Source organism: Pseudomonas sp. S2_C03, from assembly GCF_054668405.1.
Genome location: NZ_CP162766.1, coordinates 6030001 through 6256459, shown reverse-complemented (window position 1 = coordinate 6256459; position 226459 = coordinate 6030001). Strand labels below are relative to the sequence as shown.

The following is a 226459-nucleotide window of genomic DNA, read 5'->3' as shown; positions in this document are numbered from 1 at the left end:
CGTTCACTAAAAAACCGACCCAAGGGTCGGTTTTTTATTGTCTGTGATTTGATGATATAGAGAGCACCGTGGGAGCGAGCAGGCTCGCTCCCACAGTATTTTTCGTTCAGGTTACTGCGCGCTGGCCCACGGCAAGATCGGAATCGCCGTCACCGCATTCTGCGGACTGCCTTCGATCAGGCGATCGCTGTAGACCAGATACACCAGCGTATTACGTTTCTTGTCGAGGAAACGCACCACCTGCATGGTCTTGAAGACCAGCGAGGTGCGCTCCTTGAACACCTCTTCGCCATCCTTCAACTGCCCCTTGAAGTTGATCGGCCCGACCTGGCGGCAAGCGATGGAGGCTTCGGCACGATCCTCGGCCAAACCCAGACCACCCTTCACACCCCCGGTCTTGGCGCGCGACAGGTAGCAGGTCACACCCTCGACCTTCGGATCATCAAACGCCTCGACGACGATACGGTCATTCGGACCGACGAACTTGAACACCGTCGACACCTGACCAATTTCTTCGGCCGAAGCCAGCAGCGGCATTGCCAACAGCATGCCCAACAATCCTTTTGCCACACGCATTCAGGTATTTCCTCAGACCAGAATCAGGTTATCGCGGTGAACCAGCTCCGGCTCAGCCATATACCCCAACAGACCGACAATCGCCTCAGACGACTGACCGATGATTTTTTGTGCCTCGAGTGCACTGTAGTTCGCCAGGCCACGGGCAATCTCACGCCCGTCCGGCGCCACGCACACCACCATTTCGCCGCGACGGAAACTGCCCTGGACCAGCTTGACGCCCACCGGCAGCAAACTTTTGTTGCCCTGGGACAACGCCGTTACCGCACCCGCATCCAGCACCAACGTGCCACGGGTCTGTAGATGCCCGGCCAGCCACTGCTTGCGTGCCGCCAGCATGCCGCGCTCAGGCGACAGCAAGGTGCCGATGCGCTCACCCGCCTTCAGGCGATCCAGCACACGCTCAAGGCGCCCGCCGACGATGATGGTGTGCGCACCGGAGCGCGCCGCCAAGCGTGCCGCACGCAATTTGGTCTGCATGCCACCACGACCCAGCGCCCCACCTGTACCGCCCGCCACCGCATCGAGCGCCGGATCATCGGCGCGCGCCTCGTAGATCAGTTGGGCGTCAGGATTGTTGCGCGGATCGGCGTCGAACATGCCATCGCGATCCGTAAGGATCACCAGCAGATCGGCTTCGACCAGGTTGGCCACCAGCGCCGCCAGGGTGTCGTTGTCGCCGAAGCGAATCTCATCGGTGACCACGGTGTCGTTTTCGTTGATCACCGGAATCACTTTCAATTCGACCAGGGCGCGCAGGGTGCTGCGGGCATTCAGGTAGCGCTTGCGATCAGACAAGTCGTCGTGGGTCAGGAGAATCTGCGCGGTGTGCCGATCATGCTCGGCAAAGCTCGACTCCCAAGCCTGCACCAACCCCATCTGACCGATTGCTGCAGCCGCCTGGAGCTCGTGCATCGCACTGGGTCGCGCGGTCCAGCCCAAACGGCTCATGCCCGCTGCTACCGCGCCAGAGGACACCAGCACCAACTCGACGCCCGCCTCGTGCAGGGCCACCATCTGCTCTACCCAGACACTCATTGCCGCGCGATCCAGACCCTTGCCGTCCGCCGTCAGCAAAGCGCTGCCGATTTTCACGACCCAACGCTGCGCACCTGTCACCTTGCTCCGCATCATCTTCAACCTTAGCCTGAGGGCAGCGCGACCTGGCGCTGCCCGTAACGTTATTCGTGTCTACCAGATCCCAGATACTGACGATTTCCAGATACTAAAACGCCGCTCGATTGAGCGGCGCTTCAGTTTATCGCAACGCGTCAGTCGCGCACGTAAATGATTTCCGGACCATCTTCATCATCCACGTCTTCCTCGTCCCAATCATCGTCGCCGATGTCATGGACCGACTTGACGCCACTGCGACGCAGCGCACGCTGGTCGTCCAGCGCCTGCAACTGGGCACGCGCCTCGTCTTCGATGCGCTGATCGAGGTCTGCCAATTCTTCCCGGTATGCAGGGTCGTTTGCCAGTCGGTCGGCACGATCTTCCATGTAACGCATGATGTCGTGGCACAGGCGCTCGGTGCCCAGCTTGGAGATCGCCGAAATGACGTAGACCGGACCGGTCCACTCCAGGCGATCAACGACTTCCTTGACGCGAGCGTCGTGCTCTTCATCCAGGATCTGGTCGCACTTGTTCAGTACCAGCCAACGATCACGCTCAGCCAGGGACGGGCTGAACTTGGTCAACTCACTGACGATGACTTCGGCCGCATCCGGGGCGCTGCTTTCATCCAGCGGCGCCATGTCCACGAGATGCAACAGCAGGCGAGTACGCGCCAAATGCTTGAGGAAGCGAATCCCCAGGCCTGCACCGTCGGAGGCACCTTCGATCAGACCCGGAATGTCCGCGATCACGAAACTTTTCCAGCGATCCACAGAGACCACACCCAGGTTCGGCACCAGCGTGGTGAACGGGTAGTCGGCCACTTTCGGCTTGGCGGCCGACACCGAACGAATGAAGGTACTTTTACCCGCATTCGGCAAACCCAACAGGCCCACGTCCGCCAGCACCTTCATTTCCAGCTTGAGGTCACGTTGCTCACCCGGCTTACCCGGCGTGGTCTGGCGTGGCGCGCGGTTGGTACTGGATTTAAAACGGGTGTTGCCCAGACCGTGCCAGCCACCATGGGCAACCAACAGCTTCTGGCCAGCCTTGGTCAGGTCGCCGATGACTTCCTGGGTAGCGGAATCGATCACCGTGGTGCCCACCGGCACGCGCAGCACCAGGTCCTCGCCTTTCTTGCCAGTGCAGTCTGTGCTGCCACCATTGGAGCCACGCTCGGCATCGAAGTGGCGGGTATAACGGTAATCCACCAGGGTATTGAGGTTTTCGTCGGCGATCATGTAGACCGAGCCACCGTCACCCCCGTCACCGCCGTTCGGACCACCGTTCTCAATGAACTTCTCGCGACGGAAGCTCATGCAACCGTTGCCACCGTCACCGGCCTTTACTCGAATGGATACTTCATCAACAAACTTCATAACAAAACGCCTCTCGCCGTACGGACGAGCCGAAAAAATCCAGATGTAAGACTCTTGCAAAAATGAGCGCAGCGACCTCAATCAACGACCGCGAATCCAGCGCGCCGACAGCCCATACAAACAGTTTTGCAAGAGACTCACCCCACAAACGAAAAAGCCCCGTCGCGAGACAGGGCTTTTCCAGCGAGTGCGCAATTAAGCTGCGACTACGCTCACGTAACGGCGGTTGAACGCGCCCTTTACTTCAAACTTGATCACGCCTTCGATTTTCGCGAAGAGGGTGTGATCTTTACCCATGCCTACACCGTAACCGGCGTGGAATTGGGTGCCGCGCTGACGCACGATGATGTTGCCCGGAATGATTTTCTGGCCGCCATACATCTTCACGCCAAGGCGTTTGGCTTCTGAGTCGCGACCGTTACGGGTACTACCACCAGCTTTTTTGTGTGCCATGAGTTCAATTCTCCTAGTGAGGAATTAGGCTGAAATTAAGCCTGAATACCGGTGATTTTGATCTCGGTGTACCACTGGCGGTGGCCCATACGCTTCATGTGGTGCTTACGGCGACGGAACTTGATGATGCGGACTTTATCGTGACGACCTTGGGAGATCACTTCAGCCACAACGGTAGCGCCGGCAACAACTGGAGCACCGATATTCACGTCGTCACCATTGGCAACCAACAGAACGCGATCAAAGGTAACGGATTCGCCGGTAGCGATTTCCAGTTTTTCGATCTTCAGGTATTCACCTGGGGCGACTTTGTACTGCTTGCCGCCAGTAACGATTACTGCATAAGACATGGTATTTCTCCGATAATCCTGCTCACCCAGCTCTTTATAGGAAGAGGTATTGGCTGGCATGGCTGCATTGGGCTGGAAGGCCCGTTGCAATTGCGTAAGGCAGGTGCTGCCCAGGAAGTTCAGGGTGCGCGATTGTACGCAAGGCACGAGCGCCTTGCAATAGGCCGTCCATCGCGCCTTGACAGGCCCGGACGTGGGTCCTAGCATGCCGCGCAACCCTTCTGGAGCGACTGTCGCTGATGCAACCCCAAGCTTTCTACCGCGCGGTGGCGGACGATTTTAGCGCCGTCGACGGCATCATCAAGAAGCAACTGACGTCCCGCGTGCCGCTGGTCTCGAAAATCGGCGACTACATTACCTCGGCGGGTGGTAAACGCTTGCGTCCTTTGTTGGTGCTGCTGTGTGGCAAGGCACTGGGCCGCGAAGGCGACGATCTGCGCTTGCTCGCCGCCACCATCGAGTTCCTGCACACCGCCACCTTGCTGCACGACGACGTGGTCGACATGTCCGGCATGCGCCGTGGTCGCTCGACCTCCAATGCCATCTGGGGCAACGCGCCGAGCGTACTGGTGGGCGACTTCCTGTACTCGCGCTCCTTCGAAATGATGGTCGAACTGGGCTCCATGCCCGTGATGAAGATTCTTTCGCAAGCCACGCGCATCATCGCCGAAGGCGAAGTGTTGCAGCTGTCGAAGGTTCGTGACGCCAGCACCACCGAAGAAACCTACATGGAGGTCATCCGCGGCAAAACCGCGATGCTCTTCGAAGCCTCCACCCACAGTGCTGCGGCCCTGTGCGAGGCAACGCCAGAACAGTCTGAAGCCTTGCGCACGTTCGGTGACCACCTGGGCGTGGCCTTCCAACTGGTCGACGACCTGCTGGACTACAAAGGTGACGCCGAGACCCTGGGCAAGAACGTCGGCGACGACCTGGCCGAAGGCAAGCCGACCCTGCCGCTGATCTACACCATGCGCGAAGGCACGCCGGAACAGGCAGCCCTGGTGCGTCAAGCCATTCAGAAAGGCGGGATCGAAGACCTGGAAAGCATCCGCGCAGCCGTGGAAGCCTCCGGTTCGCTGGACTACACCGCCCAACTCGCTCGTGATTACGTGGCCCGTGCAATCAAATGCCTCGAGGCCCTGCCAGCCAGCGAATATCGCGATGCGTTGGTAGAACTGAGCGAGTTTGCGGTCGCGCGTACGCATTGATCTTTTCTGTCCTGTAGGAGCGAGCATGCTCGCTCCTACAGGAATCACGAAAAACCCTATACAATGTGCGCTTTTTAGCGATCCTGAACCTAAGGAGCCTTAGTGAGCACGTTGCCACCCTGCCCGAAATGCAATTCCGAATACACCTACGAAGACGGCGCCCAACTGATCTGCCCGGAGTGCGCCCACGAGTGGTCCGCCAGTGGCGAAGCAGAAACGGTGTCCGATGACGCCGTGAAAAAGGATTCGGTAGGTAACATCCTGCAGGACGGCGACACCATCACCGTGATCAAGGACCTGAAGGTCAAAGGCACCTCTCTGGTGGTCAAGGTCGGTACCAAGGTCAAGAACATCCGCCTGTGCGATGGCGATCACGATATCGACTGCAAGATCGATGGCATCGGCCCGATGAAGCTCAAGTCCGAGTTCGTCAGAAAAGTCTGAACCTGCTGTATTCCATCCCGCGCCAGGCGTGGGATGGTGCTTCGCCCTCCCCCCTCGCCCAGCCTTTGCTCGCAATAGCCAAACGCCAGCCGTGTTGACCTGACACAATCTTTACCCGCAAAAAAGCACAAACCGCCAATAGGCTCTTGCTATTTCTTGAATAAGAATTATTCTCATTGAAACCCATCAATGGAGATGAGCCCCATGACTTATTTGATCGATGCCTGGCTGGACCGTCCACACCCCTACCTGCGTATCCTGCATCGGGAAACCGGGGAAGTCTGTGCGGTGCTTGAAGAAGAAGCCTTGAACGAGCTGCAGGATCAGGGCGACCTGGACGTCAACGGCTTGAGTTCCAGCGAGCCGGTGGTGCTCAAGGAACTGGTGCGTAACCTGTTTCTGTTCTGCTATGCGCGGGCGTTGCGCCCGGCGGGTGATCTCAGCGGCAGGTTTCATCCATGAGACACCTCGCTGAACGCTGTACCTGTACCTGCAGGAGCGAGCTTGCTCGCGATGGTAGTCCGGACACCGCTGGTTGTCAGAGGCCCGGCGTTATCGTTGGCGACCATCGCGAGCAAGCTCGCTCCTACAGTTAGCGGGTATTACAGAACGTCGAGCAGCTCGACGTCGAACACCAGTACGCTGTGCGGCGGAATGCTGCCAACGCCTTGAGCGCCGTAAGCCAGTTCGCTCGGCACGTACAGACGCCATTTGCTACCAGCGTTCATCAGTTGCAGCGCTTCGGTCCAGCCGGCGATGACGCCGCCTACCGGAAACTCTGCAGGCTGGCCACGATCGTAGGAGCTGTCGAACACAGTGCCGTCGATCAGGGTGCCGTGGTAGTGAGTACGCACGGTGTCTTCACGGGATGGCTTGGCGCCTTCACCTGCGGTCAGCACTTCAAATTGCAGACCGGAAGCCAGGGTGGTGATGCCATCACGCTTGGCGTTTTCAGCCAGGAAAGCCAGGCCTTCACCCGCCGCTGCCTCAGCCTTGGCGGCTGCTTCGGCTTGCATGATGTCGCGGATCACCTTGAAGCTGGCGGACAGCTCTTCCTGACCTACTCGGCTTGGCTTACCGGCGAACGCGTCGGTCAGACCCGCCAGGATCGCGTCCAGGCTAACGCCCGGCGGCGGGTTGTCACGCAGTTGGTCGCCCAACTGACGGCCAATGCCGTAGCTGACGCGGGTTTCGTCGGTGGACAGATTTACTTCGGACATGACACTGCTCCGCTGTGCGGACGACCCGGAATCTGCCGCGCATGCACGGCCAACCCGGAGCGCCCGGAACCAAAAAGGGCCAGCAGACTAGCACAGATGTCGTTGCACGGATGAAGCGTGTCAGTGATGCCAGGCGGAACCGAAGCCCAGCGGCACCTTCAGGCATTCCTCCTCGCCGGGCGCCATGCCGCACATTTCATCCTGGACCGAAGTGTGCACCAGGTTGAGTGGCAGGTCGGGAAAGGAGCGAAGTACCTCACGCGCGTGCTCTATCGAGCGCAGGTGATACATCTGGCCACGTGCATCGCTCAGCGGGTACGCCGCACCGTGCATGCGCGCTTCGATCAGGTAGATCCCGCCTTCCAGCGAAAGCAGGTTCAGCTCTTGGACTTTTCCGGCGATGGCATAAGCATGTAGCTCTTCAAAGTTCATGAATGCACCTCACGCACTGGCGAGACAATACTCATACAGGCATAGGCGTCAGAACATCAAAGTACAAGCCCAATGCGCCACCGCTTGTCCGGTTCGAGCGGTGGCGCTGGCGATCAGTGCTTGGTGACCTTGTCCAGGTAGCCCATGGCGAACGCGGAGACCACGAAGGTCATGTGAATGATCACGTACCACATCAGATGCTCGGGATCGACGTTCTTGGCGTCCATGAAGATACGCAGCAGGTGGATCGAGGAAATCGCCACGATGGAAGCCGCGACCTTCATCTTCAACGAAGACGAGTCCATGGTGCCCAGCCAGTTGAGCTTTTCCTTGGTGTCGTCGATGTCCAGTTGGGAGACGAAGTTTTCGTAGCCGGAAATCATCACCATCACCAGCAAACCACCCACCAGCGCCATGTCGATCAGCGACAGCAACACCAGGATCAGGTCCGATTCGGCCATGGAGAACACGTTGGGAATGACGTGGAAGACTTCCTGGAAGAATTTCAGCGCGAGCGCCAGCAGACCGAGGGAAAGGCCGAAGTAGATCGGCGCCAGCAGCCAGCGGGAGGCGTACATTGCATTTTCGATAAAACGTTCCATTGAATCTCACACATGGGTTGGAAATGGCGGCGAGTATACCAGCCACCTGTTACACCCAGAAACCGTCGGTAAATCCGCGACCTGCACGTGTATGACAAGGTTTTTCTGCTAGTGTCCAAACCATGACAGCGCAGTGATATCAGACAGGAAGACTGGAATGGATGGGCGATTGCCGTTGAAGAGCCTCGGGATGTGTCTGGCCCTGCTGACGAGCGGATGCTCACCCGGCGAGGATAAATCCCAGGTCAGCCTCGAAGAAAAGACTGCACAGTTCGAAACGTCCCTGGAGGCGATTCAAGACCCCAAGCTCAAGGAGGCCGTGACCGAGCTGGGCAGCTCACTGTTACTGCTTGAGCGGGCGCAACTCAAGCTCGACAGCAAGCCCGTGGAAACCGAATACGGCGAAGACGTGCTGGCCGTGCTCAAGCACTATCCCACGCCCCAGGCCCTGGTCGACACGTACATTAACGGCTTGATCGTGCTGCACAAGGATTCCAGCTCCGATTACCTGACCGATCTGCAACCCCTGTTCCCCTTCAACTTCGACATTCCCGCCGGGTTTCTCTTTCCCCACACAACGCAATGGCAGTCGGTGACCCTGAGCAACAAGCGGGTCATCGCATTTCAACCGGAATGGTCGGAAACCGACCCGGGTATTCAATTGAGCCCGTCGAGTTCAAACGTAACCAATCCCGACGATCTTACCGTCACCTACCCCTTCATCGATGGCCTTGAGGTGCAAAACAACCATCAGCCGCAGCCCGTGAGCCTGCAAGGCACAGTGGAAGTGATCGTACCGCGCCGCCTCTACAGTTTTGACCTGAGCCAAAAGGACATCGGCCAGACTCGCAACAACGACAATCTCCACGTCACGCTGCTGAAGTTGACCCACAATTACGCCGAAATCGAATACAGCAACAGCGCTCCACTGGCACCCGAGCTTGCCGAGATCCTGATCAACCCCTTGATCGTCCAGGCCCGGGACGCCAGCGGACAGTTTCTTTCACGAGCTGGTTCAATCAACCAGAGCGCCGCGCAAATTGCCTTCTACCAGAAACAACTGGCAAAAATGCAGCAGCAAAAAGCCTGGAGCGACGCCTTTGAAAAGCAACTCGAAGACGAGCAACACGCCTTTGAGAAGCAACAGAAAAACCTGTATTCCAGGGTGTATTTCAACGGGCCTGTGGAGCGCCTCGAAGTCAGCGTGCTCGACCTCTCGAAGGCCACGGTCACCCGCAAGGAACTCGACCTGCCGATCCAGCGTTTCGATCCGCACACCACGGCCAAAGCTGTCCAGCCGTTGACGCCACCGGTCGTGGTCTATGACGATCACGCTCCTACCTGGCTCAAAGGCGCGACGCTGAGCGAGGATCAACTGAAGAAAAGTGTCACCATCCGGCAATCGGTCGACGACCCTGGCGCTGCACGCATCGAGTTCGAGCACACCCCAAGTTTCAACGATGAGTTGTTGGGTGCGTCCTTCAACCCTGGCGACAGCCCTGTCACGTTTTTTACCGAGGACAGCAGTGGCAAACGCGACGAGCCGATCGAGCTACCGTCAGAGGCGTATCAGATCGACCCTCTGAGCGGCACCATTACTTATGACTTGAACCTGTTCGCGCAAACGCCCGCTTACGCGGTGGGCTCCATGCCGCTGTTCCTGGCCACGATCGACAAACAGACCATCGACACTCAGGCGCTCCCCAAGGGCCTGGAGCTGAAAGGCAATGCACTGGTGGTGGACCTCAAGCAGTTTCCCGCTCAGGACTGGCGTTTTTTTGCCAAGGATGACGCCGGCCACTATCTCAAAGAAATTCTATCGGTCAGCCATGACGCGAGCGCGCAAGGCCCGGCGCTGTTTGGCGTGCATTATTTTTACGGCCAGCCGACGCGGCTGGAGACCTATCAACGCACCGACCTCACCACCGTGCAATACGGCTTTGAGGTCAAGCTCGACAAGGCTGACACGTCCAACGCAGTCCAGTAGCCCTGCCGCCCTTCAGGACGGAAAGTGAGCGGGGCTGCGGCAACGACCGCCGTTGATTTCCCGAAGCTGGGCTTGCAAGTGCAGGCACCAGATCTGAGGGTCGTCCGCGAGTTCGTAGCCGTGCAGGGTCAGGCTTTCAACGATGGTGTCGAGGATCGATTCAGCTACGAAGGGGCCATGAAACGGACCCTGCGCCTTGATCGCCGAAGGTTGCTCGCCAGCCATGCCGGCGGCGAAGAGTAAGGTCCACATGCCGGTATCGCCCGCCAGCGGGCGAATGGCACATTCGATACGGGTCACAAGACCCAGACATTGACGGGTGAGGCAGAGGTTGCGCGACATGGCGGCGACCCTCGGTAGATCCGCTGTTCAGCCCCACTGGGAGCTGTCTCGATCCTTTTATGACTCTCCTTATCCTTGAGCTGAGGATAGAAGAAAAGTTCGCTGCGCATGCATATCGAGACCAGAAGGCGCCGAATGGTCACTGTGTGAATTTTGACGTCAGGGTGATGGCACTTTTCGGGGAACACTGGATGCAAATGTGGGAGCGGGCTTGCTCGCGAAAGCGGTGTATCAAATGACAAATATGTCGACTGATACGACGCTTTCGCGAGCAAGCCCGCTCCCACAGGGTATTTACGCCGGTTTCGCCTCGGCCAGCGCTTCCTGTGCCGCTTCCTTCTCAGCTTCCTTGATGTCTTCTTCGCTGATCATCTCGGCGATCACCCGCAGGCGCTCCACCACCCGTGCGTTGACGCTGCCTTCAGGGAATTCGCCGTTCTCGTCCGGCGCGCCAGCCGGCTCGCCCACCAAGAGGCTCAGGGCTTCGTCCGCCTGGCGAACCGCGTAAACGTGGAATTGCCCCGCGCGCACCGCCGCCAGCACTTTCTCGTCGAGCATGAGCGTGGCCACGTTGGCGTGCGGAATGATCGCCCCTTGCTCTCCCGTCAGCCCACGGGCCTCACAGAGGCGGAAGAAGCCTTCGATCTTCTCGTTGACCCCACCCACCGCCTGCACTTCACCGAACTGATTGATGGAACCGGTGATGGCAAAACACTGCTTGAGCGGCGTTTTCGACAGGGCCGAAATCAACGTACACGCCTCGCCCAGCGACGCGCTGTCTCCATCAACGTAACCGTACGACTGCTCCAGCGCGATGCTGGCGGAAATCGCCAGCGGGAATTCCTGGGCATAACGGCTGCCCAGATACCCGGTGAGGATCATCACCCCTTTGGAGTGAATCGGCTGACCCAGGTTGACCTCGCGTTCGATATCGACGATGCCGCTGCCGCCCGGGTAAACCGTGGCGGAAATCCGCGCCGGCACACCGAATGCCGAGTCACCGACCTCCAGCACCGTCAGCCCGTTGCACTTGCCAACGGCTGCGCCATCGGTGTCGATCAGGATGATCCCGGCCAGCATGTCGTCGAGAATCCGCGCCGAGACGCGTCCGGTGCGGGTGGCCTTGGCCTTGAGCGCGCGTTCGATGTGCCCGGCATCGGTCATTTCGTCGCTCGCCAGGTGACGTATGAAGTCCGCCTCGCTGACCAACTGGAATAGATCACCGATGCGCGCCGACAGCCGCCCCTGGTGTTCGGCCAGACGCGCGCTGTAGGTGGCCAGGCGTGCCACCGCGTCGGCGGTCAGCGGCGCCATGCCTTCTTCGGAGGTGCGGGTTTTGAGTAGCTGCGCAAATTGCTCCAGGCTCTCGTCGACCATCGGAATGTCTTCGTCGAAGTCCACCAGGACGCGGAACATCTCCTGGAAGTCCGGATCGAGGTCTTGCAGCGTGTAATAAAGCTGGCGCGCCCCGATGATGACCACCTTGACCTGCAACGGAATGTGTTGCGGAGTCAGCGTCACGGTCGCCAGGCGGCCCAGTTCGCCCAAGGGCGATTCCATTTTCAACTTGCGCGATTGCAGGGCGCGCTTGAGCGCATCCCAGACGAACGGCTCGCCGAGCATTTTTTCCGCTTCGAGAATCAGGAAACCACCATTGGCCCGGTGCAGCGCCCCGGGACGAAGCTGTCGATAGGTGGTGTAGAGCGCGCCCTGATCGGTGCTGTATTCGATGCGGCCGAACAGATTTTCGTAGGTCGGATGCGGCTCGAACACCACTGGTGCGCCGCCGCTGGCGGAATGCCCCACCACCAGGCTTGGTGCATATTGTTCTTCGAGCATCTTGCGGGCGACGGCGTCAGCCTTGCTGTCGTCAACCAATTGTTCCACCACGGTTTTCAGCAGGTAGACCTGCATCGCTTGCAGGTAACCGCAAACTGCCGCGTTCTCTGCGTACTTTTCCGACAACGGCGCCAGCAAAGGCTGCAGGGCCAGTGTGATGGTCTCTTCGTTGAGGTGACGCAACTGATTGCTCGATTCACGCTTCCATTGCGGCAGGCTCGCGAGCTCTTCGTTCAGCCGCTCTTCGAGCGCAGAGATGTCGTCGTGAAACCGCTCGCGATCAGCTTCCGGCAGTTGGGCGAATTCCGCTTCATCGAGAGCTTTGCCGTCCAGCATCGGGGTGAACGCAATATTGCTGGCATCGCGGTAGAGCGCGACGTCTTTCTCCAGCGCCAATCGCTCGATCACATCGAGGGCCTTGTCGTACCGCTGGTTGAAGGCGCGATCGATGGCACTTTTCTTCTGCTGATAGGACGGGTGCTCGAACACGGCGGGAAACGTCGCCAACAGGTTGTCGATCAAACCGTTGATGTCACCGATGAACGCACCGGCGCTGCCTGACGGCAATTCCAGTGCCCGGGGTTCGCGCGGCTCATCGAAATTATTGACGTAGACCCAGTCCGGCGGGGTCTGCAGTCGCTTGCCTTCGGCCTTCAGGTAGCGTTTGACGAACGAAAACCGGCCCGTGCCGGGCTCACCCATGACAAATACGTTGTAACCGGGGCGCGGCATGGCAACGCCGAACTGCAAGGCTTCGACCGCGCGTTCCTGGCCGAGCACTCCGCGAAAGGGCTCCAGATCATTGGTGGTAGAGAAGCTGAACTGTTCAGCGGAAAACGGACGAGTCAGCGCTTCGGGCGCTAGACGCAAGCTGGCAGCAACAGGATCAGGCATCGGGCTTCCTTACATCAGGCGGGGCAGATAGCGGCATTCTGGCGCTGCCCGTACCTCACTGGCAAGGCGCGCCTTGAGTCAAAGCATAGCCAAACGCTCAGCCCCAGGCAGGTCGTGCCTAAAACGAGCTTTTCAACGAATATTTCGCAAAATGTCACGGAACCCTTGGAACATGCCTAAACTCCAAACTGCGCGGCTGGAACAATAACCGGCCCACTGGCGCCAGTTCGGGCCAAACCCTGTCCATTGGTATGCACATAAAGAGAACAAAGCTATGAAACGGATTCTTCTCGGTACTCTCTTCACCGCTGTATCCATCAACGCCATGGCACAAGCGCCAGGCGGTCCGGATTGCGGTTGGGGCAACATGCTGTTCGAAGGTCAGCGTGGCACTCCGGCTCACTTCCTGGCATCCACCACCAACGGCACTTCCGGTAACGCAACCTTTGGTATGACTTCCGGCACCAACGGTTGCTCGACCAACGCGTCGCTGACCTATGGCGGCAAATCCTGGTTTGCCATGAATGGCATGATGAACGAGCTGTCCGAAGACATGGCCAAAGGCAACGGCGAAGCGCTGACGACTTACGCCGTGGTACTGGGCGTGGCGCCGGAAGACCGCGCGCACTTCGCAGCCGTGACCCACGAGCACTTCCAGCAGATCTTCAGCAAGGCTGACGTGACCGCAGAAGACGTGCATACCAACACCCTGGCTGTCCTGAAGAACGATCCGCGCCTGGCCAAATACGCTACCCAGGCTTAAGCTCGACTCGCCCGTTCCCTTCGGGGAGCGGGTTTTATTTTTTGGACCTGCCCCTCCTTGGGTCTTTGTTTTTTTAATTTAAGTTGCCCACTATGCTCAAACGCCTTTCCTGGCTGGCGCTGTGTGCCTGCGCCCCGCTGTCTGCCGCGCCTCACCTCGACAATCAACGTTTGCAGCAATTGGCCAATGATCCCTTCTGGATCTCCCTGGGCCACTACGAAACCGCCAAACTGGGCGGCTGGCGCAGTTATGTCAGCGACAGCAAATTCTTCCTTGCCCCTGATGGCAATGCACACCCGGACCGTGAACTGGCAGCCACCGTGCAAGCGCTGTATGCCCCGGCCAGTGCCGGCGAACAGCACGCCCAATGTGTCTACCCGTCCCGCACCCGCTGGCTGAAAGCGCAGCTCAACCTTACCGACTTGCCCGCCCCCGACTGCGCCGAGTTCAAACAATGGTTCAAGGATGTCTCGCCCCATAGCGCGGTGATGATTTTTCCAGCGGCCTACCTGAACAGCCCATCCTCGATGTTCGGTCACACCCTGTTGCGCATCGATCAGGCCGATGTGCAGACCGACAAAACCTCGCTGCTCAGTTACGCGATCAACTTCGGCGCTTATATCGAAGGTTCGGACAACAGCATCCTGTATGCCTGGAAAGGCTTGATGGGGGGTTACCCAGGCCTGTTTGCACTGGTGCCGTATCAGGAAAAACTTTCTGAGTACCGCAGCCTGGAAAACCGCGACCTGTGGGAATACCGCCTGAACCTGACGCCCGAAGAAACCCAACGCATGGTGGAGCACGTCTGGGAGCTGAAGCAGATCAAGTTCGATTACTTCTTTTTTGACGAAAACTGCTCTTATCGCCTGCTGGAACTGTTGCAGGTAGCTCGCCCGAGCCTGCGCCTGACGGAGCAATTCCCGCTGACCGCCATTCCGACAGACACCGTGAAAGCGGTGAAGGACGCCGGCCTGGTGGAGTCGATTCAATACCGGCCATCGCGCGAGCGCGAGTTGTTGAGCCGTGCCGAAACACTGGACCCTGAAGAACAGCAGTGGGTGCTCAAAGTCAGCGCCGATCAGCAGCAATTGCAGGACCCGGCATTCAAGGCGCAGCCCCGCGAGCGCCAGGCGCTGATCGTTGACGCCGCTTACCGCCTTGAGCGCTACCGCGCCAACGGTCAGGAACGCGATCCGCAACGCGCTCAACGCAGTTTCGAACTGCTGCGGGCGATCAACCAGAATCCGGCGCCAGAGCTGAATATTGCGCAACCCGGCCTGCCCGAAGACGGCCATGAATCCCGTACCTGGCAGGCCGGTATCGGTACTCGGGGCGACAAGGCCTTTGGCGAGTATGGCTTGCGCATGGCGTACCACGATCTCAACGACAACGCCGAGAGTTTCCCTCTGGGCGCACAGATCGAAATCCTGCAAATGAAACTGCGCCAGTACGAAGGCAATCAGTGGCAATTGCAGCAACTGGATCTGGCGACCATCCGCTCTCTGACGCCACGTAACGAGCTGCTCCAACCGCTGTCATGGCAGGTCACCGGAGGCCTCGAGCGCGTACCTGGCAAACATGACGATGAAACCCTGGTCAGCCACGTCAACGGCGGTGGTGGCGGCACTTGGCAACTGAGCGAGGACATGCTCGGGTTTGCCCTGGGTACCGTGCGCGTGGAACACAACAATGATTTCGCTGAATTCATCTCCCCCGCCGCCGGCTTCAACAGCGGCCTGCTGTGGAAAAACCCGCTGGGCAACTTCAGCGTGGAAGCCAAGGGAGATTTCTTCACCAATGGCGAAGTGCGTCGTAGCCTGAGCCTGAATCAGCAGTGGGAACTGTCGCGCAACCTCGGCCTGCGCCTGAGCGCGCAGCGGGAATTCAGTCATCTCGCCACACCAGAGAACGAGGTGATGCTTGAGGTGAAGTGGTATCACTATTAAGAATTTATCGAGGTCCTGTAGGAGCGAGCATGCTCGCGATGGACGTTAACGATAACGCGGGGCGCCTGATAGCCAACGTTGTCTGGACGACCATCGCGAGCGTGCTCGCTCCTACAGGGAAACAATGCATTCAACGGATCCATCACACGCCTTTCACGAACGCCTCACCAACCGGCTCTTAGACTTGCCTCATTAGTCGGGAGTCGATGATGTGGCGTTGTGTGGTGGTAGTGGGTTTATTGATGCTGACCACGGGTTGCGAGACGACCCACGAAAATCTGATTGCCAAAGGTTACCCGCCGGCGTTCGCCGACGGCTTCGATGACGGCTGCAGCAGCGGGCGACAGGCCGCCGGCGCGATCAGCGGGGAGTTTCGTAAAAATGTCCCGCGCTACCTCAAGGATCCGCAATACGCCGAAGGCTGGGGCGATGGCTTTCGCCAGTGCCAGGCCATGCGCGAGAGCCAGGACCGCGAGGACTACTACAGTCACCATTGGGAGGAGCGGGACAAGGCCTGGCAACAGCAGAAAGACCGGGACGCCGCCCATGCATTTCGCTCGCAATGAGTCGCTGACAGACATCCGTTGAAACCAAAAGCCTGTGACCATGGCCCAAACCCTATAACGGGAGAACACCATGAGTCGCGCTTTCGTCAATGAAGATAACGCCGCTGCGCAAGCCGACCAGCCCGTCGAACGGCAGGTGAGCGCTCAGCCCAATTATGTTACGCCGGCGGGCCTTGCTCAGTTGCAGGCAAAAGTCGCCGAACTGCAACAGCACCGCAGTCAACAGTCGGCCATGGGCGAACAGGCCGACAAGCAGCGCCTGGCCGATCTGGAGCGGGATTTGCGTTATTTCATGTCGCGTGCGCAAAGCGCCCAGGTGGTGGCAGCGCCCAGCTCACGACAAAAAGTGCAGATCGGCAGTCGGGTGACGTTCGCCGACGAACAAGACACCCAGCAGACGGTACAACTGGTTGGCGAAGATCAGGCCGACGCATCTGCGGGCCTGATCAATTGGGGCTCACCGCTGGGTCGGGCGTTGCTCGGCGCGCAGCTGGGCGACGAGGTGCTGTGGCAACGCCCGGCTGGCGATCAGACGATCGAGATCATCCGCATCGAACCGACTTAAACAACACCTTGGGCGAGCATCGCGTCGGCAACCTTGACGAAACCGGCGATGTTCGCACCCTTGACGTAGTTGATCCGGCCATTCTCCTCGCCGTACCGCACACAGGCGTGGTGGATCGACTGCATGATCGCGTGCAGCTTGCTATCCACTTCGCCCCCCGTCCAAAGCAGGCGCATGGCGTTCTGCGACATTTCCAGGCCACTGACCGCAACGCCTCCAGCGTTGGAAGCCTTGCCCGGCGCAAACAGGATGCCCGCCTCGATGAACAGGTCCACGGCTTCCAGGGTGGTCGGCATGTTCGCACCTTCGGCCACGCACACGCAGCCATTGCGCAACAGCGTTCGCGCAGCCTCGGCGTCGAGCTCGTTCTGGGTGGCGCACGGCAGCGCGATGTCGCATGCCAGGCCCCATGGGCATTGACCCGCGAGGAACTGCAGGCCGAATGCCGCTGCCAGTTCGCTGATGCGGCCGCGCTTGACGTTTTTCAACTCCAGCAGCGCCAGCCATTGCTCCTCGGTCAAACCCGCCTCGCAGTAAAGCGTGCCTTCCGAGTCGGACAGAGAAATCACTTTGCCACCCAGGTCCATGACCTTCCGAGCAGCGTATTGCGCTACGTTGCCCGAACCGGAGATCGCCACACGCTTGCCTTCAACGGTCTCACCGCTGCGCTTGAGCATTTCTTCCGCAAAGTACACGCAACCGAAACCGGTAGCTTCCGGGCGAATCAGACTGCCGCCGTAGCTGGGGCCCTTACCGGTGAGCACGCTGGTGAACTGGTTGCTCAGACGCTTGTACTGGCCAAACAGGAAACCGATCTCGCGGGCGCCGACACCGATGTCACCGGCCGGCACGTCAACGTCGGCACCGATGTGGCGATACAACTCAGTCATGAAGGCTTGGCAGAATCGCATGACTTCCGCGTCGCTTTTGCCTTTCGGGTCGAAGTCCGAACCACCCTTGCCGCCCCCCATTGGCAACGAGGTCAGCGAGTTCTTGAAGGTTTGTTCGAAGGCGAGGAACTTCAGCACGCCGAGGTTAACCGACGAATGGAAGCGCAAACCGCCCTTGTACGGACCGATGGCGCTGTTCATCTGTACGCGGAAACCGCGATTGACCTGCACCTTGCCCTGATCGTCTACCCAGGACACGCGAAACACGATGGCCCGCTCCGGCTCGCAGATCCGTTCCAGGATGCCGGAAGTCAGATAGTGCGGGTTAGCTTCCAGAAACGGCCACAGGCTGCGCAGGACTTCTTCCACCGCCTGGTGGAATTCCGGCTGGTCCGGGTCACGTTTTTTTAGTCGGGCAAGGAAGGAGTCGACGGATTCGATCATGGAAAATCTCGGCACAATTGTTGTCATTGCGCGGGACTGTACCAAAGGATTCGCGCACTGGAACAGCGCAAAATGTCGCAGTTATGAAATTAAATGGTGCATTTGTATAAATTAAATGGAGTTTTCAAAAGTTCTTGCACCAGAAAAGGGAGTACAAACTTCAGAACTGCACCAGCGGTGATACCGTCTTCGACTTGCTCGCGAAGGGCGCAACTCGGTCCCACTGAAAAAACACAGGCAAAAAAAACGGAGCCCGAAGGCTCCGCTTTTTATGCAACCAACCCGAGTCAGGCCAGTTTCTTGTGCCGTACACGGTGCGGCTGGGCAGCGGCTTCGCCAAGGCGTTTCTTGCGATCCGCTTCGTACTCGGTGTAGTTGCCTTCGAAGAACACCGCTTGCGAGTCGTCTTCGTACGCCAGGATGTGTGTGGCCACGCGGTCCAGGAACCACCGATCGTGAGAGATCACAATGGCGGCGCCCGGGAAGTCCAGCAGGGCTTCCTCCAGCGAACGCAGGGTTTCAACGTCGAGGTCGTTGGACGGTTCGTCGAGCAGCAGGACGTTGCCACCCTCCTTCAGGGTCAGGGCCAGGTGCAGGCGACCACGCTCACCACCGGACAGATCCTTGACGAACTTCTGCTGATCGCCGCCCTTGAAGTTGAAGCGACCAACGTAGGTACGCGACGGGATTTCGTAGTTGCCGATGCGGATCTGGTCCGAACCGTCGGAGATCTGCTGGAACACGGTCTTGCTGCCATCCAGGTCTTCGCGACTCTGGTCGACGCAAGCCAGTTGCACGGTTTCGCCGATTTCGATGCTGCCCGAATCCGGTGTTTCCTTGCCCATCAGCATGCGGAACAGGGTCGATTTACCGGCACCGTTACCGCCAATCACGCCAACGATGGCGCCTTTGGGCATGGCGAACGACAGGTTGTCGATCAGCACGCGATCGCCGTAGCCCTTGGTGACGTTCTTGAATTCGATGACCTTGTCGCCCAAGCGCGGGCCCGCCGGGATATAGATCTCGTTGGTTTCGCTGCGCTTCTGGAATTCCTGCGATTGCATTTCTTCGAAGCGTTGCAGACGAGCCTTGGATTTCGACTGGCGGGCCTTGGCGCCTTTGCGCACCCATTCCAGCTCTTCCTTCATGGCTTTTTCATGGGCCGACTGCTGCTTGGATTCCTGGGCCAGACGATCGGACTTGGCTTCCAGCCAACCCGAGTAGTTACCCTCGTAAGGAATACCCGCACCACGGTCGAGTTCCAGGATCCAGCCCGCAACGTTGTCCAGGAAGTAACGGTCGTGCGTGATCGCAACCACGGTGCCCGGGAAGTCGTGAAGGAAATGCTCCAGCCAGGCGACGGAATCGGCGTCCAGGTGGTTGGTTGGTTCGTCGAGCAGCAGCATGTCCGGTGCGGACAGCAGCAGGCGGCAGAGGGCTACACGACGTTTTTCACCACCGGACAGGTGTTCGACCTTGGCGTCCCACGCCGGCAGACGCAGCGCATCGGCGGCGACTTCCAGCTGGCGCTCCAAATTGTGACCGTCGCCCGCCTGCAGGATGGCCTCAAGTTTGGCTTGTTCAGCGGCCAGCTTGTCGAAGTCGGCATCCGGCTCGGCGTAAGCGGCGTAAACCTCGTCAAGGCGAGCCTGCGCGTCCTTGATCACACTCACCGCTTCCTCGACCACCTCACGCACGGTTTTGGTCGGGTCCAGAACGGGCTCCTGCGGCAGGTAACCGATGTTCAGCTCCGGCATCGGACGAGCTTCGCCTTCGAATTCGGTGTCGACGCCGGCCATGATTTTCAGCAACGTCGATTTACCCGAACCGTTGAGACCGAGCACGCCGATCTTGGCGCCCGGGAAGAAGGACAGCGAAATGTTTTTCAGGATTTCCCGCTTCGGCGGAACAACTTTGCCCAGCCGATGCATGGTGAATACGTATTGAGCCATGGAGAACCTAGGGTCAGTGACAAATGAATGATTGGAGCAGGCGATGCCTGGCCAGGCTGTGCGCGTCGTCGCTTGATGGCTATCAATGCTGCGCGCTGAAAAAACCTGATTTTAGGAGCTGGAACGCTCCCGCGTAACCGGCAAAGCTACCTGAATGACGAGAGGCAGTCCAGCCGAACGGGACTGGCACTTTGCCACAACTCAAGGCATGCTAGCCGCCCTTCGGGCGTCCGGCTTATAGTGCACGTCGCGCCAGTCCAGCCAAACCGCAGGATCACAGCTTGTCCAATGTCACGCCGCCCCTGATCAACCGCGCACCGACTGCTGCGTCCAGCTCGCCCCTGCGTGGAACCTTGAAGGGCGCTCTGGCGACTCTGGCTTTGCTGCTGCTCGCCCTGCTCTTCTGGCAGTTGCTGGATCAATTGCGGGAAACCCAGAAAAGTCAGCGTCAGTACACCATCGACTATACGGCCGACCTCGCCGCGCAGGTCAGTCTTAACATGTCGCTGAATGCGCAGATTGCGCTCAATCTGCTGCCGATCCTCGAGCAACCGCAAAGTGCGGATGAGCAGCAGGAGCTCTTGCGCAAACTGCAAAAAAGCCTACCCGATCTGATCAGCCTCGCGCTGTTGAGCCCCTCGGGCAAAATTCTCAGTGACAGCGCCGCTGACAGCGACGACGCCGACTACCTTGCCGAACTGGTGCGCCGCAGCCGCGCTCAGGTCCATTACTTCAGCAACGCCGATAATGGTTCAATGGTGCACCTGCTGTTGCACCAGTCCAGCGGCAGCAGTCGGGGTTACTGGGCGCTGCGGCTCAAACCGGGCTTTTTCTCGGTGCTGACCCAACAGAACGATGCCGGCGTGCGGCCGCTGTGGTTGGTCGAAAACCGCGTCAATCATCAGGTCATCAGCCGCGACGAATCGGGCCCCCTCGCCAAGCCGGGCGAATTGACCGAAGCCGATGTGGCCAACAGCGTGCTGACAGTGCCCCTGAGCTACAGCGACTGGCAATTGCGCGGCTTGTTCGACCGCCAACGGGTCATCGAAGAACTGCTGCCTGCCTTCGTCGGCAAATGCCTGCTGGGGTTGGCGTTCTCTTTGCTGCCGCTGATCGCCCTGCTTAACCTGCGACGCCGGCAACGCCAGGTCACTGAAGGCCGCCGCCGCTATCAGGACATTTTTGAGGGCACCGGCGTCGCGTTGTGTGTGCTTGACGTGTCCGGCCTCAAGAATGCGTTTGACAAGGCACACCTGCACGGCAGCGAGCAGTTGCAAACATGGCTGGCCGCTACCGAGCATCGGCGTCAATTGCTGCAAGAACTGCGTATCACCGAGGTCAACCAGGTGGCCTTGCAACTGCTCAACGTCAGCACTTGCGAGCAAGCCTGGAAACTGTTGATCGACGGCAATCCCCTGGACGGCACCGCCATCGGCAACCAAGTGATCGAAGCAGTGCTCAGCCAGCAAAAACAGCTGGAACTGGAGATTAAACTTCCGGACGCCAACGGCCGTGACCAGCACCTGTGGCTGGTGCTGCGACTACCGGAAGACCAGGCCGACTATAAGGCGGTGATCCTGAGCATCAACGACATCACCAGTCGCAAGCTCATCGAACTGTCCTTGCTCGAGCGTGAAGGGTTCTGGTCCGACGTGGTGCGCACCGTGCCCGATCACCTGTATGTGCAGGACGTGATCAGCCAGCGCATGATCTTCAGTAACCACCACCTGGGCCAGACACTGGGCTACAACCGTACCGAGCTGCACCAGATGGGTGAGTATTTCTGGGAAATCCTGCTGCACCCCGAAGACGCCGATCATTACCACCGTTCGCGCCAGTCCCAGCGCCACGGCGGTTATGTCCAGCTACTGCAATGTCAGTTGCGCTTCCGGCACCGGGACGGCAAGTGGCGGCGCTTCGATATTCGCGAGCAGGCCCTGGCGCGGGACAAATACGACCAGGTCACGCGAATCATCGGCGTGGCGAAGGACATCACCGAACAGATCGAGGCCAGCGAATCCCTGCGCGACAGCGAGCAGCGCTACCGGATGCTCGCTGAGAGCATCAGCGACGTGATTTTCTCCACCGACAGCCAACTCTCGCTCAACTATGTCAGCCCGTCAGTGCAAAGCGTGCTGGGCTACGACGTCGAGTGGATTTTCCAGAACGGTTGGCAAACGACCATCGCCAACCCCCAGCAACTGTCCGGCATCTTCAGCTTGATGGATCGAGTCAGTAAAGCGCTGGGAAAACCCGATCAACTGGCGCTGTTGCGCAACCAGGTACAGACCCAGCTGTTCGTGTTCGACTGTCTGCGCGGTGACGGACGCAAGATTCCCATCGAGTTGCGCCTGGTACTGGTGTGGGATGAACACGGCGCCTTCGAAGGCGTGCTTGGCGTTGGCCGGGACATCAGCCAGCAACGTCGGGCCGAGAAAGATCTGCGCATGGCGGCCACGGTATTCGAACACTCGACCTCGGCGATCTTGATCACCGACCCGGCGGGCTACATCGTCCAGGCCAACGAAGCGTTCAGCCGTGTCAGCGGATATGCCGTGGAACAGGTACTCGACCAGTTGCCGAACATCCTGACAGTGGACGAGCAACAGGAAGCGCACCTTCGCTATGTGCTCAAACAACTGAACCAGAACAGCACCTGGGAAGGCGAAGTGTGGCTCAAGCGACGCAACGGCGAGCACTACCCGGCATGGGTCGGTATCACGGCAGTGCTCGACGATGAAGGCGACCTGGCCAGTTACGTGTGCTTCTTCACCGACATCAGCGAGCGCAAGGCCAGCGAGCAACGCATCCACCGCCTGGCCTACTACGACGCCCTGACCCACCTGCCCAACCGCACCTTGTTCCAGGATCGCCTGCACACCGCACTTCAATCGGCGGAACGGCAGAAATCCTGGGTGGTGCTGATGTTCCTCGACCTCGACCGCTTCAAGCCGATCAATGACTCCCTGGGCCACGCGGCGGGTGATCGCATGCTCAAGGAAATGGCCACCCGCCTGCTCGGGTGCGTCGACGATGACGACACTGTGGCGCGCATGGGCGGCGACGAGTTCACACTGCTCCTGCAACCGCGTGCCACCCGGGAGACGGCGCTGAACCGGGCAATCCATGTGGCCGAGCAGATTCTCGCCAGCCTGGTGACACCGTTCGTGCTGGAAGGCCGTGAGTTTTTCGTCACCGCGAGTATCGGCATTGCCCTGAGTCCGCAGGATGGCAACGAACTCAGTCAGTTGATGAAGAACGCCGACACGGCGATGTACCACGCCAAAGAGCGCGGCAAGAATAACTTCCAGTTCTATCAGACCGACATGAACGCCAGTGCCCTGGAGCGCCTGGAGCTGGAAAGCGACCTGCGTCATGCCCTCGACCAGAACGAATTCATCCTGTACTACCAACCCCAGTTCAGTGGCGACGGCAAACGCCTGACCGGCGCCGAAGCCCTGTTGCGCTGGCGCCATCCGCGTCGCGGCCTGGTGCCGCCCGGGGATTTCATCCCGGTGCTCGAAGAACTTGGACTGGTGGTGGATGTCGGCGACTGGGTGATCAGCGAGGCGTGCCGTCAGCTCAAAACCTGGCATCAGGCCAAGGTTCGGGTGCCGAAGGTGTCGGTGAACATCTCTGCCCGCCAGTTCTCCGACGGCCAACTGGGTACGCGCATCGCCACTATCCTCAAGGAAACCGGCCTGCCACCGGCGTGCCTGGAGCTGGAGCTGACCGAAAGCATCCTGATGCGCGAGGTCAGCGAAGCGATGCAGATTCTCGACGGCCTTAAAAACCTCGGTTTGAGCATCGCCGTCGACGACTTCGGCACCGGTTATTCGTCGCTCAACTACCTCAAGCAGTTCCCGATCGATGTGTTGAAAATCGACCGCACCTTCGTCGATGGCCTGCCCTCGGGCGAACAGGATGCGCAGATCGCCCGGGCGATTATCGCCATGGCCCACAGCCTTAACCTGGCGGTTATCGCGGAAGGTGTGGAAACCCACGAACAGCTCGATTTCCTGCGTGAGCATGGTTGCGATGAGGTTCAGGGGTATCTGTTCGGGCGACCGATGGCGGCTGGGCAGTTCGAGGCGCAGTTCAGCAATGATGCACTTTTTGTGTTTGATTGAAGCTGACAGCTCCAATCAAACACAAAAAGAGCTGCAAGCTGCAAGCTGCAAGCTGCAAGCTGCAAGCTGCAAGCTGCAAGCTGCAAGCTGCAAGCTGCAAGCTGCAAGCTGCAAGCTGCAAGCTGCAAGCAACAGCGAATCAGCTTTTACTTGTTGCTTGCGGCTAACAGCTTGAAGCCCGCTTATCCACAACGTGATTGTGTTTCATAGCCCTTCCAAAAGCGGTTGGGTTAGAATGCCCCCCTTTTCTGCCCCCGATCCTTGAGGACCGCCATGTTCAGCCGTGATTTGACTATTGCCAAGTACGACGCCGATCTCTTTGCCGCCATGGAGCAAGAAGCTCAGCGCCAGGAAGAGCACATTGAGCTGATCGCTTCGGAAAACTACACCAGCCCTGCGGTGATGGAAGCTCAAGGCTCGGTGCTGACCAACAAATACGCCGAAGGCTACCCAGGCAAGCGCTACTACGGCGGTTGTGAGTACGTCGACGTGGTTGAGCAACTGGCCATCGACCGCGCCAAGCAGCTGTTCGGCGCCGACTACGCCAACGTTCAACCACACGCCGGATCGCAAGCCAACAGCGCCGTTTATCTGGCCCTGCTGTCGGCTGGCGACACCATCCTGGGCATGAGCCTGGCCCACGGCGGTCACCTGACCCATGGCGCCAGCGTTTCGTCCTCGGGCAAGCTGTACAACGCTATCCAGTACGGCATCGACGCCAACGGCCTGATCGACTACGACGAAGTCGAGCGCCTGGCGGTCGAGCATAAGCCGAAAATGATCGTGGCCGGTTTCTCCGCCTACTCGCAGATCCTCGACTTCCCGCGCTTCCGTGCAATCGCCGACAAGGTTGGCGCCTACCTGTTCGTTGACATGGCCCACGTGGCCGGCCTGGTTGCCGCAGGTGTCTACCCGAACCCGGTTCCATTCGCTGACGTGGTGACCACCACCACCCACAAGACCCTGCGCGGTCCACGTGGCGGCCTGATCCTGGCGCGTGCCAACGCCGACATCGAGAAGAAACTGAACTCCGCCGTATTCCCGGGCGCCCAGGGTGGCCCGCTGGAGCACGTCATCGCCGCCAAAGCGATCTGCTTCAAGGAAGCACTGCAGCCTGAGTTCAAGGCTTACCAGCAACAAGTGGTGAAAAACGCCCAGGCCATGGCCAGCGTATTCATCGAGCGCGGGTTCGACGTGGTTTCCGGCGGTACTGAGAACCACCTGTTCCTGCTGTCGCTGATCAAGCAGGAAATCTCCGGGAAAGATGCTGACGCCGCACTGGGCAAAGCTTTCATCACCGTGAACAAGAACTCCGTGCCAAACGACCCACGCTCCCCGTTCGTCACTTCCGGCCTGCGCTTCGGCACCCCGGCCGTGACCACTCGTGGTTTCAAGGAAGCCGAGTGCAAGGAGCTGGCGGGCTGGATCTGCGACATCCTGGCCGACCTGAACAACGAAGCGGTGATCGACGCCGTTCGTGAGAAAGTCAAAGCCATCTGCAAAAAGCTGCCCGTTTACGGCGCCTGATAGCAGGTCATTGAAAAATCCCGGCCCCGGTGGCCGGGATTTTTTTTGCCCGAGATTCGACCGTTGAAAGATGTACTTGAAACATCAGATCATCAAATGGGCGACTTACTCAAACTTCATTGCTGATAGTTTAATCATCACCGGATATACCCGGAACAATCAAACCCAATGCACAATGGAATGAATTGCATGAGTCAGAACAAAGAGCGCTCGTTTGTCGCCTCGATCACTACCAACCATGGAAACCTGCACCTTCCCAAACTTACTTATGGTAGAACCGTGCGCATTAAAAAACCGGATTACGACGTCTGGTCATTTGAAGCAAACATGGACGTTTCAAACTATCTTTGCGTACAAAAAGGTGCACCGCAAAAAATCAATTTCTACTTCTATTGCATCGAAGACTACTACTCGATTTATCTTTTAACCAACGACGTCTATCACCGTCAGGCCTTGAGCAACGAGCACAAGGACTTCATCGCAGCCTTCGCGCCCACTAACGAGCAAACCACTTACAACTTGCTCGATGCACAGGGCCGCATCATCACCCCTGAACAATTCAACAGTCACACCCCAACCGTCAGGATACAGACCCGGGGTGGCAAAACCCTGAGCGTGCGAGGCAACACCAAGGTCGGCGGCCTGGTCTGCACCGAATCGCCACGCTCCAAGCCGTTGGATATCACGCTCAACATCATCAGTCGCGGCGCGGCTTGATCATCCAGGCAAGGAGCCGCTCATGACGACCGACCGACAGAAATCTTTCATTGCGACCTTGAGTGTCGACGATAAGCAAATGCATTTTCTCGACATGTTTCACGGTGAGCCAGTCCACATAGTCAACCCAAACTTCAGTGGCGGCGTATTTACCGGCCGCCCGCGAAAACTTGACCACTCCCATTTCCTGGCATTGCGACCGAATACATCTGCACCACCAGATCTTTCATTAACACTCTATTTCAGACATGCGCACTATGGCTATACGCTTTATATCAGGACGCCTGGACAACACTTCGGAAAATGCCTGAGCCACGACAACAATCTGATTGGTGCATTCCCGCCCGGCGAAGCATCTTTATTCCACTTGGTGGACACTCTGAATTCAACCATCAATCTGGATCATATACAGGCAGATGAAACTACGATCTTTCTACGACTCAAGAATTCAGGCCTGATTCATGCGCAGAGTTCTCATCACTCCAGGCATGTATTCATTGGTAATAAGGGTGGACTGCCGCTCCCCTTCAAATTGAAGATTCTCGAAAGAAACGCCCCTTACATCAACCATCCTGATGAAGTTTGATGCGCCAAGAGCGGGTTTCAGCTCGCCCGCTCGTTTCGCAAGCAACGCCCGAGGTCAATCCGCCGCCATCCTGGCGAACCCCGCCTGGATCTTCTCCTGCGGCAGATCATCGGCGATGAACACGATCACGCTTTCGCGCCGCTCATCGATGGCCCATTCGGTATCCCAGTCGAAGCCATACAGCTTCAGCACGCCCTGAAACACCATGCGCCGCGGCTCGCCCTGAATGTTCAGCACGCCTTTGTAGCGAAGCAGTTGCTTACCATGGTCTTCCAGCAGTTCGTTCATGAACTCGCTGAGCTTGTCGATATCCAGCGGTTTGTCAGTGCGCAGCACCAAGCTGGAAATTCGATCAATAGAGGGCGCGACGCTCACCGGCCGCAAACTCAGGCCGCCACCGAGGTCGGCATTGAGATTGAAGCCGCGCACGTCGAGCAGTTCAGCCAGGTCGATATTCCCGTGGTCCACCAGACGAATCGGGGCGCGGCGATTGATGCGGGTCAGGCGCTCGCTCAAGGCGTTGAGGGTCACCTCGTCCACCAGATCGCGTTTGCTCACCAGCAAGCGGTCGGCGAAGCCGATCTGAGCCTGGGCGATGGTCTGTGTCAGATGTACCTCGGCATGCGCTGCGTCGACCAGAGTGATGATGCCGTCGAGGATGTAACGTTCGCGCAGTTCTTCATCGATGAAGAAGGTTTGCGCCACAGGCGCAGGGTCCGCCAGGCCGGTGCACTCGATCACCAGCCGGTCAAAAGCCAGCTCGCCGCTGTCCAGGCGCTCGAGCAGCAAGTACAGCGCCTTGGTCAGGTCAGTGTGGATGGTGCAGCAGACGCAGCCGTTGGACAGCGTCATCACTTGCACCGGCTCATCACCCAGCAGTTGGGTGTCGATACCGGCGTCACTGAATTCGTTCTCGATCACGGCGATTTTCAGGCCGTGCTCGGCCTTGAGCAAGTGGCGCAGCAACGTGGTCTTGCCGGCGCCGAGAAAGCCACTGAGGATCGTGACGGGCATGGGGGAGGACACACTGAATCTCCTGTCATATGAAATCTGAAGAAAAACACAAAACAAATGTGGGAGCGGCGGTGCGACGATTCGACTTGCTCGCGATTAGGCCGTGTCAGTCAACATCAATGTTGAATGACACACCGCTTTCGCGAGCAAGTCGAATCGTCGCAACGCCGCTCCCACAGGGGTATCGCGCTAACCAGGCCGTTAGCTCAACAACACTTCGGCCCACCCTTGCCACCGTAACGGGCTTCCTGGCGCTCCCGGAAGAACACCTCGTAGCTCATCACCGGTTTGTCCGGGTGTTTGGTCTGCATGTGCTCGACGTAGGTATCGTAGTCGGGCATGCCGACCATCAGGCGTGCAGCCTGACCGAGGTATTTACCGAGGCGACTCAGGTCATTGAACATGCTGCACTCCTCGATCAAGCGTCCGGCAATGCCTGGAACGGCGCTTCTTTATCCGTACGCTCTTTTTTGCCCCAGGCGGCAATGCCAACCTTGAGCGCATAGAACAGGATACTGAACACCACAAACAGGAACAGCGCCGTCAGCGTTGCGTTGGTGTAGGCATTGAAGATCACGTGCTGCATCTGCTCGACGCTCTTGGCTGGGGCCAGGACCTGACCATTAGCCAGCGCATCGCTGTACTTCTTCGCCAGGGACAGGAAGCCGATCGCCGGGTTGGCGTCGAACAGCTTGATGAAGCCGGCAGTGGAAGTGCAGATTAGCAACCAGACCGCAGGCAGCATGGTGACCCAGACGTAGCGCTGACGCTTCATTTTGATCAGCACGACCGTGCCGAGCATCAGTGCGATACCGGCCAGCATCTGGTTGGAAATACCGAACAGCGGCCACAGGGTATTGATGCCACCCAGCGGGTCGATCACGCCCTGATACAGCAGCCAGCCCCACATGGCCACACAACCGGCGGTGGCGATCAGGTTGGCGGTCCAGGATTCGGTGCGTTTGAGCGCAGGCACGAAGGAGCCCAGCAGGTCCTGCAGCATGAAACGCCCGGCACGAGTACCGGCATCCACGGCCGTCAGGATGAACAAGGCTTCGAACAGGATCGCGAAGTGATACCAGAACGCCATGGTGTTTTCACCCGGCAGGACACTGTGCAGGATCTGCGCGATGCCGACCGCCAGGGTCGGCGCACCGCCAGCACGGGCCAGGATGGTGGTTTCACCGATGTCCTTGGCCACCGCTTGCAGCGCCTCGGGGGTAATGGCAAAACCCCAGCTGCTGACGGTTTGCGCCACAGCCACCACGTCACCGCCAACGACGGCTGCGGGGCTGTTCATGGCGAAGTACACGCCCGGCTCGATCACCGACGCGGCAACCATGGCCATGATGGCCACGAAGGACTCCATGAGCATGCCACCGTACCCGATGTAACGGGCGTTGGTTTCGTTATCCAGCAGTTTCGGCGTGGTGCCCGACGAGATCAGCGCATGGAAGCCCGATACCGCGCCGCAGGCGATGGTGATGAACAGGAACGGGAACAGACCGCCCTTCCAGACCGGGCCAGTGCCGTCGACGAACTGGGTCAATGCCGGCATTTTCAGCTCGGGCATGGTCACCAGGATACCGATCGCCAAGGCGATGATGGTGCCGATTTTCAGGAAGGTGGAGAGGTAGTCACGCGGCGCCAGGATCAGCCACACCGGCAATACGGCGGCAACAAAACCGTAACCGATCAGCATCCACGTGATCTGGATCCCGGTGAAGGTGAAGGCCTTGGCCCAGACCGGATCGGCAGCGATCTGCCCGCCCAGCCAAATGGAACCCAGCAGCAACAACACGCCGATCACCGAGATTTCGCCGATGCGACCCGGACGGATGTAGCGCATGTAGACGCCCATGAACATCGCGATCGGGATGGTCGCGATCACCGTGAAAATGCCCCACGGACTCTCGGCCAGGGCCTTGACCACGATCAGCGCCAGCACCGCGAGGATGATGATCATGATCAGGAAGCAGCCAAACAGGGCGATAGTGCCGGGGATACGACCCATTTCCTCACGGACCATGTCGCCCAGGGAGCGACCGTTGCGGCGGGTGGAGAGGAACAGGACCATGAAGTCCTGCACCGCACCGGCCAGCACCACGCCGGCGATCAGCCACAACGTACCGGGCAGATAGCCCATCTGCGCAGCCAGGACCGGGCCGACCAGTGGCCCCGCGCCCGCGATGGCGGCGAAGTGATGACCGAACAGAATGTGCTTGTTGGTCGGCACATAGTCCAGACCGTCGTTATTGAGCACGGCAGGGGTGGCCCGACGTGGATCGAGTTGCATCACGTTGTTGGCGATGAACAGACTGTAATAGCGGTAGGCGACGAGATAGATGGCCACCGCAGCGACCACAATCCACAAGGCGTTGATCGCCTCGCCTCGACGCAATGCCACTACGCCAAGGGCGCACGCTCCCACGATTGCCAGCAGCAGCCAGGGTATGTGGCGTAGCAGGCTATTGTTATTTTTCATTTTATTATTCCAGCCAGGGTGGACAAGAAAGACAGCCACCCCGAGTTTAGCTCTCCTGACGGCAAAGACCATACCCGACATTCGTCTAGCCACCGACGCCGGCTGGCAGGCCTGGACAATCGGGGTCTATAGTCAGCGAACCCACTGGAGGATTGCGCCATGAGCGAGCACCCCGCCGATCGCCGCCGCTTCAAACGAATTGCGTTCGATGCCCGAACCGAGCTGATCCAGGGCGCGTTCATCTGGCCGGTGAAGCTGGTGGACCTGTCACTCAAGGGCTTGCTCATCGAGCGCCCCGATCCATGGCTGGGCAATCGCGATGAGGCGTTTTGCGTCGACATTCATTTGAGCGATGACGTCGAGATCACGATGGATGTGCAACTGACCCATGAAGAACGCGGACAACTGGGTTTCGTTTGCCGGCATATCAGCCTGGAATCCATCGAACGCCTGCGGCGCCTGATCGAACTCAATCTGGGCGATCCACAGGAACTCGAGCGGGAGTTGGGCGCCCTGATCGAAGTCTGAGCGCCCAGAGGCTTACTCGAACAACGCGTCGAGCGCCTGTTCCAGGCGCGTCACGGCGATGATCTTCAACCCGGCAGGCGCCTCTTTCGGCGCGTTGCCCTTGGGTACGATGGCGCGCTTGAAGCCATGTTTGGCGGCTTCTTTCAAACGTTCCTGGCCGCTCGGCACGGGCCGCACTTCGCCGGACAACCCCACTTCGCCAAACACCAGCAAATCATGGGGCAGTGGCCGGTTGCGCAGGCTGGACATGACGGCAGCCATCAAGGCCAGGTCGGACGCGGTTTCCAGGACTTTCACCCCGCCGACCACGTTGAGGAACACGTCCTGATCGTGGGTCGGAATGCCCCCATGGCGGTGCAGCACCGCCAGCAACATCGCCAGCCGGTTCTGATCCAGACCCAGCGTGACCCTTCGCGGATTGGCCAGGTGGCTGTCATCCACCAGAGCCTGGACTTCCACCAGCATTGGCCGAGTGCCTTCCCACGTTGCCATGACCACACTGCCCGGCACTTCTTCCTGGGCTCGGGTCAGAAAGATCGCCGACGGGTTGGAGACCTCCTTCAAACCCTTGTCGGTCATGCCGAACACGCCCAGTTCATTGACTGCACCGAAGCGGTTTTTCACCGCACGCAGCAAACGCAAGCGTCCATCGGACTCGCCCTCGAAATACAGCACGGTGTCGACCATGTGCTCCAGCACTCGCGGGCCCGCCAGCGCGCCCTCCTTGGTCACGTGGCCCACCAGGAAAATCGCCGTACCGCTCTGTTTGGCATAACGTACCAGCAACGCCGCACTCTCGCGGACCTGGGACACGCCGCCTGGAGCCGATTGCAACTGTTCGGTGAAGATCGTCTGGATCGAATCGATCACCATCACCTTGGGCTTTTCCACCCGGGCGGTGGCAATGATGGTTTCGATGCAGGTTTCGGTCATGACCCTCAGTTGATCCTGCGGCAAACCCAGGCGCCGGGCACGCATGGCCACCTGTTGCTGGGACTCCTCTCCCGTGACGTACAGTGCCGACATCCCTTTGGCGATGTTGCACAGGGTCTGCAACAAAATGGTCGATTTGCCGATGCCGGGGTCGCCGCCGATGAGCACCACGGAGCCATCTACCAGACCGCCACCCAGCACCCGATCGAGTTCACTGGAAGCCGTGGAGAAACGCGGAATTTCCTCGACACTGACCTCCGCCAGCGTCTTGATCTGCGCCTGCTGGCCTGTCCAGCCTGTGCGACCACTGGGAGCAGCGGCACCACCACTCTCGACCATGGTTTCCGTCAGGGTATTCCAGGCACCGCATTCTGCGCATTGGCCGGCCCACTTTGGGAACGTTGCGCCACACTCGGTGCAGCCATACATGCGTTTGGCCTTGGCCATCTGAACTCCGGGGAAAATTGCGATGATAGCGCAGCTGGGCTGAATCGGCGCGTGCACTCCATAAATGAAACTTCACAGTAACGCCACGACTCTTTATTTGTGCATGTCACAGAGCAACAGCAAAAATTTGTACAACAGCCCGGTATACAGATCACCGCTGATTAACTACCTAAAGAAAAACTGTACAAAACTTCCGGAACACGAACAATAGATGTACAACATAAAAACCATAATAACCTTTCAATACATAAGGCTTATTTGATGGCACTTCAATATCGCCTTGATTATTTCAAGTAATCCCAACACACACGCCTGTCCTCCCCCACCATAAATGTAAAATAGTGTGAAGACAGGTTTTCAAACTTCACGAGTTCGTTGCGTCAGACTTATACAACCCAATGTTCGCCCGTGTATCAACGATGAACCAGTACAATGTCGAGAAAAGGACCGAGTGACAAGCAGGCCCGAGGCTGCCCTTTCTGTAAACTTTTTTCTGCCTGCCCGGTCGACTGCAGGCAAGACCTGCAAGCAGTTGTTTCGAGCGAGATGCCTTTGCCTGACTTACACTGCATTACCAACCTCATCTGTAACAAGGAAATACCTATGGGCGTAATAAGTGAGTTCAAGGCCTTCGCGGTCAAGGGAAACGTGGTCGACATGGCTGTCGGTATCATCATCGGTGCCGCGTTCGGCAAGATCGTTTCGTCGTTCGTCGGCGACGTGATCATGCCACCCCTGGGGCTGCTGATCGGCGGTGTGGACTTCAGCGACCTTGCCATAACGCTCAAGGCCGCCGACGGCGCCACCCCTGCGGTCATGCTGGCGTACGGCAAATTCATCCAGACGGTGATCGACTTCATCATTGTCGCCTTCGCCATCTTCATGGGCGTCAAAGCCATCAACCGTTTGAAGCGCGAAGAAGCTGTCGCGCCTAGCCTGCCTCCTGTTCCGACCAAGGAAGAGGAGTTGCTGGGGGAGATTCGCGACCTTCTCAAAGCCCAGAACCAAAGGCCTGAGTGACAGGATGCAAATAGTGACGGCGCCCTCCAGGCGCCGTTTTTTTTACCAGTAGGTTTCCACTGCCACTTGGCCGGGACGGCGGCTGAGGCTCAGGTTCATGTCGCGCTGTTTAAGCAGCTTGCGCGTGTCGTCGATCATCTGCGGATTGCCGCAAAGCATTACCCGGGAATGCTCGGCCGTCATGGGCACGCCCGCCACTCGCTCCAACTCGCCGTTATCCAGCAAGGTGGTGATCCGTCCGTTCAAGGCACCGGCGTGCGACTCACGTGTAACGGTGGGAATGAACTGCAATTTGTGCGCGTACTCGGCCAGGTAGTCTCGCTGCGCCAAGCCTGCAATCAAGTCCTGATAAGCCAACTCTGCCCCTTCACGCACGCTGTAGACCAGCAGGATTCGCTCGAACCGCTCCCACACCTCGAAATCCTGCAGGATCGACAGGAACGGCGCCACTCCAGTGCCCGTGGCCAACAACCAGAGGTAACGGCCGTCTACGAAACGATCGAGCGTGAGGTAACCAAAGGCCTGGCGCTCGACCAACAAGGTATCCCCCACGCCAAGGCGGCTAAGCTCACTGGTAAATTCCCCCCCCGGAACCACGATGGAAAAGAACTCGAGGAACTCGTCAAAAGGCGAGGAAACCATGGAGTAAGCCCGCCATACCGTGCTGCCATCGGGCTTGCTGACCCCCAAACGCGCGAATTGCCCCGCACGAAAACGGAATCCCGGATCCCTCGTTGTGCGCAGCGTGAACAGGTTCGGGGTCAACGGGCAGACATCGAGCAGGGTCTGCTGGGTGAATTTTTCGGCGCTGGCAGTCATGGGGCGCTCCATTGGACAGGTAGTACCAGTGTCCCGCAAAGCAGATGAATTAAACACCTTCGTTTTGTAATGACTTTAAGGGTCGCGCCTGAAATATCACTGCTCTTTGAATAACCGTTAGAGTGGTTACTCGGTTAATGGAGGAACCCCTTAATATTAAAACCACCATAGAATGCAATAGAACTGGATAATTAATTTAAAGGGTTTCGGTAAACGAAAAAATCTCACCCAATTGTAAGAAGCATCCTACAATCCGACAACGTGCAGGATCTCGGATCCAAAGTGCACCCTATAAGAGAGATATCTGGAGAATCGTGATGGAACGATGGAAGGAGTACCAACTCACTCAACTGTCGTGCACGACGGATATAGATTCCGCATACCGCAGCGCACTCGGCTTTGCTCAGAATATCGGATTTAAATTTTTCGCCTTTTCAGCGACTTGGAAAACCAAACACAATCAGTCCAGTACTATTGGACGGCATAATTTCCCGCCAGGATGGAGCACCGAGTATGCGAACGAAACCTTCAGCTCGATTGATCCGGTAATAGCACATTGCAACCACTCAATGTTGCCCGTGTTGTGGACAGAGCAACTGTTTGCCAACACGCCAACACTTTGGGAAGCGCTTGAAGCGCACGGCATCCAGCACGGTTGGTCCCAAGCGTTGCATGACGAAGAAAGCGGCCTGTGCAGTATCTTCAGTCTGTCGAGGAGCGATTGCCCGATCACCCCTCTGGAACTCTACGAAAACCTTGGATTTTCAGTATTCATGGGGCGCCACCTGCACCAATTGGCGTTGCAATCGTTGCCCATGAAACCACCAGCACCCCACCTGTCCGTTCGGGAAGTCGATGTGCTGAAATTGGCGGCAGCGGGCAAGACCGCAGATGAGAGCGCCAGAATCCTCAATTTGAGCCCGCGCACGATCCATTTCCATATTCAGAGCGCCATCGAGAAACTCGGTGTCAACAATAAGATCTCCGCGATCATAGCGGCCATCAAGGCGGGTTACCTCAACAGTCCGTCGATCCCAAGCTGATGAAAACCTGCAAGTAATCCAGAAGAAAAAAACGTACCATTTGCGACGCCTCCAGAGTGTTGAACGTGTGACTTTTCACGGCGCTGTACACTCGGACGGTTTCGCCCGCTCCGACGCCCCTGGGCCGCGGGATACCCGTTGATCACCCAGAGCCCCGCCCCATGCCCTTGCTCGAAACGCCTTTCGCCCGACTTGACCTGATCCGCCAGCCGGAGCAGCAGAATGAACCGCTGCAAGCATTTGATGCGGCAGACGAATACCTGCTCAATTTCCTGGCGGAGCAACAACCCTCGCTGGACACTCGCGTTCTGGTGCTCAACGATAGCTTTGGTGCATTGGCCGCAAGCCTTGTGGGCAACGTTCAGGTCACCAGCAGCGGCGACTCGTTTCTGGCATTTCAGGGGCTGGAAAAAAACCTGGCCCGTAACGACCTGGCGTTCGATGCCGTGCCGAAGGTTCCTGCCAGTGAAAGCTTCACCGGGCCGTTCGACCGGGTATTGATCCGAGTTCCCAAGACGCTGGCTCTGCTGGAAGAACAATTGATCCGCCTGCAAGCACAACTGGCGCCCGGGGCCCAGGTCATTGCCGCCGCCATGATCAAGCATTTGCCACGTGCCGCCGGGGATCTGCTCGAACGCTACATCGGCCCGGTGCAAGCCTCGCTGGCGGTGAAAAAAGCGCGACTGTTGATCGCCACGGCCGAAGCCAAACCCACGTCAGACTCGCCCTATCCGACACGCTATCGACTCGACACGCCAGCGATCGAACTGCTCAACCATGCCAACGTGTTTTGCCGGGAAGGCCTGGACATCGGCACCCGGGCATTTTTGCCGCACTTGCCCAACGATCTCGGCAGTGCACGGGTGGCTGATCTCGGTTGCGGTAATGGCGTACTGGCCATTGCCAGCGCGTTACAGAACCCGCAAGCGCACTACACGCTGGTGGATGAATCGTTCATGGCCGTGCAATCAGCCGTCGAGAACTGGCGCGCTGCGCTGGGTGATCGAGAAGCGGTCATGCGTGCCGGCGATGGCCTCGCGGGCCAGGAGCCGCAATCGCTGGACGTGGTGTTGTGCAACCCACCTTTCCACCAGCAGCAAGTGGTGGGCGACTTCCTCGCCTGGCGTATGTTCCAGCAGGCGCGCGAAGCGCTGGTGGTGGGCGGAGCCTTGTACATCGTCGGCAATCGCCATCTGGGGTATCACAGCAAGTTGGCGCGCCTGTTCCGCGGTGTCGAGCAAGTGGCGGCCACCCCCAAGTTTGTGATCCTCAAGGCCCGAAAATAATCCCGCGCAAAAAAAACCCTCCAATGTTGGAGGGTTGAAAATCCGTGCCATAAGGCATCGGGATGGGATGAATTCAATGGGTTGAAAGGCCCGCAGCATTCATGAACAGGCGCATCAGGCTCGCGACGACGAACAGCGCCAGCACGCTGCCAGCCCAGATCATCGCCAACCAACCCAGGCGCTTCCACAGCGGCTTTTTCTCGGCGGCCTCGATTTCCTGCAAGGTGTGTTTACCGGTCATGGCGTTGCGCTCCCCTGTCTTGGAGGTGGATGGCGTCTGCATGACGCCATCTCGAACAGCTGGCTAGTGATACCCATCTTCATGGGTGACCTTGCCGCGGAACACGTAATAGCTCCAGAAGGTGTAACCCAGGATGAACGGAATGATGAATAACGTGCCAACCAGCATGAAGCCCTGGCTTTGTGGTGGCGCAGCCGCGTCCCAGATCGAGATCGACGGCGGTACGATGTTCGGCCAGAGACTGATGCCCAGCCCGCTGTAACCCAGGAAGATCAGCACCAGGGTCAACAGGAACGGCGTGTAATGTGCGTTGCGAGCCACGGCTCGGATCAGCCCGTACATCGTCACCAGCACCAGAATCGGCACGGGCAGGAACCAGAACAGGTTCGGCAATGTGAACCAGCGCGCAGCGATTTCGGTATGGGCCAGCGGCGTCCAGACGCTGACGATGCCAATCACCGCCAACAGCACGAAGGCCAACGGCCGCGCCAGATCATGCATTTGCTCCTGTAACTTGCCTTCGGTCTTCATGATCAACCAGGTGCAACCGAGCAACGCATAAGCCACCACCAGTGCTGCCCCACAGAACATCGTGAACGGCGTCAGCCAGTCCAGTGAGCCACCGGCAAACTGACGGTTGACCACCGGTAACCCGTCGATGAATGCACCCAGGGCAACACCCTGGAAAAACGTCGCCGCTACCGAACCGCCAATGAAGGCCTTGTCCCAAAGATGACGTTTCTCATCCTTGGCCTTGAATCGGAACTCAAACGCCACCCCCCGAAAGATGAGCCCGATCAGCATGAAGATCAGCGGCAGGTACAACGCTGAGAGCACCACCGAATAAGCCAGTGGAAACGCTCCGAACAACGCTGCGCCGCCCAGGACCAGCCAGGTTTCATTACCGTCCCAGACCGGCGCAACAGTGTTCATCATCACGTCGCGGTCGGTCTTGCCTGGGATGAACGGGAAAAGAATCCCGATGCCCAGGTCAAAGCCGTCCATGACCACGTACATCATGATGCCGAAGATGATGATCACGGCCCAGATCAGCGGAAGATCAATACCCATGATTCAAATCTCCTTGTTCAGGCTGCGAGGGTCATCACCATCAAGGCCGTCATCGTCAGCGGCGGACAGCGGACGAGCCGGCGTGCGTTTTTTGCCTGGACCACCGTCTTTGGTTTCCTTGCCTTCATCCGTGGTCGGCCCCTTGCGTACCAACCGCATCATGTAGCTCAAACCGGCACCGAACAGCGCGAAATACACCACCACGAACAACACCAGGGTGATGCTCATCTGTATGACGCTGTGATTGGACGACGCATCCGCCGTGCGCATCAGGCCGTAGACCACCCACGGCTGTCGCCCGATTTCAGTGGTGAACCAGCCCGCAAGAATCGCAATCAGGCCGGACGGCCCCATCCATAGCGCCAGATAAAGGAATGGTCGGGACGTGTACAACTTGTCGCTTTTGCGCAGCCAAAGGCTCCAGAGCCCCGTGAAGATCATCAGAAGCCCCAGGCCGACCATGACCCGGAACGACCAGAACACGATCGTCGAATTCGGCCGGTCTTCAGGCGGAAACTCTTTGAGGGCCGGCACCTGCTTGTCCAGGGAGTGCGTGAGTATCAGGCTGCCCAGGTATGGAATTTCGACGGCGAATTTGGTTTTTTCCTCTTTCATGTCCGGCCAGCCGAACAGGATCAGAGGGGTCGCTTCGTCGCCCTTGTTCTCCCAATGGCCCTCGATTGCGGCGATTTTCGCTGGCTGGTGTTCAAGCGTGTTGAGCCCGTGGAAGTCGCCGATGACAGCCTGGATGGGGGCGACGATCAACGCCATCCACATCGCCATCGACAGCATCTTGCGAATCGCCGGGTTGTCCTTGCCGCGCAGCAAGTGCCAGGCCGCCGAGGAGCCGACGAAGAACGCCGTGGCAACGAATGCCGCCGTGGCCATGTGCATCAGGCGGTAGGGGAAAGACGGGTTGAAGATAACCGCGAACCAATCAGTCGGGATCACTTGGCCGTTGACGATTTCAAAGCCCTGGGGCGTTTGCATCCAGCTGTTGGACGCAAGAATCCAGAAGGTCGAGATCAGCGTACCGATAGCAACCATGACCGTGGAGAAAAAGTGCAGATTGCGTCCCACCTTGTTCCACCCGAACAGCATCACCCCCAGGAAACCGGCTTCGAGGAAGAAGGCCATGAGCACCTCGTAGGTCAGCAATGGGCCAGTCACCGATCCGGCGAAGTCCGAAAACCGGCTCCAGTTGGTACCGAACTGATAGGCCATCACCAACCCGGACACCACGCCCATGCCAAAATTGACGGCAAATATTTTCGACCAGAAGTGGTAAAGGTCCCGGTAGGTATCGTTGTTGGTCTTCAGCCACAGGCCTTCGAGCACCGCCAGGTAACTCGCCAGGCCGATGGTGATGGCCGGGAACAGGATGTGAAACGAGATGGTGAACGCAAACTGAATCCGGGCGAGTTCAAGCGCCTCCAAACCGAACATAAGTCTTCCTCTGTCAGGTAATACGGGCTGAAGGCTTGCGGCCTACATCCACTGCCCCCACGGATATGGAGTGTGGCGAATTTCAATTCGTTCTTTTTTTAGCTGCATCACAACGTGGGGATTCTGGCCATCCGGCCGCCGGACCCATTCCGGAAAAGGCATTGATCTGGATCAAGCTTGTATCAAAGAGTAGTCCGATTTTCGGCGATGGACGGTGTGGTCTTTTGCCGCGTGACAGGTTGCCTCATAGGATTTGAAGAGATAGATGTCTTGCTAACAAATTTTTCACAGCGGCAACTTTTGGTTACAGGTAGGTGATAATCTCGCCGTTCCCTTTGCTCAAGATCTGCCTCTGATGCCCAGCCAAGCGCCTTTGCTGTTACGTCATCATCGTCCTTTCATTGCGTTCTGGCTGGCCCGGGTTTTTACCGCCAGCGGCTTCCAGATGCTCACCGTGGCCATCGGCTGGAACCTTTATCAGCTGACCGGCAACGTGCTGGACCTGGGCTTGGTCGGCCTGGTGGAGTTCGCTCCCCGGGTTCTGTTCATGCTGCACACCGGGCATGTCGCGGACCGATATGACCGACGCAAGGTCGCGGCGATCTGCCAGTCGCTGCAAGCGCTGATCGCATTGACCTTGGCCATTGGTGGGGCCACGGGCCACGTCACCCGGGAAATGATCTTCATCCTCGCGTTCCTGCTCGGTGCGGCCCGCTCGTTCGAGATGCCGACGACCCAGGCGCTACTGCCGAGCATCGTGCCCCCCGCGTTGTTCCCCCGAGCCGTCGCCGCGGCGCAGTCGGCGCAACAATCGGCGACCATCGTCGCCCCGGCTCTCGGCGGCTTGCTCTACGCCTTTGGCAGCGTCTGGGTGTATGGGCCGACCGTTGTTCTGTACGTCATCGCCTGCGCGTTGATGCTTAACCTGCCGGCTCGGCAGACACCGCTGAACAAGGGCAAGGCGACCCTGGACTCTCTGCTGGCCGGCATTCGCTTCATCCGCAGCCGTCCGGACATTCTCGGCGCGATTTCCCTGGACCTCTTTGCCGTGCTGCTGGGCGGAGCAACCGCGCTGCTGCCCGTGTTCGCCAAGGACATCCTGCTGACAGGGGCGTGGGGGCTAGGTCTGCTGCGCTCGGCTCCTGCGGTGGGGGCATTGTTGATGTCGCTGTGGCTGGCGCGGTTCTCCGTGGATCGCCATGTCGGTCGGGTGATGTTTACCGCTGTCGGCGTGTTCGGGGTCGCGACCATCGCCTTCGGCCTCTCGACTTCGTTCTGGTTTTCCCTGGCGGTCCTGGTCGTACTGGGCGCGGCTGACATGATCAGCATGGTGATCCGGGCCTCCTTCGTGCAACTGGAAACACCGGACGAGATGCGCGGCCGGGTCAGCGCCGTGAATGGCCTGTTCATCGGCGCCTCCAACCAGTTGGGCGAGTTCGAATCCGGCGTCACGGCCCATTGGTTCGGCACCGTGCCGGCGGTGGTCATGGGCGGACTTGGTACATTGGTAGTGACCGGGGTCTGGATCAAGCTGTTCCCGACCCTGGCCAATCGTGACCGCATGCATGTGCCGGCTGAAGAAGCCAAGGTCTAGAGCAGCTTGTCGAGGGTGATGGGGAAGTCCCGCACCCGCCTGCCGGTGGCGTGGTAGATGGCGTTGGCGACCGCCGCCGCCACCCCGACAATGCCGATCTCGCCAACGCCCTTTGAACCCAGCGCATTGACAATTTTGTCGTGTTCTTCGACGAACAGCACGTCAATGTCGCCGATATCGGCGTTCACCGGGATGTGATACTCGGCCAGGCTGTGGTTCATGTGCCGCCCCAATGCATGGTCGGTTTGTGTTTCCTCGTGCAACGCCATGCCGATACCCCACACTACCCCGCCCAGGATCTGGCTACGCGCCATTTTCGGATTGACCACCCGACCTGCGGCGATGGCGCTGACCACGCGATTGACCTTCACCGAACCCAAATCCTCGTCCACCAGCACTTCCACAAACACGGCGGAATGGGTTGCAGTGGCGTAGGCTTCACGTTGTTGATCAGGTTCGGCATCTACCTGGACCTCAATCAGCGCTTCACCGCTGCTTCGGACCAGCTCGGCAAGATCGATTTGTGCTTCACCAAACGACAAGTGGCCCGCTTCGAAAACAGCCTGCTCAGCTGTTACGCTGGTGAATTGCGCCGACGTCTGACGCGCCACGGCCAGCAGTTTTTCCTTCAACGCCTCACAGGCCTGCTGCACGGCCGTGCCGACCGACGATACGGTGAACGAGCCACCCTGCAAGGGTGCCTTCGGCAATGAAGAGTCGCCGAGGACAAAGGTGACATTTTTCAAAGAGACGCCTGACGCTTGCGCCGCGATTTGCGTCATCACCGTGTAGGTTCCGGTGCCGATGTCAGTGGTCGCGCTGCTGACCGTCAGCTTGCCCTGTTGATCGAGCGATGCCTTCGCACTGGCCTTCTGCTGCATCGCCTCCCAGACGCCACCGGCCATGCCCCAACCTACCAACTGCTGGCCCTGACGCATGCTGCGTGGCTCAGGATTGCGCTGGTCCCAGCCAAAACGCTGGGCACCCTGGGCATAACATTGACGCAACGCCTTGCTGGAGTAAGGTTTGTCCTCGTTCTGGTTGCGCTCGGCGTAATTGAGCAAGCGCAATTGCACGGGATCAATCGCCAATGCGCAGGCCATTTCATCCATCGCACACTCCAGGCCGATGAGCCCCAGCGCCGCACCGGGAGCGCGCATGTCCAGTGGCGTATAAACGTCGAGTGGCAGCAGCTTGTAGTCCAGCTGCACATGGTCGCAGTGATAAAGCATGCCGCTCCACTCAACCACATGTTCAGTGAAGTCTTCGAACCGCGAAGTCTGGCCAATGGCGGTGTGCGCCAGGGCGAGCAAACGCCCGTTCGCAGCTACGCCCAATTGCAGGCGTTGCAGGGTGCGCGGGCGATAGCCGAAGGTGAACATCTGCTGGCGAGTGAGGGTCACGCGGACGGAACGCTTGAGATGTAACGCCGCCATCACCGCCAACGGAAGCTGGTATTGCGGACGCAGGCCGGACCCGAACGCCCCGCCGACATAAGCTGCGAATACTCTGACCTGATCCTTCTCCAGGCCAAATACCTTCTGCACATACGACTGACAGTTCTGCGTGCCTTGCGTCTTGTCGTGAATGTGCAGGCTGCCATCGGCCTGGTAAAGCACCGTACTGGCATGCGGTTCCATCGGATTGTGGTGTTCGATCGGCGTGCTGTAGTTAAGGTCCAGACTCAAGGCGGCACCGGCAAACTCAGCCTGAAAATTCCCACGAGGTTTTGGCAGTTCGGCTGGCGCCGGATAGGCTTGGCCTCGCAGGCTCAACAGATCGGTCTGGTGTGGTTCGGCTTCGTATTCAACGGTGATCAATGAGCCGGCATGCCGAGCCAGTTCCAGGTTATCCGCGACTACCAACGCCAGGGGCTGTCCGCTGTACAACACTTTGTCGTTGTACAGCGGGCGAAACGGAGATCCTTCGGCCGAATCCGCGTCTTCGTAAGGCTCGTCGTAGCCGGCGACGCCTGGCCGATTGGTGTGGTCGATCACCGCGACCACGCCGGGCAACGCCAAGGCTTTCGACGCATCGATGCGGATCACGCGGCCGCAGGCGATATTGCTGGAAACGACACTGCCGTGTAGCAACCCCTCTTCGGGAAACTCCCCGGCATAACGTGCCTGGCCGGTGACCTTGAGGCGTCCTTCGACGCGATCCACCGGTTGCCCCACAGGTTGGGTAGAAGTCTTCATCAGGCGTGCCCTCCCTTCGCGGCAGTGCTCAGGGCGCGAATGATGGCTCGGCGCGCCAGTGCCACTTTAAAAGCGTTGTGATCCAGAGGTTCGGCGTTCTGCAGCAAGGCATTGGCCGCAACGCTGAAGGTTTCCTGCGTGGCTGCCTTGCCCACCAGGGCGGTCTCTACCGCTTCATCGCGCCAGGGTTTATGCGCCACACCGCCGACCGCCAGGCGTGCCTCACGAATGACCGGCCCAGATAAATCAAGTGCCGCCGCGACTGATACCAGGGCAAAGGCATAGGACGCACGATCCCGGATTTTCAGGTAATGGCTGTGCTCGGCAAAACCTGCCGCTGGCAGCTCGATTGCCGTCACCAGCTCGTCATCCGCCAGTTGGTTATCCCGCTCAGGGGTATCGCCTGGCAGGCGGTGGAAATCGGCGAACTCAATGCTGCGTACACCGCTGCGCCCCTGGACGTGGACCGTCGCGCACAAGGCGGCGAGTGCAACACACATGTCCGAAGGATGCGTAGCCACACACTGCGAACTGGCGCCCAGAATCGCGTGAATACGGTTGAGTCCTGCCCGCGCCGGACAGCCACTACCCGGCTCGCGCTTGTTACACGGCACACTGGCGTCATAGAAGTAATAGCAGCGCGTACGCTGCAACAAATTGCCGCCCGTGCTGGCCATGTTGCGCAATTGCGGGGAGGCGCCCGCAAGTATTGCCTGCGACAGCATTGGGTAACGTTGTTCTATCAAGGGGTGCCACGCCAGGTCGGCGTTGCTGACCAACGCGCCGATCATCACCCCGCCCGTGGCTGTTTCACTGACTTCGTTGAGTGCAAGCCCGGTGATGTCGATCAGTTGCGCCGGGCGCGCGACGTTTTCCTTCATCAAGTCCAGCAGGTTCGTACCGCCTGCGATGAAGCGCGACGCCGGACCGGCGAGTTGAACGGCCTCTTGCACTGAGGCGGGCTTGCTGTAATGGAAAGGGTTCATTGGCCACCTCCCTGCCCGGCGCGTTGACGGCAGGCTGGCAGCGCTTCCTCAATCGCTGCACGGATGTTGCTATAGGCGCCACACCGGCAGAGGTTCCCACTCATCATTTCGGCAATCTGCGCACTGGATTGCGCCCGTCCTTCAGTGGCCAGGCCCACCGCCGAGCAGATTTGCCCTGGCGTGCAATAACCGCATTGAAAGGCGTCGTGCTTGATAAAGGCTTGCTGCATGGGGTGCAACTCGTCACCGCTGGCCAGGCCTTCAATGGTGGTGACTTCGGCCCCCTCGCACATCACTGCCAACGTCAGGCAGGCATTTACGCGCTTGCCATCGCGCAGCACCGTGCAGGCGCCGCATTGGCCGTGATCGCAGCCCTTTTTCGTGCCGATCAAGTCCAGTTGCTCGCGCAGCATATCCAGCAGTGTGATCCAGGGCAGGACTTCAAGCCGGACCTCCTTGCCGTTGAGTATCAGCGCCAACGGATGACGGACAAACGACGGCGGCGTCGCGTCAGGAAGGGTCGCGTTCATATACACCTCACGGTTGGTCGTACGTTCGCGGCGTTTTCGCAAACCGCCGTCATAAGGGGTACGACTTCGGGGGTGTTTGAGCGTTCAAGGAGATTGATCAGAGGATAACCAGCCCGCCACCTGGGCTTCGCACGCCCGCACCTTTCGCGGGTACTGCATGGTCATGCACGGTCAGCACGGACCCTGTGATCTCTGGCAAGCAGAGCAGCGGGAGCAGCCGGTCATCGAACGGCTCGCTGTTCACGCCTGTCTACACCACCAATTCCCCCGCCACCGCCGCTCTTATGGCTTTGCCGCAAAGTTGTTCCACCAGTGTCAGGGCAAACTCCAGAGCGCTCCCCGAGCCCTGGGCCGTTACGCAGTTGCCATCGACCACCACCGGTTGATCGACGAAGTTGCAGCCTGACAATTGGTGGCTGATTGACGGCAGGCAGGTCATGCGGCGCTGGCGCAAGGCGCCGCTCGCTTGCAACGCCAAGGCCGGAGCTTCGCCGATACCGGCGAACAGTCGACCCGCCTTCACCTGATCCTTGATCAATTGTTGCAAGGGTTGATGGGCTGATAGATGTTGCGCACCTACCGCTCCCCCAGGCAATGCGATCAGGTCGAAAGGCTGGGCCAGTACATCGACCAGCATCGCATCAGCTGTGATGCGGGTGCCGCGGGCACAGGTGAGCATGCGTCGCCCTTCGATACTGGCGACTACCACTTCTACCTTTGCGCGGCGCAAGACGTCGACCAGGGTCACGGCTTGCAGGTCGTCGATGCCCTCGGCGAGGGGAATCAAAGCTCTATAGGTCATGGGCGAAATCCGCAGGATGATCCTTAAAGCGTAGCCAGCTTTGCTGACCCTTGTTCAAGCGCGCCGTTACTTGATGTAAAGCTGCGTCGACATCGTGTTGCCCGGCGCGTTGATGGAGGTGTTGCTGAAGGTGAAGGTGCCTTCCTGCTTGCCGGCCAGATCAAAGACGTACAGGTAGCCGACAGTTCTTCTGCCAACCGTGCATTCGGTCAGGTTGCCGTTATCGAAGGCGCAGACCGGCGTGCGCGTACCATTGACCGTAAAACCGTCGAGCCCGACCTGGGCTGCGCGCCCGTAACCGACCTCCAGCACATAGACCTTGATGTTCGGCCCACTGTGATCGCAGCGAGTCCGTTCCTGCCCTGGATCGATGCTCTCGAAACCACAGGCCGGCGATTCGACCTTGAGCACCTTGACCTGGCTCAACGGCGCAGCCGAAGCAGCCATAGCGGCCTGCCCTCCCAGCGAGAAGGCCGCGAAAGCGCCGAACAAGGTGATCCAACTCTTTTTCATGTCATTCCCGCCCCCAAAATCCAGCGCGCAGTATGGCGCACTTGGCTTTAACGCAAAACATCGACGACGATCACCGCCTTAAGCAGCCACAACGCTACGCTGCTGGTATGATGCGCGGCTTTTTCCGACCCGCAGAAAAATCCCAGGCATCTGGAACGGTCTGTGCTTTGCTGTTGAGGTCGATACATTCACGGCGCCGGGCGCGCCACGGGGAGCAGACATGCTGGAAAGGCTGTTTCAACTCAAGGCACACAACACCAATGTGCGCACCGAAATACTGGCGGGCATCACAACCTTCCTGGCCATGGCCTACATTCTGTTCGTCAACCCGAGCATCCTCGGCGAGACCGGCATGGACAAGGGCGCCGTCTTTGTCGCGACCTGCCTGGCAGCCGCCATCGGCTCCACGGTCATGGGCCTGATCGCCAACTACCCGATCGCCCTCGCGCCGGGCATGGGCCTCAACGCCTTCTTTACCTACACCGTGGTCCTGCACATGGGTCATACCTGGCAAGTGGCGCTGGGGGCGGTGTTCATTTCCGCGGTGCTGTTCTTTCTGCTGTCGATCTTCCGCATCCGCGAATGGATCATCAACAGCATCCCGCTGCCGCTGCGCTCGGCGATCGCCGCCGGTATCGGCCTGTTCCTGGCGCTGATTGCCCTGCACAACGCCGGCATCGTCGTCAGCAACCCGGCAACCATGGTGGGCCTGGGTGACCTGAAACAACCGGCACCGATCCTCGCGACGCTCGGCTTTGCCTTGATCGTTGCTCTCGAAGCCCTGGCCGTTCGCGGCGCCGTGTTGATCGGCATTTTGACCGTGACCATCGTTTCGATCCTGATGGGTTTTACCGAGTTTGGCGGCGTGACGTCGATGCCGCCGTCCCTGGCGCCGACCTTCCTGCAACTGGACATCAAGGGCGCACTGGACATCGGCTTGGTCAGCGTGATCTTCGCCTTCCTGTTCGTCGACCTGTTCGACAACTCCGGCACCCTGATCGGCGTTGCCAAGCGTGCCGGCCTGATGGGCAAGGACGGCCACATGCCAAAAATGGGCCGCGCGCTGATCGCCGACAGCACCGCGGCCATGGCCGGCTCGCTGCTGGGCACGTCGACCACCACCAGTTACATCGAATCGGCCGCCGGCGTCAGTGCCGGGGGCCGCACCGGCCTGACCGCTATCGTGGTTGCGATCCTGTTCCTGCTGGCGCTGTTCTTCTCGCCGCTGGCCGCCAGCGTCCCGGCTTTCGCCACTGCACCGGCGCTGCTGTTCGTCGCCGTACTGATGACGTCCGGCCTGGCCGAAATAGACTGGGAAGACATCACGGTAGCCGCGCCAGTGGTAGTGACCGCCCTGGCCATGCCATTCACGTACTCCATCGCCAATGGCATCGCTTTCGGCTTTATTTCCTGGACCGCGATCAAGTTGCTTTCCGGTCGTGGTCGTGAGCTGAACCCGGCGCTGGTGATCCTGTCGATTCTGTTCGTGATCAAGTTGGGTTGGTTCAACGCATGACTTTTGATTCCCAGGCTTACGCCGTCCAGCTCGAAGAAAAAGCCACGCGTCTGCGTGGCCTGCTGGCACCTTTCGATGCGCCCGCGCCTGCGGTGTTCGACTCACCGCTGAAGAACTTCCGCCTGCGCGCCGAGTTCCGCCTGTGGCGTGAAGCCGGCGAACGCCATTACGCAATGTTCTCCCAGGAAGACAAACGCACGCCGATCCTGATCGAAGAATTCCCGATTGCCAGCCTGCGCATCAACCAATTGATGCCCCAGCTCAAGGCCGCCTGGCAAGCCAGTTCGGCCCTGAGCCACAAGCTGTTTCAGGTGGAGTTCCTAACCACCCTGGCCGGCGACGCGATGATCACCTTGTGCTATCACCGCCCTCTGGATGAGCATTGGCATGCAGCAGCATCGAAGCTGGCGGCCGACCTGAACGTCAGTGTAATCGGTCGTTCCAAGGGCAAACGCGAAGTGATCGGTCACGACTACGTGGTCGAACAGCTCGAGGCCGGTGGCCGCACATTCAGCTACCGCCAACCGGAAGGTGCATTCACGCAGCCCAATGGCACGGTCAACCAGAAGATGCTCAATTGGGCCTACGATGCATTGGGCGAGCGCACTGACGATTTGCTGGAGCTGTATTGCGGCAATGGCAACTTCACCCTGCCCCTCGCGACTCGCGTGCGCAAAGTGCTGGCCACCGAGATCAGCAAGACCTCGGTCAACGCAGCCCTGAGCAACCTCAGCGACAATGCTGTGGATAACGTCACGCTCGTGCGCCTTTCCGCCGAAGAGCTGACCGAAGCGCTTAACGAAGTCCGTCCGTTCCGTCGACTGCACGGCATCGACCTCAAGAGCTACGAGTTCGGCAGCGTCTTCGTCGACCCGCCACGTGCCGGCATGGACCCGGACACTTGCGAACTGACCCGACGCTTCGACAATATTCTGTACATTTCCTGCAACCCGCAGACCCTGGCGGACAACATCGCCCAGTTGCACGACACCCATCGCATCACCCGCTGCGCGATGTTCGACCAGTTTCCGTGGACCCACCACATGGAATCCGGGGTGTTGTTGACCCGACGTTGATTGCCACCGTGCACTACAAACCAGCCGTCATTGCGACGGCTTTTTTGTGCGCGCTCATTCGGTGACTTCTGTCTTTCGCGGACGCCCGCCCTTGCGACCGTTGGCCCGGGCGGCCTCGGCCTTGGCAGCGCTGCTCTGGCGCCCATTGCGCGAGGCGACCACTGAGGCCGCCATGTCCATCAACGGCTTGCTCGCCGAGATCAACCCGGCGATGGACACCTGCAGATCCTTGCCTTCATGACACAAGGCAGTCCCGGAAAAACCGACGGTCAACCCCGCGAAATCATCGACCTCGAAATCATCGAATTCCACATAATTGCGCACGGGCAGCAGTACGCCACTGCCATCGATGAAACCGAGCACCAGGCACGGTTCTGCAAACGTCACCGACGTGACTTGCAAACTGTTTTTGCGGCGCATTTGCCCACGCTGAATGGCCTCATCCAGCAAGGACTCGGTGACGGGTCGATCAACCAGCGTCCCGGCTTCTATTGTTTTCATAGTTGGATCTCCACCCCTTGCGCAGCGCCCAACAGCGCCAGCAGGGTCTTGTTTGTCTCGGGCTCATAGCAGGCCGAGTCAATCATGTAGGTCGTGGTGGCAATGCGTTTCACCACCACGACTTCGCTGGTCTGCCAGTCCCACACCTGATGGTCGAGGCAGACCGTTTGCAACTTGTCCCACCAGACCGAACGGGCACGTCGCAAATGGGCCGGCTGCCCGAGTGCGAGACGCAAGCCTTCCAGAACAGCTACAGGCGGCCGGTTGTACACGGGAACCACATCCCACAGTTCGACGCTGTTATGCCAGTAGCTGAACTTGAAGCGTGCGCTCCAGGCACCGGCGTCCACATGTGCATGGGGCGGACAATGTTCATCGCGCAACATGATCACGACCGAAAGGCCTTTGTAGCTGAACAATTTCATACTAACCCATCCGTTAGGTTATTGAGTCCGGAGACTGATCTTTCCATGAGAAATCCGATAATCGGCGTCGATCTGCGCTCGTCGATCGTCATTCAGGCTAGCTGTCGATGCCCTGGTGAGCCGGACGATTGCACGCAAAAATGGTAAGCAATCCTTTCGGTTATTTGATAAACACTGCGTCAGGTTCCCAATTTGATCCCCGGTGTAATCAATCATGCAGCGCACATTCGACGATCTTCAGCTAGGTAGCATCGAACTGTTTTGCCTGGCCGCCGAGGCCGGCAGCTTTACCGCTGCGGCGCTGGTGGCAGGCGTTACGCCGGCAGCGGTGAGCCGCTCGGTATCGCGCATGGAGGAACGGCTGGGGGTCCGCTTATTCGCACGCACCACCCGCAGCGTGAAAATGACAGACAGCGGCCGCCGGTATTACGAGGAGTGTCGTCAGGCATTGGCACAACTGGTCGAGGCTCAACGCGAGGTGATGGGCCAACAGCAGGAGCCTTCAGGCACCTTGCGCATCAGCATCCCCACCACCTATGCCCATCACCGCATCCTGCCGTTGCTCCCGGCCTTTCGAGAACGTTTTCCCCAGGTCAAAGTCGAGTCGCACATCAGCAACCGCAACATAGACTTTGTCGGCGAAGGCTATGACATGGTCATCCGCGTGCGGGCGATTCCAGACTCCGGCCTGATCGCCCGCCAACTGGAAGATGCAGAACTGGTGATGATCGCCGCCCCCGCCTACTTGGCGCGCGCGGGCACGCCGCAGACCCTGGATGACCTCAAGCAGCACGAGTGCATTCAATTCGAGCTACCCAGCAGCGGACGGCGCATCGCTTGGTTATTCAATGAAAACGGGGGGCAGCGCGAGATTCTCGCCGAGGGCAATCTCAGTTGTTCCGACGACGTTCTGGGCGGGGTAACCCTGGCAAAACACGGGGCAGGCCTGTTTCAGACCTATCGGTTTATTGTCGAGAAGGAATTGGCCGACGGGTCTCTGGTGGAAGTTCTCAAAGCCTACGGCGGCCGTTCGCGTCCTTTCACCCTGCTCTACCCGCAAAGCCGTCATATGCCTTTGCGGCTCAGGGCATTTATCGACTTTCTCCTCGAACAACTGCCACGCTGAACGAAAAATCTTCAGGCTTGCAGATAGCGCAACACAGACTCGCAAATCATCTGCCGATGACGCTGCTTGATGCGCTCGTCCGGCAACTCGATCTCGAAGATCTCACCGACCGTGTGCCGGTTCGACACACGATAGAAACAGAACGAGCTGATCAACAAATGCACATCCAGCGGCTCGAGCCCCGAGCGGAACACACCTTCCAGCGCGCCTCGCTGCAGAACCTCACCCAGTGAATCGAGGATAGTGCTGTTCATCGCCTTGATCGCATCGGAGCGTTTCACATACTCGGCGTTGTGAATGTTCTCGATGCTGACGATGCGCACGAAATCGACATTGCGATCATGGTGATCGAAGGTGAATTCGACCAATCGCCGAATCGCGTCGACCGGCGCCAGTTCGGCCAGGTGCAGGCGATTTTCGGTGCTGCGAATGTCGCCGTAGAGTTTCTCCAGCACCTCAAGATACAACTGCTCCTTGCTGCCGAAGTAGTAATAGATCATGCGCTTTGAGGTGTGGATACGCTCGGCGATCGCGTCGACACGGGCTCCGGAAAGGCCCTGCTGGACGAACTCGACAATGGCTTCCTGAAGAATGTTCTCGCGGGTCTTTTCCGGGTTGTTCTTGCGACTTTTGCGAGGCTCGGCCAAAGGTTCGTCCGGCGCTGCGGAAAGATCTGAAATCACGGTCATCGCGGGCTCACGGCCATCACTGTACAAGCTGGCGATTATGAGCCGCGTCGCAAAGCGAAGGAAGCTGCGCGGCGCGGGTTTAGCCTCACGCTTACCAATTTCCTACAACTTCGCCTGACGAATCGCACCGTGAGCGTCGACCGGCTGCTCCCATAAGGGTCAATACGGCCCGCAAGCCATCTTTCTACCGCCGACTCTGCTGCCACGCTGCCGCCAACCCACTGCAACAGATCACCGCAATCCCGATCACCGTGGTCAGGGTCGGGGTGTGGGAGAACAGCAGCCAACCCAGCAAACCGGCGAAGATGATCTGGCAATAGCCGAACGGCGCCAGCAGCGCGGGCGCGGCGAAGCGAAACGCCTGGGTCAGAAACAGATGCGCCGTCATCCCGCAGGCCCCCAGCGCCACCATCATCAAGCCATGCGTCACGCTGGGCACTTGCCAGAAGAACGGCACCAGCGCGCTCATCACCAGGGTGTTGCACAACCCGGCAAAGAAGTTGCTGGTTGTCGGGCTGTCGACGCTGCTGAGCTTGCGGGTCAGCAACTGATAGAAGCAGAAAAACATCGCCGAGCAGAACGGCAGCAACACCGCCGGCGTGAACAGATCACCGCCAGGGTGAACAATGATCAGCACCCCGATAAATCCACAGATGACGGCGATCCACTGTCCCCGGGTGACACGCTCCTTCAGTAACGGCACCGACAGGGCCGTTACCAGTACCGGCGCAAGAAAGTTGACCGCCGTGGCTTCCGCCAATGGGATGTACAGCAGTCCAGTGGTGAAGAACAGACTGGTGCCCAGCAGGCATAACGCCCGTATCAACTGCAGCATCGGCCGTTTTGTGCGCAGGACTCGCAGCCCGGACTGTGGCAGGAAAATGCCAGCCATCAATAAGGTGTGAACCACATAACGCGCCCAGACCACCATGACGATGGGATAGAACCCGGACAGGTATTTCGAGAAGGCGTCATGACTGGAGAAGAGGAAGGTAGCGAAGACTATCAGCAGAATCCCTTTGAAGGGCTGGTTTACACCGGAAAGCGGGGTGCTGACGGTCATCAGGTATTCCTTGTGTTCCACAGATCATAAAGACATTGCGAACCCGCGACGTCGTACGCATACCGTAACCGTGACGGGGCCGCTTTGGCCAGATGTTCCAGCCGATTATCAAACGAAGATAAAAACCCCGCGCTTAAGGGAATTTGAGGGGCGATCCACGTTCCTACAAGTCGACGATGCGCACCGGTGCGGTAAAAGCCGGACGACCGGACTGGCGCCACTCCCACACAGCAGCAACACTCATCCCACGGACCAGCAGAGGATTCCCACATGCTATGGAGAAAAGGCAGGCGCAGCGACAACGTGGTCGACGCCCGTGGCGATAACATCGGCAGTGGTGGGGGCGGCATGCGCTTCGGTGGTGGCAAGGGGCTGAGCCTGACGGCAATCCTGCTGATTGTCGGGATCGGCTGGATCACTGGCCAGGACCCGCTGCAGATCCTCGGACAACTCACCGGCCAGATGAGCGAGCAATCGGCACCCACCTCGACGCAAACTCGCCAGGCGCCACCGGCCAACGATGAAGGCGCGGAGTTCGTGCGATCGATCCTGGGTGACACCGAAGACACCTGGCGCGATATCTTCCAGCAAGCTGGTCGTCAGTATAAAGACCCGACCCTTGTGCTGTTCAGCAGCCGGGTGAACTCGGCGTGCGGTCTTGCCACGTCGGCGACCGGCCCGTTCTATTGCCCGGCAGACCAGAAGGTGTACCTGGACACGTCATTCTTCCAGGAAATGTCGCAACGCTTTGCCGCCGCAGGCGACTTCGCCCAAGCCTACGTGATTGCCCACGAAGTCGGACATCACGTTCAGACCTTGCTCGGTGTTTCGGCGAAAATTCAGGCCGCCCGCCAACAGGGCCGGCAAATGGAAGGCGATGGTGGTTTGCTGGTGCGTCAGGAGTTACAGGCGGATTGCCTGGCCGGCGTGTGGGCCAATCATGCACAGAAACGCCTCAACTGGCTGGAGCCGGGTGACATCGAGGAAGCCTTGAACGCCGCCAACGCCATCGGCGACGACCGTTTGCAGCAGCAGGGCCAGGGCCGCGTGGTACCGGACTCCTTCACCCATGGCACATCAGCGCAAAGAGTGCGCTGGTTCAAAACCGGATTTGCGCAAGGCCAGGTGGGCCAGTGCGATACCTTTGCGGCGAAAAATCTGTAGATGAAAAAGTGGCTGTTGATCCTGTTGTTGACCACTGCAAGTACCCAGGCTGTCGGGCAGGGAGTCAAGGAAATCAGCCCCGGACGCTTGTTGTTGAAAGAAGGCGAGATGGCAGTGGGCATCGGTCCGGCGCCCGGGAAAATCGAGCGCGTGCTGATCGTCCTCCATGGGCGATTGCGCAATGCCGAAACCTATCGCCAGAACGCCGAGCGCGCGACGGAGCAGGCGGGACAAAGTGCCAATACCCTGGTCATCGCCCCGCAGTTTCTCAATGAAACCGACGTGGAACGCCATCCTGTGGCCGACACCGTTCTGCGCTGGCAGGGCAATGACTGGATGGCCGGCGGCTCATCCACCGCACCTTTCGCCCTGAGTTCCTATGCTGCGCTGGATCAGATCATCGCCCGGCTCGGCGATCGCCGGCAGTTTCCCGATGTGAAGGATGTCGTGATTGTCGGCCACTCCGGCGGCGCCCAGGTGGTCCAGCGCTATGCATTGCTCAGTCATGACCAGCCAGAACTTCAGGCGGCGGGTGTGCACGTGCGCTACGTCATTGCCAACCCGTCTTCCTATGCTTATTTCGATGAACGACGGCCCGTAGCCTTCAGCCATGCCGGTTGCCCGGCGTTCAATCGCTGGAAGTATGGCCTGTCGGATTTACCGGCCTATGCCGAAGGACAAACGCCTGCGCAACTGGAGGAAAACTACGTTCAGCGCGACATCGTTTATCTGCTGGGCCAGCAGGACATCGATCCGAATCATCCGGCACTGGACAAGGGTTGCGAAGCCAGGGCCCAGGGCGTCAACCGACTGGCCCGTGGACGCAACTACTTTGAATACCTCAAGCGCCGTCATCCCCAGGGGTTGAATCAACAACTGGTGGAAGTGCCTGGGGTTGGTCACAACGGTGGAGAGATGTTGATGTCGGTGGAAGGGCAAAAAGCCTTGTTCGATCAGTGAAAAAGCTCGCGAGCCTGCTCGCGATGGGACCTCTCAGACACCACAATCTCGAGCCAACAACATCCGCCGCAACTCGACACAATCCGCCGCGTGCCAATCGGTCAATTGAGGCCACGGGTTATCCGGCAAATTCACCAGTACCGTGTGCGCTCCCGCCGCCCGGCCGCAATCCAGATCAAAGCGGTAATCACCGACCATCACCATCTCGCTAGCTGGCACCTGCCAGGCCGCAGCCAGCTTCAACAAGCCGCCCGGATGCGGTTTGGGCGGCGCTTCGTCACGGCCCAGCACATCCTCCACGGCAAAACAGTCGGCCAGGCCGATGGCTTCCAGCGTCACATGCGCCAGCTCCCGCGCGTTGCGCGTGAGAATTCCCAGTCGATAGCCGCGCCCCGCCAGCTCGCGCACCAGCTCCACGGCACCCGGCGCCGGCTTCGAACCCAATGCCAAATCCCGCTCATGCTCCAGCAACCAGGCGTGCTTGGCTGCCGCTTCGTCGGCGGGCAATGCCGCCAGGTGTGTGAGAATGTCGTCCGCAGCCGGGATCGCCAACGCCACGCGGATGGCCGCAAAATCGTGGACGGCCACCGTCAGGGTTCCGTCCATGTCGAACACCCAGTGGCGTACGTCGGTCAGGCTCATGCCCAATCCTTGCGGTGGCGGATCAAGCCTTCCTGCGTAACCGACGCCACCAGTTGCCCGGCACGGTTGAACACGCTGCCCCGGGAGAAACCGCGAGAATTGCCGGCCCAAGGGCTGTCCATCGCGTACAGCAGCCAGTCATCGGCACGCAGGTCCGCATGGAACCACAAGGCGTGATCGAGACTGGCGACCTGCATGTCCTTGTGCCACACGGACTTGCCATGGGGCAGCAGCGAAGTGGTCAGCAGACCAAAATCCGAAGCGTAGGCCAGCAGGTATTTGTGCAGCGCCGGGGTATCGGCCAATGCACCGTCGGCGCGGAACCACACGTACTTGACCGGATCGGCAGGTTTGGGGTTGTAGGGATCTTCTCCGGTCACCGGTCGGAATTCGATCGGCTTGGGACACAGGAATTTTTCACGCATGTGCTCGGGGATCAGGTGAGCACGCTGCTGGGTCAATTCCAGTTCCGAAGGCAGGTTTTCCGGGCCAACCACCACTGGCATTTCGCGCTGGTGCTCGAAGCCTTTCTCGTCGTACTGGAACGAGGCGCTGCACGTGAAAATAGGGTGGCCCTTCTGGATCGCCGTGACCCGACGCGTACTGAAACTGCCGCCGTCGCGCACCCGATCCACCTGATAGACCACTGGCAATCCGGCATCCCCCGGACGCAGGAAATAACCGTGCATCGAATGCACATGCCGTGCTTCTTCAACTGTCTGACTGGCGGCAGACAGGGACTGACCGAGCACCTGGCCACCGAACAGCTGGCGGAAGCCCAGGTCCTGGCTACGGCCACGGAACAGGTTTTCCTCGATCGGTTCCAGGGTCAGCAAGTCGACCAGATCTTCCAACACGTGGCTCATTCAGACTCTCCTCACACAACGCAATGCCGCGCAGTCTCGGCTGCAACGGCCCATTCAGGTTCTGGCCGGGGCCATCATGGGTGCCATTGTAAACGTCCGGGCCGGCTTAGCCATGCAAGGTTTGCAGCCATTGCTCACGGCTGATGCGGTACAACACATGGTGGCGCAGAGGATGGCCCGCCGCGAGTTTTGGGTGCTCGAAGTCATCTGCCGGATCATGCCGCATACCGATCGCCTGCATGACTTTTTCCGAGGGCGTGTTGGTCGCGCTGGTAAACGACACCACCTCGTCCAGCGCGAGACGGTCAAAACCGCAGCGCAGAGCGGTCCAGGCCGCTTCACTGGCGTACCCCAGGCCCCAGTGTTCACGGGCCAGGCGCCAGCCGATTTCGATGGCGGGAGTGAATGGCGCATCGAAACCCACCACGCCCAAACCGGTAAATCCGATGAATGCTCCGGTGTCCTTGCGCTCCAGCGCCCAAAGACCAAAACCGTGCTCGGCAAAATGCCCCCGCACCCGGCCAATCAGCGAAGCGCTTTCCAATCGACTCAGGGGAGCGGGAAAATAGCGCATCACTTGAGGATCGGCGCACATCGCCGCAAACGCCGGCAAATCCTCGTCACGCCACTGGCGCAGCAACAATCGCGCGCTCTCAAGTTCCAGTATTGGCTCCAATCGTGTTCTCCCCTTCCCATGTCACCAGTCTACAACGCTGGTAGGATCCTTCCTGCATTCCTGCCCGCCGTTCTGAAAATCCTGCTATGCCGATGCCGTTGATCTACCACGAAGACTACAGCCCCGAGTTCCCGGCGGAACACCGCTTCCCGATGGACAAGTTCCGCCTGCTGCGCGATCACCTGGTGGACAGCGGGTTGACCCGGGACGAAGACCTGCTGCGTCCGGAACTCTGTCCACCCGAGATTCTCGCCCTCGCACATGACGCTGCCTATATCGAACGCTACATGAGCGGCGAGTTGTCCCGAGAGGACCAGCGGCGCCTCGGCCTGCCCTGGACCGAAGCCCTGGCCAGGCGCACGGTGCGTGCGGTCGGCGGCTCGGTGCTGGCCGCTGAGCAGGCGCTGGAGCATGGCCTGGCCTGCCACTTGGCTGGCGGCACGCACCATGCGCATTACGACTACCCGGCGGGGTTTTGTATCTTCAATGACCTCGCTGTGATCAGCCATTACCTGCTGGAAAGCGGCCGAGTGAACCGGGTGCTGATCTTCGACTGTGATGTGCATCAAGGCGACGGAACCGCACGCATCCTGCACAACACCCCGGACGCGATCACCGTCTCCCTGCATTGCGAAAAAAACTTTCCTGCACGCAAGGCCGAAAGCGACTGGGACATCCCACTGCCCAAGGGAATGGGCGATGCTGCCTACCTGAAAATTGTCGATGACACGCTTAATTATCTGCTGCCGTTGTATCAACCGGATCTGGTGCTGTACGACGCCGGTGTCGACGTGCACAAGGATGACGCGCTCGGTTACTTGAAGCTGACAGACGAAGGCGTGGCTGCACGGGATGAAAGCGTGATGCGTCATTGCCTGGGAAGGGATATCCCGGTGATGGGGGTTATCGGCGGTGGCTACAGTCAGGATCGCAAGGCGCTGGCGCGGCGTCACGGCATTCTCCACCACAGCGCACAGCGGGTTTGGACGTCATCAGGTTGTCACTGAGTTGTGGATGCGTTACCCACAATGGCTGTGGAGCTGCCTGTGGATAAGCTGAGAGAAAGGTCATCCAGACCCTATGAATCAAGGCCTCCACTGCAGCGATCATTTTTTGATCACCTCATGTAATCCACTGATTCCTGTGGGAGCGGGCTTGCCCGCGATGAGGCCATCCCATACAACATCTCCGCTGTGCGACAGGCCGCTATCGCGAGCAAGCTCGCTCCTACAGGGTTTATGTGCTGCTAGAATGCCCGGCTTATTCCGCCAGACCGCAGCACTGCCCATGACCCTCCCCCACACGCCCCTCTCCCAGGTCGCCATCATCGGCGGCGGTCCCGCTGGCCTCATGGCCGCAGAGGTGCTGAGCCAGGCTGGAATCAAGGTCGATCTGTACGACGGCATGCCTTCTGTGGGGCGAAAATTCCTGTTGGCCGGGGTCGGCGGCATGAACATCACCCATTCCGAAGCCTATCCGGCGTTTCTCTCGCGATACGCCGAGCGTGCACCGCAGATTGCCCCGCTGCTGCGCGCCTTTGGCGCCGAGGCGCTGTGCCAGTGGATTCACGACCTGGGTATCGAAACCTTTGTCGGCAGCTCCGGCAGGGTGTTTCCGACCGACATGAAAGCCGCCCCGCTGCTGCGCGCCTGGCTCAAACGCCTGCGCGACAGCGGCGTAGTTATCCACACCCGCCACCGTTGGCTCGGGTGGGACGAGCACGGGAGCTTGCTTATCCACAGCCCCAACGGCGAAACAACCGTCCAGGCTGACGCCACCCTGCTCGCTCTTGGCGGCGGGAGTTGGGCACGCCTGGGCTCGGATGGCGCCTGGATGCTGCAACTGGAGAAGCACGGCGTAGGACTGGCGCCCCTGCAGCCGAGCAACTGCGGGTTCGAAGTGCAGGCTTGGAGCGAGTTGATGGTCAGCAAATTCGCCGGCGCTCCACTGAAAAACATCGCCATTGGGCTGAACGACGACATTCCTCGGCTTGGCGAATGCGTGATCACGGCCACCGGCATCGAAGGCAGCCTGATCTACGCGCTGTCGGCACCGATCCGCGAAGCCATCAACCATCACGGGTCGGCAACCATTCACCTGGACCTGTTGCCGAATCGACCTGTGGATAAAGTCATCGCAGCCCTCAGCAAACCACGCGGCTCCCGCTCGATGTCCAAGCATCTGCACAGTCAACTGGGCATCGACGGCGTGAAAGCGGCGCTGCTTCGGGAACTGACTGGCGCCGAATGTTTTGCCGATCCAGCCTTGCTGGCCAGGGCGATCAAGGCGCTGCCGCTGACGCTGGTGAAAACCCGTCCGCTGGACGAAGCCATCAGCAGCGCCGGTGGCGTGCAATTCGAGTCGATGGATGAGCGATTGATGCTCAAGCAGTTGCCGGGCGTGTTCTGCGCCGGGGAAATGCTCGACTGGGAAGCGCCGACGGGGGGGTATCTGTTGACCGCCTGTTTCGCCAGTGGGCGTGCAGCAGGGTTGGGGATGGTGGAGTGGGTGAGGAGCAGCTGCAAGCTATAAGCTATAAGCTGCAAGCGGAGCGCACTTGTCTTGCAGCTTGCAGCTTGTAGCTGCCGTCAAGGCTTCCTCTTACGCGGCCCCGTATTGAACACCGGCACTTTGCGCACAGGCTTGATCGAAGGTTCCACCGGTGCGGCGTCTCCGCTGTCCACCCACTTACCCAGATTGCGCTTGCCGCCACCACCGGAAACCTTCGGCTTCTTCGGTTTTTTCGGCTTTTTGATCACCTGGCCGCTCGCATCGGTGTCCGGCACCCGATGCTCTGGTTCGAACTCCGGTTCGTTCTGACGCTTCAAGGTCTGACGGGTCAACATCTCGATAGCCGACAGCAGATTCACTTCATCGGCGCACACCAGCGAAATCGCCTCGCCGGTCGAGCCCGCACGGCCGGTGCGGCCAATTCGATGGATGTAATCCTCGGCCACGATCGGCAGGTCAAAATTGACCACCAACGGCAGGTCTTCGATATCCAGCCCCCGGGCGGCGACGTCAGTGGCCACCAGGATCTGCACTTCGCTGGCCTTGAACCGGTCCAGTGCGCGCTGGCGGGTCGCCTGCGGCTTGTCGCCATGGATGCCGTCGGCGTTAACGCCAAGGCCCTGGAGTTTTTCCACCAATGCGTCCACACCATTGCGAGTCTTGGCAAACACCAGCACCTGCTTCCATTTGCCCTTGCGCATCAAATGCACAAACAGCTCCGGCTTGCGCTTTTTGTCTACCGTCACCACCCACTGCTTGACGGTGTTGGCCGCGACGTTGCGCGGGCTCACTTCAATGCTCAGCGGGTCATTGAGCATTTGCCCGGCGAGCAGGCGAATGGCATCGGAGAAGGTCGCGGAGAACAGCAGGGTCTGACGTTTTTTCGGCAGCGCCCTGTAAATGTTCGCCAGTTCCTCGGAAAAGCCCAGGTCGAGCATGCGGTCGGCTTCGTCCAGGACCAGGGTTTGCAGCTGGTTGAATTTCAGCGCGTTCTGGCGGAACAGATCGAGCAAACGGCCCGGGGTCGCGACCAGGAGGTCGACGCCGCCGCGCAGTTTCATCATTTGCGGGTTGATGCTGACACCGCCGTACACCGCATAGGTGCGCAACGGCAGGTTCTCGGCGTACTGGCGCACGGCTTCGTGAACCTGTTCTGCCAGTTCACGGGTCGGCACCAGGATCAGCGCACGGACCGAGTTCGCGGTGACTTTCGGACCTTCCATGGCCAGCAATTGCAGGAGCGGCAAGGCGAAACCGGCGGTCTTGCCGGTGCCGGTCTGGGCCGCGGCCATCAGGTCACGACCGGCCAGCACCGCCGGAATGGCTTGCGCCTGGACCGGCGTCGGAGTCTGGTAGCCAAGCGTCTCGAGAGAGCGCAACAAGGGTTCGATCAGGCCAAGGTTGGCGAAAGTCATGGGATTACCGTAGGAAAATTCAGCGCGCGAGTGTGCAATGCCGCGCAGTTTACCCTAATTCACACTCGATTCTGTCTGCGCCACCGCAGCCGGTCGCTGCGGAGCCCGGCGCCACTGCGGCAAACCGATCAATACCACGGCGCTGATGATCACCAGCATGGCCAACGCCTCCTCGATGCCGATGCTTTCGCCGGCGAATACGATCCCCAGCAACACCGCCACCGCCGGGTTGACGTAGGCATAACTGGTGGCCGCTGCCGGACGCACATTTTTCAGCAGGTACATGTAGGCGTTGAAGGCGATGATCGAGCCGAAGACGGTGAGGTAGGCCAGTGCCGCCCACCCTTCGATCGGCGGCATGGCAGGCAGGTGCTCACCGCTCACAGCGCTGCCGATCAGCAGTACCAGGCCGCCCACCAGCATTTCCACGGCACTGGCCATCGCCCCTTGAGGCAGCGGCAGGTGCTTGCTCCAGACCGAACCGAAGGCCCAGGTGGCCGCCGCAAAGATCAGCAACATCGCGCCCAGCGGGCTCGATTGCAGGTTGGAACCCAGGTTCAACATCGCGATGCCGATCAGGCCAAGCACAATTCCGGCCCATTCCAGACGAGTGTTACGGGCGCCCCAGAAATATCCGCACAGCAAAGTGAACAGCGGCACCGTGGCCACCGCCAATGCGGCAACGCCTGACGCGACGCCGGTATGCTCGGCCACGCTCACCGCGCCGTTACCGCAACTGAGCAGCAACACCCCGATGATCCCTGCCGCTTTCCACTGCGCCCAGGTGGGCGCCGGCACCCCGCGCCAGCGCAAGTAGCCATACATCAAAGTCCCGGCAATCACGAAACGAATCCCGGCAAGCAGCAGCGGTGGCCAATATTCAATACCGATGCGGATCACCAGGTAAGTCGAGCCCCAAATCACGTACAGCGCGAAAAAGGCGGCGATCAATGGTAGGGGGAAGCGACGCGGGGCAGACATGGGAGTAGCTCGCAGGCAAGACAGGTGAATGGCTATTCTAGAAAGGCCAACGAGTAAAAATAAGTTACAAAACCTGTTTATAGCGCCGGTACACTTTTCAAATCACGGAGATCAACGCTATAAACCGTGCTTTCGAAAGTCAGTCACTTTCTGGAGTTCCACCATGGACAAATACGACCGCATGCTGCTCGGCGCCCTGCTGGAAAACGGTCGTGCGTCCTACGCCGACCTCGCGCGCAAGGTGAACCTGTCCGCCCCCGCCGTCGCCGAGCGTGTGGCCAAACTCGAGGCCTGCGGGGTCATCACCGGCTATCAGGCGAAAGTCGACATGGCCAAGCTCGGGCTGCCGATCCAGTGCGTCATCGAACTGCGCCTGAACCAGCACGGCAATCAAAAAGCCTACGACGACCTGATCAAAATCCCACAACTGACCGAATGCCACCGGGTCACCGGCGATCCGTGCGTGATCATGCAGGCAGCGGTGGGTTCGATGCCGGAACTGGAGGAGTTGATCAACAGGATCGCCAAGTTCGGGTTCAGCAAGACGTCAATCGTGCTGTCCAGCGCCATCGAGAAGCGTGTGCCGTTGGGGCATATCGAAGGCAACGGCAAAGCCTGAAGCGACACAGTAACGGTGGGAGCCGTGTTGCGGTCAGAAACCCCGGTGCCGCTTCAGATGCTCATTGATCTTCGCCGCCGGCACTTTCTGCAATTTGCACAGCAAATCGTGGGACAGTTCGCGCAGCCCATGCTTGCCCCGCAACTCATCCGCCAGGTGCGCAGTGAGGTTCGCCGCCATCTCGGCGTCGGCCATCGCCCGGTGGGCCTTGCCGGTGTGGGGCAGGTTGGCGTAGGCGTTGAGGGTCCCGAGCTTGTGGTTGGGCGCCGCGGGCATCAGGCGGCGGGCCAGCAGCAGCGAGCAGGCAAAGTTCTGCAACCGGGTGCGTTTGATCCGCCCCAGTTCAAAGTCCCAGAACTTCTGGTCGAACGCGGCGTTGTGCGCCAGCAGCGGTGTGATGCCAACAAACTCGTTGACCTCGTTCATCACCTGTTCCGCCGACGGTGCGCTGCGCAGCATGGCATTGCTGATTCCGGTGAGTTGTTCGATGAAGGCCGGGACGCGCACGCCGGCATTCATCAGGCTTTGGTAACGCTCGACGATACGCCCCCGTTCAAGGATAACCACGGCAATTTCCGTGGCCCGGCAACTGCTGCTCGGGGAGATACCCGTGGTTTCAAAGTCGATGACTGCGATGCGTTCCAACCTGTTTCAGCTCCGTATTGATCAATTCTTGAGCAGCAAGGCGCCTTCGATGGGCACGTAGCGGGTGGCGGCGCGAATCAGCGAGTTGGCCGTCAGGCCCGGTACGCCATAAGCCACCGCTTGCACCCCGTGCTTGCTGATGATGCGCTCGAGCAGCATGTCGAAATCACCGTCACCGGAAGCCAGCACCACTTCGTCAACGTGATCGGCCGCGTCCATGATGTCCAGCGTGATGCCCACGTCCCAGTCGCCCTTGGCCGAGCCGTCGCTGCGCTGGATGTAGGGTTTGAGCTTCACGGTGAAACCGAGATTGCGCAGGATCTGCTGGAATTGCTGCTGCTTGCTGTCGCCCCGGTCGATCGCATAGGCATAGGCCTCGACGATCTCACCCTGTTTGCTGACATCAGCCCACAGCGCGGCGTAGTTGAAGTGGCAACCATAGGCCTGACGCACGGTGTAATAGAGGTTTTGAACGTCGGCGAACACCGCAATTTTTTTCACCGGTTGTCCTCAAGGCTGAATCAGCCACCTGGCACTAAAAGTTGCCCAGTATGCCAGCCTGAAGGAATGTTCCGCGAATAATCAGCCTGGAGCGCCGCAGCGCTCCAGACGAATGGCGTGTCAGACGTAGGAATCGTCGTCGCCAAAAGAATCGTCACCGCTGTAATCAGCGTCGGAATAACCACCCTGATCGTAGGCATTGTCAGCCACACGCTGATCATCGCCCCAACCCCCGCTGTCGCGCTGGTCGTTGACCTGAGCGGGCTCCTCGCGGATCACTTCGACCACGTCCGGCTGCTGGTTGTGGTGGAAAAGGCTGCTGATGCCCTGCGCCAGCATTACACCACCCGCGACACCGGCGGCCGTTTTAAGCGCGCCACCGAGAAAACCACTGCCCGCGGGCGCTTGCGGCGCGTAGTTGGAGGGCGGAGCTGCGTAGGTCTGTTGAGGCGGTGGCGGGTTGAACGGCGAACGCCCTGGCTCACGCCAGCCGCCGCTGGAGGGCGGAGCACTGGGTGCCGGTGCTTCCCGGGAGCTGCCCCCAAAGATACTCGACAGGAAGCCTCCCCCACTCGACGGCGTAGCAGGTGCCTGCGCCTTGGCCGATTGCAGCTCAGCTTGCAATTGCCGGACTTGTTCCTCGAGTTGCTTGTTCTGCCCGTCGAGGCTTTTGATCGCCGCTTCCTGCACCAGGATCGCCTGGGTCATGAAATAACCCGCCGTGGGTTGGCGAGTCAGGTGCTCCTTGATCCGCGCCTCGGCCTGAGCATCGCGCGGGGCTGCGTCCGCTTCGGCTTGTTGCAGCCGGGAAAACAGTCCATCGATCAGGGTTTGTTCTTCGCTGTTCATGGCGACCTCTTAGATTGCCTGGGAAATCAGTGCCCTTCTCCTGAGAGGATACGGTGCCTGACCTTAATGGAGGCTGAAACAACTTGATTCAATATCCTTTACCGAACGTTTACGTATGCGCCCCCAAGCGCTCGCATCGGTTAAAGTGGGCCACTGCTTCCCACCTGCGATACCGACTGATGAATCCGTTCGACGTACTGCGCGACTCTTTGTATTTCTTCAAACGCAATCTGAAACAGATCGTGCAGCTGTGCCTGCCACTGGTGATTTTCGAGGCACTGCTGCAACAGGTGGTTGATCGCTCCACCGAGCCAGACAGCTTCCCGGGCATCAGCGTGATCGTCGGCTTGCTGGTGTATCCGCTGTACACCGCCGCACTGATCCTGTTTCTCGATGCTCGCAGCCGTGGTGAATCACCGCGCAACCGCGATTTGCTGGCGATGTCGGCGAGCCTGTGGCCGCGCTTTGCCCTGCTGACGGCGCTCAATACCCTGCTGATTCTGCTCGGCTTGTCCCTGTATTTCCTGCCGGGTATCTGGCTGATGGTGGCACTCGCCTTTGGCGAGTATTTGCTGGTCCTGCGTGGCATGGCGCCTCTGGCGGCGATGAAAGCCAGCCTGCGGCTGACGCGCGGCCATTTCCTGCGCATCCTGGTGTGCATTCTGTGTGTGATGGGGCCGTTGTGGGTACTCAAGGGCGTGACCCTGCAGGTGTATCCGGAGCCGCAAAACCCGGTGATTTCACTGCTGATCGACAGCGCTCACAGCTTTTTGCAGTTATTTACCAGTGTGGTGCTGTTTCGCCTGTTCATGTTGATCAGCGATGTTCCCGAGAAAGTCGACCGTCCGCTGTAAGCACTCGACGGATGGGCAGGCCGTTTTCCCTCGGTTATGCTCGGGCCTTCTTTTGTAACGCTATAAGCGAGCCATGACCCGTCTACTGCGCTACACCCTGCTGGTCCTGCTGATTGCCAGCGGCCTGATCGCCCTGCTGATCTACAGCCTGACCTGGCGCCCCGAGGCCAGGGAAATACTGCCGGTCAGTTGCAACGCCAAGGCGCCGACACTGGTGCCCGGCCAAGCGTTGAAAGTCATGACCTGGAACGTCCAGTACCTGGCTGGCAAGCGCTATGTCTTCTGGAATGACCTGGCGGCCGGCCCCGACGAACGCCCGACGGACGCCGACATGGCCTTCAGCCTCGATGAGGTGGCACGTGTGGTGCGTGACGAGCAGCCCGACATCGTGCTGTTGCAGGAACTCGACGATGGCGCCAAGGCCAGCGATTACCAGAACCAGCTCAAACTGCTCCAGGAGCGGGTCGCCGACCTGTACCCATGCAGCACCCATGCCTTCGATTGGAAAGCTGATTTCGTGCCGTTGCCACCCATCTTCGGCAGTGTCGGCCGGCAACTGGCCACACTCAGCCGCTACCAGATCGAGCATGCCGAACGCCTGCAATTGCCGGTAGCTCCCGCCAATTTCATCAGCCGCCAGTTCAATCCGAGGAATGCCCTTCAAGTGAATTACCTGCCGCAGAGCGACGGCAGCCAACTGGCGGTACTCAACACTCATCTGGATCGCACCCGGCAGCCTGACGACACGCTGCAAAAACAGGTGGCTTCAGTGGCCAAGGTCCTCGACAAGCTCGAAAGCCGTGGCACACCGTGGTTGATTGGCGGCGACTTCAACCTGCTGCCGCTGGGGCAGTATCGACGCCTGCCCAGCGAACAACGCACGCCCTACTCCGCCGACAGCGCCTTGCACTTGCTGTGGGACAAGTACCCGATGATCCCGACCAACAACGAAGCCGGCGGGATCGACCGGGCGCGATGGCTGACGCATTACCCCAATGACCCGGGGTTGAGCGGCCCGGACCGCACCGTTGACTACCTGTTCTACAGCCCGCGGATCAAACGAGTCGCGGCGACGGTGCGGCAGGACGATACCCTGCGCATATCCGATCACCTACCGGTGATCGGGCGGTTTCTGTTGCCAGCGGCACCGTAGTGGAACTCCACAAAGGCCCTGTGGGAGCGGGCTTGCCCGCGATGGCGGCAGTAGTTTCAACATTGATGTGACTGAACCACCGCTATCGCGGGCAAGCCCGCTCCCACAAGGGAAGGCCTGTGGATCTGGAAATCAATGCACCTCCTCCAGGTCATCATGCAGCAGGCCGAAAATGTTGCGTTTCATCTCGATGAATGAGCGCTCCATGACCATGTCCAGGGTTCGCGGACGCTCGATCGGCACGTCGAGGATCTGCTTGATCCGCCCCGGGCGCGCGCCCATCACATAGACGCGGTCACCCAGCAAAATGGCCTCGTCGATGTCATGGGTGACAAACAGCACGGTCTTTTTGCTGTTGCCCCAGACCCGCAACAACAGCTGCTGCATTTGCAGGCGTGTCTGGCTGTCGAGAGCGCCGAAGGGCTCGTCCATCAGCAGAATCTGCGGGTCGTTGGCCAACGCCCGGGCAATCGCCACCCGTTGCATCATTCCGCCGGAAAGTTGCTTGGCATAGTTGTCGGCGAAGCCGGTGAGGCCAACTTCATTGACGTAGTAATCGACGATTTCCTTGCGCCGGGCCGCCGGCATGCCCCGCCGCTTGAGGCCAAACTCGACGTTCTGACGCACAGTCAGCCACGGGAACAGCGTGTAGCTCTGGAACACCATGCCACGGTCCGCACCGGGGCCGTGCACTTGCTGGCCACCGACGTAGATCTCGCCTTCGGTAGGCTCGTTCAGGCCGGCGGTGAGATACAGCAGACTCGATTTCCCACACCCCGAAGGTCCCACCAGCACGGCGAACTGCTGGTCCGGGACCTCGAACGACACTTGATCCAACGCGGTGAACACGCCACCGCCGGGTTTCTGGTATCGCAGGCTGACCTTGTCCACCTGCAAGCGCGGCGCGCCGTGCGAGGGCGTCGCCATCGGCGTGACGAGTCGTGGGTTGACGGCGGTTACTGAGCCCATGCGGTAATCCTCAGGCGAAGGAAGCGGAACAGTTGATCGGTGACCAGGCCCAACAGGCCGATGATCGCGATGGCGAGGAAAATCACGTCCACCTGGAAACCGCGCATGGCTTTGAGGCTCAGGTAACCCAGGCCACTGGAAGCCGCCACCAGCTCGGCGACCACCAGGTAGGTCCAGGCCCAGCCCATGGTCACGCGCAGGGTATCGAGCACGCCCGGCAACGACGCAGGGGCGATCACGTGCAACACCGCATCACGACGGTTGGAGCCCAGGGTGTAAGAAGCGTTGATCAGGTCTTTGGAGATGCCCTTCGACACGTCCGCAATCATCACCAGTTGCTGGAAGAACACCCCGAAGATGATCACCGACGCCCGCTGTTCCAGGCCGATGCCGATCCACAGAATGAAGAGCGGCACGAACGAGGTGACTGGCAGGTAGCGGATGAAATTCACCAGCGGCTCGAGGAACGCCTGGACGATGCGGAAACTGCCCATCAGCAAGCCCACCGGCACCGCCACCAGCGACGAGATGATGAAACCGACCATGACCACTTCGACGCTCGCCCATACATGCTGGCCGAGCGTGCCATCGCGGCCCAGGCGGAAGGCGGCCTCGACCACCGCGCCGGGGGTCGGCAGGAACATGCCGGGCACCACGCCACCATACGACAAGCCGGCCCACAGCCCCACCAACAGCACCCAGGCCAACCCGCTCGCGCTCCAGACCACCGACACCGGCAGACCGGTCTTGGGCGTAATACAGCGGCTCAACCACGATTTGCGCTTGAACATGGGAACCTCCTACAGCGGACTGACGAAGCGGTTGTCGACCAGATCGTCATTGCTGACGTTGTAGGGTTTGCCCTGCAACTCACTCGCGGTCTCATTGGCCAGTTTGATCAGGGGTGCGCTGTCGCCCGGTTTACCCGGTGAGCCGAGGAGTTTTTCACTCATGGCTTGATCGTAGAAACGCACGCCCTGGGCGGCGGCTTCCAGCTCCTTCGGATCGGCGAGGTAACCACCGACACCCTTGGCCATGATTTTGTAGGCTTCCTGCGGATGGTCCTTGGTGTATTGCACCGCCTTGTAAAGCCCAGCCACCAGCGCCTTGACGTCTTCGGGCTGCTTCTCGATCACTGTGCAGTTGAGCGCAACGACGTCAACGATCACCCCCGGCGTACTGCTGCTGTCGATCAGCACCTTGCCCTGCTGCTTGTCACGCACCATCGACAGGTGCGGCTCCCAGGTCACGGCGGCCGGCACGCGACCGGCGATGAACGCGGTGGCGGCGTCGTCAGCGGTCATGTTCTGCACGGTGATGTCACTCATGCTCATGCCCTGTTTCTTCAGCAGGTACGACAGCCAGAACTGCGATGTCGATCCCTCGTTCACCGCCACGGACTTGCCCTTGAGCTCTTGCAGGCTCTTGACGTCCTTGCCTACGAGCACGCCGTCGCCGCCATGGCTGTCGTCCAGTGCGGCCACGGCCTTGAAGCAGAACTGCGGACGGTACTTGAGCACTTCATCGATGGTCGACGCCGAGCCGGACAATTCACCGGACGCTTGCGCGGCCATGTACATCGACGCCTCTTCCACCACAGGCAATTCGACGGTCAGGCCGGCTTCCTTGAAATAGCCCAGATCCCGGGCCAGGTAGAGCGTGCCGTAGCCAACCCAAGTGGTATGACCGATGGACAGGGTGCCGGCCTGGGCGCCGCTCGCGACCGTGGCAGCAAGGGCGGTGACCGCCAGTGGACGGGCAACGCCGGTAAGCAAGGACTTGATCATGGAGCACTCCCAAAGCTGTTGATTTAGTTTTGTCATGGGCAGTACGACCAGCAGCGTCGGGTTGCGCTGTCGCCTGGGGTCTCTGCTGGACTTGAGGGCGTACAGCATTCGGCTGACTGGCGAGATCGATGTTGGACCAAGGGCGGGCGCAGGAAAATTAGGAAATATGTCGGTGGGAGTGATGAAAAAACTGGGTAGTGTGCGCGGGAATGGGGCGGGGTGATTGGGGATGCACAGGGTGGGGGCAAAAAGCTGAAAATGTGCTGAATCGACTACCTTATCGCGAGCAAGCCCGCTCCCACATTGGAACTGTGGGAGCGGGCTTGCTCGCGATAAGGTCCGCAGGACCTTCCTGCTATCTCAGAGCCGACCATACTCCTGCGCGGTGCGATCCACCGCCTTAAGCGTCTTGCCGACCAGCTCGTCGATCTCCTCGCGGCTGGCGATCAGGGCCGGCGCCATGATCATCCGTCCCAGTGTCGAGCGAATGATCACCCCCTCCTCGAACCCGATGGTGCGGCAGCGCCAGGCAATGTCATTCTCGTTGGCGAAGCGCTTGCGGCTGGCTTTGTCTTCGGCCAGTTGCAACGCTGCAACCAGGCCCGTGCCCTGGATATCGCCCACCAGCGGGTGGTTGCCGAACACCTCGCGCAGGCACTGTTGCAGGTAGGGGCCGATGTCGTCCTTGACCCGCGTCACCACGCCTTCGTCGCGCAATGCCTTGAGATTGGCAATGGCCACCGCCGCCGCAACCGGGTGCCCGGAATAGGTCAAGCCGTGAGCGAATACGCCGCCCCGCTCCACCAGTACCTCGGCCATTTTCTTCGACAGGATCAGGCCGCCCATGGGGATGTAGCCGGAGGTCAGGCCCTTGGCGATCGACAGGGTGTCCGGCTCGAACCCGAAGTATTCGTGGGCGAACCATTCGCCGGTACGACCAAAACCACCGATCACTTCATCGGCACAGAGCAGCACGTCGTACTTGCGGCAGATCCGCTGGATTTCCGGCCAGTAGCTTTCTGGCGGGAAGATCATCCCGCCCGCACCCTGGAACGGTTCGGCGATGAAGCCGGCCACCTTGTCCGCGCCCAGTTCCAGGATCTTCGCTTCCAGTTGCTGCGCCGCCCGCAGACCGAACTCGGCGGGCGTGAGGTTGCCTTCGTGAGCGAAGAAGTAAGGTTCATCGATGTGATCGATGTCCGGCAACATGCCACCCATTTCGTGCATGAACTTCATGCCACCAAGCGCCGTCGCGGCCAGGGTGGAGCCGTGGTAACCGTTCCAGCGCCCGATCATGATTTTCTTCTCGGGCTTGCCGAGGATTGTCCAGTAGCGGCGCACGGTGCGGATCAGCACCTCGTTGGCCTCGGAGCCGGAGTTGGTGTAGATCGCGTGGCTGTAGTGCCCCGGCAGCAGGCTGAACAAAAGCTCGGAGAGCTCGATCACCTGCGGGTGGGTGGTGTGGAAAAACATGTTGTAGTACGGCAACTGCTCAAGCTGCCGGGCGGCCGCTGCCGCCAAGTCCTGGCGACCGTAGCCAAGGTTGGTGCACCACAGCCCGGACATGCCATCGAGGTAACGTCGACCATCGTTGTCCCACAGGTGCAGGCGTTCGCCTCGGACCATTACGCGGGGTCCCTCGTCGTTGAGGGCCTTCTGGTCGACGAAGGCGTGGATGTGATGCGCGGCATCGGCAGCCTGGTAATCGCGGGTTTCACGTGGGGTGGTCATCGCCAGTTCTCCGTTCTTGTCAGCGAAGTTGAAACCAGGTGGTCTTCAACTGGGTGTATTTATCGAATGAGTGCAACGACAGGTCACGGCCGAACCCGGACTGTTTGCCGCCACCGAAAGGCACGGTCACGTCCAGGGCATCGACGCAGTTCACCGACACCGTACCTGCGCGCAATTGCCGGGCCACACGGTGTGCGCGATTGAGGTTGTCGGTCCACAACGAGGCGGCAAGGCCATAAACGCTGTCGTTGGCCAATTGCAAGGCGTGTGCCTCGTCATCGAACGGCGTAATGGCCAGCACTGGGCCGAACACCTCCTCTCGAAACAGCGCCATGTCCGGGCTGACGTGGGTAAAGATGGTCGGCTGGATGAAGTTGTCGCAGCCGTTGAACATCGCCTGTCGACCGCCGCACACCCGGGTGGCGCCCTGGCGTTCGGCCTGTTCGATGAACTGCATGATGCGTGCAGTCTGGCGGCTGTCGACGATGGCGCCAGCGCGACTCGACGGATCCAGCGGATCGCCCGGTAACCAGCTCTCGGCCTTGGCCTTGAGGCGTTCCACGAACGCGTCGTGGATCGAGCGCTCTACCAGCAAGCGCGAGTTGGCCGAGCAGACTTCGCCCTGATTGAAGAAGATGCCAAACGCAGCTTTCTCTGCCGCAAGGTCCAGGTCCTGGCAATCGGCGAACACCAGGTTGGCGCTCTTGCCGCCGCATTCGAGCCACACCTGCTTGAGGTTCGACTGCGCGGAATACTGCATGAAATACTTGCCGACCTCGGTGGAGCCGGTGAACACCAGGCAGTCGACGTCAGGGTGCAGACCCAGGGCTTTGCCCGCCTGCTCGCCCAGGCCCGGTAGAACGTTCAATACCCCAGGGGGCAACCCGGCTTCCAGCGCCAGTTCGCCCAGGCGCAGGGCGGAGAACGGTGATTGCTCGGCGGGCTTGAGGATTACGGAGTTTCCAGCAGCCAAGGCCGGGGCGAGTTTCCACGCAGCCATGTCCAGCGGAAAATTCCACGGCACCACGGCGGCGACCACACCCAGCGCTTCGCGGGTGATGGTGGCCAATACGTTCTGCGCACTCGGCGCGACCTGGTCGTAGAGTTTGTCGAGGCTTTCGGCATACCAGCGAAATACACCGGCGGCGCCCGGCACGTCGATGTTGTAGGCGTCCATCACCGGCTTGCCCATGCTCAGCGAGTCCAGCAGTGCCAGCTCTTCGCGATGTTCCAGGATAAGCTCGGCCAAGCGCAGCAGCACTTGCTTGCGTTCAGCCGGCGAGCACGCCGCCCAGGTGCCCGCCTCGAACGCCTGCCGCGCGTTGCTCACTGCAATGTCTGCGTCCTCAAACCCGCACGCCGCCACATCGGCCAAGCGTTGCCCCGTGGCGGGATTGATCGCCGCGAAAGTCTGGCCGGACTGCGCCGCACGCAGTTTGCCGTCGATCAGGGCCTGGTCGGGAAACGCCAGTGTCGCGGCTTTCTTTTGCCAATATGCAAGCTCGAACACGTTCAAATGCTCCATGGGCTTTGATGTGCATCGATAGTCGCTCAGGCCCGAGTCAAGCAAAAATAGTAAAAATGTCTTCCCAGACCATGAAAATACTGGGCAGGTCATCTCCACCCACGTGCACGATGTGGTTATTGTTCAGGCACAACAAATACCGTCGTCAAAACGGATTCAGTCGGCGCAAAAATTGCCTGGATGTTGTGTCCATCCACCCAGAGGTTTGCCGTGGCTGCCTACAACCTGCGTCAACTGAAGTACTTCATCACCACCGTCGAATGCGGCAGCGTTGCCGAGGCCTCGCGCAAGCTGTACATCGCCCAGCCGGCGATATCCACGGCGATCAAGGGCCTGGAAGACAGCTTCGGCGTGCAACTGCTGATCCGTCATCATGCCCAGGGCGTATCCCTCACCCCCAGCGGCGCGCGCTTCTATCGCAAGGCCCAGGAACTGCTGCGCATGGCCAAGGAGTTCGAACAGAACGCACTGGCCGACAACGACGTGGTGGCCGGTCAGATCGATATCGGCTGCTTCGAAACCGTTGCGCCCTTGTACCTGCCGCAGTTGATTGCCGGTTTCTCGGCGCTGTACCCCGGCGTGAAAATCCGCATCCGCGACGGTGAACAACAGGAGCTGGTGCAGGGCCTGACCTCGGGCAGCTTCGACTTGGCGATTCTGTATGAACACGACCTCGACGCCACCATCGAAACCGAGCCGCTGATGCCGGCGCAGCGCCCTTACGCGCTGCTGCCGGCCGATCACCGCTTTGCCCAGCTCAAGCAGGTTTCACTGCGCGACCTGTGCCTGGAGCCGATGATCCTGCTGGACGTGCAACCGAGCCGCACCTACTTTGTCAGCCTGTTCGAAGAGCTGGGCCTGCAACCGCAGATCGCCTTCAGCTCACCGTCGATCGAAATGGTGCGGGGCATGGTGGGGCAAGGGTTCGGTTTCTCGATCCTGGTCACCCGCCCACATTCAGAGTGCACCTATGACGGCAAGAAAGTGGTGTGCGTGGACATCATCGAAGACGTCACCGGCTCCGGACTGGTGGCGGCGTGGCTCAAGCGCGGGCAACTGACCAAGCCGGCGCAGCTGTTCGCCGATTACTGCCGGGAGCAGTTGACGGCAAAAATCGTGCGTTGAGTTCTCTGTAGGAGCGAGCATGCTCGCGATGGAAGCTCAAGCGACGCTGGCTATCTGATGCCCAGCGTTATCGTTGACGACCATCGCGACGGTTCGACGCCTCGACATGCTCGCTCCTACAGGGGAAAGTCCGGCGAGGAGGTTACTTACGCGGCTTGGCCCGCGCCGTCGCCTCCGCCACCAGCGGATCATCCGGCCAGTAGTGACCCGGGTAGCGTCCCTTCAAATCCTTCTTCACTTCGGCATAAGTGCTGCGCCAGAAGTTCGCCAGGTCCTGGGTCACCTGCACCGGTCGGCGCGCCGGGGACAGCAGGTGCAACTTCACCACTTGGCGTCCGCCGGCAATGCGCGGGGTGTCGGCGAGGCCGAACAGTTCCTGCAGGCGCACCGCCAGAATCGGCGGTTGCTCGCTGTAGTCCAGGCGGATCGACGAGCCCGAGGGCACGCTCAAATGATGCGGCGCCAACTCGTCCAGGCGTTGCGGCAGTGGCCACGGCAACAGGTTGCGAACGATGCTGGACAGGTCGAGCTTGGCGAAATGACTGAGCCGCGACACTTTGCCCAGGTACGGCAGCAACCAATGTTCCAGGCCTTTGAGTAACGCTGGGTCGCTGACATCCGGCCACTCGGTTTCGTCCTTGGCGTCGAGGTCCAACTGACGCAGCAACGCGACACGCGCCTGCCACTGACGCAGCTCCGGCGACCACGGCAGCAACTCAAGCCCCTTGCGCCGCACCAGGTTGACCAGCGCCTGGCTGCGCGCAGCCTCGTCCAGCCCGGTCAAGGGTTCACGGCTGAGCACCAGCTCGCCAACCTTGCGCTGACGCTCGGCGCGCAACGCGCCTTCGCGCTCATCCCAGTCAAGTTGATCGACCACCCGCACCTGTTCGGCGAGAACCGATTCGAACAGCGCCGGATCAAAATCCGCCGCCAGATAGATGCGCTCTTCACGCTGGCCCTGGCGACTGCCGAGATCGGCGATCACCAGCCACGCCTGCTTCATCAGGCTGTCCGCTTCGGCGAACAGCGCGGCGCGGCCGTTGGCGAGCCGATACTCCGCGCCCCCCGCCCGCCGTTGCTGAGCCACGCGGTCGGGGTAGGCCAGCGCCAGCAAGGCGCCCAACCAGCGCGGATGGTCTGGATCGCTCACCGGGTCGCACGCCTTGCCGCGCAGGTAACCGCGATACTGCCGAGCCAGTTGTCGGGCGCGCTGCACCCCGCCTTGGGCGCCACGGGCCGCCCGCTCTTCGCCGGACAATAGCGTCAGCCGACTGTGCAGATCGGCACCGGCGCCGCGCAGAATGTCCCGTTCACCCAGCAATGCTGCGACGTCACAGGCCATCTCGGCCAGGCCCAACGCCTGGCCACGCAACAGCAAATGGGCGATACGCGGATGTGCCGGCAGTTCGGCCATGGCCTGGCCGTGGCGACTCAGAGCTTCACCATCCAGTGCGCCAAGGCGTTCGAGCAAGTCCTGCGCCTGTGCATAAGCCGCCGCGGGCGGTACGTCGAGCCACACCAACTGTTCCGGGGTCACCCCCCAGCGCCCCAGTTGCAGCGCGAGACCGGCCAGGTCCGCCGAAACGATTTCAGCACTGGCATAGGCGGCCAGTTGCTCATGTTGATCTTGCGACCATAGGCGATAACACACGCCGGGCTCCAGACGCCCGGCTCGGCCGGCACGCTGCGTGGCACTGGCGCGGGAGATGCGCTGGGTGTCCAGGCGCGTCATGCCGCTGCCCGGATCGAAACGCGGTACCCGCGCCAGCCCGGCGTCGATCACCACACGCACACCGTCGATGGTCAAGCTGGTTTCGGCAATGTTGGTGGCCAGCACCACTTTGCGCTTGCCGGCCGGGGCCGGGTCGATCGCAGTACGTTGCGCGGCCAGGTCCAGTTCGCCGTGTAACGGGCAGAGCAGCACCTTGGAGTCCGTGCCCAATGCGTCGGCCAATTGTTGATGCACACGACGGATCTCCGCCTGCCCGGGCAAGAACACCAGCAGACTGCCGGTTTCATCATTGAGCGCTTCGAGAACGGTCTGCACCACACGCGGCTCGATGAACTCCCCTGGCTGGAACGGCCGCCCCCAGCGCATCGCCACCGGGTACATGCGCCCTTGGCTGCGCAGGATCGGTGCGTCGTCGAGCAACCCTGCCAGTCGCTCGCCCTCGAGGGTGGCAGACATCAGCAGGATTTTCAGCGGCTGGTCGTCCCGAAACAGCGCGCGACCATTGAGGCTCAAGGCCAGCGCCAGATCGGCATCGAGGCTGCGTTCATGGAATTCATCGAAGATCAGCAGGCCCACGCCATCCAGTGCGGGGTCATCCTGCAAGCGCCGGGTCAGGATGCCTTCGGTGACCACTTCGATGCGCGTGCGGGGGCCGACCTTGCTGTCGAGCCGGATCCGATAGCCCACCGTTTCACCGACTTTTTCACCCAGCTCGCTGGCCAGTCTCTCCGCCGCAGCCCGCGCGGCCAAGCGTCTTGGCTCGAGCATCAGGATGGTCTGCCCCGCCAGCCACGCCTCATCGAGCAAGGCCAGCGGAACCCGAGTGGTCTTGCCCGCACCGGGCGGCGCTTCGAGCACAGCTTCGTGGCGTGTCGCCAACGCTTCACGCAGGGCGGGTAAAACTTCATCAATCGGCAAAGAAATCATGCTGGCTCCCAAACAGAGGGCCGAGTATAACGGCGAACTGCTCGGCGTTTATCACGGTCCTAACTCATACCGACGACGCTTTGTTTACCTATGACAGGAGTTTTCCCATGCGTATTCCTTTTCGCCTGATTGGCGGTGTACTGGTGGCCACCCTGCTGACCCAGGTGACGGCCTGCGGTTCGATTTTCTACCCCGACCGCCGTGGCCAGATCGACGGCAAGATCGACCCGGCGATTGCCGCGCTCGATGCCGTGGGGCTGCTGTTCTATATTATTCCCGGGCTCATCGCGTTTGCCGTGGACTTCGCCACCGGCGCGATCTATTACGCGCCAGGCGAAACCGCGCACGTGGCTCCGCAAAAGCTCCAGGAAGCCATCGGCGCCGACGGCAAGGTCGACACCCATAAGTTGCAGACCATTCTGGAAACCGAATTGGGCCGCAGCTTCCCGTTGGACGATCCACGCCTGATCCAGCACAAGGGCAGCACTCAGCAACTGGCCACGCTGGGCCTGCAACCTGCCGCGTGATACTCCCCTGAAAGGACAAGCCACTCTTATGGTTTCCAGTTCCGAACACGCCCGCCTGCTGCGGCTCGCCACTCGCGCCTCGGTGGCAGTGGCGTGCACCCTGGTCGTGACCAAAGCCATCGCGTGGTGGTTGAGCGGTTCGGTGAGCATGCTCGCCGGACTGACCGACTCGGCCCTCGACGGCGTCACGTCGCTACTCAATCTTCTTGCCGTGCATTATGCGTTGCGCCCCGCTGACGACGATCACCGCTACGGGCATGGCAAGGCTGAGTCGCTGGCGGGCATGGCGCAGGCCCTGTTCATTGGGGGCAGTGCGGTGCTGATTGCGTTGCAGGCGTTCGAGCGGATCAAGCATCCAGAACCAGTGGGCGCGCCATGGCTCAGCATCGGCGTCATCGTGCTTTCACTGGTCCTTACGCTGGCGCTGCTGGTGTTGCAACACCGGGTGGTCAAAGCCACCGGCTCCAACGCGGTGCGCGCCGACTCCCTGCATTACCGTTCAGACATGCTGCTCAATGGCAGCATCCTGGTCGCATTGGTGCTGGCCGGCTTTGGCTGGCATCAGGTGGACGCCTGGTTCGGTCTGGGGATCGCCGCGTACATTCTGTGGAGCGCAATCCAGATCGCCCGCGAAAGCTTCACCGTGCTGATGGATCAGGAGCTGCCGCCGGACGTCAGCCAGCACATGCTTGAGCTGGCATGCAGCGTGCCGGGTGTGTTGGGCGCGCATGACCTGCGCACGCGAATCTCCGGCAACCAGTGGTTTGTGCAATTGCACCTGGAGTTGCCGGGGGAGCTGACTCTGTCAGTCGCCCACGGCATCAGCGACCAGGCCGCCGCCGCAATCCACGCCGCCTATCCACGGGCTGAAGTGCTGGTGCACGCCGACCCGACAGAAGTCGTTACCAGCTCCAGGCGCTAAGCGACAAGCGTGCGCAGATTGCTTGCGGCTTACGCTTGTAGCTTTCAGCTACTCGACCCGATAACCGCGACTGCTCAAACAGTCGCCCTGGGCCTGACGGTAGGTTTGCACCACTGAAGGGGCCGGCTGGTAGGTGGCGGTGCGCGGGTCGAACCCGCTCTGCTGCACCGCGTACTGGTAGCACTCGTATCCGTCCCGGTTGACCTGCTCCGGCGACTGGCCGCTAGCCGGATAGGCCACGACGTCATAACCGTTGCCGGCCGGTTGTGGCTGCGGTTGCACGGGGGGCTCGACCACTACGTAGTCCTGGGTGTTTTCCTGATAGGCGTAATACGAACCGGCCGCGAGGAACAGCAACGCACCGCCGACCCACACTTCACGGGCGTAATCGGGCAGGTAGCTGATACGGATCCCGCGAGGCGGCTGCACCACCACATAACGCGGCCCCAGCGGGCGATACCAGTAACCGTTCGAGAAGAAGTAATCCTGACCACGATACGGCACCCGGTAGTCGCGGTCCGGGAACCGGTCGATCACGTGTCCGGGACGGTACTGCGGGCCAGGCCCCCAACCATTGCCGTGACCACTCGGGCGACCGGCCCAGGAATGATCATCGGGGCGGGGGCCGTTGTTCTGCCAGTGCTGGTTGTAATCGTTGCGCCGAGGCACGTCCTGGTAGTAGCCGCGTTGTGGCGGCTGGGTCTGGCGCACGCTGTCGGGCCGGCCCTGGATCGGCAGATCATTGGCCGGTAACTGGGGTGGCGGCGGTGGCGGCCGAACCGGGTTGTTGTAATCGCGCGGCGGATTGTTTTGCCACTGACCACCGTTGTGCGGCTGGCCGTTGTTCTCGAACTGACGACTATTGTCGCCTCGAATGATCTCGTTGTTCTGCGGCCGCGGTGGGTTGTGCTGCGGGTTATTCTGCGGGCGCGGTTGATTGTTGCCGCCATTGCCCTGATTGTTGCCCTGATGCCCCTCGCCGCGCTGCCCATTATCCGGGCCACGGTTCTGCGGCTCATCGGCCAGCGATTGCGCAGTGACACTGATACACAACACACCAACACCGGCCATACGCCAGATGCGCGACTTCATGCTTATCCTCACTGCGGTTAGGGCTTGTACGTAAGACTGGGAAAGCACAGGCCGGTTCTGCAACAGGTTATCAGTCGTGAAACATATTTATTGAGCGCTCCGCCAATAAATCGCGGGCAAAAGAAAAGGGAGACCCGTCGGCCTCCCTTTGAGAACTTCGTCCGTGCTCGACGCTTTTGACGCCGGCTCACCTCACGCCGTCTTCTGGACAGTGTGCAGCTCGGGGGCCGGCACATCCCCGGTGGGGGTGGCGGCCGCGACTGGCCTGATTGGGCGAGTCGCCGTGGACTGTGTGTCCGAGCAGTGATTCTGGTGATAAGGATAGGCCAGCGGCCTCGACAAAAGATTGCGAAGATTGCTCAAACAAACATGACTTGCGCAATTTTTAACCCTGGATAGATAATCTGCCGCAATTGATAGAACAAAGGCCTGATTGATGAGCAAACTCGACCGATACGACCTGAGCATTTTGGCGGAATTGCAGCGCGACGCGCGTATTTCCAACCAGGAGCTGGCCGAACGCATCGGCCTGTCGCCCTCGCCCTGTTCGCGCCGGGTCAAACAACTGGAGGATGACGGCTACATCTCCCGCCAGGTGGCGCTGCTGGACCGCAAGATGCTCGGCCTGAGCCTGACCGCCTACGTGCTGATCGGCATGGACCGGCACACGCCGGAACGTTTCGAGAACTTCGAAGCGGCGATTCGCACCTTGCCACAGGTGCTGGAATGCAGCCTGGTGACCGGTATGGACGCCGACTATCAGCTTAAGGTGGTGGTGCCCGACATGGATCACTATCAGAAACTCTTGCTGGGCCACCTGACCCGCATCGACGGGGTGACCAGCGTGCGCTCCAGTTTCGTGCTCAACCAAGTGCTCAACAGCACCGAATTGCCGCTGACCCATCTGCGCAGCTGACAACACACCCCCTGTAGGAGCGGACTTGTCCGCGATGGTGGCTCAGACACCGCTGGCATTCAGACAGCCAGCGTTATCGTTGACGACCATCGCGGACGAGTCCGCTCCTACAGAAGTTGCGGCGACTGTCTGCGATGGTGGTCCAGACACCGCTGGCATTCAGACAGCCAGCGTTATCGTTGACGACCATCGTCGGAACGCCGCCCGGGACAAGTCCGCTCCTACAGGGATTGCGGCGGTCACGGACGCGCATGCGACACACCGACGCAGGTCCATGCTGCGCCAATCGCGCATGGCGTATACTCGTCCCCGCCTTTTTAGCCTCACCCGCGCTGGAGATGTTTGATGGATCCTGCACTGTTCGAAGAGTGGATGATGACTGGACTTGTCAGCATCCTGATCATTTTCATGGGTTTCATCGTCTGGGATCTGGCGAAAAAATCCAAGGCCGGGCGCTTCGGCTCGTTCATCCTGTTCTTCGTGCTGGGCCTGGGCGTCGCGGCGTTCATCATCAAAAGCGTGGTGATCGGCCTGATCGAATCCGGCGCTTTATAAGCGCGCCGGCACTTCCTTCCACTGGCCCTGATCGAGCCCTTCGATCGACCAATCACCGATCCTGACCCGCACCAGCCGTAGCGTCGGCAAGCCGACGGCCGCCGTCATGCGCCGCACCTGGCGGTTACGACCCTCGCGAATGACCAACTCCAGCCAACTGGTGGGCACGCTTTTGCGAAAACGCACTGGAGGGTCGCGCGGCCATAGCTGCGGGTCATCCAATTGCCGCGCCTCGGCGGGCAGGGTCATGCCGTCGTTCAGTTCCACGCCCTCACGCAGACGCTGCAACTGCTCGGCACTCGGTTCGCCCTCGACTTGCACCCAATAGGTCTTGGCCAGTTTGTGTTTCGGGTCGGCGATCCGCGCCTGCAACTGGCCATCGTTGGTCAACAGCAGCAGCCCTTCACTGTCGCGGTCCAGCCGCCCGGCCGGGTAGATCCCTGGAATGGCGATGAAATCCTTGAGCGTCGCCCGCCCTTCACCGTCGCTGAATTGCGTCAGCACATCGAAAGGTTTGTTGAACAGGACGAGTTTCGGCTCGGCCGGTGGTGCCTTGGCGACGCGACGCGGGCCGGATGACGGGACATTCGCGCCGGGGCGGCGGGACGCAGGACGTTGAGGACGGGACATGAGCAAAGGAACATCTGACGGTCAGGGCTGCCAATGCTAGTGCCCTGACCGACAAATGACCATGACTGTCAGCGGAACGGCGGCTCGTCGAAGCTGCGCAGTTTGCGCGAGTGCAACGAGTTCAGCTCGGTGCGCAGCAGGTCCACCGCCTCGATCCCGATCTGCAAGTGCTGGCTGACCGCACGCTGGTAAAACGCGTTGGCCGAGCCCGGCAGCTTGATTTCGCTGTGCAGCGGCTTGTCCGAGACACAGAGCAACGTGCCGTAAGGCACCCGCAGGCGATACCCCTGGGCGGCGATGGTGCCGCTTTCCATGTCCACCGCCACGGCGCGGGAGAGATTGATCAGCGGCCGTTCCTGGGCCCAGCGCAATTCCCAGTTACGATCGTCGTAGGTCAGGACGGTGCCAGTGCGCAGGCGTTTTTTCAGCTCATCGCCCTTCTCGCCCGTGACATTGGCAGCCGCTTGCTGCAAGGCCAGTTGCACCTCGGCCAGCGCCGGAATCGGAATGTTCGGCGGAACCACCCGGTCCAGAATCCCGTCACGACGCATGTAGGCGTGGGCCAGGACGTAATCACCGATGGTTTGCGACTGACGCAGGCCGCCACAGTGGCCGATCATCAGCCAGCAATGCGGCCGCAATACCGCCAGGTGGTCGGTGATGTTTTTTGCGTTGGACGGGCCGACGCCTATGTTGACCAGGGTCACGCCATGTCCGTCGCTGGCGATCAGGTGATAAGCCGGCATCTGGTAGCGGTGCCAGACCACGCCCGCGGCAATGGCCGAGGCTTCGCCATGATCCATGCTCTTTTCGATGATCACGTTGCCCGGTAATACCATGCGCACGAAGCGCGGGTCGCTGCGCAACTGTTCCAGGCCATGCACGATGAACTGGTCCACATATCGGTGATAGTTGGTCAGCAGAATCCACGGCTGTACATGACGCCAGTCGCTGCCTGTGTAGTGCACCAGGCGGCGCAGGGAGAAGTCCACCCGCGCGGCATCGAACAGTGCCAGCGGCAACGGATCAGTGTTTTCCCAATCGTACAGGCCATCGGCAATGCCGTCGGTGGCGGCCGACAGGTCGGTACTGGGGAATACTCGCGCCAGCACCGCGGCAGTCACGCCGGAACCGGCCAACTCATCGCCCTGCTCAACCACGTACGGATACGGAATGTTCTGCTGGCTGACGCCGACTTCCACGGTCACGGTGAAGTCGTGCATCAACGGCACCAGCTGTTCCAGCAGGTATTTGCGGAAAGCGGCCGGATGGGTAACGGTGACGCTATAGGTGCCCGGTAACTGAACCTTGGCGTAGGCCCGCGTGGTTTGCGGGACCTCGCCCTGGCAGTGGTAGGTCAGACGCAGCTCTGGATAACGAAACATCGCTCGCTGTTCAGCGTCCGGCTCGACACGGTCCTTGAGGTAACGCAACAGCGCCTGGTTCAATGCGGTGGTTGCACGATTGTGCAAGAAGGCAAGCCGATCCACGGCTTGCTCGGCAGTTTGGACGACAACAAAAGCTTCGGTCACGATCAGCATCCTGTGTTCTGACTTGCAGGCTTTCATCTTGCCTGCATCGTGGTCCGACGGAAACAGTGGCGTGTCGGATGTGCCTCATTCCATGAGCCACACAGCCCCCCTGTAGGAGCGAGCTTGCTCGCGATTGCGGTGGATCAGACACACCGCTATCGCGAGCAAGCTCGCTCCTACAGGGGTTATCTGTGCGGCTTAGAGAGGCGGAGTCGCCCGCGCCACGATCGCCTCGACATCCAACCCCCGTGGCAGCGCGCCATACACGCGACCCGCCCCGTCATCCAGGCGACTGGCAATGAACGCATCACTCACCGACGCATTGCCCGCCTCGAGCAACAATTTGGCCTGCAAGCCCAGGGCGATGTCTTCGGTCAATTGGCGTGCGCGGTACTGGATGTCGCTGGTGTCCTTGAACGCCGCGTGCAACTGGCTGATATGCGCGGCCAGGCGCTTGTCGCCGTGGCCGTCACCCAACTCGCTGAACAGCACGTCCAGCACACCCGGCTCCTTGGAAAGCGCCCGCAGCACGTCCAGGCATTGCACGTTACCAGAACCTTCCCACGTCGAATTGACCGGTGCTTCGCGGTAAAGTCGCGGCAGGATGCTGTCTTCGACATAGCCGGCACCGCCCATGCATTCCGCCGCTTCATTGATCATCGCCGGCGCCCGCTTGCAGATCCAGTACTTGCCCACCGCCGTCACCAGACGGGCGAATTTTGCTTCGTGCGTATGGTTCAGGTGATCCAGCGCCTTGCCCATGCGCAGGCTCAACGCCAGGGCCGCCTCGCTTTCAAGGGCAAGATCGGCAAGCACGTTCTGCATCAACGGTTGCTCGTTCAGGGTTTTGCCACCGACCTGACGGTGGGCACAGTGGTGGCTTGCCTGGGTCAATGCCTGTCTCATCAGCGCACTTGAGCCCACCATGCAATCGAAGCGGGTCATGGCGACCATTTCGATGATCGTGGGTACGCCGCGCCCCTCCTCGCCGACCATCCACGCCAACGCCCCACGGAACTCGACTTCGCTGGAAGCGTTGGAGCAATTGCCAAGTTTGTTTTTCAAACGCTGGATGTAGAACTGATTGCGCGAGTCATCCGGACGGTGGCGCGGCAACAGGAAACAGGTCAGCCCCTTTTCGGTCTGGGCCAGGGTCAGGAAGGCGTCACACATCGGTGCCGAGCAAAACCACTTGTGGCCGACCAGTTCGTACGCCTGGCCCGGGCCGCTGGCACCTACCGGATAGGCTTTGGTGGTATTGGCCCGCACGTCGGTGCCCCCCTGCTTCTCGGTCATGGCCATGCCGATGGTGACACCCGCCTTGTGCGCCATGCCGACGTTGCGCGGGTCATATTCGGTGGCGAGGACTTTCGGCAGCCACTGTTCAGCCAAATCGGGTTGCAAGCGCAACGCCGGCACACTGGCGAAGGTCATGGTCAGCGGGCAACCGCTGCCAGCTTCAGCCTGGCTGTGCAGGTAGGTCATGGCGGCGCGGGCGACATGGGCCCCGGACTGCGGGTGCGCCCACGGCAAGGAGGTCAGGCCGTGCTCGATCGCCGTGCGCATCAGCTCATGATAAGCCGGGTGAAACTCCACCAGATCGATACGATGACCAAAACGGTCATGGCTGACGAACACGGGCTTGTTTTGATTGGCCAGGAACCCCGCTTCCATCAGCGGACCGCCGGCCAGCGCACCGTAGGCATCGATTCGTGATTGGGCCCAGTCAGCGCCGAACCGCCGCGACCACTCCTGCAAAGGCAGATCAATGCGATACAGGTTGGTGCCGTCCAGCGACGGCGGCTGGTTGGTCACTTCGTGGGTTTCAGCGAACTGATGCAGGTTCATGAAGGGGCTCCTCGGTCAGCCAGAAGGTTCAGTTAAGCACTGCCCCGAAGCCGAACAAAGTGGCATATCCGCCTAACTGTCGGCGCTTTCACCCTGTTGCGGGCACAGCACGCGCCGGTACATCGCTGCCTGCAGGTCTTCGAATTTCACCGGTTTGCTCAGCGCCTCGATCAAGTCACCCGTCACGCACCGCTCGCGGTCGCCGTTGAGGACCATCATGAACACAGGCACCTGCTCGCAACCGGGCAACGCATGTATCTGGCAGCACAGCGACACACCGTTCATCTGCGGCAACTCACTGTCGAGCAAAACGGCGTCGAACGTTTCGCGCTGAAGGAAATCCAGCGCGGCGACGCCGTCGTCAGCCGTACGCACGCGAAAGCCGAGCTTGAGCAACATGCCGCGCATCAGTAACTGGTTAATATCGTTTTCATCCACCAACAGCACGGTGCAGTCCTGCGGCAAGCGCAAGTGAGGCAGATCCCGAGTCGCTGGCGTCGCAACACACGCCATCACCGGCACCCCGAATTCGACGTCGAGCTGGAAGCGACTGCCGCGCCCCGGTTCGGATCGGTGAGTCAACTGGCCACCGAGCAACTCCACCAGTTGCCGGCAGATCGCCAAGCCGACACCCAGGCCACCATGCTCACGGGTCATTGAGCCGTCGAGCTGGAAGAAGCGCTGGTACAACGTGGCTTCGCCCAGATCCGTAAAGCCGATGCCGGTGTCGATCACTGCAAAAGACAACGCCAGCCGTCCCGACGCCACGGGTTTGCCCGTGACCCTGAGCGCCACGCCGCCGACACGGGTGAACTTGATCGCGTTGTCCAACAGGCATTCCAGGCATTGCGCCAGCTTGCTGCTGTCACCTTGCACCCGGTCCGGCAGGCCCGGCGCGACATCGACCTTGAAGTCCAGCGACTTGCCCGACGCGTTGCCTTCGAACTGCAGGCGCAAGGCATCGATCACGCTGCGCAGGCTGAACGTCGATTCATTGGCCTTGAGCTTGCCCGCCTGGAGTTCGGTCAGGGTGAGAATGCCATTGACCATGCGCATCATGTCCCGCGCCGAACCGGCGGCGGTTTGCTGGTATTGCTCAAGCTCAGGGTCCATGTCGACCGTTTGCATCAACTCCAGCGAACCGATCACACCATTCATCGGCGTACGCAGCTCATGGGTCAGCGTGGCAAGGAACTCGTCCTTGAGCTTGTTGCTGTGCGCCAGCTGCTGGTTGAGCACTTCAAGTTTTTGCCCGGCGTCGAGCAAGGTCTGCGCCTGCTGTTCGCGCATGGCGTTGATGCGGTCCGCCAGCGCCAGGGACAACAGCGCCACTTCGATGGCCGAGCCGATCTGGCTGGAGTACATGGTCAGGAACACGTTGGGCAGATAACCCAGCACCATCAGCGTGTTGACGATGCCGCCCAGCAGGAACGCCGACCAGGCGATGATGAAGTAGCGGGCCACCCGCAGGCCGCGCCACCATGAAAAAATTCCCGCTGCGAAAATCACCACGGTGAAGCTCAGCGCCAACGCGGTGGCCAGGCGCAGGGCCAGGGCGTAACTGGTCATCAGCGACAACCCGACTACCAACGCGCCAAACGCAATCAGCGCCATCAACAAGCGATCCAGCCAGCGGTTGAGGTTGGCGGTTTGCAGGAAGCTGCGTGCGAACTGGCTGCCGAACAGCCCGGAGCAACCGATGAAGAACGGTGTGGCAGCGTTGGCCCACCAGGGATTGTTCGGCCAGAAATACTGGACGGCCGCGCCGTTCACCGACAGCTGATACAGGCCAAACGAAGCGATGTAGAAAATGTAATAGAGGTAACTGGTGTCGCGCACGCTGAGGTAGATGAAGAGGTTGTAGACCAGCATGCCCAACAAGACACCATAGATCAGGCCCAGTACATAGAGACGAACCGGCTGCTCCTCGAGAAACGCGGTGCTCGACCACAAGGTGACTGGCGCCTGGATCGAGCCTTCGCTTTGCAGGCGCAGGTACACGGTTTGTGCCTGATCGGCCTTGAAGCTCAGCTCAAACAGGTAGTTGTTCTGGCGGATTTCACGACTGTCGAAGGGCAAGGCATCGCCCGTCTGACGCACCAGCCGATAGGCACCGCCAGCGTCGGGTGCATACAGGTCAAGACGGTCAAGCGGTGGATAAGCCAGCTCCAGCAACCAGGTGCGCTGGGCACCAGGGTTGGTCGGGCGGTAGTGCAGGTCGATTTTCAGCCAGAACACCGAACGCGAGTATCCGGCGTTCAGGGTAGCCTTGTGGTGGGGCTTGAAATGTCCGTTGGCGGCTTGTGCACGAATATCGTCGATGGTCGCCTGGCCACCCGCATCTTCGAAGACTTGCAGGGTTTGACCCAGGGGCAGGCTCTGAGTGAACTCATCGAATTCGACTGCACTGGCCATAAGGGGCAAGCAGAACAGCAACATCAGCAAATAGCGCATTGAAGCCCCAGCATGGCTTGTCCGGTTAATCTCAAAAAGCCCCTCATTCCCTTTGAGCAGACGTAAAACCGGCGTGACCTGTTATTGATTTGGATCCACTCTAGCATAGCCGTTGATGGCCATTGAACACCATTGAAACATTTCCTGAAAAGGCTCTAGTACGGGCATTCCAGAGCCACGCAGAGAGCCAGAACTGTTTAAACGGTCAACTCGTGTCAGTGCATCGGCTGTCAGGCGCATTCCTGTAGGCTCAGGTGCGGTCGCTACCATGACTCACCGGACGACTGGTGGTAAGCTCGCGCACCATGAATATCTACAGCTCTCGCCCCGTTGTCCTTTGTCTCTCCGGCCATGATCCCAGTGGTGGCGCCGGCTTGCAGGCAGATATCGAAGCCCTGCTCGCACAGGGTTGCCATGCGGCTCCGGCCGTCACCGCCCTGACCGTGCAAGACACGGTCAACGTCACTGACTTCCGCGTCCTCGATCGTGAGTGGGTATTGGCCCAGGCCAATGCCGTACTCAACGACTCCGAAGTCGCGGCGGTCAAGCTGGGCATGCTCGGTTCCCTGGAAATGGTCGACACCGTGGTCGAACTGCTCCAGGCGCACCCGCACCTGCCGATGGTCTGCGACCCGGTGTTGCGTGCCGGCGGCGGCGGGCGACTGGGCAAGGATGAGGTCGGTTACGCCATGCGCGAACGTCTGTTGCCCCTGTCGATCATCGCCACGCCCAACCTGCCCGAAGCGCGCATCCTGGCCGAACTGCCCGAGGGCAGCGCCGACGAGTGCGCGGAAAAACTCCTGCCTTTCGTCAAACACCTGCTGATCACCGGCGGGCATGGCGAAGAGAGCGAAATCCACAACCGCCTGTACAGCCGCGACGGTCACCGCGAAACCTTCATCTGCCAGCGCCTGCCCGGCAGTTATCACGGCTCGGGCTGCACCCTGGCCAGCGCCCTCGCCGGCCGTCTGGCCCAGGGCGAAAACCTCGCCAGCGCCGTGCAGACTGCACTTAACTACACGTGGCGCACCCTGCGCGACGCCGAGCAACTGGGCAAAGGCCAGTTCGTCCCGCGTCGCCTGCCACTGGATTTCTGCTCGTAACACCATGGGGCTTGTCCGATGAAACTACGCGGCCTTTACGCGATTACCGACAGCCAGTTACTGGCCGGCAAATTCCTCTCGTACGTGGAGGCGGCGCTTGAAGGCGGCGTCACCCTGCTGCAATACCGCGACAAGAGCGATGACCAGGCCCGTCGCCTGCGTGAGGCCGAAAAGTTGCGTGATTTGTGCGAGCGCTACAAGACCCAACTCATCATCAACGACGATGCCGAGCTGGCTGCTCGCCTGAATGTCGGCGTGCACCTGGGCCAGACCGACGGTCCTCTGTCTCCGACCCGCGCCCTGCTCGGTTCCAAAGCGATCATCGGCTCGACCTGCCATGCACAGCTCGAACTGGCCGAACAGGCGGCCAGGGAAGGCGCCAGCTATGTCGCCTTTGGTCGCTTCTTCAATTCCACCACCAAACCCGGCGCGCCGAGCTGCAGCCTCGAACTGCTTGACCAGGCCCGACGCCAGCTGCACCTGCCGATCTGTGCGATCGGCGGCATCACTCTGGATAACGCTGCGCCACTGGTGGCGCACGGAGTCGACCTGCTGGCGGTGGTCCACGGCCTGTTTGGCGCGCAGAACACCGCCGAAGTGACTCGCCGCGCCCGCGCCTTCAACGAATTACTGAAAGTCTGATATTGAGAGCCCGATCATGTCTCGTTCCGAAACGTTGTTTGCCAATGCCCAGAAACACATTCCCGGTGGCGTGAACTCGCCTGTCCGTGCCTTCAAGAGCGTGGGCGGCACACCGCTGTTCTTCAAGCATGCAGAAGGTGCGTACGTCACCGACGAAGACGACAAACGCTATGTCGACTACGTCGGTTCCTGGGGCCCGATGATTCTCGGCCACAGCCACCCGGACGTGCTGGACGCGGTACGCAAGCAGTTGGAACACGGCCTGTCCTACGGCGCCCCGACCGCAATGGAAACCGAGATGGCGGATCTGGTCTGCTCGATCGTGCCGTCGATGGAAATGGTGCGCATGGTCAGCTCCGGCACCGAAGCCACCATGAGTGCGATTCGCCTGGCCCGTGGATTCACCGGTCGCGACAGCATCATCAAGTTCGAAGGCTGCTACCACGGGCATTCCGACAGCCTGCTGGTCAAGGCTGGTTCCGGTCTGCTGACCCAGGGTGTACCGAGCTCGGCTGGCGTCCCTGCGGCGTTCGCCAAACACACCCTGACCCTGCCGTTCAACGACATCGACGCCGTGCAAGCAATGCTCGCCGAAGTCGGCCAGGACGTGGCGTGCATCATTGTCGAGCCCGTGGCCGGCAACATGAACTGCGTGCCTCCGGCACCCGGTTTCCTGGAAGGCCTGCGCAGCCTGTGCGACAAGCACGGCGTGGTGCTGATCTTCGACGAAGTGATGACCGGTTTCCGTGTTGCGCTCGGCGGCGCCCAGGCGCACTACGGCGTCACCCCGGACCTGAGCACCTTCGGCAAGATCATCGGTGGCGGCATGCCGGTCGGCTGCTTCGGCGGTAAACGCGAAATCATGTCGCACATCGCGCCACTGGGGCCGGTCTACCAGGCAGGCACCCTGTCGGGTAACCCACTGGCGATGGCTGCCGGCCTGACCACCCTGCGCCTGATCAGCCGCCCGGGCTTCCATGACGAGCTGAGCGACTACACCAGCCGCCTGCTCGACGGCCTCCAACAACGCGCCGATGCTGCCGGCATTCCGTTCGTGACCACCCAGGCCGGTGGCATGTTCGGCCTGTACTTCAGCGGTGCCGACGACATCGTGACATTCGATGACGTGATGGCCAGCGATGCCAACCTGTTCAAGCGCTTCTTCCACCTGATGCTTGACGGTGGCGTGTACCTGGCACCTAGCGCGTTCGAAGCCGGCTTCACTTCGATCGCCCACGGCGAAGCCGAGCTGAAACTGACCCTGGATGCCGCGGAGCGTGCATTTGCCGCGTTGAAATAAGTGCTGCAAGGCTGACGTTGGCGATCGCCAGCGTCAGCTTTCACCTACACGCACGCGTATTTTCCTACCGATCTGTCGATAATCCCCCGTAAACCGGGAGATATATTCCCCGCGCAGCAGAAAAACGAGTAAAGACTTTGTAAGGATGGCCCTGCTTATTTCATAATGCGCGCTTATTGGATCCCCTCGACGGGTCCGCGTGCCCTTCAGAGGTAAGTCGATTCCCATGAACCGCACCGGCCGCATCCTCGCACTGGGCTGCCTGTTGCTCCTTCAACCCCTGCTCGCGCTCGCACAAGCAGGCGGTAACTCGTTGTTGATCCCAGCGATGGGTCGCTGCACCCTCAATACCCAGCCGCAAGATCTGGAACAGGCGCTCGCTGCCTGCCAGAAAGCCTCGGATGAAGGCGATGCGCAGGCGCAATACGAACTGGGCGAGTTTTACTACGCGGGTAAAAACACCCCGCGTGACCTCGACAAAGCCCTGAGCTACTTCGAAAAGGCCTCCCTGCAAGGCCACGCCCAGGCACAGTTCAAACTCGGCACCATGTTCTTCCACGGCGAAGGCGTACAGGCCAACAACATCCAGGCCTACATCGTGCTGAAAATGGCCGCGGTCAATGGCGCCGAAGATGCGCTGGACACCGCTGACGAAGTCGCCGAGAAGATGCCCCGCGAAGAACTGGAAATCGCCACCCAGGTGCTGGGGCAGATTTTCCGCAAATACCTGATGGAACTGCAGAGCGCCGATGGGCGTACGCCTTTTTCGCCGTTGCCCTGATTCAGTACCGACCTTCCCGGCCCCATCGCGGGCAAGCCCGCTCCCACAGGTTTCACCGATCTCACAACGGTGTTGATCCTGTGGGAGCGGGCTTGTCGAGGCGTCGAACCGTCGCGATAGGCGCGACTCGGTCTTAAGCCTACTTTTCAGGCATCGGCATCGGAAACGGCATCACATTGCCAACGCCTGCGCGCGCTTCGCTGATTTTCGGCGTACCCAGGCGCTCGACTTCATCGATGCGCACAATCGAATGCATCGGTACAAAGCTGCGCACGACACCTTCGAACTGTGCCTTGAGTTTCTCTTCGCTCGGGTCGACCACCACCTGCGTGCGCTCGCCAAAGACGAACTCTTCCACTTCCAGGAACCCCCACAGATCACTCTGATAGATCTGCTTGGCGTACATTTCGAACACCTGGCCCTGGTTGAGGAAAATCACCTTGTAGATTGGAGCTTCACGTTTGGTCATGGCGGGCGAGGAACACATCGGGGATAAAATGAGGGCGCAAACTATAGCATAGCCACCGGACGCACAGCGGTAGGAACCTGGGGGCTTGTTCCCTATAATGCGCGGTTCTCTGAATCACGTGATGACTGTATCCATGGCCAAGAAGCTTTACATCGAAACCCACGGTTGCCAGATGAACGAGTACGACAGCTCGCGCATGGTCGATCTGCTGGGTGAACACCAGGCCCTGGAAGTCACCGCTCGCGCCGAAGATGCCGACGTGATTCTGCTTAACACCTGTTCGATCCGCGAACGCGCCCAGGATCGGGTGTATTCCCAGCTCGGCCGCTGGCGCGAACTGAAACTGGCCAATCCAGATATGGTCATCGCTGTCGGCGGTTGCGTGGCCAGCCAGGAAGGCGCCGCGATCCGCGACCGTGCTCCCTACGTAGACGTGGTGTTCGGCCCACAGACCTTGCACCGCCTGCCGGAAATGATCGACGCCGCTCGCATCAGTAAACTGCCGCAAGTCGACGTGTCGTTCCCGGAAATCGAAAAATTCGACCACCTGCCCGAACCACGCATCGATGGCCCGAGTGCCTACGTGTCGGTCATGGAAGGTTGCAGCAAGTACTGTACGTTCTGCGTGGTGCCCTACACCCGTGGCGAGGAAGTCAGCCGGCCGTTCGATGACGTGATCGCCGAAATCATTCACCTGGCCGAAAACGGTGTGCGTGAAGTGACCTTGCTGGGCCAGAACGTCAACGGTTATCGCGGAACCACCCACGACGGGCGTCTGGCGGACCTGGCAGAACTGATTCGCGTGGTGGCCGCTGTCGATGGCATCGACCGCATTCGCTACACCACTTCCCATCCGCTGGAGTTTTCCGACAGCCTGATCCAGGCCCACGCCGAAGTGCCGGAACTGGTGAAGCACCTGCACCTGCCGGTGCAATCGGGCTCGGACCGGATCCTGGCCGCGATGAAACGCAATCACACGGCGCTGGAATACAAGTCCAAGCTGCGCAAGCTGCGCGCCGCCGTGCCGGGCATTTGCATCAGCTCGGACTTCATTGTGGGTTTCCCGGGGGAAACAGAGAAAGACTTCGAACAGACCATGAAACTGATCGAAGACGTCGGTTTCGACTTCTCCTATTCATTCGTCTACAGCCAGCGTCCGGGTACGCCGGCGGCCGATCTGGCAGACGAGACCCCGGAAGAACTGAAAAAGGAACGCCTGAACGCCCTGCAACATCGCCTGAACCAGCAGGGTTTCGAGATCAGCCGACAAATGGTCGGCTCTGTCCAGCGCATCCTGGTGACCGATTACTCGAAAAAAGACCCCGGCGAGCTGCAAGGCCGGACCGAAAATAATCGTATCGTCAACTTTCGCTGCGACAATCCAACCCTGATCGGACAGTTCGCCGACGTGCACATCGATGCCGCACAACCGCACTCATTGCGGGGTTCGCTGATCCAATAACGGCCTGTAGGAGCGGGCTTGCCCGCCATTGCGGGGTGTCAGATGGCAAATCTCTGAATGACACACCGCAATCGCGGGCAAGCCCGCTCCTACAGTGTTAGTGGCGACCTTACTTTTTTGAGCTTTCGCACCCGCGCCGCTGGCGTTATCCTTGATTTCAACTTAATTGCCCCAGGGCGGCTAAATACGACCTTGAACGCACCCATAGAACCACATCGTTTTATTCTCGAGCCCTTTGAGGCTCGCCGCTTCGCCAATCTGTGCGGGCAATTCGACGAGCACCTGCGCTTGATCGAACAGCGCCTGAGCATCGAGATCCGCAACCGCGGCAATCAGTTCGAGCTGATCGGCGACCCCAAGCACACCACCTCCGCGGAAAACCTCCTGCGCCGCCTGTATCGTGAAACCAAGGGGACCGACCTGTCTCCGGACATGGTTCACCTGTTCCTGCAGGAATCGGCCGTCGAACAGCTGGACAACGTGTCTGCATCCGAACCTTCCGTGGCCCTGCGCACCAAGAAAGGCATGATTCGCCCACGCGGCTTGAATCAGCTGCGCTACGTGAAGGAAATCCTCGGCAACGATATCAATTTCGGCATCGGCCCAGCCGGTACCGGCAAGACCTATCTGGCCGTTGCCTGTGCGGTAGACGCGCTGGAACGCGAACAGGTGCGTCGCATCCTGCTGGTTCGTCCGGCGGTTGAAGCCGGTGAGAAGCTGGGCTTCCTGCCGGGCGACCTGTCGCAGAAAATCGACCCGTACCTTCGCCCGCTCTACGATGCACTCTATGAAATGCTCGGTTTCGAATACGTGGCCAAGCTGATCGAGCGCCAGGTGATCGAAGTTGCGCCGCTGGCCTACATGCGCGGCCGTACGCTGAACAACAGCTTCATCATCCTCGACGAAAGCCAGAACACCACCGTCGAGCAGATGAAGATGTTCCTGACCCGGATCGGGTTCGGCTCGACCGCAGTCATCACCGGTGACATCACCCAGGTCGATTTGCCACGCGGCACCAAATCCGGGCTGCACCACGTGATCGAAGTGCTCAAGGACGTGCCGGGCATCAGCTTTACGCACTTCCAGCCCAAGGACGTCGTGCGCCATCCGCTGGTTCAGCGCATTGTCGAAGCCTATGAGCGCTTCGAAACCCGCGCAGCCGAAGATGCAGCCGCCAAGGATAGCCGTCGCGATGCTTGAGCTTGACCTGCAAATCGCGACCCAAGCGTGCGCCCCCGCCGAAGCCGAGTTCCGCCAATGGTGCGAACTGGCCCTGCGCCTGCGGACCGCCGACTCGGAGATGACCATTCGCCTGGTCGATGAACCCGAGGGTCGTGAACTCAATAACACCTGGCGGCAAAAGGACTATGCCACCAACGTCCTGTCGTTTCCTGCCGATGTGCCCGACGAGTTTCTCGATATCCCCTTGCTGGGCGATCTGGTGATCTGCGTGGCAGTGGTTGAGCGTGAAGCCGCCGAACAAGGCAAGGAACTCAAGGCCCATTGGGCACATCTGGTGATCCACGGCTGCTTGCATCTGCTCGGTTATGACCATATAGATGACGACGAAGCCGAAGAAATGGAAGCACTGGAACGTACCTTGCTTGCAGAGTTGGGCTACCCCGATCCGTACGCGGACGACGAAACATCCACTATCGTAACAACCAAGGATTCAGAGTAATCGCTATGAGCGAAGATCGATCGAGCAACGGGCAGAAGTCTTGGCTGGGTAAGCTCACCCAGGCTTTTGCCCACGAGCCGAAAAACCGCCAGGAGCTGCTGGAGCTGCTGCGCGACGCGCACCAAAACAAGTTGCTGGACAGCGAAGCGCTGGCCATCGTCGAAGGCGCCATCCAGGTTGCAGACCTGCAAGTCAGGGACATCATGGTTCCCCGCTCGCAGATGGTCAGCATCAAGGCGACCCAGACACCCCGCGAGTTCCTGCCCGCCGTGGTCGACTCCGCCCACTCGCGCTATCCGGTCATCGGCGAAAGCCACGATGATGTGATGGGCGTGCTGCTGGCCAAGGACTTGCTGCCGTTGATCCTCAAGGAAAACGGCGACAGCTTCAACATCAAGGACCTGCTGCGCCCGGCCACTTTCGTGCCCGAGTCCAAGCGCCTGAACGTACTGCTGCGCGAATTCCGCGCCAACCATAACCACATGGCCATCGTCATCGACGAATACGGCGGTGTGGCGGGTCTGGTGACCATCGAAGACGTGCTGGAACAGATCGTCGGCGACATCGAAGACGAGCATGACGTTGAAGAGGACAGCTACATCAAGCCCCTGCCCAGCGGTGACTTCCTGGTCAAGGCGCTGACGCCGATCGAGAACTTCAACGAGTTCTTCGACAGCGAGTTTTCCAACGATGAATTCGATACCGTCGGTGGCCTGGTGATGAGCGCATTCGGACATTTGCCCAAACGCAATGAAATCACCGAAATCGGTCCTTACCGCTTCCGCATCCTGAACGCCGACAGCCGTCGGATTCATTTGCTACGCCTGACCCCTATCGCTCGCTGAATCCAAGGATTGAAATGCGTCGTATGACCCGCCCCGGCTGGCCCGGTAACCTGCTGGCCGTGGCGGCCGGTGCAATCACCACCCTGGCCCTGGCCCCGTTCGATATCTGGCCACTGGCATTGCTGGCGGTCGGCCTCTTTTACGTGGGCCTGCGTGAATTGAGCCCCCGCCAGGCACTGGGCCGAGGCTGGTGCTTCGGTTTCGGCCTGTTTGGCGCCGGCACCAGTTGGATCTATTACAGCATTCACAACTTCGGCGGTGCCTCGGTGTTGCTGGCCGGGTTCCTGATGCTGCTGTTCACCGCTGCGATTGCCTGGTTCTTCGCCCTGCCTGCGTGGGTCTGGGCACGCTGGCTGCGCCGCAACGAGGCGCCTCTGGCCGATGCCATGGCATTTGCCGCCTTGTGGGTCGGCCAGGAAGCGTTTCGCGGCTGGTTCCTCACCGGTTTCCCATGGCTGTATTCCGGTTACAGCCAACTTGACGGCCCGTTGGCTGGCCTTGCCCCCGTGGGTGGCATGTGGCTGGTGTCTTTCACCCTGGCGCTGACGGCTGCCCTGATCGTGAACGCGCCACGACTGATCAGCAATGGTCGCAAGGGCTTCGTGGTAGCGGGAGCGTTGCTGTTGATCGGTCCTTGGATAGCCGGCATCGCGCTCAAGCACCATGCCTGGACCAGCCCATCGGGGGCGCCGCTGACCGTGGCCGCGATCCAGGGCAATATCGAACAAAGCATGAAATGGGACCCGGCACAGCTCAACTCGCAATTGGCGCTGTACCGCGACATGAGCTTTCGCTCCAAGCCGGTCGACCTGCTGATCTGGCCGGAAACGGCGGTGCCGGTGCTCAAGGAGTCCGCCGAGGGCTACCTGAGCATGATGGGAAATTTCGCCGCCGAGCGTAAGAGCGCGCTGATCACCGGTGTCCCGATTCGCCAGGAAGTCCATCACCAGAAGCGTTTCTTCAACGGCATCACCGTGGTGGGCGAAGGCGATGGCACCTACCTCAAGCAGAAGCTGGTGCCGTTCGGCGAATACGTACCACTACAGGATGTGCTGCGTGGGCTGATCGCATTTTTCGACCTGCCAATGTCGGACTTCGCCCGTGGCCCCGCCGATCAGGCCATGCTCCAGGCCAAGGGCTACCAGATTGCACCGTTCATCTGCTACGAAGTGGTTTATCCAGAGTTCGCCGCCGGCCTGGCCGCCCGCAGTGATCTGTTGCTGACCATCAGCAACGACACCTGGTTCGGCACTTCCATCGGGCCGTTGCAACACTTGCAGATGGCGCAGATGCGCGCGCTCGAGGCGGGCCGCTGGATGATCCGTGCCACCAACAACGGCGTGACCGGACTGATCAACCCGTTCGGCCAGATTACCGAGCAGATCCCGCAGTTCGAACGCGGTGTCCTGTACGGCGAAGTGGTGCCAATGCACAACCTCACGCCCTACCTGCAATGGCGTTCGTGGCCGCTGATCATTGTCTGTGTGCTGCTGTTTGGTTGGGCGCTAGTGGTGAGCCGGATGGCCAAGACGGTCTAGGGCTGCGACGATCGTTCCCCTCGGGGAACGATCCAGCTTCAGCGATAAAACAACGAATACCCGACCTGCCCCACCGCTTCGTTCATCAACTGCCCGCTCTGCCAGATCGACTTGAGCTCCGGCATCCAGCCGCCCAAAGGGCGGGCATTGTCAACGCCCAGAAAACCCACCGGTGCCGGCACCACTTCAAACCCCGCGCGCTCGAAGCTCCAGACCGAGCGCGGCATGTGCCAGGCGTGAGTTACGACCACCACGCGCTTGATTCCCTGTGGCAGCAACACCTCGGCGCTGAACTGCGCGTTTTCCCAGGTGGTGCGGCTGCGCTCTTCCTGCCAGCGCACGGTGACGCCGAAGTCGTCTCGCAGGGAGTCCGCCATCAACCTGGCTTCCGAAGGTGGCGTGCCGTAATGCAACCCACCCGTGGTCAGTACTGGCAAGCCCGAAGCCTTGGCCAGCCTCGCGGCATAACGCTCTCGCTCGAGGCCCACACCGGTTGGCTGGTCAGCCCCCCAGGCGGGGTCGCCACGTTCACGCCCCGACCCCAGCACCACAATGGCGTCGGCATGCTGCCCGAGCGTTGCCCATTCATCGCGAGCCAGCGGCGGGATGCGCTCAAGGGCACCGGCGCTCCATTGCACCACCACCGGCAGGCTCATCAACCACAACCCACCCAGACCGAGCGCGAAGCACGCACCGGCCAAGCGTGGCCTGGAACGACGAAACCACCAGGCGAGCGCAAGCAATAGCAACAAGATGCCGGGGGGCAGCAGAAGTTGTTTGATGAAATATCGAAAAGGCATCGAGCATCTCCATAAGATGCCCGAAGCCTAAGTGGGTTGGCGCAATGCGACAACAGATGCGCAAGGATCAGGCTTTAAAAAAACCTGCGTCATGACTTCAAGTGCCCTCACTTGAACTGCAGAGACCGGACCTTTACCGCGTCCCTGTCAGGTGCCTTGCCCTTGAGCCAGATGATCTTGGCCGAACGTGGTGCGTCGAGTTGCTTCACTGCTTCTGACAGGCATCCGTGTGTTTCACGTTCACTGCGATCCAGATAAGCCTTGACCAATGCAAACTCTGCGGGGCTCAGGCCACGCAGTTCCAGCTCCAGGGGACGCTCATCGCGCAGCCGACCAGCCGTTTTTGCGGCGTCGAGGGCGATTCCCAGACGATCGATCAATTTTTCGTAAAGCTCGGGTTTTGTCGCTTTTTGCTGTAACTCAACCATCCCTCACCTCATTGAAGATAAGACTCACTCCCCATTTAGAGCTTAGCTTCGATGGGCAAACCGGCTGAATGCCGCGACCAACGGACCTCGCAGCGTTTTTTGCAGGACGCGCGGCCGCAATCAGCGTTTCCCTCGGTAGAGTGCGGTCATGTATGCTACGGCGCTTCCTGTAACTCCACTTCCAGCTCGCCTGGACAGCGAAACGCCGATTTGGCGTGATCAGCGTCCAGCGTTGCATTGAAGAGGATTAGGCCACCCCTATTCAGTTCAAAAGTAGCCATGCACGAACAATATCAGCCCCGTGAAATCGAAGCCGCCGCCCAGTCGTTCTGGGACGAGCAAAAGTCCTTTGAAGTCAGTGAACAGCCAGGCAAGGAGACTTACTACTGCCTGTCGATGTTCCCTTACCCCAGCGGCAAGCTGCACATGGGGCACGTGCGCAACTACACCATCGGCGACGTGATCTCCCGCTATCAGCGCATGCAAGGCAAGAACGTCCTGCAACCCATGGGTTGGGACGCTTTTGGCATGCCGGCGGAAAACGCCGCGATGAAGAACAACGTAGCGCCCGCCAAATGGACCTACGAAAACATCGCCTACATGAAATCCCAGCTGCGCAGCCTGGGCCTGGCCGTGGACTGGTCCCGTGAGGTGACCACCTGCAAGCCCGATTACTACCGCTGGGAACAATGGCTGTTCACCCGCCTGTTCGAAAAGGGTGTGATCTATCGCAAGAACGGAACCGTGAACTGGGACCCGATCGACCAGACCGTACTGGCCAACGAGCAGGTGATCGATGGTCGCGGCTGGCGTTCCGGCGCGCTGATCGAAAAGCGCGAAATCCCGATGTACTACTTCAAGATCACTGCCTACGCTGATGAACTGCTGGAGAGCCTCGACGAACTGACCGGCTGGCCTGAACAGGTCAAGACCATGCAGCGCAACTGGATCGGCAAGTCACGCGGCATGGAAGTGCAGTTCCCGTACGACGTCGATTCCATCGGCGAAGCCGGCGCGTTGAAAGTCTTCACCACCCGTCCGGACACGCTGATGGGCGCGACCTATGTGGCCGTGGCCGCCGAGCACCCGCTGGCTGCCCTGGCCGCGCAAAACAACCCTGAGCTGCAAGCGTTCATCGCCGAGTGCAAGGGCGGCAGCGTCGCTGAAGCCGACGTCGCCACGCAGGAGAAAAAAGGCCTGCCGACCTCGCTGTTCGTCGAGCACCCGCTGACCGGTGAAAAACTGCCGGTGTGGGTCGCCAACTACGTGCTGATGCATTACGGCGACGGCGCCGTCATGGCCGTACCGGCTCACGACGAGCGCGATTTCGAATTCGCCACCAAGTACAGCCTGCCGATCAAGTCGGTGGTACGCACCAGTTCCGGCGACACCAACCCGGCACCGTGGCAGGACGCCTACGGCGAACACGGCACGCTGATCAACTCCGGCGAATTCGACGGTCTCGATTTCCCTGGCGCCTTCGACGCCATCGAAGTGGCGCTGATCAAGAAAAACCTCGGTGCCTCGCGCACCCAGTTCCGCCTGCGCGACTGGGGCATCAGCCGCCAGCGCTACTGGGGCTGCCCGATCCCGATCATCCACTGCACCCAGTGCGGCGACGTGCCGGTGCCGGAAGATCAACTGCCGGTCGTACTGCCTGAAGATGTCGTACCCGATGGCGCTGGTTCGCCATTGGCGCGCATGCCCGAGTTCTACGAGTGCAGTTGCCCGAAATGCGGCCAGCCTGCCAAGCGTGAAACCGACACCATGGACACCTTCGTCGAGTCTTCGTGGTACTACGCCCGTTACGCCTCGCCGCACTTCGAGGGTGGCCTGGTGGAAAAATCCGCAGCCGACCACTGGTTGCCGGTGGATCAGTACATCGGCGGCATCGAACACGCCATTCTTCACCTGCTCTATGCGCGCTTCTTCCACAAGCTGATGCGTGACGAAGGCCTGGTGAGCTCCAATGAGCCATTCAAGAACCTGCTGACCCAGGGCATGGTGGTCGCCGAGACTTATTATCGTCGCGAAGCCAACGGTGCCTACACCTGGTTCAACCCGGCGGACGTCGAACTCGAGCGTGACAGTAAAGCCAAGGTCATCAGCGCGAAATTGATCGCCGACGGTCTGCCGGTGGAAATCGGCGGCACCGAAAAGATGGCCAAGTCGAAGAACAACGGCGTCGACCCGCAATCGATGATCGATCAGTTCGGCGCCGACACCTGCCGCCTGTTCATGATGTTCGCCTCGCCACCTGACATGAGCGCCGAGTGGTCCGACTCCGGCGTTGAAGGCTCGCACCGTTTCCTCAAGCGCGTATGGCGCCTGGCGCAGGCCCATGTCACCCAGGGCCTGCCGGGCAAGCTGGATGTCACCCGCCTGAATGACGAGCAGAAAGCCGTTCGCCGCTCGATCCACCTGGCCATCAAGCAGGCCAGCCACGACGTCGGCCAGAACCACAAATTCAACACGGCCATCGCCCAGGTGATGACGCTGATGAACGTGCTGGAAAAAGCCGCACAAGGCACTGAGCAGGATCGCGCCCTGGTCCAGGAAGGCCTGGAAGCCGTGACCCTGCTGCTGGCCCCGATCACCCCGCACATCAGCCACGAGCTGTGGACTCGCCTGGGTCACTCCGGCGCGGTCATCGACGCCCAATGGCCAGTTCAGGATGAAAGCGCCCTGGTTCAGGACAGCCTGCAACTGGTCATTCAGGTCAATGGCAAGCTGCGTGGCCAGATCGAAATGCCGGCCAGCGCAACCCGCGAAGAAGTCGAAGCCGCTGCACGTGCCAATGAAAACGTGCTGCGCTTCGTCGACGGCCTGACTATTCGTAAAGTGATCGTGGTGCCTGGGAAACTGGTCAACATCGTCGCCAGCTAATTGGATCAGGCGCCGGGCAAGCCTGGCGCCGAGTAAAACCTTTCGGGTCGTACAAGCGGCCCACCTGGTTTCAAGGGGAGCAACAAGATGATCAAACGCAATTTGCTGGTGATGGGCCTTGCGGTCCTGTTGAGCGCCTGCGGTTTCCAGCTGCGCGGCACCGGCACCACCGAACTGACGATCAAGGAACTCGACGTCAGCGCGCGCAATGCCTATGGCGAAACCGTCACGCAATTGCGCCAGGTATTGGAAAGCAGCGGCGTCAAGGTATCGACTGGTGCGCCTTACAAGCTGATCCTGACCGATGAGCAGGACTCCCAGCGCATCCTCAGCTACGCGGGCGCCGGTCGTACGGGCGAGTACCAGGTCACCAAAGTGCTCAGCTACGACATCCGTGATCACGGCAACCTGCCGCTGCTGAGCGACAAACTGGAAGTGCAAAAGGTCTTCATCCACGATGGCAACAACCTGGTCGGCTCCGACCAGGAAGCCAACGATGCTCGCCAGGAAATGCGCCGCGAACTGGTACAGCGCATGATGTTGCGCCTGCAACAACTGACACCGACCCAACTGGATCAGCTGCAACAGACCGCCGATGCCAAGGCCAAGGCGGAAGCCGCAGCACTGGAAGCCGCACGCAAGGCTGAAGCGGAAACCCCGCGTCAGTCGCCTCTCGAAATCCCGCAGCAATAAGACTGGCGGGGCGCCCAGGCGCCCCGCTCGCCCCCGCCTATGAAACTCGCCCCCGCTCAACTCGCCAAACACCTGCAAGGCTCGCTCGCGCCTGTCTACATCATCAGCGGCGATGACCCGCTGCTGTGCCAGGAAGCGGCTGACGCCATCCGTGCCGCCGCCCGCCAACAGGGTTTCGACGAGCGCCAGGTATTCGCTGCTGACGCCAATTTCGATTGGGGCACCTTGCTTCTGGCCGGTGCCAGCATGTCGCTGTTCGCGGAAAAACGCCTGCTGGAGTTACGCCTGCCTTCAGGCAAGCCTGGCGACAAAGGGGCGGCGGCACTGATCGAGTATTGCTCGCGTCCGGCCGAAGACACGGTGCTGCTGATCAGCCTGCCAAAGCTGGATGGCAGCGCGCAGAAAACCAAGTGGGGCAAGGCACTGGTCGAAGGCCAGCAGACCCAGTTCGTGCAGATCTGGCCGGTGGATACCAGCCAGTTACCGAGCTGGATCCGTCAGCGCCTGTCCCAGGCCGGGCTCTCCGCCAGCCAGGACGCGGTGGAACTGATCGCGGCGCGAGTCGAAGGCAACCTGCTGGCCGCTGCCCAGGAAATCGAAAAGCTCAAGCTGATGGCCGAAGCCGGGCAGATCACCGTCGAAACCGTTCAGGCAGCGGTGGCCGACAGTGCCCGCTTCGATGTCTTCGGCTTGACCGATGCGATTCTCAACGGCGAAGCGGCCCACGCGCTGCGCATGCTTGAAGGGCTGCGCGGAGAGGGTGTCGAGCCACCGGTGATTCTCTGGGCCCTGGCCCGCGAACTGCGTCTGCTGGCCAACCTGTCCTTGCAATACAGCCAGGGCGTGCCGCTGGACAAGGCATTCAGTTCGGCCCGACCGCCGGTCTGGGACAAGCGCAAACCGCTGATGAGCAAAGCGCTGCAACGCTATTCGGCGCAACGCTGGGCGCAGTTGTTACTCGAGGCACAGCGCATTGACGCGCAGATCAAGGGCCAGGCTGCGGGCTCGCCGTGGATGAGCCTGAGCCGCCTGTCGCTGCTGATGGCTGGCCAACGTCTTCCGCTGCCTGCTGAATAAGCGCCTTTCGTCGCCGAAAATTCCTACGCATTGCAGGGGCTGGACAGCCCCCCCACTTCGGCAGATTATTGCGCGCGTAAAAACCCCTCACTCGAGAGATCCGCTCATGAGCAAAAAGCCATCGCGTAATGGCCATAACAAGGCCAAATCCATCGTCGCCCAGCCCCTGTTCCGCAGCCGTCAGGAACGAGCCGGCAAGGGCAAAGGCAGCTACCGCCGCGAAGCCTTCCAGTCTGACAACTGGGAGGCTTCTTACTTTCTGGCCGCCTGAAAGGCAAGCCACCGCTCAACATGTTAAGGTCTGCACCTGATTCGTATTCCCTGGACCCGTGCATGCCCTTTTGTATTACTCGTCGTTGGCATCTGCGCCAATTGATCGCTGCCTCCAGCCTCATTCTGCTTGTCGCCTGTGCGGAAAAACCCACCGCCGCCGACGCCCAGCCGCTTCAGACCGTTCCCGTCTCGTCAGCTCCCGCGGTGATTGCTCCCGTTGTGCCGACCGGCGAAAACCTCGACATCCAGCCGACCCAGACCTTCGCGCAATGGCAAGCCGGTTTCCGCAAGGATGCCCTGGCCGCCGGTATTCGCGCCGACCTGTTCGACCACGCCTTCGCCAACGTCAGCCTGGACACCAGCGTGATCCGCGCCGACCGCAGCCAGCCGGAGTTTTCCCGCCCGGTGTGGGAATACCTTGACGGTGCTCTGTCGCCGCTGCGTGTGCGCAAGGGCCAGGCGTTGCTCAGCCAGTATTCGGACATCCTGCAAAGCATCGAACAGCGCTACGGCGTCGATCGCCGCGCCCTGGTCGCGGTGTGGGGCATGGAGAGCAACTTCGGCCAGTTCCAGGGCAGCAAATCGGTCATCAACTCCCTGGCGACCCTGGCCTACGAGGGGCGGCGCCCCGGTTTCGCCCATGCCCAATTGATCGCAGCGCTGCAGATCCTGCAACAGGGCGACATCGCGCCGGAAAAAATGCTCGGTTCCTGGGCCGGCGCCATGGGCCAGACCCAGTTCATCCCAACCACCTACAACACCCACGCCGTGGACTTCGATGGCGACGGGCGCCGCGACATCTGGGGCAGCGCCACCGACGCGCTGGCCTCGACCGCGCACTACCTGCAGAGCTCCGGTTGGCAGAAAGGTCAACCGTGGGGTTTTGAAGTCCAGCTCCCGGGCAATTTCGACTACGTGCTGGCCGACGGCTCGATTCGCAAGAGCGTCGCCGAGTGGCAGCAACTGGGCGTCAAACTGCCGAACGGCGGACGGGCTCCAGCGGGCGCGGAACAGTTGTCGGCTGCGCTATTGCTGCCAGCCGGCTATCGCGGCCCGGCGTTTCTGGTGCTCGATAACTTTCGCGCGATCCTCAAATACAACAACTCCTCGTCTTATGCACTGGCCGTCAGCCTGCTGTCCGAGCGCTTTGATGGCGCTGGCCTGATCGCTGGATCCTGGCCCAAGGATGACCTGCCGCTGAGCCGCACCGAGCGGATCGAGCTGCAGAATCTGCTAAGCGCGCAAAAGTACGACGCAGGGGCTGCGGACGGGATCATTGGCGCCAACACCCGCAAGGCGATCCGCAGTGCCCAGCAGTCGTTCGGCTGGCCGGCGGATGGGTATCCGACGCATAAGTTGCTTGAAGGGCTGCGCAACCGCTAAAAGCATCGCGGGCAAGCCCGCTCCCACAGGGTTCCAGGGTGTACGCAAATTTTTGTGTTCACCACAAAACACTGTGGGAGCGGGCTTGCTCGCGAAGACTGACTGACAAGCGCCTAAGATTCAGCGCCCGACCACCACATCCTGCTCCAACACCAACTCCTGCCGCCCCGCATCCAGCCGCACCAGTGCCCCCATTGGCAAGGTCAGGTTCGGATCACAATGCCCGCTGCGCCAGCCACTGAGCACCGGAATCCGCAACGGTTCGAAGGTCTGCTTGAGCAAGCGCTCCAGAGCTGCCGCATCCACCCCCGCGACATCCCCGCAGATCACCCCGCGCAACCGGGCAAGTGTGCCGGCCAGGCGCAGGTGGGTCAGCAGCCGATCGATGCGATACAACGGCTCGTTGATGTCTTCGATGAACAGGATGATGCCCTCGGCATCGATTTCGTAGGGTGTGCCCATCGTTGCGGCGATCATCGAGAGATTACCGCCCAGCAAGCGCCCGTGTGCGACACCTGGCTCAACAGTGGCCAACGGATAATCCTGCGGGTGCGCCAGGGTACTCCCCGCCCTCACCTGCCCCCTGAGCATGTTGAAAAAGGACGCCTCGGTGGGTTGGCGCTTGTCGCCCAGCAGGTCGGCATTGAGCAACGGACCATGAAAGGTGACAAACCCGGCATATCGGTTGATCGCCAGGTGCAACGCCGTGATGTCGCTGTAGCCGATGAACGGTTTGGCGTGGTTTTTCAACAGCTCGAAATCAATGCGATCGAGCAGGCGCGGCGTGCCGTATCCGCCCCGCAGGCAGATAATGGCATCTACCTCGTCGTCGGCGAATGCCGCGTGCAGGTCATTGAGTCGTACGTCATCAGTGCCCGCCAGGTAGCCATCCTGTTCATAGACACCGGGAAAGATGCGCATCGCATAACCGCGAGCGCGCATCCAGGCGAGGGCCTTATCGGTGTCCAGCGTCGCTGGACCTGCCGGCGCGATCACGCCGATCAGCCCGTGCTTCGGCAATGCCGGCACCGGTGTATGAGGAAACAGTGTATGGGTCGGTCGAACGGTCATCCATGAATCTCCCTGCGCAATACATCAACACAGTAGTCAGGAACGGGGATAAACAGAAGAGGAAGACGCGCCAGACAAAAAAATACCCGCGAGACCGGTCAGGCCCCGCGGGTATTTCGACTGGATCAGGACGACATCAGCTCGGCCTTGACCAGCTTCGCCTGCTCATCGGCGTGGTACGAGGAGCGTACCAGCGGGCCGGAGGCGACGTTCTTGAAGCCCATCTTGTAACCTTCTTCGGCGAACCAGGCGAAAGTATCCGGGTGCACGAAGCGTTGCACCGGCAAGTGGCTACGGGACGGTTGCAGGTACTGGCCCAGGGTCAGCATGTCGATATCGTGTTCACGCATGCGCTTCATGACTTCGATGACCTCCTCGTCCGTCTCGCCCAGGCCGAGCATCAGGCCGGACTTGGTCGGAATATGCGGCATCATCTGCTTGAAGCGTTGCAGCAGTGTCAACGACCACTGGTAGTCCGAACCCGGGCGCGCAGCCTTGTACAGGCGCGGCACGGTTTCCAGGTTGTGGTTGAACACATCCGGCGGCTCGGCAGCGGTGATTTCCAGTGCGATGTCCATACGGCCACGGTAGTCCGGAACCAGCGTTTCGAGCTGCACGTTCGGCGACAGCTTGCGGATCTCGCGGATGCAGTCGGCAAAGTGCTGGGCACCGCCGTCACGCAGGTCGTCGCGATCCACCGAGGTGATCACCACGTATTTGAGCTTCAGGTCAGCGATGGCGATGGCCAGGCTTTCCGGCTCGTTGACGTCCAATGGCTTCGGACGACCGTGGCCCACGTCGCAGAATGGGCAACGACGGGTGCAGATGTCGCCCATGATCATGAAGGTCGCGGTACCGCCGGAGAAGCACTCACCCAGGTTAGGGCAGGAGGCTTCTTCGCAGACGCTGTGCAGCTTGTGTTTGCGCAGCAGGGCCTTGATGCGATCGACTTCCGGGGAAACCGGAATCCGCACACGGATCCAGTCGGGTTTCTTTGGCAATTCGGTGGTCGGAATGATCTTCACCGGGATGCGTGCAACCTTCTCGGCGCCGCGCAGCTTGACGCCGGCTTCTACCTTGGCACGCGGGGCCGGACGCTCGGTGACATCTTGCGTCGGGATGATGGTTTGCACTGCATCAGTAGTCATATCAGTCGATTCCGCCCGTTAGGGTCGTCTGCTCAGCATAGTCGAGGTGTTTGACGAGCTGCGCGCGCAGCCGGGCACTTACCTCGGCAAATTCAATCGATCCTGCATGGTCGCTCAGCTGGGTCATCGCCAGCCCGGCGTAGCCGCAGGGATTAATCCGTCGAAACGGCTCCAGGTTCATGTCCACGTTCAGGGCCAGGCCATGAAAAGAGCAACCATGGCGGATTCGCAAACCCAGTGAAGCAATTTTCGCCCCGTTGACATAGACGCCCGGCGCATCCGGCTTGGCCACGGCAGTGACGCCGTAACTGGCCAGCAACTCGATCAGGCAGCGCTCCATGCGAGTGACCAGATCACGCACGCCAAAGCCCAGCTTGCGCACGTCGAGCAACAGATAAGCCACCAATTGGCCAGGACCGTGATAGGTCACCTGGCCACCGCGATCGACCTGCACCACCGGTATGTCACCAGGCAGCAATAGATGCTCGGCCTTGCCGGCCTGCCCCTGAGTGAACACCGGCGGATGCTCCACCAGCCAGATTTCGTCGGCAGCATCGCTGCCACGTTCGTTGGTGAAGCGTTGCATGGCATGCCAGACCGGCTCGTAAGCCATCTGGCCGAGCTCGCGAAAGCCGAGCGTGTCAGACATCACAGCACCATGTGCACGAAGCCGGTGGCCCGCAGTTCGCTGTTGATGTTGTACAGCTGATCCTGATCGGTGGCGACGATGTGCAACTGGATGGTGGTGTACTTGCCATTGCTGCTTTGACGTTCGTCCACACGCTGATCATTGATCTTGGCGTGTTTCTTGACGATGTCGATGATCTTGTCCCTGTTGCCCACACCCGTGTCGCTGATCACTTTAACCGGGTAGTCGACCTGGGGGAATTCGATCTTTGGCGCCTTTACTTCGGTATCGCTCATGGCGTAACGGCCTCGTAAGCCGTGCCAACGAGCATGGCCCCGCTCCGGGTAGGGGCAGGGCCATGCAGGTCAACACTGAATCAGTTGAACAAGCCGTAGAAGAATAGACGGATGCTATCCCACATGCGGCGGAAGATACCACCCTCTTCGACGCCGTCCAGAGCGATCAGGTCGGCGCTGTGCACCACCTTGTCGTCCAGTTTGACTTCGACTTTACCGATCACGTCACCCTTGGCGATGGGGGCAACCAGTTGCGGGTTCATGGTCATGCTGGCGGCAAGCTTTTTCAGCTGGCCTTTAGGCAGGGTCATGGTCAGGTCTTCAGCCAGGCCGGCCTTGACCTGGTTGGTCGCGCCCTTCCAGACAGGAGCCTGAGCCAGCTCAGTGCCTTTCTGGTAGAAAGTCTGGGTTTCGAAGAAACGGAAACCGTAGGTCAACAGCTTCTGGGTCTCGGAAGCACGGGCCACTTCGCTGTTGGTGCCGAACACCACGGCGATCAGGCGCATGCCATCACGTACGGCCGAAGACACCATGCAGTAGCCGGCTTCTTCGGTGTGGCCGGTTTTCAGACCGTCGACGGTCTTGTCGCGCCACAGCAGCAGGTTGCGGTTGGGTTGCTTGATGCCGTTCCAGAAGAACTCTTTCTGCGAGTAGATCGCGTAGTGAGCCGGGTCTTCGTGAATGATCGCGCGAGCCAGCACGGCCATGTCGTGAGCCGACGAGTAGTGCTCAGGATTCGGCAGACCGGTCGGGTTCATGAAGTGGCTGTTGGTCATGCCCAGGTCGGCCACGGTTTTGTTCATCATGTCGGCAAATGCATCTTCGCTGCCGGCGATGTGTTCGGAAAGCGCCACGCTGGCGTCGTTACCCGACTGGATGATGATGCCGTGCAGCAGGTCGCTGACGGTCACTTGCGAACCCACCTTGATGAACATCCGTGAACCACCGGTGCGCCACGCGTTCTCGCTGACGGTTACCGGATCGTTCTCGCCGATCTGGCCACGACGGATTTCCAGGGTGGCGATGTACGCGGTCATCAGCTTGGTCAGGCTGGCAGGTGGCAGGCGCTGGTCACCGTTGTTTTCGACCAGCACGTTACCGCTGCTGGCGTCCATCAGCACATAGGCCTTGGCGGCCAGTTGTGGTGGCGAAGGCATCATCTCGACCGCGAAGGCGGCTGGCGAAAGTAGCAGCGGGACTAGAAGGCACAGGCGTTTGGCAAAGGTGGTGATGTTCATCCGTCTCTCGAAATCGCTAATGGAAACTGCCCTAGGGCAAAACTAATCTGACAACCCTTGGGTCATCGCGTATTCAGTCGTTCACTCAGTAACCCTTGCCGGGCTTTTGTTCTTCAAGAGCCAACAACCTGGTCCACCCCCCGTACAGCAAGTGAACCGTCAATCAAGAACTACGTATTACTCGGCGGTGACCACGCTCGGCGAACCGAGATTGGCCAATCGCACACTGTTCTGCACTTGCTGGATTTCACCCGGCGAACCGATCGGCCCCAGGCGCACCCGATGCAGTGTTTGTTGGTTGCGCACGATCGAGCTGATGAACACCGGAGCGCTCACCATCCCGCTGAGCTTCGACCTCAGCAGTTCTGCAGCGTCCGGGTTGGCGAACGCGCCCACCTGAAGATACTGGCCAGACGCTGGTGCAGAAGCGTTTTTTTGCATCGATCTGCACGGGCACAACGGCCGCGGCGTGTTGCTGCGGCGGCGGTGTCCATTGCTCGACAGTGCCGGCGGACGCGGTAATGGCCGGCGCATTATTTTGCGCGACCTGCGGCTCGTTGAGCATCAACGGTGCCGGGCGACCTCTTTGTGCCCACCAGGTTTGAGGGTCGATGCCTTCGACCTTGACCCGGGCGGTACCGGTTTCGGCGTAACCGAGCTTCTTGGCGGCCGCGTAGGACAAATCGATGATGCGGTCCGAGTAGAACGGGCCACGGTCGTTGACCCGTAGGATCACCGTCTTGTTGTTGTCCAGGTTGGTCACCCGAACGTAGCTGGGCAGTGGCAAGGTCTTGTGGGCGGCACTCATGCCGTACAGGTCATACACCTCGCCATTGGCGGTGTTCTGGCCGTGGAACTTGGTGCCATACCACGACGCCGTGCCCGAGGCGACGTAGGACTTGGATTCCTGGATCGGGAAATAGGTCTTGCCCAGCACTGTGTAGGGATTGGCCTTGTACGGGCCAGTGTGCAGGGTCGGCGTGGCATCCGGGATGCGCGAAACATCGACGTCCCACCACGGCGCGCCATCCTTGTGGGCGCGGTTGATGTCCAGCCCCGGCGCCGAACGCACCGCCGTGGAGGAAGACTTCTGGGACGGTGCGCGGCTGGTCGAGCAACTGGCGAGCAGCACCGCCAGGGCGGCGAATGCCATCAGCTTCAGGGGTTTATTCATAGGCAATGCCTGCATTACTTGACGCCCCGTGCTTGGACCAACTGCTCAGACAGTTGATGTACGGCCATGGCGTACATCACGCTGCGGTTATAACGCGTGATCGCGTAAAAATTCTTCAGGCCCATCCAGTATTCAGGACCTTTGTCACCTTCCAGGCGAAATGCCGTGACCGGCATATCATCGCGCAGCGCATCATGACTTGACCACCCCAGCGCTCGCAACTCCCCGACGGTTTTCGTCGGTTCGATGCCCGTGGTCAGTCCTTCGTCGACCTGCTCGCCCCGCACATCGGCACGGCTGACCACTGGCTCACCGGCTACCCAGCCGTGACGCTTGAAATAACTGGCGACACTACCGATGGCGTCGTCGGGGTTGGTCCAGATATTGATGTGGCCGTCACCGTCGAAATCCACCGCGTAAGCGCGAAAGCTGCTCGGCATGAACTGCGGCAAGCCCATCGCCCCGGCGTAGGAGCCTTTGAGGGTCAACGGGTCGACCTGCTCTTCCCGGGCCAGCAACAGGAACTCACGCAACTCCTTGCGAAAGAATTCGGCACGAGGAGGATAGTCGAAACCCAGTGTCGACAAGGCATCAATTACGCGGAAATTGCCAGTATTGCGACCGAAAAAGGTCTCAACGCCGATGATCGAGACAATAACCTGTGCCGGAACGCCATATTCCTGCTCAGCGCGGGCCAGTACGGCCTCGTGCTGCCGCCAGAAATCCACACCACGGGCAATGCGCGCGTCGGTGATGAACATCGGGCGATATTCACTCCACTGCTTAACACGTTCAGCGGGTTTTGAAATCGCGTCGAGAATCGATTGCTTGCGCTCGGCTTCGCGGAACACGCCCATCAGCTGTTCACCGGCGAAACCGTAGTCGCGGGTCATTTCACCGACGAATTCGGCCACCTGTGGCGTGCCTTCGTAATCGCCGGCGCAGGCGTCCTGCGCGGTGCCGAGCAAGCCCACCAGGCCAAGCCATGGTGCATATCGAGCCGCCCAGCCATGCATTGCATGCATTGAAATCTTCACCTTATTCAAACTTGTGCGATCCACTTGCGATGGGTATGGATCGACATCAAAACCCCAAACGCTGACAGCAGCGTCACCAGCGAAGTTCCTCCGTAGCTAATGAACGGCAACGGCACCCCCACCACCGGCAGCAGGCCACTGACCATACCGATATTGACGAAAACATAAACAAAAAAGGTCATGGTCAAGGCGCCCGCGAGCAACTTGCCGAACAGGGTCTGCGCCTGGGCGGTAATCACCAGTCCGCGGCCGATCAGCAACAGATAGATCAGCAGCAACGCACAGATGCCCACCAGGCCGAACTCCTCACCCAACACCGCGATGATGAAGTCGGTGTGGCTTTCCGGGAGAAAGTCCAGGTGCGACTGGGTGCCCAGCAGCCAACCCTTGCCGAATACACCGCCGGAACCGATGGCCGCCTTCGACTGAATGATGTTCCAGCCGGTGCCCAACGGATCGCTTTCCGGATCGAGGAAGGTCAGCACGCGCTGCTTCTGGTAGTCGTGCATGACGAAAAACCACATGGCGACCGCTACTGGCACCGTCGCCGCGAGTACGCTGAGAATCCAGCGCCAGCGCAGCCCGCCCATGAACAACACGAACGCACCGCCCGCCAGAATCAACAGGGACGTGCCAAGGTCTGGCTGGCGCACGATCAGGATGAACGGCACACCGATCAACATCAGGCTCACCCCCACATGCTTGAGCTGCGGCGGTAAAGTGCGCTTGGACAAGTACCAGGCAATCGTTGCCGGCATCAGGATCTTCATGAATTCGGAAGGCTGGAAGCGGATCACCCCGGGGATGTTGATCCAGCGAGTCGCACCCATGGCGTTGTGCCCCATGATGTCCACCACCAGCAGCAGCAATACGCCGGCGACATAACCCAGCGGCACCCAGCGCGCCATGAAGCGCGGTTCGAACTGGGCGATGATGATCATGGAGGTGAGGCCGATACCGAACGAAGTCGCCTGCTTGGCCAGCAGGTCCCAACTCTTGCCGCTGGCCGAATACAGCACGAACAGGCTGCCGGCAGCCAGGGTCAGCAGCAAAATCAGCAACGGGCCATCGATGTGCATGCGTTGCAACAGCGTCGCACGGCGACGCATCACATCCTCGCTGGAGAGGATGCGGTCGAAATTACTCTTCACGGGCCGTAGCCTCCGCACTGATAGGGCTGGCGTATTCGGCTTTCAACCGACCGTCCTGGTCCAGCAGCCAGGCGTCCATCACTTGACGCACCACGGGAGCGGCGACGCCGGAACCGGACTCGCCGTTCTCGACCATCACCGACACCACGATTTTGGGGTTATCCGCCGGGGCGAAGCCTACGAACAGGGCGTGGTCGCGATGGCGCTCCTGAACCTTGGAACGGTCATATTTTTCGCCCTGTTTGATCGCGACCACCTGGGCCGTACCACTCTTGCCGGCAATCCGGTATTGCGCGCCGATCGAAGCCTTGCGCGCCGTCCCGCGGGCGCCGTGCATCACCTGTTGCATGCCGTGATTGACCTTGGTCCAGTCGGACGGGTCGCGCAGGATGATGTCCGGCATCGGGTTGTCATCCTTGGGCCTTTCACCTTCCACGGTCTTGGCCAGGTGCGGACGGTTCCATACGCCTTTGTTGGCCACCAGCGCCGTGGCCTGCGCCAGTTGCAGCGGTGTGGACTGCATGTAGCCCTGGCCGATTCCGAGAATCAGTGTTTCGCCCGGGAACCAGGCCTGACGACGGGTTGCACGCTTCCACTCGCGGGAAGGCATCAACCCCGGCGACTCTTCAAACATGTCCAGCGAGACTTTCTGGCCGATGCCGAACTTGGTCATGTACGCCGACAGGCGATCGATCCCAAGTTTGTGTGCCAGGTCATAGAAGTAGGTGTCGTTGGACCGCATGATCGCGGTATCCAGGTCGACATAGCCATCACCGGTGCGGTTCCAGTTACGGTATTTGTGGTCGTAATTGGGCAACTGGTAATAACCCGGATCGAAAACCCGGGACGATGCGGTGACCACGCCCGCGTCCAGGCCAGCAATGGCTACCGCCGGTTTGATGGTCGAACCCGGCGGATACAGACCGCGCAGCACCCGGTTGAACAGCGGCCGGTCGATGGAATCGCGCAGCTCGGCGTAGGCCTTGAAGCTGATGCCAGTGACAAACAGGTTGGGGTCGAAACTCGGTTGGCTGACCATCGCCAGCACTTCACCCGTGGCCGGATCCAGCGCCACCACCGCACCACGGCGACCGCCGAGGGCCGCCTCGGCCGCTTCCTGCAATTTGATGTCCAGGCTCAGGACGATGTCTTTGCCAGGAATCGGATCGGTACGCTTGAGCACCCGCAAGACGCGGCCCCGGGCGTTGGTCTCGACTTCCTCGTAACCCACCTGGCCGTGCAGCTCCGGCTCGTAGAAACGCTCGATGCCAGTCTTGCCGATGTGATGGGTACCACTGTAGTTGACCGGATCGAGGGACTTGAGTTCTTTCTCGTTGATCCGCCCCATGTAGCCCACCGAATGCGCAAAGTGTGCGCCCTGCGGGTAATGCCGGACCAGTTGTGCAACCACTTCAACACCCGGCAGGCGGAACTGGTTCACGGCGATGCGGGCAATCTGCTCCTCGGTCAGCTCGAACAGGATCGGCACCGGCTCGAATGGCCGACGCCCCTGGCGCATGCGTTTCTCGAAGATCACCCGGTCCTCGGGTGTCAGCTCCAGCACTTCGACGATCACGTCGAGCACTTGCTGCCAGTCGCCGGAGCGCTCGCGGGTCATGCTCAGGCTGAAGCTGGGCCGGTTATCGGCGACCACCACGCCGTTGCGGTCGAAGATCAACCCACGGGTAGGCGGAATCGGCTGCACATGGACGCGGTTGTTTTCCGACAGGGTCGAGTGGTAGTCGTACTGGATCACCTGAAGAAAATACAGGCGCGCAATCAGCACGCCGATCAGCGCCACCACCGCAATAGCCCCGAACACGACGCGGCCACGCACCAGACGGGCGTCTTTTTCGTGGTCCTTGATGCGGATCGGCTGGGACATGAGGCAGAACTACTTGTGGTAAGGGTGGCCGGACAGGACTGTCCAGGCACGGTACAGCTGTTCGCCAATCAGAATCCGCACCAGCGGGTGCGGCAACGTCAAGGGCGACAAAGACCAACGCTGATCCGCCCGCGCACAGACTTCCGGCGCCAGCCCTTCCGGGCCGCCGACCATGAAATTCACCGTGCGCGAGTCCAGCCGCCAGCGATCGAGTTCGACCGCCAACTGCTCGGTGCTCCAGGGCTTGCCGTGGACTTCGAGGGTGACGATCCGCTCGTTCTGGCCGACCTTGGCCAGCATGGCTTCGCCTTCCTGACGGATGAAGCGCGCCACGTCGGCGTTCTTGCCGCGGGTGTTGAGCGGTATTTCCACCAGTTCCAGCGCCAGTTCGGACGGAAGCCGCTTGGCATATTCATGCCAGCCTTCTTCCACCCATTTGGGCATGCGTGAACCGACGGCGATCAGTCGCAGTCGCACAGCGGGCCCTTACTGCTGGTCTTTGTTGAGCTTGGTGAAGTGCTCGTGCGGATTTTCCGGGCTGTGGTGCGCGCCACTGGCCGAACGGCTCTGCTCGGCACCGGCCCACAGGCGCTCCAGGTCATAGAACTGGCGAGCCGAGGCAGTCATCATGTGTACGATCACGTCGTCCATATCCAGCAACACCCAGTCGCTGTCGCCCTTGCCTTCTTCGCCCAATGGCTTGACGCCCTGAGCCTTGACCGCTTCGCGGACCTTGTCCAGCATCGCGCCGATCTGGCGGTTGGAGGTACCGGTGGCGATGATCATGTAGTCGGTGATGCTCTGCTTGTCGCGAACGTCGATGACCTGGATGTCCTGGGCCTTCACGTCTTCCAGGGCTGCCACGGCAACCTTGACCAGTTCTGCACCGGCCAGCAATTCGCCAGTGTGAGCCTCTACCGGCAACGGAGCGCTTTTGAATGTGCCTTTGCGCTTAACTTTAGCTACGTCTTTGTCAGTCATATAAAACTCGTTTTGCTCGTATGTTCGGGCGTTTCACACGCATTCACGTGCCTTGAAACGCACCCTTTTTCAGTTCGACGCACGGTACAGACCGTGCGCATCGATGTAGGCCAGGACCGCGTCGGGCACCAGGAAACGTACCGACTTACCGCTGGCCAGCAGTTGACGGATCTGGGTGGCGGATACCGCAAGCGGCGTCTGCCAGACGAATGCAATCTGTCCGCTCGGCCCCTTCAGGGCCAGCGGGTCGCTCACCGAACGCGCCGCCAGCAGGTTGCGCAAGGCGTCCGGCGGTTCGCTGTCGGCATCCGGGCGTTGCAACACCAGGATGTGGCAATGCTGGAGCAATTCGTCCCAGCGATGCCAAGTGGGCAGTCCGCAAAAAGCGTCCCAGCCCAGAAGCAGAAAAACCTGGTCCTGCACGGCGAGCTCCGCCCGCATCAGTTCCAGGGTATCAATGGTGTAGGACGGTTTGTCCCGCTGCAATTCGCGGGCGTCCACCACCAGCGGCGCCACACCGGCCACCGCGCACTCGACCATCGCCAGACGGTCTTTCGCCGACACCTGCGGGGTGTCCCGATGAGGCGGCCTGGCACTGGGTGTCAGTCGCAACTCATCGAGCGCCAGCGATTCGGCGACTTCCAGTGCACCACGCAAGTGGCCGATATGCACCGGGTCAAATGTGCCGCCCAGTACGCCGATGCGTCGCGGCGCAGCGGCCGACGGTTTGAGGTTGCTCAAGTCAGGACGACGCCTGGCCGCGCAACTGGCCGTCACCGACCACGACGTACTTCTCGCAGGTCAGGCCTTCAAGACCGACCGGGCCGCGGGCGTGCAGCTTATCAGTAGAAATGCCAATCTCCGCACCCAATCCGTATTCGAAGCCATCGGCGAAGCAGGTCGGGGTGTTGATCATCACCGACGACGAGTCGACTTCAGCCACGAAACGGCGGGTGTCGCCCTGGTGTTCGCTGACAATCGAGTCAGTGTGGTGCGAGCCATAGTGGTTGATGTGCTCGATGGCCTGGTCCAGCCCGTCGACCACGCGGATCGAGAGGATCGGAGCCAGGTATTCGGTGTGCCAGTCTTCCTCGCTGGCCACAGCCGCATCGATGATCGTCCGGGTGCGTTCGCAGCCGCGCAACTCGACGCCTTTTTCGCGGAACTGCGCCGCCATGGCCGGCAAGAAATCCCTGGCAATGGCTTGATCCACCAGCAAGGTTTCCATCGCGCCGCAAATGCCATAGCGATAAGTCTTGGCATTGAAGGCAATGCGCTGGGCTTTCGGCAGGTCGGCGTGGGCACTGACATAGACGTGGCAGATCCCGTCCAGGTGCTTGATCACCGGAACACGGGCATCGCGACTGACGCGCTCGATCAGGCCACGGCCACCACGGGGCACGATGACGTCGACGTATTCAGGCATGCTGATCAGCGCGCCGACGGCGGCGCGGTCGGTGGTTTCGACCACTTGCACGACAGCCGCCGGCAAGTCGGCCTCGGCCAGGCCACGCTGGATGCAGGCGGCGATGGCACGATTGGAGTGAATGGCTTCGGAACCGCCACGCAGGATGGTGGCATTGCCAGATTTCAGGCAAAGGCTGGCGGCGTCGATGGTCACATTGGGCCGCGATTCGTAGATGATGCCAATCACACCCAGCGGCACGCGCATCTTGCCGACCTGGATCCCCGACGGACGGAAGCTCATGTCACGAATGGCTCCGACCGGGTCTGGCAATGCGGCGACCTGGCGCAAACCGACGATCATGCCGTCGATTCGCTCAGGGGTCAGCGCCAGCCGCTCCAGCAACGCAGGCTCAAGACCATTGGCACGCCCTGCCGCGAGATCCAGCTCATTGGCGGCCGCAAGCTCTGCACGGGCAGCGTCCAGCGCATTGGCGGCGGCCTGCAGGGCGCGGTTTTTCTGCGCGGTGCTGGCACGGCCGATGATGCGCGACGCTTCGCGGGCAGCGCGTCCCAGGCGGGTCATGTAGTCGAGAACGGACTCAGTCATGGTCGATGGCAGTCTTGGCAAAGGTCTTGGTAAAGAGAAAGCGGCAGATTATAGCTGTCGCGTCCACTGACTAACAGCGGTGACGGGCGGATGGTCAAAATCGAGGACCATTTGCCGATGTTCAGCCGTGATTAAGCTGCAAATTGTTATCATCGCGGCTCACTCAGCCCTGGCACACACCAAGATCATGTCCAACCTGACTGCTAGTGAGCCCACGGCGCGCCTGCCCATCGGGCTGCCAGACTCATTCTTCGACCGGGACGCGCAGACGCTCGCCCGAGACCTGCTCAGCAAAATCATTCGTCACCGAGTGGGCGATGTGTGGCTCAGCGCCCGCATTATCGAGACCGAGGCGTATTACTTCGAGGAAAAAGGCAGTCATGCCTCCCTCGGCTATACAGAAAAGCGTAAGGCTTTGTTTCTGGATGGCGGGCACATCTATATGTACTACGCCCGCGGCGGCGACTCGCTGAACTTCAGCGCGAAGGGGCCCGGCAACGCGGTACTGATCAAATCAGCCTATCCGTGGGTCGATGAGATAAGCGGCCCGAACAGCCTGGCGCAGATGTTGTTGAACAACCCCGACGCCCAGGGTCGCCCGCGCCCGTCGCAAAAACTCTGCGCCGGTCAAACGCTGCTGTGCAAGGCGCTGGGTTTGAAGGTGCCGGTGTGGGACGCCAAACGCTTTGATCATGAGGTACTGCTGGTGGAGGATGTCGGCCCGCTGTCGGGCCATATTATCCAGACTGCCCGCCTGGGCATCCCCCAAGGCCGCGACGAGCATTTGATGTACCGCTTCGTCGATGCCGCCTATGCGCCGTATTGCACGCGGAACCCGCTGCGACGGGGGCAGGTCGAAGGTCGCGATTATTTTCTGGTTTCTTGAATTGAACAACGCTCCCCTTTAGGAGCGAGCTCGCTCGCGAAGCGCAGTGCCAGTCACTGACCCAATCGCTGACACACCGCCATCGCGAGCAAGCTCGCTCCTACAGGGTGTGCCGATGCATATAAAACAATCGATGGAGTTGTCTTTATGGGCCCATGGCTCGATAGCGTGACCGGATGGCTCGCGGCAAACCCGCAGTGGCTGGCCGCGGCCGTGTTCATTGTGGCTTTTGTGGAATGCCTGGCCATTGCCGGGCTGATCGTTCCCGGCACGGTGTTGCTGTTCGCGGTCGCCGTGCTCGCCGGCAGCGGCGCACTGTCGCTGAGCGAAACCTTGCTGCTGGGGTTCGTCGCCGGGGTGTTGGGCGATGTCGTGTCCTACTTCGTCGGGCGCCACTTTCACCAGAATATCCGGCGCTTGCCTGGCCTGCGTCATCACCCGGAATGGATCGCCGGGGCCGAAACCTATTTCCAGCGTTATGGCATCGCCAGCCTCCTGGTAGGACGCTTCATCGGCCCCTTGCGCCCAATGCTGCCCATGGTCGCCGGCATGTTCGACATGCCCTTCCCGCGCTTTGCCGCCGTCAGCCTGCTGGCGGCGGCTGGCTGGAGCGTGGCCTATTTGCTGCCGGGCTGGGCCACGGGCGCGGCCATTCGCTTGCCGCTGCCGGAAGGCTTCTGGCCTGAAGCGGGGATTGTCGCCGGCAGTATCGCGGTGATGATCGGCTTGAGTGTCACCAGCAGCCTGCGTCGCCACCGCAAGGCGACAATCCTGATCAGCGGTATGAGCCTGCTGATCCTGGCGGGCCTGTTCATCGGCTATCCACACCTGACCGCCCTTGATCAGGGCGTGATGACGCTGGTGCAGGAACACCGCAGCCCTTCACTGGACGAAGTTGCCGTCACCTTCACGCTGATCGGCGAGTTTCGCAACATGCTACTGTTCAGCGCCCTGCTGACCGCTTTGCTGGTGGTCACCCGGCAATGGCGGCAGGCGATCTTTGCCGGCAGCACCCTGTTGATCACCGCATTGGGCAACACCTTCACCAAACAGTTTTTCGCCCGCGTCCGCCCGGAGGTGTTGAGTGATCCGCTGACGAGCTACAGCATGCCCAGCGGCCATGCCTCGGGTTCTTTTGCGTTGTTTCTGACACTGGCGGTGCTGGCCGGTCGCGGCCAACCGCCACGTATGCGCTTGACCTGGTTGCTGCTCGGATGCCTGCCGGCGCTGGCGATCGCCCTGTCCCGAGTCTATCTGGGGGCGCACTGGCCAACGGATGTGCTGGCGGGAGCGATGCTGGCAGCGTGCGTCTGCGCGGCGACCCTGGGATTGATTCAACGGCAAACGCCCCTCGATGCCATGCCTCCCAGGATCTGGTGGCTGGTGCTGCCAGCGATGTTGGCATTATTCGGGTTCTTTGCGTTACGGCACTTGCCGCATGCAATGCTGCGATATGCCTACTGATCAGGCAAACAACTCACCCTGCAATTCGTCCAACAATGCCTGGATCGCATCCAGGCGTTGCTGCGGATCATCCAGTTGCAGCAGGTCGATTTTGTCGACTTCGGCAAATGGCAGTAAATACGCCAATTGATTGGCCAGCGATTGCTGCCCGCTCGCCTCGGTGCCCATGTTCAGCGCTTCGACCATCGGGTGTTCGGCCAACGCCTTGAGTAAGGCGACCAGATCAGCGTCTTCATCCTGCAAGGGTTGTTCGGGCTCGTCCTCCAGCCACTCGACGTCAGCGACGGTCAACTGGTCGCGCTGGACCTCGGTGCGTAATACATGGAAACGCCGTCCCCCCTGCACGCGAATGCCCAGCAGGCCGTTGTCCTGCTGCTTGAAATCGGTGATCAACGCCTCACAGCCGACCAGCGCATAGCCCGCCGGAGCGATGCCGACCTCCTCGCCGTCGAGGATGCATACCACGCCAAAGCCGCCGCCCTGTTTCATGCAGCGGCTGATCATGTCCAGATAACGCGCCTCGAAAATCTGCAAGTCGAGGATGCAACCTGGAAACAGCACCGTGTTCAGCGGAAAAAGCGGCAGGCTCATAGACATTTCCTTACACCACCATCGACACTGCCAGTGGCAGCAGAACCGCCGTGGCCACACCCATCAGACTCATCGCCAGTGCCGCGAAGGCACCGCACTCTTCGTTTTCCTGCATGGCCACTGCCGTGCCTACCGCATGGGCGGTCATGCCCAGCGCCATGCCGCGTGCTTCCGGGCTGTGGACACCGAGTCGGGTCAACAGACTCGGTCCGAAGATGGCGCCGATCACGCCGGTGATCAACACGAACACGGCTGCCAGCGCCGCGACCCCGCCGATCTGTTCCGCCACCAGCATGGCAATCGGCGACGTCACCGACTTGGGTGCCATGGTCATGAGGATCATGTGCTCGGCGCCGAACCACCAGCCCAACAGCACACCCATGCTGGTGGCGACCACTCCGCCTATCACCAGCGTAGTAAATATCGGCCAGAACAACTGGCGAATCCGTCGCAGGTTGAGGTAGAGCGGCACGGCCAGCGCCACAGTGGCGGGACCGAGCAAAATACTGAGGATCTCGGTGCTCTTGCGATATTCGGCGTAGGTCAGGCCGCAGCCCACCAGCACACCGATGACCAGCAGCATCGAGACCAGCACCGGCTGCAGGAAGATCCAGCGAGTTTTCTCGAATGCCGCCAGCACCAATTGGTAGGCGCCCAGGGTGATGCCGATGCCGAACAGTGGATGATGGATCACCGACGCCCACGCGCCTTGCCAGTCAAGAATCATTGCACGTCCTCGCGGTGCGCATGACGCTTGACCATGCGTTGCATCAGCACACCGGCGAACGCCATGGACAACAGCAGCGACAACACCAGCGCGCCGACAATCGCCCAGAAGTCTGCGGCAATGTCACTGGCATAAACCATTACACCCACGGCGGGCGGCACCAGCAGCAACGGCAGGTAACGCAACAGGCTGCTGGCGGCCTGGCTCAGCGGCTCGCCCACCTGTCCCCGTACGATCAGGAACATCAGCAAGAGCAACAGGCCGATGATCGGCCCCGGCAACACCGGCACACACAAATGATTGATGGCTGTGCCCAACAATTGGAACAACACAAGCCACGTCAGGCCGCGTAACAACATCCGTCTTCTCCCCGCAAATTCGTGCCCGGCATTATAAGCATGCCAGCGCTATGGACCGGCATTCGCCAAAAGCATGGTCGGTTGACCGCAGCATTGGCTCATGGTGATCTACAGTGGTATTCCGGGAGGTCAAATCTCCCCCCCGACAAAACTATAAAACCGATGAATACAAGGAGAGTCTCAATGCCCTACGTTCCCGTTGCAGAGCTTAAAGACTATGTCGGCAAGGAACTTGGACGTTCCGAATGGCTCACCATCGACCAGGAGCGCATCAACCTGTTCGCCGAAGCCACTGGAGACTATCAGTTCATCCACGTCGATCCGGTCAAGGCCGCGCAAACGCCCTTTGGCAGCACCATCGCCCACGGTTTCCTGTCGCTGTCGCTGATTCCCAAATTGATGGAAGACATCCTCGTCCTGCCGCAAGGCCTGAAGATGGTGGTCAATTATGGCCTGGACAGCGTGCGCTTCATCCAGCCGGTCAAGGTCGACTCAAAAGTGCGGCTCAAGGTTGACCTGACCGAGGTCACCGAGAAAAAACCCGGCCAATGGCTGCTCAAGGCCACCGCCACCCTGGAGATCGAAGGTTCGGAAAAACCGGCCTACATCGCCGAGCCGCTGTCCCTGTGCTTCGTGTAAAACCTGCGAGATGCGAAGCAGCACATGCTGTTTCGCGACCTCTCTCTATATATGAGACATAGAGCTGCGGCATACTCGGTCGCCTAATTGCCCGGATCCCGCTATGCGCTCACTTGCACTGCTTACCCTGACCCTGATGCTCACCGCTTGCGGCAACGGCGAATCGCTGATGCCTCCCGACGCTCGCCTGCCGGACGGCGGACGCTATCGCGGTGACCTGGTCGACGGGTTGCTGCAAGGCCAGGGGCGTGTCGATTACCCGAACGGCAGCTGGTACGCCGGCAGCTTCGACAAAGGCCAATGGCATGGCCAGGGCGAATGGCACGGCAGCAACGGCGAAGTCTACCGTGGCAATTTCAACCAGGGGTTGTTCGATGGCCAAGGCACGCTGACCACCAGCGCCAGCAGCTACACCGGCGGTTTCAAGGCAGGTCGGCGCGACGGCGAAGGCCACCTCAAAGAAAATGGCATGACCTACCGCGGGGAATTCAAGGCCGATCAATATTCCGGATTAGGGCGCCTCGAACTCGATGACGGCAGTTCCTACCAGGGTCAGTTCGCCCATGGCAAACCCAACGGCGAAGGCCAGCGCGGCGACGGCAGTGGCAATCAGTTCACCGGCCACTTCAAGGATGGCCAACTGGAAGGCAACGGGACCTTCAACAGCGCGGATGGCGACATCTACGTTGGCGGGTTCAAGAACAACCAGTTACACGGCAAGGGCCGCTACGAGAACGCCGACGGCGATGTCTGGCTTGGCCAGTTCAAAGAAGGCGCGCTCAACGGCAAAGGCGAACTCATCGGCGCCGATGGCAGCCACTACATCGGTCAGTTCAGTGACTGGCGCTTCAGCGGCCAGGGTCGACTGAACCTGTCTGATGGCAGCTTCTACATCGGCCAGTTCGAGGGTGACAGCTACAACGGTCGCGGAACGCTGGTATTGACCGACGGCACCGTACAAAGCGGCACGTGGGCCAACGGCCAACGGGTACGCGATGCCGATGGCAAATTGCTGCCCGACAGCCTCGAACTTGGCCTGCTGGCCCAGGGTCGCCTGCTGGAGAATGCGCTGGCCAATGTGCCCGCCTCCACCTCTGCGGTTGAGTTGTATACGCTGACGCTCGGCGGCGACGGCAAGCAGAGCGTGTTCCTGCGCGAATCCGATTATGTCAGCAACATGCTCGCCAGCCGTTTTGGCGCGTTTGGCCAGATCCGCCTGGTCAATCATCGCGACCATCTTGTCGACCGACCGATGGCGACTCGGGAGAACCTGCGCCGCGCCGCCCTGACGCTGGCCGAACGCAGCGGGCCCGAAGACGTGATCTTCATCTACCTGACCAGCCACGGCACCAGCGAGCACGAACTGGTGCTCGATCAGCCGCGCATGGAGCTGGCCGACCTGCCGGCCGACGAACTTGCCGCCGTGCTCGCCCCGCTGAAAAGCCGCGACAAGGTCATTGTCATTTCGTCCTGTTACTCCGGCGGATTCATCCCTGCCCTCAAGGACGAACGCACCCTGATCATGACCGCTTCGCGGGCTGATCGCGTGTCCTTCGGCTGCTCGGAAGAAGCCAACTTCACGTATTTCGGCGATGCGCTTTTCGCCCAGGCCCTGAACCAGACCGACGACCTGGAACAGGCTTTCAAGCTGGCCAAGGCCACCGTGGCCGAACGAGAACTGGCGGACGGCTTCGAAGCGTCCGAACCTCAGATCTGGGCGCCCAAGACCGTACTCTCGCACTGGCAACTGCTGCGCAAACAGCAGGCACGAAAAGCACTACAAAGTGTCTCTATCAGCAGCGAGGATGCAAAGAGCAACTAAGCTGAACAGTATCAAGGGAGACACACTATGTACTTGACGCCTCAGCATGTATTGCTTGCCGGAGCTACCGGGCTGACCGGTGAGCACTTGCTTGATCGCCTGCTCAACGAGCCGACCATCACGCGCGTTTTGGCCCCTTCGCGCCGCCCACTGGCCGAGCACCCTCACCTGGAAAACCCGGTCGGTGACCCGGCGGTATTCCTGCCGCAGCTCAACGGCCGCGTCGACATCGCGTACTGCTGCCTGGGTACCACGATCAAGCAGGCGGGCTCCGAACAGGCGTTCCGCGCGGTCGATCTGGACATGGTGGTGGCCTTTGCCAAACGGGCGCGGGAAATGGGCGCACGCCATTTGATCGTGATCAGCGCCATCGGGGCCGATCCCAATTCATCTGTTTTCTACAACCGGGTCAAAGGAGAAATGGAACAGGCATTGCGCGCCCAGGACTGGCCGCAACTGACCATCTGCCGACCTTCCCTGTTGTTGGGAGAACGTATAGAGCCACGTCTGGCCGAGCAGCTCGCCGGTCCCTTGTCACGTTTGATTCCTGGCAAATACCGCGGCATCGAGGCATGCCAACTGGCTCGCGCGATGTGGCGGCTGGCGCTGGAAGAGCAGGATGGGGTGCGGGTGATCGAGTCGGATGAGTTGCGCAAGTTGGGCAAGTGATTTTCGGTGCCAATGCAATCCAATCGCGGGCAAGTCGTGAACGCTGCAAGGCCCTGTAGGAGCGGGCTTGCCCGCGATGGACGCAACACCGATCCAACGCCAGACGCTACAACCCACCTGTCGCCTGAAAACTCACGCCGATCACCGTCAACACCGACAACGGCAACAACAGCGTATCGAGCAGAGCACTGGCCGGCAGATCGACGCCTGGATAGCTGGGTGCCTCGGCGCCAAAACGGTCCATCGCGCAACAACCACCGTTCAACGCATACACATCCAGGCGCGTCCCGGCATAGACGACAGGCGCCCCCGGCTTGGCGGCGTCCAGCGTACGCGCCGTGGCGCAGCCCGTCAGTTGCAGCGCAAGCAAAATGGCCAGCAGCTTATTCATCGCTGCTCAGATGGTGCTCGCCCCAGCGCGGCAGCATGTCCTGCGGAATGTTCAGCAGGTTGAGAATGCGCGCCACAACGAAGTCGATCAGGTCGTCGATGGTTTGCGGCTGATGATAGAACCCAGGCGAGGCCGGCAGGATCGTCACGCCCATGTTCGACAACTTGAGCATGTGCTCCAGGTGAATGCTCGAATACGGCGCTTCACGGGGCACCAGGATCAACTGGCGACGCTCCTTCAGGGTGACGTCGGCAGCACGCTCGATCAGGTTGTTGCAGGCGCCGGTGGCAATCGCCGACAGGGTTCCGGTCGAACACGGCACCACCACCATTGCCGCCGGGCTACCGGAGCCGGAAGCTACCGGCGACATCCAATCTTCCTTCCCGTACACACGGATCTGCCCGTCGGCGGCACCGGTGTATTCGTTGAGAAAAGCCTGCATCATCTGGGGCTTGGGCGGCAATGTAACGTCGGTCTCGGTGGCCATCACCAGTTGCGCTGCCTTGGAGATCAGGAAATGCACCTCGCGGTCTTCGCGGATCAGGCAGTCCAGCAGGCGCAAACCGTACTGGGCGCCTGAGGCACCGGTCATCGCCAGCGTGATGCGCTCAGGGCCGTTGTTCATTGCAGCGCCTCGGCGAGCTTGCCGTGCAGGCCGCCGAAGCCGCCGTTGCTCATGATCACTACATGCGTGCCCGGCTGAGCCTGGCTCTTCACCCGAGCGATGATGCCTTCCAGCGAATCGCTGACAATCGAAGGAACCGTGCACAAGGCTGCCGTTGCACCCAGATCCCAACCAAGGTTGGCGGGCGCATACCAGATCACTTGATCGGCATCGACCACGCTTTCGGGCAAGCCGTCACGGTGGGCACCGAGTTTCATGGAGTTGGAACGCGGCTCGATGATGGCGATCAACGGTGCATCGCCAATGCGCTTGCGCAGGCCGTCGAGGGTCGTGGCGATGGCCGTCGGATGGTGAGCAAAGTCATCGTAGATAGTGATGCCGTGCACCTCGGCGACTTTTTCCATGCGCCGCTTCACGCTCTTGAATGCGCTCAAGGCTGCAATACCCATGGCCGGCACCACGCCAACATGACGCGCAGCAGCCAGGGTTGCCAAGGCATTGGCGACGTTGTGCTGCCCCGTCAGATCCCACTCGACTGCGCCCTGAACCACGCCATCGAACATCACTTCGAAAGCCGAACCGTCTTCGCTGAGCAGCTTGACCTGCCACAGGCCACCGGCGCCGGTGGTCTGGACCGGGGTCCAGCAGCCCATTTCGATGACACGTTGCAATGCAGGCTCGGTGGTCGGATGAATCACCAGGCCTTCGCTCGGGATAGTGCGCACCAAGTGATGGAACTGCCGCTCGATGGCCGGAAGATCGGGGAAGATGTCGGCGTGATCGAACTCAAGATTGTTCAGGATCGCTGTGCGCGGGCGGTAGTGGACAAACTTTGAGCGTTTGTCGAAAAACGCACTGTCGTACTCATCGGCTTCGATCACGAAAAACGGAGTGCCGCCCAGTCGCGCCGACACAGAGAAGTTTTGCGGCACGCCGCCGATCAGGAAGCCAGGGCTCATGCCGGCGTGTTCCAGCACCCAGGCAAGCATGCTGCTGGTCGTAGTTTTGCCGTGCGTGCCCGCAACGGCCAACACCCAGCGGCCTTGCAGCACGTGGTCCGCCAGCCATTGCGGGCCGGAGACGTAAGGCAGGCCTTTGTTGAGTACGTATTCGACCGCCGGATTGCCGCGGGACATGGCGTTGCCGATCACCACCAGGTCGGGAGCCGGGTCGAGCTGCGCCGGATCGTAGCCTTGGGTCAATTCAATGCCCTGGGCCTCCAGTTGAGTGCTCATCGGTGGATAGACGTTGGCATCGGAGCCGGTCACGTGATGGCCCAGCTCTTTGGCCAGGACCGCCATCGAACCCATGAAAGTGCCACAGATACCCAGAATATGAATGTGCATAGTCGACCTCGTAAAACATGGCCGCAGGTTAGCGTAGGGAGGGGAAAATCGCACCTTTGTTTCGATTGCGACGCACCGCCTCCCTGTAGGAGCGAGCTTGCTCGCGATGGCGTCCTCGAAATCGCCATCGCGAGCAAGCTCGCTCCTACAGGGGGATCTAGCGGGAAATACCGTGCTTGCGCAGTTTGCGGTAGAGGGTATTGCGGCTGATGCCCAACTGTTGCGCGGTATGGCTCATGTGCCAGCGTTGCAGCTCCAGCGCAGCGAGCAACGCCAGCCGCTCGGCGTCCTCCAGCGGCTGCCCTGACGGATCCTGCACCGGCACTGCTGCGGCCGGCCTCGCCTGACGGATCATCGCCGGTAAATCCTCAAGGCCGATGCGCCCGCCGTCACACAGCGCTGCCAGGGTGCGCAACACATTGCGCATCTGCCGCACGTTGCCGGGCCAGGCGAACCCAAGCAGCGCTTGCCGAGCGGGCTCATCGATCAGTACCGTCTCGCCGCCCGCTTCCTGCGCCAGCAAGTAGTCGAGCAATTGCGCGCGATCACTGCGTTCACGCAAGGCCGGCAGACCGATTTCCAGCCCATTGAGCCGGTAATAAAGATCCTCGCGGAAGCTGCCGTCCTGCACCCGCGCCAACAGATCCCGGTGGGTCGCGCTGATGATGCGCACGTTGACCGACTCCGCCGCGCCGCCAATCGGCACCACTTGCCGGTCCTCGAGCACCCGCAGCAAGCGGGTCTGCAACGCCAGCGGCATGTCACCGATCTCATCAAGGAACAGCGTGCCGCCATCGGCCTGCTGCAACTTGCCGCGCATGCCTTCCTTGCGCGCACCGGTAAAGCTACCGCCGCGATAGCCGAACAGCTCGCTTTCGATCAGGCTCTCGGGAATGGCCGCGCAATTGAGCGCGACGAAGGGCTTGTCGCTGCGTTGGCTGGCCTGGTGCACGGCCTTGGCGAACGCCTCTTTGCCGGAACCGGTCTCGCCGTTGATCAGCAGGGGCACGTCCCGCACGAACACACGCAGCGCCTTGCGAAAATCCGCCTGCAACCGTTCATCGCCCAGGCAAATACCCGCAGCGTCCGACGGTTCGGCAACCGCAGGAACCGGCGCCACAGGCACTGCATGACTACGCGGCTGACCCCGCAACAGAGCAAACAGGCTACGACCATCACGGGTGCGCAGTGGCCAACTGGCGCTGGCATTCACACTCGCGCGGACCAGCAACTCGTCCAAGGCGCAATCGAAAAACGCCTCCACCGGCTGCCCCAGCATAGAGCCGCGACCATGCCCCAGCAGGTTGAGCGCACTCTGATTGACGGCGCAGACCCGGCCTTCGCCGTCGAACGCCAACAGCCCTTCGCTGAACAGGCCGACGGATTCCGCCTGCAGGTGAAAACGCAACAGCCATTGATTGTCGAAGTAGCGCAGGAAATAACAGCTCTCGATCATCTTCGCCGACAGATTGACCAGGGCCATGGTATGAAACTGACTTTGCCGCGACACATCGTGCCGCGCCGAGGACACATCGAGCACCGCCAACAGCTCGCCATGAGGATCGAACACGGGGCTCGCCGAGCAGGTCAGGCCGGTATGACGGCCACGAAAGTGTTCGTCCTGGTGAATGGTCAGGGCCTGGCGTTCCACCAGGCAGGTGCCGATGCCGTTGGTGCCTTCGCAGGCTTCGCTCCAGTCGGCCCCAAGCCAGAGGCCGGCGCGCTCGAAAATCCTGCGTTCGGTGGGCGCGGTGACACAGTTAAGGATCACCCCGCGAGCATCGGTGAGCAATACCGCATGGCCGGCACCGGAGAGTTGCTGATGCAGGCTGCTCATTTCATTACCGGCGATGTGCAGGACTTGCTGCAGACGCTCACGGCTTTCCAGCAGGCGACCATGTTCGAGCACGGTAGGCGCCATGGTCAGGCTCGGATCGAGATGATAGTCCTCCAGGCAACGTAGCCAGGAGCGGGCAATCGAAGGATCGCTGCCAGGTCCCTGCAAGTGGGATTTGCCCTGGCTCACAGTCAGTACCTGCTGAGCATGGCGACTCAAATGGTTGTCGTGCATTTCCTTGTGTGCTCCCAGCAGGGTTGGGCCTGGCGCGTGAGCCTGAGCATCCTCCTGACCGTCGCGTAATGCAATGCTGGCTAAGCCGCGCCGCCACAAGCTGCGCCACAAACGATACAAAGTGTCACAGGCCACGTATCGAAAGCGTCACAGCGCGCATCCGCCCGTCCGACAAAAACCGCGCAACGCATTGATTTACCTGAGTGGCAAGGCGCTGGCCCAACCTTTGCTCTACGCTTGATGCACACGCAAAAATCGCGACTTCCTTATAAGTACAAAAAGCCAAGGAGAACCCACCATGCGTTACGCTCACCCCGGTACTGAAGGCGCTATCGTCACGTTCAAGAGCAGATACGGTAATTACATCGGCGGCGAATTCGTCGCGCCTGTCAAAGGTCAATACTTCACCAACACCTCGCCAGTGAATGGCCAACCGATTGCCGAATTCCCCCGCTCCACCGCCGAAGACATCGACAAAGCCCTGGATGCTGCTCATGCTGCCGCCGATGCGTGGGGTGCCACGTCCGTCCAGGCGCGCTCGCTTATCCTGCTGAAAATCGCCGACCGTATCGAACAGAACCTGGAAACCCTGGCACTCACCGAAAGCTGGGACAACGGTAAAGCTGTTCGCGAAACCCTCAACGCCGACATTCCACTGGCGGCCGACCACTTCCGCTACTTCGCCGGCTGCCTGCGCGCCCAGGAAGGCAGCGCCGCCGAAATCGACGGCAACACCGTGGCTTATCACATCCATGAGCCCTTGGGTGTGGTCGGGCAGATCATCCCGTGGAACTTCCCGATCCTGATGGCCGCCTGGAAACTCGCTCCGGCCCTGGCTGCCGGCAACTGCGTGGTGCTCAAGCCTGCCGAGCAAACACCGCTGGGCATCACCGTGCTGGTCGAACTGATCGGTGACCTGCTGCCACCGGGCGTACTGAACGTCGTCCAAGGCTTCGGAAAAGAGGCGGGCGAAGCGCTGGCCACCAGCAAACGCATCGCCAAAATCGCCTTCACCGGCTCGACCCCGGTCGGCTCGCACATCATGAAATGCGCGGCAGAAAACATCATCCCGTCCACCGTGGAACTGGGCGGAAAATCGCCGAACATCTTCTTCGAAGACATCATGCAGGCTGAACCGACCTTCATCGAGAAAGCCGCCGAAGGCCTGGTGCTGGCATTCTTCAACCAGGGCGAAGTCTGCACCTGCCCTTCTCGTGCGCTGGTGCAGGAGTCGATCTACGACGAGTTCATGCAGGTGGTGATGAAGAAAGTCCTGCAGATCAAGCGCGGCGACCCCTTCGATACCGACACTATGGTTGGTGCCCAGGCTTCCGAGCAGCAGTTCGATAAAATCCTTTCGTACCTGGAAATCGCCAAGGGCGAGGGCGCAGAGTTGCTGACCGGTGGCAAGGTGGAAAAACTCGAGGGCAACCTGGCGAGCGGCTATTACATCCAGCCGACCCTGCTCAAGGGCACCAACAAAATGCGCGTGTTCCAGGAAGAGATCTTTGGCCCGGTGGTGAGCGTTACCACCTTCAAGGACGAAGCCGAAGCCCTGGCCATCGCCAACGACACCGAGTTCGGCCTCGGTGCCGGCCTGTGGACCCGCGACATCAACCGCGCCTATCGCATGGGCCGGGCGATCAAGGCCGGTCGTGTGTGGACCAATTGCTATCACCTGTACCCGGCGCATGCCGCGTTCGGCGGTTACAAAAAGTCCGGCGTCGGCCGTGAAACCCACAAAATGATGCTCGATCACTATCAGCAGACCAAAAACCTGCTGGTGAGCTACGACATCAATCCATTGGGGTTCTTCTAAAGACCTCGGGGTGACACTCAGAGATTTGTGTCGCCCCGCCCATAGCCATCGCGGGCAAGCCCGCTCCCACAGGGTTTGGTCGTTCACACATCCACTGTGGGAGCGGGCTTGCCCGCGATGGCGTCAGAGGGCTCTGGCTCAAGCCTTGCATGTTCGCAACACCCTTTCCCGGCAAGACATCAAATCTCAGGAGGACACCGCCCCATGGCCCTGTTCACCCACTCCATCGGCGCCCAGACCTATCGCTTCGAAAGCCTCAAGGAGGTCATGGCCAAGGCCAGCCCCGCGCGGTCGGGGGACTTTCTGGCCGGTGTGGCCGCGCTCAACGATGGTGAACGCGTCGCCGCGCAGATGACCCTGGCGGACATTCCTCTCACCCATTTCCTGCAGGAAGTGTTGATTCCCTACGAGGCGGATGAAATCACCCGGCTGATCATCGACACCCACGACAAACACGCCTTCGCCGTGGTCAGCCACCTGACCGTCGGCGGATTTCGTGATTGGTTGCTCAGTGATGCAGCCGACGAACAGAGCCTGCGCGCCCTTGCCCCCGGCCTGACACCCGAGATGGTCGCGGCGGTGTCAAAGATCATGCGCGTGCAGGACCTGGTGCTGGTCGCGCAGAAAATACGTGTGGTCACCCGGTTTCGCGGCACCATGGGCCTGCGCGGACGCCTGTCTACCCGCCTGCAACCCAACCACCCGACCGATGAACCGGCCGGCATTGCCGCGAGCATTCTCGACGGATTGCTGTACGGCAACGGTGACGCGATGATTGGCATCAACCCGGCCACCGACAGCATCGCCTCGATCTGCGCGATGCTGGAAATGCTCGACGCCATCATCCAGCGTTACGAAATCCCGACACAAGCCTGCGTACTGACCCATGTCACCACGTCCATCGAAGCGATCAATCGTGGCGTTCCGCTGGACCTGGTGTTCCAGTCAATCGCAGGCACGCAAGCCGCCAACGCCAGTTTCGGCATCAATTTGAACCTGTTGCAGGAAGGCTATGACGCCGGTCTCAGCCTCAAGCGCGGCGGGCAAAACCTGATGTATTTCGAAACCGGCCAGGGCAGTGCTCTGTCGGCCAACGCCCATCACGGCGTCGATCAACAAACTTGTGAAACCCGTGCCTACGCCGTCGCACGCCATTTCAAACCGTTCCTGGTGAACACCGTTGTCGGCTTCATCGGCCCGGAGTACCTCTATAACGGCAAGCAGATCATACGCGCCGGCCTTGAAGATCACTTCTGCGGCAAACTGCTGGGCGTGCCCATGGGTTGCGACATCTGCTACACCAACCATGCCGAAGCCGACCAGGACGACATGGACACCCTGCTGACCCTGCTGGGTGTTGCCGGGATCAACTTCATCATGGGCATTCCCGGTTCTGATGACATCATGCTCAACTACCAGACCACCTCGTTCCATGACGCCCTCTACGCCCGGAAGACCCTGGGGCTCAAACCTGGACCGGAGTTCGAACAATGGCTGAAAAACATGGGCATCTTCACCCAGGCGGACGGCAGGATCGAATTCGGCAGCCAGCTGCCACCGGCGTTCCGCCAGGCCATGGCGCAATTGGGATGAGTGTCGATATGGAAAATCCGCCGGTTGATCCGCAAAACCCGTTGCTGCAATTGCGCCGCCTGACGCCCGCCAGGATCGCACTGGGCCGTACCGGCACCAGCCTGCCAACTGGCGCGCAACTGGAATTCCAGTACGCTCATGCCCAGGCCCGGGACGCCGTGCACCTGGCTTTCGATCATGCTGGGCTGCGTGCGCAATTGGCCGACAGTGGAAGTAACACTTTGTTGCTGCACAGCGCGGCACACAATCGCGACCTCTACCTGCAACGCCCTGATTTGGGGCGCAGATTGAGCGACGAGTCCGCGCAGACTCTGCGTGACCACGCCGTGGCACACCCTGGCGGTGTCGATCTGGTCATCGTGATCGCCGATGGCCTGTCGGCGCTGGCCGTTCACCGGCATGCGGTGCCCTTTCTAGCACGAATACAAGAACAGATTGCCGCTGACGGCTGGTCGGTGGCACCCGTGGTGCTGGTCGAGCAGGGACGGGTTGCGGTGGCCGATGAGATCGGCGAATTGCTGGGTGCAAAAATGGTGGTGATTCTGATCGGCGAACGCCCTGGGCTCAGTTCCCCGGACAGCCTGGGTTTGTATTTCACCTATGCCCCCAAGGTCGGCCTGACCGACGCCCATCGCAACTGTATTTCCAATGTCCGGCTGGAGGGCTTGAGTTACGGCATGGCCGCGCACCGCCTCCTGTATTTGATGCGCGAAGCCTGTCGGCGCAAGTTGTCCGGGGTCAATCTCAAGGATGAAGCGCAAGTGCCGACCCTGGCGTCGGACGCGGGAGAGGATATCAAAGGTAATTTCCTGCTGGACACGCCGAAAACCTGAACCGTTTCCGCATTGCGTTTCGGCGTCCGTTTCAGGCAGGATCGATTCGCGGCCGCCAAGGGTTTCCTATCGCCGTCACGATGTAAGACAGCCACTTGAAGACGAGACCTATCGATGCGGATTATCCAAGCGACCCTCGAACACCTGGACCTGTTAACGCCGTTGTTTGTGAAGTATCGTGAGTTCTACGGCGCCCTGCCGTACCCGGATTCATCCCGCGCCTTTCTCGAGAAACGTCTGCGCCGCAAGGAATCGGTGATCTATCTGGCCCTGTCCGATGACGACAAGCTGATGGGCTTCTGCCAGTTGTACCCGAGCTTTTCTTCGCTTTCACTCAAACGCGTGTGGATACTCAACGATATCTACGTCGCCGAAGACGCGCGCCGTCAGTTGGTCGCCGACAACCTGATCCGCACCGCGAAGAAAATGGCCAAGGAAACCAATGCCGTGCGCATGCGTGTGTCCACCAGCAGCGATAACCAGGTGGCCCAGAAGACCTATGAATCCATCGGGTTCAAGGAAGACACCGAGTTCAAGAACTACGTGTTGCCGATCAGCGAAGAGCTTTGATCTTGCTGTGTTCCTGTAGGAGCGAGCTTGCTCGCGATGGCGGTGTTTCAGTCAACGATGATGTCGACTGACACGCCGCCATCGCGAACAAGCTCGCTCCTACAGGGGGATCATCCGACGAAATCCCCCGCTACAAACTCGACACGCTTTTCACCTGTCAGGCCGTATAATGCGGACCTTTCCGGCTTGTAAGAAAAACTACACTCGTGTGTAGCCTTTCGCGAAGTCATCCGCACAGGCCTGCCGAGTCGGGCCGCTTTTACAGGTGCCCCCATGGATTTCAACCCGCTCGACCTTGTCCTGCATCTCGATGTGTATCTCGACTTGCTGGTAAACAACTACGGGCCATGGATCTACGCCATCCTGTTCCTGGTCATTTTCTGCGAGACCGGCCTGGTGGTGATGCCCTTCCTGCCCGGCGACTCCCTGCTGTTCATCGCGGGCGCCGTAGCGGCGGGTGGCGGCATGGACCCGGTGCTGTTGGGGGGCCTGCTGATGCTGGCGGCGATCCTCGGCGATAGCACCAACTATGTCATCGGACGAACGGCCGGCGAGCGACTGTTCAGCAACCCAAACTCGAAAATCTTCCGCCGCGACTACCTGCAGCAAACCCACGACTTCTACGACAAGCACGGCGGTAAAACCGTGACCATGGCGCGCTTCCTGCCCATCGTCCGCACTTTTGCACCGTTCGTCGCCGGCGTGGCGAAAATGCCTTATCCACGTTTCTTCTTTTTCAGCGTGCTGGGCACCCTCCTCTGGGTCGGCGGCCTGGTAACCCTGGGCTATTTCTTCGGCAACGTGCCATTCATCAAGAAAAACCTGTCGTTGCTGGTGGTGGGCATCATCCTGCTGTCGCTGGTGCCGATGATCATCGGTGTGGTCCGCAGCCGTTTCGGCAGTGCTGCATCCAAAGCCGAACCTCGCTGAGCGATGTGGTCGCTCAGCGCCTGGCGTCGTCGGCGCATCCTGGCCAGGCACCCGATTGACGATGATGTGTGGCAGCGGGTTCGCCATCACCTGAGCTTTCTCGACGGTATCACCGCCGAGCAGGACCAGTGGCTGCGCGAAGCCTGCGTGCTGTTCCTCGAAGACAAACACCTGACGGCCCTGCCGGGGGTCGAACTGCATCAGGAACAGCGGCTGCTGCTCGCCGCCCAGGCCCAGTTGCCCTTGCTCAACCTCGGCGAACTGAACTGGTATCAGGGCTTCCACGAAATCGTGCTCTACCCCGACGACTTCCTCAGCCCCCAGCGCCATCGCGATGCCAGCGGCGTCGAGCACGAGTGGGACGGCGAACACAGCGGAGAAGCCTGGCAGCAGGGGCCGGTCATTCTCGCCTGGCCTGGGGTCATGGCCAGCGGCGGGTGGGAAGGCTATAACCTGGTCATCCACGAACTCGCGCACAAACTCGACATGCTCAACGGTGACGCCAATGGCCTGCCCCCCCTGCATCCCGACATGCGGGTCAGTGAGTGGGCCAGGGTCATGCAAACCGCCTTTGATGACCTTGATCAGCAACTTGAACGCAATCCGGACGCCGAAACCGCCATCGACCCCTACGCAGCGGAGAATCCCGCCGAGTTCTTCGCCGTCACCAGTGAATACTTCTTCAGCGCCCCCGACCTGCTGCACGCGGCCTATCCAGAGGTGTATGAACAGTTGCAGCTTTTTTACCGCCAGGACCCGCTGGCCCGGCTGCGGCAACTTCTGGCGCACGACCCTGTCTATCAGGCACGCGACTAAGGTCCAGCCGACTTCTGGCGCATAGCGCCCAGAGCGGAATATGCCTATAATCGCCGCCACTTTTTGGTCAACTAACGGGGGCACAGCCCAATGAGCTACAGCAAGATTCCAGCTGGCAAAGACCTGCCGAACGACATCTACGTCGCGATCGAGATTCCGGCCAACCACGCGCCGATCAAATACGAAATCGACAAAGACAGCGATTGCCTGTTCGTTGACCGTTTCATGGCCACCCCGATGTTCTACCCGGCCAACTACGGTTACATCCCCAACACCCTGGCCGACGACGGTGACCCCCTCGACGTGCTGGTCGTAACCCCTTATCCGGTTGCTCCAGGTTCGGTGATCCGCGCTCGTCCGGTCGGCATCCTGAACATGACCGACGACGGCGGCGGCGATGCCAAGGTCATCGCGGTTCCACACGACAAGCTGTCCCAGCTGTACGTCGATGTTAAGGAATACACCGACCTGCCAGCGCTGCTGATCCAGCAGATCGAGCACTTCTTCGCGAACTACAAAGATCTCGAAAAAGGCAAATGGGTGAAGATCGAAGGCTGGGACGGCGCAGACGCCGCCCGTGCTGCGATCACCAAGTCGGTTGCTGCCTATAAAGGTTAAGAGCAACTGCGAACTCTGAGCTGCAAGCTTCAAGAAGAACCCCGGTTGAGCCGGGGTTTTTTTATGCCTGCAAGGCCACTTTCCACACAGCGTTTAACAATTGGATCGCTCGATTTTCCCTGTTTATTTTCTACAGGATAAGTCTTACATGAGGTCGCAAATTTCTTGCGTAATTTGAACGGGTCGTTTATTCAAAGCCCCGTGCTGCGGGCATAGACTCGTGTTTATGAAAAAGAACAAAACCTGCGGCCTCCGCTTCAAAATGCTCCTGAAAATGGCGGACATCACAACGACCGGCTTCGCCGATGTCCTGAATATCACCAACGCACAAACCGTTCATAACTGGTACTCCCGTGGCGTGCCCGACTACCGGATAGAGGAAGTGGCCAGGAAGCTCTCGGTCAACAGCGAATGGCTGAAAACCGGTGACGGCCCCAAAGACGCCCGACACCTGCGCCTGGTCAGCGATACCGGTGACACCTTCGATGCGCAGGCCTTGCGGGGCGTTTACACCGTTGTCGAACCCATCGATGTCGATCTGCCTTTTTACAAGGAAGCGCCGGCGACTCCAGGCTCCAGCAAAACCCACGTCGTCGTGGACAAGAGCCAGGTCATGCGCCTACCCCGCAGCTACCTCGACTCGCTGGAAATCAATTACGGCGACGCCATTTGCGCCACCATGATTGGCAACAGCATGGCCGAAAAAATTGCCGACGGCTCGACCGTCGCCATTGATCGCGGCCTGACCCAGATCGTCGATGGGGAAGTCTACGCAATCGAGCACGATGGCATGCTGAGGATCAAATACCTGCACCGCCTGCCCGGCAACGGTTTACGACTACGCAGCCACAACAGCGCTGAATACCCGGATGAAATCTTCAGGGCCCCACAGATCGAAGAGCAGAACATCCGGGTGTTGGGCTGGGTGTTCTGGCGTGCCACCCTGAACAAGTCCCGCCCGCCTGTGCCGTTTTTATAAACCCACGCCTACAGGAGTGGGTGAACACCGCGCTGGGAATTTCAAAAAAAAATCAGTATGCTGCGCCCCACATTTGCGCATCGCCCCGCCCTGCGGCGCAGAATCGCACTGACAAAGCAGATGATTTTCTCGCCGAGTCCCACAGCCGGACGCAAGATCCGGGTGTACGTTTTGAAGGCTGGCGAGGTTTACCAAAAATGAACCGAGCCAGTCCCCGAGAAGCCGGCCACAAGCCGGCTTTTTAATGCCTGCAACAGCAGAACCCATCGTCTGAAAAATCGGTTCGAAGATTGTGAACCTCGCCCACGCCTGCTAACGTAAAGACAAACGTCATTACAGGAAGCGCATTGTGGCCTCCATCAATATCCGCATCGACGATGAGTTGAAACAACGTTCCTTCGCCGAACTGGAAAAGCTCGGCGTCACACCCTCAGAACTGCTGCGCCAGACTCTCCAATACGTTGCCGAACGTGGAAAGTTGCCGTTCAAAGCTGCACTGCTTAGTGAGGAAGATGAAGCCCTGATCGCAGTCGTCACAGAACGCCTTGCCGCTCCCCAGCGAGTAAAGGTAAGCCTGGATGACCTATAACCTCGAATTTGATCGGCGCGCGCTGAAGGAGTGGAACAAACTGGGCGACACCCTACGCCAGCAATTCAAAAAGAAACTCGCTGAGGTATTGGAAAACCCTCGTGTCGAAGCCAATCGACTTCGTCAACTACCCGACTGCTACAAACTAAAGTTGCGCAGCGCTGGATATCGGCTGATTTATCAAGTCATTGATCACGAAGTTGTGGTGTTCGTTATCGCCATCGGAAAGCGCGAACGGGAAGCCGCTTACCAGGATGCCCAAGACCGCATTGATGCGACGTAGAGACATGCCGAGCCTTCTCACGGATAACTGAACCCCTTCACCAACGTCAGCTCCCCCACCGCCCGCATCGGCACCAGGAACGTTTCCATCTTCTCATTCGGCGTCCCCTCCTCGGTAATCACTGTTACCTGGGCCGTGGTCAGCGCTTGTACCGCTTCTTCCTGCCCGTCTTCATCCTGGCGATAACCACCGCCGAAGTAATTCACATAGACCAGGTACTGCCCCTTGATCGGTGCAGGCATGGCGAAAATTTCCGGGCCGTAGCCGGTGGTGACGTCGACATCCAGCGCTGCGCCGTTGGGTGCGACGCGGTCGCCGTACCAGATGTGGGCGCCGTCGGGGGTAATGAGGTGCAGGTCCAGGTCGGTGCCGTCGCTGTCCCAGGCCAGCAGCACGCGCAGCTTGGCCGGCGTCGCTCCGCCGCTGGAGTTGAGGAACTGGGTACGGCGGCGTTGCTGGCCATCGGGGCTGCGCACCTCGACGCTGTTGCTGCCATTGGGGAACGAGAACGGACGGTCGAAGCGCCCGGCGGGGTCGACCTTGAGCGGCATGCTCACGCCATTGACGATCAGCCGGCCCGGCTCGCCGGACTTCGGCGTGGCCTTGATCTGGCCGCTGATGCGCGCGGTGTTGGCCTGTCCTGCGGGTGTATTGACCGATGAAGCCGGGTAGTTGACGGTTTGGCGAAAACGTTCGCCTTCACCCTCGGCCGCGCCGGTACGCCAACCGCCCACAGGGGTGTCGAGATCGACAGCAGCGTAGGTCGACGGCAACGCACCCAGTGCGTAAAGGAACAGCAAGACCTGTGGATAACGGAGTTTCATGGACTATTCCAGCAAGAGGTGGCGGGCGAGCCCTTCGATGTAAGTTTCATCCTGGCCGTTGGGATGTGCCTGGAAGGCCAGGTGCAGGTATTCGTGAGTCAGGTCGAGGCGATCTTGCAGCGTCAACACCCCGCGCACGTAGATGCGCTGGCGCTCGCGGTCGACGTAGGGGCGACCGAATGCCAGCCTGCAGACGGCGAAAGTGCTGACATCGGTGTAACCCACTTCACTCTCCAGGCGCTGGCGCCAGCTCCGGCGCTGGCTCTTCAGCCAGTCTTGAGCGGCGGGCAGTGCCTGGCATGAAGCAACAGGGTTGTCCCAGCGGCTGAGGCTGGCACGTGGGTAGGCGTGCAGCAGGATGGTGTCGTAGCGTTGGCCGGCATTGGCCTGCTCGACAGCGTGTTGCCAGGACAGCTTGTCCGGGCCCGGTTGGTCGGAATGATAGGTGACGGTACTACCGGCCAGGACGAGGTCGCTGGTCCAGGCGGCGATGTTGCGTGATTCAGGTGAGGCCGGACGTGGTGCAACACGCTGACGGTTGCTGCTGTCGTCGATGCTCAGGCAGTCACCATTGCGCGAGGCGTTCTGCAGCAGGTAGGTGCGAATGGCGACGGCCAGGGCCTTGGCAGCTTCGACCGGTTGCGCCTTGGCTTCGCGCTGCAGGACGCGGGCGACGTACTCTTCGCGATCCAGGCGGGCGACGAGTTTGTCGTTGAGCAAAAACAATTCGCCATCGCTATGGATATCGAGTTGGTTGCCATTGCTGAACTCGACACGGTAATCACCCTTCATCGGGCCGGACGCCACCACACGCTCTGCGGCCAGCACCCGCTTGATCGGGTATCGGGCGAACAAACCGACTTCAACGCAACGCCCCGCATCCGCCGGCCAGGCCACCGGCAGCACGGACGCCAATGCGGCGCCGTAATCGCGCAAGACCCTTTGACTGGTGCCACGGCCACCGGCCCAGATCGGCGTGCCGTCAAGGGTCCAACCGGCGAACCCACCCTGGCGCGATGCGGGGTCCAGATCACCCAGCCAGCTCCAGGTCTTCACACGCAGCCGACCGCCGAGTTCACCCACCACATTGCCATCCGCCGCGTTGAGCACCACATCCAGCAACACCCGCCGTGCCTGTTCCTGAGCCGGCATGGCGGCCAGCACCTGGAGCAACTCGACGACCGGCACACGCGTAGCAGGCTGCAACGATGGCAACTCCAGCAGCCATGGCGGTGCCCGCCGGGCCTGCCAGTATCGGCTCCAATCGGCGTCGACAATGCCCAGGCGCGCTGGCTCGAAATACAATCCGCAAGACTTCACCAGCGCCTGATCGCGACCTATGTGCTCACCCGTCGCGCAGCAATACACTTCCTCTTTCGACTGCCCGCGACACTCATAAGGCGGTTCCTGGGCGCCTGTGTCCACCAGCCAGGCGTATACGAACAATTTCCACAGGCTGCCCAGGGGTGTCTGCACGTCAGCCGAAAGCGGTTCGCGGGCAATCAGTTGGGTACGACTCAGCGATAACAGCTCACCGTTAAAACCCAGGCGCAGCGGTCCTTCCTGCGCCGTTGCCAGCGCAGGGATCAAACACAACCAAAACCCGAGCCAACGCCAGGGCATGTCAGTGGACCGTGACCTGGCCAAGCGCCGGTTTTTGCTCCTGGGCCTGATGTTGCGGTGCGTAGACCTGAGTGAAGCGTACCGGTGGCAGATTGAACTGCCCCTTTTGTGAGAAACGCACCAGATGCCGCAGGCGCAGCTCGCCGCTCAGGGCATCCACGGGAACCGCATAGGTCATCTGCCCCGGTTCGAACCGCGCCTTCTCCAGCGCCGTCGGTTCGCTACCTGCCTTGCCCAGCAACTTGATACCCCAGGTGGTTCGCTCGACATCGGCACCCGGCGGCAGCGGCACTTCGAGCATGCCGTAGCGCAGCGGTTTGGCGGCTTTGCTGGTGATGATCACTTCGTCCAGATACAGGCTGTCGCTGGACAACGGCTGCGTGCCGACGGCTTCGAGCTTGAAGGTGAAGGCTTCGTCACCCGGCACCAGTCGCGACAGGCGGCGGGTAATGCTCACCGCCATCGGGTCAAGCGCCGGCTGTTGGGTCTGATAGCTCAGCATCGCGCGCAGCGGACGTTCCTGGGTGCCGCTCAGCGACAGCACACTCGGCACGGGCGCAGGGCCCTGCCACGTCCAGAACATCTCGCCGCTGGCACCGTAGCGTTTCTTCCAGCCTTCGCCTGGCGCCAGCGCAATGGTCGGCGACGCCTGCTCGATGCTGCGTTGCAACCAGGTCAGCGCCAGTGCCCGCTCCAGGGTCGACTGCTGCGGCAACAGACGCTGCAACAACGCTTGTGCGCGGCTCTGATCGAAGGCCTGCAACGACAGGTTCAACGCCTCGGCAAATGGCTGCGAGCTGACCGCCAGACGCTGTTGCGCCTCCGTCAGTCGGCGGTTGAATGCGTCCGGCAGATTGACTTTCGCCTGCCTGGCCAACGCGGCGGTCAATGTACGCGCTGCCGCCAGCCCCAAGGCCGAATCCGGGTCGCTCATGACCAGGCTGTCTTCGCCATCCTCCATCAGGCTCGCGGCATGGCCCTCGCCTGCTGCGGCGAGATCGTCCATCAGGCCGCTGAGCAAGGTGTTGACCGGTAATTGCATCTGTTTGGCAAACGACAGAATCAGCGCCCGTTGCAACAACGGCGTGTTCCTGGCCTGTTTGGAGTAGACCTCCAGTACTCTCTGCCAATGCTCCGGCGGCAGGCTCAGCTCCAACGCTTTGCTCGCATGCCAGTCGGCGTAGTAGGCATACGCAGTGAGGAAGGCATCCGGTTCGCCGTCCATGCCCCACCAGGTAAAACTCGCCGATGGCCCGGCCATTTGCACCAACCGCAGACGGCTGTTCTGCATGATCAGGCGCAAGCGATCACGAATCTGCGGGTTCGACGCCAGTGTCGGATAGGCAATGCTCAACGGCAGCAAACGGCTGGCGGTCTGCTCGACGCCGCCGTACGGGTAGCTCAGCAGATCGTCGAGCGCCGAACGGAACAGCGCTTGCGGGCTGTCGTCCAGCCGCAGGCGAATGTCCGTCGCATCGCTCGGCACATTCAACGCAGTATCACCGCTGGTGGCGTCCAGGCTTTGGCTCTGCGTGACCTGCCAGCCGTTACCGCTCAACGCCAGGTTCACGGCCAGGGCATCCACGGTTTTGCCATCCTGGACCAGCTCGGCGCGCCACTCGCCATCGCTCAGGGCAAACGCTGGAAGCGCGACATAGTTGATGCCGTTGCTCAGAGTGACCGGCAAGCGCTGTTCGCTGCCGGCGTAATGGATCAGCAACTCGGCCTTGACCGGTTGCTCGGCCTGGCTGAACGCGAACACACCAAGATCCGGTTTGTCGCCATTACGGAACCGGGTCGGACCGCTCCACTTCAGGTACAGCGGCTTCTCCGAACGCACGAACTGCTTCTTCTGCCCAACCTGCCCGTCATCGGCAATGGCCCGGGCGGTGATGCGCCAGCGGGTCAACGAGTCTGGCATGGTGAAGGTGAAGCGGGTTTTGCCACTGGCGTCGGTGACCAGTTCCGGCTGCCACGCAGCGGTGTCGACGTCTTCGCGACGCGGGCGCTCCAGTACTTTTACACCGCGCTCGCTGCGATTGGCCTTGCCCGGCGCACCAGGGCTACCCGGCAACGCAACGTCGTAGCTGATGAACGACAGACTGGCGCTGGTACGCACGTTGTTACGCCGTGGGTGGTAGAAGAACTGGTCGATGCTGGGCGCGACTTCCGGTTGCAGCGCGTAGACCATTTCATCGACCACACTGACCGTCAGGTGCGCCGCAATCGGCTTGCCGGCGAATGCAGCGGTGAGGTCCACCGACACGGTTTCACCTGGCTGATAGGCCTCTTTGTCGGTCGCGATGGCGACGTCGATCTGCGGCGCGATCACTTTGATGCCGGCGTTCTGGAAGCTGTACTGACCACCCTTGGTGTACAGCACGGAGAAAGTCAGGTTCGGCGCGAAATTATCCTTCACGGGAATACGCGCGCGGTATTGGGTGTCGCTGAGTTTTTCCATCTTCAGCCAGTCGCCGCCCTTGGACATCAGCGCCGTGGCCTCGACCTTGTCACGCTCCAGGGAAAGCAAGGCATCACTGACCGGCTCCGGGAAAGTGATCAGCGCCAGGGCCTCGTCACCTGCGTTGTACTCGGCTTTGTCGAGGACGATTTCCACAGTCCCGGGTACCGCCTTGATGCCGTCACCGGTGACCGAATGGCCGGTAGCGCCGACCACCCGCCCATGCTCGTCTTTCAACGTCAGGTTGTAGGTGCCTGGCCGTTCGAAAGCCAGGGTAAAGCCCTGGTCGCTGGCCGTGAGTTTGCCCTCACCGGTGCTCTGGTCTTCCAGGCGCACCCAGCTGTAAGCGCTCGGCGTCAACGCCTTGCCCTGCTCGCTGCCGCCTTCATTGAGGTAGTTGAAAACCACCTTGTCACCCACCGCACTGAAGCGTTGCGGCGCGCTTAACCGGAAGGTCGCGGCACCACGATCGATGAGGATTTCCTTGGTGGTCTTGACCCGATACGCCGCGCCATCACTGGCGAACACGGTGAGCATGTAGCGGCTCGGTTTGTCGGTCGCCGGCAGGTCGAGGGTCGCAGTGCCCTTGGCGTCCGTGGTCAATTCGGCGCTGGTGAGCTCCACCGGGAATTGCCCGAGGTATTGCAGCTCGTTGTCGACCATCGACAGTTGTTGCGCACGCAGGCTCAGGCTCAACTTGGCGTTGGCCACCGGCTTGCCGTCCGGGTAGAGCAACACCAGGTTGCCCTTCACCGGCTCGCCGGTGCGGTAATCCTGTTTTGCCAGGTTCAGGGCAATTTCGAAGTGCGGCTTGATGTATTCGGCGACACGGAAGGCGCTGCTGTAGGCCTGATCCTTGTAGTTGAAACGCAGCTCATAACCACCGGCCACCGCGTTCTCCGGCAACTGGAAACGGCCCTGGGTGCCCGCCTTCGAATCCAGCTTGAGTGCCAGCGATTGCAGCGCGGTGCCCGTGGCGTCGAGCACGGTCAGGTTGACGTCGGCGGCGCCGGGCGCCACCGAGTCACGGGCGTTTTTGAACTCGCGCCCAACGATCTTCAGCGACACCCAATCCCCCGGCCGATACAGCGGTCGATCGGTAAAGGCATAGAGCTTGGTGTCGTAGATTTCGCTGTCGTAATAGAAGTTCTCGGAGACGAACACCCCGCCCTCTTCGTCCTCGCCGATCACGAACGAACGCTCGGGGCTGACGTGTTTCAAGCGCAGCAGGCCATCGGCGTCGGTCGCGCCGCTGCTCATCACGCCCAGGCCATCTGTCCACAGCACATCCACCTTGGCCACCGAACTGCCTTCGTGTTTGCGCGCCGCCCATACCAGCAGTTCATCACCGGCAATCTTGCTCACCGCCACGGTGTTGGAGACGAACACCATGGTGGTGGCGCGGTACTTGCCGATCAGCGCTTCCACCAGGTACAGGCCCGGTTTGAGGTTGCCCAACGGAATGTAGACGTTACCCGGTGCGACGCTGACGAACTCACTGGACGAGCCGGCCAGGTTGACACCGGGTGGTGGCTGGATCGGCTTGGCTTGCCACAACGGGTATCGGAACTGGCTGACCACCGGCAAGCCCGGTATCAGGGCGAATTGCGGTTGCGCGTCGTAAGGTGTCGGCGCGGCGATCGCGGCGCCCATCTTCAACTCAGGCACCTCTTCGGTGACCTGCTGACGGGATTCGTAGGAAAACGCCCGTTGCATCACCCGACGGGATTTGCGGTACCAGTTGTCCCACAGGTAAGCGAGGGTGTTGGACAGGCCCTCGCCCTTGAACTGACCGTCGCTGACCACCCGATGCAGGTTCTTCTGGCGCTTGAGGAAGTCCAGTGGCTTGTCGATGCGGTAGACACGAATATCGGCGCCGCCGTAGGGCTCCATGCGGAAACGACGATAGTCGCGACCCGGCGCTTCAAGGCGCACCATCGCCTGTTCGTCGCTGGCAAAACTGCTGTCGGCCAGCAGGAAGAAACTTTCACCGGCCACCGGCGTGTAGCCGCTCGGCTCAACGGTGTCTTCGGCGTGGGCCAACGGCACCAGCAGCGCCAACAACAAAGAAATTCGTGAGCAAATGCGCAGCATGCGGGCACCGGTCATTGGGTGAGAAAATTCAGTCGATAGACGCCGATGAAGTTGGGGTTGGCTGCATCGGGTATCCATCGGGTGTCCTTCCATGTCATGAGTTGTTGCAGGCTTGCCGAGCGCATGCCGTTGTCAGTAGGGGTGGTGGTGCCGGTGTGGTAGGCGATGTAGCGGCCCATCCAGATCATCAGGTGCTGGTCGTCACCCTGATCGAAAAACATCAGGTCGCCGGGCCGCGCTTGCGTCACGTCACGGCCCACCAGGTGGCTGTTGAACTGGATCAGTTTGATCGCATTCACATACGGCCCGACCTTGCCGCCGCCCTGTTGCCATTGCTGCGCCAAACCGCGCTGGGCCTCGCTCAATTGCATTTCCGGTGGCAGGTAGCGGTTGGACAGGCCATTGCTGCGCAGCCATTTGTCGTCGTGCACCTTCAGCGCTTCGTTGGCGGCAAAACGGACCAGGCCCGCGCAGTCCTGCTGAAACCAGCGCGGGCTGGGCCCCTGGCTCAATTGTTCCTGGGCGATGCGCACAAACCAGGCGCGGAAGACCTGGGATTGCTGCGGATCGAGTGCGGCCGCCTCATTGGCGAATGCGCGACTGCCCAGCAACAGCGCCAGCAGGCCGAGGCTGCGGATAAGCGAATTCACAGCGCCTTCCACTCCAGTGGCAGCCATTGCCAGTGACCGTCAGGCTCGCTGCCTTCTGGCAGGGTCAGCGCATATTTGCCGTAGCCGCCGAGCTTGCGCAGCTTGGGGATCAAGTAGGTTTGTGCGGCGTTGTAGAACACCGGTTCCATGTCTTGCGGCAGGCTGTCGAGGGTTTCGCGCTGCATCAGTTGCGCCATGGAATCGGGGCCGAAATAGACCGGCATCAGCAGGTCCTTGGGCACCACGTCGGCCATTGGCGGGAAGTGCTTGTCGAGGGTGTCGAGCGCCTTGCCCACCAGCTTGTCGTCGAGGGAAAACAACAGGGTCGAGCCATGGCGCGCCAGGCTGACTTTCATGAACGCCTTGCCCGTGATCGCGTCGGGGTTCTCGGCGTCTTTGGCCTTGTACGGGCCAAAATTGGAGCTGACCTGACGCACCCACTGATGGCTGGCGCCTTCCTGCTTCTCGGCTATCGGGAATACTTTATCTTCGACGTTGCCCTCATAGGCGCCGACCATCGAGCCGAACAGCGTGCCCAACTCGCCGTCGAGACTGGCGTTGTCTTTGTCGTTGAGGCTGGCCACCAGCAGCGGCGTGTACAACCGCGAATCGGCGTACCAGCAGAGCCCGGCGGCGCCCGCCAGCTGTTCGGTCAGCGCCTGGGCGACCTTTTCCTCGGCACCCAACTTCACCAGCAGGGGCCTCTGCTGCTCGGCGGCCAGTGGCAGCGCCACGCAGGCGCTGGCGCCCATCGGCATGGCTTGCCAGATCGGCTTGAAGTCGAAGTCCGGCTGGTTCTCCAGCTCGTCCATGGCCAGGTAGCTGTGCCAGCCCTTGTCGTCCATGTCAAAACGCAATCCGGCGAAGTTGGGGATGAAGCGTTGATACCCCATGGCCAGGACGCTGGCATTGACGGCCAGGCGTTGCTTCACTTCGGGTGCACGAGGGGCGAGGCCAAAGGCTTCAGGGAACAGTTTGTCACCGCTGAGCAAGGCGCCAATGGCTTGCGTCGAGACGTTGCCCGGCTCCTGCTGCTCGCCGGATTGCGCGTCATAGAGTTTCGTCGGGTTGGACAGCACCACCAGTTTGTCGCCATGGGAAGCGAACAACAGCGCCTTGCTGGCGCTATAAGTCAGTTGATAAAGCGCCACATCGTCGGCCCCGACTTTCACGTCGCCGACCTTGCTCAACTGCGTATCGTCCAGCGCCACTTTCGCCAGTGGTTCCAGCACCTTGGCCAGGCCACCGCGATCCATCACCAGCAAGAAGTCCTTCAGGCGGCCATCCGCCCCGCGCCACAGTGCCACGTCTGCCGGTTGGTCGAAGAGTTGTTCGATCAGGCTGTCCTGCAACTTCAGCTCATGCTCATAGATGATCCGCCGCAGACTGCCGATCAGACCGAGGCGATCGGCATGGGTTTGGTAATAGAAGACGAAATCTTCCGTCAGGGTTTCCTTCAGGAAGGGCACCGCCAGCAAGTCCTTGGGCAACTGGCTCAAGGAATGGGTTTCGAGCAAGCCGTCCGGGCGGCTCATGCCCAGTTTGTCACTGGCCAGTTGTGCGGCTGGCAACTTGGGTTTGTGCAGGAACCAACCCAGCCCGCCCGCCACGCCGGCCACCAGGCACAAGCCAATCAGCAACGCCGGCCAGCGGCGGGGAATCTTGCCGGCAGGTGCTTCGGCGGCCGGGGTAACAGTGTTATCGCTCATGTTCACAAAGCCCAATTCATCCGTGGAGCGGGATGCTTAATAGTTGAATGTCTTGACCAGCAGCAGGTCACCGATGGCGCGCAGGGGGACGACGAAGGTCTCGCGTTTTTCGTCGACGGTGTTCTCGTTGAGCACCAGATTGATCTGCGAGGTGATCACCTCGTTCTGGTTGCTGGTCTCATCGAAGTTATAGCCGCCGCTGCCGAAGTTGCCCCAATAGTTCACGTAAACCAGATAGGTGCCGCGCATGGGTGCGGTCATGGTGAACATCTCGGGGCCCGGGCCGTCGACGCCGTCCGGGTCCAGGCCGCCACCATTGGTCAATGCCGTGTGGGCAAAAAACGCATGCTGGCCGTCCGGGGTAATGATATGCAGGTCGAGTTCGGCTTTGGGGTCGTCCCAACCCAGCACCACGCGAATTCGGGCCGGGGTGCGCAGGTTATTGGCTTCATAGAACTGAACACGCCTGAGCGACTGGCCCTCGGCGCTGCGCACTTCGACGCTGTTGGAGCCCGCGCCAAAGGCGTACGGCCGGGCGAAACGGTCCGCGTCGTCGGTGTAAAGGTTCAAAGGGTTGCCATTGACCGCCAGCGTATGCGGCCCGCGCTGGCTGCCGATGGCCTTGAGCTGACCTTCGATCATCGTGCGATTGCGCTGCACGCCCCGGTCAATGGGTGGCGTGGGGTAGGCCACTCGAGGGTTATCACTGCGATCGAGCAAGCCGTTGTAACGCCAGCCGCCCACCGGCTCGGACAACTCGGCCGTCGGCCCGGCCCAGGCTGCCGATGCAGCTACCAAGCCCAGGCCCATCAGCACCAGAATGAATGAACGCATGTGACGCCTCCTGCCATGCACAACGAAACCTTGCACCCGATCCTCGGCGCGTTACAGAGGCAAAACCTGCGTTTCGTCAGAAAGCCCCATGACCGTTGGGTCAGGGAAGGCGCGAAGGTTAGCCATTTGGTGGCTTTTTAACAATTGGTGGCCTTCTTAAATGCGGCCCCGTTCACGTCTGTTGCTGGACGGTGAGCCGAATAAAGCGATTATTGGGCTCATCTCAACCCGGAGCGAAGCGCCATGGCACCGCAATGGATCTGGCAGCAACCGGATTGGCCCAATACCCTGTTGTTGGGCCATCCTTCTCGCGATGTCGGTGTGTCAGTCAACATTGAGCTGCAAGACACTCCGCTATCGCGAGCAAGCTCGCTCCTACAGGGGAAGGGTCGCGATTCACACCCGTCAATTTGCCCATAACCCCCCTATCTGCTAGTGTCCCGCCGGTTTAACGTCAACCGGAATTAGCCGCCATGGCCCGCAAAAAAGCTGCACTGGATTTCGAACAATCCCTCGCCGACCTGCAAACGCTGGTGGAGCGACTGGAGAACGGCGAATTGTCGCTGGAAGACTCGCTGACGGCTTTCGAGCAAGGCATCGGTCTGACCCGTGATTGCCAGGCGGCGCTGGCCCAGGCCGAGCAGAAAGTGCAAGTGCTGCTCGAGCGAGACGGCGAGCTGGCCGAAGAACCTTTCGACGCGGACCAGCCAGAATGATTGCTGCGTACTCCGCGACCAGCCAGGCCCGCGTCGACGCGGCACTGGAAAGACTGTTCACCGCGCCGAGCCCTGAGCTGGCACGGCTTTACGAAGCCATGCGCTACAGCGTGATGAACGGCGGCAAGCGCGTTCGTCCATTGCTGGCCTATGCCGCTTGCGAAGCGCTGGGTGGCGAGGCCGAGCAAGCCAACGGCGCCGCTTGCGCAGTTGAACTGATCCACGCCTATTCCCTGGTGCACGACGACCTGCCGGCTATGGACGACGACGATCTGCGTCGCGGCCAGCCGACCACCCACAAGAAATTCGACGAAGCCTGCGCGATTCTCGCCGGCGACGGCTTGCAGAGCCTGGCCTTCAGCGCTTTGTTGGATCCGGACCTTAGCTCGGTCAATGCCCAAATCCGCCTGCAAATGGTCAGCGCGCTGGCATTGGCCGCAGGTCCCGCGGGCATGGTTGGCGGTCAAGCCATCGACCTCGGTTCGGTGGGTTTGAAACTTGACCAGAAAGCCCTCGAATACATGCACCGGCACAAGACCGGCGCGCTGATCGAGGTCAGCGTCAAACTCGGTGCCCTGGCCAGCGGCCGTGCCGAAAAAGACGAACTGAAATCGCTGAAGACTTATGCACAGGCCATCGGCCTGGCGTTCCAGGTGCAGGACGACATTCTCGACGTCGAAAGCGATACCGAGACCCTGGGCAAACGCCAGGGTGCCGACATCGCCCGCGACAAGCCGACCTACCCGGCCTTGCTGGGGCTCGACGCGGCCAAGGCCTACGCCTTGGAACTGCGCGATCAGGCGCTGCACGCGCTGCGACCGTTTGACGCGGACGCAGAACCATTGCGCGACTTGGCCCGGTATATCGTCGGCCGCCGCAGCTGACGGCGTATCGGCCAAAAAAGACCAACGCGTGGGCAGGGGGCGATGCATCAGGTAAACTGCCGCATCTTTTATACCTATAACGATTCGCCTGATGCCCACGACGTTTCATGAGATTCCCCGCAAGCGCCCGACCACGCCCCTGCTCGACCGCGCCAACACGCCGGACGGCCTGCGCCGGCTAGGTGAAGCCGAGCTGGAAACCCTGGCCGATGAGTTGCGCCTGGAATTGCTCTACACGGTCGGCCAGACCGGTGGGCATTTCGGTGCCGGCCTGGGCGTCATCGAGCTGACCATCGCGCTGCATTACGTCTTCGACACCCCGGACGACCGGCTGGTGTGGGACGTCGGTCATCAGGCCTATCCGCACAAGATCCTCACTGGCCGTCGCGAGCGCATGGGCACGCTTCGCCAGAAGGACGGCGTAGCCGCCTTTCCGCGCCGCTCCGAGAGCGAGTACGACACCTTTGGCGTCGGTCACTCCAGCACCTCGATCAGCGCCGCGCTGGGCATGGCCATTGCCGCTCGCCTGCAAAACAGCGAGCGCAAGGCGATTGCGGTGATCGGCGACGGCGCGTTGACCGCCGGCATGGCCTTCGAGGCGCTGAACCACGCGCCAGAAGTGGACGCCAACATGCTGGTGATCCTCAACGACAACGACATGTCGATTTCGCGCAATGTCGGTGGCCTCTCGAACTACCTGGCGAAAATCCTTTCCAGCCGCACCTACGCCAGCATGCGCGAGGGCAGCAAAAAGGTCCTGTCGCGCCTGCCGGGCGCCTGGGAAATCGCCCGCCGCACCGAAGAATACGCCAAGGGCATGCTGGTCCCCGGCACCCTGTTCGAAGAGTTGGGCTGGAACTACATCGGTCCTATCGACGGCCACGACCTGCCGACGCTGATCGCCACCCTGCGCAACATGCGTGACCTCAAGGGCCCGCAGTTCCTGCACGTGGTCACCAAGAAAGGCAAAGGCTTCGCCCCGGCGGAAGTCGACCCGATCGGTTACCACGCGATCACCAAGCTTGAGCCGGTCGATGCCCCGGCCACCGCGCCGAAAAAGGCCGGCGGGCCAAAGTATTCCGGTGTGTTCGGCGAATGGCTGTGCGACATGGCCGCCGCCGACCCTCGCCTGGTGGGCATTACCCCGGCGATGAAGGAAGGCTCCGACCTGGTGGCGTTCAGCGAACGTTTCCCGCTGCGTTATTTCGATGTGGCGATTGCCGAGCAACACGCCGTGACCCTCGCCGCCGGCATGGCTTGCGAAGGCGCCAAACCGGTGGTGGCGATTTACTCGACGTTCCTGCAACGCGGTTACGACCAGTTGGTGCATGACGTCGCGGTGCAAAACCTCGATGTGCTGTTTGCCATTGACCGCGCCGGCCTGGTAGGCGAAGACGGCCCGACCCACGCAGGCAGTTTTGACCTGTCGTTCCTGCGCTGCATTCCCGGCATGCTGGTGATGACCCCAAGCGACGAAAACGAACTGCGCAAGATGTTGACGACCGGCCATCTGTACAACGGCCCGGCGGCGGTGCGCTATCCGCGCGGCACCGGCCCGAACGCAACCATCGAGAAAGACCTGCAACCGATCGAGATCGGCAAGGGGGTGGTTCGTCGCCGCGGTCAAAAAGTCGCGCTGCTGGTGTTCGGCGTACAACTGGCCGAAGCCCTGAAAGTCGCCGAGACGCTGGACGCGACCGTGGTCGACATGCGTTTCGTCAAACCGCTGGATGAAGCCCTCGTGCGCGAAATCGCCGGCAACCACGATCTGCTGGTGACCATCGAGGAAAACGCGATCATGGGGGGCGCCGGTGGCGCGGTCAGCGAATTCCTAGCCCAGGAAAACATCCTCAAGTCGATCCTGCACCTGGGCCTGCCGGACACGTATGTCGAGCACGCCAAACCGGCGCAGATGCTGGCTGAGTGCGGCCTGGATGAAGCGGGGATCGAGGCGTCGGTGCGCAAGCGCCTCGCATTGTTGAACACTTAAATTTCACACCCAATGCAAAACCTGTGGGAGCGGCGGTGCGACGGTTCGACATTTGTTTTTAGTGCCAAATGGATTACCCATGAACTTCCCCCGCCTCGCCCTGGCGTTGACCCTCCTGCCATCCGCCCCGCTGCTGGCCGACACCTTCGAACGCGACCAGGCCCTCAAGCTGCCAGACGTGTTGATCAGCGCCAATCGCCAGGTCGAGGCACGCAATGACAGCAGCGCCGCCAATACCGTGTTTACCCGCGAAGACATCGACCGCCTGCAACCGAGTAGCGTGACTGATCTGCTGCGACGCGTGCCGGGCGTGCAGGTAGGGCAAACCGGCGGTCGCGGCAGCCTGCCGGGCGTCTACATTCGCGGCACCAAATCGGCACAGAGCCTGGTATTGGTTGATGGCCAACGCATCGGCAACTCGACCTCCGGCGACAGCAACCTGCAACACATCAACATTGAGCAGGTCGAGCGCGTCGAAGTGCTGCGCGGCTCGCGCTCGGTGATCTATGGCAGTGACGCGATTGGCGGGGTGATTCAGATATTCACCCGGCGCGGTGGCGAGCAGGGCCTGCAGCCGCGCCTTCACGTGGGTTGGGGCAGCAACCAGACCTGGGAACGCAGCGTGGGCTTGTCCGGAGGTGACGAGCAAACCCGTTTTAATCTCGGCGCCAGTCTCGATGAAACCGCCGGGATCGATCGCACCCGGGAGTCCTATCCCAACGATGGCGATCATGATGAGTACCGCAACAAATCCATCAGCCTTTCCTTGAGCCATGCGGTCAACGAAGACCTGGAAGTGGGCGCCAACCTCCTGGATAACCGCGGTAAAAGCGCGTTCGACAGCCCCTTTGTCCAGCAGCAACCCTACAACCGCTTCACCGTCAGCAGCCTGAGCAGTTACATCGATGGGCGTGTCAACGAAAGGTGGAAAACCCGAGTCGAATTCGGCCACAGCGAAAACCGTGAAAAAACCTTCGATGAGCTCAGCGACGAACGCAGCGTATTCAACACTTACCGCGATTCGGTGACCTGGCAGAACGATCTCACGCTCGACGCCCGCAACAGCCTGATCCTGGGCGGGGACTGGTACGAGGACCGCATCAATAGCAGTACTGCCTTCGATGAAGACAGTCGCTGGAACCGTGCTGCGTTTGTGCAACATCGCTTCGAGGCCGACAGTTTTTCCACGGAATTGGGACTGCGCCGCGACCAGAACCAGCAGTTCGGTAGCCAGAACAGTTGGAGCGGCACCTTCACCCTGCCGCTGAACGCGGACAATGACCTGCTGCTGACCTACAGCGAGGGCTTCCGCGCCCCGACCTTCAACGACCTGTACTACCCGGATTTCAGCAACCCGGACCTCAAGCCGGAAACCTCGAAAAGCTACGAGCTGCAATGGCGCAGCCAACTGACCGATACCAGCCGGCTCGAAGCCTCGCTGTACCGCACCGACCTCAAGGACGCGATCATCTTCGGCAGTAACAATCGCCCGCAGAACGTCGCCTCGGCGCGGATCAACGGCTTTGAGGCGGGATTAAAGCAAGAACTGTTCGGTTGGCAGAGTAATCTCGGGGTCGCGATCATCGACCCGCGCGACCGCGACAGCGGCCACACCCTGGCCCGGCGTGCGCGACGCACCTTGAGCCTGGACCTGGACCGTCAGTTCGGTCGCCTGGGTCTCGGTGCCAGCTGGCAAGCGGTGAGCAGCAGTTTTGACGATGAGAACAATCGGCAGCCGCTGGGAGGCTACGCGCTGCTGGGACTGCGCAGCAGTTGGGCGCTCAATCGCGAAGTCACGCTGGAGCTGAAGGTGGATAACCTGCTGGACAAGGGTTACAGCCGGGCGCTTTACAGCCATGACGGCGGTGAGTACGGGTATCGTGAGGAAGGTCGAGCGTGGATGTTCGGGGTGACCTGGACGCCCCAGCTCTGATCCGGATTGTTCGGTGTATTGACTGGCCTCATCGCGGGCAAGCCCGCTCCTACAGATTTCAAGAGCGCCACAACCCCCTGTAGGAGCGAGCTTGCTCGCGATAGCCGCACCTCGGTTCAACGGTCAGGCGCAATCACCCGGCACAACCTGGCCGTCGCCTCAACCATCTGCCCACTCGGCCGCTCCAGGCCTTTGTCAGTCACCAGCAGCAACCTGTCACCCGCCACCGCAGCCACCTGCGGCCAGGCCCGCCACGCATTGAGCTGCGCCTGATCACCGGCCAGGATCACCTCGGGATTACGCTGCAACACGGCCTCGACACTGACCTGCGGCGCCGGCAGCGTCAGGTCGGCGAACACGTTGCGTGCCCCGCAAACCTGAAGCGCATCACTGATGATCTGTCCGCCGCCGACGGTATACAGCGGGCGATCCCAGACCTGATAAAACACTCGCAGTGGCTCATCACGCCGATACCGCTGGCGCAGCGATGCCAGGCGTTCGCGCAAGCCGCTGGCCAATGAAGCGCCACGCTCGGGTCGACCCAGTTGCACGGCAATGGATTCGATTTGCGCGGTCATTTGCTCAAGGTCGTGCGGTTCGGCGACGTAGGTGGGGATACCCAGGCGCTTGAGCTGGTCACGTTGGGCCGGACCCACGCTGCCAGGCCAAAGCAGCAGCAAGTCGGGTTGCAGGCTGAGCAGGCGCTCGATGTTCAATTGGCCATAACGACCCACGGACGGCAGCGACCTGATTTCAACCGGGCGCTCTCCAGCATCCAGCACACCGACGAGAAGGTCGGCGGAGCCCAGTTCAATCACGATTTCGGATAATGACGGCGCAAGGCTGACGACACGCTCGGCAGCGCTGGCCAAACCGCTGGCAGCCAGTAACAGAACCGCCAGCCAGGCACACGGCATCAGCTGAGTTGACGCGGGATGCGGTAGAGGTAAAACAGCACGGCAGTCGAAATGGCCAACAGCACCAGGGGCACCGCCTCCAACCCCACGAACACGGCCAGGGCGCCGATCCAGGCGGGCAGGCCAGCCGCGAGAAAGGCCGCGCGACGTCGGGCGGCCAGGATGATCCAGGCAGCGGGCTCTTCAGGCGTATCGAGGGCTTTCCCGGTGGCAATCAATGCATGTTTGTAGCGATTGAAAAACTTCAAGCTGACAAACATCGATGCCATGCCGGCGATGAACATTGGCATCGCCAGCACCGGCAGAAATGGCTCACTGGTGCCAAACACGCCATTGATCACGAACAGTGGCAACAGACCCAGCGCCAGGTATTGCCACCAACTGACGGCCAGTCGCCGTCGCACTTGGCCACGGGTCACGCCCGATCTACCTCGCCCTGGTGCTCGTTCCCCATCATATGGTCGAGCTTTGTCGCCTTGGTCGCCAGATAGAGTTTGTTGTGCGGGTTATGGCCGGTGTGCAGCGGCACACGCTCGGCGACCACGATGCCCATGTCGGTCAGGGCTTTGACCTTGCGCGGGTTGTTGGTCATCAGGCGCAGGGACTTCACCCCCATGTGTTCAAGCATCGGCAGGCACATGGCGTAGTCACGCTGGTCGGCGGCGAAACCCAGGCGCTCGTTGGCTTCCACGGTATCGGCGCCGCCATCCTGCAATTCATAGGCGCGGATCTTGTTCAAAAGACCGATGCCACGGCCTTCCTGGCGCAGATACAGCAATACGCCACGGCCTTCACGGGCGATGGCCCGCAGCGCGGCTTCGAGTTGCGAGCCGCAGTCGCAGCGCTGGCTGAACAGAGCGTCACCGGTCAGGCATTCGGAGTGCAAGCGCCCGAGTACCGGCGTGCCGTCGTCGAACTCACCCAGGCTCAGCACGACGTGCTCTCGCCCACTTTCCTCATCGAGGAAACCATGCATGGTGAATTGCGCAAAGGGCATTGGCAGCTTGCAAGCGGCGACAAAAACGACGGACACCGGGGTGCTCCTGATCTAGGTACTGGAGTTTCACAGAGGCGGCATTGTAACAGCACGTTCCGAGAGACGCTTAGGCTGAATTATGGGGCATAACGATCTAAATGTTTGATCGCTGCTCGCTCATCGCTCCTACAGGGATGGCGGGCTATTCAAAGGGGTATGGCTGCTTCCAGCGCTCGAAGATCGGCTTCAACTGGCCGTTTTTCACCAACAAGTCCATACGTTGGTCGAACAGCGCCATCAATTTTCGCGCTTTGGGGTTGTCGGCAAAGCACAAGTACAGCGGCAGCTCGGCAACGTGCGTACGCCGGAAAAGCGACGGGTCCTTGGCCCGGCGGATCACGTAATCCACCTCTGTCAGCGCGTCGATGTAGTAGTCCACGCGGTTGTGCAGGAGCATCGAAAGAATGCCGGTACGGCGCACGACTTCGTTATAACGAGTCACGTTGGGCAAGCGATCCTGGTAATCGTAGCCACGAACCCAGGCCAGTCGATAATTGCCCAGGGTCTGCGCTGTTGGCACCGGACTGCTCGCCAGGCCCAGGGCATAGATGTGATCGGTATCGAAGTTCCAGCGTGGGTACAGCAGGTCGCTGACTTCCTTATGGTAGGAACCCACGCACGCGTCCACTTCGCCGTGCTGAGCCAGGCCGATGGAGCGGGTGTAGGGTTCGGTGCGGATGTCCAGTTTGACCCCGGCCGGTTCGAACACCTCGCGCAGAACGTCCCAGCCCAGGCCATGGCCGTCGGCGGCGGTGTAGTCCTCCCAGTCTTCGCTGGCCAGATGAATGACCGTGGGCGTCGTCATGTCCTCTCCCGCCTGGGCGAGAGCGCCGAACACCGCAAATACCATCACCGCCAACCAGCGCCGAGCCATCCCAGCCCTCCTTTCTCGCCAATCAGGCGAAGATCCATACCAACCCTTGCATCGCCAGCCATGCAAACACCCCGGCCAGTACGTCGTCGAGCATGATCCCGACGCCGCCATGCACATGCCGGTCGACCCAGTGAATCGGCCACGGTTTGAGGATGTCGAAGAAACGGAACACGACAAAACCCGCGAGCAACCAGTACCAGCCTTCAGGCACCAGCCAAAGGGTGATCCACATACCGACCATTTCGTCCCAGACGATGCCTTCGTGGTCGTGCACTCGTAAATCGTCGGCCACCTTGCCGCACAGCCAGAAGCCGAACAGCATGGTGATGCCCAACATCAGCCAGTAACCCCAGTCTGGCAACATTTGCCACAACGGGATGAAGGGTAGCGCAACTAGCGACCCCCAAGTGCCTGGCGCCTTGGGCAAGGTGCCCGAACCGAAGCCAAACGCGAGAAAATGCCAGGGATTGCGCCAGACCGACGGCGGAACGAACTCTGCCGGCACCTGTTTGGGATGATCTGTCACGTTGTCTCCCGAAAATGTTGATAACCCCGTGTCTGCGGGGTGATGTCTTGTCCATCGGTATCGAGCAGCACGACGCCCTGCCCCGCTACGACTTGCCCGATCACATGGATTGGCCAGCCATCTGCCAACAGGCGCGGCAACTCGACGGACGGCAAGGTGAAGGCCAGCACGTAATCGTCGCCACCGCTCAGTGCCGCCTCTTGCGCACCAGACGCGCCGAGAAAGGCCACCAAGGCTTTCGACAACGGCAATCGGTCCCGTTCAACCTGAATGCCGACCTCCGACGCAAGCGCGATATGCCCGCAGTCGGCGAGTAGGCCATCGGAGATGTCCAGCGCTGAAGTGGCTTTGCCACGCAGTGCCTGCCCCAGCGCCAGTTGCGGACTTGGCGACCAGTAATGTGCCAGCAGGGCATCGGTGACCTCAGCGGGCGCCGTGCGTTGGCCGAGCACCAGTGGCAACGCGCCTGCGGCATTACCCAGATCGCCGCCAACGCACAACAGATCGCCCACCCGGGCGCCGCTGCGGGTCAACGCCTGGCCGGCAGGCACGCGACCGAACACGGTCACGGTCAGGCTCAACGGCCCGCGTGTGGTATCGCCGCCCACCAGCGCCACGCTGCATTGCTGCGCCATCACGTTCAAACCACGGGCATAGGCTTGCAGCCAATCGGCGGTCACCGTCGGCAAGGTCAGGGCAAGGGTAAAGGCAACGGGCGCGGCGCCCATGGCCGCCAGGTCGCTGACGGCCACGGCCAGCGAGCGCTGGCCGAGCAGAAACGGATCGCAAGGATCGGCAAAATGCACACCAGCCACCAGGGTGTCGGTGGAAATCGCCAGTTGTTCCCCGGCGGGAACAGCCAGCAGGGCGCAGTCATCGCCGATCCCGAGGGCAACACCTTCGCCGCCCTGCGCACAAGGCGCGGCGGCGAAGAAGTTGCGAATCAGCTCAAACTCACCCATCGCAGATGCAAGCGCGGATCAGCGCTTGAACGCCTTCACTTCAGCTTCACGCAGGCTTGGGGCCAGCTTGTCGAGTACGCCGTTGACGAATTTGTGGCCGTCGGTGGAACCGAAGACTTTCGCCAGCTCGATACCTTCGTTGATGACAACTCGGTACGGCACGTCGACGCGCTTGAGCAGCTCCCAGGTGGACAGGCGCAGAACGGCCAGCTCAACCGGGTCCAGCTCTTCGATGGTCAGGTCCAGGCAAGGCTTGAGCGCGGTGTCGATTTCAGTCTTGAACTGCGGAACCCCGTAGAGGATTTCGCGGAAATACGCGCCATCGACATCGGTGAAATCGTTATCGACCCGGAACTGAGCTTCGATCTCGTTCAACGACTGCTTGGCCATGTGCCATTGATACAGCGCCTGGGTCGCGAGCTGACGAGCTTCGCGACGCTTGGCGCTTTTCGATGGTTTGCCAGCATCCGCAGGCTTGGGATCGCGCGGGTTGAAACGATCGCTATCGTCGCTAATCACTTGGCCTCCAACTGCGCCAGCAGGCTGACCATTTCCAGAGCGGACAGGGCAGCTTCAGCACCTTTGTTACCGGCCTTGGTGCCGGAACGTTCGATGGCTTGCTCGATGGAATCAACGGTCAGTACGCCGAAAGCGACCGGTACACCGAACTCCATGGACACCTGGGCCAGGCCCTTGGTGCATTCGCCAGCCACATATTCGAAGTGCGGAGTACCGCCACGAATGACCGCACCCAGGGCGATGATTGCCGAGAATTCGCCCTTCTGAGCGACTTTCTGCGCAACCAGCGGAATTTCGAAGGCGCCAGGGGCACGGATGATGGTGATGTCGCTTTCGCTCACGCCATGGCGAACCAGGGCGTCAACGGCACCGCTGACCAGGCTTTCAACGACGAAGCTGTTGAAACGGCCTACTACCAGAGCGTAGCGGCCTTTAGGGGCGATGAACGTACCTTCGATGGTCTTCAGGGTCATTCGATAGATCTCTTAAAGAGCCGGGACGCGTCTAATGCGCGTCCCTCAGTGATATTTGAACCGCGAATACAGGGCCGGGAACAACCGGTCCTTATTCGGAGGGCACGTATTCTACAACTTCCAGGTCGAAACCGGATATCGCATTAAACTTCATCGGCGCACTCATCAGGCGCATTTTGCGCACACCCAGGTCCCGCAGGATCTGAGAACCGGCACCGACGATGCTGTAGGTGGTCGGTTTTTTCACGACGGCCTGATCGGTGCTTTCGCGAATATGCGCCAGCAACACGTCACCATCGAGCGGGTGACCGAGCAGCAGTACCACGCCACTGCCGGCCTCGGCTACCGCGGCCATGGCGGCACGCAGGCTCCAGCGGCCGGGTTGCTTGACCATCAACAGGTCGCGCAGCGGGTCCATGTTGTGCACCCGCACCAGGGTTGGCTCCTCGGCGCAGACATTGCCCAGGGTCAGGGCCATGTGCACGTCGCCTTCCACGGAATCACGATAGGTCACCAGGTTGAATTGGCCCAGTTCGCTGTCCAGCGGCTGCTCGGCAATCCGCTGAACGGTACGTTCATGGATCATCCGGTAGTGAATCAGGTCAGCGATGGTGCCAATCTTGATGTTGTGCTCGGCGGCAAAGGTTTCCAGTTCAGCGCGACGGGACATGGTGCCGTCGTCGTTCATCACTTCGCAGATCACGCCGCTTGGCTCGAAACCGGCCATGCGCGCCAGGTCGCAGGCCGCTTCGGTGTGGCCGGCGCGAGCCAGCGTGCCACCGGCCTGGGCCATCAGCGGGAAGATGTGACCTGGGCTGACAATGTCTTCAGCCTTGGCATCCTTTGCAGCCGCAGCCTGCACGGTGCGCGCGCGGTCGGCGGCGGAGATGCCGGTGGTCACGCCGGTGGCGGCCTCGATCGACACGGTGAACTTGGTGCCAAAACCGGAACCGTTGCGCGGCGCCATCAGCGGCAGCTTGAGCAACTCGCAACGCTCGCGGCTCATCGGCATGCAGATCAGGCCACGGGCGTGCTTGGCCATGAAGTTGATGTGCTCGGGCTGGCAGCACTCGGCGGCCATGATCAGGTCGCCTTCGTTCTCGCGGTCTTCGTCATCCATGAGGATGACCATCTTGCCTTGGCGGATGTCTTCAACCAGTTCTTCGATGCTATTGAGCGCCACGGGGCACCCCCTTCTTTCAGGATTTGAGGTAGCCGTTGGCGGCCAGAAAGCTTTCGGTAATGGTGCTTGAAGCGTTTGGCTCGGCGGCCTTGTCGCCCAGCAGCAGACGCTCCAGGTAACGGGCCAGCAGGTCGACTTCCAGATTCACCCGGCGACCCGGCTGGTAAGACGCCATGATCGTTTCGCTGAGGGTGTGCGGGATGATGGTCAGCAGGAACTCGGCGCCATCGACTGCGTTTACCGTCAGGCTGGTGCCGTCGACGGTGATCGAGCCTTTGTGGGCGATGTATTTGGCCAGTTCTTTCGGTGCGCGGATGCGGAACTCCACGGCGCGCGCGTTCTCGGTGCGGGCAACCACTTCACCCACGCCATCGACGTGACCGCTGACCAGATGCCCGCCGAGGCGAGTGGTGGGTGTCAGGGCTTTTTCCAGATTGACGGGGCTTCCGCTTTTCAGATCGTTCATGGCGGTACAGTCGAGGGTTTCGCGGCTGACGTCTGCTGCAAAACCATTGCCCGGCAGTTCGACTGCGGTCAGGCACACACCGTTTACCGCAATGCTGTCTCCCAGTTTGACGTCGCTCAGATCGAGCTTGCCGGTTTCTACATGTACCCGCACATCTCCGCCTTTTGGGGTCAATGCACGAATACTGCCGATGGATTCGATGATGCCGGTAAACATGGAGTTCTCCTCGAGAACAGGGCCGTCGTGTGGCGCAGCCGGGGATTATACGCTCGCCTTGGGTGCAGGAATGGCAGTGACTCGCCAGTCATCGCCCACCGCGCGAATGTCAGTGATTTTGAGCTCGGGTGCATCCTTCATGTGCGCCAGCGGCCAGTCCAGCAAAGGCCTGGCCGTGGACCCGAGAAACTTGCCGGCAATGAATATCTGGAATTCGTCCACCAGGCCTTGTTGAGCGAAGGCACCGGCCAGGCGCGGGCCGGCCTCGACCAACACTTCGTTGACACTTCGACGGGCCAGTTCGACCAGCAACTGATGCAAGTCGACCAAGCCATCGCCGCCGGCCACGATCAGGCACTCCGGACCGTTGGCGTACTGTTCCTCAACGGCCATGCAGGTGGCGACCAGCGCCGGGCCGGCCTTGAAAAACGGCGCATCCAGCGGCACCCGCAGACGGCCATCGATCAACACCCGCAGCGGCGGGCGACTCATGACCTGCGCGGTTTGCCCGGCATCGAGGCCCAGCTCATCGGCGCGCACGGTCAAGCGGGCGTTATCGGCCAGCACGGTATCGGCGCCAGTCAGGACGACGCTGGCCTGGGCACGCAGGCGTTGCACCGCCGAACGTGCGGCTGCGCCCGTGATCCATTGGCTCTCGCCGTTTTCCATCGCCGTGCGGCCATCCAGGCTCATGGCCAACTTGACCCGCACAAAAGGCAGTCCGTGTTCCATGCGCTTGAGGAAACCTTGATTCAGGTGGCGCGCCTCGCTTTCCAGCACGCCGCTTTCGACAGCGATCCCGGCCTCTGCCAGGCGCTGCAGGCCGCGTCCGGCGACCGACGGGTTCGGGTCCTGCATCGCTGCCACCACGCGGGCGACGCCGGCATTCACCAGCGCATCGGCGCAGGGCGGCGTGCGACCGTGGTGGCTGCACGGCTCAAGGGTCACGTAGGCGGTGGCGCCTTTGGCCTTGTCACCCGCCGCGCGCAGGGCGTGAACCTCGGCATGGGGTTCGCCAGCGCGCTCGTGCCAGCCTTCGCCGACAATCTGCCCATCACGCACCACCACACAGCCGACCCTTGGGTTGGGGTGAGTGGTGTAATGACCCTTGCGCGCCAGTTCGAGGGCGCGAGCCATGTAATGGGCATCGAGGATGGCTTGCTCGGCAGACGCGCTCATTCTTTCTCCGGCTCACTGGCCAGGCGATCGATCTCTTCGCGGAACTCGTTGAGGTCCTGGAAGCGGCGATACACCGAGGCGAAACGGATGTAGGCGACTTCATCGAGCTTTTTCAGCTCGGTCATCACCAGTTCGCCGACTACGAGGGATTTGACCTCGCGCTCGCCGGTGGCGCGCAGTTTGTGCTTGATGTGCACCAATGACGACTCAAGGCGTTCGACACTCACCGGGCGCTTTTCCAGCGCCCGCTGCATGCCCGCACGCAGTTTATCTTCGTCGAATGGCTGACGGCTGCCGTCAGTTTTGATCAGGCGCGGCAACACCAGCTCAGCGGTTTCGAACGTCGTGAAACGCTCGCCGCAGGCCAGGCATTCGCGCCGGCGGCGCACCTGTTCGCCCTCGGCGACCAGACGCGAGTCGATGACCTTGGTGTCGTTGGCACCGCAGAAGGGACAGTGCATGGTGGCAGGCAACAAAAAAAGGGAGGGCCATGGTAGCGCATCCCCGTGGCAAGACAAGCCATAGGGTTTGCGGTATACAGACTGGCAATCGTGTCAATTCATGGATTTCATCTTGCTGGAGCACCTAATGCCCCTAAAACCGCTCGTACTGCTCAGTGTTTTCAGCTTGCTGGTGGCCTGCGGCAGTGACGCCCCCAAGCCCCAGCCGCCCACTCCCGGCCCTGCCCCCCAGGCGGCACAGAAGAAAGCCCGACAGGCAACAGAGCTCGGCCCGCTGCCCGCTTACCAACGCGAACTGAGCGGCACGCTGCAAGGCGTCCCGGAGGGCGCCGAGGTAGAACTGGCCCTGCTGGTGATCGACGAAAAGGACCGTCCGCAACAATTGCTCGCCAGTTCCAGCCTGATCGGCACCAACCAGGTGCTGCCCTTTCACCTGCGCTTCAACCCGGATGCCTTTCCCGTCGGAGCCCGGGTTGAACTGCGCGGTCGCGCCAGCCAATCTGGCCAATTGATTCTGCATCTGCCCTCGCAGCTCATTACCCAGCCGACGACCCAGGCCCTGGGCGAGCTGCAATTTGTCAAAGCACCATGACGGCACCGCAGGACCTGCAACAGGCGTTGAGTGAACTGTTGGGCGATGCCCGACTGGTGGCGTGTGAGTTGCCGGACACCGAGCTCAAGCTTTGGCTGATCGACGGCGACCGCATGGACCGCGCCTTCAGTCCCGAAGAAACGCGACGGATTCTGCATGAACCGCCGTACTGGAGTTTCTGTTGGGCCAGCGGACTGGCGGTGGCCCGTTATCTCGCCGAGTTTCCCCATTGGGTCAAGGGCAAGCGCGTGCTGGATTTCGGCGCAGGCTCCGGGGTCGCGGCGATAGCGGCGGTGAAAGCCGGCGCGCTGGAAGTGGTGGCCTGCGACCTCGACCCGCTGGCACTGGCCGCCTGCCGGGCGAACGCCGAACTCAACAACGTGCAGCTGCAATATTCGGCGGACTTCTTCGCCGAAACCGACCGCTTCGACCTGATCCTGGTGGCCGACGTGCTGTATGACCGGACCAACCTGCCGCTGCTCGATCAATTCCTGAGTCGCGGCAAGGAAGCACTGGTGGCTGATTCGCGCGTCCGGGACTTTCGTCACCCGATGTATCAGCGCATCGAGATGTTGCAGGCATTAACCCTGCCGGACCTGGCCGAACCCGAGGAGTTTCGGCATGTGAGCCTGTATCACGCACGCCGGCGTTAAAATCCCCCTGCAGGAGCGGACTTGTCCGCGATGGATTCAGCACCACCGCTGGGCATCAGGAACCCCGCGTCATCGTTGGCCACCATCGCGGACAAGTCCGCTCCTACAGGGGCGCTTCCGGCCACCCCCCGCCAAGCCGTATAGTGAACCCAATCTAGCTTGCCAAGAGATCCCCCATGAGTCAGGAAACGCCCTACATCTTCGACGCCACGACCGCCGACTTCGAGCAGTCGGTGATCGAGAACTCCTTTCACAAGCCGGTGCTGGTGGACTTCTGGGCCGAGTGGTGTGCACCCTGCAAAGTGCTGATGCCGATGCTGCAGACCATTGCCGAGAGCTATCAGGGCGAGTTGCTGCTGGCCAAGGTGAACTGCGATGTCGAACAGGACATCGTGGCCCGCTTCGGTATTCGCAGCCTGCCGACCGTGGTGCTGTTCAAGGATGGCCAGCCTGTAGACGGTTTTGCCGGTGCTCAACCGGAGTCGGCCGTACGGGCGATGCTCGAGCCGCATGTGCAGATGCCGCCTCCGGCCGCAGCCGACCCGCTCGAACAGGCCCAGGCGCTGTTCGACGAGAGCCGTTTCGCTGATGCCGAAGCCGTGCTCACCGTGCTGCTGGGTGAAGACAATACCAACGCCAGGGCGCTGATTCTCTACGCCCGCTGCCTGACCGAGCGCGGTGAGCTGGGCGAGGCTAAAACCGTGCTCGACGCGGTCAAGACCGATGAGCACAAAGCGGCCCTGGCAGGTGCAAAGGCGCAGATCAAGTTCCTCGGCCAAGCCAGGGATCTGCCGGACGCCGCGGACCTGAAGGCGCGCCTGGCGAAAAATCCGCAGGACGATGAAGCGGTGTATCAACTGGCGATCCAGCAACTGGCGCGCCAGCAGTACGACGCGGCCCTGGATGCGCTGCTCAAGTTGTTCATCCGTAACCGCAGCTACAGCGAGGGCTTGCCACACAAGACCTTGCTGCAAGTGTTCGAACTGCTGGGCAATGATCACCCACTGGTGACCACTTATCGCCGCAAACTGTTCGCTGCCTTGTATTAAGCCTGACCGATCCAGCTATAGAGCGGCGTGTCCCCGCCGCTCGACACTTTCACCTCGGCACAATGGCGCAGGCGCACCAGCAGGCGTTTGCCTGACGCCCCGTTGCCGGTCAGCCCTTGCAACTGATCGAGCAAATCCGGCCCGGTCAATTGCCCTGCCTTGCGCAGCAGATCCTTCGCGATTTGCCATTGCGTGTCGTCCTGGCTTTGCGCTCGGGTCGGCGCCGCACTGGCTTCAGGTTTGTCCACCTGAACCTGTGCTCCTAGCCGCGCCCAGTCGGCGTCGTCCATCTCCAGGGTCAAATCCACCGGCCAGTCGCCGATGGTTCCGCGTATCCGCACCATAAGTCTGCTCCCGCACATTTCTGGCTCACATGCTCCCATGGGACTTGTGCAACGCCAAGCAGACAGTCAAACTCTGCGCACCAACGTTATAAGATTACATAACAAATTATTCATCTCAGGTTCCGGAGACTTCCCCATGCGTCGTTTGCTCCTCGCTTTGCCGTTCGCCCTGTTGCCACTTGCTGTCGCTCAGGCGGCGCAAGAACATGACCACGACCATGAGCACGGCAGCCTCGGTGCCCACGAACATGGCGTCGGCCGCCTGAATGCCGCGCTCGATGGTCAGACCCTGGAGCTGGAACTGGAAAGCCCTGCGATGAACCTGGTGGGGTTCGAACACGCCGCCACGACCGACGCCGACAAGGCCAAGGTCGCTGCTGTCCGCGCACAGCTTGAAAAGCCATTGGCCCTGTTCAGTCTGCCGAAAGCTGCCGGTTGTGTGGTCGCGAGCCAGGCACTGGAAAGCCCGTTGTTCGGTGACAAACCCGAGGCCGACGATGACCACGACGAGGACGAGGACGCCAAGGGCGAGCACCACCACGAGCACAGCGAAATCCACGCTCACTACCAATTCACCTGCGCCACGCCTGGCGCGCTGAACACCCTGGATCTGGCAAACATCTTCAATACCTTTCCAGCCACCCAGAAAATTCAGGTACAACTAATCAGCCCGAGCGGCCAGCAAGGTGTTGAAGTGACGTCCAAGGCAGCGGCGCTGAAGTTCTAACTCCTGACGCTTGAATGCTCCCGATGGAGGTCAACGATAACGCGGGCTGGAATGATGCCCTGCGCAAGTCTTGAGTCCATCGCGAGCAAGCTCGCTCCTACAGGGTAAGTAACGAGTCATTCACCCAATCGGTTTCACATGACCCAAGCACTCATCGAACTGTCAGACCTGGGCTTCAGTTGGCCCGGTCACCCGCCACTGCTGGACATCCCGGCGTTTCGCCTGGAGCCCGGAGAAACCCTGTTCCTCAAGGGCCCCAGTGGCAGTGGCAAGACCACCCTGCTCGGGCTGCTTGGCGGCGTGCAGAAGCCGGATCGCGGCAGCATCCGCCTGCTGGGCCAGGAACTCACTGAACTGGGCGCCGGAGCCCGTGATCGCTTTCGCGTCGACCACACCGGCTACATCTTCCAGCAGTTCAACCTGCTGCCGTTTCTTTCGGTGCGCGAGAACGTCGAGTTGCCCTGCCACTTTTCCAGGCTGCGCGCCGAACGCGCGAAGCAGCGCCACGGCAGCGTCGACCAGGCCGCAGCGACGCTGCTCGCGCATCTGGGCTTGAAAGATGAAAGCATCCTGGGTCGGCGCGCCGACTCGCTGTCCATCGGCCAGCAACAACGGGTGGCTGCCGCTCGCGCGTTGATTGGTCAACCGGAACTGGTGATCGCGGACGAACCCACTTCGGCCCTGGACTACGACGCGCGGGAAAATTTCATCCGCCTGCTGTTTGCCGAGTGCCGTGAAGCGGGATCGAGCCTGCTGTTCGTCAGCCATGACCAGAGCCTCGCGCCGCTGTTCGATCGCAACCTGTCGCTGGCCGAACTCAATCGCGCCGCCACGCCCGCAGAGGTCTGAGATGTATTTGTTTCGTCTAGCGATGGCCAGCCTGGCTAACCGCCGTTTCACCGCGATCCTCACTGCCTTCGCCATCGCCCTGTCGGTCTGCCTGCTACTGGCAGTGGAGCGTGTGCGAACCGAGGCCAAGGCCAGCTTCGCCAGCACCATCAGCGGCACCGACCTGATTGTCGGCGCCCGCTCGGGCTCGGTGAACCTGCTGCTGTATTCGGTGTTCCGCATCGGCAACGCCACCAACAACATTCGCTGGGACAGCTTCGAACACTTCGCCAACAACCCGAAAGTGAAGTGGGCGATCCCGATGTCCCTGGGCGATTCCCACCGCGGCTATCGCGTCATGGGCACCACCGAGGCGTACTTCGAGCATTATCAATATGGGCGCCAGCAGCATCTGGAGCTGGCGGACGGACGCGCCTTCGCCACCGATCCGTTTGAAGTGGTACTGGGCGCCGAAGTGGCCGAGGCACTGCATTACAAACTCGGTGACAAACTGGTGCTGGCCCACGGTGTTGCCGCGATCAGCCTGGTCAAGCACGACGATAAACCCTTCACCGTGGTGGGCGTTCTCAAACGCACCGGCACCCCGGTAGACCGCACGTTGCACATCAGCCTCGGCGGCATGGAGGCGATTCACATCGACTGGCACAACGGTGTCCCGGCACGGGGCAACGGGCGGATCAGCGCCGATCAGGCACGCAACATGGACCTGACACCCCAGGCGATCACAGCGTTCATGCTGGGCCTCAACAGCAAGATTTCCACCTTCGCCCTGCAACGCGAGATCAACGAATTTCGCGGCGAGCCGATGCTGGCGATCCTGCCGGGCGTGGCGCTGCAAGAGCTGTGGAGTTTGATGAACACCGCGGAAAAAGCCTTGTTCGTGGTGTCGTTGTTCGTGGTGCTGACCGGGTTGATCGGCATGCTGACGGCAATTCTCACCAGTCTCAATGAGCGCCGTCGCGAGATGGCGATTTTGCGCTCGGTTGGCGCCCGGCCATGGCACGTCGCGACATTGCTGGTGCTGGAGGCGTTCGCTCTGGCGCTGTCGGGGGTGATTGCCGGCGTGGCATTGCTGTACGTGGGCATCGCCGCTGCACAGGGTTACGTGCAGGCCAATTACGGTTTGTATCTGCCGCTGGCCTGGCCAAGCGAATATGAATGGACGCTGCTCGGTGGCATCCTGATCGCTGCTCTGCTGATGGGCAGCGTGCCGGCCTGGCGCGCGTATCGCCAATCCCTGGCCGATGGCCTGTCGATCCGTTTATGAGGAAGTTGAACATGCCCCGCGCTTTGCTTGCGCTGTTGATGCTGGTCGCCCTGCCGCTCTGGGCCGCCGAGCCGAAAGAACTGACCTGGTCGGAAATGATCCCGCCGGATGCCATGCCCGAAGTGCCGGACATGAGACCCCTGCACGACCTTTCGCAGATGAGCAATGCGCTGTCCGCCGAGTCGGCGCCAGCGGCCAAACAGGCGATGCCCAACGCACCGGTGGTGATGAGTCTGGATGGACAGAACATTCGACTACCGGGCTACATCGTGCCGCTGGAAGTCAGCGAGGAGGGCCGCACCACGGAGTTCCTGCTGGTGCCGTATTTCGGCGCCTGCATCCACGTGCCGCCACCGCCGTCGAACCAGATCGTGCACGTGAAAAGCGAAGTGGGAGTCAAGGTCGACGAGCTGTATCAGCCGTACTGGGTGGAAGGAGCGATGCAGGTGAAAGCGTCCACCAGTGAACTGGCCGATGCTGGGTATCAGATGGAGGCGGACAAGATTTACATGTATGAGTTGCCGGAGTGAATCGAGGCGCCGGTATCCTCTGTAGATGCGGGCTTGTCCGCGATGGGGCCCTCGAAGTTCCGCAAAAATTTCACCCATCACTGTTTCATTGAGCTGAATCAAAAGACCGTATCAGGCGGCTCCGTACCATTGGGACATCAAACATTTAAAACGTCCTTTGGGAGCCTCCATGCACAAGTCTTTGCTCAGCGCTTCGTTGTTCGCCCTCGCACTCGCCGCCCCGATCGCACACGCCCACGAAGCGGGCGACATCCTGATCCGGGCCGGTGCCATCACCGTCAACCCGAAAGCCGACAGTTCCAGCGTCAAGGTCGATCAGGGCCCGCTCAAAGGTGCTGACCTAGGCGGCAAGGCAACCATGGACAGCGACACCCAACTGGGTCTGAACTTCGCTTACATGCTCGACAGCCACTGGGGTATCGAGCTGCTGGCCGCTACCCCGTTCCAGCATGACGTGAAACTCAAGAACACCGCGCTGGACGCAGCCAACGGCAAACTCGGCAGCCTGAAACACCTGCCGCCTACCCTGAGTGTCGTGTACTACCCTCTGGATTCGAAGTCGGCGTTCCAGCCTTATGTCGGCGCCGGCATCAACTACACTTGGATCTTCGATGAAGAGCTGAGCAGCGATGCCAAGTCCAGTGGCTTCAGCAACTTCAAGGCGAAAAACTCCTGGGGCATGGCGTTCCAGGTCGGTGCCGACTACATGATCACCGACAACATCCTGCTCAACGCCCAAGTGCGTTACATCGACATCGATACCCAGGCGACCGTTGAAAACAATGCCGTCGCACCGGGTACTCGGGCGAAGGTCAACGTGGATGTCGACCCGTTCATCTACATGGTCGGCCTGGGCTACAAGTTCTAAAAATCGTTCACGTGGTGGGAACGAGCTGCAAAAAAAAGGCGCCTGTGAGGGCGCCTTTTTCTATTGCCGCGGCATCCGCTCAACGTCCGAGCAGACGCGCCAAACCGACACTCATCGACGTGCGGGCAGGCAAGACAAAACGCGCCTGCAAGCGTTGGTTATTCGCCCGTGAGTGGCGGATATCGCCAGAACGCGCCGGACCGTAATTCACCGGTGGCAGTTCGCCGACCACTTCTTTCAGGGCATCGAGCATCTGCTTGAGACTGGTGGCCTGGTTCCAGCCAACATTGACCGCTCCCGCCTCGGGCTGCGGTTGCTCGATCGCCTGCACCAACACGTTGACAAGGTCAGCGACGTAGACAAAATCCCGCGTCTGCTCACCGTCGCCGAACACGCTGATCGGCAAGCCCTTCTGCGCACGCTCGCTGAAAATGCTGATCACCCCGGAGTACGGCGAGGACGGATCCTGGCGCGGGCCGAAAATGTTGAAGAAGCGGAAAATCACCGGTTCCAGTTTGTGCTCGCGGCGGTAGAAATCGAAGTAATGTTCGCTGGACAGTTTGTCCGAAGCGTAGGGCGTCAACGGCGCCTTGGGCGTGTCCTCGTCAATCGACTCACCTTCACCGTTGTTGCCATAGACCGCCGCGCTGGAGGCAAACAGCACACGCTTGACCCCGGCCTGGCGCATGGCCTCGCAGACGTTGAGCGAGCCAATGAAATTGCTTTGGTGGGTCCTCACCGGATCGTCCACCGAAGCTTGCACCGACGCGACCGCTGCCAGGTGCGCCACCGCGCTGCAACCACTCATCGCCTGCGCAACCAGCGTCGCATCAGCGACATCGCCGACGATCAGTTCGACCCTGGGGTTATCCAGCGGCAGATTGCTGCGCTTGCCCGTGGACAGGTCATCGACAATCCGCACCGAGTAGCCCTTGGCGAGCAAGGCATCGGTCAGGTGCGAGCCGATGAAACCGGCACCACCGGTAATGAGAACGGGGCCGTCAGCCATGGCGATAAAACCTGTCCAGTAAACCCGGGAGTGCCGCACGCCAGGCGCGTGGTTTGATCCCGAAGGTGTGAAGAATTTTCTTGCAGGCCAGCACCGCGTGTTGCGGCTCTTCGGCAGCGTCCGGGCGCGCGGCGTGAGCCTGGGCGGTGGGCTCTTCGATGGCCAGCGGATGCAGCGCGCGGGCTTCGGTGAGAATCGCCTGACCGAGTGCCAGCGGCGTGGTCGCCTCGTGCCCGGCGTAGTGATAGGTGCCCCACAGCGGCGCCGCACAGTCGAGTTGCTTGAGCACCGAAATGATCACCCGGGCCGCATCGTCCACCGGTGTCGGATTGCCCCGACGGTCATCGGCCATCAAGAGCTCTTCGGGGTTTTCGGCACGAGCCAGGAATCGTCCGAGTGTACCTTCGGGGCTGTCATCGAGCAGCCAGCCGAAACGCAGCAACACATGTTGCGGGCACGTGGCACGCACGCTCTGCTCGATTCGCCATAACGCCTGGCCGCGCAGGCCAAGCGGTACGGGTTCGTCTTTTTCGCTGTAGGCGGTGGCGCGAGAGCCGTCGAATACGCGATAGCTCGACGGTTGCAGCAGGACGATGTCGTGATGCTGGCACAATTCGGCCAGGCGCTCGACGGCCCGCTCCTGCCCGGCCAGACGCAGCTCGCTGACGGCCTCCGCCTGAAACCAGTCGAAGTAGTAGGCAAGGTTGATCACCGCATCCGGGCGGGTATCGTCAAGCAGTTGCGTCAGGCTCGCGGCATCCCAGCCGTCTTGCGGAGGGCGGGGGGCGAGGAAGCCGATGTCTTCCTCCGCACCGAGGCGAATCAGCGCCTGCCCAAGGGCATTTCCGCCGCCCAGTAACATAAGGCGCATTCGCATAGAGTCAGCAGGCCCAGTCTTGGTGGAAAAAAATGAAAGTTGTCGGAATCGTTGCATTTTGCGGGTTTAGTGCGCAACCGTCATCCGTAAAGTGTCGATGTCCGGGTCTTGCATCTTCCCGCCCACACCCGCATAACTGCCCCATGAACCTGCCCATCCCCGCAGACAGTGCCCTGAACGGCTTCCACCCTGCCGTCAGCGCCTGGTTCAGCAGCACCTTCCCAACGGTCACAGCCGCCCAGGCCCGGGCGTGGCCGCTGATCCGCCAGCACCGTTCGACCTTGATCGCCGCGCCCACCGGTTCGGGCAAGACGCTGACCGCGTTTCTCGCCGTGCTCGATGACCTGGTCCATCGCGGGCTGGAGAGCGGCGAAGGGTTGCCCGACGAAACGCTGGTGGTCTACGTGTCGCCGCTCAAGGCCCTGTCCAACGACATCCAGATCAACCTGCAAACCCCGCTGGCCGGCATCACCGCGCAACTGCGCGCCATGGGTTTGCCCGAGCTGCGCATCAACACCGCCGTACGTACCGGTGACACGCCGCAAAAAGAGCGCTCGGCCATGCGCAAGACCGCGCCGCACATTCTGGTGACCACCCCGGAATCGCTATACGTGCTGCTCGGCTCCGATTCCGGCCGGCACATGCTCAAATCCACGCGCACGGTCATCGTCGACGAAATCCATGCGATCGCCGCCAGCAAACGCGGCAGTCACCTGGCCCTGAGCCTGGAACGTCTGCAGGCGTTGAGTTCGACCCCGTTGATGCGCATCGGTCTGTCGGCCACGCAAAAACCCATCGAGGCGGTGTCACGCTTCCTGGTCGGACGCGACCGCCCCTGCGAGATCATCGACATCGGCCACGCCCGTCCCCGAGACCTGGCCATCGAAGTGCCGCCGGTGCCGTTGTCGGCAGTGATGGCCAATGACGTGTGGGAGCTGGTCTACGACCGCCTCGCCACGCTCGCCCGGGAGCACCGCACCACGCTGATATTCGTCAACACCCGGCGCTTGGCCGAACGCCTGAGCCGGCATCTGAGCGAGCGTCTGGGCAAACAGGCCGTCGCGGCCCACCACGGCAGCCTGGCCAAGGAGTTTCGCCTGGACGCCGAACAACGGCTCAAGCGCGGCGAACTGCAAGTGCTGATCGCCACCGCTTCGCTGGAATTGGGTATCGACATTGGCGACGTTGACCTGGTGTGCCAGATTGCCTCGCCACGGTCGATTGCAGGCTTTCTGCAACGGGTCGGCCGTTCCGGCCACCAGGTGGGTGGCACGCCCAAGGGCCGCTTGTTCGCCACCACCCGCGACGACCTGATCGAATGCACCGCCCTGCTCGACTGCGTGCGGCGTGGCGAGCTCGACATCCTGCACATTCCACTCGCGCCGCTGGATGTGCTGGCCCAGCAGATCATCGCCGAGGTCAGTTGCCAGGAATGGCACGAACAGGCGTTGCTGGACATGTTCCGGCAGGCTTCGCCCTACGCCGGACTCGATGACAAGCACTATCAGGCGCTACTGCAAATGCTCGCCGAGGGCTACAACGGGCGCCAGGGTATCCGCAGCGCGTTCCTGCACCGCGACGCCGTGACCCGTACACTGCGCGCCCGTCGCGGCAGTCGGCTGACCGCCGTGACCAGCGGCGGCACGATCCCCGACAATGCCGACTACAGCGTGCTGCTCGAACCCCAGGGCCTGAACATTGGCAGCGTCAATGAAGATTTCGCCGTGGAAAGCATTGCTGGCGACGTCTTCCAGCTGGGCAACACCTCGTACCGCATCCTGCGGGTCGAGACGGGCAAGGTCAGGGTCGAGGACGCACAGGGTCAGCCACCGACCATTCCGTTCTGGCTCGGTGAAGCGCCGGGACGCAGTAGCGAGTTGTCGTTCGCCGTGGCGCGCCTGCAAGGGCACATCGATGAGTTGCTGAGCGCCACCCCCGGCAACTTGCAACCCACCGTCGACTGGCTGACCGGCACCCTCGGCCTGGACCTCGCCAGTGCCGAGCAATTGGTCGACTACCTGGCCCGGGCGCGCCTGACACTGGGTGCCCTGCCGTCGCAGGATACGCTCGTGATGGAGCGTTTTTTCGACGAGTCCGGTGGGACTCAATTGATCATCCACACGCCCTTCGGCAGCCGCGTCAACCGCGCGTGGGGCCTGGCCTTGCGCAAGCGCTTCTGCCGCACCTTCAACTTCGAACTGCAGGCCGCCGCCAGTGAAGATGCCATCGTGCTGTCACTGTCCACCAGCCACAGTTTTGAACTGGACGAAGTCTGGCGCTATCTGCACAGCAACAGCGCCCAACACCTGCTGATTCAAGCCGTGCTCGAGGCGCCACTGTTTGGTGTGCGTTGGCGTTGGAACGCCGGGGTCGCACTGGCGCTGCCGCGTTTTACCGGCGGGCGCAAGGTTGCGCCACAGATCCAGCGGATGAAAAGCGAAGACCTGATCGCCAGCGTATTTCCCGACCAGATCGCCTGCGTTGAAAACCTCGCTGGCGAGCGCGAGGTGCCCGAGCATCCTTTGGTGGAGCAGACTCTCGACGACTGTCTGCACGAAGCCATGGACTGCGAAGGCTGGCTCACGCTGTTGCGGCGCATGGAACGCGGCGAGATTCGACTGATCAGCCGCGATCTGCCGGCGCCCTCGCCACTGGCGGCAGAAATCCTCAGTGCACGGCCTTACACCTTTCTCGACGACGCACCGCTGGAAGAGCGGCGCACTCAAGCGGTGATCAACCGCCGCTGGACCGATGCGCAATCCACCGACGACCTCGGGGTCCTGGATGCCGAGGCGATTCAAGCGGTGTGCGACGAAGCCTGGCCGACACCGGCCAGTGTCGATGAAATGCACGAAACGCTGATGAGCCTGGCCTGCATCAGCGCAGTGGAGGCGCAGGCCAATCTCCAATGGCACGACTGGCTGGCCACCCTCGCGGAACGTGGTCGCGCCAGCCTTTTGCAATTGGATGACGGGCAATCGTTGTGGCTACCCGTGGAGCGGCTGACGTGCCTGCAAGCGATTTATCCACAGGCGATTCTACGACCGCCGCTACAGGCGCTGCCGGGGTTCGATGAAGCCTGGGACGCAGACGACGCAGTGGTGGAAGTCATCCGCGCGCGGCTCGGTGCTTTTGGTCCGTTGCCGTTGCAGGCGAGTGCCGATCCTCTGCAATTGCCATCGGCGCAAGTCGCCCAGGCATTGGCGCAACTGGAGCGCGAAGGTTATGTGCTGCGCGGATTTTTCACTCCGGGCGCGGACCAGGAACAATGGTGCGAGCGGCATCTGCTTGCCCGAATTCATCGTTACACGGTCAAGCGTCTGCGCCGTGAAATCGAACCGGTGGCGTTGCAGGACTTCATGCGTTTTCTGTTCGACTGGCAGCATGCGTCCGCGAGCGCTCAAGGCAAGGGCAGCGCGGTCTTGCCGGCGATTATCGGCCAGTTCGAAGGCTACCCCGCCGCTGCTTCAGCCTGGGACAGCGACATCCTGCCGGCGCGCATCAAAGACTATTCGCCTAGCTGGCTGGATGAGCTGTGCCGCAGCGGCAAACTGGTGTGGACGCGCCTGACCGCGCACAGCGCCAGCAGCGCCTTGCGCAGCACTCCGATTGTGCTGCTGCCGCGCAGCCAGGTCGGGTTGTGGAGCGGCCTGACGGAACAAACGCCGGTGAGTGAACTGTCGCCCAAAGCGCAGAAGGTCTACGATGCTTTCAACCAGCACGGCGCACTGTTTTTCGATGAGCTGATGCATGAGGCCCATCTGCTGCGTACCGAGCTGGAAATCGCCTTGCAGGAACTGGTGGGTGCCGGGTTGGTGAGTGCTGACAGTTTTGCCGGATTGCGCGCCTTGATCACACCCGCCAGCAAACGCCAAACCCGCAGCAGTCGACGCGGACGGGGGGCATTCATCGGCGGCATGGACGATGCCGGGCGCTGGGCTTTACTGCGACGCAGGCCGACAGCCGGCGCGCGGGATAAAAACCAGCCCATCCCCAGTGACACTCTCGAACATATCGCCATGACCTTGCTTCGGCGTTACGGCGTGGTGTTTTGGCGTCTGCTGGAGCGCGAGGCGGATTGGCTGCCGAGTTGGCGTGAGTTGCTACGCACCTTTCATCGCCTGGAAGCCAGGGGCGAGATTCGCGGCGGACGGTTTGTCAGTGGCCTGGCCGGTGAGCAGTTCGCCTTGCCCGAGGCGATTCCCTTACTACGCGAAGTCCGCCGGCGTGAACATGACGGCAGTCTGACCGTGGTGTGCGGCGTTGACCCGCTGAACCTGGCTGGCACATTGCTGCCGGGGGCGAAAGTGCCGGCATTGGCAAGTAATCGGTTGGTGTACCGCGATGGGTTGCCGGTCGCGGCGGTGATTGCCGGCAAGCCCGTTTATTGGGTGGAGGCAGATGTGGCGTTGCAGGACAAGCTGATCCGACCTTTTTGAGGGCCATGCCCGCTCCTACACAAGCCCCCTGTAGGAGCGAGTTTACTCGCGATGGTCGTCAATGATGACGCTGGCTGTCTGGAGCCCCGCGGTGTCCGGACCTTCATCGCGAGCGTGCTCGCTCCTACAGAGGGCGTTCGTACACTAAAAAACCCTGCCTAAGTCCTCGAAGGATCCGGCAACACCACCCCCGCACTCTCCTCCTGCACATTTTCCTGCGCCGCCTGCCGCTTCGGCATGAAAACCTGCTGTGGATAAGTCTGCGCGAAATGCACCGATGGGTTGTTATCCACAAGCTTTTTCAAGCGCTGGTTGAACGCCCGGCTCACCGCATATTGCCCGCCGGACACCGTGCGAAATTGCGCCGTCAGCACTACGCCGTTGAGGTCCATCTTGTCGACACCGAATACATCCAGCGGGCCTTGCAGGTTGTACTTGAGAAACGCGTCCTCGCGAATCGAATCCCCGGCCTCTCGGATAAGCGCGATGGCCTGGTCGACATCGGTGTCATAGGTGAACTGCACGGAGAAAAACGCAAAGGCGAATTGCCGCGACTGGTTGGTAACGGCCTTGATCTGGCCAAACGGCACGGAGTGGACAAAACCCTTGCCGTCACGCAGGCGCAAGGTACGGATGGTCAGGCCTTCGACCGTACCGGCGTGACCGGAATCGAGCACCACCCAATCACCCACCGACAGCGTGTCCTCGATGATGATAAACAGACCAGTGATCACGTCCTGCACCAGTTGTTGCGAACCAAAACCGATGGCCAGGCCGACCACACCGGCACCCGCCAGCAGCGGCGCGACATTGATGCCCAGATTGGCCATGGTGGTAATCGCGCAGATCACCACCAGAATGATTTTGATCGCGTTGCGCAGCAGCGGCAGGATGGTCTTGACCCGCGTGCTCGGCTGTCGCGCCGAGCGCTTGTTGACCGGTGGTTTCAAGGCTTCCTGGATCGCCGTGTCGAGCACCACCCACAGCAGCCAGGTCACGAGCAGGATCAGGCCGATGCTGCTCAGCGAATCACTGATCGCCCGTCCCACTGAGTTGCGCTCGGCGAATTCAAACAGCGAGACACCCCAGATGCGTCCGAGAATTTCGATGAACGCCACGGCCATGACGATCCGCAACAAGGCATGCAGCAAACTGAGAAAACGTTCCTTGTAGGCGCTGCTGCGCTGGATCGCTTCGGCTTTGCGGGATTTGAACAGGTGCTGGAACACCGTGCTGAGGAACACGGTGGCGATTAGCAAGATGGTCGTGAACAGCGCGCAGCGCAGGGCTTTTTGATTGTCTTCGCCAACACCGATCAGGTTGATCACCGAGACCAGCACCATCAGCAGGATCGGCAGATACCAGAGTCCGGAAAATATTCGCAGTGACTCCTGCAATGAGGGCTGTTTCAAGCGCTGCGCCAGCGAGCGGTTACGAATCAGGTGCGCCACCGGCCGGCGCAGGCGAATCACCAGCAGGCCGAAGACGACCGAGGCGAACAGGCCGGTGAATACCGCAATACTGCTGGTGAGATTGCCACCGATTTGCCGGGCGATTTGCGGGCTGGTCAAGGCATCGCTGAGGGCAGCGAGGAAGCCGATGAGGAACAGCGGTCTGGGGCAGTAATCACGGATAATCTGCACTGCCGGGCGCTTGTGGCCAGTCTTGAACAACACCACCACGCACAAGAACATCGACGTAGAGAAAATGCCGCTGCTGGTGGCGTAGGCAAAACACAGCGCCAGCGCCCTGCCTACCGAGACGGGCATGAAATGACTGGCATAGAGGGTCAACGGCAGGCAGACCAGCGCGGGTAACGTGTACGGCAACACGTAGCCAAGCAGATCCTGCGCACGATGACGCTCGCGCAGCCAACGTCCCTGACTCAAGCGCCGCGCCAGCAAGCCGCCGAGCACCGTGAGCAAGGCGAACACGCCGAGCCAAACACCGGACAAGAGCATGAAGTCGCCCGCCACGCTCATGGGTGATCGCGACGACGGCTGGTTCACCAGCTTACCGACCTCGTCCGCCGCCCGGTCCGCGCGCAGGCGCCAGGCGTCGACCAGGTTTTCGTTGAGGTCGAGTTTGTCCTGCACGTCATCGATGCTGGAACTGATGGCGCCCAGCAGGCCACCCTGGACCAGCGGCTCGGGTTTCGCCGGTTCCTCGGCAGCCGCGGGAACGCCCGGCAGCGCAGCGGCTTGCAACCCGTTGCTGCCCAAACACAGCAACGCCCCCAGTAACATCATGATCCTGAACTTGAGCAAAACGGAGAGCTCCTCGACAAGGGTCTGTTAGGAACTGATCAGCATTTGCCCGGCAAGTTCGGTTTTTGCTAAGCAGCCTGTAGGAGCGAGCATGCTCGCGATGGTCTTGAACGATGACGCTGGCGGCCTGATGCCCCGCGGTGATCTTGCGTCCATCGCGAGCATGCTCGCTCCTACAGGTCATGCGTCACTCGCTCGAAACTTTCGCCGCCCTCGCGCAGTCAGCCTGTAAATGGGGCACTCGGACAGGAGGCGACATGGCGGCGATTCACATCGGAATTTCAGGCTGGCGTTATACGCCCTGGCGGGGGGATTTCTACCCAAAGGGGCTTACCCAGAAGCGTGAATTGCAGTTCGCCTCACGGGCCGTCAACAGTATCGAGATCAATGGATCGTTTTACGCCCTGCAACGCCCGGAGCGTTATGCCCAGTGGTATGACGAAACTCCGCGAGGCTTCATCTTCAGCGTCAAGGCCCCACGTTTCATCACGCACATCAAGCGTCTGCGTGACATCCACCTGCCCTTGGCCAACTTCTTCGCCTCCGGGGTACTGGAGCTCAAGGAAAAACTCGGCCCGTTCCTTTGGCAGTTCCCGCCCAACTTCAAGTTCGACCCCGAACTGTTTGAGCATTTTCTTGAACAACTGCCCCGCGACACCTCCGAGGCTGCGGCCCTCGCCCGCCAGCATGACGAGCACCTGCACGGCCAGGCCAGCACCCGGGCGTACAGGAAGAAGCCCCTACGCCATGCCGTGGAGATCCGCAACGACAGCTTCATCGACCCACAGTTCGTACGCTTGCTCAAGCGCTACAACGTCGCCCTGGTGGTCGCCGACACGGCCGGCAAATGGCCTTACCGTGAAGACATTACCAGCGACTTCGTCTATGTGCGCCTGCACGGAGCCGAGGAGCTCTATGCCAGTGGCTACACGCCAGAGGCCCTAAAACGCTGGGGCGATCGGATCGAGGCCTGGCACCACGGCCAGCAACCCTCGGACCCGCACCTGATCGCGCCCCGACAGAAACCAAAACCGCGCAAATCTCGCGACGTGTTCTGCTTTTTCGACAACGACGTCAAAGTGCATGCGCCTTACGACGCCCGCCATTTGCTCAAGCGGTTCGGCCTGGACAAGAACCTTGAGACCACGCCGGGCGAACCGGTGGCCGATGGGGTGCTTTCATGAGTGAATCCTTGCCGTTGAGCCCCCCGTACAGGGAACGCCAACCCCGCCGCCGGTGCATCGTTTCACGGTGCTGACCGTGAACACGCACAAGGGCTTCACGGCGCTCAATCGGCGTTTCATTCTGCCTGAGCTGCGTGAGGCCGTGCGCAGCGTGTCGGCCGACGTGGTGTTCCTGCAGGAGGTCCACGGCGCCCACGAACATCACCCCCAGCGCTACAGCAATTGGCCGGCGATGCCGCAATACGAGTTCCTCGCCGACACGCTCTGGCCGCAGTTTGCCTACGGGCGCAATGCGGTGTACCCGGCAGGCGATCACGGCAATGCGCTGCTGTCGAAATTCCAGATCATCCAGCATGACAACCTCGACGTGTCCATCAGCGGCCACGAGAACCGCGGCCTGCTGCATTGCGTGTTGCGCCTGCCGGGCGATGGTCCGCAGGTGCATGCGATCTGCGTTCACCTGGGACTGCGCGAAACCCATCGCAACGAACAGCTGAAACTGCTGGCCCGACTTCTCGACAAATTGCCCGCCGATGCTCCGGTGATCGTCGCCGGTGACTTCAATGACTGGCGCCAGCGTGCCGACGCATTACTCAAGCCGTGCGGCCTGCGCGAAGTATTCGCCGAGCACCACGGCAAACCGGCACGCAGTTTCCCGGCGCGCTTGCCTGCTTTGCGCCTGGACCGCATCTATGTGCGCAACCTCAAGGCCAGCCGCCCGCAAGTATTGTCAACGCGCCCCTGGTCGCACCTTTCCGACCACGCCCCCCTTTCGGTGGAGATCGAGTTATGAGCAGCGCCCCGTTGGAAGAGACCCGCGTGGAGCATGTGGCCATGGAGCCGGGCGTCCGAGCCCCCGGCGTGGTCGATGTCGAGTACGGTTGGCAAGGCAACAACCTGGTGAGGCTGCTGGAAAATGGCGAAGACTATTTTCCCCGGGTGTTCGAGGCGATGCGTGAAGCCAAGACCGAAATCCTCCTGGAAACCTTCATCGTGTTCGAGGACAAGGTCGGACACGAACTGCAGCAAGTGCTGATCGAGGCGGCGCAACGCGGCGTGCGCGTCACCGCAAACTTCGATGGTTTCGGCTGCGGAGAGTTGACCACCGGCTACCTGACCGCGTTGAGCCAGGCCGGCGTACACATCCAGATGTTCGACCCCGCACCCAAGCACCTGGGCTTTCGCACCAACTGGTTCCGCCGCCTGCATCGCAAGATCGTGGTAGTGGACGGCACGATTGCATTCATCGGCGGCATCAACTTTTCCGCTGACCACCTCGCTGATTTCGGGCCGGAGGCCAAGCAGGATTACTCCGTCGAAATCCAGGGACCGGCCGTGGCGGATATTCATCATTTCGCCCTGTTGCAAAGCGGCCGGCCGGCGCGCGCCAAATACTGGTGGCAACGGCGCCGGCAGCGGCGCTCAGAGTTGGCGATCAGCGACCACGATGGCCAGGTACGCCTCGTCTATCGCGATAACGGCGATCACAACACCGACATCGAAGAGGTTTACCGGCAGGTGTTGCGCACGGCCCAGCGCCGGGTGGTGATTGCCAACGCGTACTTTTTCCCCGGATACCGTTTGCTGCGCGAAATCCGCAACGCCGCCCGACGGGGCGTTGAGGTACGCCTGATCCTGCAAGGCCAGCCGGACATGCTGGTGGCCAAACTGGCGGCGCGCATGACCTATGACTACCTGCTCAAGGCCGGTGTGCAGATCCACGAATACTGTGAGCGCCCGCTGCACGGCAAAGTCGCGCTGGTCGACGAGGATTGGGCCACCGTCGGTTCGAGCAACCTCGACCCGCTGAGCCTGTCGATGAACCTGGAAGCCAACGTGCTGATCCGTGATCGGGTGTTCAACCAGGAATTGTTCGATCGCCTGGAAATCCTCAGTGAAAACCATTGCAAAGCCATGGATCCGGACAAGGCGCCGCGCGGACGAATCTGGCACATGACCGTGGGTTTCCTCGTGTTTCACTTCCTTCGCCATTTCCCGTCCTGGGCGGGGTGGCTGCCGGCGCACAAGCCACGTTTGAAACTGTTCACTCACGCCACCGGGGGCGATCGCCATGGAACGCACTGATACTCAATCGCCCACGCGCACTGACGGCCAACATTCATCACGCTGGACCAAGTGGAAAAAACCGCTGACGATGTTGTTCTTCCTGGCGCTGATCGTCCTGTTGACGATGCTGGCCCAGCGCATCGAATGGAACGAGGTGTTCGATACCCTCGCCGATTTCAAGGTGCGTACCCTGATCATCGCTGCCGGCCTGACGCTGCTGAGTTTCCTGACCTACGCCAGCTATGACCTGATCGGCCGCACCTACATCCGACAGGACCTGACCTGGAAGCAGATCCTGCCAGTGGGCATCATCAGCTACGCCTTCAACCTCAACCTCAGTGCCTGGGTCGGCGGCATCGCTATGCGTTTTCGCCTGTACTCGCGGCTTGGCGTGAGCAAGGGCAACATCGCGAAGATCCTCGGGCTTAGCCTGACGACAAACTGGTTCGGCTACATGCTCATCGCCGGTGCGGTGTTCAGCAGCGGCTTGGTACGCATGCCGCCAGGCTGGAAACTCAGCAGCGATGCATTGCAGGGTGTGGGCTTTTTACTGTTGCTGGTGAGCGCGGGATATCTGGCCGCATGCCGGTTTTCCAAGCGGCGCGAGTGGTCGATACGCGGCGTGGAGATCAACCTGCCATCGGTGCGCATGGCGATTCTGCAATTGGCGTTGGGAGCGCTCAACTGGTCGCTGATGGCGGCGGTGATCTTTACTCTGCTGCCGAGCAAACTGGATTACCCATTGGTGCTCGGGGTGTTGTTGATCAGTGCAATCGCCGGGGTCATTACGCACATTCCGGCGGGGCTTGGGGTGCTGGAGGCGGTTTTTGTCGCGCTGCTGCAACACGAAGCCTCGCGTGGCAGTCTGGTAGCGGGTTTGCTGGCGTATCGGGCGATTTACTTCATCCTGCCGTTGTTGATTACGTTGGTGATGTATCTGGTGGTGGAGGCCAAGGCGAAGTCGTTGCGCATTGCCAAGAAGCCTCAGTAATGGGTGTGACGGCAAGGACGCCTTCGCGGGCTTGCCCGCGAAGGCGCCAGTAAGGCCACCCCATCACTTCGACTGAATGATGCTCAACCGCTCCCCCACCACCATCTCGGTAATCCAGTCCACCAGGATCGAGGTGTAGGCCTGCTGCGAAACCGGTTCGCTCAACGCATGGTCGGCGCCGTCGATAATCCGGTGGGTCAACGAATGCGTCTGCTGGCATGCCGCGCGGTAACTCATGATTGTCGCGTGAGGCACGAAATCGTCGGTTTCGGATTCAACCAGCAAAACGTCCCCGGTGAACTGCGAACAGGCGTGCAATGCGCGGTTGCTGTCGGCGCGGACCAGGGTGCTGCGGTAATCACGCAGATCCTGTTTGTCCAGTTCACGCTTGGGCGTATGCCACTGCTCGTCGCGGTACAGCGCCGGCACCCGCAGCGCCAACCAGCGCACCGGACGCAATGACGTCAGGATCGACGCCAGATAACCGCCGTAACTGGTACCGACCACGGCAATCGCTGAAGTGTCCAGCGCCGGGTGCGCGAGCAATCGATCATACGCCGCCAGAAGATCGCGCAAATTATCCTCACGGGTGACGCGCGTCAGTGGAATGCCGGTGCCGCCGGTGTGCCCGCGCAAATCGAAGGTCAGGCACACACAGCCCAGGCCGGCAATGCCCTTGGCCCGTTCAAGATCACGCTCCTGGCTGCCGCCCCAACCGTGCACGAACAACACGCCGGGTACCTTGGACTTGGGACTCAGAAACGTCCCGCTCATCTGTTCGTCATCGATGTCGATTTGAATGCTTTCGCTTCTAGCCGTCATAGGATTGGACCGTTACATATTTGAGTAGGAACTCACTGTTCTGGGCCGGCCCGCGGTACACCTCGATGGCGTCCGCCGGCAGCGCGGTGTCGGTGTAGGTTTCCACCGAGGACACACGGATCGCACGCATTTGCGGGTCATTGATGAAACTCTGCAACGCCGCCACTTCCGCGCTGCTGGCACCGCCCATGCGCCAGGATTGTTCGAGCACACCACTGCGGCGCCTGCCGTTGGCGTCCAGGCCCTGGGCGATGTCGTAATTGCGTCGCGAAGCATAGAACGCGGGATACGCTTGATCCGCAGCACAGTCGAACACCTGGGCCTGATGGATGGCCAGCCGCACGTCGTCGGGCAGCTTCAGTTCCAGTAAATCATCGTAATCACCGCGCACCAAGATCAGGTTCGAACCGCCGTAGACCTCTTCGCCTTGAGCATCGCGGGTCAGGTATTGATCGCCGCAGTAGCTCAGCACGATGTCACCGAAAAAACTCTGCCCGACGCTATGAGTGACCACCTCAGACAGATCCTGCTCCAGCACCACGCCTTCAGTGAATAACGCCCGGGCCTCGGACCGAGCGAGGACCGCGTCGAACTCGTCCAGGCTCTTGATCACCTCTTGGCCACGTCCGGCGCAGGCATGAATGGGCTTCAGGCGAATCGGGCCGGCGTAGAGCAAGTGCTCCGCCGCTGATCGTGCATCGTCGAACGAAAACACGCTGAGCCCGTCGAGCACCACGCCGCGCACCCGCTCGGAAAACAACGGCGACCAACCCGGCGGGGCCAAGGCGTTCTTGTCGCGCAGGCCGTGGCTGATGGCCTTGGTGCAGATGAAATCATGTTCGACATAACCACCCCAGAGATCCTGGGGTCCCATGACCCCCAGTTGTCGGGCAATTGCAGCGCCCACCAGAGTCTGGGTCGGCAACAGGTAGAGGTCTCGCCCCTGATGGCGCTCGGGGTCGTAACTGCCGCCGTACTTGTAACCGAGGATCTGCGCCAGCCATCGAGCCAGTGCACGATTGGTCTCGACTTCGTGCTGTGGAGCATCGGGTCGCACGGAATGGGCGACTACCAGTTTCTTGCGGTTTGTTGGGGTCATGCGTCCCCCTTCAATCGGCGCTGGATGAATGTCATTGAAGGGGTGCAGAGATCAGGCCAATTGACCTTGTGAGGAAACGCCGTTGTAAATCAGGAGCTTTCGGGCGTGCTCCAGGACAGGCGCCGTTTTATTCTGCACGACGCCCCGTGCAAATTGCACGATTCTTGCCAGGTGCCATGCCCCCTGCAGGAGCGAGCTTGCTCGCGATTGCGTCGTGTCAGTCGGAAGATTTGCAGCTGACACACTGCTATCGCGAGCAAGCTCGCTCCTACAGTTCATCGGTTATCGACTGCCAAACCTCGACCGGTAATCACTCGGCGCCAAACCGGTGATTTTCCTGAATGTGGCACGAAATGCACTGGGGTCCTGATAGCCCACGGTCCAGGCAATGTGGTCGATGGTGCCGTTGGTGAACTCAAGCATCTCCCGGGCCTTGCCGACCCGCAGGTGTTGGCAGTATTCGGTGGGTTTGAGGCCGGTGGCCGCACGGAAACGACGCAGGAACGTGCGCTCTTCCAACCCCGCCCGCTCGGCCATCGCCGTCAGCGAGACATCAGTGGCACCGGTGCTCTGCAACCAATGCTGAACCTTCAGAATCGAGGCATCGCCATGGCTGAGGATCGGTGCAAAGTTACTGCCGCACTCACTGGCACTGTCGCTGTGCTCCACCACCAGGAAACGCGCGGTAGCGGTGGCAATGCTTGGCCCCATCAGACGGTCGACCAGGCGCAGCCCCAACTCGGACCACGCCATCAAGCCAGCAGTAGTAATCAGGTCGCCATCGTCGACAATGGGTGTATCGGCTTTGAGTTTGATGTCGGGGTAACGCTCGGCGAAGGACTTGGCGGAAGTCCAATGAGTGGTGGCACTACGCCCGTCGAGCAAGCCGCTTTCGGCCAACAGAATCGAGCCCACACACACGCCGCCGATGGTCGCGCCCCGGGCGTGTTGCTGACAAATCCAGTCCAGTAACGCCTGGGACGCCTGACCTTCGGAAAATCCGGCAATCGACGGCGGAATGAGCAATGCCACCAAACCGTCATCTGCCGCTGGATGGCTGTCGTAGCCCCGCCGAGGCGCCTGGTGCTCGTCAACCTGCCAATGGCTGACCCTCAATAGCGGTAGCTGCGCCGCCTGTTGGTCGGCGGCAATCCGGTTGGCGACGCCAAACAGGTCCGTCAACCCATGCACCGCCGCCATCTGCGCGCCAGGGTAAATCAGCACACCGAGTTCGGCGACTGGCCTTTGTGCGTCCATTGTCAGTTTTCCCCTTTCTATTGTCGGTGCCGCCAATCCTCGGATGGTCGGCCCGAGCCGATACTTCATTCCACACCCAATCCGCACTTAGAGGAAACAGCCATGGCCAAGCAAGCACTCATCGTAGTCGATATCCAAAACGACTACTTCCCACAAGGCAAGTGGCCGCTGGCCGGAGCAGACGCGGCGGCAGACAACGCAGCACGATTGATCGAGACGTTTCGCAGTGTTGGCGATTCGGTGGTACACATCCGCCACGAATTCACGTCCCATGAGGCCCCCTTCTTCACCCCCGGCTCCGAAGGCGCCCAGTTGCACCCCAAAGTCCTCAATCGCACCGACGAACCCGTCGTGCTCAAGCACTTCGTCAACTCGTTCCGCGAAACTGAACTCAAATCGATCCTCGACGAGCAGGGCATCAAGGAGCTGGTAGTGGTCGGCAGCATGAGCCACATGTGCATCGACGGCATCACCCGCGCCGCCGCCGACATGGGTTATGCAGTTACCGTGATTCACGATGCCTGCGCCTCCCGGGACCTGGAGTTCAACGGTGTGACGGTACCCGCCTCGCACGTGCACGCCGCCTTCATGGCTGCGCTGGGTTTTGCCTATGCCAAGGTCGTGTCTACAGACGAGTTCATCGCGGCCTGAACCCACCGCCCATAAAAAAACCCGCACCCTCTGTCCAGGTGCGGGTTTTTGATTCAGCTTGCCGCTTGAAGCTTGCGGCTTATAGCTGCCTCAGAACGGAATATCATCATCGAAGCTGTCGAAATCCGGAGCCGGTTGCGGGGCGGCCTGCTGAGGCGCAGGGCGCTGCTGCGGTGCCGACTGCTGCGGACGCGGAGCCTGCTGGCGTGGGGCCGATTGCTGGTAGTTGTTGCCACCGCCTTGTTGGTCGCCCTGTTGTGGACGGCCGCCCAGCAGTTGCATGGTGCCTTGCATGTCGACCACAATTTCGGTGGTGTAACGCTTGATGCCGTCTTTTTCCCACTCGCGGGTTTGCAGCTTGCCTTCGATGTAGACCTGCGAACCTTTGCGCAGGTATTCGCCGGCGATTTCAGCCACCTTGCCGAACATCGAAACACGGTGCCATTCAGTCTTTTCGACTTTCTGGCCGGTTTGCTTGTCGGTCCACTGTTCGCTGGTCGCCAGACTCAGGTTGGTCACGGCGTTACCGTTAGGCAGGTAGCGAACTTCGGGATCCTGGCCGCAAGTGCCGACCAATATGACTTTGTTAACCCCACGGGCCATAACGTTCTCCTAGGCTTCGCACGCTGTCGCGGCCGGGTTGTTCACCAGACGCTCGAGGGTAGTGCGATCCAATAGTTCGGTGTCCAATTTGATGTAAATCGCCGCCTCATCTGCAACGATCACTGCATCTGTTACCCCTACAACGGCCATCAGGCGCTCGACCAGACCCGCTTCGCGGATCGCCTCGGGCGACAACGGCAAGCGCAGGCTCGTCACGTAGGGAGGTTCGCGCATGGTAACAGCAAAGGCCAGCCAGATGGCAGCCAGGGCGGCGCATCCAAGGAACACAACCGACAGACCGCCGTGCTGGAACATCCAGCCGCCGAGTATCCCGCCCAGTGCCGATCCGAGGAACTGACTGGTGGAATAAACGCCCATCGCCGTACCCTTGCCACCCGCTGGTGAAACCTTGCTGATCAGCGATGGCAGCGAAGCTTCCAGCAAATTGAACGCGGTAAAGAACACCACCGTCCCGATCACAAGGGCCCGCAGGCTATCGCCGAACTGCCAGAAGAATAGCTCAGTGAGCATCAGCGTCAGCACCGCGCCCAACAAAACTCGTTTCATTTTGCGTTTCTTCTCGCCATAGATGATGAACGGGATCATGGCGAAGAATGAAATCAACAGCGCAGTCAGGTAGACCCACCAGTGCTGCTCCTTGGGCAGCCCGGCTTTTTCGACCAGGGCCAGGGGCAATGCGACGAAGCTCGACATCAACATCGCGTGCAACACAAAGATGCCCAGGTCCAGTCGCAGCAGGTCCGGGTGCTTGAGCGTCGGTATCAAGGCCTGGCGCGCGACGCCGGACTCCCGGTGCTGCAACGGCCCGCTGGCGCGCGGCACCATGAACGCGACGATCAGAATGCCCACCAGGGCCATGCCGCCGGTGGCGAGAAAAAGTCCGGACAAGCCGAATGCGCGGGTCAGCAACGGACCGACCACCATCGCGACGGCGAACGACAGGCCGATCGTCATCCCGATCATGGCCATGGCCTTGGTACGATGCTGTTCTCGGGTCAGGTCGGACAGCAGCGCCATCACGGCAGCGGAAATCGCCCCGGCACCCTGCAGGATGCGACCGGCGATCACGCCCCAGATCGAGTCGGCACTGGCGGCTAGCACGCTGCCCAGGGCAAAGACGATCAGGCCCAGGTAAATCACCGGGCGGCGACCGATGCGGTCGGATATGACCCCGAAAGGAATCTGAAAAATCGCCTGGGTCAGGCCGTAAGCGCCAATCGCCAGCCCGATAAGGGCCGGGGTCGCTCCCGCCAGATCCATGCCATAGGTCGCCAATACCGGCAACACCATGAACATGCCAAGCATACGGAAGGCGAACACGAGGGCCAGACCGCTTGCCGCGCGGGTCTCACTGCCACTCATGCGTTCGCTGTGGGGATCGTGCATGGAAAAACCTCGTGTGAACCGGCCGCGATTCTACCAGTCCCATCGAATGACAGGGTAAATCGCGACGCTTTGACGCGTTCCGCTGACAGACTCTTCATGAACGCGCATTATCCACTCGCTCCATAGTGTTTATCCATCCAGTATTTGCCCGTATACTCCACGTTTTCGACGCCCGCCGAGCGAGGCCACTTTGGACAAGATCCTGATTCGTGGGGCCCGAACCCACAACCTGAAGAACATCGACCTGACCCTGCCACGGGACAAACTGATCGTCATCACCGGCCTGTCCGGGTCCGGCAAGTCTTCCCTGGCATTCGACACGCTGTATGCCGAAGGCCAGCGCCGCTACGTCGAGTCGCTGTCGGCCTATGCCCGGCAGTTTTTGTCGATGATGGAAAAACCCGACGTCGACACCATCGAAGGCCTGTCGCCGGCCATCTCCATCGAACAGAAGTCGACCTCGCACAACCCGCGCTCGACCGTCGGCACCATCACCGAAATTTACGACTACCTGCGCCTGCTCTATGCACGGGTGGGCATTCCGCGTTGCCCGGACCACGATATTCCGCTCGAAGCGCAAACCGTCAGCCAAATGGTCGACCTGGTGCTCGCCCAGCCGGAAGGTAGCAAGCTGATGCTGCTGGCCCCGGTGATTCGCGAGCGTAAGGGCGAACACCTGTCGGTCTTCGAAGAGCTGCGCGCCCAGGGTTTCGTGCGTGCCCGGATCAACGGCAAGCTCTACGAGCTGGACGAAGCGCCCAAGCTCGACAAGCAGAAAAAACACACCATCGACGTGGTGGTCGACCGCTTCAAGGTCCGCGCCGACCTGCAGCAACGCCTGGCCGAATCCTTCGAGACGGCGCTGAAACTGGCGGATGGCATCGCACTGGTGGCACCGATGGATGACGAACCGGGCGAGGAGATCATCTTCTCCGCACGTTTCGCCTGCCCGATCTGCGGCCATGCCATCAGCGAGCTGGAACCCAAGCTGTTCTCCTTCAACAACCCGGCCGGCGCCTGCCCGACATGCGATGGTCTGGGGGTGAAGCAATTCTTCGACATCAAGCGACTGGTCAATGGTGATTTGACCCTGGCTGAAGGCGCTATTCGCGGCTGGGACAGGCGTAACGTCTACTATTTCCAGATGCTCGGATCGCTGGCTTCACACTACAAGTTCAGCCTGGAAGTGCCGTTCAACGAACTGCCGGCCGAGCAACAGAAAGTCATCCTCCACGGCAGCGGCTCGCAAAGCGTCGACTTCAAGTACCTGAACGACCGTGGCGACATCGTCAAACGCTCGCACCCGTTCGAAGGCATCGTTCCCAACCTGGAACGTCGCTATCGAGAAACCGAGTCGGCTTCCGTGCGCGAGGAACTGGCGAAGTTCCTCAGCACCCAGCCTTGCCCGGATTGCCGTGGCACCCGCCTGCGTCGCGAGGCGCGGCATGTATGGGTTGGCGAGAAGAACCTGCCGGCGGTCACCAATCTGCCAATCGGTGATGCCTGCGACTACTTCGGCGTACTGAAGCTCAGCGGGCGCCGTGGCGAGATTGCCGACAAGATCCTCAAGGAAATCCGCGAGCGCCTGCAATTCCTGGTCAACGTCGGCTTGGACTACCTGTCCCTGGACCGCAGCGCGGACACCCTGTCGGGCGGTGAAGCCCAGCGCATTCGCCTGGCGAGCCAGATAGGCGCCGGGCTTGTGGGTGTGTTGTACATCCTCGATGAACCATCGATCGGCCTGCATCAGCGCGACAACGACCGTTTGCTCGGTACGCTCAAGCACCTGCGCGACATCGGCAACACGGTGATAGTGGTCGAGCACGATGAAGATGCCATCCGCCTGGCGGACTATGTCGTGGATATCGGCCCGGGCGCTGGCGTACATGGCGGCAACATCGTTGCCGAAGGTACACCGAAGGAAGTGATGGCCCACCCGGATTCGCTGACGGGCAAGTACCTCTCGGGCCGCGTGAAAATCGAAGTACCGGCCAAGCGCACGCCGCGCAACAAGAAGCTGTCGCTTTCTCTGAAAGGGGCTCGCGGCAACAACTTGCGTAACGTCGACCTGGATATCCCGATTGGCCTGCTGACCTGCGTTACCGGGGTTTCCGGCTCCGGCAAGTCAACGTTGATCAACAACACGTTGTTCCCGTTGAGCGCCACCGCCCTTAACGGCGCCACCACGCTTGAAGCGGCCGCGCACGACAGCATCAAAGGACTGGAGCACCTGGACAAGGTCGTCGACATTGACCAAAGCCCAATCGGCCGCACGCCGCGCTCCAACCCGGCGACCTACACCGGGCTGTTCACACCGATTCGCGAGCTGTTCGCCGGGGTTCCGGAGTCCCGTTCGCGTGGTTACGGCCCGGGGCGCTTCTCCTTCAATGTCAAGGGGGGGCGCTGCGAAGCTTGTCAGGGAGATGGCCTGATCAAGGTTGAGATGCACTTCCTGCCGGACATCTACGTTCCGTGTGATGTCTGCAAGAGCAAGCGTTACAACCGCGAAACGCTGGAGATCAAATACAAGGGCAAGAGCATTCACGAAACCCTCGAGATGACCATCGAGGAAGCGCGGGAGTTCTTCGATGCCGTCCCAGCCCTGGCGCGCAAGCTCCAGACGCTGATGGACGTCGGCCTGTCGTACATCAAGCTGGGGCAGTCAGCGACCACGCTGTCCGGTGGTGAAGCGCAGCGAGTGAAGCTGTCCCGCGAGCTGTCCAAGCGCGATACCGGCAAGACCCTGTACATCCTCGACGAGCCGACCACCGGTTTGCACTTCGCGGATATTCAGCAACTGCTGGACGTGCTGCACCGTTTGCGCGACCACGGCAACACCGTGGTGGTAATCGAGCACAATCTGGACGTGATCAAGACCGCCGACTGGCTGGTGGACCTCGGGCCGGAAGGTGGTTCCAAAGGGGGGCAGATCATTGCCGTGGGTACCCCGGAAGAGGTTGCCGAGATGAAGCAGTCGCACACCGGCTTCTACCTCAAGCCGCTGTTGGAACGCGACAGGGCTTAGTCCTGCGCATGAAAAAGCCCCTGTCACGTTATCGGTGACAGGGGCTTTTTTGTAGCCGCTGCAAATCAGGCGTGGGATTGCAGGTAGTTCTCGATACCGATGAGTTTGATCAGGCCCAACTGCTTTTCCAGCCAGTAGGTGTGATCTTCTTCGGTATCGTTCAATTGAACGCGCAGGATCTCGCGGCTGACATAGTCCTGGTGCTTTTCGCACAACTCGATGCCTTTGCAGAGTGCAGCGCGGACTTTGTATTCCAGTTGCAGGTCCGCAGCAAGCATGTCGGACACCGTCACTCCAACGATTACATCATCCGGACGCATACGTGGCGTGCCTTCGAGCATCAGAATGCGGCGCATCAGGGCGTCAGCGTGGCCGGCTTCCTCTTCCATCTCATGGTTGATTCGCTCGTAGAGCTTGGTGAAACCCCAGTCTTCATACATGCGCGAATGAACGAAATATTGGTCACGCGCTGCCAGTTCTCCGGTCAGCAACGTGTTGAGGTAATCGATTACGTCTGGGTGGCCTTGCATCGCCCTACATCTCCCTGCTTGAAAGTCTGTAGTTTGAACCAACCTGACCGGAAGGTCACTCACTTGACGCAACAAAAGCGAAGATATTCTGAGAAAAGCAGCCGAAATAACGCAAAAACCGCCCGAATGAGGGCGGTTCTGCTTCTCGTTTAGACTTCGTTAAGCTGTACACCCAACGCCTTCGCGATTGCTTCTCCATACGCCGGGTCGGCTTTGTAGAAATGCTGCAATTGGCGGTCTACCACATCCCCGGACACACCACCCATGGCGCCGGCGATGTTGTTGACCAGCAGGGATTTCTGCTCATCACTCATCAGGCGGAACAGCGCACCGGCGTGGCTGTAGTAGTCGGTGTCTTCGCGGTGATCGTAGCGATCAGCCACGCCACTCAATTTTAGTGCTGGTTCGGCATAACGAGGCGCTTGCTTCGGCGATTCTACGTAGCTGTTCGGCTCGTAGTTCGGTGCGGCGCCGCCATTGCTGCCAAACGCCATCGAACCATCACGTTGATAGCTGTTGACCGGGCTACGCGGTGCATTCACTGGCAACTGCTGGTGATTGGTACCGACACGGTAGCGGTGCGCATCCGCATAGGCGAATACCCGACCTTGCAACATGCGATCCGGCGACAAGCCTACACCCGGCACCATGTTGCTCGGCCCGAACGCCGCCTGTTCAACCTCGGCGAAGTAGTTCAGCGGGTTGCGGTTAAGCTCCAGTTCGCCCACTTCAATCAGCGGAAACTCTTTCTGCGACCAGGTCTTGGTCACGTCGAACGGGTTTTCGTAGTGCCCTTCAGCCTGGGCTTCGGTCATGACCTGGATGCAGACACTCCATTTAGGAAAGTCGCCACGCTCGATCGCTTCGAACAGATCACGCTGTGCGTAATCTGGATCGGTACCGGCCAGCCGAGCAGCCTCTGCCGGCGCCAGGTTCTTGATCCCCTGCTTGGTCTTGTAGTGCCACTTCACCCACCGGCGCTCGCCGCTGGCATTGATCAGGCTATAAGTGTGACTCCCGAAGCCGTGCATGTGACGGTAGCCGTCAGGGATGCCGCGATCCGAAAAAAGAATAGTGACCTGGTGCAGCGCCTCAGGAGAGTGCGACCAAAAATCCCACATGGCCTGAGCACTTTTCAGATTGCTCTGCGGCAGACGTTTCTGGGTGTGGATAAAGTCCGGAAATTTGAGTGGGTCACGGATGAAGAACACGGGCGTATTGTTGCCCACGATGTCCCAGTTACCTTCCTCAGTGTAGAACTTCAACGCGAAGCCCCGTGGATCTCGCTCGGTATCAGCCGAGCCGCGCTCGCCGCCAACGGTAGAAAAACGCAGGAAGGTTGGAGTTTGCTTACCCACCGATTCAAACAGCTTGGCGCTGGTGTATTCGGTGATGTCGCGCGTCACCGTGAACGTACCGTAGGCGCCCGAACCCTTTGCGTGCACACGGCGCTCAGGAATGTTTTCCCGGTTGAAGTGGGCTAGTTTTTCCAGCAAGTGGAAGTCGTCGAGAAGCAGCGGACCGCGAGGGCCGGCGGAGCGAGAATTCTGGTTATCAGCGACAGGAGCGCCACTGGCGGTGGTGAGTATTTTATTTTGGCTCATGCGATCTCTTCCTCTTCGGTCTGCCGGCTAATCGGCTTGGTGGAGAGTATTGACCACAAATGTTACACGTACAAATTCATTAACTTTTGACATTCGATAGAAATATCTAATCCATCACTTCAGACGCAAAACTTTTTGAGCGCCCACAAAAAACCGGGCACAAGGCCCGGTTTTTCGTTTCAGACTGACGTCTTACTCAGCGGATACAGCTTCACCGCCGACAGCACGATCAACCAACTCGACGTACGCCATAGGCGCATTGTCGCCAGCGCGGAAACCGCACTTGAGGATGCGCAGGTAGCCACCCTCACGGGTAGCGTAACGCTTGCCCAGGTCGTTGAAGAGCTTACCAACGATAGCTTTCGAACGAGTACGGTCGAAAGCCAGACGACGGTTAGCAACGCTGTCTGTCTTGGCCAGAGTGATCAGCGGCTCGGCAACACGGCGCAGTTCTTTGGCTTTTGGCAGAGTAGTTTTGATCAGCTCGTGCTCGAACAGCGACACCGCCATGTTTTGGAACATGGCCTTGCGGTGCGAGCTGGTGCGGCTCAGGTGACGACCACTTTTACGATGACGCATGGTTCATTCCTTACCAAACACAACGTTCGGTGATTACGACGATCAGGCAGTCGCCTTGTCGTCCTTCTTAAGACTTGCAGGCGGCCAGTTGTCGAGGCGCATGCCGAGGGACAGACCGCGGGAGGCCAGAACGTCCTTGATTTCAGTCAAGGATTTCTTGCCCAGGTTCGGAGTCTTCAACAGCTCTACTTCGGTGCGCTGAATCAGGTCGCCGATGTAGTAGATGTTTTCCGCCTTAAGGCAGTTAGCCGAACGTACAGTCAGTTCCAGATCGTCAACCGGGCGAAGCAGGATCGGATCGATCTCGTCTTCCTGCTCGATAACCACTGGTTCACTGTCACCTTTGAGGTCGACGAACGCAGCCAACTGCTGTTGCAGGATGGTTGCAGCACGGCGGATAGCCTCTTCAGGATCCAGGGTACCGTTGGTTTCCAGATCAATAACCAGCTTGTCCAGGTTAGTACGCTGTTCGACACGGGCGTTTTCCACCACGTATGCGATACGGCGAACCGGGCTGAACGAAGAGTCGAGCTGCAAGCGACCAATGCTGCGGCTTTCGTCTTCATCGCTCTGACGCGAGTCTGCCGGTTCATAACCACGACCACGAGCTACGGTGAGCTTCATGTTCAGGGCGCCGTTAGACGCCAGGTTAGCGATTACGTGATCGGGGTTAACGATCTCGACATCATGATCCAGCTGAATATCGGCAGCGGTAACCACCCCCGAACCCTTCTTCGACAAGGTCAGCGTAACTTCGTCACGACCGTGCAGCTTGATAGCCAGACCTTTAAGGTTCAACAGGATTTCAATTACGTCTTCCTGTACGCCTTCGATGGCGCTGTACTCGTGGAGTACACCGTCAATCTCGGCCTCGACTACTGCACAGCCGGGCATTGAGGACAACAGGATGCGGCGCAGCGCGTTGCCCAGGGTGTGGCCGAAACCACGCTCGAGAGGCTCGAGCGTGATCTTGGCGCGGGTTGGACTGACAACCTGCACATCAATATGGCGTGGTGTCAGGAACTCATTTACCGAAATCTGCATGGATGCACCTATTTTCTAGCCCTTACTTGGAGTAGAGCTCGACAATCAGGCTTTCGTTGATGTCGGCGGACAGATCACTGCGAGCTGGAACGTTCTTGAAAACGCCCGACTTCTTCTCAGTGTCTACTTCTACCCATTCTACGCGGCCACGTTGGGCACACAGATCGAGAGCTTGGACAATGCGAAGTTGGTTTTTTGCTTTCTCGCGAACAGCAACCACGTCACCAGCACGAACCTGGTAGGACGGAACGTTAACGGTTTTGCCGTTTACGCTGATCGACTTGTGCGATACCAGCTGACGGGATTCGGCACGAGTCGAACCAAAGCCCATACGGTATACAACGTTGTCCAAACGGCATTCGAGCAGTTGCAGCAGGTTTTCGCCTGTTGCACCTTTCTTGCCAGCAGCTTCTTTGTAGTAGCCGCTGAATTGACGCTCGAGAACGCCGTAGATACGACGGACCTTCTGCTTTTCACGCAGTTGGGTGCCGTAGTCGGACTGGCGACCGCGGCGTTGGCCGTGGATACCAGGTGCTGCTTCAATGTTGCACTTCGATTCGATCGCGCGCACGCCGCTCTTCAGGAAGAGATCGGTGCCTTCGCGACGAGCGAGTTTGCATTTTGGACCAATGTAACGAGCCATTCTTCACAATCTCCTGGATTACACGCGGCGCTTCTTCGGCGGACGGCACCCGTTGTGCGGGATTGGCGTCACGTCGGTGATGCTGGCGATCTTGTAGCCACAGCCGTTCAAAGCACGGACTGCAGATTCACGACCTGGGCCTGGACCTTTGACGTTAACGTCGAGGTTTTTCAGACCGTATTCCAGCGCAGCTTGACCAGCACGCTCAGCAGCTACTTGAGCAGCGAACGGGGTGGACTTACGGGAACCGCGGAAACCCGAACCACCGGAGGTAGCCCAGGAAAGAGCGTTACCTTGACGGTCGGTGATGGTCACGATGGTGTTGTTAAAAGAAGCATGGATGTGGGCGATGCCATCAACCACTGTCTTTTTAACTTTTTTACGAGGACGAGCAGCAGGTTTTGCCATGATTAAATTCCTGTCGATTCGCTGGGGCGATTACTTGCGGATCGGCTTACGCGGACCTTTACGGGTACGCGCGTTGGTCTTGGTACGCTGACCGCGTACTGGAAGACCGCGACGATGACGCAGACCGCGATAGCAACCGAGGTCCATCAAGCGCTTGATTTTCATGTTGATTTCGCGACGCAGGTCACCTTCAGTGGTGAACTTCGCCACTTCGCCACGCAGCTGTTCAATTTGCTCGTCGCTCAGATCCTTGATCTTAGCGGCTGGGTTTACCCCAGTCTCTGCACAGATTTTCTGCGCAGTTGTGCGACCAACACCATAGATGTAGGTCAGCGAGATAACAGTATGCTTGTTATCTGGAATGTTAACGCCTGCAATACGGGCCATTCAGTGGGACTCCAATTGACAGCTACCTACGCCCCGGAAGCCAAGAAATAGGGCGCGAGATAATATCGCTGTAATAACAAATAATCAACCCGGTAGCACACTAGCTACCGGGTTTGAAGCACAATCACACTCAGCCTTGGCGCTGTTTGTGACGCGGTTCCGCGCTGCAAATTACTCGAACAACACCTTCGCGGCGAATAATCTTGCAGTTACGGCACAGCTTTTTCACCGATGCACGAACTTTCATCACCAACTCCTCGAACCTTATGGGTACTCAGCGCAACATGCCGCTGCCGTAACCCTTCAGGTTGGCTTTCTTCATCAGGGATTCGTACTGGTGCGAAACGAGGTGCGATTGTACTTGGGACATGAAGTCCATCACAACCACGACGACGATCAGCAACGAGGTCCCGCCAAGGTAGAACGGAACGTTTGCCGCAACCACCAGGAACTGGGGCAACAGGCACACGGCCGTCATGTATAGAGCACCGAACATGGTCAAGCGAGTCAGAACGCCATCAATGTAGCGCGCAGACTGCTCACCTGGACGGATGCCCGGAATAAAGGCACCGGACTTCTTCAGGTTTTCCGCTACGTCTTTCGGATTGAACATCAACGCCGTATAGAAGAAGCAGAAGAAAATAATCCCTGCACTAAACAGCAGAATATTCAACGGCTGACCAGGAGCGATCGACTGCGAGATGTCCTGCAACCAGCCCATACCCTCAGACTGACCAAACCAGGCACCCAGCGAAGCCGGGAACAGCAGAATGCTGCTCGCGAAAATGGCCGGAATAACACCGGCCATGTTCACCTTCAGCGGCAGGTGGCTGGTCTGCGCAGCAAAAACCTTGCGGCCCTGCTGACGCTTGGCGTAGTGAACAGCAATACGACGCTGACCACGCTCAATGAACACCACGAAACCGATAATCGCTACTGCCAGCAAACCGATGGCAACCAGGGCGAAGATATTGATATCACCCTGACGCGCAGACTCGAAAGACTGCCCGATTGCTCTCGGAAGACCGGCGACGATACCCGAAAAAATCAACATCGAGATACCGTTGCCAACACCACGCTCAGTAATCTGCTCACCCAGCCACATCATGAACATCGCACCAGCCACAAAAGTGGATACCGCGACGAAATGGAAGCCAAAGTCACCAGTGAACGCAACGCCCTGCCCTGCCAGACCAATGGACATGCCAATTGCCTGAACGAGAGCGAGGACGACAGTGCCGTAGCGGGTGTACTGGCTGATCTTGCGACGGCCAGCTTCACCTTCCTTCTTCAACTGCTCCAGCTGCGGGCTGACGGCGGTCATCAATTGCATGATGATCGATGCCGAAATGTACGGCATGATCCCCAGTGCAAAAATGCTCATCCGCTCCAGCGCGCCGCCGGAAAACATGTTGAACAAGCTAAGAATGGTCCCCTCATTCTGTCGAAACAGGTCCGCGAGTCGGTCCGGGTTGATACCTGGAACCGGGATGTGTGCGCCTATTCGGTAGACGATAATCGCCAGGAACAGAAAACGCAGACGAGCCCAGAGTTCAGACATACCGCCTTTGCCGAGCGCAGAGAGAGCACCTTGCTTAGCCATTTATTCCTCGAACTTGCCGCCAGCTGCTTCGATAGCCGCACGCGCACCTTTGGTGGCGCCGATTCCCTTCCCGATGGTTACAGCGCGAGTCACTTCACCGGACAGCATGATTTTCACACGCTGTACGTTGACGTTGATCACGTTGGCATCTTTCAAGGACTGCACGGTGACGATGTCGCCTTCCACTTTGGCCAGCTCGGACAGACGCACTTCTGCGCGGTCCATGGCTTTCAGGGAAACGAAACCGAACTTCGGCAGGCGACGATGCAGCGGCTGTTGACCGCCTTCAAAGCCTGGAGCAATGGTGCCACCGGAGCGGGAGGTCTGACCTTTGTGGCCACGGCCACCGGTCTTGCCCAAACCACTACCGATACCACGGCCCGGACGATGCTTTTCGCGACGGGAACCCGGCGCTGGACTCAGATCATTGAGTTTCATCGATTAACCCTCGACACGCAGCATGTAGTAAGCCTTGTTGATCATCCCGCGATTCTCGGGAGTATCCTGGACTTCTACAGTGTGACCGATGCGACGCAGACCCAGACCCTTAACGCACAGTTTGTGGTTAGGGATGCGGCCGGTCATGCTTTTGATCAGCGTTACTTTAACGGTAGCCATGATCAGAAGATCTCCTTGACGCTTTTGCCACGCTTGGCGGCAATGGATTCAGGAGATTGCATGGCTTTCAGACCCTTGAAAGTGGCGTGAACCACGTTTACCGGGTTAGTCGAGCCGTAGCACTTGGCCAGAACGTTCTGAACGCCAGCAACTTCGAGAACGGCACGCATAGCGCCGCCAGCGATGATACCGGTACCTTCAGAAGCAGGCTGCATGTATACCTTCGAAGCGCCATGGGCGGACTTCGTTGCGTACTGCAGGGTGGTGCCGTTCAGATCAACCTGGATCATGTTGCGGCGAGCAGCTTCCATTGCCTTCTGGATCGCAGCAGGCACTTCACGCGACTTGCCACGGCCGAAGCCAACACGCCCTTTACCATCACCTACCACGGTCAACGCGGTGAAGGTGAAGATACGGCCGCCTTTAACGGTTTTGGCTACGCGGTTAACTTGAACCAGCTTCTCGATGTAGCCTTCGTCGCGCTTTTGGTCGTTATTTGACATAACTTAGAACTCCAGCCCAGCTTCACGAGCAGCATCAGCCAGCGCCTTGACGCGACCGTGGTACTTGAAGCCAGAGCGGTCGAAAGCCACCTGCGAGACGCCAGCGGCTTTAGCACGCGTAGCGACCAGCTGGCCAACCTTAGTGGCCGCGTCGATGTTGCCGGTAGCACCATCACGCAGTTCTTTATCCAAAGTCGAAGCACTTGCCAGGACTTTGTTGCCGTCGGCCGAAATGACCTGGGCGTAGATGTGCTGCGACGAGCGGAACACGCAGAGACGCACGACTTCGAGTTCGTGCATTTTCAGGCGTGCTTTGCGAGCGCGACGCAGTCGAGTAACTTTTTTGTCGGTCATTTGCTATGCCCTACTTCTTCTTGGCTTCTTTACGACGGACGACTTCGTCCGCGTAGCGCACACCTTTGCCTTTGTACGGCTCTGGTGGACGGAAGTCGCGGATCTCGGCGGCCACTTGACCTACCAGCTGCTTGTCGATGCCCTTGATCAGGATATCGGTCTGGCTAGGAGTCTCAGCGGTGATGCCTTCCGGCAGTTCATAATCCACTGGGTGCGAGAAGCCAAGAGCCAGGTTCAGCACTGTGCCTTTTGCTTGCGCTTTGTAACCAACACCGACCAGCTGGAGCTTGCGCTCGAAGCCTTGGCTTACGCCTTGGACCATGTTGTTTACCAACGCACGAGTGGTACCGGCCATTGCGCGAGTCTGTTGATCGCCATTGCGAGCAGCAAAACGCAGCTCACCAGCTTCTTCAACAATCTCAACGGACGAATGGACGTTCAGTTCGAGAGTGCCCTTGGCACCCTTCACCGAAAGCTGTTGGCCTGCGAATTTGACTTCGACACCGGCTGGCAGCTTAACGGGGTTCTTAGCGACGCGAGACATGCTTATCCCCCCTTAGAACACAGTGCAAAGAACTTCGCCGCCGACACCGGCAGCGCGCGCAGCACGATCCGTCATCACACCTTTGTTGGTGGAGACGATAGACACACCGAGACCGCCACGAACTTTTGGCAGATCCTCGACGGACTTGTACTGACGCAGGCCTGGGCGGCTGACGCGCTTCACTTCCTCGATGACCGGACGGCCTTCGAAGTACTTCAGCTCGATGGACAGCAGTGGCTTGATTTCGCTGCTGATCTGATAACCCGCAATGTAACCCTCGTCCTTCAGGACTTTGGCAACAGCTACCTTCAAAGTAGAAGATGGCATGCTTACGACGGACTTTTCAGCCATCTGGGCATTACGGATTCGAGTTAGCATGTCCGCTAACGGGTCCTGCATACTCATGGGCTAGACGCTCCTAATACACAAAAAATTAGCCTTTCGGCTACTACGTGTCGCCGAATACATCCGTGCAAAAAAGCACGGGCTCAGGCGAGCCGGGTATTCTAGACACACCCCAGAAATGAATCAAGCCCCAATAGGGGCTTGATTCAAGTACAAGGTCACCGGCGGTCAGGTTCTTGCAACCCTGAACGCCGAGACTTTGACATTGCTTACCAGCTGGCTTTAACCAGACCTGGAACGTCACCACGCATTGCCGCTTCACGCAGTTTGTTACGGCCCAGGCCGAACTTGCGGTAAACGCCGTGCGGACGACCAGTCAGGCGGCAACGGTTACGCATGCGCGAAGCGCTTGCGTCACGTGGTTGCTTCTGCAGAGCTACGGTAGCTTCCCAACGTGCTTCTGGACTTGCGTTCAGATCCACGATGATCGCTTTGAGCGCTGCACGCTTGGTGGCGTACTTGGCAACGGTGAGCTGACGCTTCAGCTCACGGTTTTTCATGCTCTTCTTGGCCATTTTCCTACTCCAATCAGTTGCGGAACGGGAATTTGAAAGCACGCAGCAGAGCGCGGCCTTCATCATCGTTCTTGGCAGTGGTGGTCAGGGTAATGTCCAGACCGCGGAGAGCATCGATCTTGTCGTAGTCGATTTCCGGGAAAATGATCTGCTCTTTAACGCCCATGCTGTAGTTACCACGACCATCGAAGGACTTGGCATTCAGGCCGCGGAAGTCGCGGACCCGAGGCAGGGAGATCGACAGCAGACGATCCAGGAACTCGTACATACGCTCACGGCGCAGGGTCACTTTGACGCCGATCGGCCATCCTTCGCGGACTTTGAAGCCAGCGATGGATTTACGAGCGTAGGTCACAACGACTTTCTGGCCGGTGATCTTTTCCAGGTCAGCAACAGCGTGCTCGATGACTTTTTTGTCGCCGATCGCTTCGCCCAGACCCATGTTCAGGGTGATCTTGGTAACGCGCGGAACTTCCATCACGTTCGAAAGCTTAAGTTCTTCCTTAAGTTTCGGAGCGATTTCCTTCCGGTAAATCTCTTTTAGTCGTGCCATGGTCTTCTACCTAGCAGTGTTCAAGCATCAACCGCTTTTTGGGTCGACTTGAAGACACGAATTTTCTTACCGTCTTCTACTTTGAAACCAACGCGGTCAGCCTTGTTGGTTTCGCCGTTGAAGATGGCGACGTTGGAAGCGTGCAGTGGCGCTTCTTTCTCGACGATACCGCCCTGTACGCCCGACATCGGGTTAGGCTTGGTATGGCGCTTGACCAGGTTCAGACCACCAACAACCAGACGGTTGTCAGCAAGAACCTTCAGCACCTTACCGCGCTTACCTTTGTCTTTGCCGGCGATCACGATGATCTCGTCGTCACGACGAATCTTTTGCATGTCGGATCTCCTTACAGCACTTCTGGGGCGAGCGAGACGATCTTCATGAACTTCTCAGTACGAAGTTCACGGGTCACTGGCCCAAAGATACGGGTGCCGATCGGCTCTTGCTTGTTGTTCAGAAGAACAGCAGCGTTGCCATCAAAGCGGATAATGGAGCCATCAGCACGACGTACGCCGTGACGAGTGCGGACTACAACAGCAGTCATCACTTGGCCTTTTTTCACTTTACCGCGAGGAATTGCTTCCTTGACGGTAACTTTGATGATGTCACCGATACCAGCGTAACGACGATGGGAGCCACCCAGCACCTTGATGCACATAACACGGCGAGCGCCGCTGTTATCGGCCACATCGAGCATGGATTGAGTCTGAATCATATAATTTCTCCGACCCCTAGTCCTTAGACTTCCACAGCGCGTTCGAGAACATCAACCAGCGCCCAAGACTTGGTCTTGGCCAAAGGACGAGTTTCACGAATAGTGACTTTGTCGCCAATGTGGCACTGATTGGTTTCGTCGTGCGCGTGCAGCTTAGTCGAACGCTTAACGTATTTACCGTAGATCGGGTGCTTAACGCGACGCTCGATCAGTACGGTGATGGTTTTGTCCATCTTGTCGCTGACAACACGGCCAGTCAGCGTACGGACAGTCTTTTCGGCTTCAGCCATGATCACTTACCTGCCTGCTGGTTGAGCACAGTCTTCACGCGAGCGATGTCGCGCTTAACTTGCGAGAGCAGATGCGACTGCCCCAACTGGCCAGTTGCTTTCTGCATGCGCAGATTGAACTGGTCGCGCAGCAAGCCGAGCAGTTGCTCGTTCAGCTGCTGTGCGGATTTTTCACGAAGTTCATTCGCTTTCATCACATCACCGTCCGTTTAACAAAGGAGGTGGCGAGCGGCAGCTTTGCAGCAGCCAGGGCGAAAGCCTCACGCGCCAGCTCTTCAGAAACACCCTCGATTTCATACAGGACTTTGCCTGGCTGAATCTGGGCAACCCAGTATTCGACGTTACCCTTACCTTTACCCATCCGAACTTCGAGTGGCTTCTTGGAAATAGGCTTGTCCGGGAATACACGGATCCAGATCTTGCCGCCACGTTTTACGTGACGGGTCAGAGCACGACGCGCTGACTCGATCTGACGAGCGGTGAGACGACCACGAGCAACAGACTTCAGCGCGAACTCGCCGAAGCTGACTTTGCTACCGCGCAGTGCCAGACCACGGTTGTGGCCGGTCATCTGCTTGCGGAACTTCGTACGCTTAGGTTGCAACATTTGGCGTACCCCTTACTTAGCAGCTTTTTTACGAGGCGCTGGTGCTTGTGGCTTCAGCTCTTCTTGGCGACCACCAATTACTTCGCCTTTGAAGATCCAAACCTTTACACCGATCACACCGTAGGTGGTGTGAGCTTCGTAGTTGGCATAGTCGATGTCGGCACGCAGGGTGTGCAATGGCACACGACCTTCGCGATACCATTCAGTACGTGCGATTTCAGCACCGCCGAGACGACCGCTCACTTGGATTTTGATGCCTTTGGCACCAATGCGCATGGCGTTCTGTACTGCGCGCTTCATAGCGCGACGGAACATTACGCGACGCTCCAGCTGCTGAGCTACGCTCTGCGCAACCAGCATACCGTCGAGCTCCGGCTTGCGGATCTCTTCGATATTGATGTGCACAGGCACACCCATTTGCTTGGTCAGGTCCTGACGCAGTTTCTCAACATCTTCACCTTTCTTCCCGATAACGATACCTGGACGAGCGGTGTGGATGGTGATGCGTGCAGTTTGGGCCGGACGATGGATATCGATACGGCTTACGGACGCGCTTTTTAGTTTGTCTTGGAGGTACTCACGCACATTCAGATCTGCGAGCAAATAGTCCGCATAAGTCCGACCGTCTGCGTACCAGACGGAGGTGTGCTCCTTGACGATTCCCAGGCGAATGCCAATGGGATGTACTTTCTGACCCATCTCTTCGACTCCGTTACTTGTCAGCAACCTTGACAGTGATATGGCAAGACCGCTTGACGATGCGATCAGCACGGCCTTTGGCACGTGGCATGATGCGCTTCAGCGAACGCCCTTCGTTGACGAAAACGGTGCTGACCTTCAGGTCATCAACGTCTGCGCCTTCGTTATGCTCGGCGTTGGCTACGGCCGACTCCAGCACTTTCTTCATGATCTCGGCGGCTTTCTTACTGCTGAAAGCCAACAGGTTGAGCGCTTCGCCCACCTTCTTCCCGCGGATCTGGTCGGCGACCAAGCGGGCTTTCTGGGCGGAGATTCGAGCGCCCGACAACTTAGCGGCTACTTCCATTTCCTAACCCCTTAACGCTTGGCTTTCTTGTCAGCCACGTGCCCGCGATAGTTACGGGTACCGGCGAACTCGCCCAGTTTGTGGCCGACCATGTCTTCGTTCACGAGAACTGGGACGTGCTGACGACCGTTGTGTACTGCGATGGTCAGACCGACCATTTGTGGCAGGATCATCGAACGACGCGACCAGGTTTTCACCGGTTTGCGATCATTCTTTTCCGCCGCCACTTCGATCTTCTTCAGTAGGTGAAGATCGATAAAAGGACCTTTTTTCAGAGAACGTGGCACTGTCGTATCCCTCTATTTACTTGCGACGACGGACGATCATTTTGTCGGTACGCTTATTACCACGAGTCTTCGCGCCCTTAGTCGGGAAGCCCCATGGCGATACCGGATGACGACCACCAGAGGTACGACCTTCACCACCACCATGTGGGTGGTCAACCGGGTTCATGGCAACACCACGAACGGTTGGGCGAACGCCACGCCAGCGTTTGGCACCAGCTTTACCCAACGAACGCAGGCTGTGCTCGGAGTTCGAGACTTCGCCCAGGGTCGCACGGCATTCAGCCAGCACTTTACGCATCTCACCAGAACGCAGACGCAGGGTCACGTAGACACCTTCACGAGCGATCAGCTGAGCCGAAGCACCAGCGGAACGAGCGATTTGCGCGCCTTTACCTGGCTTCAATTCGATGCCGTGTACGGTGCTACCAACTGGAATGTTGCGCAGTTGCAGAGCGTTGCCCGGCTTGATCGGCGCCAAGGCACCTGCGATCAGCTGGTCGCCAGCGCTCACGCCTTTAGGGGCGATGATGTAGCGACGCTCGCCATCTGCGTACAGCAGCAGAGCGATGTGAGCAGTACGGTTTGGATCGTATTCGATACGCTCGACAGTGGCAGCGATGCCATCTTTGTCGTTGCGACGGAAGTCGACCAGACGGTAATGCTGCTTATGACCACCACCAACGTGACGCGTGGTAATACGGCCATTGTTGTTACGACCACCAGACTTCGATTTTTTCTCGAGCAGCGGTGCGTGAGGAGCGCCTTTATGCAGCTCCTGGTTGACCACCTTGACCACAAAACGGCGGCCAGGGGAAGTCGGTTTGCATTTAACGATTGCCATGATGCACCCCTTCCTTACTCAGCACTGCTGCTGAAATCGAGATCTTGGCCTGGCTGAAGGGAGATAACTGCCTTCTTCCAGTCATTACGCTTGCCCAGACCGCGAGCAGTGCGCTTGCTCTTACCCAGAACGTTCAGGGTAGTAACACGCTCTACTTTCACGCTGAACAGGCTTTCGACGGCCTTCTTGATTTCCAGCTTGGTTGCGTCAGTAGCAACCTTGAAAACGAACTGGCCTTTTTTGTCAGCCAGAACCGTAGCCTTTTCGGAAACGTGCGGGCCAAGCAGAACTTTAAATACGCGTTCCTGGTTCATCCCAGCAGCTCCTCGAATTTCTTCACGGCCGACACGGTGATCAACACCTTGTCGTATGCGATCAGACTAACTGGATCGGAACCTTGCACATCACGTACATCGACGTGTGGCAGGTTGCGAGCAGCCAGGTACAGGTTCTGGTCAACAGCGTCCGACACGATCAGAACGTCGGTCAGGCTCATGTTGGTCAGTTTGCCCAGCAGGTCTTTGGTTTTCGGGGTTTCAACAGCGAAATCCTGAACCACAACCAGACGATCAGTACGCACCAGCTCAGCAAGGATGGAACGCATTGCTGCGCGATACATCTTCTTGTTCAGCTTTTGGGAGTGATCCTGAGGACGAGCTGCGAAAGTGGTACCGCCGCCACGCCAGATTGGGCTGCGAATGGTACCGGCACGAGCACGGCCAGTACCTTTCTGACGCCATGGGCGCTTGCCGCCACCGGAAACGTCGGAACGGGTCTTTTGCTGCTTGCTACCTTGACGGCCGCCGGCCATGTAGGCCACGACTGCTTGGTGAACCAGCGTCTCGTTGAATTCGCCGCCAAATGTCAGTTCGGAAACTTCGATCGCTTGAGCGTCATTTACATTTAATTGCATGTCAGCTTCCCCTTAACCGCGAGCCTTGGCTGCTGGACGTACAACCACGTTGCCGCCAGTAGCGCCAGGAACAGCACCCTTGACCAACAACAGATTGCGTTCAGCGTCCACGCGCACTACTTCGAGGGACTGCACGGTCACGCGCTCAGCGCCCATATGACCGGACATTTTTTTGCCCTTGAATACACGACCAGGAGTCTGGCACTGGCCGATAGAGCCTGGAACGCGGTGGGATACGGAGTTACCGTGGGTGTTATCTTGCCCGCGGAAGTTCCAACGCTTGATCGTACCCTGGAAGCCTTTACCCTTGGACTGACCGGTTACATCAACCAGTTGACCAGCGGCGAAGAGTTCAGCGTTGATCAGATCGCCGGCCTGGTACTCGCCTTCTTCAAGGCGGAATTCCATTACGGTACGACCAGCGGCTACGTTCGCCTTGGCGAAGTGGCCAGCCTGAGCTGCTGTTACACGCGAAGCGCGACGCTCGCCGACAGTGACTTGCACTGCACGATAGCCATCGGTTTCTTCAGTTTTGAACTGGGTGACGCGATTCGGCTCGATCTCAATGACCGTGACCGGAATGGAGACACCTTCTTCGGTGAAAATACGGGTCATACCGCATTTACGACCGACTACACCAATAGTCATGTTGTAAACCTCATGAGTGTACGGGGCTTTCACCCGCTATGGCCGCCCATTTCAGAGCGTTACACGACCAAGACCGAGTCTTAGCCGAGGCTGATCTGCACTTCCACACCGGCCGCAAGATCAAGCTTCATAAGAGCATCAACGGTTTTATCCGTTGGCTGGACGATGTCCAGAACGCGCTTATGAGTACGGATCTCGTACTGGTCACGCGCGTCTTTGTTGACGTGCGGGGAGACCAGAACGGTGAACCGCTCTTTACGGGTAGGCAGTGGAATTGGACCACGCACTTGAGCACCAGTACGTTTCGCGGTTTCCACGATTTCCTGGGTTGATTGGTCGATCAGGCGATGGTCAAAAGCCTTCAACCTGATACGGATTTGCTGATTTTGCATTGGATTTCAGACTCCGGCTGCTATTCCCACCGGGCGCAATACGCCCGTTAAAAGGAGGCGCAATTCTATAGACGCCCCAGATAGGTGTCAACCCAATAAAAAAGCCCCCGCTGAGCGGGGGCTTTTTCAAAGCATCGAAGCTATCTCAAAAAGAGATTACTCGATGATTTTAGCTACGACGCCAGCGCCGACGGTACGACCGCCTTCACGGATAGCGAAACGCAGACCGTCTTCCATCGCGATGGTTTTGATCAGGGTAACTTCCATCTGGATGTTATCACCTGGCATTACCATTTCAACGCCTTCTGGCAGCTGGCAGTTACCAGTCACGTCAGTAGTACGGAAGTAGAACTGTGGACGGTAGCCTTTGAAGAACGGAGTGTGACGACCGCCTTCTTCCTTGCTCAGAACGTAAACTTCTGCGGTGAACTTGGTGTGCGGCTTAACCGAACCTGGCTTAACCAGAACCTGGCCACGCTCAACGTCGTCACGCTTGGTACCACGCAGCAGAACGCCGCAGTTCTCGCCAGCACGACCTTCGTCGAGCAGTTTGCGGAACATTTCAACACCGGTGCAGGTGGTGGTAGTGGTGTCACGCAGACCAACGATTTCCAGTGCATCTTGAACGCGAACGATACCGCGCTCGATACGACCGGTTACCACAGTACCGCGACCGGAGATCGAGAATACGTCTTCGATTGGCATCAGGAACGGCTTGTCGATCATACGAACTGGTTCTGGGATGTAGCTGTCCAGAGTCTCTACCAGCTTCTTGACAGCGGTAGTGCCCATTTCGTTGTCGTCTTTGCCTTCCAGCGCCATACGAGCAGAACCGATGATGATTGGAGTGTCATCACCTGGGAAGTCGTAAGTGCTCAGCAGGTCGCGCACTTCCATCTCAACCAGTTCCAGCAGCTCAGCGTCGTCTACCAGGTCAGCCTTGTTCAGGAAAACCACGATGTACGGAACGCCTACCTGGCGGGACAGCAGGATGTGCTCACGGGTTTGTGGCATCGGACCATCAGCGGCCGAGCAAACCAGAATCGCGCCGTCCATCTGGGCAGCACCGGTGATCATGTTCTTCACGTAGTCAGCGTGACCTGGGCAGTCAACGTGAGCGTAGTGACGGATCAGCGAGTTGTATTCAACGTGCGCGGTGTTGATGGTGATACCACGAGCCTTTTCTTCTGGCGCGCTGTCGATCTTGTCGAATTCAACTACGGCCGAACCGAAAACTTCGGAGCAGACGCGAGTCAGAGCTGCGGTCAGAGTGGTTTTACCGTGGTCAACGTGACCGATGGTGCCAACGTTGACGTGCGGAAGGGAACGATCAAATTTTTCTTTAGCCACGACAATTAACTCCTAGCCTAAAGGGGCTGAATCAGCCTTGTTTTTTGGTTACAGTTTCGACGATGTGCGACGGAGCTGTATCGTATTTTTTGAATTCCATAGAGTAGCTTGCGCGACCCTGGGACATGGAACGAACGTCGGTCGCATAACCGAACATCTCACCCAGCGGAACTTCGGCGCGGATAACTTTGCCGGAGACCGTGTCTTCCATACCCTGAATCATGCCACGGCGACGGTTAAGGTCGCCCATCACATCACCCATATAGTCTTCAGGCGTAACAACCTCTACCGCCATGATCGGCTCGAGCAACTCACCACCGCCCTTCTGGGCCAGTTGCTTGGTCGCCATGGAAGCAGCCACCTTGAACGCCATCTCGTTGGAGTCGACGTCGTGGTAGGAACCATCGAACACAGTAGCCTTCAGGCCGATCAGCGGATAACCGGCAACTACGCCGTTTTTCATCTGCTCTTCGATACCTTTCTGGATAGCCGGGATGTATTCCTTAGGAACCACACCACCCACTACTTCGTTCACGAATTGCAGACCTTCCTGACCTTCGTCAGCAGGGGCAAAACGAATCCAGCAGTGACCAAACTGGCCACGACCACCGGATTGACGAACGAACTTGCCTTCGATTTCGCAGTTCTTCGTGATGCGCTCACGATACGAAACTTGAGGCTTACCGATGTTGGCTTCAACGTTGAACTCACGGCGCATCCGGTCAACCAGGATGTCCAGGTGCAACTCACCCATACCAGAGATGATCGTCTGACCAGTCTCTTCATCAGTCTTGACGCGGAAAGACGGGTCTTCCTGAGCGAGCTTGCCCAGAGCGATACCCATTTTTTCCTGGTCATCCTTGGTCTTAGGCTCAACGGCAACCGAAATAACCGGCTCCGGGAAGTCCATGCGAACCAGGATGATTGGCTTGTCAGCGCTGCACAAAGTCTCACCAGTGGTGACGTCCTTCATGCCGATCAAGGCCGCGATGTCACCAGCGCGTACTTCCTTGATTTCTTCACGGGCGTTTGCGTGCATTTGCACCATACGGCCCACCCGCTCTTTCTTGCCTTTGACCGAGTTGATCACGCCGTCACCGGAGTTCAACACGCCCGAATAAACACGGACGAAGGTCAGAGTACCCACGAACGGGTCGGTAGCGATCTTGAACGCCAGTGCTGCGAACGGCTCTTCGTCGTTTGCATGACGCTCCATTTCCTCTTCCTCGTTATCAGGGTTGGAACCCTTGATAGCAGGAATGTCGGTTGGAGCAGGCAGGAAGTCGATAACGGCGTCGAGAACCAGGGGAACACCCTTGTTCTTGAAGGAAGAACCGCAAACAGCCAGAACGATTTCGCCGGCGATAGTACGCTGACGCAAAGCAGCCTTGATCTCTTCGATCGACAGCTCTTCGCCTTCCAGGTACTTGTTCATCAGCTCTTCGTTGGCTTCGGCAGCGGCTTCAACCATGTTGTTGCGCCACTCTTCAGCCAGCTCTTGCAGCTCGGCAGGGATGTCCTTGCGAACAGGGACCATACCCTTGTCGGAGTCGTTCCAGTAGACAGCTTGCATGTTGATCAGATCGATCTGACCCTGGAAGTTGTCTTCGGAACCGATAGCCAACTGAATCGGCACCGGAGTGTGACCCAGACGCTGCTTGATCTGACCGATCACGCGCAGGAAGTTAGCGCCGGCACGGTCCATCTTGTTTACGTAAACAAGACGTGGAACACCGTATTTGTTGGCTTGGCGCCATACGGTTTCGGACTGCGGCTCAACGCCCGAAGTACCGCAGAACACAACGACAGCGCCGTCGAGTACGCGCAGGGAGCGCTCTACTTCAATGGTGAAGTCTACGTGGCCCGGGGTATCGATAACGTTGAAGCGATGCTCGTGCGAGTACTGCTTCTCGGAACCTTTCCAGAAGGCGGTGATGGCAGCAGAAGTAATGGTAATACCACGCTCCTGCTCCTGCACCATCCAGTCTGTGGTCGCGGCGCCATCATGCACCTCGCCCATTTTGTGACTTTTGCCGGTGTAAAAAAGGACGCGCTCGGTGGTGGTGGTTTTACCAGCATCCACGTGAGCGACGATACCGATGTTACGGTAGCGGCTAATCGGAGTAGTACGAGCCATAAAGCCCTCGCAAAATTAGTGAAGCTTAAATTAGAAGCGGTAGTGCGAGAAAGCCTTGTTGGCTTCGGCCATACGGTGCACGTCTTCACGCTTCTTAACTGCAGCACCTTTGCCTTCAGCAGCATCCAGCAGTTCGCCAGCCAAACGCAGAGCCATGGACTTCTCGCCGCGCTTGCGGGCGAAGTCTACCAACCAGCGCATTGCCAGAGCGTTACGACGGGAAGGACGAACCTCGACCGGAACCTGGTAAGTAGCACCACCAACGCGGCGCGACTTCACTTCGACCAGCGGAGCGATGGCGTCGAGTGCTTTTTCGAAGAGTTCCAGGGGATCGGTGCCAGCCTTACGAGCCGCAACGGTTTCCAGGGCACCATAAACGATACGCTCGGCAACGGCTTTCTTGCCGCTTTCCATAACGTGGTTCATGAATTTGGCGAGGATTTGGCTTCCGTATTTCGGATCGTCCAGAATCTCACGCTTTGCTGCTACGCGACGTCTTGGCATTGATAAGCCCTCAAACGGTCTTCAGGTTAGTTCGGAACAGATCTCGAGAGATACGTGCCCGACCTTACTCTTATCGACTCAATAAATTAGAAAACTGCAAAGCGGCCAATTACTTCGGACGCTTGGTACCGTACTTCGAACGACCCTGGTTACGACCTTTGACACCGGAAGTATCCAACGAACCGCGAACGGTGTGATAACGAACACCTGGCAAGTCTTTTACACGACCGCCGCGGATCAGTACCACGCTGTGCTCTTGCAGGTTGTGACCTTCACCACCGATGTACGAGGAAACCTCGAAACCGTTGGTCAGGCGCACACGGCATACTTTACGCAGTGCCGAGTTAGGTTTTTTCGGCGTGGTGGTGTACACACGGGTGCACACGCCACGACGTTGCGGGCAGTTCTGCAGCGCAGGCACGTCGGATTTCTCGACGATACGCTTACGCGGCTGACGTACCAGCTGGTTGATAGTTGCCATCTACTAGCTCCACTGTTGTCTTGCGACGCTATTGTCTTGCAAGAAAAGCAAAATGGCAGGAACGAGTTCCCGCCAAATTTAGGGGTACAAGAGTCTAAAGAGGATCTTGGCCCCAGTCAAGGCAAGGCCCCGACCTCCCCGCTCATCCAACCTCGACAATTTGTCTCGATTCGATGAACGGAATGGCCAGGGCCTTACGCTCGTTTATCGCAGAACTCAGTTACCGCTCGAGTTCAGCGCTTCGGTCAGCGCAGCTTCTACTTCACTGGCGCTTACGCGCAACGGCTTGTCGGCTTCACGGCGACGCTTACGCTCGCTGTGATAGGCCAGGCCGGTACCCGCCGGGATCAGACGACCCACGACCACGTTTTCTTTCAGGCCGCGCAGGTAATCGCGCTTGCCGGTTACCGCCGCTTCGGTCAGTACACGGGTGGTTTCCTGGAAGGAAGCCGCCGAGATGAACGATTCGGTGGACAACGACGCCTTGGTGATACCCAGTAGTACGCGAGTGAACTTGGAGACAAACTTGTCTTCCGCGGCCAGACGCTCGTTCTCTACCAGTACGTGAGTCAGTTCCATCTGGTCGCCCTTGATGAAACTGGAATCGCCGGATTCAGCGATTTCAACTTTACGCAGCATCTGACGCAGGATGGTCTCGATGTGCTTGTCGTTGATCTTCACGCCTTGCAGGCGATAAACGTCCTGGATCTCGTTCACGATGTACTTGGCCAGCGCACTCACACCCAGCAGACGCAGGATGTCGTGTGGATCGCTCGGGCCGTCGGAGATAACTTCGCCACGGTTTACCTGTTCGCCTTCGAAGACGTTCAGGTGACGCCACTTCGGAATCAGCTCTTCGTACGGATCGCTACCGTCGTTCGGAGTAATGACCAGACGGCGCTTGCCCTTGGTTTCTTTACCGAACGCGATGGTGCCGCTGACTTCAGCCAGAATCGACGCTTCTTTCGGACGACGGGCTTCGAACAAGTCGGCAACACGCGGCAGACCACCGGTGATGTCACGAGTCTTCGAGGTCTCTTGCGGGATACGAGCGATAACATCACCGATCGCGATCTTCGCACCATCCGCTACACCGACCAGGGCGTTGGCTGGCAGGAAGTACTGAGCGATAACGTCAGTGCCTGGCAGCAACAGATCCTTGCCGTTGTCGTCGACCATCTTCACGGCTGGACGAATGTCCTTGCCGGCAGCTGGACGATCTTTGGCGTCGAGTACTTCAATGTTGGTCATACCGGTCAATTCGTCAGTCTGACGCTTGATCGTGATGCCTTCTTCCATGCCCACGTAGGTCACGGTACCTTTCATTTCGGTAACGATTGGGTGAGTGTGCGGATCCCACTTGGCAACGATTGCGCCAGCGTCGACCTTGTCACCTTCTTTAACCGAAATCACAGCACCGTACGGCAGCTTGTAACGCTCGCGCTCACGACCGAAGTCATCAGCGATAGCCAGCTCACCGGAACGGGAGACAGCAACGAGGTGACCATCCACCCGCTCAACGTGCTTCAGGTTGTGCAGACGGACGGTACCGCCGTTCTTAACCTGAACGCTGTCGGCTGCGGAGGTCCGGCTTGCCGCACCACCGATGTGGAACGTCCGCATCGTCAGCTGGGTACCCGGCTCACCGATGGACTGTGCAGCGATAACGCCGACCGATTCACCGATGTTCACCTGGTGACCACGAGCCAGATCACGGCCGTAGCACTTGGCGCAAATGCCATAGCGGGTTTCGCAGCTGATCGGCGAACGCACGATCACTTCGTCGATGCTGTTCAGCTCGATGAACTCGACCCACTTCTCGTCTACCAGGGTGCCAGCAGGAACGATGACGTCCTCGGTACCCGGCTTGAATACGTCACGGGCGATGACACGACCCAATACGCGCTCACCCAACGGCTCGACAACGTCACCGCCTTCAATGTGCGGCGTCATCAGCAAGCCTTGCTCGGTCCCGCAATCGATCTCGGTCACGACCAGATCCTGCGCCACGTCTACCAGACGACGAGTCAGGTAACCGGAGTTCGCAGTTTTCAACGCGGTATCCGCCAGACCTTTACGAGCACCGTGAGTGGAAATGAAGTACTGGAGTACGCTCAAACCTTCACGGAAGTTCGCAGTAATCGGCGTTTCGATGATGGAACCGTCCGGCTTGGCCATCAGGCCACGCATACCGGCGAGCTGACGGATCTGCGCAGCAGAACCCCGTGCGCCCGAGTCGGCCATCATGTACATCGAGTTGAAGGATTCCTGGTCGACTTCGTCGCCATGACGGTCGATGACTTTCTCTTTCGAGAGGTTGGCCATCATCGCCTTGGAAACTTCGTCGTTCGCCTTGGACCAGAGGTCGATCACCTTGTTGTACTTCTCGCCCTGGGTTACCAGGCCGGAGGCGTACTGGCTTTCGATCTCTTTCACTTCGTCGGTAGCGGTACCGATGATTCGAGCTTTTTCATCCGGGATAACGAAGTCGTTAACACCGATGGAAACGCCGGAGATGGTCGAATAGGCAAAACCGGTGTACATCAACTGGTCAGCGAAGATCACGGTCTCTTTCAGACCGACCACGCGGTAGCACTGGTTGATCAGCTTGGAGATCGCCTTTTTCTTCATCGGCAGGTTGACGACGTCGAAGGACAGACCTTTTGGCACAACCTGGAACAGCAGCGCACGGCCGACAGTGGTGTCGACGATACGGGTACCGGTCACGCTACCACCGTCACGATCGTTGACGGTTTCGTTGATCCGCACTTTGACTTTCGCGTGCAGTGCCGCTTCGCCGGCACGGAACACACGGTCAACTTCCTGCAGATCCGCGAACACACGACCTTCGCCCTTGGCGTTGATCGCTTCACGAGTCATGTAGTACAGACCCAGTACAACGTCCTGCGACGGAACGATGATTGGCTCACCGTTGGCTGGCGACAGAATGTTGTTGGTCGACATCATCAACGCACGCGCTTCCAGCTGGGCTTCCAGCGTCAGCGGTACGTGCACGGCCATTTGGTCGCCGTCGAAGTCGGCGTTGTACGCAGCACAAACCAACGGGTGCAGCTGAATAGCCTTACCTTCGATCAGTACTGGTTCAAACGCCTGGATACCCAGACGGTGAAGGGTCGGTGCACGGTTGAGGAGTACCGGGTGTTCGCGAATGACTTCAGCGAGAACGTCCCATACTTCCGGCAGCTCGCGCTCGACCATCTTTTTGGCGGCCTTGATGGTGGTCGCCAGACCACGCATTTCCAGCTTGCCGAAAATGAACGGCTTGAACAGCTCGAGCGCCATTTTCTTCGGCAGACCGCACTGATGCAGACGCAGGGTCGGACCTACGGTAATTACCGAACGACCAGAGTAGTCAACACGCTTACCGAGCAAGTTCTGACGGAAACGACCTTGCTTACCCTTGATCATGTCAGCCAGGGATTTCAGAGGACGCTTGTTCGAACCGGTAATGGCGCGGCCACGACGGCCGTTGTCGAGCAGTGCATCGACAGCTTCCTGCAACATACGCTTTTCGTTGCGCACGATGATGTCCGGAGCGGACAGATCGAGCAAGCGCTTCAAGCGGTTGTTACGGTTGATCACTCGACGATACAAATCGTTGAGGTCGGAAGTCGCGAAGCGACCGCCATCCAGCGGGACCAGTGGACGCAGATCTGGCGGCAGAACCGGCAGAACGGTCAGCACCATCCATTCTGGCAAGTTGCCGGAACCCTGGAAGGCTTCCATCAACTTCAGACGCTTGGACAGCTTCTTGATTTTGGTCTCGGAGTTGGTTTGCGGAATTTCTTCGCGCAGACGACCAATCTCGTGCTCCAGGTCGATAGCGTGCAGCAGTTCGCGGACAGCTTCGGCACCCATGCGGGCATCGAAATCGTCACCGAATTCTTCCAGCGCTTCGAAGTACTGCTCGTCGTTGAGCAACTGACCTTTTTCAAGGGTGGTCATGCCTGGATCGATAACGACATAGCTCTCGAAGTAGAGAACGCGCTCGATATCACGCAGGGTCATGTCCATCAGCAAGCCGATACGCGACGGCAGCGATTTCAGGAACCAGATGTGAGCAACCGGCGAAGCCAGTTCGATGTGCGCCATGCGCTCACGACGAACCTTGGCCAGTGCGACTTCAACGCCGCACTTCTCGCAGATCACACCACGGTGCTTCAAGCGCTTGTACTTACCGCACAGGCACTCGTAATCCTTCACCGGGCCAAAGATCTTGGCGCAGAACAGGCCGTCACGCTCAGGTTTGAACGTACGGTAGTTGATGGTTTCCGGCTTTTTAACTTCACCGAACGACCACGAACGGATCATCTCAGGCGATGCCAACCCGATACGGATGGCGTCGAACTCTTCGACTTGACCCTGGTTTTTCAGCAAATTCAGTAGGTCTTTCAAGGCCTTTCCTCCTGGCGGAGCAGAGAGCGGGCAATCCTGCCCCGCTCTCGATTCGCGTCACGTGTTATTCGGTTTCCAGATCGATATCGATGCCGAGGGAACGAATTTCCTTGATCAACACGTTGAAGGACTCGGGCATGCCCGGCTCCATACGGTGATCGCCGTCCACGATGTTTTTGTACATCTTGGTCCGACCGTTCACATCGTCCGACTTCACTGTGAGCATTTCTTGCAGAGTGTATGCAGCACCGTATGCTTCCAGTGCCCAGACCTCCATCTCCCCGAAACGCTGACCACCGAACTGCGCCTTACCACCCAGCGGCTGCTGGGTAACCAGGCTGTACGAACCGGTAGAACGAGCGTGCATCTTGTCGTCTACCAAGTGGTTCAGCTTCAGCATGTACATGTAGCCAACGGTAACCGGGCGCTCGAACTTGTTGCCGGTACGGCCGTCAGTCAGTTGCATCTGGCCGCTTTCCGGCAGGTCTGCCAGTTTCAGCATGGCCTTGATTTCAACTTCCTTGGCACCGTCGAATACCGGAGTGGCCATTGGAACGCCGCCACGCAGGTTGTTCGCAAGATCCAGGATTTCCTGGTCGGAGAAGTCATCGAGGCTTTCCTGACGACCACCGATCTCGTTGTAGATCTCGTGCAGGAACTTACGCAGCTCGGCAACCTTACGCTGCTCTTCAACCATGCGGTTGATCTTCTCGCCCAGACCTTTGGCCGCGAGGCCCAGGTGGGTTTCGAGGATCTGACCAACGTTCATACGCGAAGGTACGCCCAGTGGGTTGAGTACGACGTCGACCGGCGTGCCATTGGCATCGTGCGGCATGTCTTCAACCGGCATGATCACGGAGACCACACCCTTGTTACCGTGACGACCGGCCATCTTGTCGCCCGGCTGGATGCGACGACGGATTGCCAGGTAGACCTTGACGATTTTCAGCACGCCTGGAGCCAGGTCATCGCCCTGCTGCAGTTTGCGCTTCTTGTCTTCGAACTTGTCGTCCAGCAGACGGCGGCGATCGACGATGTAAGCCTGAGCCTTCTCGAGCTGCTCGTTCAGAGCATCTTCAGCCATGCGCAGCTTGAACCACTGACCATGCTCAAGACCGTCGAGCACTTCATCGGTGATGTCCTGGCCTTTCTTCAGACCAGCGCCGCCTTCGGCTTTGTGGCCAACCAGAGCGGAGCGCAGACGTTCGAAGGTAGCGCCTTCAACGATACGGAACTCTTCATTCAGATCCTTGCGGATCTCGTCGAGCTGGCTCTTCTCGATGGACAGGGCACGACTGTCGCGCTCAACGCCATCACGGGTGAAGACCTGAACGTCGATGACAGTACCTTTGGTACCGGTTGGTACGCGCAGGGAAGTGTCCTTAACGTCGCTAGCCTTCTCACCGAAGATCGCGCGCAGCAGTTTTTCTTCTGGCGTCAGTTGGGTCTCGCCTTTCGGAGTGACCTTGCCGACCAGAATGTCGCCCGGGCCAACTTCGGCGCCGACGTAAACGATACCGGCTTCGTCCAGCTTGTTCAGCGCAGCTTCACCCACGTTCGGGATGTCCGCAGTGATTTCCTCTGGGCCAAGCTTGGTGTCACGAGCCACGCAGGTCAGTTCCTGAATGTGGATCGTGGTGAAGCGATCTTCCTGAACCACACGCTCGGACAGGCAAATGGAGTCTTCGAAGTTGAAGCCGTTCCATGCCATGAACGCGATACGCATGTTCTGACCCAAAGCCAGTTCACCCATATCGGTGGACGGACCGTCAGCCATGATGTCGCTACGCTGAACCCGATCACCCTTACGCACCAGCGGACGCTGGTTGATGCAGGTGTTCTGGTTGGAGCGGGTGTATTTGGTCAGGTTGTAGATGTCGACACCGGCTTCGCCAGTTTCAACTTCATCATCTGCAACACGAACCACGATACGGCTGGCGTCGACGGAATCGATAACGCCGCCACGACGAGCCACGACGCAAACGCCGGAGTCACGAGCTACGTTACGCTCCATGCCGGTACCGACCAGCGGCTTGTCAGCGCGCAGCGTTGGTACAGCTTGACGCTGCATGTTCGAACCCATCAACGCACGGTTGGCGTCGTCGTGCTCGAGGAACGGGATCAGCGACGCTGCGACCGAAACTACCTGCTTCGGCGACACGTCCATCAAGGTGACGTCTTCCGGCGCCTTGACGGTGAACTCGTTCAGGTGACGAACAGCTACCAGCTCGTCGATCAGGACTTTCTTGTCGCTCATCGTGGCGGAAGCCTGGGCGATCACGTGATCAGCTTCTTCGATGGCGGACAGGAATACGATCTCGTCAGTGACCAGAGCGTCTTTCACCACACGGTACGGGCTCTCGAGGAAACCGTACTGGTTGGTGCGCGCATACGCAGCCAGGGAGTTGATCAGACCGATGTTCGGACCTTCCGGCGTTTCAATCGGGCATACACGACCGTAGTGAGTCGGGTGTACGTCACGAACTTCGAAGCCTGCACGCTCACGAGTCAAACCACCTGGGCCGAGTGCGGAAACACGACGCTTGTGGGTGATCTCGGACAGCGGGTTGTTCTGGTCCATGAACTGGGACAGCTGGCTCGAACCGAAGAACTCTTTCACCGCCGCAGCCACTGGCTTGGCGTTGATGAGGTCTTGCGGCATCAGGCCTTCGCTTTCAGCCATCGACAGACGCTCTTTGACCGCGCGCTCAACACGCACCAAGCCAACGCGGAACTGGTTTTCGGCCATCTCGCCTACACAGCGAACACGACGGTTACCCAGGTGGTCGATGTCATCGACGATGCCTTTGCCGTTACGGATGTCGACCAGGGTCTTCAGTACCGCAACGATGTCTTCCTTGGACAACACGCCCGAACCTTCGATTTCGGTACGACCGATACGACGGTTGAACTTCATCCGGCCGACCGCAGACAGGTCATAGCGCTCAGGGCTGAAGAACAGGTTGTTGAACAGGGTCTCGGCAGCATCCTTGGTTGGCGGCTCGCCTGGACGCATCATGCGATAGATTTCGACCAGCGCTTCCAATTGGTTGCTGGTGGAATCGATCTTCAGGGTGTCGGAGACGAACGGACCACAGTCGATATCGTTGGTGTACAACGTCTCGATGCGAACGACCTGAGCCTTGGCAATTTTTGCCAGCACTTCTGTCGTCAGCTCGGTGTTGCATTCAGCCAGGATTTCACCGGTAGCCGGGTGCACGATGACCTTGGCGGTGGTGCGACCCAGGACGTAGTCCAGAGGCACTTCCAGCTCTTTGATCCCGGCTTTTTCCAGCTGGTTGATGTGGCGAGCAGTGATACGGCGACCTTGCTCGACAATAACCTTGCCTTTGTCATCCTGGATATCCAGGACCGCAATTTCACCGCGCAGACGCTGAGGCACCAGTTCCAGGCTCAGGTTTTCGCCTTTCACATGGAATACGTTGGTGGTGTAGAACGCGTCCAGCACTTCTTCAGTGGTGTAACCGAGCGCGCGCAGCAATACCGATGCTGGCAGCTTGCGGCGACGGTCGATACGCACGAACACGCAGTCTTTCGGGTCGAACTCGAAGTCCAACCACGAACCGCGGTAAGGGATGATCCGCGCCGAGTACAGCAGCTTGCCGGAGCTGTGCGTCTTGCCACGATCGTGGTCGAAGAACACGCCAGGGGAGCGGTGCAGCTGGGAAACGATTACACGCTCAGTACCGTTGATTACGAAGGTACCGTTTTCAGTCATCAGGGGAATTTCACCCATGTAGACTTCTTGCTCTTTGATGTCCTTGATCGCTTTGTTCGACGATTCTTTGTCGAAAATGATCAGGCGCACTTTTACCCGCAAAGGTACGGCGTAAGTCACACCGCGCAATACGCATTCTTTGACATCAAATGCCGGTTCGCCCAGGCGATAACCGACGTACTCCAAGGCAGCATTGCCGGAGTAGCTGATGATCGGGAAAACGGATTTGAAGGCCGCATGCAGGCCCACGTCGCGGAACTGATCTTTAGTCGCTCCCGCTTGCAAGAATTCACGATACGAATCCAGCTGGATGGCCAGGAGGTAAGGCACATCCATGACGTCCGGCAACTTGCTAAAGTCCTTGCGGATACGTTTTTTCTCAGTATATGAGTAAGCCATCAGCGTTCCCCAGCTTGGTCACCTGCTTGTTTGGCCCCTCCCGACGGGAGCAGCCAGAAAATCGTGCAAACCCCATGGTTTGCGCCACCATATCGGGTGGTTACAGCTCGTTATCAGCACCGACCCAGTCGGCTGCCAATAACGGAAAAAGGCCGGTGGCAAGAGCCACCAGCCATCAGCCTGTCGCTTAACGCTCGGGCTGGAGGAGCAAAGTCGATGCTTACTTCAGCTCGACTTTAGCGCCTGCTTCTTCCAGCTTCTTCTTAGCGTCTTCAGCAGCTTCTTTCGAAACGCCTTCAGCTACAACCTGAGGAGCGCCGTCGACTTTCTCTTTGGCTTCTTTCAGGCCCAGACCAGTCAGTTCACGAACTGCCTTGATCACGTTTACTTTCTTCTCGCCGGCTTCAAGCAGAACAACGTTGAATTCGGTTTGCTCTTCAACAACAGCGGCAGCAGCAGCTGGACCAGCAGCAGCAACAGCAGCGGTCACGCCGAAGGTTTCTTCCATTGCTTTGATCAGCTCAACAACTTCCAGAACGGTTTTCTGGCCGATTGCTTCGATGATTTGTTCGTTAGTCAGAGACATGACTTGAATCCTGTATTGGGGTGACAGCTTACGCAGCCATCAAATTAAACATATGATTTGGAAAGATTCGACTGAGCCTTAGGCTGCAGCAGCTTCTTTCTGGTCGCGAACGGCTGCCAGAGTACGAGCCAGCTTGCTGGTAGCGCCTTGAATCACGCTCATCAGTTTCGCAATAGCTTCGTCGCGGGTCGGCAGGGTAGCCAACACGTCGATCTGGTTAGCGGCAAGAAACTTGCCATCAAACGCAGCTGCCTTGATCTCGAACTTGTCCTGACCCTTGGCGAACTCTTTGAAAATCCGGGCAGCAGCGCCTGGATGTTCCTTGGAGAATGCAATCAGGGTAGGGCCGGTGAACACGTCGTTGAGGACACTGAATTCAGTGTCAGCAACAGCGCGCTTGAGCAGGGTATTACGTACAACACGTACGTAAACGCCAGCTTCACGAGCCTCTTTACGGAGTCCGGTCATTGCGCCTACTGTTACGCCACGGGCATCAGCCACGACAGCGGACAGAGCGACTTTGGCAGCCTCGTTGACTTCAGCGACGATGGCCTTCTTGTCTTCGAGTTTAATTGCCACGGGTTTAACTCCTGCTTGTTACCGTTTCATCCAGTCGGAACCGGATGTCGTTTTGGTGTCTGATTCGGTAAGGAACCGGGAGCACCATCTGCGTAGGCTTGTGGTTTAAGACTTGCGTCGCCTACGGTCTTGGATAGCCCCCGCCAGGCAGGGACCCCAATTTTTCAATTGGCGCAATCGCTTGCGCCAATTTATGTCTTACGCGTCGAGCGAGCTTTGGTCGATGACCAGACCTGGGCCCATAGTGGTGCTCAGGGTAACGCGCTTGACGTAAATGCCTTTCGAAGAAGCTGGCTTGATACGCTTCAGATCAGCGATCAGGGCTTCAACGTTTTCCTTCAGCTTGACGGCATCGAAGCCGATCTTGCCAACGGAAGTGTGGATGATGCCGTTTTTGTCGGTGCGATAACGAACCTGACCAGCCTTCGCGTTCTTGACTGCGGTAGCTACGTCTGGAGTAACGGTGCCGACTTTAGGGTTAGGCATCAGACCACGTGGACCGAGGATCTGACCCAACTGACCTACAACGCGCATGGCATCCGGGGATGCGATAACTACGTCATAGTTCAGGTCGCCGCCTTTCATTTCGGCAGCCAGTTCGTCCATACCTACACGGTCAGCGCCGGCAGCCAGAGCGGCCTCGGCAGCTGGACCCTGGGTGAACACAGCAACGCGTACGGTCTTGCCAGTGCCGTGTGGCAGCACGGTAGCGCTACGAACGACCTGGTCGGATTTACGCGGGTCAACGCCCAGGTTTACAGCAACGTCGAACGACTCGCTGAACTTGACAGTCGACAGCTCAGAAAGCAGAGCAGCAGCGTCTACAAAGTTGTAGGCCTTGCCTGCTTCGATTTTGCCGGCGATAGCCTTTTGACGCTTGGTCAGCTTAGCCATTACACACCCTCCACGTTAAGGCCCATGCTACGAGCAGAACCGGCGATGGTACGCACGGCTGCATCCATATCAGCTGCAGTCAGATCCGCGTTTTTGGTTTTCGCGATTTCTTCCAGCTGAGCACGAGTCACAGTGCCAACCTTAACGGTGTTCGGACGAGCGGAACCGCTGGTCAGACCGGCCGCCTTCTTCAGCAGAACCGAAGCAGGGGTGGATTTGGTTTCGAAAGTGAAGCTACGGTCGCTGTAGACAGTGATGATCACTGGAGTCGGCAGACCTGGCTCAAGACCCTGAGTACGGGCGTTGAAAGCCTTGCAGAATTCCATGATGTTCACGCCGTGCTGACCCAGTGCAGGACCAACAGGTGGACTTGGGTTAGCCTGAGCGGCCTTCACTTGCAGCTTGATGTAAGCGGTAATCTTCTTGGCCATGAGGCACTCCAATTACGGGTTCGAACGCCTCGAAAGGCTCCCCGGTTACTTGCGCGTTTATCCCAGTGACGACAAAACCCCACAGCCTGGGGCTGCGGGGTTGGGATGCTTGTACAGCTAGACCTTTTCGACCTGGCTGAACTCCAACTCTACCGGAGTAGAGCGACCGAAAATGAGCACCGCCACTTGGATCCGGCTCTTTTCGTAGTTAACTTCTTCAACGGTGCCGGTAAAGTCGGCAAACGGACCATCATTGACACGCACCGACTCACCCGGCTCGAACAACGTCTTCGGCTTAGGCTTGTCGCTACCATCAGCAACGCGACGCAGAATCGCTTCCGCTTCTTTATCCGTGATAGGTGCAGGCTTGTCGGCGGTACCGCCAATGAAGCCCATCACACGAGGAGTATCCTTGACCAAGTGCCAAGTACCCTCGTTCATATCCATCTGAACCAGCACATAACCTGGGAAGAACTTACGCTCGCTTTTGCGTTTCTGGCCATTACGCATTTCAACCACTTCTTCAGTGGGAACCAGAATTTCGCCGAAGCCATCTTCCATGCCAGCCAGCTTTACGCGCTCAATCAGCGAGCGCATGACATGCTTCTCGTAACCGGAGTAAGCATGCACAACATACCAACGCTTAGCCACGGGACACCCTTAGCCGACAATCAAGGAGACAAGCCAACCGAGCAGGGAATCAAGACCCCACAACAGCAGCGCCATAACCAGCACCACAGCCACAACGATCAGCGTGGTCTGCGTGGTCTCTTGGCGCGTTGGCCATACGACTTTACGAATCTCGGTGCGAGCTTCCTTAACCAGTACAAAGAAAGACTTGCCCTTGACGGTCTGCAGGCCTACAAAGGCAGCTACAGCAGCAATGACGAGCAACGCTAGTACGCGGTACAGGATCGGCGAAGCAGAGTAATACTGATTACCAACAACGCCAACAACCACCAAAGCGACTACTACTAGCCACTTGAGCAGATCGAAGCGAGAGCCTTGAGCTTCAGCTTTAGGAGTCATCTATGAAGATCCTGTGAAAAGAAAGCCAGATACACCGAGTGAATCTGGCAGGTCAGGAGGGAATCGAACCCCCAACCTACGGTTTTGGAGACCGTCGCTCTGCCAATTGAGCTACTGACCTAAAACAAAATCAGGCCGACCATTATGCCGGCCCGAAAAAGACATTACAACAACTTACTCGAAAACCCAGCCCTCAACACCGGCGGGATGACTACCCTCCTGAGCAAAAACCTTCCCAGGAAAGGAGCCGAACAAACCAAGCAAGCCATTAAAACAAAGGCAGATATTTTCATATCTGCCTTGTTATATGGAGCTCTTGAGCGGATTTGAACCGCTGACCTCACCCTTACCAAGGGTGTGCTCTACCAACTGAGCTACAAGAGCGTAACACCTTGCAAAACCTGCAAGTTTGGAGCGGGTAGCGGGAATCGAACCCGCATCATCAGCTTGGAAGGCTGAGGTTCTACCACTAAACTATACCCGCGGAGCTTGCAGCTCTCGCTAAAAATGGTGGAGGGGGAAGGATTCGAACCTTCGAAGTCGTAGACGTCAGATTTACAGTCTGATCCCTTTGGCCGCTCGGGAACCCCTCCTAAGCGAGCCGGCATTCTACATCATGCCAGCCTTCTGTCAAGCATTTTTCTCATTAAAAACCTGAGCTTAGCTGCGTTGACCTCACTTCACACCGTAGCCCTTTAAAGGTCTTCACTGCGAAGCGGGCGCCATTCTATGCAAACTACTCGGCGGACGCAACCCCCTCGCAGGGCATTATTTTATGTTTTAAGTCATTGAATTCTCTGGAAAGGTTTTGGAGCTGCACATCGTCAAGCCAGCGTCGGCTTTCAGGGGCCACCTGCACCCAGAAACCCGCGAGTTCCGGGTTGCTCCTCGAGAGAGGCTGATATTTGATCTCCATACCTTTTAAGCGCGCTTCCACCGCCTGGAGCGACTCCTGTCGCGCGAAACCACCCAGGTAAAGACATTCATTGTCCGACTGCACAGGCTTTCCCTTGGCCCGAGACGCATCAGTCGCCTCGCTCAGCAAGCGAATATCCTGCTGATTTCCTTTGTAGAGACTCAAAGGGGTGACGTCTTTCGCGCGCAGGGGAGCCTCTTGTTGATGCCATATGTAATAGAACACATTGAGAACGAGCAGCAGCAGGAACAACCAACGCATAAGAACCTCAGGACAAAGGACATGCCATAGCCAAACCCACGAATACCAGATCAGGAACCACCCTGGCTTCAGGCACGACCCCGGACACCAACTCCGCGTCCCCTCCTGTCAGGAACAACGAAAAATCTGCCCCCCAATAGGTACGCGCAAGTTCCAGTTGAGTCAGAACGAACCCCCGCAACATCAGGGAGCAACCACGCTCTACCGCCTCGACAGTCGTCCGCCCCGGCACAAGGCTCTCCAGGGCGCGCTCGGCAGCCAAGTCTCCATAGCGAATTTTACGAGTATGGGTGCGCAGTTGATTTCGCATAAGCGGCATTCCAGGGCAAATGAAGCCCCCAAGATGCTGACCATCAGCGGCAATAAAATCCGCCGTGACGGCGGTCCCGAAATCCAGCACCAGGCATGCACCGGCAGCCAAATGATATCCGCCAAGCATCGCCAGCCAGCGATCCAGACCGAGGCGCTCGAATTCCTCATAGCCGTTGCGGACCCCCGACATTTCGCGCGCAGGGGCCGCACACGCCACCGAAACGCCAAAGGCGCCGGTCAACAGGGCGACCAGCGCAGCAGTCTCTTCATCCGTCCTCACACTGACCAACCGGCAGAACTTGAGTTCCAGCCCGGAGAGCGCTCCCAGACTTTCTAGCAGGGCGAGATTCGAATCGACGACACCTTCACCTATCGTGCGGCACTTGTCAGCAGCAAGCACCCGCCACTTGATGAAACTGTTTCCGCAGTCGAGCTCAAGAATCATCGCGCAACCTCAAACTGAGCTCACCGCCACTAAAGATTTTTTCCACACCATCCACCTTCAAGCGCAGCGCACCCTGACTATCAATACCAAGCACTTCGCCATCGACCTGGTTGACTCCAGCGATCAACGACACCGCCCGCCCCTGCCACAGATGACTCTGCTCCCACTCCGCCTGGATCGCGGCAAATCCGCCGTTACGATGGCGATTCAAGTAAACCTGAAGCATTTGCCCCAACTGCGCGACCAGGCGATTGCGATCGACTGCGACTCCCGACTCAAGCCGCATGGATGTCCATTGCTGATCAACCTCATCGGTCACCTGCATGTTCACATTGATTCCCACACCGAGAACGACGTGACAGACATCAGCGGGATCGCCGACCAATTCAAGCAGGATCCCGGCGATTTTCTTGCGTCCGACCAGAACATCATTAGGCCACTTCAAACCAGCACCCGACACACCCAGGCCTCGCAAGGTTTGCATGACTGCAAGCCCGACAACAAGACTCAACCCTTCCAGCTGTCGCATGCCGCCGTCAATACGCAACACCAGGCTGTAGTAGATGTTCTCCGCGAACGGGCTCGCCCACCGGCGCCCTCGACGCCCGCGCCCTGAGGTCTGCCGTTCGGCGAGCACCAGGAATGGTGCGGCCACGCCCCGCTCTACCGCGCGCAGCGCTTCGGCATTGGTCGAGTCAATTGAGTCAAATACCAGGATGGGCCAATTACAACCAGGCGAGTGCTCCGTGATCGCGTCCGAATCCAGCAAGGTCAACGGCGCAGCCAGTTGATAGCCACGACCTCGCACCTTATGGATAGACAGACCCAGTTCAGCCTCTAAAAGCTGAAGCTGTTTCCATACGGCACTGCGACTGACACCCAACGCAGCACCCAGCGCCTGCCCCGAATGAAATCGGCCATCCTTAAGAAGCTCTAACAACGTCAGCATGCAGGTCTCGCCTCACAATGAGGCACGCATGATAGCCACGCCTTGACCCCTTGCATAGAAAGCGTGTCAGGCAGATTTGCGAGCGACAAAAACAAAACCCCAACTGCTTTCGCAATTGGGGTTTCGGAATTTAATCTTGACGATGACCTACTCTCACATGGGGAAACCCCACACTACCATCGGCGATGCATCGTTTCACTGCTGAGTTCGGGATGGGATCAGGTGGTTCCAATGCTCTATGGTCGTCAAGAAATTCTTGAGCTGACGTGTCTTTCGACATTCCAGCGAATCGGGTATGTGATGTCTTTCGGCTTTGTGAGTCGCAAACTTTCGGTTCGTTTCGTCTTCACAACACCGCAATCTGGCCTTTCGACTCAAATTGCTTGGGTGTTATATGGTCAAGCCTCACGGGCAATTAGTATTGGTTAGCTCAACGCCTCACAGCGCTTACACACCCAACCTATCAACGTCGTAGTCTTCGACGGCCCTTCAGGGAACTCAAGGTTCCAGTGAGATCTCATCTTGAGGCAAGTTTCCCGCTTAGATGCTTTCAGCGGTTATCTTTCCCGAACATAGCTACCCGGCAATGCCACTGGCGTGACAACCGGAACACCAGAGGTTCGTCCACTCCGGTCCTCTCGTACTAGGAGCAGCCCCTCTCAAATCTCAAACGTCCACGGCAGATAGGGACCGAACTGTCTCACGACGTTCTAAACCCAGCTCGCGTACCACTTTAAATGGCGAACAGCCATACCCTTGGGACCGGCTTCAGCCCCAGGATGTGATGAGCCGACATCGAGGTGCCAAACACCGCCGTCGATATGAACTCTTGGGCGGTATCAGCCTGTTATCCCCGGAGTACCTTTTATCCGTTGAGCGATGGCCCTTCCATACAGAACCACCG

General features: G+C 59.8%; 222 protein-coding genes, 4 tRNA genes, 2 rRNA genes and 1 pseudogene (1 of these 229 cut by a window edge). 80 read left to right on the top strand and 149 right to left on the bottom strand.

What is annotated here, in order from left to right; all coding sequences use genetic code 11:
- Nucleotides 1–111 precede the first annotated feature (111 nt).
- The 5 genes from AB4N64_RS28870 to rplU all read right to left on the bottom strand — a co-directional run bounded on the left by AB4N64_RS28870 (nt 112) and on the right by rplU (nt 3874).
- Nucleotides 112–576 (bottom strand): CreA family protein, encoded by a 465-nt coding sequence (locus tag AB4N64_RS28870; RefSeq protein ID WP_460120737.1) that lies wholly within the window; start codon nt 574–576, stop codon nt 112–114.
- 12 nt (nt 577–588) lie between these two features.
- On the bottom strand, nt 589–1707 hold the full coding sequence (gene proB / locus AB4N64_RS28865; RefSeq protein ID WP_460120735.1) for a glutamate 5-kinase: 1119 nt from the start codon (nt 1705–1707) through the stop codon (nt 589–591).
- Nucleotides 1708–1847: 140 nt separating this feature from the next.
- On the bottom strand, nt 1848–3071 hold the full coding sequence (cgtA, locus tag AB4N64_RS28860; RefSeq protein WP_460120733.1) for an Obg family GTPase CgtA: 1224 nt from the start codon (nt 3069–3071) through the stop codon (nt 1848–1850).
- A gap of 195 nt (nt 3072–3266) precedes the next feature.
- On the bottom strand, nt 3267–3524 hold the full coding sequence (gene rpmA / locus AB4N64_RS28855; protein WP_003176049.1) for a 50S ribosomal protein L27: 258 nt from the start codon (nt 3522–3524) through the stop codon (nt 3267–3269).
- Nucleotides 3525–3559: 35 nt separating this feature from the next.
- Nucleotides 3560–3874: a 50S ribosomal protein L21 gene (gene rplU, locus AB4N64_RS28850; RefSeq protein WP_003176051.1), complete on the bottom strand. Its 315-nt coding sequence runs from the start codon at nt 3872–3874 to the stop codon at nt 3560–3562.
- A 239-nt stretch (nt 3875–4113) separates the two neighbouring features.
- Between rplU and AB4N64_RS28845 the strand changes: the two genes are divergently transcribed.
- The 3 genes from AB4N64_RS28845 (at nt 4114) to AB4N64_RS28835 (ending at nt 5988) form a co-directional block, all read left to right on the top strand.
- Nucleotides 4114–5082, top strand: a complete 969-nt coding sequence (locus AB4N64_RS28845; RefSeq protein ID WP_460120731.1) for a polyprenyl synthetase family protein — start codon at nt 4114–4116, stop codon at nt 5080–5082.
- 102 nt (nt 5083–5184) lie between these two features.
- Complete coding sequence (locus AB4N64_RS28840) at nt 5185–5526, top strand: zinc ribbon domain-containing protein YjdM (RefSeq protein ID WP_460120729.1); 342 nt, start codon at nt 5185–5187, stop codon at nt 5524–5526.
- A 204-nt stretch (nt 5527–5730) separates the two neighbouring features.
- On the top strand, nt 5731–5988 hold the full coding sequence (locus tag AB4N64_RS28835) for a PA4570 family protein (protein WP_460120727.1): 258 nt from the start codon (nt 5731–5733) through the stop codon (nt 5986–5988).
- A 140-nt stretch (nt 5989–6128) separates the two neighbouring features.
- On the opposite strand, the gene AB4N64_RS28830 is transcribed toward AB4N64_RS28835, so the two are convergent.
- From AB4N64_RS28830 to AB4N64_RS28820, 3 genes are all read right to left on the bottom strand, one after another.
- The gene (locus tag AB4N64_RS28830) at nt 6129–6746 is read right to left on the bottom strand and encodes an FKBP-type peptidyl-prolyl cis-trans isomerase (protein WP_460120725.1); all 618 of its coding nucleotides are present in this window, start codon (nt 6744–6746) and stop codon (nt 6129–6131) included.
- A 120-nt stretch (nt 6747–6866) separates the two neighbouring features.
- A complete protein-coding gene (locus AB4N64_RS28825) occupies nt 6867–7178 on the bottom strand; it encodes a DUF6482 family protein (protein ID WP_460120723.1) in 312 nt (103 codons plus the stop codon).
- 113 nt (nt 7179–7291) lie between these two features.
- On the bottom strand, nt 7292–7780 hold the full coding sequence (locus AB4N64_RS28820) for a TIGR00645 family protein (protein WP_175378846.1): 489 nt from the start codon (nt 7778–7780) through the stop codon (nt 7292–7294).
- A gap of 157 nt (nt 7781–7937) precedes the next feature.
- Between AB4N64_RS28820 and AB4N64_RS28815 the strand changes: the two genes are divergently transcribed.
- Nucleotides 7938–9767, top strand: coding sequence for a hypothetical protein (locus tag AB4N64_RS28815; RefSeq protein WP_460120722.1), 1830 nt, complete (start codon nt 7938–7940; stop codon nt 9765–9767).
- Nucleotides 9768–9779: 12 nt separating this feature from the next.
- Here AB4N64_RS28815 and AB4N64_RS28810 read toward each other — a convergent pair whose 3' ends face one another.
- Together AB4N64_RS28810 and AB4N64_RS28805 are read right to left on the bottom strand one after the other, a co-directional pair.
- Nucleotides 9780–10109, bottom strand: a complete 330-nt coding sequence (locus AB4N64_RS28810; protein ID WP_460120720.1) for a PA4575 family protein — start codon at nt 10107–10109, stop codon at nt 9780–9782.
- 294 nt (nt 10110–10403) lie between these two features.
- A complete protein-coding gene (locus AB4N64_RS28805; protein WP_460120718.1) occupies nt 10404–12842 on the bottom strand; it encodes a Lon protease family protein in 2439 nt (812 codons plus the stop codon).
- 274 nt (nt 12843–13116) lie between these two features.
- On the opposite strand from AB4N64_RS28805, the gene AB4N64_RS28800 reads away from it, so the two are divergent.
- The 4 genes from AB4N64_RS28800 to AB4N64_RS28785 all read left to right on the top strand — a co-directional run bounded on the left by AB4N64_RS28800 (nt 13117) and on the right by AB4N64_RS28785 (nt 16682).
- A complete protein-coding gene (locus tag AB4N64_RS28800) occupies nt 13117–13605 on the top strand; it encodes a DUF3015 domain-containing protein (RefSeq protein ID WP_192309054.1) in 489 nt (162 codons plus the stop codon).
- Nucleotides 13606–13697: 92 nt separating this feature from the next.
- Nucleotides 13698–15551: an Lnb N-terminal periplasmic domain-containing protein gene (locus tag AB4N64_RS28795; protein ID WP_460120716.1), complete on the top strand. Its 1854-nt coding sequence runs from the start codon at nt 13698–13700 to the stop codon at nt 15549–15551.
- A gap of 209 nt (nt 15552–15760) precedes the next feature.
- Nucleotides 15761–16117, top strand: coding sequence for a hypothetical protein (locus AB4N64_RS28790; RefSeq protein ID WP_460120715.1), 357 nt, complete (start codon nt 15761–15763; stop codon nt 16115–16117).
- Between the two features lie 70 nt (nt 16118–16187).
- The gene (locus tag AB4N64_RS28785; protein ID WP_460120713.1) at nt 16188–16682 is read left to right on the top strand and encodes a GreA/GreB family elongation factor; all 495 of its coding nucleotides are present in this window, start codon (nt 16188–16190) and stop codon (nt 16680–16682) included.
- Here the strand turns inward: AB4N64_RS28785 and gdhA are convergent.
- Together gdhA and ettA are read right to left on the bottom strand one after the other, a co-directional pair.
- Nucleotides 16679–18016, bottom strand: a complete 1338-nt coding sequence (gdhA, locus tag AB4N64_RS28780; RefSeq protein ID WP_460120711.1) for an NADP-specific glutamate dehydrogenase — start codon at nt 18014–18016, stop codon at nt 16679–16681. The genes AB4N64_RS28785 and gdhA overlap by 4 nt on opposite strands.
- A 287-nt stretch (nt 18017–18303) precedes the next feature.
- Nucleotides 18304–19968, bottom strand: a complete 1665-nt coding sequence (gene ettA, locus AB4N64_RS28775; protein ID WP_460120709.1) for an energy-dependent translational throttle protein EttA — start codon at nt 19966–19968, stop codon at nt 18304–18306.
- 281 nt (nt 19969–20249) lie between these two features.
- Here ettA and AB4N64_RS28770 point away from each other — a divergent pair, with 281 nt between their 5' ends.
- The 4 genes from AB4N64_RS28770 to AB4N64_RS28755 all read left to right on the top strand — a co-directional run bounded on the left by AB4N64_RS28770 (nt 20250) and on the right by AB4N64_RS28755 (nt 26928).
- Entirely contained in the window at nt 20250–24098 is a 3849-nt protein-coding gene (locus AB4N64_RS28770) for a sensor domain-containing protein (protein ID WP_460120707.1), read from the top strand.
- A gap of 273 nt (nt 24099–24371) precedes the next feature.
- Nucleotides 24372–25625 carry a serine hydroxymethyltransferase gene (glyA, locus tag AB4N64_RS28765; protein ID WP_460120705.1) on the top strand — a complete coding sequence of 418 codons (1254 nt, stop codon included), beginning with the start codon at nt 24372–24374 and terminating at the stop codon, nt 25623–25625.
- A 189-nt stretch (nt 25626–25814) separates the two neighbouring features.
- On the top strand, nt 25815–26342 hold the full coding sequence (locus tag AB4N64_RS28760) for a hypothetical protein (protein ID WP_460120704.1): 528 nt from the start codon (nt 25815–25817) through the stop codon (nt 26340–26342).
- A 22-nt stretch (nt 26343–26364) separates the two neighbouring features.
- On the top strand, nt 26365–26928 hold the full coding sequence (locus AB4N64_RS28755) for a hypothetical protein (protein ID WP_460120702.1): 564 nt from the start codon (nt 26365–26367) through the stop codon (nt 26926–26928).
- A gap of 54 nt (nt 26929–26982) precedes the next feature.
- Here the strand turns inward: AB4N64_RS28755 and yjiA are convergent, their stop codons facing one another.
- The 3 genes from yjiA to AB4N64_RS28740 all read right to left on the bottom strand — a co-directional run bounded on the left by yjiA (nt 26983) and on the right by AB4N64_RS28740 (nt 30427).
- Nucleotides 26983–27954 carry a GTPase gene (gene yjiA, locus AB4N64_RS28750; protein WP_460120700.1) on the bottom strand — a complete coding sequence of 324 codons (972 nt, stop codon included), beginning with the start codon at nt 27952–27954 and terminating at the stop codon, nt 26983–26985.
- A 194-nt stretch (nt 27955–28148) separates the two neighbouring features.
- Nucleotides 28149–28346 carry a YbdD/YjiX family protein gene (locus AB4N64_RS28745; protein ID WP_460120698.1) on the bottom strand — a complete coding sequence of 66 codons (198 nt, stop codon included), beginning with the start codon at nt 28344–28346 and terminating at the stop codon, nt 28149–28151.
- Between the two features lie 14 nt (nt 28347–28360).
- Nucleotides 28361–30427 carry a carbon starvation CstA family protein gene (locus AB4N64_RS28740; RefSeq protein ID WP_460120695.1) on the bottom strand — a complete coding sequence of 689 codons (2067 nt, stop codon included), beginning with the start codon at nt 30425–30427 and terminating at the stop codon, nt 28361–28363.
- Between the two features lie 159 nt (nt 30428–30586).
- Here AB4N64_RS28740 and AB4N64_RS28735 point away from each other — a divergent pair, with 159 nt between their 5' ends.
- Nucleotides 30587–30955, top strand: a complete 369-nt coding sequence (locus tag AB4N64_RS28735) for a PilZ domain-containing protein (RefSeq protein WP_460120693.1) — start codon at nt 30587–30589, stop codon at nt 30953–30955.
- Between the two features lie 12 nt (nt 30956–30967).
- On the opposite strand, the gene radA is transcribed toward AB4N64_RS28735, so the two are convergent.
- On the bottom strand, nt 30968–32335 hold the full coding sequence (gene radA, locus AB4N64_RS28730; RefSeq protein ID WP_460120691.1) for a DNA repair protein RadA: 1368 nt from the start codon (nt 32333–32335) through the stop codon (nt 30968–30970).
- A gap of 603 nt (nt 32336–32938) precedes the next feature.
- Here radA and mscL point away from each other — a divergent pair.
- Nucleotides 32939–33355 carry a large-conductance mechanosensitive channel protein MscL gene (gene mscL / locus AB4N64_RS28725; RefSeq protein WP_460120689.1) on the top strand — a complete coding sequence of 139 codons (417 nt, stop codon included), beginning with the start codon at nt 32939–32941 and terminating at the stop codon, nt 33353–33355.
- A gap of 42 nt (nt 33356–33397) precedes the next feature.
- Here mscL and AB4N64_RS28720 read toward each other — a convergent pair whose 3' ends face one another.
- Nucleotides 33398–34174: a ferredoxin--NADP reductase gene (locus AB4N64_RS28720; RefSeq protein ID WP_460120687.1), complete on the bottom strand. Its 777-nt coding sequence runs from the start codon at nt 34172–34174 to the stop codon at nt 33398–33400.
- A 317-nt stretch (nt 34175–34491) separates the two neighbouring features.
- Here AB4N64_RS28720 and AB4N64_RS28715 point away from each other — a divergent pair, with 317 nt between their 5' ends.
- Both AB4N64_RS28715 and AB4N64_RS28710 read left to right on the top strand, forming a co-directional pair.
- Nucleotides 34492–35217, top strand: coding sequence for a LuxR family transcriptional regulator (locus AB4N64_RS28715; protein ID WP_460120685.1), 726 nt, complete (start codon nt 34492–34494; stop codon nt 35215–35217).
- A 161-nt stretch (nt 35218–35378) separates the two neighbouring features.
- Complete coding sequence (locus tag AB4N64_RS28710) at nt 35379–36503, top strand: methyltransferase (protein WP_460120683.1); 1125 nt, start codon at nt 35379–35381, stop codon at nt 36501–36503.
- 73 nt (nt 36504–36576) lie between these two features.
- On the opposite strand, the gene AB4N64_RS28705 is transcribed toward AB4N64_RS28710, so the two are convergent.
- From AB4N64_RS28705 to AB4N64_RS28695, 3 genes are all read right to left on the bottom strand, one after another.
- Nucleotides 36577–36744, bottom strand: a complete 168-nt coding sequence (locus AB4N64_RS28705) for a DUF2474 domain-containing protein (protein ID WP_460126889.1) — start codon at nt 36742–36744, stop codon at nt 36577–36579.
- 63 nt (nt 36745–36807) lie between these two features.
- Nucleotides 36808–37815: a cytochrome d ubiquinol oxidase subunit II gene (cydB, locus tag AB4N64_RS28700; RefSeq protein WP_460120681.1), complete on the bottom strand. Its 1008-nt coding sequence runs from the start codon at nt 37813–37815 to the stop codon at nt 36808–36810.
- Between the two features lie 3 nt (nt 37816–37818).
- A complete protein-coding gene (locus AB4N64_RS28695; RefSeq protein ID WP_460120679.1) occupies nt 37819–39261 on the bottom strand; it encodes a cytochrome ubiquinol oxidase subunit I in 1443 nt (480 codons plus the stop codon).
- Nucleotides 39262–39616: 355 nt separating this feature from the next.
- Between AB4N64_RS28695 and AB4N64_RS28690 the strand changes: the two genes are divergently transcribed.
- Entirely contained in the window at nt 39617–40855 is a 1239-nt protein-coding gene (locus tag AB4N64_RS28690) for an MFS transporter (RefSeq protein WP_460120677.1), read from the top strand.
- On the opposite strand, the gene AB4N64_RS28685 is transcribed toward AB4N64_RS28690, so the two are convergent.
- From AB4N64_RS28685 to AB4N64_RS28665, 5 genes are all read right to left on the bottom strand, one after another.
- Complete coding sequence (locus AB4N64_RS28685; RefSeq protein WP_460120675.1) at nt 40852–43053, bottom strand: xanthine dehydrogenase family protein molybdopterin-binding subunit; 2202 nt, start codon at nt 43051–43053, stop codon at nt 40852–40854. The genes AB4N64_RS28690 and AB4N64_RS28685 overlap by 4 nt on opposite strands.
- Complete coding sequence (locus tag AB4N64_RS28680; protein WP_460120673.1) at nt 43053–44039, bottom strand: FAD binding domain-containing protein; 987 nt, start codon at nt 44037–44039, stop codon at nt 43053–43055. The genes AB4N64_RS28685 and AB4N64_RS28680 overlap by 1 nt, the downstream gene beginning before the upstream one ends.
- Complete coding sequence (locus AB4N64_RS28675) at nt 44036–44569, bottom strand: (2Fe-2S)-binding protein (protein ID WP_460120671.1); 534 nt, start codon at nt 44567–44569, stop codon at nt 44036–44038. The genes AB4N64_RS28680 and AB4N64_RS28675 overlap by 4 nt, the downstream gene beginning before the upstream one ends.
- A 250-nt stretch (nt 44570–44819) precedes the next feature.
- Nucleotides 44820–45371, bottom strand: coding sequence for a DJ-1 family glyoxalase III (locus AB4N64_RS28670; protein WP_460120669.1), 552 nt, complete (start codon nt 45369–45371; stop codon nt 44820–44822).
- Nucleotides 45372–45437: 66 nt separating this feature from the next.
- Nucleotides 45438–45884, bottom strand: coding sequence for a DUF4879 domain-containing protein (locus AB4N64_RS28665; RefSeq protein WP_460120668.1), 447 nt, complete (start codon nt 45882–45884; stop codon nt 45438–45440).
- Nucleotides 45885–46104: 220 nt separating this feature from the next.
- On the opposite strand from AB4N64_RS28665, the gene AB4N64_RS28660 reads away from it, so the two are divergent.
- Both AB4N64_RS28660 and trmA read left to right on the top strand, forming a co-directional pair.
- A complete protein-coding gene (locus AB4N64_RS28660) occupies nt 46105–47400 on the top strand; it encodes an NCS2 family permease (protein ID WP_460120666.1) in 1296 nt (431 codons plus the stop codon).
- Complete coding sequence (gene trmA, locus AB4N64_RS28655; protein ID WP_460120664.1) at nt 47397–48476, top strand: tRNA (uridine(54)-C5)-methyltransferase TrmA; 1080 nt, start codon at nt 47397–47399, stop codon at nt 48474–48476. Before AB4N64_RS28660 ends, trmA begins: the two co-directional genes overlap by 4 nt.
- A gap of 54 nt (nt 48477–48530) precedes the next feature.
- On the opposite strand, the gene AB4N64_RS28650 is transcribed toward trmA, so the two are convergent.
- Nucleotides 48531–48977, bottom strand: coding sequence for a DUF2442 domain-containing protein (locus AB4N64_RS28650; RefSeq protein WP_460120662.1), 447 nt, complete (start codon nt 48975–48977; stop codon nt 48531–48533).
- A complete protein-coding gene (locus AB4N64_RS28645; protein WP_460120660.1) occupies nt 48974–49402 on the bottom strand; it encodes a DUF4160 domain-containing protein in 429 nt (142 codons plus the stop codon). The genes AB4N64_RS28650 and AB4N64_RS28645 overlap by 4 nt, the downstream gene beginning before the upstream one ends.
- Before the next feature lie 214 nt (nt 49403–49616).
- Between AB4N64_RS28645 and AB4N64_RS28640 the strand changes: the two genes are divergently transcribed.
- Nucleotides 49617–50528 carry a LysR family transcriptional regulator gene (locus tag AB4N64_RS28640; RefSeq protein WP_460120658.1) on the top strand — a complete coding sequence of 304 codons (912 nt, stop codon included), beginning with the start codon at nt 49617–49619 and terminating at the stop codon, nt 50526–50528.
- An 11-nt stretch (nt 50529–50539) separates the two neighbouring features.
- Here the strand turns inward: AB4N64_RS28640 and AB4N64_RS28635 are convergent, their stop codons facing one another.
- Together AB4N64_RS28635 and AB4N64_RS28630 are read right to left on the bottom strand one after the other, a co-directional pair.
- Complete coding sequence (locus AB4N64_RS28635; protein ID WP_460120656.1) at nt 50540–51217, bottom strand: TetR/AcrR family transcriptional regulator; 678 nt, start codon at nt 51215–51217, stop codon at nt 50540–50542.
- Nucleotides 51218–51401: 184 nt separating this feature from the next.
- A complete protein-coding gene (locus AB4N64_RS28630; RefSeq protein WP_460120655.1) occupies nt 51402–52280 on the bottom strand; it encodes a DMT family transporter in 879 nt (292 codons plus the stop codon).
- Between the two features lie 270 nt (nt 52281–52550).
- Between AB4N64_RS28630 and ypfJ the strand changes: the two genes are divergently transcribed.
- Nucleotides 52551–53444, top strand: coding sequence for a KPN_02809 family neutral zinc metallopeptidase (gene ypfJ, locus AB4N64_RS28625; protein WP_460120653.1), 894 nt, complete (start codon nt 52551–52553; stop codon nt 53442–53444).
- Nucleotides 53445–54404: an alpha/beta hydrolase gene (locus AB4N64_RS28620; protein ID WP_460120652.1), complete on the top strand. Its 960-nt coding sequence runs from the start codon at nt 53445–53447 to the stop codon at nt 54402–54404.
- Between the two features lie 33 nt (nt 54405–54437).
- Here AB4N64_RS28620 and AB4N64_RS28615 read toward each other — a convergent pair whose 3' ends face one another.
- From AB4N64_RS28615 to AB4N64_RS28605, 3 genes are all read right to left on the bottom strand, one after another.
- A complete protein-coding gene (locus AB4N64_RS28615) occupies nt 54438–55046 on the bottom strand; it encodes an HAD family hydrolase (protein WP_460120650.1) in 609 nt (202 codons plus the stop codon).
- A complete protein-coding gene (gene tesB, locus AB4N64_RS28610) occupies nt 55043–55912 on the bottom strand; it encodes an acyl-CoA thioesterase II (RefSeq protein ID WP_460120648.1) in 870 nt (289 codons plus the stop codon). The genes AB4N64_RS28615 and tesB overlap by 4 nt, the downstream gene beginning before the upstream one ends.
- A 106-nt stretch (nt 55913–56018) precedes the next feature.
- Nucleotides 56019–56588 carry a GNAT family N-acetyltransferase gene (locus AB4N64_RS28605; protein ID WP_460120646.1) on the bottom strand — a complete coding sequence of 190 codons (570 nt, stop codon included), beginning with the start codon at nt 56586–56588 and terminating at the stop codon, nt 56019–56021.
- Nucleotides 56589–56674: 86 nt separating this feature from the next.
- Here AB4N64_RS28605 and AB4N64_RS28600 point away from each other — a divergent pair, with 86 nt between their 5' ends.
- Entirely contained in the window at nt 56675–57595 is a 921-nt protein-coding gene (locus AB4N64_RS28600) for a histone deacetylase family protein (protein ID WP_460120644.1), read from the top strand.
- Between the two features lie 280 nt (nt 57596–57875).
- Nucleotides 57876–59120, top strand: a complete 1245-nt coding sequence (locus AB4N64_RS28595; RefSeq protein ID WP_460126887.1) for a TIGR03862 family flavoprotein — start codon at nt 57876–57878, stop codon at nt 59118–59120.
- 56 nt (nt 59121–59176) lie between these two features.
- Here the strand turns inward: AB4N64_RS28595 and AB4N64_RS28590 are convergent, their stop codons facing one another.
- Nucleotides 59177–60514: a DEAD/DEAH box helicase gene (locus AB4N64_RS28590; protein ID WP_460120642.1), complete on the bottom strand. Its 1338-nt coding sequence runs from the start codon at nt 60512–60514 to the stop codon at nt 59177–59179.
- 54 nt (nt 60515–60568) lie between these two features.
- On the bottom strand, nt 60569–61495 hold the full coding sequence (gene yedA / locus AB4N64_RS28585) for a drug/metabolite exporter YedA (protein ID WP_460120641.1): 927 nt from the start codon (nt 61493–61495) through the stop codon (nt 60569–60571).
- 163 nt (nt 61496–61658) lie between these two features.
- Here yedA and AB4N64_RS28580 point away from each other — a divergent pair, with 163 nt between their 5' ends.
- A complete protein-coding gene (locus AB4N64_RS28580; protein WP_460120639.1) occupies nt 61659–62114 on the top strand; it encodes an Lrp/AsnC family transcriptional regulator in 456 nt (151 codons plus the stop codon).
- A gap of 33 nt (nt 62115–62147) precedes the next feature.
- Here the strand turns inward: AB4N64_RS28580 and AB4N64_RS28575 are convergent, their stop codons facing one another.
- The 3 genes from AB4N64_RS28575 to AB4N64_RS28565 all read right to left on the bottom strand — a co-directional run bounded on the left by AB4N64_RS28575 (nt 62148) and on the right by AB4N64_RS28565 (nt 64109).
- Complete coding sequence (locus AB4N64_RS28575; protein WP_460120637.1) at nt 62148–62759, bottom strand: 3'-5' exonuclease; 612 nt, start codon at nt 62757–62759, stop codon at nt 62148–62150.
- A 21-nt stretch (nt 62760–62780) separates the two neighbouring features.
- A complete protein-coding gene (locus AB4N64_RS28570; protein ID WP_460120636.1) occupies nt 62781–63260 on the bottom strand; it encodes a LabA-like NYN domain-containing protein in 480 nt (159 codons plus the stop codon).
- A 120-nt stretch (nt 63261–63380) separates the two neighbouring features.
- Nucleotides 63381–64109 (bottom strand): DUF2076 domain-containing protein, encoded by a 729-nt coding sequence (locus tag AB4N64_RS28565; RefSeq protein WP_460120634.1) that lies wholly within the window; start codon nt 64107–64109, stop codon nt 63381–63383.
- A gap of 179 nt (nt 64110–64288) precedes the next feature.
- Here AB4N64_RS28565 and AB4N64_RS28560 point away from each other — a divergent pair, with 179 nt between their 5' ends.
- Both AB4N64_RS28560 and AB4N64_RS28555 read left to right on the top strand, forming a co-directional pair.
- Nucleotides 64289–64963 carry a YciC family protein gene (locus AB4N64_RS28560; RefSeq protein WP_460120632.1) on the top strand — a complete coding sequence of 225 codons (675 nt, stop codon included), beginning with the start codon at nt 64289–64291 and terminating at the stop codon, nt 64961–64963.
- A gap of 73 nt (nt 64964–65036) precedes the next feature.
- Nucleotides 65037–66116 carry an endonuclease/exonuclease/phosphatase family protein gene (locus AB4N64_RS28555; protein ID WP_460120630.1) on the top strand — a complete coding sequence of 360 codons (1080 nt, stop codon included), beginning with the start codon at nt 65037–65039 and terminating at the stop codon, nt 66114–66116.
- A gap of 132 nt (nt 66117–66248) precedes the next feature.
- Here the strand turns inward: AB4N64_RS28555 and AB4N64_RS28550 are convergent, their stop codons facing one another.
- From AB4N64_RS28550 to AB4N64_RS28530, 5 genes are all read right to left on the bottom strand, one after another.
- Nucleotides 66249–67085: an ABC transporter ATP-binding protein gene (locus AB4N64_RS28550; RefSeq protein WP_460120628.1), complete on the bottom strand. Its 837-nt coding sequence runs from the start codon at nt 67083–67085 to the stop codon at nt 66249–66251.
- Nucleotides 67073–67876, bottom strand: a complete 804-nt coding sequence (locus tag AB4N64_RS28545; RefSeq protein WP_460120626.1) for an ABC transporter permease — start codon at nt 67874–67876, stop codon at nt 67073–67075. The genes AB4N64_RS28550 and AB4N64_RS28545 overlap by 13 nt, the downstream gene beginning before the upstream one ends.
- 9 nt (nt 67877–67885) lie before the next feature.
- Entirely contained in the window at nt 67886–68872 is a 987-nt protein-coding gene (locus AB4N64_RS28540) for an ABC transporter substrate-binding protein (RefSeq protein WP_460120624.1), read from the bottom strand.
- Between the two features lie 360 nt (nt 68873–69232).
- Nucleotides 69233–70603, bottom strand: a complete 1371-nt coding sequence (locus AB4N64_RS28535) for an aspartate aminotransferase family protein (protein ID WP_460120622.1) — start codon at nt 70601–70603, stop codon at nt 69233–69235.
- A gap of 19 nt (nt 70604–70622) precedes the next feature.
- Complete coding sequence (locus AB4N64_RS28530) at nt 70623–72113, bottom strand: aldehyde dehydrogenase (RefSeq protein WP_460120620.1); 1491 nt, start codon at nt 72111–72113, stop codon at nt 70623–70625.
- A gap of 225 nt (nt 72114–72338) precedes the next feature.
- Here AB4N64_RS28530 and AB4N64_RS28525 point away from each other — a divergent pair, with 225 nt between their 5' ends.
- Nucleotides 72339–73253, top strand: a complete 915-nt coding sequence (locus AB4N64_RS28525; protein ID WP_460120618.1) for a LysR substrate-binding domain-containing protein — start codon at nt 72339–72341, stop codon at nt 73251–73253.
- Nucleotides 73254–73395: 142 nt separating this feature from the next.
- On the opposite strand, the gene hrpB is transcribed toward AB4N64_RS28525, so the two are convergent.
- On the bottom strand, nt 73396–75912 hold the full coding sequence (gene hrpB, locus AB4N64_RS28520) for an ATP-dependent helicase HrpB (RefSeq protein ID WP_460120616.1): 2517 nt from the start codon (nt 75910–75912) through the stop codon (nt 73396–73398).
- Nucleotides 75913–76019: 107 nt separating this feature from the next.
- On the opposite strand from hrpB, the gene AB4N64_RS28515 reads away from it, so the two are divergent.
- Both AB4N64_RS28515 and AB4N64_RS28510 read left to right on the top strand, forming a co-directional pair.
- Nucleotides 76020–76439 carry a polyribonucleotide nucleotidyltransferase gene (locus tag AB4N64_RS28515; RefSeq protein WP_460120614.1) on the top strand — a complete coding sequence of 140 codons (420 nt, stop codon included), beginning with the start codon at nt 76020–76022 and terminating at the stop codon, nt 76437–76439.
- A 28-nt stretch (nt 76440–76467) separates the two neighbouring features.
- The gene (locus AB4N64_RS28510; protein WP_460120612.1) at nt 76468–77361 is read left to right on the top strand and encodes a cation diffusion facilitator family transporter; all 894 of its coding nucleotides are present in this window, start codon (nt 76468–76470) and stop codon (nt 77359–77361) included.
- A gap of 48 nt (nt 77362–77409) precedes the next feature.
- On the opposite strand, the gene AB4N64_RS28505 is transcribed toward AB4N64_RS28510, so the two are convergent.
- Nucleotides 77410–78453: a DUF6515 family protein gene (locus tag AB4N64_RS28505; RefSeq protein WP_460120610.1), complete on the bottom strand. Its 1044-nt coding sequence runs from the start codon at nt 78451–78453 to the stop codon at nt 77410–77412.
- Between the two features lie 436 nt (nt 78454–78889).
- On the opposite strand from AB4N64_RS28505, the gene AB4N64_RS28500 reads away from it, so the two are divergent.
- Nucleotides 78890–79369 carry an Lrp/AsnC family transcriptional regulator gene (locus AB4N64_RS28500; RefSeq protein ID WP_150744035.1) on the top strand — a complete coding sequence of 160 codons (480 nt, stop codon included), beginning with the start codon at nt 78890–78892 and terminating at the stop codon, nt 79367–79369.
- A gap of 345 nt (nt 79370–79714) precedes the next feature.
- Nucleotides 79715–79924: a DUF2788 domain-containing protein gene (locus AB4N64_RS28495; RefSeq protein WP_016773053.1), complete on the top strand. Its 210-nt coding sequence runs from the start codon at nt 79715–79717 to the stop codon at nt 79922–79924.
- Here the strand turns inward: AB4N64_RS28495 and AB4N64_RS28490 are convergent.
- The 4 genes from AB4N64_RS28490 to AB4N64_RS28475 all read right to left on the bottom strand — a co-directional run bounded on the left by AB4N64_RS28490 (nt 79919) and on the right by AB4N64_RS28475 (nt 86388).
- The gene (locus tag AB4N64_RS28490) at nt 79919–80554 is read right to left on the bottom strand and encodes a pseudouridine synthase (RefSeq protein ID WP_460120608.1); all 636 of its coding nucleotides are present in this window, start codon (nt 80552–80554) and stop codon (nt 79919–79921) included. The two genes, AB4N64_RS28495 and AB4N64_RS28490, sit on opposite strands and share 6 nt — an antisense overlap.
- 68 nt (nt 80555–80622) lie before the next feature.
- The gene (gene amn, locus AB4N64_RS28485) at nt 80623–82122 is read right to left on the bottom strand and encodes an AMP nucleosidase (RefSeq protein WP_460120606.1); all 1500 of its coding nucleotides are present in this window, start codon (nt 82120–82122) and stop codon (nt 80623–80625) included.
- Between the two features lie 162 nt (nt 82123–82284).
- The gene (locus AB4N64_RS28480) at nt 82285–83934 is read right to left on the bottom strand and encodes an acyl-CoA dehydrogenase family protein (protein WP_460120604.1); all 1650 of its coding nucleotides are present in this window, start codon (nt 83932–83934) and stop codon (nt 82285–82287) included.
- 72 nt (nt 83935–84006) lie between these two features.
- A complete protein-coding gene (locus tag AB4N64_RS28475) occupies nt 84007–86388 on the bottom strand; it encodes a 7TM diverse intracellular signaling domain-containing protein (protein WP_460120602.1) in 2382 nt (793 codons plus the stop codon).
- Between the two features lie 305 nt (nt 86389–86693).
- Here AB4N64_RS28475 and AB4N64_RS28470 point away from each other — a divergent pair, with 305 nt between their 5' ends.
- The 4 genes from AB4N64_RS28470 to AB4N64_RS28455 all read left to right on the top strand — a co-directional run bounded on the left by AB4N64_RS28470 (nt 86694) and on the right by AB4N64_RS28455 (nt 90214).
- Complete coding sequence (locus AB4N64_RS28470) at nt 86694–87491, top strand: hydroxymethylpyrimidine/phosphomethylpyrimidine kinase (protein WP_460120600.1); 798 nt, start codon at nt 86694–86696, stop codon at nt 87489–87491.
- 18 nt (nt 87492–87509) lie between these two features.
- Nucleotides 87510–88133 carry a thiamine phosphate synthase gene (gene thiE, locus AB4N64_RS28465; RefSeq protein ID WP_460120598.1) on the top strand — a complete coding sequence of 208 codons (624 nt, stop codon included), beginning with the start codon at nt 87510–87512 and terminating at the stop codon, nt 88131–88133.
- 16 nt (nt 88134–88149) lie between these two features.
- Nucleotides 88150–89433, top strand: a complete 1284-nt coding sequence (gene hemL, locus AB4N64_RS28460; RefSeq protein ID WP_460120596.1) for a glutamate-1-semialdehyde 2,1-aminomutase — start codon at nt 88150–88152, stop codon at nt 89431–89433.
- 226 nt (nt 89434–89659) lie between these two features.
- Nucleotides 89660–90214, top strand: a complete 555-nt coding sequence (locus tag AB4N64_RS28455) for a tetratricopeptide repeat protein (protein ID WP_460120594.1) — start codon at nt 89660–89662, stop codon at nt 90212–90214.
- Nucleotides 90215–90353: 139 nt separating this feature from the next.
- Here the strand turns inward: AB4N64_RS28455 and AB4N64_RS28450 are convergent, their stop codons facing one another.
- The gene (locus tag AB4N64_RS28450; protein ID WP_047736335.1) at nt 90354–90683 is read right to left on the bottom strand and encodes a DUF1820 family protein; all 330 of its coding nucleotides are present in this window, start codon (nt 90681–90683) and stop codon (nt 90354–90356) included.
- Between the two features lie 133 nt (nt 90684–90816).
- On the opposite strand from AB4N64_RS28450, the gene miaB reads away from it, so the two are divergent.
- The 5 genes from miaB (at nt 90817) to lnt (ending at nt 96209) form a co-directional block, all read left to right on the top strand.
- A complete protein-coding gene (gene miaB, locus AB4N64_RS28445; RefSeq protein ID WP_460120591.1) occupies nt 90817–92145 on the top strand; it encodes a tRNA (N6-isopentenyl adenosine(37)-C2)-methylthiotransferase MiaB in 1329 nt (442 codons plus the stop codon).
- A gap of 192 nt (nt 92146–92337) precedes the next feature.
- Nucleotides 92338–93345 carry a PhoH family protein gene (locus AB4N64_RS28440; RefSeq protein ID WP_460120589.1) on the top strand — a complete coding sequence of 336 codons (1008 nt, stop codon included), beginning with the start codon at nt 92338–92340 and terminating at the stop codon, nt 93343–93345.
- Nucleotides 93338–93826 (top strand): rRNA maturation RNase YbeY, encoded by a 489-nt coding sequence (gene ybeY / locus AB4N64_RS28435; protein WP_460120587.1) that lies wholly within the window; start codon nt 93338–93340, stop codon nt 93824–93826. The genes AB4N64_RS28440 and ybeY overlap by 8 nt, the downstream gene beginning before the upstream one ends.
- 5 nt (nt 93827–93831) lie before the next feature.
- Nucleotides 93832–94671, top strand: coding sequence for an HlyC/CorC family transporter (locus AB4N64_RS28430; RefSeq protein WP_460120586.1), 840 nt, complete (start codon nt 93832–93834; stop codon nt 94669–94671).
- A gap of 14 nt (nt 94672–94685) precedes the next feature.
- Nucleotides 94686–96209: an apolipoprotein N-acyltransferase gene (gene lnt, locus AB4N64_RS28425; protein ID WP_460120584.1), complete on the top strand. Its 1524-nt coding sequence runs from the start codon at nt 94686–94688 to the stop codon at nt 96207–96209.
- A 38-nt stretch (nt 96210–96247) separates the two neighbouring features.
- Here lnt and AB4N64_RS28420 read toward each other — a convergent pair whose 3' ends face one another.
- Together AB4N64_RS28420 and AB4N64_RS28415 are read right to left on the bottom strand one after the other, a co-directional pair.
- A complete protein-coding gene (locus AB4N64_RS28420; protein WP_460120582.1) occupies nt 96248–97009 on the bottom strand; it encodes a YdcF family protein in 762 nt (253 codons plus the stop codon).
- 107 nt (nt 97010–97116) lie between these two features.
- Nucleotides 97117–97437 carry a hypothetical protein gene (locus tag AB4N64_RS28415; protein WP_460120580.1) on the bottom strand — a complete coding sequence of 107 codons (321 nt, stop codon included), beginning with the start codon at nt 97435–97437 and terminating at the stop codon, nt 97117–97119.
- A gap of 279 nt (nt 97438–97716) precedes the next feature.
- Between AB4N64_RS28415 and leuS the strand changes: the two genes are divergently transcribed.
- The 5 genes from leuS to AB4N64_RS28390 all read left to right on the top strand — a co-directional run bounded on the left by leuS (nt 97717) and on the right by AB4N64_RS28390 (nt 103749).
- A complete protein-coding gene (leuS, locus tag AB4N64_RS28410; protein WP_460120578.1) occupies nt 97717–100323 on the top strand; it encodes a leucine--tRNA ligase in 2607 nt (868 codons plus the stop codon).
- An 87-nt stretch (nt 100324–100410) separates the two neighbouring features.
- A complete protein-coding gene (locus tag AB4N64_RS28405; protein WP_460120576.1) occupies nt 100411–101016 on the top strand; it encodes an LPS-assembly lipoprotein LptE in 606 nt (201 codons plus the stop codon).
- Nucleotides 101017–101055: 39 nt separating this feature from the next.
- On the top strand, nt 101056–102093 hold the full coding sequence (gene holA, locus AB4N64_RS28400; RefSeq protein ID WP_460120575.1) for a DNA polymerase III subunit delta: 1038 nt from the start codon (nt 101056–101058) through the stop codon (nt 102091–102093).
- A 106-nt stretch (nt 102094–102199) separates the two neighbouring features.
- Nucleotides 102200–102364: an alternative ribosome rescue factor ArfA gene (arfA, locus tag AB4N64_RS28395; protein ID WP_262164103.1), complete on the top strand. Its 165-nt coding sequence runs from the start codon at nt 102200–102202 to the stop codon at nt 102362–102364.
- A 62-nt stretch (nt 102365–102426) separates the two neighbouring features.
- Nucleotides 102427–103749, top strand: coding sequence for a lytic murein transglycosylase (locus tag AB4N64_RS28390; protein WP_460120572.1), 1323 nt, complete (start codon nt 102427–102429; stop codon nt 103747–103749).
- A gap of 120 nt (nt 103750–103869) precedes the next feature.
- Here AB4N64_RS28390 and AB4N64_RS28385 read toward each other — a convergent pair whose 3' ends face one another.
- From AB4N64_RS28385 to AB4N64_RS28325, 13 genes and pseudogenes are all read right to left on the bottom strand, one after another.
- Nucleotides 103870–104820 (bottom strand): S66 peptidase family protein, encoded by a 951-nt coding sequence (locus AB4N64_RS28385; RefSeq protein ID WP_460120571.1) that lies wholly within the window; start codon nt 104818–104820, stop codon nt 103870–103872.
- A gap of 125 nt (nt 104821–104945) precedes the next feature.
- On the bottom strand, nt 104946–105968 hold the full coding sequence (gene lipA, locus AB4N64_RS28380) for a lipoyl synthase (RefSeq protein WP_460120569.1): 1023 nt from the start codon (nt 105966–105968) through the stop codon (nt 104946–104948).
- Between the two features lies 1 nt (nt 105969).
- Nucleotides 105970–106617, bottom strand: a complete 648-nt coding sequence (lipB, locus tag AB4N64_RS28375) for a lipoyl(octanoyl) transferase LipB (protein ID WP_460120567.1) — start codon at nt 106615–106617, stop codon at nt 105970–105972.
- Nucleotides 106617–106892, bottom strand: a complete 276-nt coding sequence (locus AB4N64_RS28370) for a DUF493 domain-containing protein (RefSeq protein WP_460120566.1) — start codon at nt 106890–106892, stop codon at nt 106617–106619. The genes lipB and AB4N64_RS28370 overlap by 1 nt, the downstream gene beginning before the upstream one ends.
- An 80-nt stretch (nt 106893–106972) precedes the next feature.
- A complete protein-coding gene (locus tag AB4N64_RS28365) occupies nt 106973–108130 on the bottom strand; it encodes a D-alanyl-D-alanine carboxypeptidase family protein (RefSeq protein ID WP_460120564.1) in 1158 nt (385 codons plus the stop codon).
- Nucleotides 108131–108307: 177 nt separating this feature from the next.
- Nucleotides 108308–109319: pseudogene (locus AB4N64_RS28360) on the bottom strand (septal ring lytic transglycosylase RlpA family protein).
- Nucleotides 109319–110329: a lytic murein transglycosylase B gene (gene mltB, locus AB4N64_RS28355; protein ID WP_460120562.1), complete on the bottom strand. Its 1011-nt coding sequence runs from the start codon at nt 110327–110329 to the stop codon at nt 109319–109321. Before mltB ends, AB4N64_RS28360 begins: the two are co-directional and overlap by 1 nt.
- A 17-nt stretch (nt 110330–110346) precedes the next feature.
- The gene (gene rodA / locus AB4N64_RS28350) at nt 110347–111450 is read right to left on the bottom strand and encodes a rod shape-determining protein RodA (protein ID WP_460126885.1); all 1104 of its coding nucleotides are present in this window, start codon (nt 111448–111450) and stop codon (nt 110347–110349) included.
- Between the two features lie 31 nt (nt 111451–111481).
- The gene (mrdA, locus tag AB4N64_RS28345) at nt 111482–113377 is read right to left on the bottom strand and encodes a penicillin-binding protein 2 (RefSeq protein ID WP_460120560.1); all 1896 of its coding nucleotides are present in this window, start codon (nt 113375–113377) and stop codon (nt 111482–111484) included.
- Nucleotides 113378–113386: 9 nt separating this feature from the next.
- Nucleotides 113387–113854 (bottom strand): 23S rRNA (pseudouridine(1915)-N(3))-methyltransferase RlmH, encoded by a 468-nt coding sequence (rlmH, locus tag AB4N64_RS28340; RefSeq protein WP_009051038.1) that lies wholly within the window; start codon nt 113852–113854, stop codon nt 113387–113389.
- Between the two features lie 9 nt (nt 113855–113863).
- The gene (rsfS, locus tag AB4N64_RS28335; RefSeq protein ID WP_460120557.1) at nt 113864–114358 is read right to left on the bottom strand and encodes a ribosome silencing factor; all 495 of its coding nucleotides are present in this window, start codon (nt 114356–114358) and stop codon (nt 113864–113866) included.
- Between the two features lie 69 nt (nt 114359–114427).
- Nucleotides 114428–115099: a nicotinate-nucleotide adenylyltransferase gene (gene nadD, locus AB4N64_RS28330; protein WP_460120555.1), complete on the bottom strand. Its 672-nt coding sequence runs from the start codon at nt 115097–115099 to the stop codon at nt 114428–114430.
- Between the two features lies 1 nt (nt 115100).
- A complete protein-coding gene (locus AB4N64_RS28325; protein WP_460120552.1) occupies nt 115101–116372 on the bottom strand; it encodes a glutamate-5-semialdehyde dehydrogenase in 1272 nt (423 codons plus the stop codon).
- A gap of 187 nt (nt 116373–116559) precedes the next feature.
- On the opposite strand from AB4N64_RS28325, the gene AB4N64_RS28320 reads away from it, so the two are divergent.
- Together AB4N64_RS28320 and AB4N64_RS28315 are read left to right on the top strand one after the other, a co-directional pair.
- Complete coding sequence (locus tag AB4N64_RS28320) at nt 116560–117258, top strand: DNA-3-methyladenine glycosylase (protein ID WP_460126883.1); 699 nt, start codon at nt 116560–116562, stop codon at nt 117256–117258.
- Between the two features lie 147 nt (nt 117259–117405).
- Entirely contained in the window at nt 117406–118722 is a 1317-nt protein-coding gene (locus AB4N64_RS28315) for a bifunctional DedA family/phosphatase PAP2 family protein (protein ID WP_460120549.1), read from the top strand.
- Here the strand turns inward: AB4N64_RS28315 and AB4N64_RS28310 are convergent, their stop codons facing one another.
- From AB4N64_RS28310 to AB4N64_RS28300, 3 genes are read right to left on the bottom strand one after another with little or no spacing between them, the layout of a single operon-like run.
- Entirely contained in the window at nt 118723–119313 is a 591-nt protein-coding gene (locus AB4N64_RS28310; protein WP_460120547.1) for an LON peptidase substrate-binding domain-containing protein, read from the bottom strand.
- Between the two features lie 10 nt (nt 119314–119323).
- Nucleotides 119324–120040 (bottom strand): LrgB family protein, encoded by a 717-nt coding sequence (locus AB4N64_RS28305; RefSeq protein WP_460120545.1) that lies wholly within the window; start codon nt 120038–120040, stop codon nt 119324–119326.
- On the bottom strand, nt 120037–120399 hold the full coding sequence (locus AB4N64_RS28300; protein ID WP_460120544.1) for a CidA/LrgA family protein: 363 nt from the start codon (nt 120397–120399) through the stop codon (nt 120037–120039). Before AB4N64_RS28300 ends, AB4N64_RS28305 begins: the two co-directional genes overlap by 4 nt.
- 183 nt (nt 120400–120582) lie before the next feature.
- Between AB4N64_RS28300 and AB4N64_RS28295 the strand changes: the two genes are divergently transcribed.
- The 3 genes from AB4N64_RS28295 (at nt 120583) to AB4N64_RS28285 (ending at nt 123529) form a co-directional block, all read left to right on the top strand.
- Nucleotides 120583–121038 (top strand): MaoC family dehydratase, encoded by a 456-nt coding sequence (locus tag AB4N64_RS28295; protein ID WP_460120542.1) that lies wholly within the window; start codon nt 120583–120585, stop codon nt 121036–121038.
- Nucleotides 121039–121141: 103 nt separating this feature from the next.
- A complete protein-coding gene (locus tag AB4N64_RS28290; protein ID WP_460120540.1) occupies nt 121142–122860 on the top strand; it encodes a C13 family peptidase in 1719 nt (572 codons plus the stop codon).
- A gap of 27 nt (nt 122861–122887) precedes the next feature.
- On the top strand, nt 122888–123529 hold the full coding sequence (locus tag AB4N64_RS28285; protein ID WP_460120538.1) for an oxidoreductase: 642 nt from the start codon (nt 122888–122890) through the stop codon (nt 123527–123529).
- A gap of 106 nt (nt 123530–123635) precedes the next feature.
- Here AB4N64_RS28285 and AB4N64_RS28280 read toward each other — a convergent pair whose 3' ends face one another.
- The 4 genes from AB4N64_RS28280 to AB4N64_RS28265 form a co-directional block, all read right to left on the bottom strand.
- Entirely contained in the window at nt 123636–123920 is a 285-nt protein-coding gene (locus AB4N64_RS28280) for a YceK/YidQ family lipoprotein (RefSeq protein ID WP_460120536.1), read from the bottom strand.
- Nucleotides 123913–124545 (bottom strand): flavin prenyltransferase UbiX, encoded by a 633-nt coding sequence (gene ubiX, locus AB4N64_RS28275; RefSeq protein WP_460120534.1) that lies wholly within the window; start codon nt 124543–124545, stop codon nt 123913–123915. Before ubiX ends, AB4N64_RS28280 begins: the two co-directional genes overlap by 8 nt.
- Nucleotides 124542–125891 carry a UDP-N-acetylmuramate:L-alanyl-gamma-D-glutamyl-meso-diaminopimelate ligase gene (gene mpl / locus AB4N64_RS28270; RefSeq protein WP_460120532.1) on the bottom strand — a complete coding sequence of 450 codons (1350 nt, stop codon included), beginning with the start codon at nt 125889–125891 and terminating at the stop codon, nt 124542–124544. The genes ubiX and mpl overlap by 4 nt, the downstream gene beginning before the upstream one ends.
- A gap of 157 nt (nt 125892–126048) precedes the next feature.
- Nucleotides 126049–127962, bottom strand: a complete 1914-nt coding sequence (locus tag AB4N64_RS28265; RefSeq protein ID WP_460120530.1) for a sigma-54-dependent Fis family transcriptional regulator — start codon at nt 127960–127962, stop codon at nt 126049–126051.
- 298 nt (nt 127963–128260) lie between these two features.
- Between AB4N64_RS28265 and exaC the strand changes: the two genes are divergently transcribed.
- The 10 genes from exaC (at nt 128261) to AB4N64_RS28215 (ending at nt 136992) form a co-directional block, all read left to right on the top strand.
- A complete protein-coding gene (exaC, locus tag AB4N64_RS28260) occupies nt 128261–129781 on the top strand; it encodes an acetaldehyde dehydrogenase ExaC (RefSeq protein ID WP_460120528.1) in 1521 nt (506 codons plus the stop codon).
- Nucleotides 129782–129985: 204 nt separating this feature from the next.
- Entirely contained in the window at nt 129986–131374 is a 1389-nt protein-coding gene (locus AB4N64_RS28255; RefSeq protein WP_460120526.1) for an ethanolamine ammonia-lyase subunit EutB, read from the top strand.
- The gene (gene eutC, locus AB4N64_RS28250) at nt 131371–132207 is read left to right on the top strand and encodes an ethanolamine ammonia-lyase subunit EutC (protein ID WP_460120524.1); all 837 of its coding nucleotides are present in this window, start codon (nt 131371–131373) and stop codon (nt 132205–132207) included. Before AB4N64_RS28255 ends, eutC begins: the two co-directional genes overlap by 4 nt.
- A 114-nt stretch (nt 132208–132321) precedes the next feature.
- Nucleotides 132322–132777, top strand: coding sequence for a GNAT family N-acetyltransferase (locus AB4N64_RS28245; RefSeq protein ID WP_460120522.1), 456 nt, complete (start codon nt 132322–132324; stop codon nt 132775–132777).
- A gap of 273 nt (nt 132778–133050) precedes the next feature.
- A complete protein-coding gene (locus AB4N64_RS28240) occupies nt 133051–133707 on the top strand; it encodes a DedA family protein (protein WP_460120520.1) in 657 nt (218 codons plus the stop codon).
- 3 nt (nt 133708–133710) lie between these two features.
- A complete protein-coding gene (locus AB4N64_RS28235) occupies nt 133711–134523 on the top strand; it encodes a M90 family metallopeptidase (protein WP_460120518.1) in 813 nt (270 codons plus the stop codon).
- Nucleotides 134524–134613: 90 nt separating this feature from the next.
- Nucleotides 134614–135141, top strand: coding sequence for an inorganic diphosphatase (gene ppa / locus AB4N64_RS28230; protein WP_007933577.1), 528 nt, complete (start codon nt 134614–134616; stop codon nt 135139–135141).
- Nucleotides 135142–135367: 226 nt separating this feature from the next.
- Nucleotides 135368–136120: a S24 family peptidase gene (locus tag AB4N64_RS28225; RefSeq protein WP_460120516.1), complete on the top strand. Its 753-nt coding sequence runs from the start codon at nt 135368–135370 to the stop codon at nt 136118–136120.
- 349 nt (nt 136121–136469) lie between these two features.
- On the top strand, nt 136470–136709 hold the full coding sequence (locus AB4N64_RS28220) for a type II toxin-antitoxin system RelB/DinJ family antitoxin (protein ID WP_095197216.1): 240 nt from the start codon (nt 136470–136472) through the stop codon (nt 136707–136709).
- On the top strand, nt 136699–136992 hold the full coding sequence (locus AB4N64_RS28215; protein ID WP_460120514.1) for a type II toxin-antitoxin system RelE family toxin: 294 nt from the start codon (nt 136699–136701) through the stop codon (nt 136990–136992). Before AB4N64_RS28220 ends, AB4N64_RS28215 begins: the two co-directional genes overlap by 11 nt.
- Before the next feature lie 17 nt (nt 136993–137009).
- Here the strand turns inward: AB4N64_RS28215 and AB4N64_RS28210 are convergent, their stop codons facing one another.
- From AB4N64_RS28210 to AB4N64_RS28185, 6 genes are read right to left on the bottom strand one after another with little or no spacing between them, the layout of a single operon-like run.
- Entirely contained in the window at nt 137010–137816 is an 807-nt protein-coding gene (locus AB4N64_RS28210; protein WP_460120512.1) for a YfaP family protein, read from the bottom strand.
- Between the two features lie 3 nt (nt 137817–137819).
- Nucleotides 137820–139439 (bottom strand): DUF2300 domain-containing protein, encoded by a 1620-nt coding sequence (locus AB4N64_RS28205; protein WP_460120509.1) that lies wholly within the window; start codon nt 139437–139439, stop codon nt 137820–137822.
- Nucleotide 139440: 1 nt separating this feature from the next.
- Nucleotides 139441–144009, bottom strand: a complete 4569-nt coding sequence (locus AB4N64_RS28200; RefSeq protein WP_460120507.1) for an alpha-2-macroglobulin family protein — start codon at nt 144007–144009, stop codon at nt 139441–139443.
- Nucleotides 144006–144671: a DUF1175 domain-containing protein gene (locus AB4N64_RS28195; RefSeq protein ID WP_460120505.1), complete on the bottom strand. Its 666-nt coding sequence runs from the start codon at nt 144669–144671 to the stop codon at nt 144006–144008. The genes AB4N64_RS28200 and AB4N64_RS28195 overlap by 4 nt, the downstream gene beginning before the upstream one ends.
- Nucleotides 144641–146353, bottom strand: coding sequence for a DUF2138 domain-containing protein (locus AB4N64_RS28190; RefSeq protein WP_460120503.1), 1713 nt, complete (start codon nt 146351–146353; stop codon nt 144641–144643). Before AB4N64_RS28190 ends, AB4N64_RS28195 begins: the two co-directional genes overlap by 31 nt.
- A 36-nt stretch (nt 146354–146389) precedes the next feature.
- Entirely contained in the window at nt 146390–147187 is a 798-nt protein-coding gene (locus AB4N64_RS28185) for a YfaP family protein (protein ID WP_460120501.1), read from the bottom strand.
- A 473-nt stretch (nt 147188–147660) separates the two neighbouring features.
- Here AB4N64_RS28185 and AB4N64_RS28180 point away from each other — a divergent pair, with 473 nt between their 5' ends.
- The 4 genes from AB4N64_RS28180 to AB4N64_RS28165 all read left to right on the top strand — a co-directional run bounded on the left by AB4N64_RS28180 (nt 147661) and on the right by AB4N64_RS28165 (nt 152710).
- Complete coding sequence (locus AB4N64_RS28180; RefSeq protein ID WP_007894317.1) at nt 147661–147903, top strand: exodeoxyribonuclease VII small subunit; 243 nt, start codon at nt 147661–147663, stop codon at nt 147901–147903.
- Nucleotides 147900–148787 carry a (2E,6E)-farnesyl diphosphate synthase gene (ispA, locus tag AB4N64_RS28175; RefSeq protein WP_460120499.1) on the top strand — a complete coding sequence of 296 codons (888 nt, stop codon included), beginning with the start codon at nt 147900–147902 and terminating at the stop codon, nt 148785–148787. The genes AB4N64_RS28180 and ispA overlap by 4 nt, the downstream gene beginning before the upstream one ends.
- A 91-nt stretch (nt 148788–148878) precedes the next feature.
- Nucleotides 148879–150777, top strand: coding sequence for a 1-deoxy-D-xylulose-5-phosphate synthase (gene dxs / locus AB4N64_RS28170; RefSeq protein ID WP_460120497.1), 1899 nt, complete (start codon nt 148879–148881; stop codon nt 150775–150777).
- A gap of 79 nt (nt 150778–150856) precedes the next feature.
- Complete coding sequence (locus AB4N64_RS28165; RefSeq protein WP_460120494.1) at nt 150857–152710, top strand: TonB-dependent receptor domain-containing protein; 1854 nt, start codon at nt 150857–150859, stop codon at nt 152708–152710.
- A gap of 116 nt (nt 152711–152826) precedes the next feature.
- Here the strand turns inward: AB4N64_RS28165 and AB4N64_RS28160 are convergent, their stop codons facing one another.
- The 12 genes from AB4N64_RS28160 to nrdR form a co-directional block, all read right to left on the bottom strand.
- Nucleotides 152827–153627: a cobalamin-binding protein gene (locus tag AB4N64_RS28160; protein WP_460120492.1), complete on the bottom strand. Its 801-nt coding sequence runs from the start codon at nt 153625–153627 to the stop codon at nt 152827–152829.
- The gene (locus AB4N64_RS28155) at nt 153627–154046 is read right to left on the bottom strand and encodes an MFS transporter (RefSeq protein ID WP_460120491.1); all 420 of its coding nucleotides are present in this window, start codon (nt 154044–154046) and stop codon (nt 153627–153629) included. The genes AB4N64_RS28160 and AB4N64_RS28155 overlap by 1 nt, the downstream gene beginning before the upstream one ends.
- On the bottom strand, nt 154043–154660 hold the full coding sequence (gene ribA / locus AB4N64_RS28150) for a GTP cyclohydrolase II (protein ID WP_460120489.1): 618 nt from the start codon (nt 154658–154660) through the stop codon (nt 154043–154045). The genes AB4N64_RS28155 and ribA overlap by 4 nt, the downstream gene beginning before the upstream one ends.
- Before the next feature lie 145 nt (nt 154661–154805).
- Nucleotides 154806–155537: a substrate-binding periplasmic protein gene (locus AB4N64_RS28145; protein WP_460120487.1), complete on the bottom strand. Its 732-nt coding sequence runs from the start codon at nt 155535–155537 to the stop codon at nt 154806–154808.
- 22 nt (nt 155538–155559) lie between these two features.
- Nucleotides 155560–156063 (bottom strand): phosphatidylglycerophosphatase A, encoded by a 504-nt coding sequence (locus AB4N64_RS28140; RefSeq protein WP_368555575.1) that lies wholly within the window; start codon nt 156061–156063, stop codon nt 155560–155562.
- Nucleotides 156060–157025 (bottom strand): thiamine-phosphate kinase, encoded by a 966-nt coding sequence (thiL, locus tag AB4N64_RS28135; RefSeq protein WP_460120485.1) that lies wholly within the window; start codon nt 157023–157025, stop codon nt 156060–156062. Before thiL ends, AB4N64_RS28140 begins: the two co-directional genes overlap by 4 nt.
- 18 nt (nt 157026–157043) lie before the next feature.
- The gene (gene nusB, locus AB4N64_RS28130) at nt 157044–157544 is read right to left on the bottom strand and encodes a transcription antitermination factor NusB (protein ID WP_460120483.1); all 501 of its coding nucleotides are present in this window, start codon (nt 157542–157544) and stop codon (nt 157044–157046) included.
- Nucleotides 157541–158017: a 6,7-dimethyl-8-ribityllumazine synthase gene (gene ribH, locus AB4N64_RS28125; protein WP_224541369.1), complete on the bottom strand. Its 477-nt coding sequence runs from the start codon at nt 158015–158017 to the stop codon at nt 157541–157543. The genes nusB and ribH overlap by 4 nt, the downstream gene beginning before the upstream one ends.
- Nucleotides 158018–158108: 91 nt before the next feature.
- Nucleotides 158109–159200: a bifunctional 3,4-dihydroxy-2-butanone-4-phosphate synthase/GTP cyclohydrolase II gene (gene ribBA, locus AB4N64_RS28120; RefSeq protein WP_460120481.1), complete on the bottom strand. Its 1092-nt coding sequence runs from the start codon at nt 159198–159200 to the stop codon at nt 158109–158111.
- A gap of 16 nt (nt 159201–159216) precedes the next feature.
- Entirely contained in the window at nt 159217–159882 is a 666-nt protein-coding gene (locus AB4N64_RS28115; protein WP_460120480.1) for a riboflavin synthase, read from the bottom strand.
- A 45-nt stretch (nt 159883–159927) separates the two neighbouring features.
- Nucleotides 159928–161061: a bifunctional diaminohydroxyphosphoribosylaminopyrimidine deaminase/5-amino-6-(5-phosphoribosylamino)uracil reductase RibD gene (gene ribD, locus AB4N64_RS28110; protein ID WP_460120478.1), complete on the bottom strand. Its 1134-nt coding sequence runs from the start codon at nt 161059–161061 to the stop codon at nt 159928–159930.
- On the bottom strand, nt 161058–161522 hold the full coding sequence (gene nrdR, locus AB4N64_RS28105; protein WP_460120476.1) for a transcriptional regulator NrdR: 465 nt from the start codon (nt 161520–161522) through the stop codon (nt 161058–161060). Before nrdR ends, ribD begins: the two co-directional genes overlap by 4 nt.
- A gap of 127 nt (nt 161523–161649) precedes the next feature.
- Between nrdR and AB4N64_RS28100 the strand changes: the two genes are divergently transcribed.
- From AB4N64_RS28100 to trxA, 3 genes are all read left to right on the top strand, one after another.
- Complete coding sequence (locus AB4N64_RS28100) at nt 161650–162114, top strand: YbaY family lipoprotein (RefSeq protein WP_460120475.1); 465 nt, start codon at nt 161650–161652, stop codon at nt 162112–162114.
- The gene (locus AB4N64_RS28095; RefSeq protein ID WP_460120473.1) at nt 162111–162767 is read left to right on the top strand and encodes a class I SAM-dependent methyltransferase; all 657 of its coding nucleotides are present in this window, start codon (nt 162111–162113) and stop codon (nt 162765–162767) included. The genes AB4N64_RS28100 and AB4N64_RS28095 overlap by 4 nt, the downstream gene beginning before the upstream one ends.
- A gap of 176 nt (nt 162768–162943) precedes the next feature.
- A complete protein-coding gene (gene trxA / locus AB4N64_RS28090; RefSeq protein WP_460120471.1) occupies nt 162944–163816 on the top strand; it encodes a thioredoxin in 873 nt (290 codons plus the stop codon).
- Here the strand turns inward: trxA and AB4N64_RS28085 are convergent.
- The gene (locus AB4N64_RS28085; RefSeq protein ID WP_460120469.1) at nt 163813–164160 is read right to left on the bottom strand and encodes a hypothetical protein; all 348 of its coding nucleotides are present in this window, start codon (nt 164158–164160) and stop codon (nt 163813–163815) included. The two genes, trxA and AB4N64_RS28085, sit on opposite strands and share 4 nt — an antisense overlap.
- Nucleotides 164161–164296: 136 nt before the next feature.
- On the opposite strand from AB4N64_RS28085, the gene AB4N64_RS28080 reads away from it, so the two are divergent.
- From AB4N64_RS28080 to AB4N64_RS28060, 5 genes are all read left to right on the top strand, one after another.
- Complete coding sequence (locus tag AB4N64_RS28080; protein WP_460120467.1) at nt 164297–164887, top strand: DUF2796 domain-containing protein; 591 nt, start codon at nt 164297–164299, stop codon at nt 164885–164887.
- 138 nt (nt 164888–165025) lie between these two features.
- Nucleotides 165026–165736, top strand: a complete 711-nt coding sequence (locus tag AB4N64_RS28075) for an ABC transporter ATP-binding protein (protein ID WP_460120465.1) — start codon at nt 165026–165028, stop codon at nt 165734–165736.
- A 1-nt stretch (nt 165737) separates the two neighbouring features.
- Nucleotides 165738–167003, top strand: coding sequence for an ABC transporter permease (locus AB4N64_RS28070; RefSeq protein ID WP_460120463.1), 1266 nt, complete (start codon nt 165738–165740; stop codon nt 167001–167003).
- Between the two features lie 11 nt (nt 167004–167014).
- On the top strand, nt 167015–167533 hold the full coding sequence (locus AB4N64_RS28065; RefSeq protein WP_460120461.1) for a DUF3299 domain-containing protein: 519 nt from the start codon (nt 167015–167017) through the stop codon (nt 167531–167533).
- A 169-nt stretch (nt 167534–167702) separates the two neighbouring features.
- A complete protein-coding gene (locus AB4N64_RS28060; RefSeq protein ID WP_460120459.1) occupies nt 167703–168401 on the top strand; it encodes an OmpW/AlkL family protein in 699 nt (232 codons plus the stop codon).
- A gap of 79 nt (nt 168402–168480) precedes the next feature.
- On the opposite strand, the gene AB4N64_RS28055 is transcribed toward AB4N64_RS28060, so the two are convergent.
- A complete protein-coding gene (locus AB4N64_RS28055) occupies nt 168481–169410 on the bottom strand; it encodes an NAD-dependent epimerase/dehydratase family protein (protein ID WP_460120458.1) in 930 nt (309 codons plus the stop codon).
- Nucleotides 169403–170287 carry a sugar nucleotide-binding protein gene (locus tag AB4N64_RS28050; RefSeq protein WP_460120456.1) on the bottom strand — a complete coding sequence of 295 codons (885 nt, stop codon included), beginning with the start codon at nt 170285–170287 and terminating at the stop codon, nt 169403–169405. The genes AB4N64_RS28055 and AB4N64_RS28050 overlap by 8 nt, the downstream gene beginning before the upstream one ends.
- A 143-nt stretch (nt 170288–170430) precedes the next feature.
- Between AB4N64_RS28050 and AB4N64_RS28045 the strand changes: the two genes are divergently transcribed.
- Entirely contained in the window at nt 170431–174726 is a 4296-nt protein-coding gene (locus AB4N64_RS28045) for a DEAD/DEAH box helicase (protein WP_460120454.1), read from the top strand.
- Nucleotides 174727–174884: 158 nt separating this feature from the next.
- Here the strand turns inward: AB4N64_RS28045 and AB4N64_RS28040 are convergent, their stop codons facing one another.
- Entirely contained in the window at nt 174885–176993 is a 2109-nt protein-coding gene (locus AB4N64_RS28040; protein ID WP_460120452.1) for a mechanosensitive ion channel family protein, read from the bottom strand.
- A 257-nt stretch (nt 176994–177250) separates the two neighbouring features.
- Between AB4N64_RS28040 and AB4N64_RS28035 the strand changes: the two genes are divergently transcribed.
- Genes AB4N64_RS28035 through AB4N64_RS28020 form a run of 4 tightly spaced genes read left to right on the top strand, consistent with a single transcriptional unit; the run spans nt 177251 to nt 181235 of the window.
- Nucleotides 177251–178177, top strand: a complete 927-nt coding sequence (locus AB4N64_RS28035) for a DUF72 domain-containing protein (RefSeq protein WP_460120451.1) — start codon at nt 177251–177253, stop codon at nt 178175–178177.
- A 52-nt stretch (nt 178178–178229) separates the two neighbouring features.
- A complete protein-coding gene (locus AB4N64_RS28030; RefSeq protein ID WP_460120449.1) occupies nt 178230–178970 on the top strand; it encodes an endonuclease/exonuclease/phosphatase family protein in 741 nt (246 codons plus the stop codon).
- A complete protein-coding gene (gene clsB, locus AB4N64_RS28025; protein ID WP_460120447.1) occupies nt 178967–180262 on the top strand; it encodes a cardiolipin synthase ClsB in 1296 nt (431 codons plus the stop codon). The genes AB4N64_RS28030 and clsB overlap by 4 nt, the downstream gene beginning before the upstream one ends.
- Nucleotides 180249–181235, top strand: a complete 987-nt coding sequence (locus tag AB4N64_RS28020) for a lysylphosphatidylglycerol synthase domain-containing protein (protein WP_460120445.1) — start codon at nt 180249–180251, stop codon at nt 181233–181235. Before clsB ends, AB4N64_RS28020 begins: the two co-directional genes overlap by 14 nt.
- A gap of 63 nt (nt 181236–181298) precedes the next feature.
- On the opposite strand, the gene AB4N64_RS28015 is transcribed toward AB4N64_RS28020, so the two are convergent.
- The 3 genes from AB4N64_RS28015 to AB4N64_RS28005 form a co-directional block, all read right to left on the bottom strand.
- The gene (locus AB4N64_RS28015; protein ID WP_460120443.1) at nt 181299–182057 is read right to left on the bottom strand and encodes an alpha/beta hydrolase family protein; all 759 of its coding nucleotides are present in this window, start codon (nt 182055–182057) and stop codon (nt 181299–181301) included.
- Nucleotides 182047–183156, bottom strand: a complete 1110-nt coding sequence (locus tag AB4N64_RS28010; RefSeq protein ID WP_460120441.1) for a DUF3182 family protein — start codon at nt 183154–183156, stop codon at nt 182047–182049. Before AB4N64_RS28010 ends, AB4N64_RS28015 begins: the two co-directional genes overlap by 11 nt.
- Nucleotides 183157–183438: 282 nt before the next feature.
- Nucleotides 183439–184413 carry a GlxA family transcriptional regulator gene (locus AB4N64_RS28005; protein WP_460120439.1) on the bottom strand — a complete coding sequence of 325 codons (975 nt, stop codon included), beginning with the start codon at nt 184411–184413 and terminating at the stop codon, nt 183439–183441.
- A gap of 102 nt (nt 184414–184515) precedes the next feature.
- Between AB4N64_RS28005 and AB4N64_RS28000 the strand changes: the two genes are divergently transcribed.
- Nucleotides 184516–185064, top strand: a complete 549-nt coding sequence (locus AB4N64_RS28000; protein ID WP_460120437.1) for a cysteine hydrolase family protein — start codon at nt 184516–184518, stop codon at nt 185062–185064.
- A gap of 90 nt (nt 185065–185154) precedes the next feature.
- Here AB4N64_RS28000 and AB4N64_RS27995 read toward each other — a convergent pair whose 3' ends face one another.
- Both AB4N64_RS27995 and AB4N64_RS27990 read right to left on the bottom strand, forming a co-directional pair.
- The gene (locus tag AB4N64_RS27995) at nt 185155–185667 is read right to left on the bottom strand and encodes a single-stranded DNA-binding protein (protein ID WP_110965122.1); all 513 of its coding nucleotides are present in this window, start codon (nt 185665–185667) and stop codon (nt 185155–185157) included.
- 9 nt (nt 185668–185676) lie between these two features.
- Nucleotides 185677–187074 carry an MFS transporter gene (locus AB4N64_RS27990; RefSeq protein ID WP_460120435.1) on the bottom strand — a complete coding sequence of 466 codons (1398 nt, stop codon included), beginning with the start codon at nt 187072–187074 and terminating at the stop codon, nt 185677–185679.
- Between the two features lie 190 nt (nt 187075–187264).
- Between AB4N64_RS27990 and uvrA the strand changes: the two genes are divergently transcribed.
- Nucleotides 187265–190099 (top strand): excinuclease ABC subunit UvrA, encoded by a 2835-nt coding sequence (gene uvrA, locus AB4N64_RS27985; RefSeq protein WP_460120433.1) that lies wholly within the window; start codon nt 187265–187267, stop codon nt 190097–190099.
- Between the two features lie 65 nt (nt 190100–190164).
- On the opposite strand, the gene bfr is transcribed toward uvrA, so the two are convergent.
- The 51 genes from bfr to AB4N64_RS27730 all read right to left on the bottom strand — a co-directional run.
- Nucleotides 190165–190629, bottom strand: coding sequence for a bacterioferritin (bfr, locus tag AB4N64_RS27980; RefSeq protein WP_460120430.1), 465 nt, complete (start codon nt 190627–190629; stop codon nt 190165–190167).
- A gap of 149 nt (nt 190630–190778) precedes the next feature.
- Nucleotides 190779–192233 (bottom strand): catalase, encoded by a 1455-nt coding sequence (locus AB4N64_RS27975; protein ID WP_460120428.1) that lies wholly within the window; start codon nt 192231–192233, stop codon nt 190779–190781.
- Between the two features lie 192 nt (nt 192234–192425).
- Nucleotides 192426–192812, bottom strand: coding sequence for a 50S ribosomal protein L17 (gene rplQ, locus AB4N64_RS27970; RefSeq protein WP_007955635.1), 387 nt, complete (start codon nt 192810–192812; stop codon nt 192426–192428).
- Nucleotides 192813–192854: 42 nt separating this feature from the next.
- A complete protein-coding gene (locus tag AB4N64_RS27965; RefSeq protein ID WP_003176403.1) occupies nt 192855–193856 on the bottom strand; it encodes a DNA-directed RNA polymerase subunit alpha in 1002 nt (333 codons plus the stop codon).
- Between the two features lie 22 nt (nt 193857–193878).
- The gene (gene rpsD, locus AB4N64_RS27960; RefSeq protein ID WP_122852423.1) at nt 193879–194499 is read right to left on the bottom strand and encodes a 30S ribosomal protein S4; all 621 of its coding nucleotides are present in this window, start codon (nt 194497–194499) and stop codon (nt 193879–193881) included.
- 18 nt (nt 194500–194517) lie between these two features.
- Complete coding sequence (gene rpsK, locus AB4N64_RS27955; RefSeq protein WP_002555466.1) at nt 194518–194907, bottom strand: 30S ribosomal protein S11; 390 nt, start codon at nt 194905–194907, stop codon at nt 194518–194520.
- Nucleotides 194908–194937: 30 nt separating this feature from the next.
- Nucleotides 194938–195294, bottom strand: coding sequence for a 30S ribosomal protein S13 (gene rpsM / locus AB4N64_RS27950; protein WP_009045849.1), 357 nt, complete (start codon nt 195292–195294; stop codon nt 194938–194940).
- 130 nt (nt 195295–195424) lie between these two features.
- Nucleotides 195425–195541, bottom strand: a complete 117-nt coding sequence (gene rpmJ, locus AB4N64_RS27945; protein WP_002555468.1) for a 50S ribosomal protein L36 — start codon at nt 195539–195541, stop codon at nt 195425–195427.
- A 27-nt stretch (nt 195542–195568) separates the two neighbouring features.
- On the bottom strand, nt 195569–196897 hold the full coding sequence (secY, locus tag AB4N64_RS27940) for a preprotein translocase subunit SecY (protein ID WP_003228718.1): 1329 nt from the start codon (nt 196895–196897) through the stop codon (nt 195569–195571).
- Complete coding sequence (rplO, locus tag AB4N64_RS27935; protein ID WP_003228720.1) at nt 196898–197335, bottom strand: 50S ribosomal protein L15; 438 nt, start codon at nt 197333–197335, stop codon at nt 196898–196900. It lies immediately after the preceding gene.
- Between the two features lie 3 nt (nt 197336–197338).
- The gene (rpmD, locus tag AB4N64_RS27930) at nt 197339–197515 is read right to left on the bottom strand and encodes a 50S ribosomal protein L30 (RefSeq protein ID WP_003176408.1); all 177 of its coding nucleotides are present in this window, start codon (nt 197513–197515) and stop codon (nt 197339–197341) included.
- 2 nt (nt 197516–197517) lie between these two features.
- Nucleotides 197518–198018, bottom strand: a complete 501-nt coding sequence (gene rpsE / locus AB4N64_RS27925) for a 30S ribosomal protein S5 (RefSeq protein ID WP_460120424.1) — start codon at nt 198016–198018, stop codon at nt 197518–197520.
- Nucleotides 198019–198021: 3 nt separating this feature from the next.
- Nucleotides 198022–198372 carry a 50S ribosomal protein L18 gene (rplR, locus tag AB4N64_RS27920; RefSeq protein WP_003186037.1) on the bottom strand — a complete coding sequence of 117 codons (351 nt, stop codon included), beginning with the start codon at nt 198370–198372 and terminating at the stop codon, nt 198022–198024.
- Between the two features lie 10 nt (nt 198373–198382).
- The gene (gene rplF, locus AB4N64_RS27915; RefSeq protein WP_025129400.1) at nt 198383–198916 is read right to left on the bottom strand and encodes a 50S ribosomal protein L6; all 534 of its coding nucleotides are present in this window, start codon (nt 198914–198916) and stop codon (nt 198383–198385) included.
- Nucleotides 198917–198928: 12 nt separating this feature from the next.
- Nucleotides 198929–199321: a 30S ribosomal protein S8 gene (gene rpsH / locus AB4N64_RS27910; RefSeq protein ID WP_017848802.1), complete on the bottom strand. Its 393-nt coding sequence runs from the start codon at nt 199319–199321 to the stop codon at nt 198929–198931.
- 209 nt (nt 199322–199530) lie between these two features.
- Nucleotides 199531–199836, bottom strand: coding sequence for a 30S ribosomal protein S14 (gene rpsN, locus AB4N64_RS27905; RefSeq protein ID WP_003228726.1), 306 nt, complete (start codon nt 199834–199836; stop codon nt 199531–199533).
- 13 nt (nt 199837–199849) lie between these two features.
- Complete coding sequence (gene rplE / locus AB4N64_RS27900; protein ID WP_003210069.1) at nt 199850–200389, bottom strand: 50S ribosomal protein L5; 540 nt, start codon at nt 200387–200389, stop codon at nt 199850–199852.
- A 20-nt stretch (nt 200390–200409) separates the two neighbouring features.
- On the bottom strand, nt 200410–200724 hold the full coding sequence (gene rplX / locus AB4N64_RS27895; RefSeq protein WP_003186046.1) for a 50S ribosomal protein L24: 315 nt from the start codon (nt 200722–200724) through the stop codon (nt 200410–200412).
- Between the two features lie 11 nt (nt 200725–200735).
- The gene (rplN, locus tag AB4N64_RS27890) at nt 200736–201104 is read right to left on the bottom strand and encodes a 50S ribosomal protein L14 (protein ID WP_002555479.1); all 369 of its coding nucleotides are present in this window, start codon (nt 201102–201104) and stop codon (nt 200736–200738) included.
- Nucleotides 201105–201127: 23 nt separating this feature from the next.
- Nucleotides 201128–201394, bottom strand: coding sequence for a 30S ribosomal protein S17 (gene rpsQ, locus AB4N64_RS27885; RefSeq protein WP_003176419.1), 267 nt, complete (start codon nt 201392–201394; stop codon nt 201128–201130).
- Nucleotides 201395–201396: 2 nt separating this feature from the next.
- The gene (rpmC, locus tag AB4N64_RS27880) at nt 201397–201588 is read right to left on the bottom strand and encodes a 50S ribosomal protein L29 (RefSeq protein WP_002555481.1); all 192 of its coding nucleotides are present in this window, start codon (nt 201586–201588) and stop codon (nt 201397–201399) included.
- On the bottom strand, nt 201588–202001 hold the full coding sequence (rplP, locus tag AB4N64_RS27875) for a 50S ribosomal protein L16 (protein WP_003228729.1): 414 nt from the start codon (nt 201999–202001) through the stop codon (nt 201588–201590). Before rplP ends, rpmC begins: the two co-directional genes overlap by 1 nt.
- Nucleotides 202002–202013: 12 nt before the next feature.
- The gene (gene rpsC / locus AB4N64_RS27870) at nt 202014–202700 is read right to left on the bottom strand and encodes a 30S ribosomal protein S3 (protein ID WP_007970424.1); all 687 of its coding nucleotides are present in this window, start codon (nt 202698–202700) and stop codon (nt 202014–202016) included.
- 13 nt (nt 202701–202713) lie between these two features.
- Nucleotides 202714–203046, bottom strand: coding sequence for a 50S ribosomal protein L22 (rplV, locus tag AB4N64_RS27865; protein WP_003103908.1), 333 nt, complete (start codon nt 203044–203046; stop codon nt 202714–202716).
- Between the two features lie 11 nt (nt 203047–203057).
- Nucleotides 203058–203333, bottom strand: coding sequence for a 30S ribosomal protein S19 (rpsS, locus tag AB4N64_RS27860; RefSeq protein ID WP_085585806.1), 276 nt, complete (start codon nt 203331–203333; stop codon nt 203058–203060).
- Between the two features lie 16 nt (nt 203334–203349).
- Nucleotides 203350–204174 (bottom strand): 50S ribosomal protein L2, encoded by an 825-nt coding sequence (rplB, locus tag AB4N64_RS27855; protein ID WP_007924198.1) that lies wholly within the window; start codon nt 204172–204174, stop codon nt 203350–203352.
- Between the two features lie 14 nt (nt 204175–204188).
- The gene (rplW, locus tag AB4N64_RS27850) at nt 204189–204488 is read right to left on the bottom strand and encodes a 50S ribosomal protein L23 (protein ID WP_002555488.1); all 300 of its coding nucleotides are present in this window, start codon (nt 204486–204488) and stop codon (nt 204189–204191) included.
- Nucleotides 204485–205087: a 50S ribosomal protein L4 gene (rplD, locus tag AB4N64_RS27845; protein ID WP_460120420.1), complete on the bottom strand. Its 603-nt coding sequence runs from the start codon at nt 205085–205087 to the stop codon at nt 204485–204487. Before rplD ends, rplW begins: the two co-directional genes overlap by 4 nt.
- Before the next feature lie 12 nt (nt 205088–205099).
- On the bottom strand, nt 205100–205735 hold the full coding sequence (rplC, locus tag AB4N64_RS27840) for a 50S ribosomal protein L3 (RefSeq protein ID WP_460120419.1): 636 nt from the start codon (nt 205733–205735) through the stop codon (nt 205100–205102).
- An 80-nt stretch (nt 205736–205815) separates the two neighbouring features.
- Nucleotides 205816–206127 (bottom strand): 30S ribosomal protein S10, encoded by a 312-nt coding sequence (gene rpsJ / locus AB4N64_RS27835; protein ID WP_003186070.1) that lies wholly within the window; start codon nt 206125–206127, stop codon nt 205816–205818.
- A gap of 156 nt (nt 206128–206283) precedes the next feature.
- Nucleotides 206284–207477: an elongation factor Tu gene (tuf, locus tag AB4N64_RS27830; protein ID WP_460120417.1), complete on the bottom strand. Its 1194-nt coding sequence runs from the start codon at nt 207475–207477 to the stop codon at nt 206284–206286.
- A gap of 31 nt (nt 207478–207508) precedes the next feature.
- Nucleotides 207509–209614 (bottom strand): elongation factor G, encoded by a 2106-nt coding sequence (gene fusA / locus AB4N64_RS27825; protein WP_460120415.1) that lies wholly within the window; start codon nt 209612–209614, stop codon nt 207509–207511.
- Nucleotides 209615–209644: 30 nt separating this feature from the next.
- Nucleotides 209645–210118 carry a 30S ribosomal protein S7 gene (gene rpsG / locus AB4N64_RS27820; RefSeq protein WP_016772941.1) on the bottom strand — a complete coding sequence of 158 codons (474 nt, stop codon included), beginning with the start codon at nt 210116–210118 and terminating at the stop codon, nt 209645–209647.
- Between the two features lie 109 nt (nt 210119–210227).
- On the bottom strand, nt 210228–210599 hold the full coding sequence (rpsL, locus tag AB4N64_RS27815; RefSeq protein ID WP_003186084.1) for a 30S ribosomal protein S12: 372 nt from the start codon (nt 210597–210599) through the stop codon (nt 210228–210230).
- Between the two features lie 216 nt (nt 210600–210815).
- Complete coding sequence (gene rpoC, locus AB4N64_RS27810) at nt 210816–215015, bottom strand: DNA-directed RNA polymerase subunit beta' (protein ID WP_460120413.1); 4200 nt, start codon at nt 215013–215015, stop codon at nt 210816–210818.
- 64 nt (nt 215016–215079) lie between these two features.
- Entirely contained in the window at nt 215080–219153 is a 4074-nt protein-coding gene (rpoB, locus tag AB4N64_RS27805) for a DNA-directed RNA polymerase subunit beta (RefSeq protein ID WP_460120411.1), read from the bottom strand.
- 220 nt (nt 219154–219373) lie between these two features.
- On the bottom strand, nt 219374–219739 hold the full coding sequence (gene rplL, locus AB4N64_RS27800) for a 50S ribosomal protein L7/L12 (RefSeq protein ID WP_033703494.1): 366 nt from the start codon (nt 219737–219739) through the stop codon (nt 219374–219376).
- A gap of 78 nt (nt 219740–219817) precedes the next feature.
- The gene (gene rplJ / locus AB4N64_RS27795) at nt 219818–220318 is read right to left on the bottom strand and encodes a 50S ribosomal protein L10 (RefSeq protein ID WP_018925653.1); all 501 of its coding nucleotides are present in this window, start codon (nt 220316–220318) and stop codon (nt 219818–219820) included.
- Nucleotides 220319–220516: 198 nt separating this feature from the next.
- Complete coding sequence (gene rplA, locus AB4N64_RS27790; protein ID WP_460120408.1) at nt 220517–221212, bottom strand: 50S ribosomal protein L1; 696 nt, start codon at nt 221210–221212, stop codon at nt 220517–220519.
- Entirely contained in the window at nt 221212–221643 is a 432-nt protein-coding gene (gene rplK, locus AB4N64_RS27785) for a 50S ribosomal protein L11 (protein WP_003176435.1), read from the bottom strand. The genes rplA and rplK overlap by 1 nt, the downstream gene beginning before the upstream one ends.
- A gap of 117 nt (nt 221644–221760) precedes the next feature.
- Nucleotides 221761–222294 carry a transcription termination/antitermination protein NusG gene (gene nusG, locus AB4N64_RS27780; protein ID WP_007933727.1) on the bottom strand — a complete coding sequence of 178 codons (534 nt, stop codon included), beginning with the start codon at nt 222292–222294 and terminating at the stop codon, nt 221761–221763.
- Between the two features lie 9 nt (nt 222295–222303).
- Nucleotides 222304–222672, bottom strand: a complete 369-nt coding sequence (gene secE / locus AB4N64_RS27775) for a preprotein translocase subunit SecE (RefSeq protein WP_007896620.1) — start codon at nt 222670–222672, stop codon at nt 222304–222306.
- Nucleotides 222673–222717: 45 nt separating this feature from the next.
- Nucleotides 222718–222793, bottom strand: a tRNA-Trp gene (locus tag AB4N64_RS27770).
- A 187-nt stretch (nt 222794–222980) separates the two neighbouring features.
- Nucleotides 222981–223056, bottom strand: a tRNA-Thr gene (locus tag AB4N64_RS27765).
- Nucleotides 223057–223082: 26 nt separating this feature from the next.
- Nucleotides 223083–223156: transfer RNA gene (locus AB4N64_RS27760), tRNA-Gly, on the bottom strand.
- A gap of 24 nt (nt 223157–223180) precedes the next feature.
- Nucleotides 223181–223265, bottom strand: a tRNA-Tyr gene (locus AB4N64_RS27755).
- Nucleotides 223266–223408: 143 nt separating this feature from the next.
- Nucleotides 223409–223849 carry a hypothetical protein gene (locus AB4N64_RS27750; protein ID WP_460120405.1) on the bottom strand — a complete coding sequence of 147 codons (441 nt, stop codon included), beginning with the start codon at nt 223847–223849 and terminating at the stop codon, nt 223409–223411.
- Between the two features lie 7 nt (nt 223850–223856).
- On the bottom strand, nt 223857–224606 hold the full coding sequence (locus AB4N64_RS27745) for a pantothenate kinase (RefSeq protein WP_460120403.1): 750 nt from the start codon (nt 224604–224606) through the stop codon (nt 223857–223859).
- A complete protein-coding gene (birA, locus tag AB4N64_RS27740; RefSeq protein WP_460120402.1) occupies nt 224596–225555 on the bottom strand; it encodes a bifunctional biotin--[acetyl-CoA-carboxylase] ligase/biotin operon repressor BirA in 960 nt (319 codons plus the stop codon). The genes AB4N64_RS27745 and birA overlap by 11 nt, the downstream gene beginning before the upstream one ends.
- Nucleotides 225556–225689: 134 nt before the next feature.
- Nucleotides 225690–225805: ribosomal RNA gene (gene rrf / locus AB4N64_RS27735) — 5S ribosomal RNA — on the bottom strand.
- 144 nt (nt 225806–225949) lie between these two features.
- A 23S ribosomal RNA gene (locus AB4N64_RS27730) occupies nt 225950–226459 on the bottom strand; it runs 2384 nt beyond the window's last position.

Bases quoted from the DNA above. Each gene is read 5' to 3' on its own strand.
- AB4N64_RS28870 (WP_460120737.1), bottom strand. From the start codon at position 576: ATGCGTGTGGCAAAAGGATTGTTGGGCATGCTGTTGGCAATGCCGCTG.
- proB (WP_460120735.1), bottom strand. From the start codon at position 1,707: ATGCGGAGCAAGGTGACAGGTGCGCAGCGTTGGGTCGTGAAAATCGGC.
- cgtA (WP_460120733.1), bottom strand. From the start codon at position 3,071: ATGAAGTTTGTTGATGAAGTATCCATTCGAGTAAAGGCCGGTGACGGT.
- rpmA (WP_003176049.1), bottom strand. From the start codon at position 3,524: ATGGCACACAAAAAAGCTGGTGGTAGTACCCGTAACGGTCGCGACTCA.
- rplU (WP_003176051.1), bottom strand. From the start codon at position 3,874: ATGTCTTATGCAGTAATCGTTACTGGCGGCAAGCAGTACAAAGTCGCC.
- AB4N64_RS28845 (WP_460120731.1), top strand. From the start codon at position 4,114: ATGCAACCCCAAGCTTTCTACCGCGCGGTGGCGGACGATTTTAGCGCC.
- AB4N64_RS28835 (WP_460120727.1), top strand. From the start codon at position 5,731: ATGACTTATTTGATCGATGCCTGGCTGGACCGTCCACACCCCTACCTG.
- AB4N64_RS28830 (WP_460120725.1), bottom strand. From the start codon at position 6,746: ATGTCCGAAGTAAATCTGTCCACCGACGAAACCCGCGTCAGCTACGGC.
- AB4N64_RS28825 (WP_460120723.1), bottom strand. From the start codon at position 7,178: ATGAACTTTGAAGAGCTACATGCTTATGCCATCGCCGGAAAAGTCCAA.
- AB4N64_RS28820 (WP_175378846.1), bottom strand. From the start codon at position 7,780: ATGGAACGTTTTATCGAAAATGCAATGTACGCCTCCCGCTGGCTGCTG.
- AB4N64_RS28815 (WP_460120722.1), top strand. From the start codon at position 7,938: ATGGATGGGCGATTGCCGTTGAAGAGCCTCGGGATGTGTCTGGCCCTG.
- AB4N64_RS28810 (WP_460120720.1), bottom strand. From the start codon at position 10,109: ATGTCGCGCAACCTCTGCCTCACCCGTCAATGTCTGGGTCTTGTGACC.
- AB4N64_RS28805 (WP_460120718.1), bottom strand. From the start codon at position 12,842: ATGCCTGATCCTGTTGCTGCCAGCTTGCGTCTAGCGCCCGAAGCGCTG.
- AB4N64_RS28800 (WP_192309054.1), top strand. From the start codon at position 13,117: ATGAAACGGATTCTTCTCGGTACTCTCTTCACCGCTGTATCCATCAAC.
- AB4N64_RS28795 (WP_460120716.1), top strand. From the start codon at position 13,698: ATGCTCAAACGCCTTTCCTGGCTGGCGCTGTGTGCCTGCGCCCCGCTG.
- AB4N64_RS28790 (WP_460120715.1), top strand. From the start codon at position 15,761: ATGTGGCGTTGTGTGGTGGTAGTGGGTTTATTGATGCTGACCACGGGT.
- AB4N64_RS28785 (WP_460120713.1), top strand. From the start codon at position 16,188: ATGAGTCGCGCTTTCGTCAATGAAGATAACGCCGCTGCGCAAGCCGAC.
- gdhA (WP_460120711.1), bottom strand. From the start codon at position 18,016: ATGATCGAATCCGTCGACTCCTTCCTTGCCCGACTAAAAAAACGTGAC.
- ettA (WP_460120709.1), bottom strand. From the start codon at position 19,968: ATGGCTCAATACGTATTCACCATGCATCGGCTGGGCAAAGTTGTTCCG.
- glyA (WP_460120705.1), top strand. From the start codon at position 24,372: ATGTTCAGCCGTGATTTGACTATTGCCAAGTACGACGCCGATCTCTTT.
- AB4N64_RS28760 (WP_460120704.1), top strand. From the start codon at position 25,815: ATGAGTCAGAACAAAGAGCGCTCGTTTGTCGCCTCGATCACTACCAAC.
- AB4N64_RS28755 (WP_460120702.1), top strand. From the start codon at position 26,365: ATGACGACCGACCGACAGAAATCTTTCATTGCGACCTTGAGTGTCGAC.
- AB4N64_RS28745 (WP_460120698.1), bottom strand. From the start codon at position 28,346: ATGTTCAATGACCTGAGTCGCCTCGGTAAATACCTCGGTCAGGCTGCA.
- AB4N64_RS28740 (WP_460120695.1), bottom strand. From the start codon at position 30,427: ATGAAAAATAACAATAGCCTGCTACGCCACATACCCTGGCTGCTGCTG.
- AB4N64_RS28735 (WP_460120693.1), top strand. From the start codon at position 30,587: ATGAGCGAGCACCCCGCCGATCGCCGCCGCTTCAAACGAATTGCGTTC.
- radA (WP_460120691.1), bottom strand. From the start codon at position 32,335: ATGGCCAAGGCCAAACGCATGTATGGCTGCACCGAGTGTGGCGCAACG.
- mscL (WP_460120689.1), top strand. From the start codon at position 32,939: ATGGGCGTAATAAGTGAGTTCAAGGCCTTCGCGGTCAAGGGAAACGTG.
- AB4N64_RS28720 (WP_460120687.1), bottom strand. From the start codon at position 34,174: ATGACTGCCAGCGCCGAAAAATTCACCCAGCAGACCCTGCTCGATGTC.
- AB4N64_RS28715 (WP_460120685.1), top strand. From the start codon at position 34,492: ATGGAACGATGGAAGGAGTACCAACTCACTCAACTGTCGTGCACGACG.
- AB4N64_RS28710 (WP_460120683.1), top strand. From the start codon at position 35,379: ATGCCCTTGCTCGAAACGCCTTTCGCCCGACTTGACCTGATCCGCCAG.
- AB4N64_RS28705 (WP_460126889.1), bottom strand. From the start codon at position 36,744: ATGACCGGTAAACACACCTTGCAGGAAATCGAGGCCGCCGAGAAAAAG.
- cydB (WP_460120681.1), bottom strand. From the start codon at position 37,815: ATGGGTATTGATCTTCCGCTGATCTGGGCCGTGATCATCATCTTCGGC.
- AB4N64_RS28695 (WP_460120679.1), bottom strand. From the start codon at position 39,261: ATGTTCGGTTTGGAGGCGCTTGAACTCGCCCGGATTCAGTTTGCGTTC.
- AB4N64_RS28690 (WP_460120677.1), top strand. From the start codon at position 39,617: ATGCCCAGCCAAGCGCCTTTGCTGTTACGTCATCATCGTCCTTTCATT.
- AB4N64_RS28685 (WP_460120675.1), bottom strand. From the start codon at position 43,053: ATGAAGACTTCTACCCAACCTGTGGGGCAACCGGTGGATCGCGTCGAA.
- AB4N64_RS28680 (WP_460120673.1), bottom strand. From the start codon at position 44,039: ATGAACCCTTTCCATTACAGCAAGCCCGCCTCAGTGCAAGAGGCCGTT.
- AB4N64_RS28675 (WP_460120671.1), bottom strand. From the start codon at position 44,569: ATGAACGCGACCCTTCCTGACGCGACGCCGCCGTCGTTTGTCCGTCAT.
- AB4N64_RS28670 (WP_460120669.1), bottom strand. From the start codon at position 45,371: ATGACCTATAGAGCTTTGATTCCCCTCGCCGAGGGCATCGACGACCTG.
- AB4N64_RS28665 (WP_460120668.1), bottom strand. From the start codon at position 45,884: ATGAAAAAGAGTTGGATCACCTTGTTCGGCGCTTTCGCGGCCTTCTCG.
- AB4N64_RS28660 (WP_460120666.1), top strand. From the start codon at position 46,105: ATGCTGGAAAGGCTGTTTCAACTCAAGGCACACAACACCAATGTGCGC.
- trmA (WP_460120664.1), top strand. From the start codon at position 47,397: ATGACTTTTGATTCCCAGGCTTACGCCGTCCAGCTCGAAGAAAAAGCC.
- AB4N64_RS28650 (WP_460120662.1), bottom strand. From the start codon at position 48,977: ATGAAAACAATAGAAGCCGGGACGCTGGTTGATCGACCCGTCACCGAG.
- AB4N64_RS28645 (WP_460120660.1), bottom strand. From the start codon at position 49,402: ATGAAATTGTTCAGCTACAAAGGCCTTTCGGTCGTGATCATGTTGCGC.
- AB4N64_RS28640 (WP_460120658.1), top strand. From the start codon at position 49,617: ATGCAGCGCACATTCGACGATCTTCAGCTAGGTAGCATCGAACTGTTT.
- AB4N64_RS28635 (WP_460120656.1), bottom strand. From the start codon at position 51,217: ATGACCGTGATTTCAGATCTTTCCGCAGCGCCGGACGAACCTTTGGCC.
- AB4N64_RS28630 (WP_460120655.1), bottom strand. From the start codon at position 52,280: ATGACCGTCAGCACCCCGCTTTCCGGTGTAAACCAGCCCTTCAAAGGG.
- ypfJ (WP_460120653.1), top strand. From the start codon at position 52,551: ATGCTATGGAGAAAAGGCAGGCGCAGCGACAACGTGGTCGACGCCCGT.
- AB4N64_RS28620 (WP_460120652.1), top strand. From the start codon at position 53,445: ATGAAAAAGTGGCTGTTGATCCTGTTGTTGACCACTGCAAGTACCCAG.
- AB4N64_RS28615 (WP_460120650.1), bottom strand. From the start codon at position 55,046: ATGAGCCTGACCGACGTACGCCACTGGGTGTTCGACATGGACGGAACC.
- tesB (WP_460120648.1), bottom strand. From the start codon at position 55,912: ATGAGCCACGTGTTGGAAGATCTGGTCGACTTGCTGACCCTGGAACCG.
- AB4N64_RS28600 (WP_460120644.1), top strand. From the start codon at position 56,675: ATGCCGATGCCGTTGATCTACCACGAAGACTACAGCCCCGAGTTCCCG.
- AB4N64_RS28595 (WP_460126887.1), top strand. From the start codon at position 57,876: ATGACCCTCCCCCACACGCCCCTCTCCCAGGTCGCCATCATCGGCGGC.
- AB4N64_RS28590 (WP_460120642.1), bottom strand. From the start codon at position 60,514: ATGACTTTCGCCAACCTTGGCCTGATCGAACCCTTGTTGCGCTCTCTC.
- yedA (WP_460120641.1), bottom strand. From the start codon at position 61,495: ATGTCTGCCCCGCGTCGCTTCCCCCTACCATTGATCGCCGCCTTTTTC.
- AB4N64_RS28580 (WP_460120639.1), top strand. From the start codon at position 61,659: ATGGACAAATACGACCGCATGCTGCTCGGCGCCCTGCTGGAAAACGGT.
- AB4N64_RS28565 (WP_460120634.1), bottom strand. From the start codon at position 64,109: ATGAACAGCGAAGAACAAACCCTGATCGATGGACTGTTTTCCCGGCTG.
- AB4N64_RS28560 (WP_460120632.1), top strand. From the start codon at position 64,289: ATGAATCCGTTCGACGTACTGCGCGACTCTTTGTATTTCTTCAAACGC.
- AB4N64_RS28555 (WP_460120630.1), top strand. From the start codon at position 65,037: ATGACCCGTCTACTGCGCTACACCCTGCTGGTCCTGCTGATTGCCAGC.
- AB4N64_RS28550 (WP_460120628.1), bottom strand. From the start codon at position 67,085: ATGGGCTCAGTAACCGCCGTCAACCCACGACTCGTCACGCCGATGGCG.
- AB4N64_RS28545 (WP_460120626.1), bottom strand. From the start codon at position 67,876: ATGTTCAAGCGCAAATCGTGGTTGAGCCGCTGTATTACGCCCAAGACC.
- AB4N64_RS28540 (WP_460120624.1), bottom strand. From the start codon at position 68,872: ATGATCAAGTCCTTGCTTACCGGCGTTGCCCGTCCACTGGCGGTCACC.
- AB4N64_RS28535 (WP_460120622.1), bottom strand. From the start codon at position 70,603: ATGACCACCCCACGTGAAACCCGCGATTACCAGGCTGCCGATGCCGCG.
- hrpB (WP_460120616.1), bottom strand. From the start codon at position 75,912: ATGATTTCTTTGCCGATTGATGAAGTTTTACCCGCCCTGCGTGAAGCG.
- AB4N64_RS28515 (WP_460120614.1), top strand. From the start codon at position 76,020: ATGCGTATTCCTTTTCGCCTGATTGGCGGTGTACTGGTGGCCACCCTG.
- AB4N64_RS28510 (WP_460120612.1), top strand. From the start codon at position 76,468: ATGGTTTCCAGTTCCGAACACGCCCGCCTGCTGCGGCTCGCCACTCGC.
- AB4N64_RS28505 (WP_460120610.1), bottom strand. From the start codon at position 78,453: ATGAAGTCGCGCATCTGGCGTATGGCCGGTGTTGGTGTGTTGTGTATC.
- AB4N64_RS28500 (WP_150744035.1), top strand. From the start codon at position 78,890: ATGAGCAAACTCGACCGATACGACCTGAGCATTTTGGCGGAATTGCAG.
- AB4N64_RS28495 (WP_016773053.1), top strand. From the start codon at position 79,715: ATGGATCCTGCACTGTTCGAAGAGTGGATGATGACTGGACTTGTCAGC.
- AB4N64_RS28490 (WP_460120608.1), bottom strand. From the start codon at position 80,554: ATGTCCCGTCCTCAACGTCCTGCGTCCCGCCGCCCCGGCGCGAATGTC.
- amn (WP_460120606.1), bottom strand. From the start codon at position 82,122: ATGAAAGCCTGCAAGTCAGAACACAGGATGCTGATCGTGACCGAAGCT.
- AB4N64_RS28480 (WP_460120604.1), bottom strand. From the start codon at position 83,934: ATGAACCTGCATCAGTTCGCTGAAACCCACGAAGTGACCAACCAGCCG.
- AB4N64_RS28475 (WP_460120602.1), bottom strand. From the start codon at position 86,388: ATGCGCTATTTGCTGATGTTGCTGTTCTGCTTGCCCCTTATGGCCAGT.
- AB4N64_RS28470 (WP_460120600.1), top strand. From the start codon at position 86,694: ATGAATATCTACAGCTCTCGCCCCGTTGTCCTTTGTCTCTCCGGCCAT.
- thiE (WP_460120598.1), top strand. From the start codon at position 87,510: ATGAAACTACGCGGCCTTTACGCGATTACCGACAGCCAGTTACTGGCC.
- hemL (WP_460120596.1), top strand. From the start codon at position 88,150: ATGTCTCGTTCCGAAACGTTGTTTGCCAATGCCCAGAAACACATTCCC.
- AB4N64_RS28455 (WP_460120594.1), top strand. From the start codon at position 89,660: ATGAACCGCACCGGCCGCATCCTCGCACTGGGCTGCCTGTTGCTCCTT.
- AB4N64_RS28450 (WP_047736335.1), bottom strand. From the start codon at position 90,683: ATGACCAAACGTGAAGCTCCAATCTACAAGGTGATTTTCCTCAACCAG.
- miaB (WP_460120591.1), top strand. From the start codon at position 90,817: ATGGCCAAGAAGCTTTACATCGAAACCCACGGTTGCCAGATGAACGAG.
- ybeY (WP_460120587.1), top strand. From the start codon at position 93,338: ATGCTTGAGCTTGACCTGCAAATCGCGACCCAAGCGTGCGCCCCCGCC.
- AB4N64_RS28430 (WP_460120586.1), top strand. From the start codon at position 93,832: ATGAGCGAAGATCGATCGAGCAACGGGCAGAAGTCTTGGCTGGGTAAG.
- lnt (WP_460120584.1), top strand. From the start codon at position 94,686: ATGCGTCGTATGACCCGCCCCGGCTGGCCCGGTAACCTGCTGGCCGTG.
- AB4N64_RS28420 (WP_460120582.1), bottom strand. From the start codon at position 97,009: ATGCCTTTTCGATATTTCATCAAACAACTTCTGCTGCCCCCCGGCATC.
- AB4N64_RS28415 (WP_460120580.1), bottom strand. From the start codon at position 97,437: ATGGTTGAGTTACAGCAAAAAGCGACAAAACCCGAGCTTTACGAAAAA.
- leuS (WP_460120578.1), top strand. From the start codon at position 97,717: ATGCACGAACAATATCAGCCCCGTGAAATCGAAGCCGCCGCCCAGTCG.
- AB4N64_RS28405 (WP_460120576.1), top strand. From the start codon at position 100,411: ATGATCAAACGCAATTTGCTGGTGATGGGCCTTGCGGTCCTGTTGAGC.
- holA (WP_460120575.1), top strand. From the start codon at position 101,056: ATGAAACTCGCCCCCGCTCAACTCGCCAAACACCTGCAAGGCTCGCTC.
- arfA (WP_262164103.1), top strand. From the start codon at position 102,200: ATGAGCAAAAAGCCATCGCGTAATGGCCATAACAAGGCCAAATCCATC.
- AB4N64_RS28390 (WP_460120572.1), top strand. From the start codon at position 102,427: ATGCCCTTTTGTATTACTCGTCGTTGGCATCTGCGCCAATTGATCGCT.
- AB4N64_RS28385 (WP_460120571.1), bottom strand. From the start codon at position 104,820: ATGACCGTTCGACCGACCCATACACTGTTTCCTCATACACCGGTGCCG.
- lipA (WP_460120569.1), bottom strand. From the start codon at position 105,968: ATGACTACTGATGCAGTGCAAACCATCATCCCGACGCAAGATGTCACC.
- lipB (WP_460120567.1), bottom strand. From the start codon at position 106,617: ATGTCTGACACGCTCGGCTTTCGCGAGCTCGGCCAGATGGCTTACGAG.
- AB4N64_RS28370 (WP_460120566.1), bottom strand. From the start codon at position 106,892: ATGAGCGATACCGAAGTAAAGGCGCCAAAGATCGAATTCCCCCAGGTC.
- AB4N64_RS28365 (WP_460120564.1), bottom strand. From the start codon at position 108,130: ATGAACATCACCACCTTTGCCAAACGCCTGTGCCTTCTAGTCCCGCTG.
- mltB (WP_460120562.1), bottom strand. From the start codon at position 110,329: ATGCATGCAATGCATGGCTGGGCGGCTCGATATGCACCATGGCTTGGC.
- rodA (WP_460126885.1), bottom strand. From the start codon at position 111,450: ATGCGTCGCCGTGCGACGCTGTTGCAACGCATGCACATCGATGGCCCG.
- mrdA (WP_460120560.1), bottom strand. From the start codon at position 113,377: ATGTCCCAGCCGATCCGCATCAAGGACCACGAAAAAGACGCCCGTCTG.
- rsfS (WP_460120557.1), bottom strand. From the start codon at position 114,358: ATGACTGACAAAGACGTAGCTAAAGTTAAGCGCAAAGGCACATTCAAA.
- AB4N64_RS28325 (WP_460120552.1), bottom strand. From the start codon at position 116,372: ATGACTGAGTCCGTTCTCGACTACATGACCCGCCTGGGACGCGCTGCC.
- AB4N64_RS28320 (WP_460126883.1), top strand. From the start codon at position 116,560: ATGTCCAACCTGACTGCTAGTGAGCCCACGGCGCGCCTGCCCATCGGG.
- AB4N64_RS28315 (WP_460120549.1), top strand. From the start codon at position 117,406: ATGGGCCCATGGCTCGATAGCGTGACCGGATGGCTCGCGGCAAACCCG.
- AB4N64_RS28310 (WP_460120547.1), bottom strand. From the start codon at position 119,313: ATGAGCCTGCCGCTTTTTCCGCTGAACACGGTGCTGTTTCCAGGTTGC.
- AB4N64_RS28305 (WP_460120545.1), bottom strand. From the start codon at position 120,040: ATGATTCTTGACTGGCAAGGCGCGTGGGCGTCGGTGATCCATCATCCA.
- AB4N64_RS28300 (WP_460120544.1), bottom strand. From the start codon at position 120,399: ATGTTGTTACGCGGCCTGACGTGGCTTGTGTTGTTCCAATTGTTGGGC.
- AB4N64_RS28295 (WP_460120542.1), top strand. From the start codon at position 120,583: ATGCCCTACGTTCCCGTTGCAGAGCTTAAAGACTATGTCGGCAAGGAA.
- AB4N64_RS28290 (WP_460120540.1), top strand. From the start codon at position 121,142: ATGCGCTCACTTGCACTGCTTACCCTGACCCTGATGCTCACCGCTTGC.
- AB4N64_RS28285 (WP_460120538.1), top strand. From the start codon at position 122,888: ATGTACTTGACGCCTCAGCATGTATTGCTTGCCGGAGCTACCGGGCTG.
- AB4N64_RS28280 (WP_460120536.1), bottom strand. From the start codon at position 123,920: ATGAATAAGCTGCTGGCCATTTTGCTTGCGCTGCAACTGACGGGCTGC.
- ubiX (WP_460120534.1), bottom strand. From the start codon at position 124,545: ATGAACAACGGCCCTGAGCGCATCACGCTGGCGATGACCGGTGCCTCA.
- mpl (WP_460120532.1), bottom strand. From the start codon at position 125,891: ATGCACATTCATATTCTGGGTATCTGTGGCACTTTCATGGGTTCGATG.
- AB4N64_RS28265 (WP_460120530.1), bottom strand. From the start codon at position 127,962: ATGCACGACAACCATTTGAGTCGCCATGCTCAGCAGGTACTGACTGTG.
- exaC (WP_460120528.1), top strand. From the start codon at position 128,261: ATGCGTTACGCTCACCCCGGTACTGAAGGCGCTATCGTCACGTTCAAG.
- AB4N64_RS28255 (WP_460120526.1), top strand. From the start codon at position 129,986: ATGGCCCTGTTCACCCACTCCATCGGCGCCCAGACCTATCGCTTCGAA.
- eutC (WP_460120524.1), top strand. From the start codon at position 131,371: ATGAGTGTCGATATGGAAAATCCGCCGGTTGATCCGCAAAACCCGTTG.
- AB4N64_RS28245 (WP_460120522.1), top strand. From the start codon at position 132,322: ATGCGGATTATCCAAGCGACCCTCGAACACCTGGACCTGTTAACGCCG.
- AB4N64_RS28240 (WP_460120520.1), top strand. From the start codon at position 133,051: ATGGATTTCAACCCGCTCGACCTTGTCCTGCATCTCGATGTGTATCTC.
- AB4N64_RS28235 (WP_460120518.1), top strand. From the start codon at position 133,711: ATGTGGTCGCTCAGCGCCTGGCGTCGTCGGCGCATCCTGGCCAGGCAC.
- ppa (WP_007933577.1), top strand. From the start codon at position 134,614: ATGAGCTACAGCAAGATTCCAGCTGGCAAAGACCTGCCGAACGACATC.
- AB4N64_RS28225 (WP_460120516.1), top strand. From the start codon at position 135,368: ATGAAAAAGAACAAAACCTGCGGCCTCCGCTTCAAAATGCTCCTGAAA.
- AB4N64_RS28215 (WP_460120514.1), top strand. From the start codon at position 136,699: ATGACCTATAACCTCGAATTTGATCGGCGCGCGCTGAAGGAGTGGAAC.
- AB4N64_RS28210 (WP_460120512.1), bottom strand. From the start codon at position 137,816: ATGAAACTCCGTTATCCACAGGTCTTGCTGTTCCTTTACGCACTGGGT.
- AB4N64_RS28205 (WP_460120509.1), bottom strand. From the start codon at position 139,439: ATGCCCTGGCGTTGGCTCGGGTTTTGGTTGTGTTTGATCCCTGCGCTG.
- AB4N64_RS28200 (WP_460120507.1), bottom strand. From the start codon at position 144,009: ATGACCGGTGCCCGCATGCTGCGCATTTGCTCACGAATTTCTTTGTTG.
- AB4N64_RS28195 (WP_460120505.1), bottom strand. From the start codon at position 144,671: ATGGCTGCCACTGGAGTGGAAGGCGCTGTGAATTCGCTTATCCGCAGC.
- AB4N64_RS28190 (WP_460120503.1), bottom strand. From the start codon at position 146,353: ATGAGCGATAACACTGTTACCCCGGCCGCCGAAGCACCTGCCGGCAAG.
- AB4N64_RS28185 (WP_460120501.1), bottom strand. From the start codon at position 147,187: ATGCGTTCATTCATTCTGGTGCTGATGGGCCTGGGCTTGGTAGCTGCA.
- AB4N64_RS28180 (WP_007894317.1), top strand. From the start codon at position 147,661: ATGGCCCGCAAAAAAGCTGCACTGGATTTCGAACAATCCCTCGCCGAC.
- ispA (WP_460120499.1), top strand. From the start codon at position 147,900: ATGATTGCTGCGTACTCCGCGACCAGCCAGGCCCGCGTCGACGCGGCA.
- dxs (WP_460120497.1), top strand. From the start codon at position 148,879: ATGCCCACGACGTTTCATGAGATTCCCCGCAAGCGCCCGACCACGCCC.
- AB4N64_RS28165 (WP_460120494.1), top strand. From the start codon at position 150,857: ATGAACTTCCCCCGCCTCGCCCTGGCGTTGACCCTCCTGCCATCCGCC.
- AB4N64_RS28160 (WP_460120492.1), bottom strand. From the start codon at position 153,627: ATGCCGTGTGCCTGGCTGGCGGTTCTGTTACTGGCTGCCAGCGGTTTG.
- AB4N64_RS28145 (WP_460120487.1), bottom strand. From the start codon at position 155,537: ATGGCTCGGCGCTGGTTGGCGGTGATGGTATTTGCGGTGTTCGGCGCT.
- thiL (WP_460120485.1), bottom strand. From the start codon at position 157,025: ATGGGTGAGTTTGAGCTGATTCGCAACTTCTTCGCCGCCGCGCCTTGT.
- ribH (WP_224541369.1), bottom strand. From the start codon at position 158,017: ATGACCCTGAAGACCATCGAAGGTACGTTCATCGCCCCTAAAGGCCGC.
- AB4N64_RS28115 (WP_460120480.1), bottom strand. From the start codon at position 159,882: ATGTTTACCGGCATCATCGAATCCATCGGCAGTATTCGTGCATTGACC.
- ribD (WP_460120478.1), bottom strand. From the start codon at position 161,061: ATGAGCGCGTCTGCCGAGCAAGCCATCCTCGATGCCCATTACATGGCT.
- nrdR (WP_460120476.1), bottom strand. From the start codon at position 161,522: ATGCACTGTCCCTTCTGCGGTGCCAACGACACCAAGGTCATCGACTCG.
- AB4N64_RS28100 (WP_460120475.1), top strand. From the start codon at position 161,650: ATGCCCCTAAAACCGCTCGTACTGCTCAGTGTTTTCAGCTTGCTGGTG.
- AB4N64_RS28095 (WP_460120473.1), top strand. From the start codon at position 162,111: ATGACGGCACCGCAGGACCTGCAACAGGCGTTGAGTGAACTGTTGGGC.
- trxA (WP_460120471.1), top strand. From the start codon at position 162,944: ATGAGTCAGGAAACGCCCTACATCTTCGACGCCACGACCGCCGACTTC.
- AB4N64_RS28085 (WP_460120469.1), bottom strand. From the start codon at position 164,160: ATGGTGCGGATACGCGGAACCATCGGCGACTGGCCGGTGGATTTGACC.
- AB4N64_RS28080 (WP_460120467.1), top strand. From the start codon at position 164,297: ATGCGTCGTTTGCTCCTCGCTTTGCCGTTCGCCCTGTTGCCACTTGCT.
- AB4N64_RS28075 (WP_460120465.1), top strand. From the start codon at position 165,026: ATGACCCAAGCACTCATCGAACTGTCAGACCTGGGCTTCAGTTGGCCC.
- AB4N64_RS28070 (WP_460120463.1), top strand. From the start codon at position 165,738: ATGTATTTGTTTCGTCTAGCGATGGCCAGCCTGGCTAACCGCCGTTTC.
- AB4N64_RS28065 (WP_460120461.1), top strand. From the start codon at position 167,015: ATGCCCCGCGCTTTGCTTGCGCTGTTGATGCTGGTCGCCCTGCCGCTC.
- AB4N64_RS28060 (WP_460120459.1), top strand. From the start codon at position 167,703: ATGCACAAGTCTTTGCTCAGCGCTTCGTTGTTCGCCCTCGCACTCGCC.
- AB4N64_RS28055 (WP_460120458.1), bottom strand. From the start codon at position 169,410: ATGGCTGACGGCCCCGTTCTCATTACCGGTGGTGCCGGTTTCATCGGC.
- AB4N64_RS28050 (WP_460120456.1), bottom strand. From the start codon at position 170,287: ATGCGAATGCGCCTTATGTTACTGGGCGGCGGAAATGCCCTTGGGCAG.
- AB4N64_RS28045 (WP_460120454.1), top strand. From the start codon at position 170,431: ATGAACCTGCCCATCCCCGCAGACAGTGCCCTGAACGGCTTCCACCCT.
- AB4N64_RS28035 (WP_460120451.1), top strand. From the start codon at position 177,251: ATGGCGGCGATTCACATCGGAATTTCAGGCTGGCGTTATACGCCCTGG.
- clsB (WP_460120447.1), top strand. From the start codon at position 178,967: ATGAGCAGCGCCCCGTTGGAAGAGACCCGCGTGGAGCATGTGGCCATG.
- AB4N64_RS28020 (WP_460120445.1), top strand. From the start codon at position 180,249: ATGGAACGCACTGATACTCAATCGCCCACGCGCACTGACGGCCAACAT.
- AB4N64_RS28015 (WP_460120443.1), bottom strand. From the start codon at position 182,057: ATGACGGCTAGAAGCGAAAGCATTCAAATCGACATCGATGACGAACAG.
- AB4N64_RS28010 (WP_460120441.1), bottom strand. From the start codon at position 183,156: ATGACCCCAACAAACCGCAAGAAACTGGTAGTCGCCCATTCCGTGCGA.
- AB4N64_RS28005 (WP_460120439.1), bottom strand. From the start codon at position 184,413: ATGGACGCACAAAGGCCAGTCGCCGAACTCGGTGTGCTGATTTACCCT.
- AB4N64_RS28000 (WP_460120437.1), top strand. From the start codon at position 184,516: ATGGCCAAGCAAGCACTCATCGTAGTCGATATCCAAAACGACTACTTC.
- AB4N64_RS27995 (WP_110965122.1), bottom strand. From the start codon at position 185,667: ATGGCCCGTGGGGTTAACAAAGTCATATTGGTCGGCACTTGCGGCCAG.
- AB4N64_RS27990 (WP_460120435.1), bottom strand. From the start codon at position 187,074: ATGCACGATCCCCACAGCGAACGCATGAGTGGCAGTGAGACCCGCGCG.
- bfr (WP_460120430.1), bottom strand. From the start codon at position 190,629: ATGCAAGGCCACCCAGACGTAATCGATTACCTCAACACGTTGCTGACC.
- AB4N64_RS27975 (WP_460120428.1), bottom strand. From the start codon at position 192,233: ATGAGCCAAAATAAAATACTCACCACCGCCAGTGGCGCTCCTGTCGCT.
- rplQ (WP_007955635.1), bottom strand. From the start codon at position 192,812: ATGCGTCATCGTAAAAGTGGTCGTCACCTGAGCCGCACCAGCTCGCAC.
- AB4N64_RS27965 (WP_003176403.1), bottom strand. From the start codon at position 193,856: ATGCAGATTTCGGTAAATGAGTTCCTGACACCACGCCATATTGATGTG.
- rpsD (WP_122852423.1), bottom strand. From the start codon at position 194,499: ATGGCTCGTTACATTGGTCCAAAATGCAAACTCGCTCGTCGCGAAGGC.
- rpsK (WP_002555466.1), bottom strand. From the start codon at position 194,907: ATGGCAAAACCTGCTGCTCGTCCTCGTAAAAAAGTTAAAAAGACAGTG.
- rpsM (WP_009045849.1), bottom strand. From the start codon at position 195,294: ATGGCCCGTATTGCAGGCGTTAACATTCCAGATAACAAGCATACTGTT.
- rpmJ (WP_002555468.1), bottom strand. From the start codon at position 195,541: ATGAAAGTTCGTGCATCGGTGAAAAAGCTGTGCCGTAACTGCAAGATT.
- secY (WP_003228718.1), bottom strand. From the start codon at position 196,897: ATGGCTAAGCAAGGTGCTCTCTCTGCGCTCGGCAAAGGCGGTATGTCT.
- rplO (WP_003228720.1), bottom strand. From the start codon at position 197,335: ATGAAACTCAATGATCTGAGTCCAGCGCCGGGTTCCCGTCGCGAAAAG.
- rpmD (WP_003176408.1), bottom strand. From the start codon at position 197,515: ATGGCTACCGTTAAAGTAACGCTGATCAAAAGCATGACCGGCCGCATC.
- rpsE (WP_460120424.1), bottom strand. From the start codon at position 198,018: ATGTCAAATAACGACCAAAAGCGCGACGAAGGCTACATCGAGAAGCTG.
- rplR (WP_003186037.1), bottom strand. From the start codon at position 198,372: ATGACCGACAAAAAAGTTACTCGACTGCGTCGCGCTCGCAAAGCACGC.
- rplF (WP_025129400.1), bottom strand. From the start codon at position 198,916: ATGTCTCGCGTCGCTAAGAACCCCGTTAAGCTGCCAGCCGGTGTCGAA.
- rpsH (WP_017848802.1), bottom strand. From the start codon at position 199,321: ATGAGTATGCAGGACCCGTTAGCGGACATGCTAACTCGAATCCGTAAT.
- rpsN (WP_003228726.1), bottom strand. From the start codon at position 199,836: ATGGCCAAGAAGAGCATGAAAAACCGTGAGCTGAAGCGTCAGCTCACC.
- rplE (WP_003210069.1), bottom strand. From the start codon at position 200,389: ATGGCACGACTAAAAGAGATTTACCGGAAGGAAATCGCTCCGAAACTT.
- rplX (WP_003186046.1), bottom strand. From the start codon at position 200,724: ATGCAAAAGATTCGTCGTGACGACGAGATCATCGTGATCGCCGGCAAA.
- rplN (WP_002555479.1), bottom strand. From the start codon at position 201,104: ATGATTCAGACTCAATCCATGCTCGATGTGGCCGATAACAGCGGCGCT.
- rpsQ (WP_003176419.1), bottom strand. From the start codon at position 201,394: ATGGCTGAAGCCGAAAAGACTGTCCGTACGCTGACTGGCCGTGTTGTC.
- rpmC (WP_002555481.1), bottom strand. From the start codon at position 201,588: ATGAAAGCGAATGAACTTCGTGAAAAATCCGCACAGCAGCTGAACGAG.
- rplP (WP_003228729.1), bottom strand. From the start codon at position 202,001: ATGTTGCAACCTAAGCGTACGAAGTTCCGCAAGCAGATGACCGGCCAC.
- rpsC (WP_007970424.1), bottom strand. From the start codon at position 202,700: ATGGGTCAGAAAGTACATCCCATTGGCATTCGCCTGGGAATCGTCAAG.
- rplV (WP_003103908.1), bottom strand. From the start codon at position 203,046: ATGGAAGTAGCCGCTAAGTTGTCGGGCGCTCGAATCTCCGCCCAGAAA.
- rplB (WP_007924198.1), bottom strand. From the start codon at position 204,174: ATGGCAATCGTTAAATGCAAACCGACTTCCCCTGGCCGCCGTTTTGTG.
- rplW (WP_002555488.1), bottom strand. From the start codon at position 204,488: ATGAACCAGGAACGCGTATTTAAAGTTCTGCTTGGCCCGCACGTTTCC.
- rplD (WP_460120420.1), bottom strand. From the start codon at position 205,087: ATGCAATTAAATGTAAATGACGCTCAAGCGATCGAAGTTTCCGAACTG.
- rplC (WP_460120419.1), bottom strand. From the start codon at position 205,735: ATGACTATTGGTGTAGTCGGTCGTAAATGCGGTATGACCCGTATTTTC.
- rpsJ (WP_003186070.1), bottom strand. From the start codon at position 206,127: ATGCAAAATCAGCAAATCCGTATCAGGTTGAAGGCTTTTGACCATCGC.
- fusA (WP_460120415.1), bottom strand. From the start codon at position 209,614: ATGGCTCGTACTACTCCGATTAGCCGCTACCGTAACATCGGTATCGTC.
- rpsG (WP_016772941.1), bottom strand. From the start codon at position 210,118: ATGCCAAGACGTCGCGTAGCAGCAAAGCGTGAGATTCTGGACGATCCG.
- rpsL (WP_003186084.1), bottom strand. From the start codon at position 210,599: ATGGCAACTATCAACCAGCTGGTACGTCAGCCGCGTAAGCGTATCGTC.
- rpoB (WP_460120411.1), bottom strand. From the start codon at position 219,153: ATGGCTTACTCATATACTGAGAAAAAACGTATCCGCAAGGACTTTAGC.
- rplL (WP_033703494.1), bottom strand. From the start codon at position 219,739: ATGTCTCTGACTAACGAACAAATCATCGAAGCAATCGGCCAGAAAACC.
- rplA (WP_460120408.1), bottom strand. From the start codon at position 221,212: ATGGCTAAGCTGACCAAGCGTCAAAAGGCTATCGCCGGCAAAATCGAA.
- rplK (WP_003176435.1), bottom strand. From the start codon at position 221,643: ATGGCCAAGAAGATTACCGCTTACATCAAGCTGCAAGTGAAGGCCGCT.
- secE (WP_007896620.1), bottom strand. From the start codon at position 222,672: ATGACTCCTAAAGCTGAAGCTCAAGGCTCTCGCTTCGATCTGCTCAAG.
- AB4N64_RS27750 (WP_460120405.1), bottom strand. From the start codon at position 223,849: ATGCGTTGGTTGTTCCTGCTGCTGCTCGTTCTCAATGTGTTCTATTAC.
- AB4N64_RS27745 (WP_460120403.1), bottom strand. From the start codon at position 224,606: ATGATTCTTGAGCTCGACTGCGGAAACAGTTTCATCAAGTGGCGGGTG.
- birA (WP_460120402.1), bottom strand. From the start codon at position 225,555: ATGCTGACGTTGTTAGAGCTTCTTAAGGATGGCCGATTTCATTCGGGG.